The organism is Streptomyces noursei ATCC 11455, assembly GCF_001704275.1.
Lineage (GTDB): Bacteria > Actinomycetota > Actinomycetes > Streptomycetales > Streptomycetaceae > Streptomyces > Streptomyces noursei.
This window is the reverse complement of the sequence record NZ_CP011533.1, coordinates 7,179,246-7,405,563: the sequence shown is the minus strand read 5'-3', so window position 1 is coordinate 7,405,563 and position 226,318 is coordinate 7,179,246. Positions and strand designations below refer to the sequence as shown.

The window sequence follows — 226,318 nt, the reverse complement described above, 5'->3', positions numbered from 1 at the left end:
CGGGGAGCTGGGGCTGGACGCCGAGGAGATCGACACCGCGCTGGTCGACGGGCGGCACCTGCTGGCGGTGGACGCGGACCAGGCCGAGGGCAAGGCGATCGGGGTGACGGGCACCCCGACGTACGAGATCGGCGGCGAGCGGCTGGACGGCGGCAAGAGCCAGGAGGGGCTGCGCGCCCGGATCGAGGAGATCGCCGAACGGCTGCTGGCCGGGCCGGACTCCGCAGCGGGCTGACGCGACCGCGGCCCGGCCGCCCGCTCCGGTCGGGCCCGTCAGGCCCCGCTGGCCGGTCGGTGGAGCGCGTCAGAGGATCGGCTTCCACATCCGGTACGCGGTGGTCCGGTAGCCCAGCGAGCGGTACAGACCCAGCGCCGCGGCGTTGTCCGGGTGGACGTTGAGCGCCAGCGAGGAGCGGCCAGCGGCCAGGGTCTCCCGTTCGGCGACCAGCATCAGGCTGCGGCCGTGCCCCTCGCCGCGGCGCTCGGGCGCCACCCGCACGTCCATCACGTACCCGCCGGGCTGCCCGGGGAGCCGCAGGGCGAGCCACAGGGTGCCGACGTCGGTGCCCTCGTGGGCGAGGACCCGCAGGACGTGACCGGGGGTGGCCGCGCCCTCGGGGAGCAGTGCCGCGTGCTCGGCGGGCACGGTCGCCTCGGCGCGTTCGCGGGGCATCCCCTCGGCGGTCTGCTGCCGGACGCGCTCGGCGATCGCGGCGTCCCGCCAGGCCGGGTACCCGTCCTCGGGCATCGGCCGGTCGACGCTGCCGTCGGGCAGCCCGCCGGGGCGGGTGAGGGCCCGGGTCATGATCCGGCCGCGTTCGATGTAGCCCAGCGCCGCCGAGAGCCGCACCGCGGCCTCGGCGTCCGTGGGCACGGTCAGTTCGATCTGTCGGCAGCCCCAGCCGCGCAGCACCTCCTCGGCGGCCAGCGCGGCGACCGTGGCGCGGCCCCGGTGCCGGTCGGGGGCCTCGACGTGCAGTGCCTCGATCCGGCCCGCGGTGGGCCCGAAGCGGGCGTCCGTGGCCAGTTGGATCCCGCCGACCCGGCGGCTGTTGACGCAGATGTCGTAGGGGCGGGACCGGCGGCCGTCGTCGTGTCGTACTTCGGGGCCCGCGGGGCGCAGCGTAGTGGTCACGAAGGACTTTCTACTCGCCCGCCCGCGGGCCCGTCACCCTCAGCGCGGGTCGAAGTCGGCGGCGGACTCCCGGTCGAAGATCCGCATCGCCTCGGCGGTCACCGGGCCCGGCTCGTCGGCGAGTTGGCGGCCGTCGATCCGGGTCACGGCCTGGACGTCGCGCAACGTGGAGGTCAGGAAGATCTCCTCGGCGCTCTCCAGGACGTCCAGCGGCAGGTCGGTCTCCTTGGCGCCGGCCCAGGCGACGGTGAGGGCGCGGGTGATGCCGGCCAGACAACCGGAGTGCAGCGGCGGGGTGTGCAGTTCACCGTCGAGGACGACGAAGACGTTGGAGCCGGTGCCCTCGCAGAGCGCGCCGGTGGTGTTGGCGAACAGCGCCTCGGAGGCGCCCTGTTCGCGGGCGCGGGCCAGGGCGACGACGTTCTCACCGTACGACGTGGTCTTCAGGCCGGTGAGGGCGCCGCGCTCGTTGCGGGTCCAGGGGACCGTGACGGCGGCGGTGGTGTCCGGCCGCCGGCTGGTCGCGGAGACGGCGACGACCAGGGTCGGGCCGGCCTCGCCACGGTCCGAGCCGAGCGGCGAGACACCGCCGGTGTAGGTGATCCGCAGCCGGCCCAGCGGCATCGGGTTGGCGTCCAGGACGGCCGTGCAGCCGCGCCGCACCTCGTCGAGGTCGGGTTCGGGCAGGCCGAGCCCCCGAGCGGAGGTGGCCAGGCGCTCCAGGTGGCGGGTGAGGGCGAAGGCCCGCCCCCGCTCGGCCTTGATCGTCTCGAAGACCCCGTCGCCGACCGTGAGGCCGTGGTCGAAGACCGAGACGCGGGCGCCTTCGGCGTCCCGCAGTTCCCCGTCGAGCCAGATCTTCATCGCTTGGGTCCTTCCGTCACTTCGTGCTCACCGGACGCTACCGCGAGCAGCCGGCGCGCCTTCAACTCGGTCTCCGCCCACTCCCGCTCCGGGTCCGAGTCCCAGATGATCCCGGCCCCCGCGCCGAAGCGGAGCACCGGCCCCTCGGTGGTGGCGCGGTCGATCCAGAACGTGCGGATGCCGACGTTGAGCCAGCCGGTACGGCGGTCGGCGTCCACCCAGCCGATGCCGCCGCAGTACGGACCGCGCGGGGCGGTCTCCAACTCGTCGATGATCCGCAGGGCGCTGGACTTGGGGGCTCCGGTGACCGACCCGGGCGGGAAGGTGGCACCGAGCAGATCGGCCCACGCCGTCTTCTCGTGTGCCTCGGCCAGTTCACCGCGCACGGTGGAGACGAGGTGGACCAGGCCGGGGTGCTCCTCCACGGCGCACAGGGCGGGGACGGTCACCGAGCCGGTGGCGCAGACCCGCCCGAGGTCGTTGCGGACCAGGTCCACGATCATCACGTTCTCCGCCCGGTCCTTCCCCGAGAGGTCCGCGGCGACGCGGCCGGTTCCCTTGATGGGACCGGACTCGACGGTGCGGCCGTCCCGGCGCAGGAAGAGCTCCGGGGAGGCGGTCGCGATCTCGACGCCGTGGCCGGGCAAACGAATCGTTCCTGCGTAGGGCGCGGGGTTGCCGTGCGCCAGGACCACGGAGAGCGCGTCCACGTCGGCGCGCTCGGGGTCGGGCAACGGCGCGGTCAGGACCCGGCAGAGGTTGACCTGATAGACCGTGCCGGCCGCGATGTGGGCCCGGATGCGCCGTACGCCTTCCGTATAGGCGGCGCGGTCCAGCGAGCTGCGCCAGTCGGCCGGGGCGGGGCCGCGCCAGGCGCCGGGCGCCGGGGCGTCCGCGGCGGTGGCGGGGCGTACGTCGCCGAAGCGGGCGCAGACCACGCCCCCCTCGAAGTCGGCGGTCACCGCCCACCAGCCCGCGGAATCCAGTGCCGCCGGATCGCTGGTCACATCGCGCAGGTCGGTGGCTATCAGGCCGCCGAAGCGGGCCATCGGAGCGAAATCGTGCACGTCAGTGAGTCTATGGCGGGGCACCCTCGATCGCCCGGGCCGACCGAGCACCGCAGCACGCTGCACAAACGCGTTTTTGTACTGGCCCAGGAATCCGCTAGAGTTCAACACGTCGCCGGGACGCGGAAGCGCCCCGGAGGCCAGGTAGCTTCCCGACCCAGTCAGGGAGAGCCGCCTGCGGACGTAGCTCAGTTGGTAGAGCACCACCTTGCCAAGGTGGATGTCGCGAGTTCGAGTCTCGTCGTCCGCTCGATGTGGGGGATCATCCCGAACCCCCTGCACACACTCCTGGTGGAGTGGCCGAGAGGCGAGGCAACGGCCTGCAAAGCCGTCTACACGGGTTCAAATCCCGTCTCCACCTCCAAGGACGATTAGCTCAGCGGGAGAGCGCTTCCCTGACACGGAAGAGGTCACTGGTTCAATCCCAGTATCGTCCACTGATCCGGTAACGCCGGATCCCCGCGCGATTAGCTCAGCGGGAGAGCGCTTCCCTGACACGGAAGAGGTCACTGGTTCAATCCCAGTATCGCGCACGCAGTGCCCGCGGTGATCTTTGAGATCCGCGGTCCCGAGGACGATTAGCTCAGCGGGAGAGCGCTTCCCTGACACGGAAGAGGTCACTGGTTCAATCCCAGTATCGTCCACACCGAAGCCTGAGGGCCGGAGCAGCAGCTCCGGCCCTCAGGCGTTTGTGCCATCGCGTTTCGGCGACCAACTCCCCCGGGCTGCGAGGCAGTTCCCGAAAAGCCCGACGGGCGGTTCCCGAAAGCCCGATGGCCGGGCATCTCCCCAGATGCCCGGCCACTCGTGCCGTCCGCCGCACCCCCGTCCCCACGGGGTTTCGGCCGGAAGTCCCCGTCCCGGGCCGCTCTCCCAGGACCGGGACGCCGCTCAGCGCCCCAGCATTCCGACCACGGACGACGCCTGTGTGACGACGGCCTCCCAGCCGCCGAAGACCACGGCCAGGAGGAAGACCAGCGGCAGCACCATGGCGACCGCTATGAGGGGATGACGGGTGCCGGCGGGCCGGCTGCCGCCGAGCGCGGTGGTGGCCTCGCGGCCCCGCGTCCGGAGGGCCGTCCGCCCCGTACTGTCCGCCATCCTTCTGCTCCTGTCGTGTTCCAGGGCGGCGGGCGTCTGACCTCGGGGGACGAGAGCTGCGCCCGCCGCTTGACCTCAAGCCTAGGCGCGTGTGGGGGTAGCGGGCGTCATGCCGTCGTACCGCTTGGCGGGCCTCCGGGAGGATGACGGGAGGGGGTCCGGAGTACTCCCCTGGGTGGAGAGAACGGGGGTGGGGCCCGGAGAGATCCCTGACAGGGGCGCAAGGCGCAGGTGGGCGGCGCCACGGCGGGTATCGGGTTTGTCGGGCGCAAGGGTGTCGAAACGGTGACTTCGATCACTCGGGGCGCTCCCCCGCGACCGGCCGCGCCCGCCGCGGGACGGGGCTCGCGGGATCCGGGGTCCGCGCCGCCCCCGCACCTTTCGCACCGTCAAACTCCCTTGGAAAAGGGATCATTGGGGGACGGTGCGGGTAGCGAGGCCGGGGGGCGGGCCGATTTCCTTCCGTGCGGCGGGGATCGGGACGGCCGCGGGTAATCCGGTTGCCGACGCATGCGCGGCCTCTCAGCACAGCGAGCCGGCAATCCGTAAGCTGTGCCACGTCAGACGGTTGAGCGGAGTGGGGCCTCCCCACCGCAGGCAGGGGACGGACATGGCGATGATGCGGCTCCGACGCGAGGACCCGCGTGTCGTCGGATCGTTCCGACTGCACCGCCGGCTCGGCGCGGGCGGGATGGGCGTGGTCTACCTCGGCTCGGACAAGCGCGGGCAGCGGGTCGCCCTGAAGGTGATCCGGCCGGATCTGGCGGAGGATCAGGAATTCCGGTCGCGGTTCGCCCGCGAGGTCTCGGCCGCCCGGCGGATCCGCGGCGGCTGTACGGCGCGCCTGGTGGCGGCCGACCTGGACGCCGACCGCCCGTGGTTCGCCACCCAGTACGTCCCCGGTCCCTCGCTGCACGACAAGGTGAACGAGGAGGGGCCGCTCTCCCCCGCGCAGGTCGCCGCCATCGGGGCGGCGCTGTCCGAGGGGCTGCTGGCCGTCCATGACGCGGGCGTGGTGCACCGGGACCTGAAGCCGTCCAACATCCTGCTGTCGCCCAAGGGCCCGCGGATCATCGACTTCGGCATCGCCTGGGCCACCGGGGCCAGCACGTTGACGCACGTCGGGACGGCTGTCGGGTCGCCCGGCTTCCTGGCGCCGGAGCAGGTGCGCGGCGCCGCGGTGACACCGGCCACCGACATCTTCTCGTTGGGCGCCACGCTCGCCTATGCCTGCACCGCGGACTCGCCGTTCGGACAGGGGAGTTCGGAGGTCATGCTCTACCGCGTGGTCCACGAGGAGGCGCAGCTGGCCGGGGTGCCGGACGCGCTGGCGCCGCTGCTCGCGGCATGCCTCGCCAAGGACCCGGCGGACCGGCCCAGCACGCTGTCGCTGTCGCTGCGGCTGAAGGAGATCGCGGCCCGTGAGGCGCACGGGCACTCGGGCGGGGCCTGGGAGAACGGTGCGGGGGGCGCGGACGGCTGGGAGCGCGCGGAGCGGCGGCCGTCGGGACGTCCGACCGGACAGCGCGCCGAGGAGTACGCGCGCCAGCGGACCGAGCGGGGGGCGGACGGCACCCCCGCGCCGCGTCCCCGGCCGGCCCGGCCGGCGGCGTCCCGGGACGCCGCGTCCCGCGGCGGGGCGGCGCGGGCGCAGGGACCGGCGTCGGGGGCCAACTCGCGGACCGGCGGGCGGAACACCGGGCGGGGGCCGGCCTCCCGGCCCACCGGGCGAAACGGTTCGCGCACCCCGGTGCGCACCGGCGCGGGCGGCCGGCGGCCGGGCCCGGACCGTCGGCTGCTGCGGCAGCGCGTCGTGGTGTTCGTGGTGGTGACGCTGCTGGTGGCGCTCGGGATCGCGGCGGCCCAGGGGTGTCAGGGGCCGACCCGCGGGCTGGGTGTGGAGCGGCCGGTGAGCGTCGCGTCGCACGACGGCGGCGGCACGCCCGGTGGCGGAGCCCAGCGTCCCTGACGGCGCATCACCTCGGCCGCCCGGGGGCGGTGGAGGGGGCTCGGGGTTGGGGCCTTAGGGGGTGGGGGAACGGATTCCCTAGGGGGTGTGTGGGCCCCCTGCGGGGCCACAACGGGGCGGGTGGGGGGATTATTCCGGAGGCCGGCGGGGCGTGGAGACCGCGTAGAAGGCGACCGCGGCGGCGGCGCCGACGTTGAGGGAGTCCACGCCGTGGGCCATCGGGATGCGGACCCATTCGTCGGCGGCGCGGAGGGCGCCCGTGGTCAGGCCGCCGCCCTCCGCGCCGAGCATCAGGGCGACGCGTTCGAGGGTGTGCGGGGCGACCTCGTCGATGCCGGTGGCCCCTTCGGCCGGGGTCAGCGCGAGCAGCTTGAAGCCCGCCTCCCGTACGACGGCCAGGTCGCGCGGCCAGCTCTCCAGGCGGGCGTACGGGACCGAGAACACCGCGCCCATGGAGACCTTCACCGAGCGGCGGTAGAGCGGGTCGGCGCAGTCCGGGGACAGCAGGACCGCGTCCATGCCGAGGGCCGCGGCGCTGCGGAAGATGGCGCCGATGTTGGTGTGGTCGTTGACCGCCTCCATGACCGCGATCCGCCGGGTGCCGGCGAGGAGTTCGGCGGCCGTGGGCAGCGGCTTGCGCTGCATGGAGGCGAGCGCGCCGCGGTGCACGTGATAGCCCGTCACCCGCTCGGCGAGGTCCGGGCTGACGGCGTAGACCGGGGCCGGGACCTCGTCGATGACGTCGCGCATGACGTCGACCCACTTGGCCGAGAGCAGCATGGAGCGCATCTCGTAGCCGGCGTGCCGGGCGCGGCGGATGACCTTCTCGCCCTCGGCGATGAAGAGTCCTTCGGCCGGTTCGCGGCGGCGCCGCAGCTCGACGTCGGTGAGGCCGGTGTAGTCGCGCAGCCGCGGGTCGTCCGGGTCATCGACGGTGATGATTTCTGCCACGGGGAGATAGTGCCTTGTCGGTGTCGAGGAGCCTGTGCCGGGGAGCGGTCCGGCTACCGGGCGGGCGCGGCGGGGGTCAGGGCGACGACGTCGCCGATGACGATGACGGCCGGCGGGCGGACGCCCTCGGCCCGTACCGTCTCGCCGAGGGTGGCGAGGGTGGCGTCCACGCGGCGCTGGGCGGCGGTGGTGCCCTCCTGGACGACGGCGACCGGGGTGTCGGCGGGGCGGCCGCACTCTATGAGCTTGGCGGCGATGGCGCCGCTGTTCTCCACGCCCATCAGGACGACGAGGGTGCCGCGCAGCTTGGCGAGCGCCGCCCAGTCCACCAGGGAACGCGCGTCCTCCGGGGCGACATGGCCGCTGACCACGGTGAACTCGTGGGCGACGCCGCGGTGGGTGACGGGGATGCCGGCGGCGCCGGGGACGGAGATGGTGCTGGAGATGCCGGGGACGACGGTGCACGGGATGCCCGCGTCGGCGAGCGCCTGGGCCTCCTCCATGCCGCGGCCGAAGACGAACGGGTCGCCGCCCTTGAGGCGGACCACGGCCTTGCCGGCCTTGGCGTGCTCGATCAGGGCGTTGTTGATGGCCTCCTGGGCCATGAACCGACCGTAGGGGATCTTGGCGGCGTCGATGACCTCGACGTGCGGCGGGAGTTCGGCGAGCAGATCGCGCGGGCCGAGCCGGTCGGCGATGACCACGTCCGCCTCGGCCAGCAGCCGGCGGCCGCGGACGGTGATCAGGTCGGGGTCGCCGGGGCCGCCGCCGACCAGCGCCACACCGGGGGTGTGCGGGCGGCGGTGGTGCGGGGCGGCGATGCTGCCGTCGCGCAGGCCCTCGACGATGGCGTCGCGGACGGCGGCGGAGCGGCGCGGGTCGCGGCCGGTGAGGACGGCCACGGTGACGCCTTCGCTGCGGCCGGTGGCCGGCGTCCAGGCGGTGGCGGCCTCGGCGTCGTCGGAGCGGACGGCCCAGACGCGGCGCTCCTCGGCCTCCTGGGAGGCGGCGGCGTTGGCCTCGGGGTCGTCGGTGGAGATCAGCGCGTACCAGGCGCCGTCGAGGTCGCCGGCGCGGTAGCGGCGGCGCTCCCAGCGGAGTTCGCCGGCGTCGGCCATCGCCTCGACGGAGGGGGTGGCGGACGGGGAGACCAGCAGGACGTCGGCGCCCGCGGCGAGCAGCGCGGGGAGCCGGCGCTGGGCGACCTGGCCGGCGCCCAGGACGACCACACGGCGGCCGGACAGCCGCAGTCCGACGGGGTAGGCAGCGTGTTCGGCAGCAGGCTCGGCCATGGTGGGGTGGGCTCCTTGTGCGGTGGTGCGAATTCGACGACCGTTCAGTCGCTGCGACGCCGGAGCGGCTGAGGGGTGGTGCGGCCCTTCGGGGCGTGCCCGTGGGAGCTTACGGCCCCGGCCCACAGCCTAGGGCCTGTCGGCGCCCGCCCGCCGTCCGCCCGGAGGGCTGACAGGCGGGGGTGCGCCGACAGGTACTGGGGCTGCGGGCCGGGGGCACGCGGGGTGGCCTCGGCTCGGGTCGGCCCCGGTGTCAGCTCTTCTCGGTGACTCCGGCGGAGTCGAAGGTGGCGACCTCGTGCATGGCGCGGGCGGCGCTCTGCACGACGGGCAGGGCGAGCAGGGCGCCGGTGCCCTCGCCCAGCCGCAGGTCGAGGTCGACCAGCGGGCGCAGGCCCAGCTTGTTGAGGGCCGCGACGTGGCCGGGCTCGGCGCTGCGGTGGCCGGCGATGCAGGCGGCCAGCGCCTCGGGGGCGATGGCCCGGGCCACCAGGGCGGCGGCTCCGGCGCTGACGCCGTCGAGGATCACCGGCGTGCGCAGGGAGGCGCCGCCGAGGATCAGGCCGATCATGGCCGCGTGCTCCAGGCCGCCGAGGGCGGTGAGGACGCCGATCGGGTCGGCCGGGTCCGGCTGGTGGAACTCCAGGGCGCGGCGGACCACCTCGACCTTGCGGGCGTGCGTCTCGTCGTTGATGCCGGTGCCGCGGCCGGTGACCTCGGCCGGGTCGACGCCGGTGTAGACGGCGATCAGGGCGGCCGAGGCGGTGGTGTTGGCGATGCCCATCTCACCGGTCAGCAGCGCCTTGTTGCCGGCGGCGACGAGGTCCCGGGCGGTCTCGATGCCGACCTCGATGGCCTTGAGGGCCTCTTCCTGGGTCATCGCCGGGCCCTGGGTGAAGTCGGCGGTGCCGGGGCGGACCTTGCGGGGCAGCAGTCCGGGGGTGGCGGGCAGGTCGCCGGCCACGCCGACGTCGACCACGCAGACCTCGGCGCCGACCTGGTTGGCGAAGGCGTTGCAGACGGCGCCGCCGCCCAGGAAGTTGGCGACCATCTGGCCGGTGACCTCCTGGGGCCAGGGGGTCACGCCCTGGGCGTGCACACCGTGGTCGCCGGCGAAGATGGCGACCGCGGCCGGCTCCGGGATGGGCGGCGGGCACTTGCGGGACAGGCCGCTGAGCTGCGCGGAGATGATCTCCAGCATGCCGAGCGCGCCGGCCGGCTTGGTCATCCGCTTCTGCCGCTCCCACGCCTCGCCGAGCGCCTTGGCGTCCAGCGGGCGGATGCCGGCGAGGGTCTCCTGGAGGAGGTCGTGCGGGTCCTCGCCGGGCAGGGCGCGGCGGCCGTAGGTCTCCTCGTGGACGACCCAGGACAGCGGGCGGCGCTTGGACCAGCCGGCCTGGAGCAGTTCGGGCTCGTCCGGGAACTCGTCGACGTAGCCGACGCAGAGGTAGGCGACGATCTCGAGGTGGTCGGGCAGGCCCAGTTCGCGGACCATCTCCCGCTCGTCGAAGAAGCTGACCCAGCCGACGCCCAGGCCCTCGGCGCGGGCGGCGAGCCAGAGGTTCTCGACGGCGAGCGCGGAGGAGTACGGGGCCATCTGCGGCTGGGTGTGCCGGCCGAGGGTGTGGCGGCCGCCGCGGGTGGCGTCGGCGGTGACGACGATGTTCACCGGCGTCTCGAGGATGGCCTCGATCTTCAGCTCGCGGAACTGCTTGGCCCGGGCCTTGGGCAGCGACTTGGCGTAGGCGTCGCGCTGCCGCATGGCGAGCTCGTGCATCTTGCCGCGGGTCTCGTCGGACCGGATCACGACGAAGTCCCAGGGCTGGGAGTGGCCGACGCTGGGGGCGGTATGGGCCGCCTCCAGGACGCGCAGCAGGACCTCGTTGGGGATCGGGTCGGAGCGGAAGCCGTTGCGGATGTCGCGGCGTTCGCGGATGACGCGGTGGACGGCGGCGCGCTCGGAGTCGTCGTAGCCGGGCGCGGGGGCCGTGGCGGGCGCCGGCTCGGCGGCGGGGGCCTGGGCCGGGTGCGTGTCGTCGCCCTCGGCGTGTTCGACGAGCTGGGCGTCGTCCTGCTCGTGCGGGCGGGTTTCGGCGGCGACGGGGTCGGCTTCGGGGGCCTGCGCCGCCTGGTCGGCGGCGGGCTGCGGCGCGGCGTCGGCCGGCTCGGGGGTCGCCTGGGTGGCGTCCTGCGGGGCGGCGGCCGCCGCGGCGTGCCGGGGTGCCTGGCCGGCGGTCTCGTCGGTGGCCGGCGGGGCGGGGGCCTCGGCCGGCGGGGCGGGGTGCTCCGGGGCGGCGTCGGCGGCCGGCGCGGGCTGCGCGTCCTCGGGGGCGGGCTGCGGTGTCGCCGCCTCCGGGGCGGGCTGCCGGCCCGCGGCGTCCTCGGGGGCGGCGGGCTCCGGCTGTCCGGCGTCCTGTGGCTGCGCTTCGGCTGCCTCTATGACGGGCTGCCGGGGCGTCTGCTCCGGGGTCGGCGCGGCATCGGCTTCCTGGGGGGCGGGCGCGGCGTCCGCCGGGGCCTGCTCGGCCTCGGCGGGGGCCTGCTCGACCTCGACGGCGGGCTGCTCGGTCTCGGCCACGGTGCCGTCCTCGACGGGCTGCGGCACGGTGGCCTGGTCCTCGGCGGTGAGTTGTTCGGGCTGCGCGGCCGGGGCGGCGGCCTCGGCCGGGGCGGGCTCCGCGGCGGCCTCGGTCTGCGGCTGGTCCGCCGCCGGGGCCTGGACCGGGGCGTCGGCCGCCGGCTGCTCGGCGGGCTGCTCCGCCACGGGCTGTGCCGCGTCCTGCGGGGCCTGGGGCGCCTCGGCGGGGGCCGGCGCGGGCTGGGGCTCGGCGGCCGGCGACTGGGCGGCCTCCGGGGTCGCCACCGCGGCCTCCTGCGCCGCCGCCTGGGGCTGCTCGGGCGCGGCCTCCGGGGCGGCCTGGGCCGGGGCGGGCGGGTCGGCGACCGGCTGCGGGGCGGCGGCGACCGGCTCGGGGGCGGTCTGCTCCGGTGCGGTCTGCTCCGGTGCGGGCTGCTCGGGGGCGGGCTGCTGAGCGGCGGCGTCCGGGGGGGCGACGGGCTCGGCGGGGGCGTCCACGGCCGGCGGCTGCTCGGCAGCGGGCTCCGCCGCCGGGGCCTGGGTCTGGGTCTGGGCGGCGGGGTCGACCTCGGCCGGCTCCGCGACGACCGGGGCGGCGGCGCCGTCCTCGACGACCATCGGCGCGACCTCGGCGACCGCCGGCGCGGGCTGCTCCTGCGGCTGTGCGGCCGGTACCTGCTCGGCCGTCGGCTGCTCGGCGGTGGGCTGCTCGGTGGGCGTGCCCTCCTGGGCGGGCGGCTGTGCCTCGGGCGCGACCGCTTCGCCGCCGGCCGGGGCGACCGGGGCGGCCGTCGGCTCCGCGACGGGCACCGCGGCGACCGGGGTGGACGCCTCGACCCACGGCTGCACCTGGGCCGGCGCATGGGACGGGATCTCGCCCAGCTGCGGGCCGGGCAACGGGCCCTGGCCCGCGGCTCCGTAGGACTGCTCGGCGTACAACTGGCCTTCGTAGGGCTGCTGGCCGTACGGCGTCACCGGGGCGGCCGGCGGCTCCTGGTGGGCGGCGTCCACGGGGGCGGCCTGCTCGGGGAACGGCTGGACGGGCACGGCTTGCGCGGCGGCCGACCCGTCGTCAACCGGCTGCGGCTCGACGGCCTGCGCGGCGGTCTGCTCCTGGGCGGGCAGCGGTACGGGCTGGGGGGTCTCGGGCGGGACGTCGAGGTACTCGGGGCCGCCGGTCGGGCGGGCGGTCGGGCGGACGGCCTGCTGGGGCGCCTCGGCCGGCCCGCGGTCGGCCAGCGAACGGACCACGCCGCCGGTCGCGTCCGGAACCGGCGGGCCCATGTGGAGCGGGCGGCGGGGCGCGGCGGCGGTCTGCTCGCCGGCGTGCGCGCGGACCTGCTGCGGGACGGTGGGCTGCGGGGCGCGGACGGCGGTGAGGTCGACAGCGCCGGTGTCCCGGCCGCCGCTCTCGTGGTCGCCGGCGGCGGGGTCGAACGGCACGGCCTGCTGCGGCGGTACGGCCTGCGGCTGGGCGGGCTGCGGCAGCTGCTGGGCGCCCTGCTCGCTCCAGGCGCCCTGGGCACCGGGCATCAGCAGGTCGTCGTCCTCGACGACGCCGTCGGCCGGGCCGAGGTAGGGATAGTCGCCGGGGTGCTGGGTGGGTCCGGGGTCGGCAGGGGTGGGCACGGCCTGCGGCTGCCCGCGGTGTCCGCCTGCGTTCTCCGGCTGCCCCTGGCCCGGGACCTGGCCGGTGTCGGTCATGCGTACCCCTCGCCCACTGCTAGTGCTCCTTCCAACCGCTCGTGCGACGCGCCGACCGGTGCGCACCGACGCCCCGATAGCGAGAACGAGCGAGCACGCCTCCCGGCACGTCCGCACTCAAGTGCTTCATTTTCGTCCAAAACCACGGCAATTTCCGGATATTGGCGTACGAAGCCGAACGCGGAACGGCGGCGCAACGATCCGCCAGCCTACCGCGCGCGGGTGGCCTTCCTGGTCACGGGTGAGGAACGCGATAGCCGCTCAGCAAAAACACCACAGAGCGTTCACGTTCGACCCAGACGGAGGTGTCGAGTTCCACGGACTGCAGGAGGGCGCACTCGACTTCGTAGCCGCCGTCGGCGAGGGCGCGGCCGAGCGCCTCGGCCTCGTCGCGGGTGGCGGCGTGGGTGACGATCCGTTCGGGGCGACGGGTCGCGCAGGCGGCGACCACGGCCGCTCCCCCGGCGCCGACGCGCACCACGTCGGGCTCCGGGAGGTCCTCCAGGATCTGTGGCGCCAGGCCGTGCACGGCCTGGAGTTGGACGCCGTACCGACGGGCGAGGGCGGTGGCGCGGCCGCACGCGTCGGGGTCGGCGTCGACCGCGATGACCGCGGCGCCGAACCGCGCGGCCTCGACCGCCGCGGCCCCGCTGCCGGACCCGATGTCCCAGACCAGGTCGCCCACCCGCGGCCCGAGGCGGGCGAGTTGGGCGGTGCGCAGCTGGACGGCCTCACCCTCGCCGAGCCCTCCGCCGTAGACGCGGTCCGGAAGTCCCCAGCCGCGCGGGCCGGCGGGGTGGCCCGCGGCGGTGCCGGGGGTCCCGGCGATCCAGCCGGTGCCCTGGGCGGCGGCGCCGGACGGCGAACCGCCGACGACGATGACGACGTTGGGGTCGCGCCAGACGTGGTCGGCGACCTTGTCGGATGTGAGGACCGTCACCCGTTCCCGTTCGGTGCCCAGGTCCTCGCAGATGACGAAGGTGCGGTGCACGCCTTCCAGGAGGAGGGCGAGTTCGGCGGGTCCGGCGCCGGGTGAGGTGAGCACCGCGACCTTGGGGTGGGCGCGGCAGACGTTGACCGCGCGGCGCAGGTCGCGGCTGTGGGCGACGACGATCTGGGCGTCGTCCCAGGGCATGCCGGCGCGGGCGAAGGCGGCGGCGACCGAGGAGACGGCCGGTACGACCTCGACCTCCAGGCCGTATTCGGGGTCGCGCAGGGTGCGGACCACGCCGAAGAAGCCGGGGTCGCCGTCGGCGAGGACGACGGCGGTGCCGCGGTGCTGGGCGATGCGGCGGGCGGCGAGGGTGGTGCTGCCGAGCCGGATCCGTTCGGCGGCCGGCGGGACTTCGGGCAGCGCGAGGTGGTGGGCGGCACCGGCGACGAGGGTCGCGGCGGCGAGGGCGGAGCGGCCGGCGGCGGTCAGCGGAGAGCCGTCCCATCCGATCACCGTGACCCGGTCGGCCATGCTCGTCAGTCTCCTGGGGCTGGTGGGAATTCCTGGGGTGGTTGACGGGTGCGGTGGCCGCCGTCCGGGGGTGCTGCGGGGTGCCGGTCCGCGCTGGTCGGGGCGGGCCCGGCCGCCGTCCGGCAGGCCGAGGGTACCCCGGCGACCGGGGTGGGAGGTGCCGCGTGGTCAGTTCCACTCGGGGTAGGCGAAGCCGTTGGCGTCGACCGTCCGGGCCGGCGGCCCGTCGAGGTCTTCGGGGAGCAGGCTCCAGACGATCTGATCCGTGCGGACGTCGGTCCAGCCGCCGTCGTCGGCACGGGTGCGGGCTATGCAGGCGTTGCGCAGCACGCCCTCGCTGATGCAGCCGATCTTCTGGGCGACCTGTTGGGAGGCGGTGTTGCCGGCGGCGGTGCGCAGTTCCAGGCGCTCGAACTTCTGGTCCTCGAAGAGCCAGCGGGCGGTGGCGAGGGCCGCCTCGGAGGCGTATCCCTCGCCGCGGGCCCAGGAGGCGACGATGTAGGAGATCTCGGTGGAGCGGACCCGCCAGTTGGTGTGGCCGAGCTGGACGATGCCGACCAGGCGCTGGGTGAGGAACTCGGTGACCGCGAGGTCGAGGCCGCGGCCCGCGATGCGTTCGGTGGGTGCGTACTCGGTGACCCAGGTGCGGGCGGCGTCCTCGGTGTACGGCTGGGGCACCGCGGTCCAGGCGGCGACCAGTTCGTCGTTCATCATCGCGGCCAGGGCGGGGATGTCGTCCTCGTCGAGCGCGCGCAGCACCAACCGGTCCGTGCTGAGGGAGATGTCCGGAAAGGTGGATGTCATGCCGATGCTCCAACGCCGTTGACTGGGGTGCCCCGGGATGTCGCGGGCCGTGTGCACCGCGCGGCCGGGGCCGTCCTGACCGTCTTGAATGCACCAGCATGCAGCATGGGCCCGCGGGCGTGCCACGCGCCCGGGGCCCGTGACCGCACCCGCCCACCCCTGTGGAAGGGGTGGGCGGGTGCGGAGAGGACGGGAGGCACGGTGGGGCGGCCGCGTGGAGCGGGGGCGCGCCCCGCCTCCCGGTAACGGGGGCGTCAGCCCTTGACGGGACCGAAGGCCGGGATGACCGAGCCGTCCTTGTACTTGTCCTCGATGAACTTCTTGACCTCGTCGGAGTTGAGGAGCTTGGCGAGCTTCTTGATCCGCGGGTCGTTCTCGTTGCCCTGCTTGACGGCGAGGAAGTTGGCGTAGGGGTTGCCCTGCGCCTTCTCCAGGGCCAGCGCGTCGCTGGAGGGCTTGAGGTTGGCGCCGACCGCGAAGTTGCCGTTGATGACGGCGGCGTCGACGTCGGCGAGGCGCGGCGCGGTCTGGGCGGCCTCCAGCTCGGTGATCTTGACGCCCTTGTTGTCCTTGACGTCGGTCAGCGTGGCGTCGGAGCCGACGCCGGGCTTGAGGGTGATCACACCGTTGTCGGCGAGCAGCTTGAGCGCGCGGCCCTCGTTGGACGGGTCGTTGGGCACCGAGACGGTGGAGCCGGCCTTGAGGTCGGAGAGCTTGTGGATCTTCTTGGAGTAGATGCCCAGCGGCTCGATCTCGACGTTCACGACCGGGACGATGTGGGTGCCGTTCTCCTTGTTGAAGGTGTCCAGGAACGGCTTGTGCTGGAAGAAGTTGGCGTCGACCTGGCCGTCGTCGGTGACCTTGTTCGGCAGCTTGTAGTCGTTGAAGGGCTTGACGACCAGCTTCAGGCCCACCTGGGGCGCCAGCTTCTCCTTGACGTAGTCGAGGATCGTCGCGTGCGGCGTGGGGCTGGCGGCGATGACCAGCGGGGCGTTCTTGTCGCCCTTGTCGCCGCTCGCGCTGACGTCGGAGGGGGCGCTGCAGGCGCTCGCGCCGAGGGCGACGGCGGAGGCGGCGGCTATGGCCACGGTGATCTTGATGGTGTTACGCACGAAGAGTGCCTCTTTCTTGTGCACACGGGGATCCGTGTGGGCTGCGCCCGGCAAAGGGTCCGGGCTTTGGGGGTGCGGGTGACGCGGGTGGTGCGTGGGGTCAGGCGGCCTCGGTGACCGGGGTCGGCTCCTCGGTGCGGACCCGGCGCAGGCCGACCCGCAGGGCGGAGGAGCGGGTGCCGCGGGCGGCGAGCCGGCGGACGATCAGGTCGCCGAGCAGCTGGACGACGGTGACGATGAGGATCAGCTCGACGACGGTGATGATCATGAGCCTGGTGTCGTACCGCAGGTAGCCGTAGTTGTAGGCCAGGGCGCCGAGCCCGCCGCCGCCGACCGCGCCGGCGATCGCCGAGTAGCCGATCAGCGTGATGACGGTGGTGGTGATGGCGGCGACCAGGGCCGGCAGCGCCTGCGGGAGCAGCACCTTGAAGATGACGGTCCAGGTGCCGCCGCCCATCGCCTGGGCCGCCTCGACCAGTCCGTGGTCGACCTCGCGCAGCGCGGCCTCCACGAGGCGGGCGAAGAACGGGATGGCGGCGATGGTGAGCGTGACCACGGCACCGGTCGGGCCGATGGCGGTGCCGACCAGGAAGCGGGTGAAGGGCATCAGCACGACGATGAGGATCAGGAACGGGAAGGACCGCCCGATGTTCGCGATCGCGCCGAGGACCTTGTTCACCACGACGTTCTGGAGCATGGCGCCGCGGTCGGTCAGGTGCAGCAGGACGCCGACGGGGATGCCGATGAGGACCGAGTAGACCGTGGACCACCACAGCATGAAGAGGGTGTCGAGGGTGGCGTCGGACAGCAGCGGCTGCATGTCGTTCCAGCTCACTTGGCATCTTCCTTCTGGAGCGGGGTGGTCTCCGGGGCGGCGTCGGCAGCGGCGCCGTCGACGACGTCGACCTGCAGGCCCTGCTCGCGCAGGTAGCCGATGGGCACGACGTTGTCCTCGAAGCGGCCGGGCAGCTCGATGCGCATCCGGCCGACCTGCTTGCCGCCGATGGTGTCCATGGCGGCGCCGAGGATGGAGATGTCGACGTTGTAGGTGCGGGCCAGCTCGGAGATCACCGGGCGGGTGGCGGCCGCGCCGTGGAAGGTGACGTCGACGACGGTGCGGTCCTCGGCGGAGGGCTCGCCGCCGACCGGGAACAGCTCGCGGGCCAGCTCGGAGCCCGGGGTGGCGAGGAGCTCGGCGACGGTGCCCTGCTCGACGACCCGGCCGCCCTTCATCAGCGCGGCGGAGTCGCAGATGGTCTTGACGACGTCCATCTCGTGCGTGATGAGGACGACGGTGAGGCCGAGCTGCTGGTTGAGGTCGCGCAGCAGCGTCAGGATGGAGCGGGTGGTCTCCGGGTCGAGGGCGCTGGTGGCCTCGTCGGAGAGCAGCACCTTGGGGTCGCCGGCCAGGGCGCGGGCGATGCCGACGCGCTGCTTCTGGCCGCCGGAGAGCTGGGCGGGGTAGGCGTTGGCCTTGTCGGCGAGGCCGACCAGGTCCAGGAGTTCCAGCGCCTTGGCGGCGCGGTCGCGGCGGCCGACCTTGAGGATCTCCAGGGGCAGTTCGACGTTGTCCTGGACGGTGCGCGAGGACAGCAGGTTGAAGTGCTGGAAGACCATGCCGATGTGGCTGCGCGCGGCGCGCAGCGCGGCGTTGGCGCGCTGCCCCCGTCCGCCGAGGGCGGTGAGGTCCTGGCCGGCCACGGTGACCGTGCCGGAGGTGGGGCGTTCCAGGAGGTTGAGGCAGCGGATGAGGGTGGATTTGCCGGCGCCGCTCTGGCCGATGACGCCGTACACCTCGCCCTCTCGGACGTGCAGATCGACGCCGTCCAGGGCGGTGACCTCACGGCCTCCCGATCGGTAGACCTTGGTCAGGCCCGTTGTGGTGATCACAGGGGAATTCCGTCACTGTCGAGTGCTCGGCGGCTGGCCCGCCGGGCACGGGGCATTCTTGCGAGTGCGGCAGGGGGAAACGGGGAGCGGCGGTGGGCGCGGGGCCCGGCTCCCGGTTCCGGTGACGCGGGGCGGCCGATGGCGCCGGGGTGCGACGTTCGGCTCATGGCGGGAGGTCTCGCTTCGGGGCGCGAGGCTCGGACGGGGGCCCTCAGCGGTCACACATTCGACACATGCGACGAGCACCGGGCGCGGGAAGCGCCTCGGTCGCAGGGGTGCGGCTGCTCGTCGTGGTCATGGCGGTCAGTAAACCAGACAGCGGTGTGGCCCGATCAAGCCTGTCCGTATAGCGGACGGCGGCGACCGGAGCCTGGACCGGGCCCCGCCCGCCCCGGATGATCTCGGCCGGTCCGCGCGTGGCCTGCGCGGATGCTGCCGGCGGGGCGGCGGCACGGCGACCGGTCGGCCGGTGCGGTGCGGGACGGGCTGTGGCCAACGCCACGGCCGCCGGGACGGCGCCCGTCCCGGCGAGCGCCGCGTCGGGCCGCGGCGGGGCCGGACGCGGTGCCCGACCCGGCGCCGATTAGCATCGGGCGCATGCCCCACAACCCCACGGCGCGCGGCCGCCTCGCCCGGAGGCCGCGGTGATCGACGCGCTGACGCTCGCGGTCGGCGTGACCGCTCTCGCGCTGGCCGCCTGGTGCGGCCTCGCCGCGTACCGCAACGAACCCACCAAGGACTGGCACTTCATCGGCATGGCCGTGGTGTCCGTGCTGTGCGTCGTCCAACTGGTCATCGCCATCGTGCAGTTGGCGCGCGGGCAGCAGCCGGACAAGGGCACCGCGCTCTTCCTGGCGTATCTGCTGGGGGCGGCCGCGTGCGTCCCGGCGACCGGGTTCATGTCGCTCTCCGAGCGCACCCGGTGGGGTTCGGCCACCGTCGCCGCGGGCTCCGTGGTGCTGGCCGTCCTGGAAGTACGGCTCTTCGACATCTGGGGAGGCGGCAGTGCCTGAGACTGCGCCGAAGACCACGGCGGCCGGTGCCGCGGACGGGACCACCGGCCGGGATCCGGTCACGAAGCTGGGCGCGGGCCCGGGGCGACTGCTGGTCACCCTCTACGGCGTCTTCACCGTCGCCGCCGCGTCCCGCTCGATCTACCAGCTGATCGCCCAGTTCGACCGCGCCCCGCTGGCGTACCTGCTGTCGGCGGTCTCCGCACTGGTCTACGGCTTCATCACGTTCTCGCTGGTGCGGGGCGGCGAGGGGGCCCGGCGGGCGGCGGTGGCCTGCTGCGCGCTGGAGCTGATCGGGGTGGTCGGCATCGGCACCTGGACGCTGGTGGACCCGGCGGCGTTCGCGGACTCCACGGTCTGGTCGTACTTCGGCATGGACTATCTCTTCATCCCGGTCGCGCTGCCGGTCACCGGGCTGATGTGGCTGCGCCGGGCCCGTACGGCGACGGCGTAGCGCACGGTCGGACGTCCGGGCCCGCCGTGGACGCGGGCCCGGTCCCTGGTCACGGCGCGGCGCTCGGCTCCTTCTCCAGGGTGACCAGGCTCAGCCGGCGGGTCAGCTGCTCGGTGCCGACCGGCGCGTAGCCGTGGTTGCGGTAGAGCCGGAGGTTGCCCTCGCTGCGGTGGCCGGTGAAGAGGCGGTAGCGCTTGGCGGAGCGCTCCTCGGCCAGCCGCCGCTCGACGGCCGCCAGCAGCCGGCCGCCGAGGCCGTGCCGCTGGAGCCGGGGGTGCACGATCAGCTTGCCGATCCTCGCGGTGCCGTCGGCGTCCACGGTGCCGCGCACCGACCCCACGACCTCCCGGCCGAGTCTGGCCACCATGACGCAGCCCTCGGCGAGTTCGGCGCGCAGGGAGTCCAGCGTCTGGGTCAGCGGCTCGATGCCGTAGTCGTCGTAGAGCGCGGCCTCGGCCTGGTAACAGAGGTACTGGAGTTTGAGGATCTGCTCGCCGTCGTCGTCGGTCGCCGTCGAGATGGTCACGCTCGTGCCCATGCGCGTCTGCCTCCCCTTCGTGGGTTCGCTGTCCGCTTCCGGACTCCCCGGCATTCGGCGGTGGCAATCTCCGCCGCGGGCATTCTGCGCAGGCATTCGGGACAAGCGGAACGGACCGGCGCCAAGCTCCCCTGTGACATTCCCAACTCAGATGAGTACGCGGGCGGATGGGGGCCGGACGCCGGTCCGGGAGCGGCCTAGTGCCGGCGGAACTCCTCGGCGGCCAGCAGCGCGGTGTCCGGGTTGTCGGAGAAGAGCCCGTCGATGCCGGTGGCGAAGAGCGCCTTGAAGTACGCGAGCGAGTTGCCGTAGTCGCCCGGGTTCTTGCCGACCCTGAAGTCCAGCGGCAGGAAGTTGTTCTCGTTCCGCACGGTGTACGGGTGGAGGACCAGGCCCGCGGCGTGCGCGTCACGGACGAGGGTGGTGGGCTTGCCGAGCTTGCCCTGTTCGTCCTGCGCGATGATCTGCGGCAGCCAGGGGCCGATGCCCTGGGCGAAGCCGGAGATCCACTTGAGCCCCTCGGGCGTGAGGAGGTCGGCGGTGGTGCGCGGGTCGCCGGACTCGACGAAGTCCCAGGGCTTGACGGACGGCTCGTCGAGCAGGACGACCTTGGGGCACTTCACGCCGAGTCGGCCGAGCCGCTGGATGCTGCTGGGCTCGAAGGACTGCACGAAGTTCGGGGCGTGCGCGGTGTGCCGGCCGTAGCGGCGCAGCAGCTTGGCGAGCGGCTCCTCGATGCCCAGGCCCAGCTTGCGGAAGTAGGTGGGGTGCTTGGTCTCGGGGTAGACCCAGACGGGGCGGCCGCGGCGGCGTCCCTCGCGCTCGGCCCACTGGAGGACCTCTTCGAAGGTGGGTATCTGCCAGTGGCCGTTGTACAGGGTGTTGTGCTGGCGGACGTCGGGGATGCGCTCCTTGGCGCGCAGGGTCTTCAGCTCGGCGAGCGTGAAGTCCTCGGTGAACCAGCCGGTGAGCTTCTTGCCGTCCACGGTCTTGGTGGTCCTGCGACCGGCGAACTCGCGGTGGTCGGCGACGTCGGTGGTGGCGGAGATGTCGTTCTCGTGCCGGCAGACCAGGTGCCCGTCCTTGGTGGGGACGAGGTCACCGGCCTCGATGACGTCCGCGCCCATGTCGAGGGCCAGTTGGTAGGAGCCGAAGGTGTGCTCGGGGCGGTAGCCGCTGGCGCCCCGGTGGCCGACGACCAGCGGGACCGGCAGCTTGTCGGGCCGTCCGGCGGGCGCCGGCCGGGCCGCCGGGCCCGCCGCCCGCTCCGCCGGGCCGGCGGCCTGGGCCTGTCCCGCGCCGGCCAGTACCGCCGCCCCCGCGCCCAGGGCGGCGGCTCCCAGTACCGTCCGCCGCCCCGGCTCGTGCCGCTTCTCCATGCCCGTGCTCCTCGTTCTGCGTCGTGCCCCGACCGGCCCGGTGACGTTCCGGGCGTTCCAGGGCGTTCCGGTGTATCAAGGTGTCCCGCGAGCTGTATACGCACCTCTCACGGAAGCGCCTTGATCGTAAGCACGGACGGGTGATGCCGGGGAGACGTGCGGGGGTACCGCGCGGAACATGGACGTGACGCACGTCAACTCTGCGTATCGGCCCCGTGAACCCGATGTGCGCGCGGGAGTGACCCGCGAGTATGGTCCTGGGCTGCAGAGCGCTGCGCCGCCCTGATCCTGTCCAGCCACGACCCGGAGGGCCCGTTGTCCCGCATTGTGCTGAAGGCGATCCTCGGACTGATGATGCGCGTCCTGTTCCGCCCGAAGGTCGAGGGCATCGAGCGGATTCCGGGGACCGGCCCGGTGATCATGGCCGGAAACCACGTCACGTTCATCGACTCGATCTTCCTCAGCCTCGTGGTCAAGCGCCCGGTGTTCTTCATCGGCAAGGACGAGTACGTCACCGGCAAGGGGATCAAGGGCCGGCTGATGGCCTGGTTCTTCACCACCGCCGGGATGGTCCCGGTGGACCGCGACGGCGGACACGGCGGGGTGGCGGCGCTGATGACCGGGCGGCGGATCCTGGAGGAGGGCCACGCCTTCGGCATCTACCCGGAAGGCACCCGCTCCCCCGACGGGCGCCTGTACCGCGGCCGGACCGGCGTCGCCCGACTCGCGCTGATGACCGGCGCCCCGGTCGTCCCGTTCGCCATGATCGGCACGGACAAGGTGCAGCCCGGCGGCAAGGGCCGTCCGCACATCGCCCCGGTGACCGTGCGGTTCGGCGAGCCGCTGGACTTCTCGCGCTACGAGGGCATGGACCGGGACCGCTATGTGCTGCGGGCGGTCACCGACGAGGTGATGAGCGACGTCATGGAGCTGTCCGGCCAGGAGTACGTCGACGTCTACGCCACCAAGGCCCGCGCCGCCGCCTGACCCGTCCCCCGCGCCACCAGGGGCCCCGTCCGTATCCCGGACGGGGCCCCTCGCACGTGCGCCGCTACCGGGCGGTCAGCAGGGCACCCGGAAGCCGCCGGGCGCGCGCTGCCCCTCGGCGTCGCCGGTCAGCGCGGCGCGCAGGGCCACCTCCGGGCGCGGGACGTGGTTGGCGTCGGCCCGCAGGAGCTGCTGCTGGTGCTCGGCGACGGAGCCGACGTGGGCACCGGGGCGATGGGCGTTCCTGGCCGTGACGCGGTTCGGTTCGGACGGGGACAGCCTCCGCCGGGCGCGGACGTAGGAGACGAAGCTCTCGAAGTCCCGGGTGTGCCGGACGGGTTCGGTGAAGCCGGTGAAGGCGCTGAACCCGTCCTGGTTGATGAGGGTGTAGGAGGGGGCGGCGAGGCGGTAGCGGCGGGCGGGGTCCAGCGGCTCGCCGTCGACGAGGACGTCGGCGGGGTCGATCCGGTGGCCGGGCCGGCCGGTGGCGTCGAAGGTGTAGCGGACGTTGCCGGAGACGGCCAGCGGGGAGAAGGACATCCCGCCGCCGGGGGTGGGGGCCCACTGCTGTTCCAGGGCGTCGTGGATCTGTCGGCCGGTGACCGTGACGGTCATGATCGGGTCGCCGAAGCCGACCGCGTTCCACGCCTGCCCGAAGGTGACCACCCCGTCCGACGCCTCGTCACGTACCAGGTCGCCGGCGATGATCGCGGCGCCGACCCGCGGGGCCAGCGCGATGACGGCGAGTTCGGCGGGGACGTTGCGGTGCCCTCCGCGGTCGTCCATCGGGCCGTGCGGTCGGCCGCCCGCCCACAGTGCCCAGTCGGCGACAAGGTTGCCCATGGTGGACTCCCCCATCGCGTTGCGCCGCCGCGTGAACGAGGCGGTCTGGGTGCCGATACGGGTGCGGGCGCGCCGGGCGCCGTAACCGGCCCAGTAGTCGGCGATCGACTTCAGCTCCGGATCCGGCGTCACATCACGGGTGTTGGGGTGGTTGACGGAGGTGGTCAGCTCCCGGATCACCCTGCCGGAGACCGGGTCCAGCCGCAGGTTGATCTCGTTGATGATCTGGCCGTAGCAGCCGGCCTCGACGAACGGGCGGGGCACGCCCTTGGGGTCGGGCAGCATCATGGTGAAGGCGCAGTGCCAGTGGCCGGTGACGATGGCGTCGATGGCGGGCGAGACCCGCAGCGCCAGTTCGTAGGCCGGGCCGGAGGGGTTGCTGCCGCTTTCGAAGTTGCCGCCGGCGACCGCGCCGTCGTGCATGCTGAGGACGATCGCGTTGACGCCCCGGCTCTTGAGGGCCGCCGCGCAGCGGTTGGCGGTCTCCAGTTCGTCCAGGGTGCGCAGTTGGGGCTGGTAGGAGCCGGGGAAGGACTCTGTGCCGATGGCGGTCAGGTGGATGAAGCCGATGGGCAGCCGGCGGCCGCGGCCGGCGTCCACGTGCACGATGTTGTACGGCGGCAGCACCCGCTCGCCGGTGTCGTGCCAGACCATGTTGGCGCTGTAGTAGGGGAAGTTCGCGCCGCGGAAGCGGTGGCCGGTGGAGTCGGTGAAGGAGACGTCGCGGCCGACGACCGGGAAGGGCCGGCCACGCTCCATGTGCTCCCGCAGGAAGACCGTCGACTTGTCGAACTCGTGGTTGCCGGCCGAGGCGAAGTCCATCTGCAGGGCGTTGAGGGCCTCGATGGTGGGCTCGTCGGCGAAGGAGGCGGCGTCGAACTCCCAGCCGGAGAAGAGGTCGCCGGGGGCGAAGAAGATGGAGTTCCGCCGTCCGGCGCGCAGCCGCTCCAGGTGGGCGGCCATGTAGGCGACGCCGCCGACGGTGTGGCGCTTGCCGCCGGTGCCGGTGATGACGGAGTTGGCGCCCGGGGCGCCCTGTAGATAGCCGTGCAGATCGGTGATGTTGAGCAGCTGGACGTCGACGTACTCGTCGGCCGTGGCGGCGTCGCGGGCGTGGCCGGTGGCGTAGGCGTTGCTGCCGATCGCGCTGGCGGTGGCCATCGCCCCCGCGGCGGTTACGAAGGACCGTCGTCCGATGTCGCGCACTGCGTCACTCTCCTGAGCGGGTCCGACCGTTGGGGGGACGACGCGAGAGTCAAACGAGCCGTGCGGGACAACCGGTCACCAGGACGCGTACCGGGCGTGAACGGCAGGGGACAGTCGCCCCCGGGGGCGTGTCCTGTGGATCATGTCCGGTGCGCGCGGTCACGATCCACGGGACACGCCTGTGCGGGGGCAGGCGGCGGGGTGGTGTCCCTCGTTCGCCCGCCGGGTGGGGCCCTTACGGGTGCCCGGCCGGGCCACCGGCGGTGGAGCCGGAGCCGGCCACCGGAGCGGTCTCGGCCTCCGGCGCGGGCTGCGGCTCCGCGCTGTCGGCCAGGGTCTGGCCGCGGAGCAGGAACCACGCGGCCACCGCGGCGCCCAGCAGCACCACCGCGCCCAGTCCGGCCGCGGTGTCCACGCCGTTGACGAAGGAGTCCTGGGCGGCCTTCAGCAGGGCGGCGCCCTGCTCGGCGGGGAGGTGGGCGGCGGCGTCCACGGCGCCGCCGAGCGAGGAGCGGGCGGCCTCGGCGGCGTGTTCGGGCACGCCGGCGGGGACGCTGAAGCCCTGGTACATGCTGGTGACGATGGAGCCCAGCAGGGCGATGCCGAGCGCGGCGCCCAGCTCGTAGGCGGTCTCGGAGACCGCGGAGGCGGAACCGGCCTCCTCCTTGGGCACGCTGGAGAGGATGACGTCGGCGGTGACGGTGAAGGCGAAGCCGGCGCCGACGCCCACGACGAAGAGGATGACGCACAGCGCGAGGGTGCCGGTGTCGGCGTGCAGGGCCATGCAGCCGGCGAGCGAGAGGCCGACCACCGCGAGGCCACCGGCCACCACCAGGCGCACCGACAGCCGGCGGGCGACCCAGCCGGCGGCCAGGCCGGCACCCACCGCGCCGACCGCGGCCGGGAGTTCGACCAGCCCGGCGTTGAACGGCGAGCGCATCTGCACCATCTGGAGGAACTGGGAGAGGAAGAAGACCAGACCGGACAGTCCGAGGATGGTCAGCAGGTCGGCCAGCACCGCGCCGGAGAAGCCCCGGTGCTGGAAGAGCCGCATGTTCAGCAGCGGCGAGGCGAGGGTGTGCTGGCGGCGGACGAACAGCAGCAGGGCGAGCACGCCGACGACGGCGGCCGGCCCGATGTCCCAGCGGAAGCCGTGCACCGCCGCTTCCTTGATGGCGTAGACGACGCCGACGATGCCCACCAGCGACAGTACGACGCTGGGGACGTCCCACGGACCGGGGTCGGGGTTGCGGGACTCGGGGATCACCTTGGCGCCGACGACGACCAGCAGCGCCATCACCGGGAGGTTGATCAGGAAGACCGAGCCCCACCAGAAGTGGCCCAGCAGGAAGCCGCCGAGGACCGGCCCGACCGCCGTGCCGGCCGAAGCCATGGCGCCCCAGATGCCGATCGCCAGGCTGCGTTCCTTGGGGTCGTGGAAGAGGTTGCGGATCAGGGCGAGGGTGGAGGGCATCAGCGTCGCCCCCGCCACGCCCTGGAGGCCGCGCGCGATGATCATCATCGACGGGCTGGTGGCGTAGGCGGCGAGCACCGACAGCGCGCCGAACGCCACCGAGCCGATGAGCAACAGCTTCTTCCGGCCGATCCGGTCGCCGAGGCTGCCCATGGAGACCAGCAGTCCGGCGATGACGAACGAGTAGATGTCGCCGATCCACAGCAGCTGGGTGCCGGACGGCTTCAGGTCCTCGCTCAGGAACGGGGTGGCGAGGCCGAGCACGGTGGCGTCGACGCCGACCAGCAGGACCGCCAGGACCAGGACCGAGAGGGCGAGCCAACGGCCCGGCCGGGGCTGGTCGTCCACATGGGCTGAACCAGCCCGCCCTTCGGCTGTGGGATCGCTCATTTCTCCATGCTCCGTCGGATGCCGCCGAGCAGCAGCTCGGCGATCGAGTGGTCGAGGTCGTTCCGCGCGACGCGGCCTTCGTGCACCGCCCAGGCGCCGGCGCCGAGGAGGCCGTAGAACGCCTCGGTCAGCCAGATCGCGCTGAGGTCGACCCGGAAGGTGCCCTCCTCCTGGCCGCGACGGAACAGTGCGGTGAGCCGGGCGTCGAGCTGGGCCCAGCCGGCGTTGACCGGCTCGGCCTCGAAGAGCTGGTTCTCGGTGAAGAGGAAGGCCAGCACGCCGGCGACCGGCTCGGCCTCGTGGACCAGTCGGCGCAGCGCGCCGGCGGCGTCCCCCTCGTCGAGCCGGGCGGCGTCGATGGCCCGGGCGAACCGCTCGATCCCGTGCTCCTCCAGGGCGCGGATCAGCGCGTCGCGGCCCGCGAAGTGCCGGTGCAGGGTCGCCCGGCTGATGCCCGCGGCGCGGGCGATCTCGTCCATCGACGTCGTCGCGCGCCGGGTGAGCAGGGCGGCGGCTTCGGTGAGTACGTGTTCTCTGTCCACGGGCATGAGACAGAGGATACCCGGATGAGACATTCATGTCTCATCCAATTCTGCGCCGTCGCATGCGAGCGCCCTCCGGGGCACCGCACCGGGGCCGGGCACCGCGGGAAACGCGAGGGCGGCCCCACCTGATCAGGTGGGGCCGCCCTCGTCGGCCGGCGCCGGCCGCGCCGGCCGCGCCGTCACTTCTTCGCCGCGGCCCACTCCTGCTGCCGCACCAGGTCCGCCCGCACCTCGGCGAGCTGCACCGCCACCGCCGACGGCGCGGTGCCGCCCCGGCCGTCGCGCGCCGCGAGCGCACCGGGGACGTTGAGGACGCCCCGGACCTCGGGCGTCAGGTGCGGCGAGATCTTGGCGAACTGCTCGTCGGTCAGCTCGTCCAGCTCGATGCCCTGCGCCTCGCACTCCTTGACGCACTCGCCGGCCACCTCGTGCGCCACCCGGAACGGTACGCCCTGCTTGACCAGCCACTCGGCGACATCGGTGGCGAGCGAGAAGCCGGCGGGCGCCAGTTCCTCCATCCGCGCGCGGTTGACGGTCAGCGTGGCCATCATCCCGGTGAACGCCGGAAGCAGCACTTCCAGTTGGTCGCAGGAGTCGAAGACCGGCTCCTTGTCCTCCTGGAGGTCGCGGTTGTAGGCGAGCGGCAGGGCCTTGAGCGTCGCCAGCAGCCCCGTGAGGTTGCCGATCAGACGCCCCGACTTGCCCCGCGCCAGCTCCGCGATGTCCGGGTTCTTCTTCTGCGGCATGATCGACGAGCCGGTGGAGAAGGCGTCGTGCAGCGTGACGAAGGAGAACTCCTTCGTGTTCCAGATGATGACCTCCTCCGCGATCCGGGAGAGGTTGACCCCGATCATCGCGGTGATGAAGGCGAACTCCGCGACGAAGTCCCGGGAGGCCGTGCCGTCGATGGAGTTCCCCGCCGAGCCCCGCTCGAAGCCGAGGTCCGCGGCGACCGCCTCCGGGTCGAGGCCCAGGCTGCTGCCGGCCAGCGCGCCGGAGCCGTACGGCGAGACCGCGGTCCGCTCGTCCCACTGCCGCAGCCGCTCGGCGTCCCGGGACAGCGACTGCACATGGGCGAGCACATGGTGGGCGAAGAGCACCGGCTGGGCGTGCTGGAGGTGGGTGCGGCCGGGCATCGCGACGTCCGGGTGCGCCTCGGCGAGGCCGATCAGCGCCTCCTGGAGGTCGGCCAGCAGCCCCCCGACGATCCGGGCGTGGTCCCGCAGATACATCCGGAAGAGCGTGGCGACCTGGTCGTTGCGGGACCGGCCGGCCCGCAGCTTGCCGCCGAGGTCCGGGCCGAGCCGCTCCAGCAGCCCGCGCTCCAGGGCGGTGTGCACGTCCTCGTCGGCGATGGTGCCGGTGAACGAGCCGTCGGCGACGTCCCGTTCGAGCCGGTCCAACCCCTCGATCATGCGGGCCAGTTCGTCGGCGGTGAGCAGTCCGGCCTTGTGCAGCACACGGGCGTGCGCGCGGGAGCCGGCGATGTCGTACGGGGCCAGCCGCCAGTCGAAGTGGACGGAGGCGGAGAGTTTGGCGAGCGCCTCGGCCGGTCCGTCGGCGAAGCGACCGCCCCAGAGCCGGACGTCGCCGTTGTTGCTGCTCACTTGCTGTGCTCCTCGTCGGTGGTGGATTCACGGCGGGCGCCGGACGGACTGACGGTCAGCCCGTTCGGCGCTCGAACGGCGGGCGGGTCGGCCCCGTGCGCCGGGTCCCGGAAGGGTCAGCCTGCCAGGTCGCGCTGCGCGGCAATCTTGCTCGACATGCCGAAGAGCTCGATGAAGCCCTTGGAGAGCGACTGGTCGAACGTGTCGCCGGTGTCGTAGGTGGCGAGGTCGAAGTCGTACAGCGACTGCTCGGAGCGCCGGCCGGTGACCACCGCGCGACCACCGTGCAGGGTCATCCGGATGTCGCCGGAGACCGCCGCGTTGGCCTCGTCGAGGAAGCCGTCCAGGGCCCGCTTGAGCGGCGAGAACCACAGGCCGTCGTAGACCAGCTCGCCCCAGCGCTGCTCGACCTGCCGCTTGTAGCGGGCCAGTTCGCGCTCGACGGTGACGTTCTCCAGCTCCTGGTGCGCGGTGATCAGCGCGATCGCACCCGGGGCCTCGTACACCTCGCGGGACTTGATGCCGACGAGGCGGTCCTCGACCATGTCGATCCGGCCGATGCCCTGGGCGCCGGCCCGCGCGTTGAGCTCCTGGATGGCCTGGAGGACAGTGACCGGCCTGCCGTCGAGGGCGACCGGCGCGCCTTCCTTGAAGGTGATCAGGACCTCGTCGGCCTCACGCGGGGTGGCCGGGTTCTCGGTGTACTCGTAGAGGTCCTCGATCGGCGCGTTCCAGATGTCCTCCAGGAAGCCGGTCTCCACGGCCCGCCCGAAGACGTTCTGGTCGATGGAGTACGGCGACTTCTTGGTGGTGGCGATCGGCAGTTCGGCCTTCTCGGCGAAGGCGATCGCCTTGTCCCGGGTCATCGCGTAGTCGCGGACCGGGACGATGCACTTCAGGCCGGGAGCGAGCGAGGAGATGCCCGCCTCGAACCGGACCTGGTCGTTCCCCTTGCCGGTGCAACCGTGGGCGACCGTGGTCGCGCCGTGCTTCTCGGCGGCGGCGACCAGGTGCTTGACGATGGCCGGCCGGGAGAGCGCGGAGACCAGCGGGTAGCGGTCCATGTAGAGGGCGTTGGCCTTGATCGCCGGGAGGCAGTACCCCTCGGCGAATTCGTCCCTGGCGTCGGCGACCTCGGCTTCCACCGCACCGCAGGCGAGCGCGCGCTTGCGGATGACGTCCAGGTCCTCGCCGCCCTGGCCGACGTCCACGGCAACGGCGATGACCTCCGCGCCCGTCTCCTCGGCTATCCAGCCGATGCAGACGGAGGTGTCCAGGCCGCCCGAGTAGGCGAGTACGACACGCTCGGTCATGGGTTTCTCCTTACGAGGCATTCACTGCTAGGCATAAGTATGCACTCCACTGCATGCTTCGTCAATGGACTCAGAAAACCCCAGGCCAGCGACGCCGCCAGCGGTCCCGTACGGACGCCGGAGCCGCCCCCGAAGTGCCGCGCCGCGCCCCCTCAGCCCTTCCGGAGCTCCTCCTGCAGCACCGCCGCATGACTCAGCGGCACTTCCTTCGTCGCCGTCAGCAGCGCCAGCGGACCGTCCGCCGCCAGCTCCCGCAGATGCTCCAGCGCCGCACCCGGCGCGCCCTCGGCCAGCTCGGCCCGGTACCGCTCGACGAACTCCTCGAACCGCGCCTCGTCGTGCCCGTACCACTTGCGCAGCTCCGTCGAGGGCGCCACGTCCTTGCACCACTCGGCGTCGGCGACCCGCTCGTCACCCTTCGCCATCCCCCGGGGCCACAGCCGGTCCACCAGGACCCGCGCCCCGTCGGCCGGTTCCGGCGGGTCGTACACCCGGCGCACCTCGACCGTGCGCGCCCTGTTCGTTTTCTTCGCTTTCTGCGCTTTTGCCGGCATATTCCCATCAGAACACGGTCGCCGCGGGCCCGCCGGGAGGCCCCGGAGCACCCCAAAGGGGACCCGCTTTGGATTCATCGGCCCGGACAGGGTATTTTTCTGTCTGCACGGCCCGACCGGGAGTCTCCGGTCGGAACACGGCACCGGGACGTGGCGCAGCTTGGTAGCGCACTTGACTGGGGGTCAAGGGGTCGCAGGTTCAAATCCTGTCGTCCCGACGGTGTCGCAAGGCCCGTCGATCCGGGAGGAATCCCGGATCGACGGGCCTTGTGCCGTATGGGGCGCGCGTCGGGCCGCACGCTTCCGGGCCGCGAGCTCACGGCCCGTCAGCCGGCCGCGCGGGGCTCAGGACAGCGTGCCGATCTCGTGGCGGACCGCGTCCACGACCTTGGCCGGGAGCGTCGCATAGCCCTGGAAGGTCAGGTTCTGCTGGCCCTTCTGGCTGGCCATGTACGCCAGGAACGCCTTGGTCGCGGGCCAGGTCTCCGGCTTGTTGCCCTTGTCGCAGACGATCTCGTAGGTGACCACGTCGATGGGATAGGCACCGGGGACCTTGGTCCCGTAGTCGAGGTCGAGGATGACGTCATGGCCGGTGTTGACCGTCCGGGCACCGGCGATCGCGTGCGATGCCGCGATCACGTTGGCGTCGGCGGGGGTCGCCGCGCCGGTGGCGACCGAGACGGTGCGCAGCATCCGGTCCACCGCGTACGGCAGCTCGACGTAGCCGATCCCGCCCGTGGTCCGCTGCACCTGGGCGGCGAGATCCGCGGAGCCCTTGGCGGATCCGCCGCCCCGCGCCGGCCACTCCTTGGCGTGCGGATACGGCCAGGCGTCCCGGGCGGTGGCGGCGAGGTAGGCCGTGAAGTTGTCGGTCGTGCCGGAGGAGTCGGAGCGGTGGAACGTCCGGATCGGCGTGGCGGGGAGCTTGGTGTCCTTGTTGAGCCCGGCGATCGCCGGGTCGTCCCACCGCGTGATCCGGCCGTTGAAGATCTTGGCGAGGGTGGGGGCGTCGAGGACCAGCCGATCGACGCCGGGGAGGTGGAAGGCGACCGCGATCGGCCCGCCGACGATCGGCAGGTGGATGGCGCGGCCACCGTCGGCGCAGACCTTCTCGGACTGCTTCACCTGGTCGGCGTCGAGCGGGGAGTCCGAGCCGGCGAAGGCCGTCCGGCCGCGCAGGAAGTCGTCCTGGCCGGCCCCCGAGCCGTTGCCGTCGTAGCTGATCCTGGTGCCGGCGCAGGCCCGCGTGTAGGTGGTGATCCAGTACTTCATCGCGTACTGCTGAGCCGTCGAGCCGGAGGCCCGCAGGGTGGCCGTCCTGCCGCAGGCGATGGCGCCCGCGGCGGCGGACGGGCTGGGGGACGGGGCGGACGGGCTGGGAGAGGGGGCCGAGCCGCCGTTCGCACCGCAGGCCGTGAGGGCGAGGGCGCCGCACACGGCCACCGCCCCGAGGGCCCTGGTGCGCGGGCCGGCCTTCCGCTGAGGCTTCACTGTGCAGCGCTCCTTACCTGCGGATCGGCCCCGGCCGACGCAGCTGAGGGTGATGACACCGCGCCGTCGCGGCGTCCGTCCGTACGGCGGCGGCTCCCACGGCGGTGAGCGCCGGAGCCACCACCGCACCCTCAGTCACTATATGCACTTATATACCTACGGATGGTGATTGCCGCGGTGGGGCGGTCACGGCGCCCCGCGGTCGTCCTTCTGCGCCAGCCGCAGCAGATGGTCCGCGAGCGCCTGCCCGCCGGACGGGTCGCGGCTGATCAGCATCAGGGTGTCGTCGCCCGCGATGGTGCCGAGGATGTCGTGGAGTTCCGCCTGGTCGATGGCGGAGGCCAGGAACTGGGCGGCGCCCGGCGGGGTGCGCAGGACGACGAGGTTGGCGGACGCCTCGGCGGAGATGAGGAGTTCGCCGGAGAGGCGGCGCATCCGCTCCTCCTTGGCGGACTCCCCCAGCGGCGCCCGCGGCTTGCGGTCGCCGCCCTCGCTCGGTACCGCGTAGATCAGCTCCCCGCCGGTGTTGCGGATCTTGACCGCACCCAGTTCGTCCAGGTCGCGGGAGAGCGTCGCCTGGGTGACGGAGAGCCCGTCGTCGGCGAGCAGCTTGGCGAGCTGGCTCTGGGAGCGGACCGGTTGCCGGTTGAGGATGTCCACGATCCGGCGGTGGCGGGCGGTGCGGGTCTGCGGTACGGCCGGGCCGCTGGTGTGCGACTCGTTGCCCTGCGGCTCGGTCATCGTTGCGTCAGTCTCCGGATCCTCGTTCCCCGTTGGCCGATTCCTCGGCCTTCTTGAGGACGCCGGGGAGCTTCTGGAGGAAGGTCTCCACCTGCTCGTCGGAGACGATCAGCGGCGGGGCGAGCCGGATGACGTCCGGCGCGACCGCGTTGACCAGAAGGCCCGCGTCCTGGGCCGCCTGCTGCACGTGTGACGCGAGGGGCCCGGTCAAGACGATACCGAGGAGCAGCCCGGCGCCGCGGACCTGGCCGACCAACGGGTGCTCCAGGGCGGCGATGCCGGCGCGCAGGCGCGCACCGACCCGCTGGACGTGGTCGAGGAGGCCGTCCGCCTCGATGGTGTCCAGGACGGCGAGGGCGCCGGCGCAGACGATCGGGTTGCCGCTGAACGTCGAGCCGTGCGAGCCGGGGGTGAGCAGGTCGGCGGCCGGGCCGAAGGCGAGGGTGGCGCCGATGGGGAGGCCGCCGCCGAGGCCCTTGGCGAGGGTGATGACGTCGGCCTCGATCCCCTGGGCCGCGGACGCCAGCCAGTGGCCGGTGCGGCCGATGCCGGTCTGGATCTCGTCGAGGACCAGCAGGGTGCCGGTGGCGGCGGTGATCTCGCGGGCGGCCCGGAGGTAGTCGGGCGCCGGGACGACCACGCCGTTCTCGCCCTGGATCGGCTCCAGGACGACGAGGGCGGTGTCGGTGGTGACGGCGGCCCGCAGGGCGTCCACGTCGCCGTACGGGACGTGCTCGACGTCGCCGGGCAGCGGGCGGAACGGGTCCTGCTTGGCGGGCTGGCCGGTGAGGGCCAGGGCGCCCATGGTGCGGCCGTGGAAGCCGCCGGTGGCGCTGACCATGTGGGTGCGGCCGGTCAGCCGGCCGATCTTGAAGGCGGCCTCGTTCGCCTCGGCGCCGGAGTTGGAGAAGTAGACCCGGCCGGGCCGGCCGGTGAGCGCGAGCAGGCGCTCGGCGAGGGCCACGGTGGGCTCGGCGACGAAGAGGTTCGACACATGGCCGAGGGTGGCGACCTGGTCGGAGACCGCGCGGACCACCGCGGGGTGGGCGTGGCCGAGCGCGTTGACCGCGATCCCGCCGAGGAAGTCGAGGTAGGCATTGCCGTCGGCGTCCCAGACGGTGACGCCCTCGCCGCGGACGAGCGGGACGCGGGGGGTGCCGAAGTTGTCCATCATGGCGCCCTGCCAGCGCCCGGTGAGCCCCTCGTTGGTGACCGGTCCTCCGCCGGTCACCGTGCCCCGGGTCGCCGGGGTGTCCGTCGCCGTGCCGTCGCTCATGCCGTCCCCTCCGCAGTGTGGTGTGTGGTGCTGCCGTGCGGGCCGGTGGCCGACGCCGGATCGGGGTCCGGGACCACCATCGTGCCGATGCCCTCGTCGGTGAAGATCTCCAGCAGGATCGAGTGCTGGACCCGCCCGTCGATGACCCGGGCGTTGCGCACGCCGTGGCGCACGGCGTGCAGGCAGCCCTGCATCTTGGGGACCATGCCGCTGGCCAGGTCGGGCAGCAGCTTCTCCAGCTGGCTCGCGGTGAGCCGGGAGATCACCTCGTCGCTGTGCGGCCAGTCCTCGTAGAGGCCCTCGACGTCGGTGAGCACCATCAGGGTCTCCGCGCCGAGCGCCGCGGCCAGGGCGGCGGCGGCGGTGTCGGCGTTGACGTTGAAGACGCCGGCGCCGTCGCCGTCGTCGCTGCTGCGGGCGACGGACGAGATCACCGGGATCCGGCCGTCGTCCAGCAGGGCCTGCACCGCGCCGGGGTCGATGGCGGTGATCTCGCCGACCCGGCCGATGTCGATCCGCTCGCCGTCGACGTCCGCGTAGTGCTTGGTGGCGGACATCAGCCGGGCGTCCTCGCCGGTCATGCCGACGGCGAGCGGGCCGTGCTCGTTGAGCAGGCCGACCAGCTCGCGCTGGACCTGGCCGGCCAGCACCATCCGGACGACGTTCATCGCCTCGGGCGAGGTGACCCGCAGGCCGGCCTTGAACTCCGAGGCCAGGCCGAGGAGTTCGAGCTGGGCGCTGATCTGCGGGCCGCCGCCGTGGACGACGACCGGGCGCAGTCCGGCGTGCCGCAGGAAGACCACGTCCTGGGCGAAGGCGCGCTTGAGCTCGTCGTCGACCATGGCGTTGCCGCCGAACTTGATCACCACGGTCTTGCCGTGGTGCCGGGTCAGCCAGGGCAGCGCCTCGACGAGCGTGCGGGCCTTGGGGAGCGCGGTGTGCTTACGGGTGGTCATGCGGCGGCCTCGTTCCGCTCCGTGGGGTGTCCGTCCGGTGCGCGCCGGTGCGCGGCGGGTCCGGTCATGAGGAGTACGCGCTGTTCTCGTGGACGTAGTCGGCGGTGAGGTCGTTGGCCCAGATGACCGCGGACTCCGTGCCGGCGGCGAGGTCGGCGGTGATCCGCACCTCGCGGTAGCGCATGTCCACCAGCTCCCGGTCCTCGCCCACCGAGCCGTTCCTGCAGACCCAGACGTCGTTGATCGCGACGTTGAGCCGGTCCGGGTCGAAGGCGGCGGCGGTGGTGCCGATCGCGGAGAGCACCCGGCCCCAGTTGGGGTCCTCGCCGTGGATGGCGCACTTGAGCAGGTTGTTGCGGGCGATGGAGCGGCCGACCTCGACCGCGTCGTCCTCGTCGGCGGCGTTGATCACCTCGATGCGGATGTCCTTGCTGGCGCCCTCCGCGTCGCCGATCAGCTGCCGGGCCAGGTCGTCGCAGACCTCCCGGACCGCCTCGGCGAAGGCGTCCTGGTCGGGCACGACACCGGAGGCGCCGGAGGCCAGCAGCAGCACCGTGTCGTTGGTGGACATGCAGCCGTCGGAGTCGACCCGGTCGAAGGTGGCGCGGGTGGCGGCACGCAGCGCGGCGTCCAGCTGCTCGGCCGGCACGTCGGCGTCGGTGGTCAGCACGGCGAGCATGGTGGCCAGGCCGGGGGCGAGCATGCCGGCGCCCTTGGCCATCCCGCCGACGGTCCAGCCGTCCTTGGTGACCTGCGCGGTCTTGTGGACGCTGTCGGTGGTCTTGATGGCGATCGCGGCCTTCTCGCCGCCGTGGCCGGTGAGTTCGGTCGCGGCCTTCTCGACGCCGGGCAGCAGCTTGTCCATCGGCAGGCGCACGCCGATCAGGCCGGTGGAGGCCACCGCGACCTCGGCGGCGCTGTGCCCGTCCAGCACCTCGGCGACCTTCTCCGCGGTCGCGTGGGTGTCCTGGAAGCCGAGCGGGCCCGTACAGGCGTTGGCGCCACCGGAGTTGAGGATCACCGCGGAGACCCGGCCGCCCTTGAGGACCTGCTCGGACCACCGCACCGGCGCCGCCTTGACGCGGTTCGAGGTGAACACGCCGGCGGCGGCCAGGCGCGGCCCGCTGTTGACCACCAGGGCGAGATCGGGGTTGCCGTTCTCCTTGATCCCGGCGGCGATGCCCGCCGCGAGGAATCCCTGCGCTGCCGTCACACTCACTGCGTCTCCTCGTTCACTTCTCCGCCCGTGCAGCGCAGCGGCGCGGCACTCGTCATCGTCTGCGGCCCGGTGGCTGCACGTGCGACGCTCACGGCGCGACTCCCATCGTGGAAAGGCCCAGCTCCTCGGGGAGGCCGAGGGCAATGTTCATGCTCTGGACCGCGCCGCCCGCGGTCCCCTTGGTCAGGTTGTCGATGGCACTGATCGCGATGATCCGGCCGGCCGCCGGGTCGAGGGCCACCTGGATCTGTGCGGCGTTGGAGCCGTACACGGCGGCGGTGGTGGGCCACTGCCCCTCGGGCAGCAGCCGGACGAACGGTTCGCCGGCCAGCGCCTTCTCGTAGGCGGCGCGCACCGCCTCGGCGTCCACGCCGGGTCGGGCCTTGGCCGAGCAGGTGGCGAGGATGCCTCGGGGCATCGGCGCCAGGGTCGGGGTGAAGGACACCGTGACCCGCTCGCCGGCCGCCGCGCCGAGGTTCTGGATCATCTCCGGGGTGTGCCGGTGCCCGCCGCCGACGCCGTACGGGCTCATCGAGCCCATGACCTCGGAGCCGAGGAGGTGCGGCTTGAGGGCCTTGCCCGCGCCGGAGGTGCCGGACGCCGCGACGATCACGGCCTCCGGCTCGGCGAGGCCGGCCGCGTAGGCCGGGAACAGCGCGAGCGAGACGGCGGTGGGGTAGCAGCCCGGGACCGCGATGCGCTTGGACCCCTGCAGCGCCGCGCGGCCGCCGGGCAGCTCCGGGAGGCCGTACGGCCAGGTGCCGGCGTGCGGCGAACCGTAGAACGCCTCCCAGTCGGCGGCGTCCTGCAGCCGGAAGTCCGCGCCGCAGTCCACCACCAGCACCTCGGGGCCGAGCTGCTCGGCGACCGCCGCGGACTGGCCGTGCGGCAGCGCGAGGAACACCACGTCGTGGCCGGCCAGCGCCTCGGGCGAGGTCGGCGCCAGCACGCGGTCGGCCAGCGGGGCCAGGTGCGGCTGGAGCGCGGCCAGGCGCTGCCCCGCGTTGGAGTGCCCGGTCACCGCGCCGATCTCGACCTCCGGGTGCCCCAGGAGCAGGCGCAGGAGTTCCCCTCCCGCGTATCCGCTCGCACCGGCGACTGCTGCTCGTACCGTCATGACCCCTGGACCCTCCGTCTCGATGGCATGACTATACGGATGATTGCAGTTTTATGCAATGCTGCCGGATGGGCGGCTCGCGCCCGGGCGGGGCGCGCCGAACCACCGGGCGAGGGCGGCGCGCAGGCCCTCCGCTCCACCGTCCCGGCCGGCCCAGCAGACATGCCCGTCCGGGCGGACCAGCAGCGCCTCGCCGGCGCCCGCCGCGGGCCCGGCGTCGGCGCGGTCGACCCGGTCCGCCCAGCCGTCCGCCACGGCGGCGGCCGTCGAGGCGGCGCCGGCCAGCAGCAGGCCGCGGCCGGACGGCAGCCGGACGCCGGGCACCCGCGCCCCCAGCAGCGGGTGGTCCGGCGTATCGGGCATCGGGTAGCGGATATCCGTGCCGGCGATCATGGCGGCGATGCGGCGGTTGGCCTCCGGCACGGCGAGCAGGTCGGCGAACATCTCGCGGACCACCAAGGCGTCCGGGTCGGGGAGCGTCAGCACCGTCTGCGCGCGGGTGTTGGCGAGCACCCGGGCGCCGACCGGGTGCCGTTCGGCGTGGTAGGTGGCCAGCAGGCCGTCCGGAGCCCGGCCGCGGATCACCGCGGCCAGCTTCCAGCCCAGGTTGAACGCGTCCTGCATGCCGAGGTTGAGGCCCTGACCGCCGGCGGGGGCGTGGATGTGGGCCGCGTCGCCGGCCAGCAGCACCCGGCCGTCGGCGTACCGCTCGGCCTGCCGGGCGGCGTCGGTGAAGCGGGACGCCCAGCGGACCGCGCGCAGTTCGCGCGGCGGGCCGGGGCAGCGGGCCAGCGCCGTGCGCACCTCGTCGTCGGTGACCGGGGCGTCGAGGTCGACGCCCTGCTGCTCGGGGCCGCCGAGGAGCAGCCGGTGCACCCCGTCGCCGAGCGGGAGCAGGAAGGCGACGCCCGCGGGGTCCGGGGTGAGGTCGGGCAGGCGCCATGCCTCGCCGGGGCCGGCGGGCGCGGTCTCCGCAGCGGCGGGCGCGACGAGTTCGACGTCGGCGACGGCCATGCCGATCCGGCCGTCCCACCCCGGGAAGGGCATGCCCAGGACGCGGCGCACCGTGCTGCGCCCGCCGTCCGCGCCCACCAGGTACCCGGCCCGGACGGTGCGCTCCGCGCCGTCGGGCCCGAGGAGGCTCACGGTGACACCGTCCGCGTCCTGACGGAACGACGTCACCTCCCGGCCCCGCAGCACCGGGACGCCGTACCGGGCGAGGTGGTCCTCCAGGAACTCCTCGACCCGGGCCTGCGGGATGCCGACCTGGTGCGGGAACGGCGTGTCCAACGCGTCGTAGTGGAGCGGCAGTCCGGCGAAGTGGCCGGCGGGGAGCAGCGCCAGCGACCGGTCCAGGACCGGGGCCAGCCAGCCTCGGCAGTCCAGCACCTCGGCGGTGCGCGGCTGGAGGTTGAGTGCCTTGGACCGGCCGGTCCGGAAGGGCAGCCGCTCCACGACGGCCGCCCGCACGCCGGCCAGGCCCAGCTCGTTGGCGAGCAGCAGGCCGGTCGGGCCCGCCCCCGCGATCAGCACCTCGTAGTCGGTGTCCACGGCTCCCCTACAGCTTCATGCCGTGCCGGGTGAGGTACCAGTTGTGCCAGGTGAGCAGTCCGCCGAGCATCACCAGCCACAGCACGGTGCTGGTGAGCGGGAAGGCGTCCACCGGGATCGTGTACGCCAGCACCACCCGCAGCACCGCGTCGAGCAGGAAGACCGCGCCCCACACCGCCGTGACCAGCCGCAGGTGATGACGGAACGTCGGCTCGGTGTCCCACCGCGCCTCCCACTCGACCAGTCCGGCCTCGCCGACCTTGGCGATGACGATGCCGCGCGAGGCGGTCATGATGAACGGGCGCCGGGTGAACAGCGTGCCGAGCACCCAGAGGCCGATCGCCGCGGTCAGCCAGCTGTCCCGGATCATCACCACCCGGGGGCTGCCGGAGACCAGGGTCAGCACCGTGCCGATCACCACCAGGCTCAGCGTGAACACCGCCATCGCCTCCACCCGGCGCTGCCGCACGATGCCGTAGACGATCCACGGCAGCAGCAGCGCGCCGCCGACGGCCATCGCGAGCCACTGGTCGAGGCCGGCCGCGCGCAGTCCGTAGTAGGAGCCGAGCGGGAGGACCAGTTCGAAGAGGAGCTGCGCGGCGAGCCGGCGGCGCAGCGCCTTCGTGCGACGCCGGGCGGCCGCCGCGAGGGCCCCGTCCGCGTCGGTCCCTGGTGCCCGGTGCGTGGCCATGGTGTGTGCCCCCGTGTCCGCGGTCATGACGCCCTCCTGGTGGCGCGGTCGAACAGGTCCGCCAACTCCCGGCCGGCGGCCCGTACATCGAGATCGGGATCGTGGGTGGCGCGGCGCACCACGTCGTCGATGGCGGCGCGGATCGCGCGCATCATCACCCACGGGTCGAAGTCGCAGAACTCGCCGGCGCGCTGCGCCTTGCGGAGCTGCTCCACCTGGACCGCGAGGTTCGCCTCCGTCGTGCCGAGGAAGGCGACCATGCCGGGGTCCTCGCCGCGGAGGTTGCCGAGGATCTCGACGATCGCCGCGAGGTGGTTGGGGTACTCGGCGAACAGGTCGAGATTGCCCTCGATGGAGGCGCGCAGGCGGGCCGCGTAGCTCTCGTGGGCCTCGATGCGCGGGCGGACGAAGCCGTCCGCGAGCCGCATCACCTCGGTGACGACCTCGCGCATCAGGTCGTCCCGGCCGTCGAAGTGGTAGGAGATCATCCCCGTGCTGCTCAGCCCGGCGCGCTCCGCGATCTTCGCGAACGAGGCCCGGTGATAGCCGACCTCGGCGATGACGTCGATCGCCGCGGCGACGATCTGGGCCCGGCGGCCCGACTCGGTGAACGAGGGCTGCCCGGTCCTGCGCGTCGCCTTTTGCTTGGCCGTGCTGTTCTTTGCTTGCATGAGCAAGACAGTAGCCGCGTTTGCTCGCCCGAGCAAGATGTTTTGCTCGACCGAGCAAGGGAGATTTGCTCACCCGAGCAAGAGGGGGCGGAGGGCGGCCCCGGACCGGGGAAGGGACCCGGCCGTCACACGGCGCCGGGGGCCGGGCCGGGGGTCGGCCGGCTCATGTCCCGTACACCCGGCCGGTGTTCGGTTCCGGCGCCGGGCGGTGGTGCGCCGCCGGGCCCGCGGCGAAGGCGCGCAGCAGGTTCTCGGTGGTGCGGGTGACGAAGGCACCGGTGCGGCGGTCCATACCGTGGTCGCGACCGTCGTCCCGGGTGCCCGCCATGAGGGCCTCGACCCAGCGCATGGTGCCGGTGGCGAAGACGCCGGCTCCGCCGGGGACGGTGTAGTAGGCGGAGTCGGCGTGGCTGGCGCGACCCTGGCAGACCAGCGGGGAGTGCGCGACGATCTCCAGGTCGGCGGGGGTGGGGGCCTCGGGCGTGACCCGGTCGTACTCCACGCCGACCAGGTGCGGGAAGGCGTCGCCGGTCCTGACGCCGGTGCCCTCGAAGAGCCAGTGGCCGGCGCCGTGCACCACGTAGGGCGCGTCCGTCGGGTAGCCCTCGTAGAACACGCCGGTCAGGGCCGACTCCGGGTCGGCGGCGGGCGGCGCGCGGAAGTCGTGGGTGGGCGGGTCGCGGTGGTCGGCGAACCCCGGGTCGTCGCGGTAGGCGGTCTTGTAGCAGGTCACGGTGCGCAGCGGGCCGTCCTGGCCGGCGTCCAGACGGACCCGGCGGAAGCAGGCGTTGGCGCCCAGGAAGGCGACGTTGGTGCCGCTGTCGCGGGCCCGGGTGACGTGCGCGCGCTGCTGCGGCGTCCAGTATTCGTCGTGGCCGAGGGAGACCACGGCGGTGGCGCCGCGCAGCGCGGACGGGTCGCGGTGGACGTCCACCGAGGTGGTGTAGGCCAGCGGCAGGCCCAGGCGTTCGGCCAGCACCACCAGGGCGCGCTCGTAGACCAGGAACTTCTCGGCGCCGGTGGCGTCGTAGGGGCGGTCGAAGGTGACCGCCAGCGAGCGGGTGGCGTAGGCGCCGTCCCGGCCCCGGTAGAGGCTGTGGCCGCCCCAGGCGTTGTACGCCTGCCAGGTCGTCACCGCGTGCATCAGGGCGGTGCGGCCCGCGGCGCCGGCCGAGCGGACGATCAGCGGGACGTACCGCTGGTGGCCGTGGTCGGCGTCGAGGCGGAGCAGATAGGCGCCGGGCGGCCAGCCGTCGGTGCGGACGGCCGTGGTGCGCGGCCAGCCGGCCACCACCGTCCGGGTCGCGGCCAGCAGCCGCGGGTCCGGGCCGCGCCGCCCGGCGAGCCGCTCCGAGCGCCACACCAGCCGCGCCTGGGCGCCGCCGTACCAGCCGACCCGGTAGGCGCGGATGCGGAAGCCGGGCGCGGTGGTGGAGACGTGCAGGCCGAACTCCTCGCCGGGCAGCACGCTCACCCGGTCCGCATAGCCCTCGATCGCCTCCGGCGGGCCGGTGGCACGCAGCCGCCAGTCCGGGCTGCCGGGGCGGGCGCGCTCGGCGGTGAGCGGGTCCGCGGGCCGGTGGCCGCGGGTGCCGCCCGGGGAGTCGCAGCCGGTCAGGCCGGTGGCCAGGGCCGCGATGCCGGTGGCGGCGCCGAGGAAGTGCCGGCGGTCCAGGCCGGCGGGCGGCCGGTCCGCGGCGCGGCGCTCCCCCGCGTCGCGTGCGGCGCCGTCCGCCATCGGGTCGCTCCCGTCCGTGCGTTCCTGGTGCGTGGTCCGTCCCAGGACGATCCGTTCCAGGACGATCCTGCGCCCGGCGGCGCGACCGGACGACCGCAGCGGGCCCGAACGCGGGTATCGGGGGCCCGCCCGGGGCACCCGGGGCCCGGCCGCCCCGCGGGGACGGCCGGGCTCGGGCCGCCGCTCCCCCGTCGGCTCAGGCGGGCTGCGGCGTCTCGTTCCTGAGGGACCTGCGGAGCTGCGCGCGCAGTTCGGGGCCGTCCGTGCGGCCGTGCGCGGAGACCGCGTGCTCGGCGGCGGCGCGGAGCACTTCCTCCTCCTCGCCGATGAGGACGAGGGTGCACCGCGTCTCACTGGGGTGGTCCCGGCAGTCGATCAACTTGCGCATCACCACCACCTCCTCGTCCCCAGTGTCGGCCGCCGGGGCCCGCCGCGCCGCGCGTATACGGGGAACCGCGTATGGCGCGACGGCGGCCGGAGCTGGTGCAGTGGAGGCAGCAAGGCGAGGAGGTGACGGCCATGGCGGTGTCCGCCCCGGCCGCACCGGGCGCCATCGGCGACGGCGGGACCACCCGGCAGGAACGGGTGAGCGCGTTCCTGGAGCGGGTGATCACCGACGGCGGGGCCGCGGTCGCGGGCCTGTGCACCTCTCTCGGCGACCGGCTCGGGCTGTACCGGGCGATGGCCGGCGTCGGCCCGCTGACCTCCGCCCAGCTCGCCGCCCGCACCGGGCTGGTCGAGCGGTACGTCCGGGAGTGGCTGGCGGCCCAGGTGGCCGGCGGGTACGTGATGTACGCGCCGGACCGCGACACCTATCTGCTCCCGGACGAGCACGCCGCGGTCCTCGCCGAGTCCGGGCTGCCCAGCTACGCGGCCGGCTTCTTCACCGTGCTGCAGGCGCTGTACGCCACCGAGGACAGCCTGATGGAGGCGTTCCGCACCGGCGAGGGCATCGGCTGGGAGGAACACGGAGCGGCGCTTTTCGAGGGCACCGCGAAGTTCTTCCGTCCCGGTTACGCGGCGTCGCTGGTGCCCGAATGGCTGGCCTCGCTGGACGGCGTGGTGGAGAAGCTGGAGCGCGGGGCCGCGGTGGCGGACGTCGGATGCGGTTACGGCTACTCGACGGCGCTGATGGCGCGGGCGTTCCCCAACTCCCGCTTCACCGGCTACGACTTCCACCGCCCGTCCGTGGAGGCGGCCCGCGGGATCGCCGCCGAGCAGGGCGTGGCCGACCGGGTGACCTTCGAGGTGGCGGGCGCCGACGACTTCCCCGGCGAGGACTTCGACCTGATCACCTACTTCGACTGCCTGCACGACATCGGCGACCCGGGCGCCGCGCTCCGGCACGCCGAGCACGCCCTCGCCGAGGACGGCACCTGCATGATCGTGGAACCGAACGCCTCCCCGCACGCGGACGAGAACGCCAACCCGGTCGGCCGGGTGCTGACCGCCGCCTCGGTGGCCGTCTGCCTGCCGTCCGCGCTGGCCCAGCACGGCCCGCAGGCCCTGGGGAACCACGCGGGCGAGCGGGCGCTGCGGGAACTCGCCGACGCGGCCGGGCTGCACCACTGGCGACTGGCGGCCCAGAGCCCGGTCAACCGCGTCTATGCCGTCGGGCGCTGACCCGCCCGACGCCCCCGGCCGGTCTTCCCCCGGCCGGCCGGGCGGCCCCGCTCCGGGCGGTTCCCGGCAACGCCCCGGGAACCGCTCCGAGCGGCCTTGACCCGGGCCGGAGGGCTCGGCAGGCTGGATGTATGAGCGCGGCCGCGGAGGCCGGCCTGCGGCGCATCCTCTCCGTCGTCGACCTCCTGATCGACGCCGTGGACGAGGACACCCTGGTTCCGGCGCTGCTGCCGCTGCTGCTCGGCGCGCTGCCCGGCGACAGCATCATCTGGTCGCCCCGCCCCGACCCCGCCCATCCGCTGCGCACCCTCCCGGACGACCTGCTGAGCCGGGACGTGCTGGACGCGTTCGACCGCGGGTGGTGGTGCGACTCCTTCGTCCGGCACACCCGGATCGGCAGCGGCGTCCCGCTGCGCCGCTCGGCGCTGCAGACCCCCGGCGAGTTCCACGCGCTCCCGGTCTACCCCGATGTCTACCGGCCGTTCGGGGCCGAGCGGCAGCTGGCCATGTCCTTCCCGGCGGGCTATGCCGCGGGCGTTCCACGGCGGGTCTCGGTGGTGGTCAGCCGGGACCGCCACGGCAGCGACTTCAGCGACGCGGACGTGGCCGCCGCGGTGCTGCTGCGCGCCCGCCTCAGCCGGGTGATGGGCCGCCTCGCCCCGCCGGCCCCGGCCGGGGACCTGGTCACCCGTCGCGAATCGGCCGTGCTGTGCCTGCTCGCCGACGGTCTGACCAACCAGCAGATCGCGCACCGGCTGGCGATCAGCCCCCGCACGGTGGACAAGCACCTGGAGCACGCCTACGCCAAGCTGCAGGTCGGCGGCCGGGTCGCGGCGGCCAACGCCTGGCTGATGCGGGCGGCCGGGCGGCCGGGCCGGGGTCCGGGCGCCGGGGCGTGAGGTGCCGGGCGGGCCGCCGCCGGCTCAGCGGGGCGCGGGCGGCCAGGTCCACCGGCCGCTCTCCGCGAAGCGCGCCAACCCGGCCTCGTACGGGGCCGGTTCGAGCCCCTTGGCGGCCAGCCAGCCGGCGTCGAGGTGGGTGGTGCGGTACGGCTCCGCGCCGTCCCCGGCGAGGAGGACCAGGCCGCCCCCGGTGCCCTCGGCCCGCAGGCGCGCGGCGAGGTGGCAGGCCGCCCACAGCGCGGTGCCGGTCGCCGGGCCGCAGGCCAGCCCGGCGGTCCGGTGCAGCCAGCGCATCGCGGCGACGGAGGCGGCGTCCGGGACCGGGACGACCAGGTCGATCAGCTCCGGCCGGAAGCCGGGTTCGGTGCGCGGGCGGCCGATGCCCGGGATCCGGGACGGCATCCCCGTCGCGTAGTCGTCGCAGCCGCTCGCCCAGGCCGGGAAGTAGGCGGAGTGTTCCGGGTCGGCGACGGCCAGCCGGGTCGGCAGGCCGTGGCGGCGCAGATGGCGACCCAGGGAGGCGGAGGTGGCGCCGGTGCCGGCGCCGGTCACCAGCCACCGCGGGACGGGGTGGCGGGCGCCCCGCAGCCCGTCGAGGATCTCGGTGCCGAGGTCCGGCATCGGGGCCGGACCGTCCGGCGACCGCCCGGCCGCGGCGAAATGGTCGAGGAAGTGGCCCCCGGTGCGCCCGGCCAGCGTCCGGGCCTCCTCCAGCACGGCGGCGGGCGGCAGTTCGCCAGTCCGGCACCGGCCGCCGTGGGCCGCGATCCGGTCGTGGACGGCGGCCGGCGCGGTCCGCGGCAGGACGGCGGTGAACGGCAGGCCCAGCAGCCGGGCGAAGTACGCCCCGGCCACCGCCGCCGCGCCGCCGCTGCCCATCACCACCGGCGTCCCCTCGGTGAGGGTCCCGTCCTGGACGGCGGCGCGGTACAGCTCGCGCAGCAGCCGGTGCTTGACGCTGCCGGTGGGGTGCGCCGACTCGTCCTTGACATACAGGTCGATCTCCGGGAGGGCGGGCAGGCGCACCGGCCGCAGCGGGGTCGGCGCGGCGTCGGCGGCGAGGTCGCGCAGCGCGCGGGCCGCCCAGTCGTCGGGCGGCGGGACGGGGCTCTCGGTCATCGGCGGGATCCCGGCGCGGGTCAAGGACCGACCGGGCCCGGGTCGAGCAGCCCCAGCGTCATCCACTGCTCGGGGGCGACCAGCGGCCGGAAGCCGACCTTCTCGTAGACGCCGTGCGCGTCCTTGGTGGCGAGGGTGAGCCGGGCCAGCCCGTGCGACGCCAGGTGCTCGGCGATCTCCTCGACCAGGGCGGTGCCCAGGCCCTTGCCGCGGTCGTCGGGGGAGACGTAGACGTCGCAGAGCCAGGCGAAGGTGGCGTGGTCCGTGACGACCCGGGCGTAGGCGACCTGACGACCCGAAGCCGCCTCGTACAGGCCGAAGTTGAGCGAGCCGGCGACGGCGCGGTCGTGGTGCGCGCGGGTACGGCCCAGGGCCCAGTAGGAGTCGTTGGCGAGCCAGTCGTGGACCAGGCCGGAGTCAAGGCGGTCCGGGTCGGTGGAGATCTCGTAGCCGTCGAGGGCGCGGGCAGTCATGCCCGGAGCGTGGCAGAAGGGTCGGGTCCGCGTCGAACGGGTTGCCGGGCCGGCCCCGCCGTCCCGTTCAGGCCACCGGCACGCCCAGTTCGTCGCAGGCGGTGCGGAGCCGGCGGACCCCCTCGGTCAGTTCGGCGGCGCCGGCCGCCGAGGCGTAGCTCAGCCGGAGGTGGGCGGCCGGCGGCTCGGCGGCGAAGTAGGGGCGGCCGGCCGCGACCGCGACGCCCGCGTGGAGTGCCGCACCGGTCAGCGCCGCCTCGTCGGTGCCGTCCGGCAGCCGCAGCCACAGGTGGTAGCCGCCGAGCGCGGTGCGCTGCCCGGCGCCCGCCGCGGCCAGCGCCGGCAGTTCGCGCTGCAGGGCGGCCCGGACGGTCTGCCGACGGGAGGTCAACTCCCCCGCGATCAGGCGGAGATGACGCGGCCAGGCGGGCGAGCCGACGAGTTCCAGGGCGGCCTCCTGGAGCGGGCCGGGCACGAAGAAGCTGTCGACGACCTGGATGGCGCGCAGCCGGTCGAACACCGGGCCGCGGGCCGCCAGGGCGCCCACCCGCAGGCTCGGCGAGGTCGCCTTGGTCAGCGAGCGGACGTGCACCACGGTGCCGTCCGGGTCGTCGGCGAGCAGGGTCGGCGGCAGCGGGGGCCCGTCGGCGTGCCCCAGCAGCCGGGCGAAGTCGTCCTCCACGACGAAGGCGCCGGCCGCCCGGGCCACCCGCAGCACCTCCCGGCGGCGCTCGGCGGCCAGCACCGCGCCGGACGGGTTCTGGAACAGCGGCTGGCAGACGAACAGCCGGGCGCCGCTGACCCTGAAGGCGTCGGCGAGCAGATCGGTGCGCACCCCGTCGGCGTCCATCGGGACCGGCACCGGGCGCAGCCCGGAGGCCCGGGCGACGGCGAGCATGCCGGGGTAGGTCGGCGACTCGACGAGGACCGGGGCGCCGGGCGCGGCGAGGGCGCGCAGCGCGGCGGTCAGGGCGCTCTGGCCGCCGGCGGTGATCAGCACGTCGTTGGCGGAGAGCGGGCCGCCGGGGCCGCCGATCTCCCGGGCGAACCAGGCCCGCAGCTCCGGCACCCCGTCGACCGCCGGGCGGCTCCAGGCGCCGGGCCGCCGGCCGGCCCGCGCCAGCGCGGCGGCCAGGGCGCGTTCGGGCTGGAGGGCGGGCGGCAGATAGCCGCCGTTGAGCTCGATGACGCCGGGCCCGGGGGCGGAGAGCGTGGCCAGCACCCCGGAGGCGTCGACGCTGCGCGGCACCTGGTCGCCGGCCGGTTCGGCGCTGAGCGCGATCTCCTGCCAGGAGGTGTCGACCGGGGGCGGGGTCGCGCGGCGCGGCTCGGCGCGGAAGGCCCCGGCACCGGGGCGGGTGACGACCAGCCCCTCGGCGGCCAGTTCGGCGAGCGCCCGGGAGACCGTCACCGGGCTGACCCGGTGACGCTCGACCAGGGCGCGACTCGATGGCAGCTTCTCACCGGGAGAGTAGCGATTCAGCTCCTCTCGCAGGATCGCGGCCAGTTCAGCACCACTGCTACGCTCATGCATGAGAGGTAACGATAGCGCTACTACCGCCACGCCGATAGCGGTCACCGCCCCGGACCCCACCCCGGCCGCCGGCCCCGCCGCGCCGCGCCCGGCGCCCCCGGCCCGCGCGTCCGGCTCCGGCGCCCTGCTCGCCGCCCTCGGGGTCGCCACCTTCTCGCTGACCTTCCCGGCGACCGCCTGGGCGCTGACGGGCATGGGCGCCTGGACGGTGGTGATGCTGCGCAGCGTGCTGGCCGCCGCCCTGGCCGGGACGTGCCTGGCGGTCTGCCGGGCCCGGGTGCCCGAACGCCGCCACTGGGCCGGCATCGCGGTGGTCGCCGGCGGGGTGGTGCTGGGCTTCCCGCTGCTGACCACCCTCGCGCTGAAGACCTCCACCACCTCGCACGCCGCCGTGGTGATCGGCCTGCTGCCGCTGGCCACCGCCGCCTGCTCGGTGGCGCGCACCGGGGCCCGGCCCTCGCGTACGTTCTGGATCGCCGCGTCGGTCGGCGCCGCCGCCGTGATCGCCTTCGCGCTGCGGCAGAGCGGCGGCGCGCCGACCACCGGCGACCTGTGTCTCTTCGCGGCGCTGCTGGTGTGCGCGGCGGGCTACGCCGAGGGCGGCCGGCTGGCCCGCCACATGCCGGGGTGGCAGGTGATCGGCTGGGCCCTGGTGCTGGCGCTGCCGGTGACCGGGCCGGGCGCGGTGTGGGCGCTGTGCGCCGAGCCGCCGCATCCGACGGGCCGCGCGGTGGCCGGGCTGCTGTGGCTGGCGGTCGGCTCGACGTTCCTGGGGATGGTGGTCTGGTACCGCGGGATGGCCGCCATCGGCGTCTCCCGGGCCAGCCAGCTCCAGCTCGCCCAGCCGCTGCTGACCCTGGTGTGGTCGGTGGTGCTGCTCGGCGAGCAGCTGCCGCCGGCCGCCCCGCTGACCGCGCTGGCGGTCCTGGCGTGCATCGTGGTCACCCAGCGGGCGCGCACCTGACGGGCCCGGGCGGCGGGGCCGCGGGCCGGGGCGCGGGCCCGCTCCACCGGGTGCGCCCCGGGCGTGCGGACATAAACTGGCGGCGACGGCAGTCGTGCCGTCCGGGCCGTTCCCGGGCCCGCAATCCGTTTGGCCGTTCCACCGCCCGGCCGTCGTGCGCGTCGGCCGCCCCGGTCGGCGGCCACCCGAGGCGGGAGGAGCCCAGATGCACGCGAGCAAGGGCGACCGGCTGCTGGTGCACGGCAGAACCGTCGGTCATGGCGACCATGTGGTCGAGATCGTGGAAGTGCTGGGGCCCAATGGCGAACCGCCCTTCCGCATCCGCGCCGAGGACGGCCACGAAACGATCATGTGGCCCGGCCCGGACTGCGTCGTCCAGCACCCCAAGTCGACCGAACCCCACACCATCCACTGACGGACCTCGCGGCGGTGGCGGGCGGCCCGCCACCGCCGCGTCCGTGCCCCCGCCCGGCGGCAGCCGCGGTCACCGCCGGGCCGGACCCCCGTAGTGGTCCTCGACGACCCGGGCCAGCGCGCCCAGCGGGTCCCGCACCACGTCCTTGGCCGAGAAGTAGACGTGCCCGCGGACCTGCGGGTAGCGGCGGGCGAAGGAGACATGGCGGGAGAGTTCGGCCGGGTCCCGCCAGGCTTCCGCTTGCGCGGCCCGGTCCGCCTTGTAGAGGGCCTCGCCGATGTAGAGCTCCACCTGGGTGCCCGCCACGGTCCGGGCCCACCACGGCACCAGCTCCGCGTAGTCGGCCACGGCGAAGCCCAGCGGCCAGTACACCTGCGGCACGATGTAGTCGATCCAGCCCTCCCGCACCCAGCGCCGGGTGTCGGCGTAGAGGTCGTCGTAGGTCTGCACCCCGGCCTCGGTCCGGGAGCCGCGCGGGTCGGTCGCGGCGTTGCGCCAGACCGCGAACGGGCTGACACCGAGGCGCACCTGCCGGTCGATCGCCACCATCCGCTGCCCCATCTCACGGATCAGCAGGTCGATGTTGTCCCGCCGCCAGTCGGCGCGGGAGGCGAAGTCCGCGCCGTACGCCTCGTAGGCCGCGTCGTCGCGGAACGCCTGGCCGGCGACCGGGTACGGGTAGAAGTAGTCGTCGAAGTGCACCCCGTCGACGGGATAGCGGCGCACCGCGTCCAGCATCGCGTCCTGGACGAAGCGGCGGACCTCGGGCAGCCCGGGGTTGTAGTAGAGCTTGCCGCCGTAGGGGACGATCCAGCCCGGGTGCCGGCGGGCGGGGTGGTCGGGGCTCAGCCGGCCGAGGTCGGTGTGGTTGGCCACCCGGTACGGGTTGAACCAGGCGTGCAGCTCCAGGTTGCGCCGGTGCGCCTCGCGGACCGCGAACCCCAACGGGTCCCAGCCCGGGTCGCGGCCCTGGACCCCGGTCAGGTACTGCGCCCAGGGCTCGTACCGCGACGGCCACAGCGCGTCCGCCGTCGGTCGCACCTGGAAGAACACCGCGTTCAGCCGCCGCTCGACCGCCGTGTCCAGCAGCATGGCCAGTTGCCGCTGCTGGGTGGCGCGGTCCAGGCCGGGGCGGGTCGGCCAGTCCAGGTTGGCGACCGTCGCCAGCCACATCCCGCGCAGTTCCCGCGCGACCGGGGCGCGCTCGGCGGCCGGTGCGGCCCCGGCGCCCGCGCCCAGCAGCCAGGAGGCCGCGCCCAGTGTCGCGGCGCCGAACCCGCGGCGTGTGATCCCTCGCATGAAAAGCCCCCATCTTGTCCGCTTCGTCCGATATGGCAGGCCCAGAATGCCCGCCCCGGCGCCGTCCTCCCAGCACCTCGCGGAGTAACGTCGGGGGCGAGGCGGGCGCCGGACCCTTACGGCGTACCGCCGGTCCTGAAGATCAGCGAAAGGCACGAGGTGACGGACTCATTCGCCGACATTGCACGCGTCGGAGTGGTCGGCTGCGGCCAGATGGGCGCTGGCATCGCCGAGGTGTGCGCCCGCGCCGGGCTGGACGTCAAGGTCGCGGAGACCACCGGCGAGGCATTGGAGCTGGGGCGTACCCGCCTGACCAACTCCCTCGGCAAAGCCGCCGAACGCGGCAAGATCACCGTGGCCGAGCGCGATGCGACGCTCGGCCGGCTCAGCTTCACCACCGACCTCGGCGAGTTCGCCGACCGCGACCTCGTCATCGAGGCCGTGGTGGAGAACGAGCAGGTCAAGACGGAGATCTTCCAGGTGCTCGACCAGGTGGTGGTCCGCTCGGACGCGATCCTGGCCTCCAACACCTCGTCCATCCCGCTGGTGAAGCTGGCGGTGGCGACCTCGCGGCCCGACCAGGTCATCGGCATCCACTTCTTCAACCCCGCACCGGTGCAGAAGCTCGTCGAGCTGATCCCCGCCCTGACCACCGGCGAGGAGACCCTCAAGCGCGCCGAGTCGCTGGTCCAGGACGTCCTCGGCAAGCACGCCATCCGCGCCCAGGACCGCTCCGGCTTCGTGGTGAACGCGCTGCTCATCCCGTACCTGCTCTCCGCGATCCGGATGTTCGAGTCCGGCATGGCCAGCCGCGAGGACATCGACCACGGCATGGAGATGGGCTGCGCCCACCCGATGGGCCCGCTCAGGCTCTCCGACCTGATCGGCCTGGACACCGTGGCCTCGGTCGCCGCCTCCATGTACGAGGAGTACAAGGAACCGCTCTACGCCGCTCCCCCGCTCCTGCAGAGGATGGTGGACGCGGGACGCCTCGGACGCAAGAGCGGGTCGGGGTTCTACTCGTACTAGACGCACGCCGGTGCCGCCAAGTGGCGTTGCTTCAGGGGGAGTTCACTTCTGGAGCAGCGCCACTTGGCGTTGCGGCGGCCGAGTGGCTGCGCCGGAACGGGCGACTTCGTTCGTCATCACGCCGTGCCTTGCCGGGCCTTCCAGCACGTTGGAGAGCGATCCGCCGGACACCGAGTTCGGCCGGAGACCGGTCGTTGGCCGCGGTGCCGAAGCCCCGGTCGGCGACGACCGTGCCTGGTGGGTACTCACGTCAGTGACACGGAAACGCGGCGTGCACTCCGATCCGTTCGAACCGCCCCGCCGGCTGACCCCCTTCGCCAAAAACACGCCCTGACCTGCGAAAACTCTCCAGGGCCTGTCGGCGTCGCCCACGCCGCAAGTTTTCTGCAACCACCCAGCAAGCCTTTCGCACACCCACCCGGGCACCTCCTCCATACCCCCGGCGGATCGGCAGGGGGCAACGGGAGGAAGCCGTCACGACGGCGGCGGACAGCAGACATTGGGGGATGTCATGTCGGCAATCACCACGTCCTACGGACTGGGACGGGAGAGCCAGAAACCCGAGCACAAGCGAGAGTGGCTGACGCTGGTCGGCCGCAAACGCGTCCTGGTCATCGTGCACACCGTGACCTACGGGAAGCGGCTGCGGGAGGTGTTCTCGCTGCTGGAGTCGGACTTCCGCGTCCAGGTGATGTTCACCGCGCCGCCGCATGAGTTCAGCGACGGGGTGGCGCAGTTGCTCCGCCGGCTGGGCAGTGTGCAGCTCACCTGGCAGGAAGCGGTGCGGATGGAGTTCGACCTCGTACTGGCCGCCGGTCCGCGCGGCGTGGAGGAGATCCGGGGCCCGCTCATCACACTGCCTCATGGCGCCAACTACCTCAAGAAGGTGGGACCTTCGGGCAAGCAGTGGGTGGCGGGACTGTCCCGGCGGGACATCGTCCCGGACGGCAGGCCGCTGCCGGCCGCCGTCGTACTGCCCCACGAGGACGATGCGGGCGAACTGGCACGTCACTGCCCGGCGGCCCTTCCCGTGGCGGTCGTGGCAGGTGACCCGGCGCATGACCGGATGGCGATCAGCCTGCCACAGCGCGACGCCTACCGCAGGGCGCTCGGCATCGGCGCCCGGGAGCGGCTGATCGGCGTGGTCTCCACCTGGGGTCCGCATTCGTCCTTCGGCTCGTTCGAGACGCTGTTGCCCCGGCTCCTGAGCGAGCTCAACGACGACTCCGTACGGGTGGCCGTCCTCGTCCACCCCAACGTGTGGTCCGGGCACGGGGCCTGGCAGGTACGCGCCTGGCTGGCGCAATGCCGGACGCGGGGCATCGCGGTGGTGCCGCCCGAGGCGGACTGGCGTACGGTCCTGATCGCGGCCGACGGCATCATCGGGGACCACGGCTCGGTCACCCTCTACGGCACGCTCACCCACGCGCCGATCCTGCTGGCGGCGTCACCGGAACGGGAGATCAACCCTGCCTCGCCGGCCGCCGCGCTCGCCCTCACGGCACCGACACTGTCGCCCGCCCACGGGCTGCTGGAGCAACTGGACTACGCGGCGGCCGAATACCGACGGCAGGACTACGCCGCCATCGCTGCGCGTATCACCTCCGAACCCGGCCGGTTCAACCGGAACATGCGGCGGCTGATGTACCGCGTCCTGGGCCTCGGCCAGCCCGCGTTCCCGGCCCTCACCCGGCGCCTGCCGCTTCCGCCGGCGCTGGAGACCTGGGTGGCGAGGGATGACGAGGACGCCTGGCACGCGGGAGAGTCGGAGGTCCCGGCATGACTGCGTCCACGTCCGATGCGCCCCGATGGGTGCGGCGCGGCGGCCGGCTGGTGAGCGTCGAACCGGCCATGGCGGCGGGCGGCCGGTGGGCCCTGCCCGGTACCGGGGCGCCGACGCTGCGGATGGTCCTCGGCACACCGGGGGGCGCGTATGTGGTGGAGGCCGCGAGGGAAGGCGTGTACGTCGTCGATGCACAGGGCGACGGGACGGCCGAGACCGCCGATGAACGCGTCGACGCGGGCCGACTGCCCTGCCTGCACGACCACTTCGCGGTCGACGTCGACCTCTGTGTCGAGGAACGCTGGCTCGGATGCGCCGACCTGCTGCACGGCAGCGTCCCCCGCCCACGTGACCACGCCCTGCGCTGGGTGGCGGACGTACTCGCCGACCGGGTCGGCTGCCGACTCGCCACGCTGCCCCTGGATGACGGGGGCTGGGCAGTGGCGGAACGCCGGGGCGGCCGGGGACAGGTGCGACCGTGTCTGGTGCCCGCGCCGTCCTGGTGCGGAAGTCCGCCCACGGCCGCGGACCGAGCGCTGCTCCCCTCTTGCCTGTACGGCTGGGCGGCAGCGGGGCAACCATGGGACAAGCTGGCGTCGATGGTCGTCCTCACGCGCGCTACGTGCACGGCTTGAGAGCCTGCAGCAGGTTCACCCGCCCAGCTCGACCAGCCGCCCCGCCAGCCGCTCCGCCTCATCAGGGCTGTGCGGCAGGTGAGCCGCCCGGGAACGCTCGTAGAACTCCCGGGCGGCATCCGTATCGCCATGGTGCTGGGCACTCCGGCCGAGCAGTTCCAAGGCCCTGGCCCGCCAGTGAGTCGCTCCCGACGCCTCGAATACGGCCAGCGCCTCCCGGAGTTCGCCGATGCCTCGCTCGTAGGCATCGGCCCCGGCGTCTGCGGCCCGCTTCCTCGGAGTTGCGGCCAGTGTGTGCGCGTATCCGAGGAAGGCCAGCGCCCGCGCCGCGTCGTACGGGTCCCGTACCTCGGTCAGCAAGGTGTGCGCCTGGGAGAAGCAGCCGACGGCGCGGTCGATGTCGTCGTCCTCCAGGGCGATCTCACCGACAATGATCCGGGACAGCGCGGCACCGCGCTGATAGCCGCAGCTCTCCCACGCCGTGATGGCCTGGGCGAGGTACGAGACGGCCTGCCCGGTGCGGCCCGCCTCGCGATGACAAGTACCCAGACCGTGCAGCGCCTGACCTTCGTCTCGCACATCGCCGGCCTCGCGCGCGGCAATCAGGGACCGGTGGTACCAGTCGATGGCGTCGTCGATGCGATGCGCGCTGGTGAAGCCGATGGCGCCGGAGTTGAGCATCTGGCGCTCCGCGGCCTGGTCACCGGCGCGTTCCGCGGCGGCAAGTCCCAGTTCGTGGGCCTCGATCCACAGGCCGTAGTGTCTCAGCCGCAGAAACAGCGGCCACATCGCGTCGACGATCTGCCAACCCGTGTCGTACCAGCCCTGTCCGGTCGCGGTGCGGACGGCTTCCAGCAGGTCCAGCCGGTGCGCGGCCAACCACTCCAGCGCCCCGATCTCGTCGTCGAACGGGAGCGGGAGACCGTCGGGACAGAAGGCGAAGTCCCGCCGCAGGGTGAGCTGAATGGGCGTCAGCAGCCGTTGAGCCTCGGTGGCGGTCGCCAGGTACCAGTCGCACGCCCGGCGCAGGGTCTCGCTGCGGCTGCCGTCCGTCTCATCCAGGAAACCACGCTCGCGCGCATGGAGCCGCACCAGATCATGGAAGCGATAGGCGTCAGGTCCGGACTCCTCGATCAGATTGGCCTCGAGCAGCGCGTCGATCAGCCGCTCGGCCACCCGCATGGGCACCCCGCAGACCGCCGCCGCGCTGCGTACCTCGAATACCCGCACCGGCAGCAGACCCCAGCGCCGGTACAGCCGCGCGGCGCCCTCCGACAGGACCGCATACGAGCCGTCCAGTCCGCTGCGTACCGCCTTTTCCCCCTCCACCGTCAGCTCCTCCAGGCGATCGCGATCCTCGGCGAGCGCCTCGACCAGGGCGCGCAGCGGCTGCTTGGGCCGCGCTGCGAGACGCGCGGCGGCCAGGCATACGGCCAGGGGGAGGCCGGCGCACAGCAGAACCACCTCGCGAGCCGCCGCGGCCTCGTTCTGCACCCGTTCCCGACCCACTCCACGCGACAGGAGCTCCTCGGCCGCTGCCGGGTCCAAGACGCCCAGGTGGTACACCAGAGCGCCGTCCACGCCCAGTCCGGTCAGCCGGTTTCTGCTGGTCACGACGGTGAGGCCGCCTCTGCCGCCGGGCAGGATGGGCCGGACCTGGGCCGCGGACAGAACGTTGTCGATCACTATGCCGATCCGGAGGTTCGCGGTGACCGAGCGCCAGAGCGCGGCTTGTTCGGCCAGTCCAGCCGGGACCGGGCCCACTCCGAGGGCCCGTAAGAACTGGCCGAGAATCTCTCCGGGCTCGGCTGGCCCCTCGGGGGAATGCCCGCGCAGGTCGGCGTAAAGATGGCCGTCCGGATACGCCTCGTTGGTGTCGCGCAGCCACCGTGTCACCAACGCCGTCTTCCCGACGCCGGCAGGACCGCTGACCACTATCAGCGGTGCCGAGTGTCCATCGTGCCGGGAGCGCAGATCGTCCAGGGCCGCCAGGTCGTCGTCGCGTCCCATGAAATGGGCGGTGAGGGGCGGGAGTTGGCGTGGGACCGGAAGGGGTGGCTGTCGTGCGGCGCCATGAAGATGGATGCCGCCGGTGACCTCTCCCGCCTGGATGACGGGGCCGTTGAGCTGCGCCTCGCCGCCGACCACGTTCCCGTCCCGACGCATCCGCCCCCCTGTTCCACCAACCCCACTACCGATCACCTCTGCGCCAAAAGTGGACCGACTCACTCACAGATCGGTCACGGATGGGCGATCGGTCGCATATTGATCGGAGGGGAACTACCCATCAAGCACGGCACAGAGACCCTGACATAGGGCGATGGCATAGGAATTCGGCCATTGCGCCAGGCCCTCTGGCCCCTCTTTTGTGACCCCTGTCATAGTCGCTATCGGCGGGGTGTGCGCTGTCGGGGGGAGGCGCTGGTGGAAATCCAAGTGCTCGGCCCGGTCGGACTCGTGGCACAAAGTCGCCGTTTCGGCCTCGGTTCGGACAAAGAACGTCTGGTCCTGGCCTCACTCGCTCTGGAAGCCGGCCGTCCGGTCTCGCTGGATGCGCTCGTCGGCCGCCTCTGGGAGGGCGACCCGCCGGCCAACGACCGTAAGAACGTGCAGGTTTACGTGTCGCGCATCCGCAAGGCGCTGCGCGAGTACGGCGCCGGACCCGACATGCCACGTATCTCACATCACGCGCACACCTACGCGCTGCGCATGGACGCGGACTCGATCGACTGGCACCGCTTCCAGCACCTGACCTCCGAGGCCCGCTCCACAGCGGACCGCGGGGACACCGAAGCCGCCATCGACCTCCTGCACCAGGCCGACGATCTCTGGCGCGGCGACGCGCTCGCCGGGCTACCCGGGCTGTGGCCCGAGCGCACACGGAGGAAGCTCGCCCAGCGGCGCCTTGGTGTCACGTCCTCCCGGATCGCCCTCGAACTGCGGTTGCACCGTTTCGCCGACGTCGTCGGGGACTTGGCCGACCTGGTGGACCAGCACCCCGACGACGAAACGCTGATCGGTCACCTCATGGTCGCCTACTACGGATGCGGACGACACGCCGACGCCCTCCGCGCCTACCAGGTCGCCTTACGCCGACTGCGCGCCGAATTGGGCACGGAGCCGGGTGAGGAACTGGCGCACATCCATCAGCGCATCCTCCGGCGCGCGCCGGTGCAGGACCTGCTTCCCGGGAGCGCCGAGTCCGCCGGATCCACCGGGGCTACGGGGCCCGCCATGCCTCTCGCATCCGCCACGCCCGCCGGCGCCCTCGCGGCCACCTGGTCCGCCGCGGCCCCCTCCGGCGCCGTGCCGCCCGTAGCGATGCCCGCACCGCACAACCTTCCCCGGCAGTCCGCTCTCATCGGACGGCATGCGGAGCTACGGCGGCTGAGCCAGACCGTCGAAGCGGTTGCCGACCACGGGTCGGTGGTCACCCTGGAATCGATCTCCGGGATGGCGGGGATCGGCAAGACGGCGCTGGCGATCAATGCCGCGCGACACATGGGCGACCGGTTCCCCGACGGGCAGCTCTATCTCGATCTCCGCGCCCACGCGCGCGTACAGGAACCGCTGGAAGCCGGCCAGGCGCTCGCCATGCTGCTGCGGCTGCTGGGCGTTCCCGCCGACGCCATCCCCGCCGACGTCGAGGAACGCACCGCGCTGTGGCGCACCATGCTGGCGCGCCGGCGCGTGATCCTCGTCCTGGACGATGCCGCCTCACCCTCCCAGGTCATCCCCCTCCTCCCCAGCGACTCCCCCAGTCTGGCGATCGTCACGAGCCGATGGCACCTGGCCGGCCTGCCCGGCGCCCACTCCCTGGCTCTGGACGTACTGCCGCCACAGGACGCGACTGCGCTCTTTCTGCAGTTCGCCGGGGAGCACCGCAGCCAGGACATCAGAGAAGTCGAACAAATCGTCCATCTTTGCGGGCATTTGCCGCTGGCGATCGAGCTGGTCGCCAACCGCTTCAGCGCCCACCCGTCATGGACGCTGGCCACCCTCCGCGAGCGCCTCACACGCGGTTCGGGACGGCTGGGAGAAATCCGGGACGGCTTCCGCGAAATAGGCCCTGCATTCGAAATCTCGTATCACACGCTGACGCCCGGCCAGCGGTCCGCATTCCGCCTTCTCGGTCTGCATTTGGGATCGGAGTTCGGACCATACGCGGCTGCCGCCCTGCTGAACCGGTCACTGGAGGCCACCGAGCGACTCCTCGAAGACTTACTACAGTGCCACCTGCTGCAGGAACCCGCCCCTCACCGGTATCGATTCCATGATCTTCTGGGCGAGTACGCGCGTGCCCTGGTCAACTCCGAGGATGACGACGCCGAGCGATGTAATGCCCTCAGCCGATTAACCGATTTCTATCTGTGCACCGCGTCACGGGCCGACGCCCTGATCTACCCTCAGCGGCTGCGCCTGGCCCATGAAGTCGCCCCAGGCCCTTGGCCCTTGCCGCCCTTCAGGGATGTCGATGACGCCCGGTCCTGGCTGAGCCTCGAACGCGCCAACCTCCTCACCACAGAGCACTACAACCGCGTTCACAGCTCCCCCGGGCGCGCCGCCCAGCTCTGTCACATACTGGCCGGCTTCCTCGACACCGAATGCCACTGGACACACGCCGACCGGCTGCACGGACACGCCGTCAGCCACTGGCAGCGCACCGGTGACCAGCGCGCGCTCTGCCTCGCCCTGCTGGATCTGGGCGGCGCGCACGCACAGACCGGCCACTACCCGCAGGCCGAGGAAGCCTGCCACCGCGCACTGGAACTGGCCCGCGCCCTGGGCGATCCGGACGCGGAGAGCGAGGCGCTGCGCGCGCTCGGCGTGCTCGACTGGAATCGCGGAAAGTACCGGACCGCCCTGGACTTCTACTTGCAGGCGCTGGCCGTACAGAATGAATCCGGAAACGCCGCGAACCGTGCCAAGTACATGAACAACATCGCCATCGCCCTGCTGCACCTGGGTGAGTACCAAAAGGCCCAGGAGCGTTTCCTGGAAGCCATTGACGAATCCCAGCGAGCCGGCGATACGAGGACCGTCGGCAAAACGAAGAACAACCTGGGCGATCTCCATTTACGCATGGGAAATATCCCATTCGCTCGACGGTGCATCGAGGAAGCGCTCGACATCGCCAAGGAGATCAGAAACCCACATGACGAAGCGATAGCCCGGTTCAACCTCGCGGACATTACGGCACTCGCCGGAAACGCCAAGGAAGCATCAAAGCTCTACCGGGACTGCCTCCTCGATTTTCAGCGACTCGGTGACCGGAAGAACGAGGCCAACGGACTCATCGGCCTCGGCGCCGCCCAGCACGACCTGGGGCGCTTCCCCGAGGCCATCGAATACCACACCCGGGCGCTTGACCTCGCGCGCAGCATCGGTGCCCGCTACGAGGAGTGCCGCGCCCTGCGTCATCTGGGGAACGCGGAAGCCGCCATACGACAGCTGCGGCCGGCCGCCGAGCACTTCGAGTCCGCACTCCTCCTGGCCCGCCGCACCCAGGATCCCGAGGAAACCGGGCGAACTTTGGAGGCCCTGGCGGAAATCCGGCACGATGAGGGCTCCCTCGATACGGCGCAAACGCTCTGGAGAAATGCCCTTGGCATATTCCAAGAGCTAGGCGACGAGAGCGCGGCCACACGCGTGAGCAACCGGCTGCGACAAACCTCGAATGGGGCGACGGGCTGAGCCTCAAAGGTTCTCTCCAGGACCTATGCACTGGATTTCGCAATGCCGCACATCCCCGTGTAGCGTCGCTTGCGTATTGCATTGATTCCTCGACCCCATTAACCGTCGCTTCACATGCGCGCACGGATCCAGGGGCACAATATAAAGTTAGGCTAACCTCATGATGCGTGCTGCATCTATCGGTCTGCTCGCCCTTATCCCGACGGTGGCGATGGCCGCCGACCAAGCACCCCCCACGACCCACCCATCGACAGTCGTCGTACCTTCCGCATCACACACCCACGCCGCCCACGAGACGTCAACCGCTGCCGCACCCACCATCTGCAACCCGTCTTTCAGGCAGGACGCCTGAAGAAATCATCGGCGTGGGCCCCGCCCGGACCGAGGTCCTGGCGGGGCCCACGCCTCAGCTCATGAGGAACGCCGCGTCCCAGCCGGTGGTGTCCACTGGCGCGGTTCCGCGGCGGGCGGCGGCGTAGTCGGCCAGGGCGAGGGCGATGCCGGCGGCGCCGTCCAGCAGCCCCGGGTGGTGGACCCGGTGCGGTGCGGGCCGCGACGTGCCGGAGGGCGGCAGAACCTGGCGATAGCCGAAGGGAGTTCGGGCGTCGAAGTCCGCCACGAGTTCCCGGGCGAGGGCGTCCGCCGCCGTCCACAACTCCGTCGACCCGCCGGCGGCGGCCATCCGACCGACGATGTGCAGGATGCCCGCGCGGCCGTGGCAGAAGCCCGGATCGACGGCGGTGACCGCGTCCCGCGGGCGGTGCACGAGGCCGCGGACCGCGTCCCGGGCCAGGGCCGTCAACCGGTGGTCGTCGAGCGCCTGCCCGGCCAGCTGCAGGGTCCAGGCGATCCCGGATGTCCCGTAACACCATCCCGGTGAGCTGCTCCCGCCCGCTGCCCCGGACGGCCGGCGTCGCGGGGGCGGCGGGGCAGGCTCCCCGGGCGCCTTCGAACAGGCGGCGACGCGGCCGGGCCACTGGGTCCCGCGGTCGTCGGCACGGCCCACGCCCAGCACCCAGTCAGCCATCCGGCGCAGGGCGTCCCGCATGCCCGGCACCCGGTGTCCGGCGCGGTACGCCAGCGACATCAGCGCGAGCGGACCGCAGATCCCGTGGGCGACGCCGACGTTGAGGTCGCCTCTGGGGAACTCCGCGCGCTCGCGCGCGAGGAGATAGCGGTCGGGCGCGCACCACCACCCCGGCACCTGGCTCCCGTCGCCTTCCGCGGGGCGCACGGGGTGCGTCATCCCGACCAGGAAGTCCAGGACGTCGTGGAGCACCTGCGCGCACCGCTCGTCGCCGTCGTCGGCTGCCGCCAACAGGCCGCGTGCCTGTCCCGCCAGGCCCGAGATCACGTCGTAATCGCCGTACGCCAGTCCCGGGCCGTGCTCCTGCCGCCGCGTCACGAGCCGGGCGACGCGCGCCCCGACGTATGCGGCGTGCACCTCGGCGGAGCGCGCCAGCAGCCGGGTGTACCCGCCGTGGGCGTGCGCATGGAGCCGTGCGGGCAGCAGCAGATCACCGACCGCGGCCGGGCCGGCGTCGGTGGTCGCCGCCACGGCGGCCGCGAGATGGGCGTGCCCGATCGCCGCGTACCGTGCGTCGTCCCGGGCGCACCGGGTGTGCAGCAGCGCGATGCCGGGGTACCCCAGCAGCAGCGATGCGGGCTGCCAGGCGGGCGGCGGCACATCGGACGGCAGCGCGGCGAACGCGCCACGGGCGGCGCCGGCCACCCGCTCCGGCGAGCTCAGCAGCTCGGCGACGCGGTGGGCGGTGTCCGACGCCGCGTCGCACAGGGCGCGGGGTGTCGTCATCCGGTGTTCCTGTTCCGCTTCCGGGCGAGCCACAGCGCCAGCGCCTCACGGGCCGTCACCTGAGCGGTCAGTTCCTGTTCGGGACCGGGACCGAGCAGCCGGTTCACGTGCATATGGGTCAGGCTCAGGGCGATCCGTGCCCGCCGCCCGGGGTCCGGCGCGCCGGCGGACAGCGCCTCGCGCAGATCGGACAGCGCCGCGGCGCGGGCGCTCCACCCCGCGTCCCCGCCGTCCGTCGCGGCCGGCGGCCGGGGCCTGGCCCGGGAGTCCAGCAGAGCGGCGACGGCCTGTTTCCGCTCCCGCGGGATGTCCCCCCGGCGCGCCAGCACCGCCGGGCTGCTGAGCCAGCCGAGCGCCTCGTCCGGGGAGCCGAGGCGGGTGACGATGTCGAGTATGCCCGGCGCGGCCTTCGGGGTCGGATCGTCCGGCCGGGCGGCGGACCCGGTCAGCAGAGCGACGACCGCCTCGCTGTCGGCGTGGAAGAAGCGCTCGGCATGGGCGAGGGCGGCCGGTCCCCCGTACCGTTCGACCTCGGGCTCGTAGGTGTCCAGGACCACCTTCCCGAGGACCCCTGCCTCCTCGCGCGCCCGCGCCCAGGCATGGAGTTCGGGCAGCAGCACCGGCCACAGGGACTCCGGCGTGCCGTGGAAGCGCAGCCGGATGTGCGGGGCCGGATCCTCGTAGCGGACGAAGAACCAGCGGTCGACGCCGGCTCTGCGCAGCAGCCCGGGATCGGTCAACGGCCCGAGGTGGCGGGCCAGCACCTCCGCCTGCCGGGCCCGCGGCACATGGATCTTCGCGTAGAGCCACTCGCCACCGGGCAGATGGGCACGCGCTCCGCGGCCCGCGGCGGCGTCGCCCGAAAGGGGCGGTACCGGCGCCGCCACGGGGCCGGCCGGCCGGGTGCCGCGCGCGGTGTCCGGGCCGGTGGGCCTGGCGCGGACGCCGGTGGGCCTGGCGAAGACGGGGAAGAAGAACTCGGCGGCATGGGCCCCCTCGGGGCCCCGGAACCACTGCCGTTCCGCCGGCCCCGCGAACCGCTCCACCACCGTCAACCCGGGCGCCCGCCGCGTCTCGTCGCGGAACACCAGGAGGTGCAGCGGGTCGTCGAGATCGACCGCGACGCGGTGGTCGGCCTTGGTGAGCAGCACCTGCCGGGGGACGTCCCAGCGCCGCCGCCACCGCCCGACCTGTCCGCTCCACTCCTCGTCCCCGCGGTCGGCCGCGGCACGCAGCGCGCGGTCCGGCAGCCAGCGCGCCGGGGAGAGCACGGTCCGGCCGTGGCGCACCCGCGGCAGCGCGGGCGCCGCTGCCCAGCCTCCCCAGCTCCACGGCGCGCAGAAGGACCGCCCCTCCTGCCCGACCTCCAGCAGGAACCGTGCCACGTACGGAAGATGGCGGCCGCTGGGGTTCAGCATCGAGTACGACAGCGGCCGGACCCTTCGACCGGTCACGGTGTCGACGAGCCGGAGGCCGTCGGTGTCCGCGCAGACCGCCAGGTGCTCCACACGCAGATCGTGGGCCGTCTCCGCCGCGGCGGGTCCGACCCCCAACGGGATGCGATGGGACAGCCATTGGGGTACGGCGGACACATTGGCGGACCGCATCACCCGGGGCCGGAAGGCGACACAGGCGGGGACCTCGTCCTGCGGTGCGCTCCGCTCGGTGCGCAGCGCCAGCTCCCGGACCTGTGCGGCCGACCGGCCGAGCACCGGCGCGAACCGGCTGAAGGTCGCCCCGGCCAGCGGGGAGACCGCATCGGGCGCGAGCACCAGATGGAAGTCCCCGCCGCACAGGGCGTCCCAGCCCGGTGTCACCAGCTCGGCTCCCACCTCCATGCTCGGCGGCGCGGCCCCCCGCTCCGCCTGCTCCAGGGCGCGTACGGTCTCCTCGTCGAGCACCACTTCCCGGCCGCCGCCGCGGGCCGCGGCCATCAGCAGCTCGCCGAGCACCAGGTCGCGCGTGCCGGGCCCGGCGGCGGGCGGTGACGCAGGGGGCCGACGGTAGTCGCGGGGCAGCCCCAGCCCGCGGACGTCGTCGAGCAGTTCGAGGACCGGCACCGACCGGTCGGTGCCGTACCGCTCCAGGAAGTCCAGGTGGTAGTCGCGCAGGTGCGGACTGCCGCGGTGGACGGGAGAGGTCCGCCACAACACCGTCGCGGCCCGTTCCGCTTCCCGGGCCACTTCCTGCGGCAGGGTCAACCGCACCGTCGGCGCCAGGTCCGTCTGGAGGACGTCCGCGGCGGGCCGCACCGCCCGCATCCGCTCACCGACCGCGGTCAGCCGGGCGCGCCGGCCGTCCGGCGGCGCGGCGTCCAGGGAACGCAACTCGGCCCGCAGGACGTGCAGTTCGTGGGCCGTGGGGTGGTCGACTCCCCGCAGCCGGTCGCATACGTGGTCGAGGGGGGCGGTGCAGTCGGGCGGCGGGGTCAGGTCGCCGAGCAGGAAGTGGCCGCGGACGAGTTGCCGGATGCTGCCTTCGATCGCGCCCCGTGGCGCGTGCGGGAACTCCCGCCCGGCCGCCGCCACCAGCCGGGGATAGGGCGTGGGGTGCGCCGCGGCCGCCAGGAGCTGCCGGACCACCCTGGTGTGACGCACCGACCCGGCCAACTGCCGCTCGCCGTGGCGGTCGTGGTGGTCGACCAGCACCAGCCGGCCGTCCCGTACGACATGCAGGTTGTTGGCCGTGAGCCGCGAACGCTCCAGCACGGCGGGGACGTCGAGCAGCGGCTCCAGAACGCCGTCCAGCCAGGCCGCGTCCGGCCGGGTCACCCGGCGCCCGCCGCCGATCGGCTCCCGCGCGGGCGCGGGGCCGAACCCGGCGAGGCCGACCCCCGCGAAGAGGCCGAAAGGCGTGGGTCGGTGGGACATCCGCGAGTGGTACTTGGTGAGCGAGAGCGCGATCCGGCGCAGGGACCTGAGCCTGAGCTGCTCCCCCGCGACGGCGCGGTCGACCTCCGCCGCCAGGCCCGCGCTGGCCAGGGCCACCGCCTCCATGAGCCGTGGGTCGGCGGCGAGTTCGACTATCCGACGGCGCAGCCGGTCCTCGTCGTACGGGGCCGCGTCGGACGACCGCGACCGCCTCCCAGGGGCGTCCTCCGGGGGCAGCGGGAGGGCCGCTGCGCGTACCAGGACCACCGTCCCGCATGCGAAATCAACGTCACCCGTACCACCCACGCCGGCCCCGCCCCGATCCCCGTACGCTCCTTCACCTGACAAGGGTGCGGGGTGGCGGGGACGACGTCCCGGGCACCACCCCGCGCCTGTGGCTCGGCGGCCGTTACCAGCCGCAGCGCCAGGACGTGGACGGACACACCTGCGTCATGAGCTTCGACTCCTGGGCGTCCACGGCGACCGTGGCCGAATCCACGATGTCCACATCCAGGTCGAGGTCGAATTCGTCCATGCTGATGGTGGCGTTCTCCATGGCCCCTCCAAGGAAAGCTGTTTAATTCCGGAGCAATTCCGGTGGTACGAACAGATTTCGCAACCGTCGAGGTATTCCATCCGAGGCCACAGACCACGTCAAGCGCCTTTGTCGAAGGCGGCGTTGAGCCGCCTTCGACACGCGCCCCGGCGTTCGCCACCGAGCACTTGCCCGGTCGAACGCCCATCACGGGGAAACGGGGGCCGTCCGCCCGCCGCTCGGGGGATGGTTCGGCGGGCGGACCCGGCCGGCGGGCGCCCGACCGCCGGCTTCGGCCCCCGTACTAAGAGTCAACTCCTTTCCCGCCGTTGATGACAGCGTGTGAATGCGCCATCTCCGTGCGCCTGGTTCGCACCCCGTGCGAAACGCTCACGCTGCGTCACTTCGCACGGGGTGTGAACCGCTGACCCGGATCCGCCCGCCGCACACGCTCCCGCCTTCCCTCCCTGGGCAGTTGACTGGATCGGGTAACCACCCGACCGTCACTCGGAGAAGGAAAGAGGAGCGGAACGTGACCGCCCATCGGGACCCCGATACGATCGCCGCCGACTTAGCGGAGCTGCGACGCCTACTCGACGTACGCACCGCCACCGTCGACGGTCAGCTCAGGCTGCAGGCCCAACGCTGCGAGCAGAACACCAGGGACGCGGACGAACTCCAGGCCCGCATCACGCGGTTGGAGAGCCGCCGCTGGCCGCTGCCCTCGCTCGCCGCACTCGCCGGGCTCGCCGCGGGGGCGGCCGCCTTGTGGCAGGCGTACGGGCACTGAGGCCGGCCGGCGTCAGCCGAGCCGGATGTGGTGCAGCATCAGCAGCGCCGCGGCCATGTTCGCGGCCGGCACCTCCCCCCTCGCGACCATGTCGGGCACCAGCTTGAGGTCGATCCACTCCCGCCGGTCCGATTCGAAGTCGTCCTGCGGCGCGCCGAGGTACTCCGCCCGGTCGGACCAGTAGATGTGGTGCCGCGCGTCGGTGAGGCCGTTGGACGGCTCCACCGAGAGGAGGTGTTGGAGGGGTCCGGGTCGCCACCCGGTCTCCTCCTCCATCTCCCGCGCGGCCGCGGCGACCGGGTCCTCCCCGTCCTCCACCACGCCGGCGGCCAGTTCCCAGCCCCAGCTGTCGGTGATGAACCGGTGCCGCCACAGCAGCAGCACCTCATTGGCCTCGTTGACCGCGGTGGCCACCGCCACCGGCCGCATCCGGATCAGGAAGTGATCCAGGTGACGGCCGTCGGGGAGTTCCACATCGGCCAGATTGACCCGGAACCAGGGATTCGCGTAGACCGGCTTTTCGCTGAGATTGTTCCAACGCACGTAACTGCCACCTTCCGCTTGAGGGCCGGCAAGGTGACACGAGCCCGGTCACAGCGGAACGCGCAGCACCTCGTCGATGAGATCGGCAGCCTCGTCCGTCGCGGCACTCCCGGTCTCCGCCAGATGCTCGCGCACCGCCCGCAGCCGGTCCCGCAGGCGTTGCGACTCCATGCCCCGAGCCTGCTCCGTCATCTCCGCGGCGTTGGCCACGGCCCGGTCCGCATCCCCTTGGCGCAGCTCGATATGGGTGAGCATGGCCAGCCGGTGAACCCGGCCGCGGTCGTGTGCGGGGGTGTCCACGGCGGCGTCCGCCTGCTCCCGGGCGGACCGTAGGTCCCCGAGGCTGAGCAGCGCCTCCGCCACTTGTACGTTCACCAGGCCCGGCTGCACATAGCCCGTCTCGGCGGGCTCCAACCCCGGGCGGATCCGCTCCGCCGCGGCCTCGGCCCGCCGGATGCAGTCCAGCGCGCCCGCGCCGTCGCCCAGCCGGGCATACGCCTTGGCCTGCATGGCGTAGAGGTCGGCCGAGAGCGCCGGGGTGAGCTGCCCGCCGGCGGTGCGCAGGGCCGCCTCAGCGAAGGCGACCGCCTGGCGGTACTCCCGTACGAAGAGGGACTGGTTGACCAACAGCGCGATCACATACGCGCCGAGTCCGCGGTCCCCGCTGGCCTTGGCCAGCCGCAGCGCCTGATGGAAGTAGCGCTGGGCCAGCCCGAGAGCGTCCGAGTCGTACGCGCAGATGCCCGCGACGGCCACCAGCCCACCGGTCGCCCGGTGCAGCTGACGCCCCGTCGCGTCGCTGTAGCTGCCCCGCAGCAGCGGCGCCGCCTCGGTGTTGAGGAATCCGACGATGCGCGCTCTGGTAGCGATACCACCCGCCTTCCGGTACATCTGCTCGTAGTGGGTCCGCGCGACCCGCAGCATCTCGATGTCGGCCATCCCGACCCGGGTCACCCCGTCGCGCGAGACGTCGAAGTCCTCCGGCGGGTTCTCCCACTCCCACACCGGGATGATCGCCGAGGTCCCGGTGAGCGCGGGCGCCGCGACCACGTGCGGCCGCTGCTGCTCGTCGGACCGCCACAGCGCGGTGGCCCGCTCGACGAACCCGGACAGCGGGGTGCCCGGGGCCTGGCGCGCCCCCGGCCCGCTGAGCCCGATGTCGGCCAGGCCCACCGGCCGGTGCAGCCGCTCGCCGAGGATCTCGCAGATCAGGTCGGGCACCTGCCCGCGCGGCCGCTGCCCCTTGAGCCAGCGCGCCACGGCCGTGTGCTCGTAGCGCAGCGCGAGCCCGCGCCGCCGCCCGAGGTGGTTGATCCGCGTCGCGAGCCCGGCGTGCGAGATACCGGCCTCGTCCAGGATCGCGTCGAGCAGCGTGTTGGGCTCCATGCCTCGCCCCCAAGGACGTACGGACTCCGTAAGTCCAGCGTAATCAGGGGGAGTTCACACCCCGTGCGAAACGGCGCCGAACCGGCCGGCGGCGTCCGCCCGCACAGCACGACGGGCCCCCGCCCACCAGTGTGGACGGGGGCCCGTACGAGGCACGGGGCCGCGGGGCGTCAGCCGCGCAGGGCCGCGCCCACCCGCTCGACCGCGACGGCGACCGCCGCGTCCCGGGCCGCGGTGGCCTCCTCGGCGGTCAGCGTCCGGTCGTCCGCCCGGAACCGCAGCGCATAGGCCAGCGACTTCTTGCCGTCGCCCACCTGCTCACCGGTGAAGACGTCGAACAGCCGCACCGACTCCAGCAGTTCGCCGGCGCCGTCCCGCAGGGCGGTCTCCACGTCCGCCGCCGCCACCGACGCGTCGACGATCAGCGCGACGTCCTGCGTGGCGACCGGGAAGGTAGAGATCCGCGGCGCCTGCAGCGAACCGGCCGCGGCCCGCTCCAGCCGGTCCAGGTCGATCTCCATCGCGCTGGTGCGCTCCGGCAGACCGAGGGTCTTGACGACCCGGGGGTGCAGCTCACCGGCGTTGCCGACGAGCACCTCCTCGCCGTCGACCAGGGCGAGCAGCGCCGCGCACCGGCCGGGGTGCCACGGGGCGTGCTGGTCCTGACGGACGATCAGCTCGACGCCCGCCTCCCGGGCGACGGCCCGACCGGCCTCGACGGCGTCGGCCCACCCGGACGGGTACCCGGCACCCCACCAGCCGGCCTGCTCGCGGGCGCCGGCCAGGACCACCGCGGCCCGGCGCGGCTGCTGCGGCAGCGAGGCGTCCAGGGAGGCGATCTCGTCGTCGGTCGGCCGGCGGTCGACCACCAGCCGGCGGGCCGGCAGCTCCGTGCCGGTCGCCCGGAACACCGGACCGGTCTCGAAGAGCGCCAGGTCGTGGTTGCCCCGGCCGTAGTTGCGGCGCAGCGAGGCCAGCAGCCCCGGGATCAGCGTCGTACGGAGGTCCGGCTCCTCGTCCGAGAGCGGGTTCACCAGGGTGACCGCGTCCCGTCGCGGGTCGTCCGGCTCGATGCCGAGCTGGTCGAGGACGGCCGGGCCGGTGAACGGGTAGTTCAGCGTCTCGACGTATCCGGCGCCGGCCAGCGCGCGGCCGACCCGGCGGTGCAGCCGCTGACGCTCGGTCAGCCCACGGCCGGCGGGCGGCAGCGGCAGCGTGGAGGGCAGGTTCTCGTAGCCCTCCAGCCGGATGACCTCCTCGGCCAGGTCGTTCGGGTCGCCGAGGTCGGGCCGCCAGGACGGCACGGTGACCACCAGCTCGTCCTGCCCGTAGACGTCGCAGCCGACCTGCTGGAGGCGGCGCACGACGGTCTCCCGCCCGTACGTCACACCGGCGACCTTGTCCGGGTGGTCCGCCGGGATGGTGATCGTCCGCGGCCCGCGCGGCGAGACCACCTCGGTGACGCCCTCCTCGGCGGTGCCGCCGGCGAGCAGCACCAGCAGGTCCACGGTCCGCTGGGCCGCCGCGGACGCCGCCTCCGGGTCCACCCCGCGCTCGAAGCGCTTGGCGGCCTCGGAGGACAGCCGGTGGCGGCGGGCGGTCCGGGCGATGGAGATCGCGTCGAAGTGCGCGGCCTCGATCACCACGTCGGTGGTGCCGTGCACCCGCCCGGTCTCGGGGTCGGCGACCGGCGCGGCGATCTCCGTGTTGGCGCCGCCCATCACGCCGGCCAGCCCGATCGGGCCGCGGTTGTCGGTGATGACCAGGTCCTCGCCGTCCAGCACCCGCTTGGTGCCGTCCAGGGTGACCAGTTCCTCGCCGGGCGTGGCGCGGCGGACGCCGATCGGACCCTCGACGGTCGTCCGGTCGTAGGCGTGCAACGGCTGGCCGAGCTCCAGCATCACGTAGTTGGTGATGTCCACGGCGAGCGACACCGGCCGCATCCCGGCCTTCTGCAGCCGGCGCTGCATCCAGATCGGGGTGCGGGCCTCCGGGTCCAGACCGGTCACCGTACGCGCGGTGAAGCGGTCGCAGCCGATCGGGTCGCCGACCTGGACCGGGTAGCCACCGGCGTTCGGCGGCGCCACGTCCAGCAGCGCCGGGTCGCGCAGCGGCAGCCCGAACGCGATGGCCGCCTCACGGGCCACGCCGCGCATCGACAGGCAGTAGCCGCGGTCCGGGGTGACGGCGATGTCCAGCACCTCGTCGCGGAGCTCCAGCAGCTCGATCGCGTCGATGCCGACCTCGGTCGCCGGCGGCAGCACGATGATGCCGCCGGAGCCGTCGTCGCCCATGCCCAGCTCGTCGCCGGAGCAGATCATGCCGTGCGACTTCTTGCCGTAGGTCTTGCGAGCGGCGATCTTGAAGTCGCCGGGCAGCACCGCGCCGGGCAGCACCACGACGACCTTGTCGCCGACCGCGAAGTTCCGCGCGCCGCAGACGATCTCCTGCGGCTCACCGGTGCCGTTGGCCTGGCCGACGTTCACCGTGCAGAAGCGGATCGGCTTCTTGAAGCCCTCCAGCTCCTCGATGGTCAGCACCTGGCCGACGACCAGCGGGCCGCTCAGGCCCTCGCCGAGCTGCTCGACGGTCTCGACCTCCAGGCCGACCGCGATGAGCTTCTCCTGTACGTCGCGCCCGGTCGTCGTCGCCGGCAGGTCGACGTACTCCCGCAGCCAAGAAAGCGGGACCCGCATCAGATCTCCATCCCGAACGGCCGGGTGAACCGGACGTCGCCCTCGAACATGTCGCGCATGTCTTCCACGTTGTGCCGGAACATCAGCATCCGGTCGATTCCGAACCCGAAGGCGAAGCCGCTGTACTTCTCGGGGTCGACACCGCAGGCGATGAGCACCTTGGGGTTGACCATGCCGCAGCCGCCCAGCTCGATCCAGCCTTCGCTGGAGCAGGTGCGGCACGGCCGGTCGGGGTTGCCCACGGACTCGCCACGGCACACGTAGCAGACCATGTCCATCTCGGCGGACGGCTCGGTGAACGGGAAGTAGTTGGGCCGCAGCCGGGTCTTCATGTCCGGACCGAACAGCGCCCGGACCATGTGGTCCAGGGTGCCCTTCAGATCCGCCATGGTCAGGCCCTCGTCGACGGCCAGCAGCTCGATCTGGTGGAAGACCGGGGAGTGCGTGGCGTCCAGCTCGTCGGTGCGGTAGACCCGCCCCGGGCAGACGACGTAGACCGGCGGCTCGCGGTCGACCAGCGTGCGGGCCTGCACCGGCGAGGTGTGGGTGCGCAGCACCACGCCCGACTCGTCGCCCTGGGTGCCGTTGCCCTGGACGAAGAAGGTGTCCTGCATCTGCCGCGCCGGGTGGTCCGGCACGAAGTTCAGGGCGTCGAAGTTGAACCACTCGGCCTCGACCTCGGGGCCCTCGGCGATCTCGTAGCCCATCGCCACGAAGACGTCCGCGACCCGCTCCATGAAGGTGGTCAGCGGGTGCCGGGCGCCGGCCGCGACCCGGTCGTACGGCAGGGTGACGTCCACCGCCTCCTCGACCAGGACGCGCGCGTCACGCTCCGCCTCCAGCTCTTCCTGGCGGGCCTTGAGCGCCTGGTTGACCCGGCCGCGGGCCTGGCCGACGCGCTTGCCGGCGTCCGCCTTGGCCTGCGGGGGGAGGGCGCCGATCTCGCGGTTGGCGAGGGCGAGCGGCGATGTGCCACCGGCGTGCGCGATCTTCGCCTGGGCGAGCGCGTCGAGGTCACCCGCGGCGGCGATGGCGGCCAGCGCCTCGTCGACCCGTCGGGCGATCTCTTCCGGTTTCAGGGCTTCGACCTCGACAGGGTCGTACGACTTATTGGGTGCGGACATCTCTTCCCGTGCTTCCGGTGGTGTGGCTTGGCGCGGCTCGCTTCGCCTCGGCTCTGCGCCCGCGTGTCCGCGATGCCTGTGCGCCAAAGGTGCCAAAGGTCAAGTCTAAGGGGCGGGTCCTCCCGGACCCGCCGTCGGCCCTGTCCGGGCCGTCGCGCGGCGCCCGCCGCCCGCCCGTCGCCCGGCCACCGCCCCTGTTCGACGCTTCGCGGCCCCCCTTTCACGCCAGGAAGGCAGGGGCCGCGACGGGCAGGCTGAATCGGAACTGGGCGCCGCCGGCCGGGGCCCGGCCGACCGTGATCGTGCCGCCGTGCGCCTCGACGATGCCCTTGACGATGTACAGGCCCAGCCCGGTGCCGCCGCGCTTGCTGCCCCGCCAGAAACGGGTGAACACGCGGCTCATCGACTCCTCGGGGATGCCGGGGCCCTCGTCGCTCACGGTGACGCTCGTCCCCTCTCCGCCGCCGGTCTCCTCCGCCGGTCCCACCTCGATGGTGACCGTTCCCTCGCCGTGACGCACGGCGTTTTCCAGGAGATTGCCCAGGACCTGGTCCACCTTGTCCGGGTCTGCCCACAGATCGGGCAGCGGCTCCCTCATCCGGATCAGGAAGCGGTCCGGCAGCTGGCCCGCGGTGGTCTGCGCCTGCACGTGCCGCCGGACCGCGGCGATCATGTCCACCCGCTGCCGGCGGACCTCCAGCCGCCCGGAGTCGATCCGGGAGATGTCCAGCAGCTCGGCGATGAGCCGGGTGACGCGGTTGGCGTCGGCGTCCACCGTCTCCAGCATCAGCCGCTTCTGGTCGTCGGTGAACCGTTCCCACTTCTGGAGGAGGGTGGCGGTGAAGCCCTTGACGGAGGTCAGCGGCGAACGCAGCTCGTGGGCGACGGTGGCGATCAGCTCGGCGTGGCTCAGCTCGGTGCGCCGCCTGGCCTCGGTGCCGCGCAGCGCGATCACCAGCCGCCGCACCGGGCCGGTGGGCCGACTGCGGACGTAACGGGCCGAGACCAGCACCTCGCGGCCGCCCAGCAGCAGGTTCCGCTCCGGCTGGCCGCGGCGGATGGCCAGTCCCCCGTACGGGTCGGTCAGCTGCCACCAGCGGCGCCCCTCGATGTCCTGCAGCGGCAGGGCGTCCCCGACCGGGCGGCCCAGCGCCTGCGGCGGCTCGATGCCGGTGATCCGGGCGGCGGCGGCGTTGAAGCAGATCACCCGGCCGTGTTCGTCGGCGACGACCAGCCCGTCGGGGAGGTCGTCCGGGGCCAGCCCGAGATCCGCACCGGACTCCTCGGGCGGGCAGCCACCAGCGGTGGCAGTACTGGCCGAAGTCCTCGCCGTCATCGCCGTGTTACCCCCTCCCGGGCCGGAGCTGGCAAGAGTACTAGCTCGGCCCGGCCCCACCGCCGGGTTCGCGGCTACGCCCCTCCGGCGGGTGACGTCGCACGACACCCTCCGGCGGTGCGCTGGGCCCGCGCGGAGGCGTACAGGCAGACCGCGGCGGCGGTCGCGAGGTTGAGGCTCTCGGCCTTGCCGTGGATCGGCACCCGGACGACGGCGTCGGCCAGCGCCCGGGTCTCCTCGGGCAGCCCCCACGCCTCGTTGCCGAAGACCCAGGCGGTCGGCCCGCCCATGGAACCGGCGTCCAGCTCCGCGTCCAGGTCGCGGTCGCCGGCCCCGTCGGCGGCCAGGATCCGCACCCCGGCGCCCTGCAGCCCGGTCACCACCTGCTCCACCGGCACGCCCACCGCGACCGGCAGGTGGAACAGCGAACCCACCGACGCCCGCACCGACTTGGGGTTGTAGAGGTCCACGGACGCGTCGGTCAGCACCACCGCGTCGGCGCCCGCGGCGTCCGCGCAGCGCAGCACCGTGCCGGCGTTGCCGGGGTCGCGCACGTTGGCCAGCACGGCCACCAGCCGCGGGCGGGCGGCGAGGATCTCCTCGAACGGCGAGTCCAGGAACCGGCAGACGCCCACCAGACCCTGCGGGGTGACGGTCTGCGAGACGTCCGCGACGGTCCTGTCGTCGGCGAAGTGCACCAGCGCCCCCGCCGCCCGGGCCGCCTCGACGATCTCGGCGTGCCGCTCGGCGGCCTCGACGGTGGCGAACAGCTCGATGAGGGTGGGCGATCCGCCGGCGCGGTGCGCGACGGCCTCGCGGACGGCCTGCGGGCCCTCGGCGATGAACCGGCGTTCCTTGCCCCGGAAGTGCCGCCGGGCCAGCCGCCGGGCGGCGGCGACTCGCGGGGAACGCGGGGAGATCAGCTCGGGGGTGCCCATGGGCGGCGGCTCGCTTCTTTCGTTCGGTGCGGGGGCCCGGTGCGGACGATGGGGTCTCCCCCGCTCGAACGGGGCCGAGAGCGTGGGGGACGGGCCCGGGAAACCCGGAAACGCGGCGGACCCGCAGGCCGGGGCCCGCGGGTCCGCAATCACAACGTCGTCACATCGTCACGACGCCGTCGGCGTCAGGCCGCGATTCAGGCAGCAGCCTTCGGGGCGTTGACGTCGCTCGGCAGCGCCTTCTGCGCGACCTCGACCAGCGCGGCGAACGCACCGGCGTCGTTCACGGCGAGGTCGGCGAGGATCTTGCGGTCCACCTCGATGCTGGCGGCCTTCAGACCCTGGATGAAGCGGTTGTAGGTCATGCCGTTGGCGCGGGCAGCGGCGTTGATGCGCTGGATCCACAGCTGACGGAAGTCGCCCTTGCGCTTCTTGCGGTCGTTGTAGTTGTAGACGAAGGAGTGGGTGACCTGCTCCTTGGCCTTGCGGTACAGGCGGGAGCGCTGGCCGCGGTAGCCGCTGGCCTGCTCCAGGATCGCCCGGCGCTTCTTGTGGGCGTTGACTGCCCGCTTGACGCGTGCCACTTGTTAACTCCTTGTAGCGGGGCCGTGGTTGTTCGTCACACGGCCCGAATCGACGTTAGGTCCCGGTCGGGTCGGTACGCCCCGCCCGTGTGGCGGAGCGCCCGGCTCACTTGCCGAGAAGCTTCTTGATCTTCGCGGCGTCGCCCGGGGCCATCTCGGCGTTGCCGGTGAGGCGGCGCGTCACGCGGGACGACTTGTGCTCGAGCAGGTGGCGCTTGCCGGCGCGCTCGCGCAGGACCTTGCCGGAGCCGGTGACCTTGAAGCGCTTGCTGGCACCGCTGTGCGTCTTGTTCTTCGGCATGCGCCGTTCTCTCCTCGTCAGTGGCGCTCCCACCGGCGGGGACCGGCACGCGGGAGCGTCAGATGTATCGGTTGTTCCGGGGCTGGCGCCCCGGCCTGGATCCGGGGCGGCTCACCCAAGAGCTCACGCCTCGGCGTGCTCCTCAGCGGGCTCCGCGGGAGCAGCGCCCTGGCGTTCCGCCTTGCGGGCGGCCTGCGCCTCGCGGGCCTCGGCCATCGCCTCGGTCTTCTTCTTGTGCGGACCGAGGACCATGATCATGTTCCGGCCGTCCTGCTTCGGGTTCGACTCGATGAAGCCGAGGTCCTGGACGTCCTCCGCGAGCCGCTGGAGCAGTCGGAAGCCCAGCTCGGGGCGCGACTGCTCACGACCACGGAACATGATCGTGATCTTGACCTTGTCACCCTGCTTGAGGAACCGGACGACGTGACCCTTTTTGGTGTCGTAGTCGTGCGGGTCGATCTTCGGCCGGAGCTTCATCTCCTTGATGACCGTGTGCGCCTGGTTCTTGCGCGCCTCACGGGCCTTCATGGCCGACTCGTACTTGAACTTTCCGTAGTCCATGAGCTTGCAGACCGGCGGACGGGCGTTCGCCGCCACCTCGACCAGGTCGAGGTCGTACTCCTGCGCAAGCTCCAGGGCCTTGGCAAGCGGCACAATGCCGACCTGCTCGCCACTGGGACCGACGAGTCGCACCTCGGGGACGCGAATCCGGTCGTTGATGCGGGGCTCGGCGCTGATGGATCCTCCTCGGTAGCACCACGCGACGGCCTGGCGGACTGCCGCGTAACGTCTGTTTCGGTGTGACCAACCGCGCCGGCATACGAAAAACGCCCCGGACGGGACACAGGCGGGGCTCCACGTGGATCAGGAGCACCGCCGCGAAATCTCCGCGGGGCGCAGCCAGACCGTTGACCCGCCAACCTGAGATCGGTCGGGTGGGAGATCGGAGCCTCCACTTGTGGGCCGGTCACATGCGTGTCCGGCCGGTCGGAACACCAGAATACACGAGTCAAGAGGGCAGCCCCACTCCTGTGCACCGGGCCCGCGCCCGGTCCGGCGCCCGCCGCGGCCCGCCACCGCCCGTCCGGCGGCCGTCCGGCGCTCCCGGGCGCGGAGTCGCCGGACCGGGGCCATAGGCTGGGGGCGACCCGTCCAGCAGGAAGTGAAGCGCCAGCACATGAGCGAGCAGACCCCCCAGCAGCCGACCGCCCCGGAGACCGGCGACGCGGCCCGGCCCGACTTCGAGACCATGACCCGGGACATCGCGGACGTGCCGGCGGTCGAGGTGATCACCACGGTCGCGGTGCACCTGATGAGCTCGGCGGCGGTCAACCTCGGGCTCGCCGAGGGCGGCGAGGACCACAAGGACCTGGACGAGGCCCGCAAGCTCATCCACGCACTGGCCGGGTTGGTCACCGCCAGCGCCACCGAGATCGGCTCCTACCACGCGGCGCCGCTGCGGGACGGCCTGAAGTCGCTCCAGCTCGCCTTCCGCGAGGCGTCGGTGGTCCCGGACGAGCCGGGCCAGGGCCCCGGGGAGAAGTTCACCGGGCCGGTCTACGGCTGAGCCCCGCGGGTAGCCCCGCACAGCGACGACGAGCCCCGGCCGGATCCGCTCCGGCCGGGGCTCGCGCGCGTACGGGGCCGCGGCCCGCGACCTCAGACGCGGTCGCCGGAGGCCGGCGGCTCGTCCGAGGTCTTCGGCTCGCCGCGGGCGGTCCGGTCGGCGGTCACGACCGGCTCCTGGGGCGGGTGGGTGACCTGGTGCACCACCGCCGCCAGCGCACCGCCGATCAGTGGCGCGATGAGGAACAACCACACCTGGGTGATCGCCGCGCCGCCCGCGAACAGGGCTGGGCCCAGGCTCCGCGCCGGGTTCACCGAGGTGCCGTCCAGCGGGATGCCGATGAGGTGGACGGTGGCCAGGGCCAGACCGATCGCCAGGCCGCCGAAGCCCACCACCGCCACCTTGTGCGTGACGCCGAGCACGACGAAGACGAACAGGAAGGTCATCACGATCTCGGCCACGAACGCGCCGCCGAGGTTGATGTGCACCGCCGAACGGTCGCCCCAGCCGTTCGTGCCGAAGGCCGCGTGGGTCTGCAGCCCCGGGACCTGCTTGGCGACCAGGAAGAGCAGGGCCGCACCGACGATGCCGCCGAGGATCTGCGCGACCCAGTACTCGACGGCGGTCCGGACCGTGATGCGCCGGGCCACCAGCATGCCGAGCGTCACCGCGGGATTGATGTGGCAGCCCGAGATCGGGCCTAGCGCGTAGGCAAGCGCCAGCATGACGAAGCCGAAGGCCAGGGCGATGCCGAAGGTGCCGATGTATTCGCCGGCCAGCACTGCCGCGCCGACGGCGAAGAACACCAGGAGCAGCGTGCCGAGGAATTCGGATACGACCGTGCGGGTCTCCGTGGTCTCCATGGGCTCTCCTCGCGTGGATCTTGAGCTCTCCTGGCATTGTGCGGCCCGGAGAGCGGCGCCGCCCGTTGGGCGCGGGCGGCGGGCGAGCCGTCGGGCCCGCCGCGAGGAGCGTCCGGCCGGCCCGGCTGCCGGCGGATCAGCGCTGGTAGAGGAGGTCTCCGGAGGCGTCGGCGCCGGGCGGCAGGAGGGCCAGGTCGAGGCCGCGGACGAGTCGGGCGCGGAGGGTCTCGTCGGTGGCGAGTGCCTGGGCCAGGCGCTGGGCGGCCTCGGCGGGGACGGCGCCGGGGGCCAGGCCCAGGGCGAGGGTGCCGTCGGTCTCCGCAGACCGCGTCAGACGCGCGACGTGGACCGCCGGCTCGGCGGCGAGGAGGGCCCGCAGCGCCTCGGTGACGGCCGGGTCGGCGAGCGGGTCGGCGCTGGTCCGGCCCTCCGCGAGGGCCCGGAGGGCGGCGCCGGTGAGCTGGTAGGTGACCGGTCCGGCCAGGTCGAGGACGACGGTGTCGGCCTGCTCGTGCGCGGCGGCCAGCAGCGCCTGGCGGAGCGGCACCGCGACCGGGCGGGCGTCCGGCCGCCAGCGCTGGAGGGTCTCCATGGAGGTGAAGGCGGGCAGGGCGCGGCGACCGTCGGGGGCGGTGAGGGTGGGCACCGCCATGTCGCTGGTCTTCTCCCGGCGCAGCCCGTCGGGGCCGGTCTCGACCTCGCCGAGGACCGCCACGACCGGGACGAGGAGGCGGGCGTCCGCCAGGGCGGCGAGCAGGGCGGGTTCGGTGCCGGGGTCCGTCGCGTAGGCCGCGAGCGCCGCGCCGAGGGCGGGGTCGGCGGAGCCGTCGTCGTCGGCGAAACCGGGGTTGGGGATGTTCTTTTGCACGGTCCTGAGCGTATCCGCTGCGCTTGGGCCTGCGGCCGGCTGCTTCCCACGTTGTTGGGTTTCCCGTCGTGGGCCCTGTGGCCGGCTTCGCGCGTTGTCGGCTGTCCCGCCGTGGGGGTTCGCTTGTGCGCCTGCGGCGCGGGGCTGTTGGGTGCGGTGGGTTATGGGTGGGTGGGGGTGTGCCTCGGGGGGCCAGTGGGGCGGGTGCGCCAGGCGAAGTAGGAGGCGGTGGTGAGGGCCAGGCCGGTGGCGGCGAGGGTCCAGGGGAGCCAGTTGACGGGGGTGTCGTCGGCGGGGTCGGTGACCGGGCCGGGGCCGAAGTAGCGGTGCGGGTAGGCGACGGGGGCCGGCTTCTGGGGGGTGGGGGCGAGGTCCGCGGCGGCCTTGAGGGCGGCGGCGGGGTCGACGAGGCCGGCGCCGAAGTCGTCGTTGCGGCCGCCTTCGGGGCGGTGCTGGGCCGTGCTGGTCAGCAGGTCGCGGATCTGGGTGGGGCTGAGGTCGCGGTGCGCGGAGCGGATCAGCGCGACGGCGCCGGAGACGAAGGCGGCGGCGGGGCTGGTGCCCTGGCCGGAGAGGTAGCCGGTGCCGTGGTCGTCCATGAGGATGTCGTAGCCGGGGGCGCTGACCGTGGCGTACCAGTGGCTGGTGGAGAACGAGGCGCGGGCGTCCAGGTGGGTGACGGCGGTGGCCGCGATGACGCCGGGGTAGGCCGCCGGGTAGGAGATGTGGTTGCCCTTCTCGCCGCCGTTGCCGGCCGAGGCGACCACCGGGATGCCCTTGCCGAGGGCGTACTGGATCGCGGAGTCCTCGCGGGGGTCGGGGTGGGCGGTCTCGCTGTCGTCGCCCAGGGACATGTTGATCACGTCGGCGCCGTGGTCGGCGGCCCAGCGGATGCCGTCGGCGAGGGCGCCGGGCTTCTGGTCGCGGGCCCGCCGGCGGTCGGGGTCGTGGTCCTCCAGGATCACCCGGATCGGCAGGATCCTGGCCTCGGGGGCGACGCCGAGGATGCCGTCGGAGCGTCCGGCGCCGTGGCCGTGGCCGGCGATGACGCTGGCCATGCCGGTGCCGTGCTGGGCCCAGGCGTCGTCGCCGCGGCGGGCGCCGAAGCCGATCAGGTCCTTTTCGGGCAGGACCTGGCCGGTCAGGTCGGGGTGGGCGCCGTCGACGCCGGTGTCGAGGACGGCGACGGTGATCCCGGCGCCCTTGGTGGTCTGCCAGGCTTCCTGGGCGTGGATGGCCGTCAGGCCCCACTGCTGGGCGCGGATGGCGTCCGCGCGGGCCGGCAGCGCGGGCAGGACGGCCAGGGCGGCGGAGGTCAGGGCGACGGTCGCGGCCCGCAGCGCGGACTTGATCATGACGCCACCTCCGTGGACTGGGCGGGGACGCCGGACGCGGTACGGAAGGCCGCGCTGATCTTGTCCGCGAGGCCCTTGGCGTCGTGGCCGAGCCCGGACTCGGCGGCGGTGGTGGCGGTCCCGGGCTGGACGGCGGCGTCGGCGGGCTGCGGGTCGGTGATCTCGCGGCCGTCCGCGAAGCCGGAGACGGTGTAGACCACGACCGGGACGTCGGTGAGTATCCGCACCGTCCAACTGGCCCGCTGGGCGGGGCCGAAGTCCTCTGCCGGGGTGCCCTTGGCGGCCAGCGGCAGCGGCATCAGGGCCTTGTGGTCGGCCAGGTCGTTGGTGCTGAAGCGGGCGTTGAGGTCCATCATCCCGGCCCGGTCGGCCCTGGTGGTCTGGGCGCCGACGGTGATGACGTGGGTGCGGGTGGCGTCGACGTAGGTGGCGCGCAGCAGGCGGGCGCAGCCGGCCGGGGCGAGTTCCTTGGCGAGGGGGCCCTCGTAGCGGGCGGTGCAGTCGGTGTCGGGGGCGACGGCGATCCGCGTCCAGGTCCGGTCGGCGCCGCCGGGGCCGGCGGCCAGGCCCTCGACGGTGCGTGGGAAGAGGGTGTCGACGGGGGTGTTGCGCCAGGCGTCCTGGCCCTTGGCGAAGATGCTCTCGGGCGTCGGGGCGCCCTTGGCGGGGGCTTCGGTGAGCCAGCTGCCGGCCGCCGCGCCGACGATCAGGCCGACGCCGAGGACCAGTCCGACGGCCGCCGCGACGACCCGGGTGCCGGGCAGCCGGTCGGCCAACGGGCGGCGCGGGGCGGGCTCGTCCGCCGTGGGGCGGGCGGGAGGTGCCGGCCAGGCCGGGGCGGGCGGGGGCGCGGCGGGCGGCGGGGGGCTCGCGGGGTGGTCGGACGACTCGTCCCACAAGGGGGCGCTGTTGGCCAGGTGGAAGGCGGCGGTGTCGCGGAACGACCGGGGGGCGCGGCCGGGGCGCGGCGGGGCGGCCGGTGGCTCGGGGCGCGGCGGGGGCGGGGTGGTCGGCGGGGCCGACGGGCGGGGCGGGGCGGCCGGGGCCGGCGGTGTGGCCGGGGGTGCGGGGGCCGGGGCGGTCTCGGCGGGGAGCGGCTGCCGGGCGGCGGGGGGCGTGGCGGAGGGGGTGGCCGGGGCCGCTGGCGGGGGGACGGTGGGGTCGGCGGGGACCGGGCGCAGGACGGTGGTCCTGGGGTCCTCGTCGGCGGGCGGCGCGGCGGGGCGGTGCGGCGGGCGCGGGGGTATGGGTGGGATGCGCGGAGCATCGGCGTAATCGGCGTCGGCGCTCACCAGCGCTCCCCTTCGCACGGTGTGCCCCGGACCCGAAAGACAATCGGGGCAGGGTGGTTCGTATCCGGACATCACGCCGCTGACCTGCTGGTTGCGGTGTCGAGCCACTGTAAGGGCTGGCCCGGCCGCTGCTCCAACCCCTCGGCGCTCCGGCGTCACTTCCGATGCGGTTCGTCCCCCTACCCAGTGGTAGCGGGGTCTGGCAGGCTGCGGGCCATGTCCCCGCACTCCACCGACGCGCCCGCCGCCGGCGCCCTTCCCCGGGCCGGCCGCCGCTCCCCGCTCGCGCAGGGGGGACCCCCGCGCGCCGGGGAGACCCCGTACGACCGGGCCACCGCCCATCTCGACGCGCCGCTGGCCGTCGTCGATCTGGCGGCCTTCGACGCCAACGCCGCCGATCTGGTGCGCCGTTCGAAGGGGAAGCCGATCCGGGTGGCGAGCAAGTCGGTGCGCTGCCGGGCGCTGCTGGAGCGGGTGCTGGCGCGCGAGGGCTTCGCGGGGATCATGAGCTTCACGCTGGCCGAGTCGCTGTGGCTGGCGCGGTCGGGATTCCCGGACGTGCTGCTGGCGTATCCGTCGGCGGACCGGGCCGGGTTCGCGGAGCTGGCCGGTGACCCCGGGCTCGCGGCGGCGGTGACGGTGATGGTCGACGACCCGGCGCAGCTGGATCTGATCGACGCCGCGCGCCCGGCCGGTCCGGGCCGCGGCGAGGAGATCCGGGTCTGCCTGGAGCTGGACACCTCGTACCGGGTGCTGGCCGGGCGGGTCCGGGTCGGGGCGCGGCGGTCGCCGCTGCGGGATCCCGGGGCGCTCGCCGCAATCGCCCGGACGGTGGTCCGCCGCCCCGGGTTCCGGTTGGTGGGGCTGATGGCCTACGAGGGGCACGTGGCGGGGGTGGGCGACGAGGTCGCCGGGAAGCCGGTGTTCTCGCGGGCGATACGCGTGATGCAGGCGGCGGCCCGCAAGGAGCTGGCGCGGCGGCGCTGGGAGGCGGTGCGGGCGGTGCGGGCGGTGGCGCCGCGGCTGGAGTTCGTCAACGGCGGTGGGACGGGGAGCGTGCAGCACACCGCGGCGGAGGCGGCGGTCACCGAGATCGCGGCCGGTTCGGGTCTGTACGTCCCGCGGCTGTTCGACAACTTCCGGTCGTTCCGCGGGCGTCCGGCGGCGCTGTTCGCCCAGCCGGTGGTGCGGCGGCCGGGGCCCGGCGTCGTCACGGTGCTGGGGGGCGGGTATCCGGCGTCGGGGGTGGCCGGTGCGGATCGGCTGCCGGAGCCGTATCTGCCGGCCGGGCTGCGCTACGACCCGCAGGAGGGGCCGGGCGAGGTGCAGACGCCGCTGCTGGGGGCGGCGGCGGACGGGCTGGCGGTCGGCGACAAGGTGTGGTTCCGGCACGCCAAGGCCGGGGAGCTGTGCGAGCGGTTCGCGGAGCTGCACCTGATCGAGGGGGACCGGGTGGTGGGGACGGTGCCGACGTACCGGGGCGAGGGCCACACCTTCCTGTAACGGCGTTATACGGCGGTGCGGCCCCGCCCTGCCGGGTGGGGCCGCAGCTGCTCCTCGGGTGGCCGGGCGCGGCCGGGTCAGCCGTGGATCCGGTCCAGTTGGTCGGCGACGACCGTGCCGTCGGGGCGGCGGACCGGACCGTGGGTGCCGTCGGTGTTGGTGTAGCCCTTGGTGGCGCACGGGTAGGCGCCGGACTTGCGGGGCAGCGGGTCGATGAACATCGGGTTGACCACCCAGCGGCCGTCGGCGTTGTCGTAGCCGCGGCACATCAGCTCGTCCTTGTTGCGGTTGATGGCCAGGTGGGCGCCGGTGGCGTCGTCGACGAAGGTGACGTCGGTGTTGGCGTCGCCGCCGCCCAGGGCGATGCGGTGCGCGGGGTCCTGCTTCCGCCACGCCTCGGCGCCCTTGATCCCGTAGATCTCCTGGTTGATCCAGCAGCGCTTGCCGTCGACGTAGGGGATGACCTCGCCCTGGCCGTCCTTGACGTCGCCGCAGCCGGCGATGGTGGTGGTGAGGCGGCCGTGGCGGACGCGGTTGCGTATGCCGATGGTGTGCCGGGCGTCCACCCCGACACCGCCGGACCACGCCTCGGCGACGGTCTCGGACGACGCGGAGACGATGTAGACGTCGAAGCCGGCCGCCTTGAGCGTGCGGATCAGGTCCTTCTGCTGGTCGTAGTAGCGGATGTACCCGGCCAGCTTGTGGGTGCCGACGGTCTGTACGGCGCCGACGGGCGCGGCGAGGTTCTCGGCCCGGGCCTGCTTGGCGTACCTGGTGAGGGTCGCGGGCTTCAGGCCGGCGAACAGCTGGGGCACCCAGGCGTATTCGGGGACCGTGCGGCGGTGGTTCCAGTCGCCGGCGAAGGCCGCGGCGCCGCTCATGGTCCGTGCCTCACCGCGGATCTCCATGATCTCGTCGGCGCAGGCGGTGTTGCGGGAGGTCGGCAGCGGGCGGCCGGGGGCGCCGGTGCCGCAGGCGCGGGTCAGCGCGCGGTCGGCGGCGGGGGTGAGCCAGCGGCTGGTGTCCCGCCAACTCGCGGGCCGGGGCAGCTTGTCGTGCCGGAGCATCCAGGCCAGCGTGGCGTCGGAGATGTCGTTCTTGACGACGGTGTTGTCCCAGTCGAAGGCGGCGACCGGGCGGGGGCCGTCGTGGGACCCCGAGCAGGTGCCGCGTTCGTCGATCATCTTCTGGAGCTTGGCGCGGTTGTCGCCGTACCAGGGGAGGTCCTTGGAGAGCTGCGGGCAGCGGGCGCGGGTCGGCGCCGGGCCGGGGGCGGCGGCGGTGGCCGGCGTGGTGGCCGTGAGGGCGGCGAGCGCGGCGGTGCCGGCGAGGCCGAGGGCGAGCAGCCGCCTGAGAGGTGTCGTCATGTGTCCTCCGTGGTCAAGGGGGGAAGCACGGCGGGACCGGCACCCGGTGGTGCCGGTCCCGCTGTTGATCATGGAGCCTACAGGGGGGTGACGTAGGCGCCCGCGATGCCTCCGTCGACGAGGAATTCGGCGGCGTTGACGAACGAGGAGTCGTCGCTGGCGAGGAAGGCGACCGCGGCGGCGATCTCCTCCGGCTCGGCGAACCGGCCGACCGGGACGTGCACCAGGCGGCGCGCGGCGCGCTCGGGGTCCTTGGCGAACAGCTCCTTCAGCAGCGGGGTGTTGACCGGCCCCGGGCAGAGCGCGTTGACGCGGATGCCTTCGCGGGCGAACTGCACGCCCAGCTCACGGGACATGGCCAGCACGCCGCCCTTGGAGGCGGTGTAGCTGATCTGCGAGGTGGCGGCGCCCATCACGGCCACGAAGGAGGCGGTGTTGATGATGGAGCCGCCGCGCCCGGTCTGCTCGAACTGGCGCTGCATATAGGGCAGGGCGTGCTTGCAGCAGAGGTAGACCGAGGTGAGGTTGACCTCCTGGACGCGCTTCCAGGCGTCGATCCCGGTGGTGAGGATGGAGTCGTCGTCGGGCGGCGAGATGCCGGCGTTGTTGAAGGCGATGTCCACCGAGCCGTAGGTGTCGAAGGCGGTCTTGTAGAGCGCCTCGACCTGCTCGGCGTCGGTGACGTCGACCTGGACGAAGGTGCCGCCGACCTCTTCGGCGGCGGCCTTGCCGGCCGTCTCGTCGATGTCGGCGCAGACGACGTTGGCGCCCTCGGAGGCCAGCCGGCGGGCGGTGGCCAGGCCGATGCCGCTGCCGGCCCCGGTGATCACGGCGGTACGGCCGACGAGGCGGCGGCACACGGCGGTCTGGTCGGTCACTTGCTCTCCTCGCGGGTGGTGGCGGTGCTGGTTGCGGTGCGGATCACGAGCCGGCCGGCTCGGTGGCGATGAAGACGTTCTTGGTCTCGGTGAAGGCGGCCAGCGCGTCCGGGCCGAGCTCGCGGCCGAGTCCGGACTGCTTGAACCCGCCGAAGGGGGTCCAATAGCGCACGCTGCTGTGGGAGTTGACGGAGAGGTTGCCGGCCGCGACAGCCCGCGAGACGCGCAGTGCACGGCCGACGTCGCGGGTCCACAGCGAGCCGGAGAGGCCGTAGTCGGTGGCGTTGGCGATCCGGATCGCGTCGGCCTCGCCGTCGAAGGGGATGGCCACCGCGACCGGGCCGAAGATCTCCTCGACGGCGGCGCGGTCCTCGGGGCGGCCCTCCAGGACGGTGGCCGGGTACCAGAAGCCCTTGCCGGCCGGGGCCTCGCCGCGGATGGCGGCCGGGGCGTCCTCGGGGACGTAGGACCGTACGCGGTCGCGCTGGGCGGCGGAGATCAGCGGGCCCATCTGGGTGGCGGGGTCGCTCGGGTCGCCGACGGTGAACGCCTTGACGGCGGGCTCCAGCAGTTCCAGGAAGCGGTCGTAGACGCTGCGCTGGACCAGGATCCGGCTGCGGGCGCAGCAGTCCTGGCCGGTGTTGTCGAGGAAGGAGCCGGGGGCTGCGGCCGCGGCGGCCTCGATGTCGGCGTCGGCGAAGACGATGTTGGGGCTCTTGCCGCCGAGTTCGAGGGTCAGCCGCTTGGTCCGCGCGGCGCACTGGGCGGCGATCCGGCGGCCGGTGGCGGTGGAGCCGGTGAAGACGACCTTGGCGACGCCGGGGTGGTCGACCAGTGCGCTGCCGGTGACCGGGCCCTCGCCGGGCAGGACCTGGAAGAGGCCCTCGGGGAGCCCGGCCTCCAGGGCGAGTTCGGCGAGCCGGAGCGCGGTGAGCGGGGTGGTCTCGGCGGGCTTGAGCAAGACGGCGTTGCCGGCCGCGAGGGCGGGGGCGGTGCCCCAGGCGGCGATCGGCATCGGGAAGTTCCAGGGGGCGATGACGGCGACCACGCCGAGCGGTTCCTGGAGGGTGATGTTCAGGCCGCCGGCGACCGGGATCTGCGTACCGGTCAGGCGCTCCACTCCCCCGGCCGCGTAGTGCAGCAGGTCGCGGACGTTGCCCGCCTCCCAGCGGGCGTTGCCCAGCGGGTGGCCGGCCTCGCGCAGTTCCAGCGCGGCGAGGGGTTCGATCGCCGCGTCGACGACGTCGGCGAACCGGCGCAGCAGGCGGGCCCGGTCGCCGGGGGCCACCGCGGCCCAGGCTTCCTGCGCGGCGGCGGCCCGGCGGACGGCCGCGTCGACCTCGGCGGGCGAGGTGGTGGGGACGGTGGCCACCACCTCCTCGGTCGCCGGGTTGAGGATGGTCAGCTCTTGCAGCACGGCGTTCCTCACATGCGCTCGAAGGAGCGGAAGCGCTCCCAGTCCGTGACGGCGGCGTCGTAGGCGTCCTGCTCGACGCGGGCCATGTGGCGGTAGTGGTCGACGACCTCGTCGCCGAAGGCGGCGCGGGCGATCGGGCTGTGCTCCCACAGCTCGGCGGCCTCGCGGAGGGTGGTGGGGACGTGCGCGGCGTCCCCGGTGTAGGCGTTGCCGGTGGTGGCGTCGGGGAGCTCCAGCTCGTGCTCTATGCCGTACAGGCCGGCCGCGACCATGCCGGCGACCGCGAGGTAGGGGTTGACGTCGCCGCCGGGCAGGCGGTTCTCCAGGCGGTGGGAGCGGCCGTGGCCGACCACCCGCAGCGCGCAGGTGCGGTTGTCCGGGCCCCAGGCGACGGCGGTGGGCGCGAACGAGCCGGGGCGGAACCGCTTGTAGGAGTTGATGTTGGGGGCGTACAGGAGCGTGAAGTCGCGCATCGCGGCGAGTTGGCCGGCGAGGAAGTGCCGCATGGTCCGCGACATGCCGTGCGGTCCCGCGTCGTCGGCCAGCACCGGCCGGCCCTGCTCGTCCTGGAGCGAGAGGTGGATGTGACAGGAATTGCCCTCGCGCTCGTCGTACTTGGCCATGAAGGTGAGCGCCATGCCCTCCTGGGCGGCGATCTCCTTGGCGCCGGTCTTGTAGATGCTGTGCTGGTCGCAGGTGGTGAGCGCCTCGTCGTAGACGAACACGATCTCGTGCTGGCCGAGGTTGCACTCGCCCTTGGCGGACTCGACGGTCATGCCGGCCGCGCCCATCTCGTTGCGGATCCGGCGCAGGACGGGCTCGACCCGGCCGGTGCCGAGGACCGAGTAGTCGCCGTTCCACTGGTTGGCCGGGGTCATCCCCCGGTAGCCGCGCGTCCAGGCGTCCTCGTAGGAGTCCTTGAAGATCATGAACTCCAGTTCGGTGCCGGCGTGGGCGGTCCAGCCGCGCTCGGCCAGCCGGTCGAGCTGACGGCGGAGGATCTGCCGGGGGGAGGCGACGACCGGGGAGCCGTCGTGCCAGGCGAGATCGGCGGTGATCAGGGCGGTGCCGGGGTTCCAGGGGGTGCGGCGGAGGGTGGCGGGGTCGCCGTGCATGGCGAAGTCGCCGTAGCCGCGCTCCCAGGAGGACATCGCATAGCCGTCGACGGTGTTCAGGTCGACGTCGACGGCGAGGAGGTAGTTGCAGCCCTCCGTGCCGTGTTCGAGGACGGTGTCGAGGAAGTAGCGGGCGGCGAACCGCTTGCCCTGGAGCCTGCCTTGCATATCGGTGAAGGCGAGGACGACAGTGTCGATCTCCCCGTTGTCGACGAGGACGGTGAGCTCCTCGACGGAGAGCGGGGGCCTGCGGTCTGCCACGGTGGTGCCTCCTGTCGCTGCATCCGGAAGTCATAAGGTAGGCACACGAACCATTGATTGGGAAGGGGTTCAGATGGACGGTGCGGCCGATCGGCTGGCGCCGGTGCTGCGGCCGGTCCGGGCGGGCAACGGCTTCGAGGAGGCGCTGGAGCAGATACTCCAGATCGTCCGGCTCGGGCTGGTGCCGCAGGGCGAACGGCTGCCCGCCGAGCGGGAGTTGGCGGAGCGGCTGCAGATCAGCCGGGTCACCCTGCGCGAGGTGCTCAAGGTCCTCCAGGACGAGGGCCTGGTGGAGAGCCGGCGCGGCCGGTACGGGGGCACCTTCGTGCGGGTGCGCGCCGAGAATCCGGGCGAGGCGGAGCTGCGCCGCCGGGTCGAGGGCATCGACGTGGAGGACGTGCTGCGCTTCCGCGAGGTGCTGGAGGTCGGCGCGGCCGGGCTGTGCGCGACGCACGGGCTGTCGGACGACCAGGCGGAGCGGCTGCGGGAGGCGCTGGCCGCGACCCAGGACGCGCCGCTGGCCGACTACCGCCGGCGCGACACGCTGCTCCACCTGACCCTGGCGGAGCTGTCCGGGTCGCCGTCGCTGGCCGCCCAGTACGCCGCGGTCCGGGCCGGCGTCAACGACCTGCTGGACTGCATCCCGCTGCTGGTGCGGAATCTGGAGCACTCCCAGAACCAGCACGCCGCGCTGGTGGAGGCGGTGCTGGAGGGCGACACGGACGGCGCCCGCGAGGTGATGCGGGAGCACTGCTGCGGCACCGCGGCCCTGCTGCGCGGCTTCCTGGCGGCGCCGGCCCCGTAGCCCCTGCCGCACCGGCCCCGTGGCCCGCGCTCCGCCGCCCCGTAACCAGTCTTTTACGCAGGGGTCTTGCGCTGAGCCACCCGGACAGCAAAGGTATGCGGCTAAACCTTTACTCCGGATGTCCCCGCGAGGCAGGAGCGGCTCATGGCCGACAGCACCCGTGCGCAGACCGCAGCGTCCCCCGGTGGCGGGCCCCCGGGCGACGGCGACGCCTATCTGGAGCGGCGGACGCTGCGCCGCGGCAGCGCCGGCCCGCTGCTGCTGACCGGCCTGGGGGTCGCCTATGTCGTCTCCGGCGACTTCTCCGGCTGGAACAACGGGCTCGCGCAGGGCGGCTTCGGCGGGCTGGCGATAGCCGCCGTCCTGATGGGCCTGATGTACACCTGCCTGGTCTTCGCGCTGGCGGAGCTGGCCTCGATCCTGCCCACCGCGGGCGGCGGCTACGGCTTCGCCCGGCGCGCGCTGGGCACCTGGGGCGGCTTCCTGACCGGCACCGCGATCCTGATCGAGTACGTGCTGGCGCCGGCCGCGATCTCCATCTTCATCGGCGACTACGTCGAATCGCTGGGTCTGTTCGGGCTGCACTCCAGCTGGCCGGTCTATCTCGCCTGCTTCGTGATCTTCATCGGGATCCACCTGTGGGGCGTGGGCGAGGCGCTGCGGTTCAGCCTGATCGTCACCGCGGTCGCGGTCGCCGCGCTGCTGGTCTTCGCGGTCGCCGCGCTCAGCGACTTCCATGTGGACGCGCTCAACGACATCCCGGTCAAGTCCGGTGCCTTCGGGGCGAGTTCCTGGCTGCCGTTCGGCGTGTTGGGGATCTGGGCGGCGTTCCCGTTCGGCATGTGGTTCTTCCTGGGCGTGGAGGGCGTGCCGCTGGCGGCCGAGGAGACCAAGGACCCGGTCCGCTCACTGCCCCGGGCGATGGCCGCCGCGATGGGCATCCTGCTGCTGCTCGCGCTGATCACCTTCGTCGCGGCCACCGGGGCGCGCGGCTCGGCCGCGATCCAGTCCGTCGGCGACCCGCTGGTCCAGGCGCTCCAGCCGCACGGCACCCCGACCACGGTCAGCCGGATCGTCAACTACGCCGGACTGGCCGGCCTGGTGGCGTCCTTCTTCTCCCTGATCTTCGCCGGCTCCCGGCAGCTCTTCGCGCTCTCCCGGGCCGGCTACCTGCCCCGCTTCCTCTCCCTGACCAGCCGCCGCAAGGCGCCCTACCTGGGGCTGCTGGTCCCCGGCGCGCTGGGCTTCGGGCTCGCCGCGGCGACCGGCGACGGCGCCCGGATGCTCAACGTCGCGGTCTTCGGCGCCACCATCTCCTATGCGCTGATGGCCCTTTCGCACCTCGTGCTGCGCCGTCGCGAGCCCGGTCTGCACCGCCCGTACCGCACCCCTGGCGGCATGCTGACCTCCGCCGTCGCCTTCGTGCTGGCATGCTCGGCGCTGGTGGCGACGTTCCTGGTCGACAAGGAGGCCGCCTTCATCGCGCTCGGCGTCTACGGGGTCGCCCTGGCCTACTTCGCCTTCTACTCCCGCCACCGGCTGGTGGCCGCCGCGCCCGAGGAGGAGTTCGCGGCACTGGCCGCCGCCGAGGCCGAACTCGAACGCGACTGACCCGCACCGCACCGCACCGTACGGAGGAACCACCCGATGTCCCAGCCGCAGCCGCCCCTCATCGGCATCAGCACCTACCAGGAAGAGGCCCGGTGGGGGGTGTGGACGCTGCCCGCCGCGCTGGTGCCCGCCGGATACCCCCGCCTGGTGCGGCGCTCGGGCGGGCTGGCGGCGCTGTTGCCGCCCGGCGACCCGGAGACCGCCGCGGCGACCGTCGCCCGACTGGACGGACTGGTGATCGCCGGCGGCGCGGACATCGCCCCGGACCGCTACGGCGCCGAGCCGCACCCCCGGACCGGCCCGCCCGCGCCGGACCGGGACGCCTGGGAACTGGCCCTGATCGAGGCGGCGTTGGCGGCCCGGGTGCCGCTGCTGGGCATCTGCCGGGGGCTCCAGCTGCTGAACGTGGCGCTCGGCGGCACCCTCGTCCAGCACCTGGACGGACACTCCGGCCCGCCCGGGGTCTTCGGCCGGCACGACATCGAGCCGGTGCCCGGCACGCTGCTGGCCGCCGCGCTGCCCGAGCCGGTGGCCGTGCCGACCTACCACCACCAGGCGGTGGACCGGCTCGGCCGCGGGCTGGTGGCCTCGGCCCACGCGGCGGACGGCACCATCGAGGCGGTGGAGCTGCCGGACGCACCGGCCTTCACGCTGGCGGTGCAGTGGCATCCGGAGGCCGGCGAGGACACCCGGGTGATGGACGCGCTGGTGGCGGCGGCCCGCGAGGCGTCCCCGGCCGGGGTGTGAACCCCTGACGGCCCGGCGGGCGCCCGACCACCGGGCGCCCGCTTCGGCGGGCCGCGATCGACGATTGCGCACACAGTAGCGTGCGGGTCCGACAACGCCCGTCGCGCAGGGTCCGGGCCGGGCCCTCGGCGGCTCAGCCCCGGAAGTCGTCCGACACCCCCACCAGCAGCACCCGGCTCTCCGGGACCAGCGCCCGCCAGCGGTGGGTGACCCCACCGGAGCAGTAGAGGGTGTCGCCCGGTCCGAGCTCGTAGCGGTGGCCGTCCGCCTCGGCCTCCACCGCGCCCTGGACGACGTACATCAATTCGTCGTGCGGATGCCGGAATTCGCGCCGCCAGTCGTGCCGGCCGGTGAACTCCAGGGCGTGCAGCTGCTGGTGGCCGCGGACCAGCGGGCGCACCCGGCCGACCTCGCCGTCCTCGGGGACCGCGGCGGAGTCGGCCCGCACCACATCGACCGTGCGCGGCCCGTCGGCGGCGGCCAGCAGCCGGACGGCGGTGGTCTCCAGGGCGTCGGCGATCAGCTGGAGCGAGCGCATGCTGGGTCGGGCCCGGTCGTTCTCGACCTGGCTGAGGAAGGGCGCGGACAGCCCGGTGGCGCGGGCGAGGTCGGCCAGCGTCAACTCCCGCGCGCGGCGCCGCCGGCGGACCGCCGCCCCCACCCGCGGGACCTCCGCCGCGGCCTCGGCCCCGCCCATCCCTCGCTCCTCACCGACGCCCTCGCGCACCCGCACACTCCTTATCGAGCCGTTCACGGCGCTGCAACACTCCGCCCCTAGCGTCTACGCTGTTTGATCCCATCAAACAAAGTTTGACAAGACGTAGTTTGACGAGGGGAATTCGGCATGACCTCCGGCCATACCGCAGTCGATCAAAACACACGGCGCCGCCGCGGCACCGGCCTGATCGCGCTCGACGCCACCGTCGCGTACGACGGCTACACGCTCTACGCCCCGCTCACCGGCGGCGGCCAGGTCCTGCTGATCGACCTGCGCGGCACCGTCGTCCACCGCTGGCAGCTGCCGCACCGCCCCGGCCGTCACGCCCGCATCCTCCCCAACGGCAACCTCGCCTACAACGCCACCCTCCCGGACCAGCACGCACTCTTCCCGATGTGGCACAAGTACCGCGGCGGGCTGATGCAGGAGATCGCCCCGGACGGCACGGTGCTGCGCTCCTTCACCGATCCGCTCCAGCACCACGACGCCCACCACCACGGCGACGGGCGGATCCTCTACTCCGCGCTGGAGCCGCTCACCGGCGACCGGGCCGCGGCGGTCCGCGGCGGCGTCCCCGACTCCGCCCCGGACGGCACGGTGTACGCCGACACCCTCCGCGAAGTCGACGCGGACGGGCGGCTGTTGTGGTCCTGGAACGCCGCCGACCACCTCGACCCGGACGACCACGCCCTGCACCCCGCCTACTCCCGCGAGCACTGGCCGCTGATCAACTCCGTGCTACCGCTCGCCGACGGCAACGTCCTGGCCAGCCTGCGCAGCACCTCGGCGGTGATCGTCATCAGCCGGGCGACCGGCGAGGTGCTCTGGCGCACCGGGCCCGGCGTGGTCTCCCAGCAGCACCATCCCACCGAGCTGCCGAACGGCAACTTCCTGATCTTCGACAACGGCGTCTTCCGACCCGGCTGCGACGTGCCCCACTCCCGCGTCATCGAGGTGGAACGGGCCACCGGCACGGTGGTCTGGGAGTACCACGACCCGGCCCGGGAGGCGTTCTTCGCGCCGTTCATGGGCAGCGCCCAGCGACTGCCCAACGGCAACACCCTGGTCACCGACTCCCCCGCCGGCCGGCTCTTCGAGGTCACCGCCGAGGGGCAGGTGTGCTGGGAGTACGTCGTCCCGGAGTTCGGCGGCTACCACGAACCGGAGGTCGGCGAGCTGTTCCCCAGCCGGCACAACGCGGTCTTCCGCGCCTACCGCTACGCCGCCGGGGAACTCCCCTGGCTGAAGCGGCAGGTGTGAGCGATGGCCGCCGCACGCCGTCGCGGCACCGGAGGACGCACGGATGCCTCCCCCAAGCTCTCGAAGAGCAGGGAGGTACCCCCGTCCCGGCTGGTGCCGCTCGCCGCCCAGCACGTCCTGGCGATGCTCGCCGCGCCGGTCTCCACCGTCTTCCTGCTGGCCGGCGGGTTGCGCCTGCCGCCCGACCGCACCGCCGCCCTGCTCAGCGCGACCCTCGTGCTGTGCGGCGTCGGGGCACTGCTGCAGTCCTTCGGGGTGCTGGGGATCGGCGCCCGGCTGCCGTTCATGATGCTGCCCGGCGGCGCGGCGGCGGCCCTCTTCCTCCAGATCGCCCGGGAGCACGGCCCGGCCACCGCCTCCGGCGCGGTGCTGCTCGCGGCCGCGCTGCTGCTGGCCGCGCTGCCGCTGTACGGGCGGATCGTGCGGTTCTTCCCGCCGCTGGTGATGGGCACCACGGTGCTGGTCATCGGCGTCAACATGGTCGCAACGGCGGCCCCGATGGCGGCCGTCGGCAGCGGTCCGGCGCTGGTCACCGTCGCCGCCACCGCACTCGGCCTCCTGCTGCTGCGCGGCGTACTGCGACAGCTGTCGGTGCTGCTGGGCATGGCGGTGGGCACCGCCGTCGCGGCCCTGACCGGCGTCCCGTTCCGCGCGGTCCCGGGAGACGCGGTGCTGGCCCTCCCCCGCCTCCTCCCGTACGGCGCGCCGCACTTCGATCTGCTCGCCGCGCTCCCGCTGCTGGTCTTCGCGCTCGCCTCGCTCGCCGAGGCGACCGGTCAGACGGTGCTCAACAGCGAGGCGGTGGGCCGGACCCCGGAGCCGGCCCGCGACGTGCCGCGCACCGCCCGCGCGGACGCGGTGGCCTCGCTCGCCGCCGGGCTGCTCGGCGGCACGACGATGGTGACCAGTGCGGAGAACATCGGCATCGTCCGACTCACCGGCGTGCGCAGCCGGTTCGTGACCGCGGCGGCCGGGGCACTGCTGGTCGTCTGCGGGCTGCTGGCGCCGGTCACCCGGCTGCTGGCGGCGCTGCCGGTGCCGGTCGTCGGCGGCGCCGCCCTGGTGATCTACGCGGTGATCGCCGCCATGGGCATCGACATGCTGCGCCGCACCGACCTCACCGACCGCGCCGCCTCCACCGTCGTCGCCCTGGCCCTGCTGGCCGGCCTGCTCCCCGTCCTGGCCCCGCGGCTGTACGCGCCGCTGCCCGACTGGGCGCACACCCTCTTCGGCAGCGGCGTGCCGGCCGCCGCGCTCACCGCCGCGCTGCTGTCGGCGCTCTTCGGCCGGCTGGACGCGGGCGGCCGGACCGCACCGGCCGGGGCGGGCTGACGGCCGCGGCCGGCCCCGGCCGGGTCAGGGCGCGCGCCGGGTCAGCCCCAGCAGATCGCGGGCCGGTCCCACCGGGCGCTGGCCGGCCGGCCACACCGCGCGCAGCTCCCGGCCCAGCCGCAGCGCGCGCACCGGGACCTGCACCAGCCGGCCGGCGGTCAGCTCCTCGCGGACCGCCAGCTCGCTCACCACGGACGGGGCCGCCTCGCTGACCACCGCCGACTTCACCGCGGTGGTCGAGGCCAGCTCCAGCAGCGGCTCGGCCAGCCCGCCCGCCTCGGCCAGTGCCGCGTCCAGCACCTGGCGGGTGCCCGAGCCGCGCTCGCGCAGGATCAGCGGTGTGGCGGCCAGCTCGACGGCGGTCAGTTCGGTGCGCCGCCGGGCCCAGGGGTGGGACGGCGCGGCCACCACGATCAGCCGGTCGTGGCCGATCACCGCGCCGTCCAGCCCCGCCGGGACCTCCAACCCCTCCACGAAGCCGAGGTCCGCCTCGCCCGCCAGCAGCCGCTCGGCGACCACCCGGGAGTTCCCGGCCAGCAGCGACACGGCCGTCCCCGGGCGCTGGGCGCGCAGCGCGATCAGCCAGCCGGGCAGCAGGTACTCGGCGATCGTCATGCTGGCCGCGACCCGCAGCCGGGAGTCGCGCCGCCCGCGCAGCGCCTGGGTGCCGGCGTCGAACGCCTCGGCGGCCTCCACCACCCGGCGCGCCCAGTCGGTGACCAGCACCCCGGCGTCGGTGAGCCGGGAGCCGCGCGGCGACCGCTCGACCAGCGCCACCCCCAACTGCCGCTCCATGGACCGGATCCGGCTGCTGGCGGCCGGCTGGGTGATGCCCAGTGTGCGGGCGGCCCGGCCCAGACTGCCGAGCCGGGCGACGGCGAGCAGCAGCTCCAGCGCCCCGAGGTCGGGCACCCGGTGGTGCAGCGGCACCCCGGCGTCCGGCGGCTCGACCGGCCGCCCCTTGCTCTCCCCACTCATAACCCCAGCTTATGCCCTCATAGAAACAAGATCTCTGGTGGGCACGCCGCGCTCCGCCGAACCTGGAGACATGCCAACGCTCGCCCCCACCCCGTCCCGGAACCCCGCCACCAGCGGCGGCTCCCCCGGCACCGGCCCCTCGGTCCGTCACCTCGGCCCGAACTGGTACGCCGCCGTCATGGGCACCGCGATCGTCGCCAACGCCGGCGCGACGCTGCCGCTCGCCGCCCCCGGCCTCCGCACGGCCTACCGGGTGGTCTGGGCGCTGTCGGCGCTGATGCTGCTCACCCTGTTGGCCGCCCGCACCGTCCACTGGATCCGCCACCGCGACCAGGCCCGCCGCCACCTGCTCGACCCGACCGTCGCCCCGTTCTACGGGTGCCTGTCCATGGCGCTGCTCGCGGTCGGCGGCGGCACCCTGGCGGTCGGCAAGGACGTGCTCGGCGAGCCCGCCGCGGTCGCCGCCGACGCGGTGCTGTGGTCCGTCGGAACCCTGGTCGGCCTGGCCGCCGCCGCGGGCATCCCGTACCTGATGGTGGTCCGGCACCGGATCACCGAGGGCAGCGCCTCACCGGTGTGGCTGCTGCCGCTGGTCGCCCCGATGGTCTCGGCCGCGCTGGGCCCCGCACTGGTGCCGCACCTGCCGCCCGGCCAGCCGCGCGAGACGCTGCTGCTGGGGTGCTACGCGCTCTTCGGTATGTCGCTGCTGATGACCGTGCTGGTGCTGCCGCTGGTGCTCAGCCGGCTGATCCACCACGGGCCGCTGCCGCTCGCCCTCACCCCCACCCTCTTCCTCGTCCTCGGTCCGCTGGGCCAGTCCACCACCGCCGTCAACAACCTCGCCGACGCCGCCCCCGGCGTCGTCGTCCCCTCGTACGCGCACGCCATGAGCGCCTTCGCGGTGCTCTACGGGGTGCCGGTGCTGGGCTTCGCGCTGCTGTGGCTGGTGCTGGCGACGGCGCTGGTGGTGCGCGCGGTCCGCCACGGCATGGGCTTCGCGATGACCTGGTGGGGCTTCACCTTCCCCCTCGGCACCTGTGTCACCGGCGCCGCCGGCCTGGCCCGGCACACCGGGCTGACGGCCTTCGGCTGGCTCGCGACGGCGCTGTTCGCGCTCCTGGTCATCGCGGTCGTGGTGGCCGGCACGCGCACCGCCCACGGCCTGCTGCGCGGCACCCTGCTGGCCCCGCCGCCCGCCGCGGCGCCCCGCCGGACGGCGGCCTGACGGCTCAGGGGCCGGTGCCGCGGAGCAGCGCCGGCCCGTCCAGGGCCGCCGCCAGCACCTTCGGCGCCTCCACCAACGAGGGCCCGTACCAGGTCAGATGGCGCCCGCTGAGCAGTGCGGCGGGCAGCCCGGGGAACGCCTCGGGCCCGTCCTGTGCGGTGAAGCGGTAGGGCTCGTCGGGCAGCACGACCAGGTCCGCCGACGTGGAACGGAGGTCCTCCAGCGGGATCCGCGGATACCGCTCGGCGTGCCCGGCGTGGACGTTGCGCACCCCGAGCCGGGCCAGCACGTCCCCGGCGAAGGTGTCCCGCCCCAACACCATCCAGGGCCGCCGCCAGATCGGCACCACCGCGGCCCGCTCCGGCGGCCCGCTCGGCAGCGCCCGCCATGCCTCCTCGGCGGCGTCCAACCACCCGGGCCGAGCCAGCCCGCAGCCCTCCACCAGCACCCGCGCCAGCTCCCGGAACGCCTGCTCCAGGGTGCGGACCTCGGTGACCATGACGGTCAGCCCCGCGGCCCGCAGCGCGTCGAGGTCCTGCGGACGGTTCTCCTCCTCATTGGCGAGCACCAGATCCGGCGCCAGACGGGCGATCCGTTCGGTATCGGGGTTCTTGGTCCCACCGATCCGCACGACGTCCAGCCCCACCGGATGACTGCACCAGTCGGTCGCCCCGACCACCGTCCCCGGCGCACTCACCGCCACCGCCTCGGTCAACGACGGCACCAGCGACACCACCCGCAGCCCCATCCCCCCACCGTACGCGCCCACCACACCACTCACGCCAGCCCCCACCCACCGTCTTTCCCACCCACTTCGGGAGGTGACGGGCCCAACAACCCCGCGCCGCAGGCGCACAAGGCAAACCCCCACGGCGGGACAGCCGACAACGCGGGAGGCGGCCGGCCGCAGGCCCACGGCGGGAAACCCGACAACGTGGGAGGTCAACCAAGCGCAGCGGCCCCCTTCCGCCGCAGCCGATACGCCGCCCCACCCGCCACCGCCAACAGCGCCAACCCCCCGATCACCTGCGCCGCGCCGACGGAGTCGGCCCGCCCCTCGGTCACCGTCACGCTGTCGACGTGCCGGGCCCCGCCGCGCCCGCACTCGATGGTCACCTGGTAGCGACCCGGCGCCACCTCCTGGCCGACCCGGACCTCCGCGGCCATTCCCCGGACGCCGGGCCGCAGCGCCACCGCCCCGAACAGCTCCGAGGCCGCGGTGGCGTGCCGGATCGGCCCGCACCATCCACCGTCGTTGATGCTGACCCGCTCGCCGGCCACCACCGGATCGGGCTCGGCCGTGGCCCGGGCCGCCGGTGCGGCCAGGGTGACCGCGAGGAGGCCGAGCAGCACGGCGGCGGTCGGTCGGGCAGGGTTCACGGTCGGCTCCCGGGCCGGCCGCGGCCACTGTGGCCGCCGAGGACGGACACCGGCACAGGGCGAGCGAACCACCGACCGGCCCGCCGGGCCAGGCGGACGCGCCCAGTCAGGTGGCGGGCCGCCGCCACCGCGTCCGGGAACGACGGCGCGCCCCGCCACCGGCCGTTGCCGGGGCGGGGCGCGCCGCCATGTGCCCGTGGTCCGGGGCTACTTCACCGGTGCCATCTTGTCCACGATGCCCGGGTGGTCGTCGATCCACTTCTCGACGCCCTTGTCCTCGTTGCCCTTTCCGGCGTCCTGGATGTCCTGCTCCAGGCTGCCGAGCTCGTCGGGCGTCATCTTCCAGTTCTTCAGCCAGCCGTGGAACTCCGGGAACTTGTCCGGGAAGCTCTTGTTGGCGAGCGTCTTGATCTGGTTGTTGGCGCCCCAGGTGCCCTTGGGGTCGGCGAGCTTGGTGAGCTGGTACTTGCTGTACGCCCAGTGCGGCGACCACAGGACGACCGCGATCGGCTCCTTCTTGTGGTACGCCCGGTCCAGTTCCGCGAGCATCGCGCTGGTGCCGGCCGAGGTGACCTCGAAGTCCGTCAGGCCGTAGGCGGGCAGCACGGTGCTCTTCAGGCGCTGCATCTCGCCGGTGCCCGGCTCGATGCCGATGATCTTGCCCTGGAACTCGTCCTTGTGCTTCCGCAGGTCGTCCATCGTCTTGACGTCCTTGACGTACGACGGGACCGCGATCTCCAACGAGGTCTTGTCGTACCAGGCACCGACGTCGACCAGATCGTCCTTGTACCTGTCCCAGTACTGCTTCTGGGCGATCGGCAGCCAGCCGTCGGTCTCCACGTCGATCTGGCCGGTGGACAGGCCGGTCCACATCGGTCCGACGTCGAGGTTGCGCAGGTCGGGGTGGTAGCCGCGCTTCTCCAGGACGTTCTTCCACAGGTAGGCGGTGGCGATGCCCTCGTCCCACGCCGGGTAGCCGATGTGGGGGGCCTTGCCCGCGTCCTCGCCCTTGGCGTAGGTGGCGTGCGCGGACGGGGCGATCTTCTCGACCAGGCCCGGGTTCTTCTTCAGCCAGGTGCGGACGCCGTCCTGCTCATGGCCCTCACCGGCCGACTTGATGTCGTTCTCCAGGCTGGTGAGCTGCTTCTCGTCGAGATGGAAGTTCTTCATCCACTTCGCGACCTCGGGCAGGTCCTTGCCGAAGCCCTTGCGGCCGATCAGGTGCAGGCCGTCGCCGGAGCCGAAGGAGCCCTTGGGGTCCTTGAGCTTGGTGAGCTGGTACTTGTCGTACGCCCAGTGCGGGGACCACAGGGTGACCGCGATCGGCTTCTTGGTGTGGATGGCGCGGTCCAGCTCGCTCAGCATGGAGGCGGTGCTGGACTCCTGCACCTGGTACTCGCCGCCGAGGCCGTAGTCCTTGAGGACCTTGTCCTTGAGGATCTTCATCTCGCCGGCGCCCGGCTCGATGCCGGTGATCCTGCCGCCGAACTCGGCGGCCCTGCCCTTGAGGTCGTCGAGCGTCCTGACGTCCTTGACGTACGACGGGACCGCGATCTCCAGCGAGGTCTTGTCGTACCAGGTGCCGAGGTCCTCCAGCTTGTCCTTGTACTTGTTCCAGTACTCGGCGTGGGTGACCGGCAGCCAGGCGTTGGTCTGGACGTCGATGTCGCCGCGGGCCTGCCCGGCGAAGAGCGGGCCGGCCTCCAGCGCCTGGACCTTGGGCTTGTAGCCGCGCTGCTCCAGGATCTCCTTCCAGAGGTAGGTGGTGGCCTTGCCCTCGTCCCAGTTGACGTAGCCCAGGGTGATCGGCTTGCCGTTGCCGCCGGACCCGGCGCCGCCGCCCTTGTTCAGGTAGCTCATCCCGCCGGCCAGCAGCGCCAGGACGACGACGCCGACCATGGCCACCGAGGTCGCCGGCCGCCAGTGCAGGAACTTCCATCCGCCCAGCGCCGCCTGCGCCTTGGCCAGCGCCCGCCGGCCGAGCGGCGAGACCCGCTGGTTGAGCGCGCCGGTCATCCGGTCCAGGTACATGGCGAGGATGACCACGGCGAGGCCGGCCTCGGCGCCCAGGGCCACGTTGACCGAGCTGATGGCGTTGTAGACGGAGGCGCCCAGGCCGCCGCCGCCGACCATGCCGGCGATCACGACCATGGACAGCGCGAGCATGATGACCTGGTTGATTCCGGCCATGATCGTGGGCAGCGCCAGCGGCAGCTGCACCCGCAGGAGGGTGCGCCGCGGGTGGGTGCCGAACGCCTCGGCCGCCTCGACCAGTTCCTCGTCCACCTGCCGGATGCCCAGCTCGGTCATCCGCACCGCGGGCGGCATGGAGAAGACGATGGTGGCGACGATGCCGGGGACGACACCGAGGCCGAAGAAGAGGATGCCGGGGATGAGGTAGACCATCGCCGGCATGGTCTGCATCAGGTCCAGCACGGGGCGCAACACCCCGCCGACGACCTTGCTGCGGGCCGCCCAGATGCCCAGCGGCACCGCGACCACGATGGTGATCAGACAGGCCACCAGCACCAGCGAGAGCGACTCGATGGTCGGGTTCCACTGCTGGACGGAGTCGATCAGCGCGAAGCCGAGGAAGGTGAGCACCGCGGCCGGCAGCCCGCGCAGCCACCAGGCGAGCACCGCCAGGATGCCCGCGAGGATCAGCGGTTCGGGGGCCGCGAGGACGGTGTGGATGGCGTTGTAGAGGCCGTTCAGGACCGTGGTGATGAGGTTGAACAGCCAGTCGAGGTTGTCCCGCAGCCAGTTGACGGCGTCGTTGGCCCAACTGCCTATCTGGATCCTAGGCATCGGCGGCCACCGTCCCCTCGGTCGCGGTCCCGGTCGTGGCGGCGGACCCGGACCGGGTCGGCACGGCGGGAGCCGGTCGGCCCGGCTCGCCGAGGACGGCGAGCAGCCGCTCGGCGGTGACCGCGCCGGCCAGTTCGCCGCGCTCGTCGGTGACCGCGACCGGTACGCCGCTGGCCGAACAGGCGCTGAACAGCTCGACGAGCGGGGTCTCGGTGTCGACGGTGGCGGGCGCGGCGGCCCGGAACTCGGCGGCGGTGCCGAGCTTCGTGCCGTCCGGGCAGGTCATGCCGAGGACGGTGCCGACCTCCGCCATGACCGCACCGGCGGTCAGCACCCGACTGCGGTCCACGTCCTGGATGAAGGAGGCGACATAGTCGTTGGCGGGCCGGACGAGGATGTCCTCGGCGCTGCCGGTCTGGACGATCCGGCCGTCGCGCATGACCGCGATCCGGTCGCCGAGCCGCATCGCCTCGTTGAGGTCGTGGGTGATGAAGACGATGGTCTTCTTCAGCGTCTTCTGGAGCTCCAGCAGCTGGTCCTGCATGTCGCGGCGGATCAGCGGGTCGAGCGCGCTGAACGACTCGTCCATCAGCAGCAGATCGGCGTCGGTGGCCAGCGCGCGGGCCAGGCCGACCCGCTGCTGCATGCCGCCGGAGAGCTCGTCCGGCCAGGACTTCTCCCAGCCCTTGAGCCCGGCGAGTTCCAGCGCCTGGGTCGCGCGCCGCTCCCGCTCGGCACGCGCCACGCCCTGGACCTCCAGACCGTAGGCGGCGTTCTCCAGCACGCTGCGGTGCGGGAAGAGCGCGAAGTGCTGGAAGACCATGGAGATCTTCCGGGACCGGACGGTGCGCAGCTCCTTGTCGCTGAGCGAGGTGAGGTCCTGGCCGTCGAAGCGGACGGTGCCCGAGGTCGGTTCCAGCAGCCCGTTCAGCATGCGCAGCAGCGTGGACTTGCCGGATCCGGACAGACCCATGACGACGAAGATCTGGCCCTCGTCCACCTCGATGGAGGCGTCGATCACCGCGGCGGTGGTGCCTTCGGCCCGCAACTCGCCCCGGCCGGCGCCGGCCTGGAGTTTGCGGACCGCGTCCTCGGGTCGTCTGCCGAACACCTTGTACAGGTGCTCGGCTTGCAGCCTGGACACATATACCTCTCTTGTCGCACGAGAAACGACCCGCCACCCCGCAGGGGCCGTCCGCTGGGTCGGCAGGTCGTGGTGCGGGACGAGTTCCGCTCGTCGTCACCGGCGGTGTGGGGAAATGTCCGGCCGGGCCCGCTCCGGCTGCGCGCCTGCCCGGCTTTTTAGGGCTCAAACACATCGGTGATTCAGCTCACAACGCAGGCACGTTTGGGGCATACGGCATCATGCGGGGTGTGACTCGACGCCTGATGCTCCTCGACACCGCCTCCCTGTACTTCCGCGCCTATTTCGGGGTACCGGAATCGGTCAAAGCCCCGGACGGCACCCCGGTGAACGCGGTGCGCGGACTGCTGGACTTCATCGCCCGGCTCGTCCAGGACCACCACCCCGACGACCTGGTCGCCTGCATGGACTTCGACTGGCGCCCCCAGTGGCGGGTCGACCTGATCCCCTCCTACAAGGCGCACCGGGTCGCCGAGGAAGCCCCCGCGGGCTCGGCCGCGCCCGACGCGGAAGAGATCCCGGACACCCTCTCCCCGCAGGTCCCGGTGATCGAGGAGGTGCTCGACGCGCTGGGCATCGCCCGGATCGGCGCCGCGGGCTACGAGGCCGACGACGTCATCGGCACCCTGACCGCGCGGGCGAAGGGCCCGGTCGACATCGTCACCGGCGACCGCGACCTCTTCCAGCTCGTCGACGACGCCCGCGGCATCCGCGTCCTGTACCCCCTCAAGGGCGTCGGCACCCTCCAACTCACCGACGGGGCGCTGCTGCACGAGAAGTACGGCGTGGACGGCCCCGGCTACGCGGACCTGGCGCTGCTGCGCGGCGACCCCAGCGACGGCCTGCCGGGCGTCCCGGGCGTCGGCGAGAAGACCGCCGCCAAGCTGCTGGACGCCTACGGCGACCTGGCCGGGATCATCGCCGCCGCCGAGGACCCGTCCTCCAAGATCACCCCGGCGCAGCGCAAGCGGCTCACCGAGGCGCGCCCCTATCTGGCGGTGGCCCCGAAGGTGGTCCGGGTGGCGACCGACGTCCCGGTGCCGGACGTCGACCATGCGCTGCCGGACGAGCCGGCCGACCCGGAGCGGCTGGAGGCGCTGGCCGCACAGTGGGGTCTGGGCGGCGCATTGCAGCGGTTGTTGGTCACACTGCGACGGTGACCTGTTAGGTTAGGTAAACCTAACCGGCGGTGCCGCCCGCAAGCGCGCCCGCCCTCGACCGCGTCAGGGGAGACGACCGTGGCAGCAGAGCGACCGGCCCGCAGCACGCCCACACTGCACCGCGCCCGGGTGCGGCGTACCGAGCGGCTCACCCCGCACATGATGCGGGTCGTCCTGGGCGGCGAGGGACTGGCCGCGTTCGACGCGGGCACCTACACCGACCACTACGTCAAGCTGGTCTTCCCGCTGCCGCACGTCAGCTACCCCGAGCCCTTCGACATGGGCCGCATCCGGGCCGAGCTGCCGCGCGACCAGTGGCCCCGGACGCGCACGTACACCGTGCGCGCCTGGGACCCGGCAGCGCGCGAGCTGACCGTGGACTTCGTCGTCCACGGCGACACGGGGCTGGCCGGGCCGTGGGCGTTGGCCGCCCGGCCGGGTGACGAGATCACGTTCCTCGGCCCCGGCGGCGCCTACGCCCCGGACACCACCGCCGACTGGCACCTGCTGGCCGGCGACGAGAGCGCCCTGCCGGCCATCGCCGCCGCACTGGCCGGGATGCCGGCGGACGCGGTGGGGCACGCCTTCGTCGAGGTCGCCGACGCCGAGGAGCGGCAGGAGCTGACCGCGCCGCCCGGCGTGACGGTCAGCTGGCTGTTCCGCGGCGCCGCCCCGGTCGGCCGCGAACTGGTCTCCGCCGTACGGGCGCTCACGTTCCCCCCGGGCCGGGTCCAGGCGTTCGTGCACGGCGAGGCGGGCTGCGTGAAGGAGCTGCGCAAGCTGCTCCGCGTCGAGCACGCCGTCCCCCGCGAGGCGCTGTCGATCTCCGGCTACTGGCGCACCGGCCACGACGAGGACGGCTGGCAGGCCGGCAAGCGCGCCTGGAACGACCAGGTGGAGGCGGAGCAGGAGCCCGCGGCGGCGGCCTGACGCTCCATCACATCGAGGGCGGCGCGACCCAGGACGGGTCGGCGCCGCCCTTCTCCGTCCCCTCGTCCGCGGCGTCCCGCGCCACCGGTCGGCCCTCCCCGTGCTCCTCGTACCGCCGCGCCGAGCGGTCCACGTGCGCCAACCGCCGCAGCGCGGTGAGCACCGCGTCGCCCAGGACGGTCCCCACCACCACGCTCTCCACCAGCTCCTCCACGTCCGCGTGGCGCCCCACGTACGCCAGGTCGGCGTCGGCGATCCGCTCGCACGCCTCGGCGTAGTCGTCGAGCACCTCCACGAACGCGCCCTGCCCGAGGTCCTGGAAGGCGGCCAGCGCGACCGCCATCGCCTCGGCGGCCGGGTGGTCCTCCTCGGCCAGCCAGCCGCGCCGACGGATCAGCTCCGCGACCGTCCGACGGGCCCGCGGCAGCCCCTCCGGGCGGCCGGGCGGCACCGGGGTGATCGCGTCGTGCGCCGCCCCGAGCACCTTGTGCACCGACTCTCCCGGCGCGTCGACGGCGGCCAGCACCTCGCGCACCGTCGCGACCGAGAGCCCGCCGACGTCGATCAGCCCGCGGATCAGCCGCAGCCTGCGGACGTGACTCTCGTCGTAGCTGGCCTGGTTGGGGCTGGTGAGCCGGCCCGCGGGCAACAGCCCCTCGCGGACGTAGAACTTGATCGTCGGGACCGCCACGCCCGTCTCACGGCTCAACTCGCCAATGCGCATCCGACGCCCTCTTCCTCCCGGACCCCGGTCCCGGGATCCGCGTGTTCCGGAATGTCCGGGCGCCCCACCAACCACCCGGTCTTGTCAATCGACCTCTCATCATAGATAGTCGCACTATCAGATAGTGGAGAGCATCGCTATCCATAGTGCAACTATCCGCTGTTTCTCCGGGGGTTCCGTGCGCATGTCCAGATACCGTTCACTGCTCGGCTTCTCATGGGCGATGGCCGCACTGGCCGTGGTCGCGGCGATCGGGATGATCGTCGACGACCGCGTTCTGGTCGGCGCGCCGATCTGGTTCAAACCGCTGAAGTTCGCGGTGTCGTTCGCCGCCTACGGGCTGACGCTGGCCTGGATGCTGTCCCGCCGCCCCGCCCCGAGCCGGGCCGGCACCCGGGCCGCGCACACCGTCGTGGTCGCCGGCCTGATCGAGATGGCGATCATCGTCGGCCAGACGTTGCGCGGCCGGCGCAGTCACTTCAACATCGAAACCCCGCTGGACCGGGCCCTGTTCCTGGTCATGGGCGGCACCATCATCGCCCTGTGGACCGCCACCCTGGTCATCGCGGTGCTGCTGTTCCGGGCCCGGCTGGGCGACCGCGCCACGACCTGGGCGATCCGGCTCGGCGCACTGATCGCCCTGGCCGGACTGCTGCTCGGCGGGCTGATGGTGACACCCACCCCCGAGCAGCAGGCCCAGCGGGCCGCGGGCCTCGCACCCGCCCTCATCGGCGCGCACAGCGTCGGCGTCCCCGACGGCGGCCCGGCCATGCCGCTGACCGGCTGGAACACGGACGGCGGCGATCTGCGCATCCCGCACTTCGTCGGCATGCACGCCCTCCAGGCCCTGCCGCTCTTCCTCTACGCGATCGAGGCGCTGGCCCGCCGCGGCGCCCGACTGCGCGACGAGCGGGTCCGGCTGCGGCTGGTGCTCACCGCCGCCGGTTTCCTCACCGGGCTGCTCGCGCTGGTGACCTGGCAGGCACTGCGCGGCCAGGCCCTGATCCACCCCGACGCGGTCACCCTCACCGCGCTGACCGCCCTCGTCGTCGCCACCACGGCCGGTGGCTGCGCGGCGCTCCGCCGTTCCCCCACTGCCACCGCCACTGCCACCGCCACCGCCACCGAACAGACCCACCGCACAACGGAGTCGACCCGATGACCGACCGCACCCTGTTCAGTCTCGCCTTCACCCTCGCGGCCCCGTTCTGGGCCCTGCTGATCCTCGCGCCCGGCCGCCGCTGGACCGACCGGATGGCCGCCTCACCGCTGCCGATGGTGCCGGTCATCGGCGTCTACCTCGCCCTGGCGATACCGGTCCTCCCGCAGCTGTGGGCCGCGGTGAGCCGCCCGGACCTGGCCGGATTCCAGCGGCTGCTGGCCCTCGGCGGCGGCGCCGGGGCGATCTGGGCGCAGCTGATCGCCTGGGACCTCTTCCTCGGCCAGTGGATGTACCGCGAGGCGCGCACCCTGGGCATCCACCCCCTGGTGATGGGCCCGCTGCTGATCCTCACCGTCCTGCTCGCCCCCCTCGGCGTCCTGCTCTTCCTGTGCCTGCGCGGCACGCTCCGCCTACGAGGCCGGAAACGACGACCGGAGGCGTCGAACTGACGCCCCCGTCACGCAAGTTGGGGAGGCACGGGAAGCCGAGCGCGCGGCAGCAACCGGCATCCGACGGCACATGCTTTCCCGAGCAATGGTTGACGGCGCATGGACCTGCCTGTTCCACTGGCCCCATGCGACCTCAGCAACGGCTGGTCACCCGGGACCACATCGACTTCGGTCGCGTGTGGTCCGCCTCCTGTTGCCTCTGACGTCACGGTGTCGCGCCGGGCACACCGCCCCGCACACCCGCATGTCGCCCTGCCGGTATTCCCGCGCACCGCGCATGCCCTCGCATGCCCACCCACGCATGATCGACGAGAAGACGAGGCCGCACCCATGCCTGTCGAGTTCCTCGGCATAGCCGCCACCCACGACGGTTCCGAAGTCACCCCGCGCTCCGGCGCCTCCTTCGACAAGGACTACACCCTCCGACTCGCCCGCGCCCACGAGGAGTACGGCTGGGACCGGGTCCTGTTCGCCTACGGTTCCGGCTCCCCCGACCCCTCCCCGGCCGCCGCCTATGTCGCGGCCCGCACCGAGCGGCTCCAGCTCCTGGTGGCGCACCGCCCCAACGTCTCCTACCCGACGTTCGCCGCCAAGACCTTCGCCACGCTGGACCGGATCAGCGACGGCCGGCTCGCGGTGCACTTCATCACCGGCGGCAACGACCACGAGCAGCGCCGCGAGGGCGACACCCTCACCAAGGACGAGCGCTACGCCCGCACCCGCGAGTACATCCGGATCGTCAAGAAGGTCTGGACGAGCAAGGAGCCCTTCGACCACGAGGGCGCGCACTACCGCTTCCAGGACTTCGTCTCCGACACCTTCCCCGTACAGCAGCCGCATCCGCAGGTGTCGTTCGGCGGCTCGTCACCGGCGGCCTACGCGGCGGGCGGCGCCGAGGCGGACATCTACTGCCTGTGGGGCGAGCCGCTGGCGCAGACCGCCGAGCAGATCGCGTCGATCAAGGCGGCCGCCGCCGCGGCCGGCCGCACCGACGTACCCAGGATCCAGGTCGCCTTCCGGCCGATCATCGCGCCCACCGAGGAGCTGGCCTGGGAGAAGGCACACCACACCCTGGCCCGGATCAAGGCCCGCAAGGCGGGCGGGGCACTCAGCCGCCGCCATCCGCTGACGAGCCCTCAGAACGCCGGCTCGCAGCGGCTGTTGGCGGTGGCCGCGCAGGGCGAGCGGCACGACCGGGCGCTGTGGACGCCGACCGCGGCGGAGACCGGCGGCGCCGGCAACTCCACCGCCCTGGTCGGCACGCCGGAGACCGTCGCCCAGGCACTGCTGGACTACTACGACCTGGGCGTGACCATCCTCTCCGCACGCGGCTACGACCTGCTCGACGACGCCATCGACTTCGGACGGCAGGTCATCCCGATCGTCCGCGAGGAGGTCGCCAAGCGCGACGCCCGGCGCGGCACCGAACGGGCGGCGGAGCGCACGGCGTCCTGACCGCTGCCGCCGCGGCACCCGCCGGGCCGTGGCGTCGGAACATCCCGCTCCGACGCCACGGCCCGGCAGCCGGTCAGCCGGTCAGCCGGTCAGCCGACCGACGAGTACGCCACGACTCCGCGCAGCACCCCGTCCATCGCCTTGCGCGCGGACCGCGCCACCGTGCCCTCGGTCGGCGCCGCCGCCGCGATCTGCCCGAGGACGTCCACCAGCTGCTTGCACCAGCGGACGAAGTCGCCGGCCGGCATGTCCGCCTCGCTCAGCACCTCGTCGAGGCCGAAGCCGGAGGCCCAGCGGTACGCCGCCCAGGCGAACCCCAGATCGGGCTCGCGCTGGCCGACGCCCTCCGCCTGGCTGATCTTGTGGTCCTCCTCCAGGGCGTCCAGCCGGCCCCAGATGCGCACCATCTCCGCCAGCGCGTCCCGCGCCTTGCCGACCGGGAGCTTCGGCGCCACCGCGTCGTCCGCCTGCCGCGCCTCGTAGACCAGCGCCGAGGCGCAGGCCGCCAGCTCCGCGGGGCCGAGGTCCTCCCAGACGCCCTCCCGCAGACACTCGCTGGCCAGCAGGTCCAACTCGCCGTAGAGGCGGCCCAGTCGGCGACCCTCGTCGGTGACGGTGTCGCCCTCGAGGTAGTCCAGCTCGGTCAGCAGCGCGCAGATCCGGTCGAAAGTGCGGGCGATGGTGTTCGTCCGGCCCTCGATCCGGCGCTCCAACTGGCGGGTGTCCCGCAGCAGCCGGTGGTAGCGCTCCGCCCAGCGGGCGTGGTCCTCCCGCTCGTCGCAGCCGTGGCAGGGATGCGCGCGGATGTCCTTGCGCAGCCGGGCGACCTCGCGGTCGTCGGCCGCCTCCCCGCGCGGCTTGCGGTGCCGCGAGGGCACCAGGTGGCCGGCCTTGGTGCGCAGGGCGGACGCCAGATCGCGACGCGACTGCGGGCTGCGGGCGTTGAAGGTGCGCGGGATCCGCATCCGGTCCAGGGCCGCCACCGGCACCGGGAAGTCGATCGAAGCGAGCCGCTTGACCTGCCGCTCGGCGGTGAGGACCAGTGGCCGCGGGCCGTCGTGGGCGTCCAGGCCGCGGTGGCCGTTGGTCCGCCCGGAGGGCATACCGGGATCCAGCACCAGCGCCAGTCCGGCGTACTTGCCCGTCGGCACGTGGATGACATCGCCCGGCCGGAGCTTCTCCAGCGCCGCCGCGGCGGCCGCCCGCCGCTGGACCGCGCCCTGCTTGGCGAGTTCGGTCTCGCGGTCCTTCAACTCCCGCCGCAGCCGCGAGTACTCCTCGAAGTCGCCGAGGTGGCAGATCATCGCCTCGCGGTATCCGCCCAGGCCCTCCTCGTTCCGCTGCACCTGACGGGTGATGCCGACCACCGACCTGTCGGCCTGGAACTGCGCGAACGACATCTCCAGCAGCTCCCGCGAACGGTGCCGCCCGAACTGCGAGACGAGATTGACCGCCATGTTGTACGACGGCTTGAAGGACGAGCGCAGCGGGTACGTCCGGGTCCCGGCGAGACCGGCCAGCGCGGCCGGGTTCATCCCGCGCTGCCACAGCACCACCGCATGGCCCTCGACGTCGATCCCGCGCCGCCCCGCCCGGCCGGTCAGCTGGGTGTACTCGCCGGGGGTGATGTCGGCGTGCTGTTCGCCGTTCCACTTGACGAGCTTCTCCAACACCACCGACCGCGCGGGCATGTTGATGCCCAGCGCCAGCGTCTCGGTCGCGAAGACGGCCTTGACCAGGCCCTTGACGAACAGCTCCTCGACGACCTCCTTGAAGGTGGGCAGCATCCCGGCGTGGTGCGCCGCGATGCCCCGCTCCAGGCCCTCCAACCACTCGAAGTAGCCGAGCACGTGCAGGTCGTCGTCCGGAATGCCGGCCGTCCGGGCCTCGACTATCCGGCGGACCTTCTCCCGGGCCTCGGTGTCGTTGAGCCGCAGGCCGGAGTGGAGGCACTGCTGGACGGCCGCCTCGCAGCCGGCGCGGCTGAAGATGAAGGTGATCGCCGGCAGCAGCCCCTCGTTGTCCAGCCGGTCGATCACCTCGGGCCGGCTCGGCGTCCAGATCCGGGCGCGCTGCCGCCGCTCCCGCTCCCGGTCGGCCTCGCGCATCGTGCGGCCGCGCCGCTTGTCCCGGCCGAACGTCGGCCGGCTGCCCTCCATCCGGGCCAGCCGCTCCAGGTCGGGATTGACCTCGCGGCGGCTGCCGGTGGCACCGTCCCGCTCCTCGAAGAGGTCGTAGATCCGGCGACCGGCGAGGACGTGCTGCCACAGCGGGACCGGGCGGTGCTCGGAGACGATCACCTCGGTGTCGCCGCGGACGGTGTCCAACCAGTCGCCGAACTCCTCGGCGTTGGAGACCGTCGCCGACAGCGACACCAGCGTCACCGACTCCGGGAGGTGGATGATCACCTCTTCCCAGACGGCGCCGCGGAAGCGGTCGGAGAGGTAGTGCACCTCGTCCATGACGACATGACCCAGGCCGTTCAGCGACTGCGAACCGGCGTAGAGCATGTTGCGCAGCACCTCGGTGGTCATCACGACCACCGGGGCGTCGCCGTTGACGCTGTTGTCGCCGGTCAGCAGACCGACCTTCTCGGGACCGTAGCGCTTGACCAGGTCCTGGAACTTCTGGTTGGACAACGCCTTGATCGGCGTGGTGTAGAAACATTTTCGGCCCTGTGTCAGGGCCAGGTGGACGGCGAACTCGCCGACGATCGTCTTGCCGGATCCGGTGGGAGCGGCGACCAGCACACCCTTTCCGGCCTCCAGGGCCTGGCACGCCTCGACCTGGTACGCGTCCAGGTCGAAGTCGTACAGCTCCCGGAACGGCGCGAGTGCGGTGGCCTGCTCGGCCGCGCGGACTTTGGCGGCGGCATAGCGCTCAGCAGGGGACATGTCCTCGGTCATCGTGCTTACGAGACTACCGGCCACCTCTGACATCGACCGGATCTTTATGGCGGCCCTTTACCCTCCCGCCCGTCACCCGACCACTGCCCCCCACAGCAGCGGCCCCCGGCTCGAAGAGCGCGGGGGCCGCGAAATCCGTTCCGCGGAAGGTCACTTCAAGTGACCCCGCGACTACCCGTCACCTCACGTGACGTCGTCGTAACCGCGGCGCCCGTCCTTGGTTCCGTCCCCGTCGGCCTGCTCCGGCAGCATCCGGGTCGGCGCGACCGGCTCGATCGCCTCGATGTCGGTGGGCGTCAGGTCGAGCTCGGACGCCTCGTCGTCGGCCAGTTCCCGGTCGGGGTTGGCCAGCCGCCGGCGGCGGTCGTTGAACAAGCAGATGCCCACGGCGCCGAAGTACAGCAGCACGATCGGCGCGGCCAGCAGCGACATCGTCAGCGGGTCACCGGTCGGCGTGGCGACCGCCGCGAAGATCGTGATGCCCAGCACCATGAACCGCCACCAGCTCAGCACCCGCTTACCGGTGAGCACGCCACCGAAGTTCAGCAGCACCAGCAGCAGCGGCAGCTCGAAGGACAGCCCGAAGACCAGGACCATCCGCGTGACGATGTCGAAGAAGTCGTCGGCCGGGAAGAGGTTGGACCAGTCGCTCGGGGTCAGGCCGACCAGCGCGCCCGCGGTGGTCGGCAGCACCGCGTAGGCGAGGTAGGCGCCACCCAGGAAGAGCGGCGCACCGGCGGCCACGAAGCTCAGCGCGTACTTCTTCTCGTGCTTGTGCAGGCCGGGAGCGAGGAAGGCCCACAGCTGGTAGAGCCAGAGCGGGCTGGCTGCGACCAGGCCCACGGTCAGCGACAGCTTGAGCATGATCGTGAACGGCGCGATGAAGCCGTTCGCGACGATCTCCGCGCACGGATGGGGCTGCCCACCGGCGGAAACACCACCCTTGGGGCAGCCCACGGCGGCGATGGTCGGCCCGGTGATGAAATGGGCGATGGGGTCGTACTGCCACATGGCGACGACGGTGACCACGAGGATCGCGAGCACCGATTTCAGCAGCCGGTTGCGCAGCTCACGCAGATGCGCCGCGAGGGGCATCCGCCCCTCGGGGTCCTTCTGCTGATTGCGGGCAGACTTGAGCAACCCACTTCCTCGTCTCGTACGTCAGCCGCACCGACGGCGTCGGCACGGCCGGGATCGGCTGGGTCAGCTCTGGTTGGTGCGGTTCGGCTCTGCCACGGGGCGCGAGCTGGCCACGTCACCGGGCGCAGCCTGAATCGTACGAGGCGCCTGCTGGGCAGCGTCGGCCGGAGCCTGCGACGCGGTGCCGGCGTCAGCCGTCCGCTCCGCCTCGCTCTCCTTCTTCATCGCCTTGGCCTCGCTCTTGAGGATGCGGGCCGACTTGCCGAGCGAACGCGCCATGTCCGGAAGCTTCTTCGCGCCGAACAGCAGGAAGATCACGGCGATGATCAGCAGAATCTCGGGGAGCCTCAGGTTGGCTAGCATGTGCGACTACCTTCTCGCCGGGGCGGCGTCTCCTGTGGTGCCTGCCGATGGAGTCGGACTGGCGTCCTGGTGGTGCCTCGATCGTAACGTTCGGCGGTGAACGTCCGGCAATCCCCGTGCATCCTGTGGATTGACCGCGCCACCGCGGTATCTGAACCGCTGAGCAGCCTACCTTCCGGACGTCCGCGTCAGCAGGGTGCTGCCGCCGTCAGCTACGGTCGCGTCCCACGTCGTGCATCCGGGAGGCGAGCGGCACCGCGGCGCGTTCCAGGTCCTGTGCGGCCCGCTGGATCCGCTCGGTCGCCGTGCCGACCTCCCTGGCCAGCCGCCGCACCTCCGCGAAGACACGGATGGCGAGGACTCCGAGGACGGCGATCCCCAGGAAACCGAGGGCGACAGCGATCATGGGCCAGAGCATGGGGCGAGCCTATCGGGCCGCTCCGGCCCGACGGGCCCGGCGGACGGCGCGCGGCACCGATCAGCCAGTGTGCAACCGCAGCGTGCGCACCCCGCCACCGGTCAGCAGCTCGACGATCCGCTCCCCGGCCGGCCGGCGCACCGCCCGGCCGCAGTCGGGGCAGGTGAAGGAGTAGAAGGTGGTGCGGCGGCTGGCGCCGATGGCCAGCCGGAAGGCGTCCGAGGCGAGCTCGAAGCGCCCTCGGCACTCCGGGCAGGCCGCCTTGAAGAGCACCGGAGCGGCCATGTCCGCCAGAGTGGTCGTCGCCATCGTGGTCGTCATCCTTCGCTGCCTCCTACGGTCATCGGTGCGCCGGCCCGCCGCCAGGGCGGGCCGGTCTCACTCGCCGTACGCCGTGAGCGCCTGCCGGGCGGCCTGCCGGGCGCTGGCCGCCAGCGCCGGCGGCGACACGATCCGGCCGTCCCCGCCCAGCCGGAGCGCCAGCCGGCGCAGCGACGCCGGGTCGGGCGTGCGCAGGGTGATCCGCAGGCCCCCGTCGGGGAGTTCCTCGGCACTGTCGTGCGGGTAGTACTCGGCGACCCATCGGCCGCCGGGCCCGACCTCGATGGCGACCTCGGGATCCTCGGCCGCGGGCTGGACCAGCCCTTCCGACAGGTCGCGCAGCTCGACCGGCGGCGGGTCGGCGGGCGCGTCCAGCAGTCTGATCTCGGCGACCCGGTCGAGGCGGAAGGTGCGCCGGGCCTCGGAGAGCCGGCACCACGCCTCCACGTAGGTGTGGCCGACGGCGAAGAGCCGGATCGGGTCCACCTCGCGCTCGGTCAGCTCGTCGCGGGCCGGGGAGTAATAGCGCAGCCACAGCCGACGCCGCTCGGCGATGGCGCGGTCCACGTCGGCGAAGACCCCGCCCTCGGACTCGAAGGTCACCGACAGCCGGGAGCTGGCCCCGGCCGCCTCGCCGGCCGCCGCCTCCAGCTTGGCGGTGGCCCGCAGCAGCGCCTGCCGGTCGCCCTCGCGCAGCCCGGGGAGGGTGGCCACCGCGCGGGCCGCCACCAGCAGCGCGGTGGCCTCGTCGGCGGCCAGCCGCAGCGGCTCGGCGACGTCGTCGGGGTTGTGCCACCAGATCCGGTCGCCGTCGGTGTCGATGTCCATCAGATCGCCGCCGCGGAAGCTCGTCCCGCACATCGGCAGCACGTCGAGGTCGGCGATCAGCTCGTCCTCGGTGATGCCGAAGGCCCGGGCGACGTCGTTGACGCGGGCGCCGGGGCGCTCGCGCAGATAGGTCACCAGCGACAGCATCCGGCGGGTCTGGTCGATCGCGTTCGTAGCCATGTTCCGTCCCCCACTCAGCCCTTGGCCACCGCGCGCAGCCGGTCGATGACCTCGGCCCGCAGCTCCGCCGGTTCCAGTACGACCACATCGGGCCCGAACTCCACCAGCCAGGCGTCGAGTCCGTGCCCGTAGGGGATCTCCAGCTCGTCCCAGTCACCGTCCAGCGCGCGGACGGCCAGCGCCCGGGCGCGCAGCGGATAGCCGTGCCCGGTGCGGAGCTTGATCCGCGCGGTGCCGGTGGCGGTCTCCCCCGCCCAGCGCTCGACGGTCTCGCGGACGGTGACGTGGTCGGGCACCGGCGCGGTGAACTTCCCCTGCCGGGAACGGACCTTGCCGGTGATCCGGGAGAGCCGGAAGACCCGCTCGGCGCCGCGGTCCCGGTCCCAGCCGGCGACGTACCAGTGGCCGCGCCAGCACTCCAGGATCCAGGGCTCGATGTGCCGCTGCTCGGGGTGGGCGGCGTTGGACTTGCGGTAGTCGAAGACGACCGGGCGGCGGTCCCGGCAGGCCAGCATCAGCGGTTCGAAAGCCGCCTCGTGGGTGGGGATGCGGGGCTCCAGCGCGCTGTGCGGCGCTGCCGCCTCCACCTCGTCGCGCTCCCCGGCCAGCGGCATCCCGGCGGCCCGCAGCTTCTGCAGGGCGCCACTGGCCGCGCCGGCCAGCCGGGCCTGCTGCCAGACCTTGGCGGCCAGCCCGAGGGCCGCGGACTCCTCGGCGTCCAGCGTGATCGGGGGCAGCCGGTTGCTGTCGCGGCGGGCGAGGTAGCCGACCTCGCCGTCGATGCCGTCCACGGTCTCGATGACCAGGCCCAGCTCGCGCAGGTCGTCCTTGTCCCGCTCGAACATCCGGTTGAAGGAGTCGTCGCCGGCGGTGCTCCCCGTCCCGAAGCCCGTCCCCGCGCCCGGCCCGAAGGCTTCGACATAGGCCTCGATCGAAGACCGCAGCTCGTGCTTGCTCAGCGGGCGTCGCGTCCCCAGCAGGCACAGCGCCAGATTCATCAGCCGCTCGGCCTTGGCAATCGCCATCGACGCCCTTTCTCGTTGGCTCCCAACGGGTGACCGTACCGCCCTGGGTGCGTACCGCAAAAGCGGAGGGCCCGCGCCGGTCGGCGCGGACCCTCACTGCGTCCTACGGGCGTCTCAGACGGCGACCAGGTCGCAGACGAAGATCAGCGACTCGTTGGGCGCGATCCGGCCACCGCCGGCGCCGCGCTCACCGTAGGCGAGGTGCGGCGGGATGGTCAGCCGACGCCGGCCGCCCACCTTCATGCCCTGCACACCCTGGTCCCAACCCGCGATGACCTGACCGGCGCCCAGCTGGAACTGGAGCGGCTTGCCGCGGTTCCAGCTCGCGTCGAACTCCTCGCCGGTGCTGAAGGAGACGCCGACGTAGTGCACGGAGACCATGTCCCCGGCCTTGGCGACCGGCCCGTCGCCCTCCCACAGGTCCACGATCTCCAGGTCAGTGGGAACCGGGCCCTCGGGGAAGTCGATCTCGGGCTTGTCGATGTTCACGTATGTGCTCCTACTTGCGAATCTTTGCGATTACCGGGTCAGTCTGGCAGATCGCGCAGGTCACCCGGGTCAGACCGTGCCGACGATGTCGACCACGAAGACCAGGGTGTTCTTCGCCAGCTCGTGCTGCGGGCTGGCGCCGTAGCCCAGCTTCGGCGGGATCACGATCTCCACCCGGTCCCCGACGTGCTTGCCGACCAGCGCCTGGTCCCAGCCCTGGACGACCTGCCCGGTGCCGATCTGGAAGGCGGTCGCGCCACCGTGGTCCCACGACGAGTCGAACTTCTTCCCGTCCTCCCACTTCACGCCGGTGTACTGGGCGATCAGGCCGTCACCGGCCTTGACCTCCGGGCCCTTGCCCTGGATCAGCACCTGCTGCTTGAGGTCGGTGGGCGCCTTCTCCCCCTTGGGGATGGTGATCGTCGCGGCCTTGTCGTCCTCGGCCTTGGCCTCCGGCATCCCGTCCTCCGGCGCCGCCTGGGTGCCCTCGGCCTTCGCCTTCTTGTCCACCTTCTTCGCGCCGACCACGTCGACGACCCAGACCAGGCCGTCCTCCGGCTTGATCCCCGACTGCGGGTTAAGGCCCTCGCCGATCAGCGCCTTGGCGGTGCCCTCGACCTCGAACCGGCCGCCGACCTTCTGCCCGGCCGCGGCGGTCAGCACCTTCGGCGGCAGCATCTGCTGCGTCATCTGGTCGGTGACCTCGGTGACGACCTGGGTGCGCGCCGCACCCGGCTTGGCGCCCGGCTGCGGCGTCCAGCTGCTACCGAGGTTCTGGCCCTTCATGGTCTGCGCGGAGAAGTCCAGCCGCACCAGGTCGCCCTTGTTGACCACCGCGCCCTTGCCCTCGACCAGGGTCTTGGTGACGGCCTTGTCGGCCGGCTTGGCGTCCTTGGGCACGGAGATCGTCGGCTTCGCACCGGGCTTGCCCGTCACCTTGACCACCGCCTCGTCGGAGGTCTTGCCGTCGTCGGACCCGCAGGCGGCGGTGAGGAGCAGAACGGGCACCGCCAGCGCGGCAGCGACGGCGCGACGGGTGTGCGTGGCGAAGGGGCGGGGGAAGCGCCCCCCGGGAGAATTCAGCATCTGTCCAACTCGGGCTCGTGGGGTAGATGGGCAATGCCCGCCACTCTACGACCTGTCGCTGTGGCCGCTTCCGGTAAACACAGCGGCCCGGCCCGACACGACGATGCGCCGGGAGCATTCACGCTCCCGGCGCACCCTTGCGCATTCCGGACACTCACATTCCGGCGATCAGCTTCTCCACCCGGTCGTCCACGGAACGGAACGGGTCCTTGCACAGGACCGTGCGCTGTGCCTGGTCATTGAGCTTCAGATGCACCCAGTCGACCGTGAAATCACGACGCTGTTCCTGGGCCCGGCGAATGAAGTCGCCGCGCAACCGCGCGCGCGTGGTCTGCGGCGGAACCGACTTGCCCTCGAAGATCTTCAAGTCGTTGCAGATCCGCGCCGCTTGCCCCTTCCGCTCCAGGAGGTAGTAAAGACCCCGGCGGCGGTGGATGTCGTGATACGCGAGGTCTATCTGGGCCACGCGCGGATGGGACATGCTGATGTTGTGCTTCGCGCGATACCGCTCGATGAGCTGATGTTTCATCACCCAGTCGATCTCGGTCGCAATACGGTCCAGCTCCTGGTCGCGAACGGCTTCCAGCGTGCGGCCCCACAACTCCAGGACGCGCTCGACGGTGCCGGTGCGGATTCCGCGGCGGTCGCAGAAATCCACGGCCTTTTCGTAGTACTCCTGTTGCACTTCGAGCGCGGACGCCTCACGTCCGCTGGCCAACCGCACCTTGCGCTGTCCGGTGGTGTCATGACTGACCTCGCGGATCGCCCGGATCGGGTTCTCCAGCGTCAGATCGCGCATGACGGTGCCCGCCTCGATCATCCGCAGCACGAGGTCGGTGGCGCCGACCTTGAGCATCATCGTGGTCTCGGACATGTTGGAGTCACCGACGATGACGTGCAGACGGCGGTAGCGCTCGGCGTCCGCGTGCGGTTCGTCCCGGGTGTTGATGATCGGCCGGGAGCGGGTGGTCGCCGAGGAGACGCCCTCCCAGATGTGCTCGGCGCGCTGACTGACGCAGTAGACCGCGCCACGCGGCGTCTGCAGCACCTTGCCGGCGCCGCACAGCAGCTGCCGGGTGACGAGGAACGGAATGAGGATGTCCGCGAGCCGGGAGAACTCGCCGTGCCGGGCCACGAGATAGTTCTCGTGGCAGCCGTAGGAGTTTCCCGCCGAATCGGTGTTGTTCTTGAAGAGATAGACGTCGCCCGCGATTCCCTCCTCGTGCAGGCGGCGTTCGGCGTCGACGAGCAGACCTTCGAGAATGCGTTCGCCGGCCTTGTCGTGGGTGACCAGCTCGGTCACGTTGTCGCACTCGGGAGTTGCGTATTCCGGGTGTGAACCCACGTCCAAGTACAGGCGGGCGCCGTTCCGCAGGAAGACATTGCTGCTGCGGCCCCATGACACGACACGGCGGAAGAGGTACCGCGCCACTTCGTCAGGCGACAGTCGGCGCTGTCCCCTGAACGTGCACGTGACGCCGTACTCGTTCTCCAGCCCGAAAATGCGGCGGTCCATGACTGAACATTACGCCTGATGGCCTGCTCTGAAACCGGGTTCGACGGCCCCGTTTCGATCATTTTCCGCCCGGACCGCACCGGCGGCGGGCATCACCGGTTCCCCGAGGAATCGCTTCATCGACAAAAGCACCAGCAGCGCGGCGACTCCGGAGGCGCCGGCGACCGCGAACCCCGAGGCCGGTCCGCCGTCCTCCAGCACCGGGCCGGCCACCGAGGCGCCCACCGCCGAGCCGACCCCGAACGTCGTCACCAACCAGGAGAACGCCTCCGTCACCGTCCCCTTGGGCGCATGCCGGTCCACCACCACGAACGCGCAGGCCAGGGAAGGCGCGAGGAACACCCCGGCGAGACCGGTCAGCGCCGTCATCCCGGCCACCCCGGGCACCAGGAACAGCGGGAGATAGCCCAGCGACAGCAGCGCCACGAGCAGCCGCAGTCGCGCCTCCGGACGCCCCGGCCACTGCCGGGCGCCGTAGACCAGGCCACCGAGCAGCGCGCCCAGGCCGAGCGCGGAGAGCAGACAGCTGGAGACCATCCCGCCGCCGTGCCGGTCGGAGTAGGCGACCGCCGCCACCGCGATCGACCCCAGCGCCAGCCCGACGAAGAAGAACGCGCCGATCAGCACCAGCATCCCGGGCGAGCGCAGGGCGCCGAGCCAGTGCGCGTCCCGGGGCGCGCTGCGCCACTGCCGCGACGGCGCGGAGACCACGACGGAGAGCGCGCCGAGCACCCCGATCGCGTTGATCACCAGCAGCGCCGCCCCGGGCGACCAGGCCGCCACGCAGAGCGTGACCAGCAACGGCCCGACCGCGAACATGACTTCCTGGGCCACCGCGTCGAGCGCGTACGCGGCGTGCACCCGGTCCGCCCGCTGGAGCACCCCGGGCCACAGCGCCCGCAGCCCGCCCTCCAGCGGCGGGGTGAAGAACCCGGCGATCGCCACCGCACCGTAGGCGGCCCAGCGCGGCTCCACCCCGACGGCGGCGAGCAGCGCCATGCCGAGCGCGGAGAGCACCGAGGCGGGCAGCATCACCCGGGGCTGGCCGTAGAGATCCACCGCGCGGCCGAGCAACGGCTGGCCGATGGCGTTGCAGACGCCGTAGATCGCGGACAGCGCGCCGGCCAGGGCGTAGCTGCCGCCCTGACCCCGGACGAAGAGCACCAGCGCCAGCGCCGCGGTGGCGTTCGGCAACCGGCCGATCAGGGTCCCGGCCAGCAGCCGGGCGGCATACCGGGTCCTGAGCAAATCCGCATATCCCGCGGCCACGCCTGCCCCTCTCCGCCCGGTCCGACGCCGGGACGTGTTACGTATAACTTGCGGCGTCATACGTACCATGGCGGCAACCCGCGGGTCCACCCCGCAGTGCCGGACCCAAGGAGTGACGCACCCGGTGAGCAGCCACGAGGGCGCCGCGCCCACCGTCCCCGAACTCGCGCGGACAGGCACCCCCGGCCGGGCCGCCGCCCGGGTCACCAGCCGCGACGTCGCCCGCGCCGCCGGCGTCTCGCAGGCCGCGGTCTCCCTGGTCCTCGGCGACAAATGGCGCGGTCGGGTCTCCCCCGGCAAGGCCGAGGCGGTCCGGGCCGCCGCCCGCGAACTGGGCTACCGCCCCAACCTCGCCGCCCGCAGCCTGCGCACCGGCCGCACCCGCACCGCGCTGCTCGTCGTCCCCGCGCTCACCACGGAGTTCTTCGCGCGGGTCTATACGGGAGCCGCCCGGATCGCCGCCGACCACGACTTCGGCGTGGTCCTCTACCCCTCGCCCGAGGGCATCGGCCCGGCCCGCGACCCGTTCGCCTCCGCCTCGGCCGCCCTGGACGGCGTGATCGCCTCGTCGATGGCGGCCGACGCCCTGGCCGCGCTGCGCACCGCCGGACTGCCGCTGGTCATGCTCGACAGCGACCCGGGCGACGCCACCGCCTCGGCCACCGTGAACCTCGACATCGCCGACGGCGTGCGGCAGTTGGCCGCCCACCTCACCGGCCTCGGACACCGCCGGATCGCCCATCTCGCGGCCGACGTGGACTCCTGGACCTTCGCCGTCCGCACCCGGACCCTCACCGACGCCCTGGCCGGCACCCCGGACGTGGTCGTGCACCGGGTGCCCACCGCGCTGGGCGTGGACGCCGGCCTGCGGGCCGCACACACCGCGCTGACCGCCCCCGGGCCCCGCCCCACCGCCCTGCTGTGCGACGACGACATCATCGCCGCCGGCGCCTGCAAGGCGGTGCGCCGGCTCGGCCTGCGGATCCCCGAGGACGTCTCGGTCACCGGCTTCGACGACCTGGCCCTCGCCGTGGCCGTGGAGCCGGAACTGACGACCGTGCGGCTGCCCGCCGAGGAGTTCGGCGAGGCGGGGATGCGGGCCCTGATGGCCGTCCTGGACGGCGCCCCGACCGATGCCGCCACCCTCCCCGTCGCCCTCGTCCCGCGCGGCTCCACGGCGCCGCCGCCGGGCGCCCCGCACAACACCGCGCGCCCCGGCGGGTGATGACCCACCGGGGCGCGCGGTCCGGGCGGCCGGCCCGGAAGCGGTGTGCCGCGGTCCTCAGTCGTCCGCGGCGCCGGACTCCGGCTCGTCGCCGTCCGCCGCGGACGCACCTGAGCCGTTCTTCCGCGCGGCGCCGCCCTTGCCGGCGCCCTTGCCGTTCCCGTCGGAGGGGCCGGTGCCCGAGGACTCCCCCGTGCTCTCCGTGGGCCCGTCCTTCTCCTGCTCCCCGGCGGCGTGTTCGTCCAGCAGCCGGGACAGCTGCCGCCCCAGGACCCGCTTGAACTTCCGCTTCTGCGGGCGGGTGCGGTCCAGCACCGCCACTTCGAGGTGCTCGGCGGTCAGCGTGCGCTCGCCGCCGTTGGTGTCCCGGGAGAGCGAGTCCACCGCCAGCCGGAGCGCCTCCGCCAGGGTCATGCCGTCCCGGTGGCGCTGGTCGAGGTAGCTGCTGATCTGGTCGGCGTTGCCGCCCACCGCGACCGAGCCGTGCTCGTCCACGATCGAGCCGTCGTGCGGCAGCCGGTAGATCTGGTCGTCCTCGGGGGCGTTGCCGACCTCGGCGACGATCAGCTCGACCTCGTAGGGCTTCTCGGCCGCGCTGGAGAAGATCGTGCCGAGCGTCTGGGCATAGACGTTAGCCAGCCCGCGGGCGGTCACGTCCTCCCGGTCGTAGGTGTAACCACGCAGGTCGGCGTAGCGGACGCCGCCGATCCTCAGGTTCTCGAACTCGTTGTACTTGCCGACCGCCGCGAAGGCGATCCGGTCGTAGATCTCGCTGACCTTGTGGAGGGCGCGGGAGGGATTCTCGGCGACGAAGAGCACGCCGTCGGTGTACTGCAGCACCACCACGCTACGACCGCGCGCGATGCCCTTGCGGGCGTACTCGGCGCGGTCGGCCATGGCCTGCTGGGGTGAGACATAGAACGGCGTCGACACCGGCTATCCGTCCCTTCCTGTCAAAAGCTCTCTCGCTGTCTGGGGGCGCACCGCGGAACCATCCGTCCCGTCAGAGCAGCGCGGCGCGCGGGCCGTCGGGCTGGTCGAGGCGGCGCTCGTGCACGGCACGGGCGATCTCCGAGACCTCGGCCTCGGTCAGCTTCTTGAAGCCCTCTTCGGTGATCGCCGTGACGATCGGGTAGATCCGCCGCGCCATGTCCGGCCCACCGGTCGCCGAGTCGTCGTCGGCGGCGTCGTAGAGCGCCTGCACGACGGCGGTGGCGGCCTGATGCTCCGTGAAGTCCTCCCGGAAGAGCTTCTTGAGCGCGCCGCGCGCGAAGACCGAGCCGGAGCCGGTCGCCGCGAAGCCGTGCTCCTCCGAGCGCCCGCCGGTGACGTCGTAGGAGAAGATCCGGCCCTTCTCGCGGTCGAGGTCGTAGCCGGCGAACAGCGGCACCACGGCGAGGCCCTGCATGGCCATCCCGAGGTTGCTGCGGATCATCGTCGAGAGCCGGTTCGCCTTGCCCTCCAGGGAGAGTTGGGCCCCCTCGACCTTCTCGAAGTGCTCCAGTTCCAGCTGGAACAGCTTGACCATCTCCACCGCGAGACCGGCCGTGCCCGCGATGCCGACCGCCGAGTACTCGTCGGCCGGGAAGACCTTCTCGATGTCGCGCTGTGCGATGACGTTGCCCATCGTCGCCCGGCGGTCGCCGGCGAGCACCACACCGCCGGGGAACGAGGCCGCCACGATGGTCGTGCCGTGCGGGGCCTCGATGACCCCCTGCACCGACGGCAGCGGGCGGTTGCCCGGCAACAGTTCGGGCGCGTGCCGCCCGAGGAAGTCCACGAAGGACGAGGATCCAGGCGTCAGGAAGGCAGCCGGCAGACGCCCGGTGCTTGGAGTGTTGGCTTCCACACGTTTCCTTCCGGATACTCGGCCGCCCGCCCGAGGTACGTCCGGCCGACTCCTTGAATTGACCCAAGGTTGCGTTGCAGCTGAAGCAGCGTACGCCTCGGACCCTACCCGCCCCGGAGCCGTGATCCACATCGTGGGATCCCGATATCGAACGGACCGGGCGGCACCGCCCGAAGCCATGCGCGCCGGCCGGGCGCCGTGCGTGGGAATTCCTCTTCCCCCCGCGCACGGCACACCGACCGGCGAGCGTCAGATATATGCGCCCGATTTGCGGTTACTGTCCGCCTTTTTGGACAAATGACCGCACGAAATCCTCAGCGTTTTCTTCGAGGACGTCGTCGATCTCGTCCAGGACGGAATCCACGTCGTCGGACAATTTCTCCTGGCGTTCCTTGAGGTCCCCCGACGCCTCCGCGTCCTGCGTCTGCTCCTCGACCTCTTCGGTGGACCGGGTGGCCCGCTGCTGTCCGCCGCCGCTGTCCTTGGTCGCCATATCCCTCACCCCGCTCGGTTTGCCCCGCTCGATGTGACCTTCAAGATCCGACCCTACAAGCAGGGTCCGACATCGGCCCTGCACTTGCTGCAACGCCCGGGAGTCACCTCGATGATTCCCGCACCGCGGTCGTTTCAGCCGTGGATCAGCCGTGGATCATGGTGCATTTGCCATGAACCTGCCCCGCTTCAGCGTCCGGACAACGTCCTGACCAGCTCTTCTGCCGTCCGACAGCGGTCCAGCAGCTCCTTCACGTGCTTACGGGTCCCACGCAGCGGCTCCAACGTGGGCACCCGCTGCAGAGAGTCACGACCGGGCAGATCGAAGATGACCGAATCCCAGGAGGCGGCGGCCACGTCGTCCGCGTACTGCTCCAGGCAGCGGCCGCGGAAGTAGGCCCTGGTGTCCTCCGGGGGCTTCAGCTCGGCCTGTTCGACCGCCGGCTCGTCCAGCAGCCGCTTCATCCTGCCGCGGGCCACCAGACGGTTGTACAGGCCCTTCTCGGGGCGCACGTCGGCGTACTGGAGGTCGATGAGGTGCAGCCGCGCGGCGTCCCAGTCCAGGCCGTCACGACGGCGGTAGCCCTCCATCAGCTCCCGCTTGGCGACCCAGTCCAGCTCGCCCGACAGGCTCATCGGGTCGTTCTCCAGCCGTCCCAGCACGTCCTCCCAACGGGAGAGCACGTCCCGGGTCTGCTCGTCGGCGTCCGCGCCGTAGCGGTCCTCGACGTACTTGCGGGCCAGCTCGAAGTACTCCATCTGGAGCTGCACCGCGGTCAGCGTGCGCCCGCTGCGGAGGGAGATCAGATGGCGCAGCGACGGGTCGTGCGAGACGTGGTGGAGGGTGCGTACCGGCTGGTCGACGGCGAGATCGACGGCGATGAAGCCGTCCTCGATCATGGACAGCACCAGCGCGGTGGTGCCCAGCTTCAGGTACGTCGAGATCTCGGAGAGGTTGGCGTCGCCGATGATCACGTGCAGCCGGCGGTACTTCTCGGCGTCCGCGTGCGGCTCGTCGCGGGTGTTGATGATGGGCCGCTTGAGGGTCGTCTCCAGGCCCACCTCCACCTCGAAGTAGTCGGCGCGCTGGCTGAGCTGGAAACCGTGCTCGTGGCCGTCCTGGCCGATGCCGACGCGTCCGGCGCCGGTGACCACCTGCCGGGAGACGAAGAACGGCGTCAGGTGGCGCACGATGTCCGAGAACGGGGTCTCCCGTTTCATCAGGTAGTTCTCGTGCGTCCCGTAGGAGGCGCCCTTGTTGTCGGTGTTGTTCTTGTAGAGGTGGATGGGCTGGGCACCGGGGACCTGGGCCGCGCGCTCGGCGGCCTCGGCCATGATCCGCTCGCCGGCCTTGTCCCACAGGACCGCGTCCCGCGGGTTGGTGACCTCGGGCGCGCTGTACTCGGGGTGTGCGTGGTCGACGTAGAGCCTGGCCCCGTTGGTGAGGATGACATTGGCCAGGCCGATGTCCTCGTCCGTCAGCTGGCTGGAGTCGGCGGCCTCGCGGGCGAGGTCGAAGCCGCGGGCGTCCCGCAGCGGGTTCTCCTCCTCGAAGTCCCAGCGGGCACGTCGTGCCCGGTGCATCGCCGCCGCGTAGGCGTTGACGACCTGGGACGAGGTGAGCATGGCATTGGCGTTCGGGTGGCCGGGGACGGAGATCCCGTACTCCGTCTCGATGCCCATTACTCGCCGTACGGTCATGCGGCCCTCCTTGCCCGGCGGCGCCCCCGGATGGGGCAGGCGCTCGAAAACCGCTGCGCTTCCGGTCCGTGTGCGTTCCCCGCGTCCGCACAGCGAGACGCAGCGGTACCGAAGAGCCTAGAACGCCTTTGCGGCGCTGGGGAGATCATTACAGTCATTGCTCCAGTCCGGTTTTCCCCGATCCGTCGCCGGCTCGCCGGGGCGATCCGCCGCCCCCGGAAATGCGTCCGGCTGCGGACGCCCCGTGCAGGACATCCGCAGCCGGCGAGCGGTGTTACAGGTATTGGCCGGTATTCGCCACCGTGTCGATGGAGCGACCGGTGTCCGCGCCCTGCTTTCCGGTGACCAGGGTGCGGATGTAGACGATCCGCTCACCCTTCTTTCCGGAGATCCGGGCCCAGTCGTCCGGGTTGGTGGTGTTGGGCAGGTCCTCGTTCTCCTTGAACTCGTCCACGCATGCCTGGAGGAGGTGGGAGACCCGCAGACCTTTCTGGTTGTGCTCCAGGAAAGCCTTGATGGCCATCTTCTTGGCACGACCCACGATGTTTTCGATCATCGCGCCGGAGTTGAAGTCCTTGAAGTAGAGGACTTCCTTGTCACCATTGGCATAGGTGACCTCCAGGAAACGGTTTTCCTCGGATTCCGCGTACATCTGCTCGACGACCGACTGGATCATTCCGCTGACCGCCGCCTTACGGGAATTCCCGTGCTCGGCGAGATCGTCGGAGTGCAGCGGGAGCCTTTCCGTGAGGTACTTCGAGAAGATGTCCTTGGCGGCCTCCGCGTCCGGACGCTCGATCTTGATCTTCACGTCGAGGCGACCGGGGCGCAGGATCGCGGGGTCGATCATGTCCTCGCGGTTCGAGGCGCCGATCACGATCACGTTCTCCAGGCCCTCGACGCCGTCGATCTCGGAGAGCAGCTGCGGGACGATGGTGTTCTCCACGTCCGAGCTGACTCCGGAGCCACGGGTCCGGAAGAGGGAGTCCATCTCGTCGAAGAAGACGATGACGGGCGTGCCCTCGCTGGCCTTCTCCCTGGCCCGTTGGAAGACCAGGCGGATGTGCCGCTCGGTTTCGCCGACGTACTTGTTGAGCAGCTCGGGGCCCTTGATGTTCAGGAAGAAGCTCTTCCCGGCGGGCTGCCCGGTCACCTCGGCGACCTTCTTGGCAAGGGAGTTGGCGACCGCCTTGGCGATGAGGGTCTTGCCACAGCCGGGCGGGCCGTAGAGCAAGACGCCCTTGGGCGGGCGGAGTTCGTGCTCCTTGAAGAGGTCCGGGTAGAGGTAGGGGAGCTCGACCGCGTCCCGGATCAGCTCGATCTGACCGCTCAGACCGCCGATCTTGGTGTAGTCGATGTCCGGGACCTCTTCGAGGACCAGCTCCTCGACCTCGCTCTTGGGGATGACCTCGTAGACGTAGCCGGAGCGGGAGTCGAGCAGCAGGGCGTCGCCGGGGCGGATGGTGATGTCCAGCAGCGGCTCGGCGAGCCGCACCACCCGCTCCTCGTCGGTGTGCCCGATGACCAGCGCGCGCTCGCCGTCCTCCAGGACTTCCTTGAGGGTGACGATGTCGCCGGCACTCTCGAACTCCATGGCCTCGACCACGTTGAGTGCTTCGTTGAGCATCACCTCTTGGCCGCGCCGGAGGTCCTCGGCCTCGACGCTGGGGCTGACGTTCACCCGGAGCTTGCGGCCCCCGGTGAAGATGTCGACGGTGCCGTCCTCGTTCGCCTGCAGGAAGACGCCGAAACCGGCGGGCGGCTGCGCGAGCCGGTCGACCTCCTCCTTGAGGGCGACGATCTGGTCGCGGGCCTCGCGGAGCGTATTGGCGAGGCGTTCATTCTGAGCGGAAACGCCGGCCAGGTTGGTCTGCAGCTCGACGATCCGCTCTTCGAGAATCCTCGTGTGCCGCGGAGAGTCGGCGAGCTTGCGTCGCAGGACGGCGATCTCCTGCTCAAGATAGGCAACCTGACCGGCTGGATCTTCAGACCCGCGCCCCGGCCGGATGCCGCGGTTGATGTCGTCGTCGTGGGCTGCCACGGTCCTCACCTCCTCCAAGGAGCTGGACGCTTCCAGACCCTACCTGGGCCGGTGCAGGTTGAAACCCCTAGATCGAAAAGACTGTCGGGGTGTGTCCGATCTTCACCCTTGCGCACGTCCTCACGCCAGGGGAATACCCACCCAACAACATCGGAAAGCGAGCGGTTGTATCGTCGAGTCGGTCAACACCCGTCAGGGCTGGCGCCACTTAGGCAAAAACGGTTCACGTACGCAAGAACGGCAGGCGAGATGACCGCGCAGGACGAAGCACCGGAGCTGGAAGTCTGGATCGACCAGGACCTGTGCACCGGGGACGGGATCTGCGCGCAGTACGCGCCGGAGGTCTTCGAGCTGGACATCGACGGCCTGGCGTACGTCAAGAGCCCCGACGACGAGCTCCTGCAGGAGAAGGGCGCCACAACCCGCGTGCCGTTGCCGCTGCTCAATGACGTGCGGGACTCGGCCAAGGAGTGCCCCGGCGACTGCATCCACGTGCGCCGGGTCGCGGATCTCGTCGAGGTCTACGGGCCGGACGCGGAGTGACCGGCCGCGCCGACGCCGAGTAGACACGGCGCGGACGCGGCGTAGAGACGACGTAGGCACGGCGTAGCGGAACACGGGACGCCCGCACGCCGTGTGAGGAATCAGGCACCCTCGGTTGCCGTATCGGCGGGGAGTTCGCTCTGGACGAACTTCCCGCCTTGCCATTGCCACTTGACGGTCTTGTGCACGTCCGGCATGTAGCGCGGCACGTCAGGTGAGGAATAGCCCTGGACGGTCGCGGAGACGACGCGGCCCTCCAGGTCGATGTCCTGGACGGAGAGCCGCTGGGCGGGCGCCAGGAGCGTCGCCACGATGCGTGGAGCGGCCTTGGGGTCCGAGGGCTGGGCGAGGACGTAGACGCCGCTGGGTGGGGTGCCGGCCCCGCTGTGGCAGCGGACCACGGCGACGGTCTGGATGCCGCCCGCGCCGTCGAGGTCCCCGGAGACCTTGCGGACCACGTCGAGGCGGTTGGGTCCGCAGTTGACGGGGAAGGCCACCCGGCCCGGGTCGGGGGCCGCCGCGGCGACCGGGGCGTCCTTGACGGACGACGCACTGGCGGCGTTGGCGGTGGCACTGGGGGGTTGGACGAGGGACGAGACCGCGATCACGGCCGAGACGGCGGTGGCGGTGGCGAGCCAGTGCATGGGGTGGGGCTGGGTGTGCAACAGGTCCTGGCCTGCCAAGGGCTGCACGCGGGGTAACTCCTGTGAGGTGCTGTGGCGGTGGGAGTGCCCAGCATCGTTCCACAGCGGGCGGCGGCAAGGAACCGGCGGGGGCGGAGTTTTCCACGATTTCCGCACCGGTTCGCGAGGGGAACGAAGCGGCGCCGCCGACGGTTCCCGCTCGGGGGAACTCGTCGGCGGCGCCGGTCGGTTCGGTGGCCTCTCGGCCGGTGTCAGCCGCGCTCGGGCGACCCGTCCGCGAGGTCGGCGGTGAGGTCGGCCGCGGCGGCGCCGTCGGGCTTGCCGGGGGCGCTCTTCTCCCGCCCGCCCGACGCTGCCGGTTCCCGCCCACCGGGACCGGTGTAGTCCTCGCCGTAAGCGCCCTTCGCGGGCCGGCGGCGGCGCAGCGGGGGCTCGACGCCGTCCGCCAGCCGGCGGGCGGTCAGCAGGAAGCCGGTGTGGCCGATCATGCGGTGGTCGGGGCGGACGGCCAGGCCCTCCACGTGCCAGGTGCGGACCATGGTTTCCCAGGCCGACGGCTCGTTGAAGGTGCCGTGTTCGCGGATCGCCTCCACGGTGCGGGCCAGCTGCGTCGTCGTCGCCACGTAGGCGCAGAGGATGCCGCCGGGCACCAGGGCCTTGGAGACGGCCTCCAGGCACTCCCAGGGGGCCAGCATGTCCAGGATGACCCGGTCGACGTCGGTGTCGGAGAGGTTGTCCTGGAGGTCGCCGACGGTGAGCGTCCAGGCGGGGTGCGGACCGCCGAAGTAGCGCTCCACGTTCTGGGTGGCGATCTCGGCGAAGTCGGCGCGGCGCTCGTAGGAGTGCAGCATGCCGTCGTCGCCGATGGCGCGCAGCAGGAAGCTGCTGAGCGAGCCGGATCCCACCCCCGCCTCGACGACGCGGGCGCCGGGGAAGATGTCGGCCATCGCCAGGATCTGCCCCGCGTCCTTGGGGTAGACCACGGCGGCACCGCGGGGCATGGACAGGACGTAGTCGGGGAGCAGGGGACGCAGCGCGAGGTAAGCGACGTTTCCGGTGGTACGGACAACACTGCCCTCGGGCGCGCCGATCAGCTCGTCGTGGGGGAAGGCTCCCTTGTGGGTGTGGAAGCTCTTGCCCTCTTCGAGCGTGAAGGTGTAGTGGCGTCCCTTGGGGTCGGTGAGCTGGACCTGGTCCCCGACCTTGAAGGGCCCGCGACGGCGGGCGGCACCGGTCGGTTCGGACATGTGACCAGCCTACCGGCCGTTTGGCGTCCCCCGTACCGCGGGCGCCGGACCGGCCTCTCCCCCGGGCCCGTCGAACGGGGCCGGCCCCCCAGCTGGGGGCTGCCCAGGGGCGGGCCCGGTCATGCCCGCCCGGAACCGGATGCCCGCGGGGCGAGCGCCCGGGCCGGGCGTCGGAGAGGCGGCCGGGTGCACCGGGTCGCGGGTTCCGGGTTCCCGGTCGCGGGTTCCGGACCGGGTGTTCCTGGGCGGATGTTCCGGACCGGGGGTTCCGGGGCGATCGGTCAGGGCGTGCGGGCCATGGCGGCCACGAAGGCGCGTTCCACGTCGCTGGTGGAGAGGACGCCGTAGATCTCGCCGGAGTGCTCGACGACGAGGTATTCCGTGGCGGGGGTGGCGCGCAGGTGGTCCAGGAGGTCCTCGCCGGCGAGCTCGGCGCCGACCCGCATGCCGTCCTTGAGGTCCTGGGCGAGGGTGCCGACCGTGACCCAGGGGCGGCGGTGCTCGGGGATGCCGACGATGGCGGCCTCGCGGACCAGGGCGGTGGGGAATCCCTGCCGGTCGACGACGACCAGGGCGCGGGCGCCGGCGTCGTCGGCGCGGCGCAGCGCCTCGGACAGCGGGGTGTCGGTCTCGACGGGGATGGCGCGCCGGGTGAGCGTACGGGCGGTGAGGCCGGGGAGGCGTTCGCGCAGGCGGGCCATGCGAAGGCTGTTGCCGGCGCCGGTCCAGATGATCGCGGCGAGGATCGCGGCGAGCAGGGCGTCGGTGAGCGAGTCGGCGCCGCCGATCTCCTCGGGGGCCCGGCCGAGGGCGCCGGTGTGGGTGAGCAGCGGCAGGCCGATGAGGACGGTGACGGCCAGCGCGCGGCCGACCCAGGCGGCGGCGACGGTGCCGCTCATCGGCCTGCCGGTGAGCTTCCAGACGACGGCGCGCAGCATCCGGCCGCCGTCCAGGGGGAGGCCGGGGAGCAGGTTGAAGACGGCGACGATGAGGTTGGAGATCATCAGGCCGGCGAGCAGCACGCCGGGGACGGTGCCCGGTTCGACCAGTTGCATGCCCACGTAGAAGACGCCGGCGAGGACCAGGGAGAGGAGCGGGCCGACGAAGGCCAGGACGAACTCCCGCCCGGGGGTCTCGGTCTCCTTCTCTATCTCCGAGACGCCGCCGAAGAACTGGAGCTGGATCCGGCGGACGGGGAGCTTGAAGCGGATCGCCGCGACGGTGTGCGCGAGTTCGTGGACGAGCACCGAGGCGTAGAAGGCGACCGCGAAGAACAGGGAGACCAGGTAGCGGGCGGCGCCCAACTCGGGGAGGACCCGCTCCAACTGGCCGCCGAACACCCAGGTGATCAGGGCGGCGACCAGGAACCAACTGGGCGCGACGTAGACGGGCACACCGAAGGGGCGGCCCATGAGGATGCCGCCGCCGGGGGCCTTCGGCTCGGTGTGCGCCCGGTCCTCTCCCCCTGGTGTGCCCGGGGTGCCCGGGGACGGCGGCTGGGGTCCGTCGGGGGCGTGTTCGGTCGGCTGGGGCGGCCGGTCCGGCCCCGACTCCTGGGGGTCCTGCGGCTTCCCGCTCTCGTCCACGGCGTCCCCTCGTCGAATACGGCTACGGCACCTGCACTGTCTGACAACTCGATCATGCAGGGCAAAGGTGCCCGACGTCGATGGTATGCGGAGCTTCCGGCCGCACTCGGCCGCGGGGTCGGGCAGCGGTCTCACCGTCGGTGACGCGTCGGCGATTGTCAGTGGCGGGCCGTAGGGTTCTGTGCATGGGATGGAGCACGGAGAAGACCGAGGCGGAGGCGCCGGGCGGCGGTCCGGAGCCGGCGGCGGCGGCCGCGGTGCCGGCGCAGGGTGCGGTGCCGGCGGGGGCCGTGGAGCCGGCGCGGGGCGGGGCGCAGCCGCCGGTGGCGCTGTCGCCGTCGCGGGCGAGCGACTTCATGCAGTGCCCGCTGCTCTACCGCTTCCGTGTGATCGACAAGTTGCCGGAGAAGCCGAGCCCGGCGGCGACCCGGGGCACGGTGGTGCACGCCGTGCTGGAGCGGCTCTTCGACGCCCCCGCGGCGCAGCGCACGGCCGTCGGGGCCCGCGCGCTGGTGCCGGTCGAGTGGGAGAAGCTGCTGGCCAAGCGCCCCGAGCTGGCCGAGTTGTTCGCGGACGACGCGGACGGGGAGCGGTTGGGGCAGTGGCTGGCGGAGGCCGAGGCGCTGGTGGACCGCTGGTTCACGCTGGAGGATCCGACGCGGCTGGAGCCGGCCGACCGCGAGCTGTACGTCGAGACGGTGCTGGAGTCCGGGCTGCGGCTGCGGGGGTTCATCGACCGGGTCGACGTGGCGCCGACGGGCGAGGTGCGGCTGGTCGACTACAAGACCGGCAAGGCGCCCCGGCCGCAGTTCGCCGAGGGCGCGCTGTTCCAGATGAAGTTCTACGCGCTGGTGGTGTGGCGGTTGCGGGGCGTGGTGCCGCGCCGGCTGCAACTGGTGTACCTGGGCAACGGCGAGGTGCTGACGTACGACCCGGACGAACGCGATCTGCGGGGCGTGGAGCGGAAGTTGCTGGCGCTGTGGGAGGCGATCCAGCAGGCGACGGAGACCGGGGACTGGCGTCCGCGGCCGACGAAACTGTGCGGCTGGTGCGACCACCAGGCGCACTGCCCGGAGTTCGGCGGCACTCCCCCGGTGTATCCGTTGCCCGTGCGGGCGACGGCGGCGGATCCGGTCGGGGGTCCGGGGGTCGTCCCCCGGGAAACGCAGCCGTTGTCCGTGCGGGCGACGGCGGCGGATCCGGTCGGGGGTCCGGGGGTCGTCCCCCGGGAAACGCAGCCGTTGTCCGTGCGGGCGACGGCGGCGGATCCGGCCGGGGGTCCGGGGGTCGTCCCCCGGGAAACGCAACCGTTGCCCGTGCGGGCGACGGCGGCCGATCCGGCCGGAGCGCCCGGGGCGGCGCCCCGGGAGGGGCACTCGGTGCGCCCGGCGGACGGCGAGGCCGGGCCGCAGGGCAGAATGGAGCGGATCGAGTAGATCCCTCCCCGTCGAAGGAGAGCTAGTGGCAATCCGCGTCCTGCTGGTCGACGACCAGCCCCTGCTGCGTACGGGTTTCCGGATGATTCTGGAGGCCGAGCAGGATCTGGCGGTCGTCGGTGAGGCGGGCGACGGACTCCAGGCACTGGAACAGGTACGGGCGCTGCAGCCCGATGTGGTGCTGATGGACATCCGGATGCCGCGGATGGACGGGGTCGAGGCGACCCGGCAGATCACCGGCCCGGCGAAGGACGGCCCGGCGAAGGTGCTGGTGCTGACCACGTTCGACCTGGACGAGTACGTCGTCGAGGCGCTGCGGGCCGGGGCCAGCGGCTTCCTACTCAAGGACGCCCCGGCGCATGAGCTGGTGCAGGCGATCCGGGTGGTGGCGGCGGGCGAGGCGATGCTCGCGCCCAGCATCACCCGGCGCCTGCTGGACAAGTACGCCGGCCATCTGCCGTCGGGCGAGGAGCCGGTGCCGAACACCCTCCACACGCTCACCGAGCGGGAGGTGGAGGTGCTGAAGCTGGTGGCCCGCGGCCTGTCGAACGCGGAGATCGCGGCGGATCTGTTCGTCAGCGAGACGACGGTCAAGACGCACGTCGGCCACGTGCTGACGAAGCTGGGGCTGCGGGACCGGGTGCAGGCGGCGGTGTACGCCTACGAGAGCGGGCTGGTGCGGCCCGGCGCCCAGTAGGCCGCGCGCGGGCGAAGGCGTCACCCACGGCGGCGGGGCCGGCCCGGGAAGTCCCGGACCGGCCCCGCCGCCGTGCTGCTCCGGCGTGCCGCCGGTCCGGCTCAGGCGTCGGTCGACTTGCTGATCTCCCAGAAGCGGAAGACGGTCGAGGAGTCCAGGGTCCATTCCAGGCCGGAGACTCCCTGGCGGGCCACCGCGTACTGCTTGCCCTGCCAGATCGGTATCACCGGCAGGTCCTTGGCGATGATGTCCTGGAGCTCGCGGAAGGCGGCCTTGGTGGCGCCGCGGTTGGGCTGGTCGGCCGTCTCGGGCAGCAGCCGGCCGGTGATGTCGGGCGAGCTGTAGTGGTTGGCCAGCACGCTGTCCTTGCCGAAGAACGGCTGGGTGAAGTTGTCCGGGTCCGGGTAGTCGGGGATCCAGCCCTTGACGTAGACGCCGAACTTGCCGCCGGCCATGCCCTGGTCGTACTCCTGGGTGGGCACGCTGTGCACCTTGGCCTCGAACAGGCCGCTGGCGTTGAGCTGTTCGGCGATCTCCTGGACGGCGGCGACGGTGCCGGGGCCGTACCGGTCCGGGGTGGCCCACAGGGTCAGCGGGACCTTGCCCTGGACGCCGGCGTCGCGCAGTGCGGCGGCGGCCTTGTCGGGCTGCGGGCGGTCGCCGTAGGTGTTGAAGAAAGCGGTGTTGTGGCCGGTGATGCCGGCCGGGACGACCGAGTACAGCGGTTCGGCGGTGCGCTGGTAGACGTCCCGGACGAGGGTGGAGCGGTCCAGGAGGTAGGCGATGGCCTTGCGGACGCCGAGCTTGCCGGCGACCGGGTCCTTGAGGTTGAAGACCAGGTGCATGACCTCGGCGCTGCCGCCCTCGACGACCTGGGTGCCGTGCTGCTGGTGCAGGGACGCCTGGTCCAGCGCGGCGATGTCCTTCATGGCCAGGCCGCGGTAGGCCAGGTCGATGCCGCCGCCCTGGACGGCCTTCTTGAGCTGGTCGCGGTTGGCGTAGAACTTCAGGGTCATCCCGGAGTTCTTGGCCTTGGCGGGGCCCTTGTAGGACGAGTTGACCGAGAACTTGGCCTGCTCGGGGCCGTAGGAGTCGAGGGTGTAGACGCCCGAGCCGACGGCCTTGCCGTCGGTGCGCAGCCGGTCGGCGGGGTAGGCGGTGTGGTCGACGATGGAGCCGGCGCCCGAGGCGATCTTCATGGGGAAGGTGGCGTCGGGCGACTTGAGGTGGAAGACCACCGTCCTGGCGTCCGGGGTCTCGACGCTCTCCAGGGCGGAGAACATCACGGCGGGACCCTTGTCGTCCTTGATGCGCTGGATGCGGTCGAAGGAGAACTTGACGTCCTGTGAGGTGAGCTGGTCACCGTTGCTGAAGGTCAGGCCGTCCTTGAGGGTGCAGCGGTAGACCTTGCTGTCGGAGCCGGTGAAGCCGCAGCTCTCGGCGGCCTCCGGTTCCGGCGTCGTCTGGCCCTTGGGGAAGCTGAGCAGCGACTGGAAGACGTTGTTGAACAGCAGCCAGGAGTCGGGGTCATAGCCCGAGGCTGGGTCGGTGGCCACGACCTTGCCGGTCGTGCCCATGACGACGGGCTCGCCGTGGCCGGACGACGCCGAGGTGTCGGTGCCGCACCCGGCGACCGCGAGCAGGACTGTCGCCAGCCCCGCTCCGATCGGGGCGGCCAGCCACTGGTCACGCTTCACTCGGTGGTTCCTCACGTTCTGGTGGTGCCGATCGGGCCGCGGCGGGGTGCCGCGGCGGTGGACGGTGCGGGGCGGGCCGGCGGTCAGCTGGAGACGCCGCGGCCCAGCTCCCAGATCTGCAGCGCCGAGGCGGAGTTGACGGCCCATTCGACGCCGGTGATGTTGTCATGGGCGGCGACGTACTGCTTGCCCTGCCACAGCGGGAGGTACGGGACGTCCTCGGCGAGGATGTCCTGGGCCTGCTTGAAGCCGGCCCCGGCGGCGTTGCGGTCGGTCTGCTGGCGGGTGGTGGGGATCAGCTGCGACTCGATCTTGTCGTTGCGGTAGGGGGAGTTGAGGAAGTTCCCCTTGCCCACGAACGGCGCGATGTAGTTGTCCGCGTCGGGGATGTCGGCGAACCACCCCATGCCGTAGGCGGCGTACTTGCCGCTCGACCCGTCGGTGCGGAACTGCTGCCAGCGGTCGATGCCCTTGATGCTGACGTCGAACAGCTTGGTGCTGTTGAGCTGCTGCTGGAGGGCGGCGAACTCCTTGGCCGTGTTGGGGCCGTAGTGGTTCTTGCTGTAGGTCAGGGTGAACTTCACCGGGGTGGTGATGTTCGCCTGCTGGAGGGTCTGCCGGGCGGCGGCGACGTCGGGGTTGCCGTACTTGGTGTAGAAGGAGTTGATGTGCCCGGTGAGGCCGCTGGGGACGAGCGAGTAGAGCGGGTCACCGGTGTACGAGTAGACGTCGCGCACCAGCTGGGAGCGGTTGACGACCTGGGCGATCGCCTGCCGGACGGCCTTGTTGGAGACGGCCGGGTCCTTGATGTTGAAGGCGATGTAGCGGATCTCCTGGCCGGGCATCTCCTGGAGCGTGAGGTGCTTGTCCGAGGAGTTCTGCAGGCCCTTGACCTCGTCGGGCGTCAGGCCGCGGCTCAGCAGGTCGACGTCGCCCTTGCGGAGCGCCGCCGCCATGCCCGCCGAGTCGTCGAAGAACCGCATCTCGACCTTGTCGTTCTTCACCGTCAGCCCGCCCTTGTACTCGGGGTTCTTGGTGAAGACGGCCTTGGTGAGGCGGTCGCCGCTGTGCTCGGTCTTGACGGTGTACGGGCCCGAGCCGACCGTCTCCCAGCCCTTGTAGAGGCTGTTCCTGGGGTACACCTGGCTGTCGACGATGGCCGCGGCGGGGGTGGCGAGCTTCTGCGGGAAGGTGGCGTCCGGCTTGGTGAGGTGGAAGACCACCTCGCGGTCGCTGGGCGTCTCGACCCGGTCGATGTCGTCGAGCAGCGACACCGGGCCGTTGGTGTAGTTGATGGCCCGCATCCGGTCGAAGGAGAACTTCACGTCCTGGGCCGTCAGGTCGTGGCCGTTGGAGAACTTCAGGCCGCTGCGCAGGGTGCAGCGGTACTGCTCGTTCTGGGTGTCCCGGAAGCCGCACGACTCGGCGGCCTCGGGCACCACGGCGGTACCGGTCCGGGGCAGCCGCATCAGCGTCTGGAAGGTGCTGCGCAACACGTTCCAGGCGTCGACGTCGTACGCCTGCGCCGGATCCAGCGGCGCGGGCGCCGCCTTGGTGGCCTCGATCTGCGAGGCGACGCCGACCACGATCGGCGAGCCGTCCGAGCTCGCGCCGTCGGTGTTGCCGCAAGCAGCGAGAGCCGGGGCGAGGAGACCGGCAGCCAGCGCCGGCAGCACCAAGGTCTTGCGATTCATCGTCGGCAGGTTCCTTATCAGCGCAGAGGTGTTGCTCGCGTCGAGATTAGTAGGCACCGCCAGCGGGTCATCGACGCAAGGAAGTTACATCGATAAGGCGGTGGGATAACGGGGACAGCGTGATCGATATCCGGACGGCGGAACGTATCGCACGTTGCCCCACCAATCCGGACACTTACCCCCGTAGAAACCACCACCGGGGCCCTCTGGATCACCTGCCGGTGCCGCTGTCGACGGCCCGGCACGTGAGAAACGTCACGCATCCTAGCGGCCTCGTAGGGCCGAGAATTCGCCCGGGTATTCGTCACGGAAAATAAGCGGATCGCTGCCGTGAGTTCCCGGGCATTCCGCACAGCACGCTCAGTGCACGGTCCCTTGGGTTTCCGTGATGAGCGCCTGGAGAAAAGGGAGATCGACTTCTTCGAGGGAGCGCACCACGGTCCGCCCGGGAGCCGGCGGGATGGGCGTCACGGACGGCACCGCGACCACCCGGCAGCCGGCCGCCTCCCCCGCCCGCACGCCGGTCAGGGTGTCCTCGACGACGGCGCAGCGGGTCGGGTCCACCCCCAGCCGGGCGGCGGCGGTCAGATACGGGTCCGGGTGCGGCTTAGTGCGCATCAGGTCGTCGCCGGCGACCGTGAGGACGAAGTTCTCCGGGCCGAGGGAGTCCAGCATCCGCTCGATGATGGTCCGGTGCGAGGCGGAGACCAGGGCGGCCGGCACCCGGTGCGCGGCCAGCTCGCACAGCAGTCGGCGGGCGCCCGGCATCAGCGGGACGCCGCGGCCGATCCGGGCCACGAACGCCTCGTTGAGCAGGGTGCTCAGCTCCGTCAGGCCGATGTCGGCACCGGTCTCCCGCAGCAGATAGCCGGCGCTGCGGGACATCGGTCCGCCGACCACGACCTCCCGATGGCTGTCTTCCAGGACGTGGCCGAGCCGCGCGAAGACCTCGGCCTCGGCCTCCCACCAGAAGCCCTCGGTGTCCACGAGGGTGCCGTCCAGATCGAGGAAAACGGCCTGGAGGGTCACGGCTTCGGCCGAGGAGACGCCGACTACGGGGATGCTGCTGGTCATCCGTCCACCTCCGTTGGGACGTCCCCGGAGGGACGAAAAGGCCGGCCGCCACCCCCGGCTGGGGGAAAACGACCGGCCACTACCGGATCGACCAGTGTACGACCGTGCGCGCCGGAACGCCCGGGGAAGGCGGAAGGTCCGCTTCCCCGGGCGCCGCGCCGGGCGTCCGACGGGCCGACCGCCGGGCCGACCGACTACGGTGCGTCACCGCGCGTTGAAGTACTTGGCTTCCGGGTGGTGGATGACGATGGCGTCGGTGGACTGCTCGGGGTGGAGCTGGAACTCCTCGGAGAGCTGGACGCCGATGCGCTCCGGCTGGAGCAGGTCCGCGATCTTGGCCCGGTCCTCCAGGTCGGGGCAGGCGCCGTAGCCGAGGGAGAAGCGCGCGCCGCGGTACTTCAGCGCGAACATGTCCTCGACGTCCGCCGGGTCCTCGCCCGCGAAGCCCAGCTCGGCCCGGACCCGGGCGTGCCAGTACTCGGCCAGCGCCTCGGCCAACTGGACGGACAGGCCGTGCAGTTCGAGGTAGTCGCGGTAGGAGTTAGCCGCGAACAGCTCGGCCGTGGCCTCGCCGATCCTCGAACCGACGGTGACCACCTGGAGTCCGACCACGTCCGTCTCGCCGGACTCCTCCGGACGGAAGAAGTCGGCCAGGCACAGGCGGCGTCCGCGGCGCTGGCGGGGGAAGGTGAAGCGGGTCCGCTCGGTGCCGTCCTCGCCCAGCAGGATCAGGTCGTCGCCCTTGGAGACGCAGGGGAAGTAGCCGTAGACGACGGCCGCCTCCAGGAGGTTCTCGGTCTGGAGCTTGTCCAGCCAGCCGCGCAGCCGCGGCCGGCCCTCGGTCTCCACCAGCTCCTCGTACGTGGGGCCCTCGCCGGTGCGGGCCTGCTTGAGCCCCCACTGGCCCTTGAAGAGCGCGCCCTCGTCCAGCCAGGAGGCGTAGTCGGCGAGCTGGATGCCCTTGATGACCCGGGTGCCCCAGAACGGCGGGGTGGGCACCGGGTTGTCGGTGGCCACGTCCGAGCGGACGGCGCCCTGATCGGGCTCCGGGTCGGCGCTCCCGCCCGCGGCGCCGGCCGCCGGTGTCGCGCGCTGGGGCACCCGCCGCTGCTTGAGCTCGGGCAGGGTCGCGCCCGGCACGCCGCGCTTGACGGCGATCAGGGCGTCCATCAGCCGCAGGCCCTCGAAGGCGTCGCGGGCGTAGCGGACCTCGCCCTCGTAGATCTCGTGGAGGTCCTGTTCGACGTAGGCGCGGGTGAGGGCGGCGCCGCCGAGGATGACGGGGTAGTCGGCCGCCATCTTCCGCTGGTTGAGCTCCTCCAGGTTCTCCTTCATGATCACCGTGGACTTGACCAGGAGCCCGGACATCCCGATGACGTCGGCCTTGTGTTCCTCGGCGGCCTCCAGGATCGCGGAGACGGGCTGCTTGATGCCGAGGTTGACGACGTTGTAGCCGTTGTTGGACAGGATGATGTCGACGAGGTTCTTGCCGATGTCGTGGACGTCGCCGCGGACGGTGGCCAGCACGATGGTGCCCTTGCCCTCGTCGTCGGACTTCTCCATGTGCGGCTCCAGGTAGGCCACCGCGCTCTTCATGACCTCGGCGGACTGGAGCACGAACGGCAGCTGCATCTGGCCGGAGCCGAACAGCTCGCCGACGACCTTCATGCCGTCCAGCAGGGTCACGTTGACGATGTCGAGGGCCGGGCGGTCCGCCAGGGCCGCTTCGAGGTCGTCCTCCAGGCCGTTCTTCTCACCGTCGATGATGCGCCGCTTGAGTCGCTCCTCCAGCGGCAGCGCGGCCAGCTCGGCGGCCTTGTCGGCCTTGAGGGACTTGGCGGTGGCGCCCTCGAAGAGCTCCATCAGCCGCTGCAGCGGGTCGTAGGCCGGCTCGTTCCCCTGCGCGGGGCGCCGCCGGTCGTAGATCAGGTCGAGCGCCGTGGTGACCTGCTCCTCGTCGAAGCGGGCGATCGGAAGGATCTTCGAGGCGTGCACGATCGCCGAGTCCAGGCCCGCCTTGACGCACTCGTCCAGGAAGACGGAGTTCAGGACGATGCGGGCGGCCGGGTTCAGGCCGAAGGAGATGTTGGACAGGCCGAGGGTGGTCTGGACGTCGGGGTGGCGCCGCTTCAGCTCCCGGATCGCCTCGATGGTGGCGATGCCGTCCTTGCGCGACTCCTCCTGGCCGGTGCAGATGGTGAAGGTCAGGGTGTCGATGAGGATGTCGGACTCGTGGACGCCCCAGTTGCCGGTCAGGTCGTCGATCAGCCGCTCGGCGATCTCCACCTTCTTCTCGGGGGTGCGGGCCTGGCCCTCCTCGTCGATGGTCAGCGCGATCAGCGCCGCACCGTGCTCGGCCGCCAGCCGCGTCACCTTCGCGAAGCGGGACTCCGGGCCGTCGCCGTCCTCGTAGTTGACGGAGTTGATCACCGCGCGGCCGCCGAGCTTCTGCAGCCCGGCCCGCAGGACGTCGACCTCGGTGGAGTCCAGGACGATCGGGAGGGTGGAGGCGGTGGCGAAGCGGCCGGCCAGCTCCTCCATGTCGGCGACGCCGTCCCGACCCACGTAGTCCACGCACAGGTCGAGCATGTGCGCGCCCTCGCGGATCTGGTCGCGGGCCATCTCCACGCAGTCGTCCCAGCGGCCGTCCAGCATCGCCTCGCGGAACTTCTTCGACCCGTTGGCGTTGGTCCGCTCGCCGATCGCCAGGTAGGAGGTGTCCTGGCGGAACGGGACGGTCTGGTACAGGGAGGCCGCGCCGGGCTCGGGGCGCGGTTCGCGGACGGTGGGCGCCATGCCCCGGACCCGCTCGACGACCTGCCGGAGGTGCTCGGGGGTGGTGCCGCAGCAGCCGCCCACCAGGGACAGCCCGTACTCGCCGACGAAGGTCTCCTGGGCGTCGGCCAGCTCGGCGGCGCTCAGCGGGTAGTGCGCGCCGTCCTTGCCCAGGACCGGCAGGCCGGCGTTGGGCATGCAGGACAGCGGGATGCGGGAGTGCCGGGCCAGGTAGCGCAGGTGCTCGCTCATCTCGGCCGGGCCGGTGGCGCAGTTCAGGCCGATCATGTCGATGCCCAGGGGCTCCAGCGCGGTGAGCGCGGCGCCGATCTCCGAGCCCAGCAGCATCGTGCCGGTGGTCTCGACGGTGACCGAGCAGATGATCGGCAGGTGGGTGCCGGTCGCCTCCAGGGCGCGGCGGGCGCCCAGCACGGCGGCCTTGGTCTGGAGGAGGTCCTGGGTGGTCTCCACCAGCAGGGCGTCCGCGCCGCCGGCGATCATGCCCTCGGCGTTGCGCTGGTAGGCGTCCCGCAGGATGAGGTAGTCGACGTGGCCGAGGGTGGGGAGCTTGGTGCCCGGGCCCATGGAGCCGAGGACGTAGCGCTGCTGGCCGGTCGAGGCGGTGAACTCGTCCGCCACCTCGCGGGCGATCGCCGCACCGGCCTCGGACAGCTCGAAGACCCGCTCGGGGATGTCGTACTCGGCCAGGGCGGCGAAGTTGGCGCCGAAGGTGTTGGTCTCCACGCAGTCCACGCCCACCGCGAAGTACTCCTCGTGGACCGAGCGCACGATGTCGGGGCGGGTGAGGTTGAGGATCTCGTTGCAGCCCTCCAGCTGCTGGAAGTCCTCCAGGGTCGGATCCTGCGCCTGGAGCATCGTTCCCATGGCGCCGTCGGCGACCACCACCCGTGAGGCGAGGGCCTCGCGGAGCGCGGTGACGCGGGACGAGCTGGTGGACGAGGGCGTATTCGAGGCCATGGAGGTGCTCCCGTGGTTGCGACGGCTGTCGGCTTTGCGCCCCTCCTGAAGAGGGCGCACCCGGCCAGCGTAGCTTCCGGGCCGGGACAGGGGTTCTCCATTCCACGGCGTGGACAACGGTTACCGACCGCGGCCCGGTCCGCTATCCATGATCGTTGATCGCCCGGCCCACTCCCCATGGTCGGCATGGGCCGATATCGTTCAGCATTGTCGAACCAGATACTTCGGAGGTCGCCCCGATGGCACGCACCATCCAGTCGCTGGAGCGAGCAGCCGCCATGCTGCGACTGCTCGCCGGGGGAGAACGGCGGCTGGGTCTCTCCGACATCTCCTCCTCGCTCGGCCTGGCCAAGGGCACCGCCCACGGCATCCTGCGCACCCTCCAACAGGAGGGCTTCGTGGAGCAGGACGCGACCTCGGGCCGCTATCAGCTGGGCGCCGAGCTGCTACGGCTGGGCAACAGCTACCTGGACGTCCACGAGCTGCGGGCCCGCGCCCTGGTATGGACCGACGATCTGGCCCGCTCCAGCGGGGAGAGCGTCTACCTGGGCGTCCTGCACCAGCAGGGCGTACTGATCGTGCACCACGTCTTCCGCCCCGACGACAGCCGGCAGGTGCTGGAGGTCGGCGCGATGCAGCCGCTGCACAGCACCGCGCTGGGCAAGGTGCTGTCGGCCTACGACCCGGTGGCGCACAGCGAGGCCGTGGAGAGCGCGCGGGAGGCGTTCACGCCACGGACCACGACCGGGCTGCCGGACTTCGAGACGGTGCTGGATCTCACGCGGGCGCGCGGCTGGGCCGCGGACGTGGAGGAGACCTGGGAGGGCGTGGCCTCGATCGCCGCGCCGATCCACGACCGGCGCCGGATGCCGGTGGGCGCGGTGGGGGTCGCCGGGGCCGTGGAGCGGGTGTGCCGGGACGGCGAGCTGCGGCCGGAAATCGTCGCTGCTGTGAGGGATTGCGCACGTGCGGTCTCTCGTGACCTCGGAGCAGGGCGATTCTGACCCCTTACGCCCCAATTGTTCACCTAAGTTTTTCGCCACAGAACCCTTGACGAGGTCTGGGAGGTAAATAAAACTGCCGTTCGTCGGTCGGCATTGCCGAACACCTAACGGCAATAAGCGTTATGGTGTGGACTGCCGCGGGCCGACCAACGCCCTCTCGGAGGGTGCGGACCACCGGAGGGACCCGGGGTTCGCCTTCCCCTGGACGAAGGACAAAGGAGTCGCGGGTGTCCAGCTCCGACATCTTCATCAGCGAGACCATCGGTACCGCTGTTCTGATCTTGATGGGCGGCGGCGTCTGCGCCGCCGTCACCTTCAAGCGCTCCAAGGCGTTCAACGCCGGATGGGTCGCCATCGCCTTCGGGTGGGGCTTCGCCGTCCTCACGGGTGCCTACATCGCCGCCAAGTCCGGCGCGCATCTCAACCCCGCCGTCACCATCGGTCTCGCGATCAAGGGCGGCATCGAGTGGAGTCAGGTGCCGGTGTACTTCGCCGGCGAGTTCCTCGGGGCCATGATCGGCGCGGTTCTGGTCTGGCTGGTGTACTACGGGCAGTTCCGGGCGCATCTGACCGACCCGGAGGTGGTGTCCGGCCACTTCGGCGAGGAGGGCATGGTCGACCCGGCCGCCGCTCCCAAGGCCGGCCCCGTGCTGGGCATCTTCTCCACCGGCCCGGAGATCCGGAACGTGGTGCAGAACCTCGTCACCGAGATCATCGCCACCATCGTGCTCGTGCTGGCGATCCTCACCCTCGGGCTGAGCGACAACGGCAAGGGCGTGGGCGCGATCGGCACACTGCTGGTCGCCCTGGTCGTCACCGGCATCGGCCTCTCCCTGGGCGGACCGACCGGCTACGCCATCAACCCGGTCCGCGACCTCGGTCCGCGCATCGTGCACGCGCTGCTGCCGCTGCCGAACAAGGGCGGATCCGACTGGGGCTACGCCTGGATCCCGGTCGTCGGCCCGCTGATCGGCGGAGCCCTCGCCGGAGGCATCTACCAGTTGGCGTTCGCCTGAGCCGCCCCGCCCACCACGCCTCCGCCCGCACCGAAACCTGGAGCACACCATGAGCGACACCCCCAGCACCTCCTCGCACGGCCACGGTCCGTTCATCGCCGCGATCGACCAGGGCACCACGTCCAGCCGCTGCATCGTCTTCGACCGGGACGGCCGGATCGTCTCGGTCGACCAGAAGGAACACGAGCAGATCTTCCCCAAGCCGGGCTGGGTCGAACACAACGCCAGCGAGATCTGGGCCAACGTCCAGCAGGTCGTCGAGGGCGCCATCGAGAAGGCCGCGCAGAGCAACCCCGGCTTCACCTCGGCCGACGTCAAGGCGATCGGCATCACCAACCAGCGCGAGACCACCCTCCTTTGGGACAAGCACACCGGTGAGCCGGTCCACAACGCCATCGTCTGGCAGGACACCCGCACCGACGGGCTCTGCCGCGAACTGGGCCGCAACGTCGGCCAGGACCGCTTCCGCCGGGAGACCGGCCTGCCGCTGGCCTCGTACTTCGCCGGCCCGAAGGTCCGCTGGCTGCTGGACAACGTCGAGGGGCTGCGCGAGCGCGCCGAGCGCGGCGACATCCTCTTCGGCACCATGGACTCCTGGGTCATCTGGAACCTCACCGGCGGCGTCGACGGCGGTCGGCACGTCACCGACGTCACCAACGCCTCGCGCACCCTCCTGATGAACCTGCACACCCTGCAGTGGGACGAGAAGATCCTGGCGTCGATGGACATCCCGGCGGCCCTGCTGCCGGAGATCCGTTCCTCCGCCGAGGTCTACGGCACCACCGCCGCCGGTGTGCTCGAAGGCGTCCCGGTCGCCTCCGCGCTCGGCGACCAGCAGGCCGCGCTCTTCGGCCAGACCTGCTTCGCCGAGGGCGAGGCCAAGTCCACCTACGGCACCGGCACCTTCATGCTGATGAACACCGGCCACCAGCCGGTGAACTCCTACAACGGGCTGCTGACCACGGTCGGTTACCGGATCGGCGACGAGCAGCCGGTCTACGCCCTGGAAGGCTCCATCGCCGTCACCGGCTCGCTCGTCCAGTGGATGCGCGACCAGATGGGGCTCATCAACAGCGCGGCCGAGATCGAGACGCTGGCCAGCACCGTCGAGGACAACGGCGGCGCCTACTTCGTGCCGGCCTTCTCCGGCCTGTTCGCCCCGTACTGGCGCTCGGACGCCCGCGGCGTCATCGCCGGCCTGACCCGCTACGTCACCAAGGCGCACATCGCCCGTGCCGTGCTCGAGGCCACCGCCTGGCAGACCCGCGAGATCACCGACGCCATGACCAAGGACTCCGGTGTCGACCTGACCGCGCTCAAGGTCGACGGCGGAATGACCTCCAACAACCTGCTGATGCAGACCATCTCGGACTTCCTGGACGCACCCGTGGTGCGCCCGATGGTCGCCGAGACCACCTGCCTCGGCGCTGCCTACGCGGCCGGACTGGCCGTCGGCTTCTGGTCCAGCACCGACGAACTGCGCGCCAACTGGCGCCGGGCCGCCGAATGGACCCCCCGCATGGACGCGGCCATCCGTGACCGCGAGTACAAGAACTGGCTCAAGGCCGTTGAGCGGACCATGGGCTGGCTCGACGACGAGAGCTGACGAGGAGCACATCATGAGCACCCTGCAGAGCGTCCCGGCCCTCGGGACGCACCCGGCCGCCGGTTCCCTGCCGAGCCGCGCCGAAACCCGGGAGCAGCTGTCCAAGGCGACGTACGACCTCCTGGTGATCGGCGGCGGCATCCTGGGCATCTCCACCGCCTGGCATGCCGCGCAGGCCGGACTGCGGGTTGCCCTGGTGGACGCCGGTGACTTCGCCGGCGCCACCTCCTCCGCCTCCTCCAAGCTGCTGCACGGCGGTCTGCGCTACCTGCAGACCGGTGCGGTGAAGCTGGTCGCGGAGAACCACTTCGAACGCCGCGCGGTCTCCCGCCAGGTGGCCCCGCACCTGGCCAACCCGCTCACCTTCTACCTGCCGGTCTACAAGGGCGGCCCGCACGGCGCCGCCAAGCTCGGCGCGGGCGTCTTCGCCTACTCCGCGCTCTCCGCGTTCGGCGACGGCGTCGGCCACGTCATAAGCCCGGCCAAGGCCCAGCGCGACGTGCCGGAGCTGCGCACCGAGAACCTCAAGGCCGTGGCCGTGTACGGCGACGACCAGATGAACGACTCCCGGATGGCGCTGATGACCGTCCGCGCGGCGGTCGACGCCGGCGCCACGGTCCTGAACCACTCCGAGGTCACCGGCCTGCGCTTCACCCAGGGCCGGGTCACCGGCGCGGAGCTCAAGGACCGCCTGGACGGCACCGAGTTCGGCGTCAACGCCCGCCTGGTCCTCAACGCCACCGGCCCGTGGGTCGACCACCTGCGCAAGATGGAGGACCCCAACGCGGCCCCCTCCATCCGCCTGTCCAAGGGCGCGCACCTGGTCCTCAAGCGCACCTCCCCCTGGAAGGCCGCGCTGGCCACCCCGATCGACAAGTACCGCATCACCTTCGCCCTCCCCTGGGAGGACATGCTGCTGCTCGGTACCACCGACGAGGAGTACGAGGGCGACCCGGCGGACGTCGCGGTCAACGAGAAGGACACCGCCCAGATCCTGGACGAGGCCGCCTTCTCCGTCCGTGACCAGCAGCTCTCCCGCGACCTGATCACCTACTCGTTCGCCGGTCTGCGGGTGCTGCCCGGCGGCCCCGGCGACACCTCCAAGGCCAAGCGCGAGACGGTGGTCACCGAGGGCCGCGGCGGGATGCTGTCGGTGGCCGGCGGCAAGTGGACGACCTTCCGGCACATCGGCCGCACGGTGATGAACAAGCTCGCCGCGCTGCCCGGCCACCCGCTGGCCGAGGACATGGAGCCGATCTCGCAGCTGCCGAAGAAGCTCCCGCTGCCCGGTATCGCCAACCCCAACGCGGTCGCGCACCGGCTGCTGATCGACGGCGGCACCCCCGGCCCGCGGATGTCCGCCGACACCGCGCGCCACCTGGCCACCCACTACGGCTCGCTCTCCTTCGACATCGCCCGGCTGGCGAACGAGGACCCGGCGCTGGCCGAGCGGATCCACCCGGACGCGCCGGAGATCTGGGCGCAGGTCGCCTACGCCCGGGACCACGAGTGGGCCGAGACCGCCGACGACGTGCTGCGCCGCCGGACCACGCTGACCATCCGCGGCCTGGCCACGGACGACATCCGCACCCGGGTCGAGAGCATGCTGAAGCGCTGACGCATAGTCAGAATCCTGTACAGGTGAGGTGAGTCGGGGCGGTCCACGGGCCGCCCCGACCCCTTTTCCCGGAGCACACCGCGGCGCGCGTCCCCGTTCGGGGCGCGCGCCGCGGCCGTCCGGCGGCACCGTGCCACGCGGCCGACACACCGCGGCAACGTCCGGCGCGCACAGTGGGAGGACCACCGCCGGGGTGGCCCCCACGCCGGAAGGACCCCATGAAATTCTCCGTGCTCTCCCTGATCGGCCATGCACCGCACCCGCTGACCGGCCGGCTCCCCGCCCCCGCCGACCGGTTCGCGGAGGTCGTCGAGACCGCCGTGGCGGCCGAGCGGCTCGGCTTCGACGCGTACGCCGTCGGCGAACGGCACGCCGGCCCCTTCCTCTCCTCCAGCCCGTCGGTGGTGCTGGGCGCGCTGGCCGCGCGGACGTCCCGGATCCGGCTGCAGACCGGGGTCGCCGTCGTGGCGATCCTCGACCCGGTGCGGGTCGCCGAGGACTACGCCACGCTCACCCAACTCGCCCGCGGGCGGCTGGAACTGGTCGTCGGCAAGGGCGCGGAGGCGGGGCACTTCGCCCTCTTCGGGCTCGACGAGGAGCGGCAGTGGGACCTCCAGGCCGAGAAGTACGCACTGCTGCGGCGGCTGTGGAGCGAGGAGAACGTCGACTGGGAGGGCGAGTTCCGGCCGCCGTTGAAGAACGTGACGACCGTGCCGCGCCCGTACGGCGGTCCGCCGCGGATCTGGCACGGCTCCGCCACCAGCCGCAACTCCCCCGAACTCGCCGCGAAGTACGGCGATCCGCTGTTCACCGCCAACGCGATCCAGCCGCGCGCCGCCTACGCCGAGCTGATCGCGCACTACCGGGAGCGGTTCGCCGCGTACGGGCACGACCCGGCGCGTGCCCGGGTGGCCGCCGGCTCCGGCGGGCTGCTGATCGCGAACAGCGAACGGGAGGCGATCGCCCGCTACAAGGACCTCTACGAGGCGAAGGTCGCCCAGACCTTCCAACCGCATCTGGCGGGCAGGGCGGGCTACAACACCCCGTTCCGCACCATCGAGGACGCCATCGCGGACGGTCCGCAGCTGATCGGCTCGCCGCAGCAGATCATCGACAAGATCCTCGGCTGTCACGCGGTGTACGGGCACGACCTCCAGTCGATCACCGTGGACGGCTTCGGTCTGGCGCACGCCGAACAGTTGGAGACGCTCCAGCGGTTCGCCGAGGAGATCGCCCCCGTGGTCCGCCGCGAGGCACCCAGCACGCTGTGGGAGGCGGCCGACGGAGCACCGGACGCGCTGGACGCACGGGACGCGGCGCGGGACGGCGCGGCGGACGGCGGCGCGGGCGGGTACGGGCGCTGAGCGCGTCCCGCGGGCCATAATGCCCCCAGACATCGGATGTCTGCGGGCGGGCCCGCAGCGTCCGGGCGGGTCCGGACGGGGAGGACGACCATGGCGGTCACCGACGAGGCCATCGAGAAGATCAAGGGGATGATCGTCTCCGGTGCGCTGCGGCCGGGCGACCGGCTGCCCAAGGAGAGCGAACTCGCCGCGGAACTGGGGCTGTCCCGCAACTCCCTGCGGGAGGCGGTGCGGGCGCTGTCGCTGATCCGGGTGCTGGACGTCCGCCAGGGCGACGGCACCTACGTCACCAGCCTGGACCCGCAACTCCTGCTGGAGGCGATGAGCTTCGTGGTGGACTTCCACCGCGACGACACGGTGCTGGAGTTCCTGGCCGTCCGCCGGATCCTGGAGCCGGCCGCCACGGGCCTGGCGGCCGGCCGGATCGCGCGGGCGGAACTGGACGCGCTCCAGGAGCAGTTGGACGCGCTGGGCCCGGCGCCGTCGGTGGAGGAGCTGGTCGCCGGCGACCTGGAGTTCCACCACCGGATCGTCGCCGCGTCCGGGAACGCGGTGCTCTGCTCCCTCCTGGACGGCCTGTCCGGCCCGACCACCCGCGCCAGGATCTGGCGCGGGCTGACCCAGGAGGGCGCGGTGGCCCGCACCCTCACCGAGCACCGGGCGATCCTCGGCGCGTTGCGCGACGGGGACGCCGAGGCGGCGCGGGCCTGGGCGACGGTGCACATCGCCAGCGTGGAGCAGTGGCTGCGGGCGTCGCTGTGAGGGCCGCGCCGGCCGGCGGTCAGGCCGCGTAGCCGCCGTCGACCGCGAGCGCGGCACCGGTGATGTACCGGCCGCCGTCGCCCGCCAGGTGGGCCACCGTCGCCGCCACCTCCGCCGGCTGCCCGTACCTGCCGAGCGAGGTCAACTGCGCCTGGAGCGCGGCGCTCTCGCCGTCCGCGGGGTTCATGTCGGTGTCGACGGGCCCGGGGTGGACGACGTTGACGGTGATGCCGCGCGGTCCCAGCTCCCGGGCCAGGGCCTTGGTCAGGCCGACGAGCGCGGCCTTGCTGGTGGCGTAGAGGGAACCGCCGGGGAAGGCCACCCGCTCGGCCATGCAGCTGCCGATCGAGATGATCCGGCCGCCCTCGCCGAGGTGGGCGGCGGCGGCCTGCGCGGTCAGGAACGGGGCCCGGACATTGGTCGCCAGCAACCGGTCCACGTCGTCGAGGGCGATCCCCTCGAAGGGGCCGATGAAGCCCGCGCCCGCGTTGTTGACGAGGATGTCCAGCCGCCCCATCCGGTCGGTCGCGGCGGCGACCGAGGCGCGCACCGCCTCCGGGTCCGCGCCGTCGGCCCGGATCGCCCAGGCCCGCCCGCCGGCCTCCGTGATCTCCTCGACCACCTGGGCGGCCAGGTCGTCCCGGTCCCGGTAGGTCAGCGCCACCGTCGCCCCGTCGGCCGCCAGCCGCACCGCGATCGCCGCGCCGATGCCCCGGCTGCCGCCGGTCACCAGGGCCGCCTTGCCGGTCAGCGGGCGGGTGCCGGACGCGGTGGGTGCGGGGGTCGTGGCCGTCGTCATCGTCATCACCTTGTCTCACATCGAAATCCGAGCAGTACGTACCGCTTCGGCGGGATCCGGAATGCTTTCTCTGCTTCCGGAGGGCTTCCTCCGCGGTACGGCTCGATCCTCCGACAGGGCGGCGGGCGGTGCTGGCGGAATCCGGACGCCGCGGCCTCGCGACCCGACGCACCGGACGGGCCCTGTCCAGGTCGTGTCCGGTGTGTCATGGCCGGGTCCGCGGCCGTGCGGCGAGGCCGTAGACCCGGGTCGCGGTGCCGCCGAAGACGGCCCCGCGCTCGGCCGCGGTGAGCCGGCCGGTGGCGGCCTCGGCGAGGGCGACGACGTCGGCGTAGTCGGCGGCCAGGGTGCAGACCGGCCAGTCGGAGCCGAACATCACCCGGTTCGGGCCGAAGGTGTCCAGGGCGTGCCGGGCGTAGGGCAGGACCTGCCGCGGCCGCCAGGCGGACCAGTCGGCCTCGGTGACCAGCCCGGACAGCTTGCAGGTGACGTTGGGGAGGGCGGCCAGGGCGGTGAGCGCGGACGCCCAGGGCTGCCAGTCGCCGCGGGCGACGGCCGGTTTGGCGGCGTGGTCCACCACGAAGGACAGCTCCGGCAGGGCCCGTACGACGGCCTGCGCGGCGGGCAGTTCGCGCGGGGTGACCAGCAGGTCGTAGACCAGGCCGCGGTCCGCCAGGGTGCGCAGACCGCGCCGGACGTCGGGGCGGCCGAGCCAGTCCGGGTCGGGCTCGTCCTGGACCTGGTGGCGCAGGCCGACGAGCCCGGCGGGCAGCGCCGCGAGCGCGTCCGGCAGCCCGGGGGCGGTCAGGTCGGCCCAGCCGACGACGCCGCGCACCGGGCCGTCCGCGGCGGCGACGGCGAGGAGTTCGAGGGTCTCCCGGTCCGAGGCGGAGGACTGCACCAGGACGGTGCCGTCGATGCGGTGCGCCGCGAGGTGCGGGACGAGGTCGGCCTGGGTGTAGCGGCGGCGGATCGGGTCGGCCCAGGGGCCGTCCATCCACGGCTGCGCGCGGCGGGTGGGGTCCCAGAGGTGGTGGTGGGCGTCGATGCGCATCGGGCGGCTCCCCCGGTCGGGGTCGGCGGGCGGGGCGTCAGACGTCGGCGACGGGCCCCAGCGGCAGCGGCAGGTCCGGGTCGAGCAGACCACGGGCGACGAGGGCGTGCCAGAGGCCGTCGGGCACGGGGTGGCGGAAGAGGGCGGCGTTCTCGGCGACCTCGGCGGGCGCGGCGGCGCCGACCACCGCCGCGGCGACGGCCGGATGCCCGAACGGGAAGCGGAGCGCCGCCGCCTTCAGCGGCACGTCGAACTCGGCGCAGACGGCGGCCAGTCGGCGGGCCCGGGCCAGGACCGCCGGCGGCGCCGGGGCGTAGTCGTAGGGGGCGCCGGGCGACGGGTCGGCGAGCAGCCCGGAGTTGTAGACCCCGCCGACCACCACCGAGGTGCCGCGCCGGGCGCACACCGGCAGCAGGTCGTCGACCGCGGTCCGCTCCAGCAGCGTCCAGCGGCCGGCGCACAGCACCACGTCGACGTCCAGGTCGGCGACGAGACGGGCCAGCACGCCGCTGTGGTTCATGCCGAAGCCGATGGCCCGGACGGTGCCCTCGGCGCGGAGGGCGGCCAGGGCCGGGTAGCCGGTCTCGTAGACCTCGCGCAGATGGTCCTCGACGTCGTGGAGGTAGACGATGTCCACCGCGGCCACGCCGAGCCGGTCCAGGGACGCCTCCAGGGTGGCGCGGATGCCGTCGCGGGTCAGGTCGCGGACGCGGGCCCGGGCGGGGGTGGCCACGAAGCCCTCGCCGGCCGCCGCCTCGCCGGGCGCGAGCGGGCGGAGCCGGCGGCCGACCTTGGTGGACAGCACGTAGCCGGCGCGGTCGACGCCGCGCAACGCCCGGCCCAGGCGCTCCTCGGAGAGGCCGACGCCGTAGTGCGGGGCGGTGTCGAGGTAGCGGGCGCCGGTGGCCAGGGCGGTGCGGACGACCGCGTCGGCGCGCTCCTCGGGGACGGCGCGGTAGAGGTTGCCGAGCGGTGCGCACCCCAGGCCCAGCGGCGGGACGACGACGCCGCTGCGGCCCAACTCCCGTGGCCCGTGGGGCGGACGGTTCATGGCGGCGGCCCCTTCACTCCTGCTTCTCGCCGCTGGTGAAGCGGGAGACGACGAGCGCGAGGAGGATGATCGCGCCGTTGAGGAACTGCGTCCACAGCGGTGGCACCCCGCCCAGCGTCATCACGTTGATGACGAGTTGGAGGGTCAGCACGCCGGTGAGCGCCCCGAAGAGGGTGCCGCGACCGCCCTTGAGGCTGATGCCGCCGATCACCGCGGCGGCGAAGACCTGGAAGATCCAGCCGCTGCCCTGGCTGGCGGAGACCGCGCCGTAGTGGCCGGTGTACAGGACGCCGGCGAAGGCGGCGAGGACCCCGGCCAGGACCAGGACGGTCCAGGTGATCCGATCGGTGCGGATGCCGGCCGCGCGGGCCGCCTCCGGGTTGCCGCCGATCGCGTAGAGCGCCCGGCCGTGCCGGAGGTAGCCGAGCGCCGCGCCGCCGAGCGCGAAGAGGGCCAGGCAGATCCAGACGGCGGCCGGGACGCCCAGCCAGGAGGTCCGGCCCAGGTAGGCGAAGGAGTCCGGGACGTCGGCGAGCGAACGGCCCTCGGAGAGGCCCAGGTGCAGACCGCGCAGCATGGTGAGCATGCCGAGGGTGGCGATGAAGCCGTTGACCCGCAGCCGGAGCATGAGGAAGCCGTTCGCGGCGCCGATCGCCGCGCCCACGGCCAGGCACAGCGGGACCGCCGTCCAGGAGGGCAGCAGCCCCAGGCCGGCGAACCGGCCGCCGTGGGCGGGCAGGACCAGCCACAGCGCGACCACCGGCGCCAGGCCGATCGTCGACTCCAGCGACAGGTCCATCCGCCCGCTGATCAGGACCAGCGCCTCGCCCAGCACCAACAGGCCCAGCTCGGTGGACTGTTGGACCACGCCGATGAGGTTGTCCCCGGTGAGGAAGGCCGGCGAGACGATGAAGCCGATGACGCCGAGGAGCAGGATCACCGGGACGAGCGAGAAGTCCCGCCAGCGGCCCGGCGTGATCCGGGGGCGCCGCACCGGGCCGGCCGGCGGTGCGTCGGCGGCCGGTGGGGCCGTGGTCTCGGTCATGGCGCGGTCCCTTCCGTCGTGGGGGTGTCCGGTGCGGTGGGCGGGCCGGGGGTGCCGGCGGTGACGCCCTCCACGGCGGCCACCAGGTCCGCCTCGCGCCAGCCGCGGCGGAACTCGGCCCGGACCCGGCCGCGGAAGACCGCCACCACCCGGTCGCAGATCCGCAGGTCGGCCGGTTCGTCGGAGACGATCAGCGCGCCGCGCCCGCCGTCCGCGACCTGCCGTACGACGCCCAGCAGCGCCTCCTTGGACCGGACGTCCACGCCGTTGGTGGGGCGGACGGCGACCAGGACGGCGGGGTCGCGGGCCAGCGCGCGGGCCACCACCACCTTCTGCTGGTTGCCGCCGGAGAGCCCGGAGACCGGCTGGTCGGGCCCGGTGGTCCTGATGTCCAGCGCCGCGATCATCCGCCGGGCGAACTCCCGGGTCCGGGCGGGCAGGACGGTCCCGCACGGCCCCAACGGCCCGGTGACGGCCAGGGTGGCGTTCTCCGCGACGCTGCGGGCGGGGACCAGTCCCTCGCGGTGCCGGTCCTCGGGGACGTAGCCGATGCCGGCGTCGAGGGCGTGCGGCACGCTCCCGGGGCGGACCGGTCGGCCGCGCACGGTGATCCGCCCGGCGTCCGGGGACCGGAGTCCCGCCAGCGCCTCGGCGACCGCGGTGGTCCCGCCGGCGGCGGCGCCCGCCAGGCCCACCACCTCGCCGGCCCGTACGGTCAGGTCGAGCGGGCCGAAGTGCCCGCGCAGCGCCAGTCCTTCGGCCCGCAGCACCGGCGCGCCGCCGGTGCGCGGGGCTGGCCGTTCTGGCTGTGCCGGCGGTACCGGGGCGCGTGCCGGGCGCCGGTGCCCGGTGTCCTCCCCCGTCATCGCCGCCACCAGGGCGTCCTCGCCGAGCTCGGCGACCGGGGCGGTCAGCACCCGGCGGGCGTCCCGGAGGACTGTAACGGTGTCACAGAGCTCCCGGACCTCCTGGAGGTGGTGGGAGATGAACAGGAACGCCACCCCCTGCGCGCGCAGTTCCCGCAGCCGGTCGAAGAGCCGGGCGATGCCGGGCGCGTCCAGCCGCGCGGTCGGCTCGTCCAGGACGATCAGCCGGGCACCGCGCGTCAGGGCGCGGGCGATCTCGACGAACTGGCGCTGTTCGACGCCGAGTTCTTCGAGCCGGGCGGCCGGGTCGACGTCCACGCCGTAGCCGGCGAGCAGGTCCCGGGCCCGCCCGCGCAGCGCCCGCCAGCGGATGGCGGGGCCGCCGGGGAAGTGGTTGAGGAAGAGGTTCTCGGCCACCGTCAGGCCGGGCACGGACATCGACCGCTGGTGGACGCAGGCGACCCGGCGCTGCCAGGCGGCGGGATCGCCCCAACGGGGCGCGGGGACCCCGTCGAAGGCGACCCGCCCGGCGTCCGGCCGGGCCATCCCGGTCAGCACCGACACCAGGGTGGACTTGCCGGCGCCGTTCCGGCCGACCAGGGCGTGCGCCTCGCCGGGCCGGACGGTCAGGTGGACCCCGTCGAGGGCGAGGGTGGGCCCGTAGCGCTTGACGATGCCCTCGGCCCGCACCGCCGCGGGCTCGGCGGCCGCCGGCTCACGGGCCGGATCCTCGGACGCCGGGCCGCCGGGCGCGGCCGTCACCTCCCCTGCTCCGACTGATTGGCCCACAGTCGGGGGTCGTCGACGTTCTCCTTGGTGACCAGCGGCACGGGCAGCTGGTCCTCCAGCCCGTTCTTGATCTTCACGATGGTCGATCCGTGGTCGGTCGGCCCGGGCCGGAAGGTCTTGCCGGCGAGCGCCGCCCGGGCGTAGTACAGCGCGTACCGGGCGTAGAGGTCGGCGGGCTGGGAGAGGGTGGCGTCCAGGGTTCCGGCCCGGATGGCGGCCAGTTCGTCGGGGATGCCGTCGTTGGAGACGAGGGTGAGGTGCCCCGGTGTCCCGACGGGTTTCAGCAGCCCGCGCTGCCGCAACAGGGCCAGCACCGGCTGGAGGAAGGCGCCGCCGGCCTGGAGGTAGACGCCGTCGAGGTCGTGGTGCTGGGCCAGCAGGCTCTGGAGCTTGGCGGAGGCGACCTCGCCCTTCCAGTCCGTGGCCAGCTCGTGGACGGTGATGCCGGGGTACCTCCGCTTCATGCAGGCCGCGAACGCCTCCGAGCGGTCCCGTCCGTTGATCGAGCTGAGGTCGCCCTGGAGTTCGGCGACCCGGCCGTGGCCGCCGAGCCGCTCGCCCAGGAACACGCAGGACCGTTCCCCGTAGGCGCGGTTGTCGGCCCGGACGACCATGTAGACCGGGCCGTCGTCGGGGCGGGTGTCGACGCTGACGACCGGGATCCTCCGGTCGGCCAGGCGCCGGAGCTCGGCGGTGATGGCGCCGGTGTCCTGCGGGGCGATCACGATCGCCCGGGCGCCCTGGCCGGTCAGCGCCTGGACGTCGGAGACGACCTTGCCGATGTCGTTCTGCGAGTTGGCCAGCGGCAGCGCGGACGGGCCGCCGTGCGCCAGGTCGGCCTTCAGGTGGTCCTGGTAGGAGTCCCAGAAGTCGGTGTCGGTGCGCGGCACGTCGATGCCGATCCGGCCGGTGGCGTCGCTGCCCCGGTTGCAGCCGGTCAGCACGGCCGCCCCGGCCAGCACGGCCAGGGCGAGCACCGCGGCTCCGGCCGCCGCGCCGGTGGTGCGGGTACGCAGTCTCATGGGGTCCCTCGCGTCGGGTCGGTGGTCCCTCGGTCGTGGTGGGCGGCGGTCGTGGGGCGACGGCGGCGGGCGGGCGGCCTCCGGGCCTCGGCCTCCGGACGGCCTCCGGGGCGGCTCAACGGGCCGGGCGCGGCCGCAGCCCCTGCATCCCGCCGTCCACGGCCAGCGCGGTGCCGGTGATGCCGGAGGCGGCCGGGGAGGCCAGGTGGACGAGGGCGGCGGCGACCTCCCGCGCGGTGACCATCCGGCCCAGGGGCTGACGGGCTTCCAGCGCGGCCCGTTCGGCGGCCGGGTCGGCGGCCCGGTCGAGGAGCCGGGCGACCCAGGGGGTGTCCGCGGTGCCGGGGTTGACGCAGTTGACGCGGATGCCGTCCCGGAGGTGGTCGGCCGCCATCGCCAGGGTCAGCGCGAGCACCGCCCCCTTGCTCGCGCCGTACAGCGCCCGCTGCGGCAGCCCGGCGGTGGCGGCGATGGAGCAGGTGTGGGTGATGGAGACCGCGCCGGGCGCGTCGGCCGCGGCCCGCCGCAGGTGCGGCAGCGCGGCCCGCGCGGTGCGCACCAGCCCCAGGACGTTGACGTCCAGGACGCGTCCCCACTCGGCGTCGTCGTTGTCCTCGACGGTGCCCACGGCGCCGATCCCGGCGTTGCCGATGAGGATGTGCAGGGCGCCCAGCTCCGCCACCGCCGTCGCGACCGCGGCCCGGACACCGGCGTCGTCGGTGACGTCCGCGGCGATCCGCAGCGCCCCCGGGGGCGCCCCGGCCGGGTCGCGGTCCAGGACGGCGACCCGGGCGCCACGGGCCAGCAGCAGGGCGGCGGTGGCCGCGCCGATCCCCGAACCGCCGCCGGTCACCAGGGCGGCCAGGCCCGCGAAGTCGTCCGCTCCGGCCGGCCCGTTCACGCCGGTACCCCGGCTTCCCGGCGCGGCCCGCGGGTCCGCCACACCGGCCCGTCGGGGAAGCGGTAGGCGGCCAGCGACGCCGGCTTCATCCGGGCGGAGAAACCGGGCGCGACGGGCGCGCGGTAGCGGCCCCGCGCGATGACCGCCGGATCGGTGAAGTGCTCGTGCAGGTGGTCCACGTACTCGATCACCCGGTCCTCCCAACTCCCGGACACCGCCACGTAGTCGAACATCGCCAGGTGCTGCACCAGCTCGCACAGCCCCACCCCGCCGGCGTGCGGGCACACCGGCACCCCGTACTTCGCGGCCAGCAGCAGGATCGCCAGGTTGTCGTTGACCCCGGCCACCCGGACCGCGTCGAGCTGCACGAAGTCCACCGCTTCGGCCTGCAGCAGTTGCTTGAACACCACGCGGTTGGCGACGTGTTCGCCGGTGGCGACCTTCACCGGCTGCCCGGCGCGCACCGCGGCGTGCCCCAGGACGTCGTCCGGGCTGGTCGGCTCCTCGATCCAGTGCGGGGCGTAGGGCGCCAGCGCGGTCATCCAGCGGACCGCCTCGGCCACGTCCCAGCGCTGGTTGGCGTCGACCGCGATCCGCACGCCGGGCCCGACCGCGTCCCGGGCCAGCCGGAGCCGCCGCAGGTCGTCGTCGAGGTCGGCGCCCACCTTGAGCTTGATCTGGCCGAAGCCGTCGGCGACCGCGGCCTCGGCGAGCCGGACCAGGGTCGCGTCGTCGTGGCCGAGCCAGCCGGGCGAGGTGGTGTAGGCGGGGTAGCCCTCGGCCTTGAGACGGGCGGTGCGCCCGGCCCGGCCGGGCTCGGCGGCGCGCAGCAGGTCCAGCGCCTCGGCGGGCGTCAACGCGTCGGTCAGGTAGCGGAAGTCCACCAGCCCGACCAGCTCTTCGGGACTCAGCCCGGCCAGCAGCTCCCAGACCGGCCGGCCGGCGCGCCGCGCGGCCAGGTCCCAGGCGGCGTTGACCACCGCCCCGGCGGCCATCTGCGCCACGCCCTTCTCCGGGCCGAGCCAGCGCAGCTGGGAGTCGTGGGTGAGGGCGCGGTGCAGCGCGCCGAGCCGGTCCACGGTGGCCGGGGCGGGGCGGCCGACGACGTACGGGGCCAGGGCGCGGATCGCGGCGGCCATGACGTCGTTGCCGCGCCCGAGGGTGAAGCAGAGGCCGTGCCCGTCCGGCCCGTCGGCGGTGCGCAGCACGACATAGGCGGCGGAGTAGTCGGGATCGGGGTGCATCGCGTCCGACCCGTGCAGTTGGTCGGAGGTGGGGAAGCGGACGTCGTGGACCTCCAGCCCGGTGACGATGTCGGTTACGGCCATGGGCACGCCCCCTGGGATGTCGCGCGGATCTCGCGGAGAACATCGGACCTTTCCCGGTCCTCCGATGTATAGACCCGCCCCGGAGACCGCGTCCAGACCCCGTACCCGAATCCACCGGGAATTCCAGGGGCGTTGACCGGAGCCCTCCGCTCCTCCCTTAGCACAGATCGGATCTCTCTCGGACGGGCCTTTCCGCACACACGCTCGTAAAGGGGCTGCGGATCGGCACCGTGGAAGCCGTAGTCTTGGGAGCGCACGCAACGGAACTGCTGCCGGCGGCCGCCCCAGGGCGGCGGGGCCGGCCGGAAGGAGGGGCTGGGTGATCGAGCTGGAGGGGGTGCCCGAGCTGATCGACCCGGTCATGGTGGCCGCGTTCGAGGGCTGGAACGACGCCGGCGACGCCGCCTCCGCCGCGGTCGCCCACCTGGACCGGGAATGGAAGGGCGAGGTCTTCGCCGCGCTCGACGCGGAGGACTACTACGACTTCCAGGTGAACCGCCCGACGGTCTTCCTGGAGAACGGCGTCCGCAAGATCACCTGGCCCACCACGCGGCTCTCCGTCGTCCGCATCGGCGACGCCGACGGCAAGGGGAACCCCCGCGACCTGGTCCTGGTCCGCGGCATCGAGCCCAGCATGCGCTGGCGCTCGTTCTGCAACGAACTCCTCGGCTTCGCCCATGAATTGGGCGTCGAGATGGTGGTGGTGCTGGGCTCCCTGCTGGGCGACACCCCGCACACCCGGCCGGTCCCGGTCAGCGGGGTCACCTCCGACGCCGACGTGGCGCGCCGGCTGGATCTGGAGGAGTCCCGCTACGAGGGCCCGACGGGCATCGTCGGCATCCTCCAGGAGGCGTGCACACACGCCGGCGTCCCGGCGGTCAGCCTGTGGGCCGCGGTGCCGCACTACGTCTCCCAGCCGCCCAACCCCAAGGCCACCCTCGCCCTCCTCAACCGCCTGGAGGACCTGCTCGACCTGCGGATCCCGCTCGGCGAGCTGACCGAGGACGCCCGCGCCTGGCAGCTGGGCGTGGACCAACTCGCCGCGGAGGACAGCGAGGTCGCCGAGTACGTCCAGTCGCTGGAGGAGGCCCGGGACACCGCCGAACTGCCGGAGGCGTCCGGCGAGGCCATCGCCCGCGAGTTCGAGCGCTATCTGCGCCGCCGCGACCCGCAGGCCGGCCCGGGGGTGGCGAGCGAGGGCGGCGTCGCCGACGGCCGGGACAGCTCCTACCTCCGCGACACCGCCAGCGGACGCACCCGGCACCCCCGCGCCGCCTCCAAGGAGCCGCGCGAGCCCCGGTCGCCGGAGGAGTCCGGACCGCCCCCGCAGGCGGCTGACGGCCCGGCGCCCGGCGAGGGCACCGGCGAGGACGGCGGGCACACCGACGCCGACGGCCCGGAGGACCCCGGCACCGAGCGCTGACCGGCCGCCCGGCCCCGCGCCGGCACGACGAAGGGGCGCCCCCGCCATCCGGCGGGGGCGCCCCTGTCGTATCCGGCCGCGGACGTCCCTACAGCGCGACGCCCAGCAGCGCGTCCACCGCACGGGTGACGAGCCCGGGAGCGCTCTCGTCCGTGCCACCGTCGGCCTGCTGCGCGGCGGCCCAGCGGTCCACCGCGGCCAGCGCGGCGGGCGCGTCCAGGTCGTCGGCGAGGGCGGCGCGGACCTCCGCCAGCAGCGCCTCGGCGGGCGGACCGTCGGGGCGGGACACGGCGGCCCGCCAGCGGGCCAGCCGGGCCTCGGCCTCCGGGATCGCCTCGTCGGTCCACTCCCAGTCGCTGCGGTAGTGGTGGGCCAGCAGCGCCAGACGGATCGCCGCCGGGTCGACACCGTCCCGGCGCAGCGCCGAGACGAAGACCAGGTTGCCCTTGGACTTGGACATCTTCGCGCCGTTCAGGGCGACCATGCCGGCGTGCACATACGCCTTGGCGAAGGGGTGTTCACCGGTCAGCGCCTGGGCGTGCGAGGCGCCCATCTCGTGGTGCGGGAAGACGAGGTCGGAACCGCCGCCCTGGACGTCGAAGCCCATGCCGAGGTGGTCCAGGGCGATGGCGACGCACTCGATGTGCCAACCGGGCCGGCCGCGGCCCAGCGAGGCGCCGTCCCAGCTCGGCTCGCCGTCGCGGGCGGCCATCCACAGCATCGGGTCGAGGGGGTTCTTCTTGCCCTCGCGCTCCGGGTCGCCGCCGCGCTCCGCGGACAGCAGCCGCATCGCCTCGGCGTCCAGGCCGGAGACCCCGCCGAAGTGCGGGTCGGCGGCGACCGAGAAGTAGATGTCGCCGTCCAGCTCGTAGGCGGCGCCGGCGTCGCGCAGCCGCTCGACCAGCGGGACGATGTGCGGTATCGACTCGACGGCGCCTATGTAGTGCCGCGGCGGCAGCATCCGCAGCGCCGTCATGTCCTCGCGGAACAGGGCGGTCTCGCGCTCGGCGAGCGCGGTCCAATCGTCGCCGGTCGCCACCGCCCGCTCCAGCAGCGGGTCGTCGACGTCGGTGACGTTCTGCACGTAGTGCACCTGACGCTTCGTGTCGAGCCACATGCGCTGAACGAGGTCGAACGCGTTGTAGGTCGCCGCGTGCCCCATGTGGGTGGCGTCGTACGGCGTGATGCCGCAGACGTAGATACGGGCGACGGGACCGGGGTCGAGGGTTACCCGGCCGCCGGTCGCGGTGTCGTGGATCCTCAGGTCGCGGCCCTGACCGGGCAGGGCGGGGACCTCAGAAGCGGGCCATGCATGCATGCCTTGAGCGTAACCGGATGCATGTTCCGCATACGAACCGGAGGGGCCCCTCTGGCCGGAAAGGCGGTCTTGTGTTCCGCCACCGGATGTGCCATTGGCAAGCGGCAGCACATGGTGCGGCGTCAGCCGCACCATGTGCCGAGGGTCTCCCTGATCCGGTGCGGTCGGGACATCGTGCGACGACGCCCGCACCGGCCGCCCGGCGGGCCGCTGTTCAGACCGGCGGCCAGGGAATCGCCGGCCACTCGCCGCTCGGCTCCGGGTGCCGCCCGCTGCTCAGCATCCCGTCCACCCGCGCCCGCAGCGCCGCCAGCTCGGCGTCCGTGATGAGTTCGGCCAGCCGGACGGCGAGCGGCGCCCCGTCCGCCAGCGCCCGGGTCAGACCGCGCAGCACCGCCGACGCCTCGTCGGTCAACGGCTCCCCTGCCCAGCCCCACAGCAGCGTGCGCAGCTTGTCGGCCGAGTTGAACGTCACACCGTGATCGATCGCGAAGAACGCGCCATCGGCACCGGGCAGCAGATGGCCGCCCTTGCGGTCGCCGTTGTTGATCACCGCGTCGAGGACGGCCAGCCGCCGCAGCCGGGGGTGGTCGGCGTGGACCAACAGCGCGGTGCGGCCGGCGCCGATGTCCGCCCGGCCGACCGCCTTCCAGCCCGGCGCCGGCTCGTCCTCGGCGACCAGCGCCAGCAGCTCGGGCGCCGCGTCGCCGTCCCCCGGCGGCGCTATCCACTCCTGGACCATGCCGGTGCCGTACGGGCCGTCCCGCAGCACCGTGGTGGGGATGAGGTCCCAGCCGCAGGCCCGGGAGACCTCGTAGGCGGCGACCTCGCGCTGGGCGAGCGTGCCGTCCGGGAAGTCCCACAGCGGGCGCTCGCCGGCGACCGGCTTGTAGACGCAGGCGGCGCTGCGGCCGTCCTGTTCGACGGTGCAGTAGAGCACCGCGTTGGAGGCGTCCGGGATCTGGCCGCGGACGGTCAGCTCGCCCTCGGCGAGCAGCGCCGGCGCCAGGCTCCCGACGGGCTCGTCGGCGGGCGCCGGCGGCTGCTGCGGGTCCGCGGGCGTGGGCACCGGTTCGGCGGTGGGCTCCATGGGGCTCAGGCGTCCCGCCGGTATCCGTTCTGGCGCGGGCATACGTGTCCCTCCGGATCGAGCGGCAGGCTGCACAGCGGGCACGGCGGGCGGCCGGCGTTGACGACTTCCAGCGCCCGCTTGGCGAACGCCCGGGCCATGGTGCCGGTCAGCCGGACCCGCAGCATCGGCGGGCCGTTCTCGTCGTCCTGGAGCAGCCGTTCCTCGGCGTCGGCGAGGTCCTCGTCGCTGTCGGCCTCCAGCTCGACCAGCGCCTGGGCCTCGACGATCATCCGCTCTTCCTCGCCGTCCCAGGCCAGCGCCATGGTGCCGACCCGGAACTCCTCCTCCACCGGCGACTCCAGCGGCGCGGTGTCGGCCATCTCGGTCGGGGAGACGGCGGGCACCGGGGCGCTGCCGCCGCTGCGCCGCACCACCTCGTCCAGGAGCTCGTCGATCCGCTCGGCGAGCGCCGCCACCTGCGTCTTCTCCAGGGCGACGCTGGTGGTGCGACCGCTCGCGGTGGCCTGGAGGAAGAAGCTACGGCGGCCAGGCAGCCCGACCGTACCGGCCACGAAGCGGTCCGGTAGGTCGTAGAAGAACACCTGACGGGACAACGTCCTGCTCCGTTTGTCTCGACTGCTGGGTCAGTGCGGTCGCTGCGGTCGCTGCGTTCCGGAGGGGTACTGCGCGGATCACACGGGCGTCGCGGGCAGCGCCGTCGCACCACCCTACTGCGCCCGCTGATCACGCTGCGCCCGCACCACCACCGATGGCCGCGTCCCGCTCGCTCCCGGCCCCGCCGCCGTCCTCACGGGGCACCAGCGAGGCGAGGTCGCCGGTGTCGCCGAGCCGTACGAGGTAGGGGCGCAGCCGGGTGTAGCGGATCACGGTCACCGAGCACGGCTCCACGGAGATCCGCTGGAAGAGGTCCAGGTGCATGCCGAGGGCGTCGGCGACCAGGGATTTGATGATGTCACCGTGGGAGCACATGAGGTAGGTCGCCTCGGCGCCGGACGTCTCCTCGACCCGGGCGTTCCAGTCCCGGACGGCGGCCACCGCACGGGCCTGCATCTCCCGCATCGACTCGCCACCGGGGAAGGCGGCGGCGGAGGGGTGCTGCTGGACGACCTCCATCAGCGGCTCGTCGGCCAGCTCCCCGAGCTTGCGGCCCGACCAGTCGCCGTAGTCGCACTCGGTGATCCGCTCGTCGTTCTCCAGGCGCAGCCCGGGGCGGGCGTCCACCAGCGGCCCCAGGGTCTCCCGGCAGCGTTGCAGCGGGCTGGTGACGGCGACGGCCAGCGGGACCCCCGCGAGCCGGGCGGGCAGCGCCGCGGCCTGGGCGGCGCCCCGCTCGTCGAGGGCGACTGCGGGGGTCCGACCGGCGAGCACCCCGGCGGTGTTGGCGGTGGAGCGGCCGTGCCGCACCAGGATCAGCGTGGGCATGACCGCAACACTAGGGCCTGTCCGGCGGATCGGGGGTGGCCGGACCCACTCCACGGCCATCGGTCCGCCCGCGGTCCGCCCTGCGTCCGTCCCCGCCCCGGCCCGGCTTCCCTGGCAAGGCCCCCTGCGACGGGCGAGAATGCCTGATGTGATCGTGGACTGCGCCATCTACCGCGAGGGCCGCCGCCATGAGTGCGCGACGGATTTCTCCCGCGCGCTGGAGGCGGCACGGGCGGAGGGCCGCTCCTTCCTGTGGCTGGGCATGTACGAGCCGACCCAGCACGAGTTCGACCAGGTCAGCAGCGAGTTCGGGCTGCACCCGCTGGCTGTGGAGGACGCCCTGAACGCCCACCAGCGGCCGAAGCTGGAGGTCTACGACGACTCGCTGTTCATGGTGCTGAAGCCGATCACCTACGACGTCACGGCCGACACCGTGACCGCCTCGGAGCTGATGGTCTTCGTCGGCGACTCGTTCGTGGTCACCGTCCGGCACGGGACGGCCAGTCCGCTGGCGGCGGTCCGGCGGCGGCTGGAGCACCATCCGGAGATCCTGCGGCACGGCCCCGGGGCGGTGCTGTACGCGGTCAGCGACGCGGTGGTCGACCACTACATCGAGGTGGCCGGCGAACTCCAGGTGGATCTTGAGGAGTTGGAGGCGGAGGTGTTCGCCCCGATCCGCCGAGAGACCAGGAACACCGCCGCCCAGATCTACGCGTTCAAACGCGAGATCCTCGAATTCCGCCGGGCCACCGTCCCGTTGGCCGACCCGATGTCCCGTCTGCAGAGCCCCGGCGTGCCCTTCGTGCACGACCACGCCCGGCCGTTCTTCCGGGACGTCGGCGACCACCTGACCCGCGCCAACGAGTCGGTGGAGGGCCTGGACCGGCTGCTGTCGGACATCCTGGCCGCCCATCTGGCGCAGATGGGGGTCCGGCAGAACGACGACATGCGCAAGATCTCGGCGTGGGCCGCGCTGGCCGCGGTGCCGACCCTGATCGCGGGCATCTACGGCATGAACTTCCGGGACATGCCGGAACTGTCCTGGTCACTGGGCTACCCGATGGTCCTGCTGACGATGGCGGTCATCGAGGTCTCGCTCTACCGGCTGTTCAAGCGCCGCGGCTGGCTGTGAGGGGGCGGACCGGCGCACCGCTCAGGCGAACTCCGGCGCGGCGGTGGCCGGACCGCCCAGCGCGTTCCGCCGCTCGGGCATCGCCAGGCTGACCATCCGCCGCCAGCCGAACAGCCGCTCGTAGCCGTAGAGCGCCGCGATCCCGGCCCGGAGCAGCGCGGACCTGGCCCTCGACCATCCCAGGATGCGGCCCATCCGCGCCATCACGGCCAGGCTGACGTCCCGGTGGACGGCGATCTCGGCCAGTGCGCACTCCCGCAGGGTCCGCTGGATCGCCCGCCCGTGCCCGGCCCTGGCCAGCCGGAGCAGTTCCTCGTGGCAGTACGCGAGGTGGTTCTCCTCGTCGTGGCAGATCATCCGGACCGCCCGGCCCACCTCGGGGTGGTCGCCGAAGTACCTGCGCAGCAGCACCATCTGCTCGGCCGCGCGCTGCTCGGTGACCCGGCTGTGCGCGAGGTAGGTGACGACGTCCCGCTCGCTGAGCGGCTCGTCGCGGCGGAGCTTGTCGTGGGCCAGCCCGATGCCCCGCCGCTCCAGCAGCATGGTGTAGTCGGTGGCGGCGGGGATCTCGACGGGCGTCAGCCCGCGCTTGCGGAGCAGGGCGCCGAAGATCCGGCCGTGCTTGTCCTCGTCGGCGCCGTGCCGGGCGACCTTGGGCGCCAGGGCGCGCTGGGAGTCCGGGAGCAGCGCGGCGATCCGCCCGTTCTCCCAGCCGCCCTGCGCCTCCCCGCTGGCCGCGATGGAGCAGAAGAGACGGTAGGAGGCGTCGTTGTCGACGATCTCCTGGAACAGGCTCCTGGCCGAGAACATCAGCGTCACCTCCGAACGGACACGCCCGTAGAGGGAAAGCCAAATGCCGCCTTTCGCCGCCGGCAACCGGGGGCGCGGCCGGCTGCGCCCGTTCGCCTGACCCGCGCGGGGCGGGCCCCGTAACCCGCCCGCCCCTGAGCCGTTGAGTTCCGTGACGGCCGTGGCGGGGAAGACCCCCGAGCCCCCACCACGGCCGCAGCGCTTCCCCCGCCCGGCGCCCAGGCGCCGGGCTCTCGCGCGTCCGGGCCCCGTCCGGGGCTACGCCAGGCCGGCCCGCTCCAGGGCCTCGGTGCCCGCGCGGAGCGCGGCCATCCGCTCCTCCAGCGTGAACCCGGCCGGCGTCACGGTCAGGGTGGTCACCCCGGCCGCCGCGTACGCCTGCATCCGCTCGGCGATCCGGTCGACCGAGCCGAGCATGGTGGTCTGGTCGATCAGCCGCTCGGGGACGGCGGCGGCGGCGCCGGCCTTGTCCCCGGCCAGGTACTTGTCCTGGATCTCGGCGGCCTCCTTCTCGTACCCCATCCGCTGCGCGAGCTGGTTGTAGAAGTTCTGCTTCCGGCTGCCCATGCCGCCGACGTACAGCGCGGTGTACGGGCGGAAGGTGTCGGCGAGCGCGCTGACGTCCTTGTCCTCGCCGAGGGCCAGCGGGAGGGTGGGGCAGACGTCGAAGCCGTCCATGGTCTTGCCGGCCGCCTCCCGGCCCGCCCGGATGTGGGAGATCGCGGTCTCCTCCAGGTGGTCGGCGGAGGGGAAGATCAGCAGCGCGCCGTCGGCGATCTCGCCGGTCTGCCGGAGGTTCTTGGGCCCGATCGCGGCGATGTAGAGCGGGATGTGCTCGCGCTGCGGGTGGACGGTGAGCTTGATCGGCTTGCCCGGACCGCCCGGCAGCGGCAGCGTCCAGTGCTCGCCCTCGTAGGAGAGCCGCTCGCGGGACATGGCCCTGCGGACGATCTCCACGTACTCCCGGGTGCGGGCCAGCGGCTTGTCGAACTTCACGCCGTACCAGCCCTCGGAGACCTGCGGGCCGGAGACGCCCAGGCCGAGCCGGAAGCGGCCGCCGGAGAGCGAGTCCAGGGTCGCCGCGGTCATCGCGGTCATCGCGGGCGTGCGGGCCGGGATCTGGAAGATCGCCGAACCGACGTCGATCCGCTCGGTCTGCGCGGCCACCCAGGAGAGCACCGTGGGGGCGTCGGAGCCGTACGCCTCGGCCGCCCAGCAGACCGCGTAGCCGAGGCGGTCGGCCTCCTGCGCCACCGCGAGATTGTCGGAGTCCATGCCGGCGCCCCAGTAGCCGAGGTTGATGCCGAGCCTCATGCCGCTCCCCTTACCCATCAGTAACGTCGCTGTTGCGGGGACTCTAGCGTGCGGGTGCCGCGGCCGTCACCGGCAGGCCGGAACCCGGTCCGCACACCGCCGCCCGGCCTTTGTCCACAGGTCCCCTGATCGTGGGGCCCGGCGCGTAGGGTCTGGGCCCATGGAGCAAAGGCACCTCGGCCGCACGGGCCTGCGCGTGTCCCGCCTCGGGCTGGGCACCCTGAACTGGGCACGCGACACCGGCGAACAGGACGCCGCCGAGCAGCTCAAGACGTTCTGGGAGGCCGGCGGCACGCTCGTGGACACCGCCGACATCTACGCCGACGGCGGCGCCGAGTACCTCCTGGGCCGGCTGCTCGAAGGACTGGTGCCGCGTTCCGACCTGGTCGTGGCCACCAAGGCCGGCAGCGTCCTGGAGCCGGACCGCCGGGTCGACGGCTCACGCCGCCACCTGCTCGCCGCGCTGGACGCCTCCCTGGAGCGCCTGGGCACCGACCACGTGGACCTCTGGCAGCTGCACGCCTTCGACCCGCACACCCCGCTGGAGGAGACCCTCCAGGCCCTCGACGTCGCGGTGGCGAGCGGCCGGGCGCGCTATGTGGGCCTGTCGAACTTCTCCGGCTGGCAGCTCGCCAAGGCCGCCACCTGGCAGCTGGCCGCCCCCGACGTCCGCAACCGGCTGGCGAGCACGCAGATGGAGTACTCCCTCCTCCAGCGCGGCGTCGAACGGGAGGTGCTCCCCGCCGCCCTGGACCTGGGCCTCGGCCTGCTGCCGTCGTCCCCGTTGGGCCGCGGGGTGCTCACCGGCAAGTACCGCCACGCGACCCCGGCCGACTCCCGGGGCGGCTCGGAGCACCTCGCGCCGTTCGTGGCGCCCTATCTCGACGAGGCCGCCGGCCGGGTCGTCGACGCGGTCGCCACCGCCGCCGACGGACTGGCCGTCACCCCCCTCCAGGTCGCGCTCTCCTGGCTCCGCGACCGCCCCGGGGTCACCGCCCCACTGCTCGGCGCCCGCACGGCGCAGCAGCTCAGAGCCGCATTGTCAGTGGAGGCGCTTAGTCTTCCTGACGAGATCCGCCGGGCGCTGGACGATGTGTCGGCTCCGGTGCACCACTATCCCGACCACGACTGGAGCACGCTGTGAGTACCGACCGCGCCGGCGACAACCCGCCCGAGCAGGAGGCCGCCGCGCCCGGCGGCGAGGCGGGCCGCGAGGCCGGCGGCGCACCAGCACCACGGTCCGACTCCGCGGCGTCCCTGGCGTCCTTGGCGGCGGCCGTGCGGGCCGTGGAGAGCGGCGAGCGCTCCGCCGCCTCGTTCTTCGCCGAGACCCCGCGGGCCGCCAAGGCCCCCGCCGCCCGCCCGGCGCGGGACGGCGCGGCCGGCGCGACCCCCGCCCCGGCACCGCAGCAGGCACCGCAGCCCGCGACGGCGGGCCCGGCCCGCGAGGAGGCCGAGCCGCAGCCCGCCGCGGCCCGTCCGTCCGCGCCCGAGCCCGGCGCCCAGGGCGCCACGGCCGACCCCACGGTCCCGGCGGCCCGTCCCGCGCTCGTCCCGACCCCCGGCATCGAGGGCGTCCGGCGGGTGCTCGCGGCCGGCGGCGCCCCCGAGGCGCTCGCCGAGCGTGCCGCGGAGGCACTCGGCCAGCAGGCCGCCGAGGCACTGGTCGAGGACCCCTGGCAGCTGCTCACGGTGCCCGGGGTGCGCCCCGAGCAGGCCGACGGCTTCGCCCGCGCACTGCTCGGCCCCGCCTGCGGGCCGGGCGACGAGCGGCGCGCCCAGGCGCTGATCGGCTGGCTGCTGGAGCAGGCCGCGGTCGCCGGCCACTCCGCCCTGGAGGCGTCCGCACTGCGCGCCGCCCTCGCCCAACGCGCCGTCCCGGAACCGGACGAGGCCCTCCAGAGCGCCATCGCGGACGGCGCGGTACTGGTCTTCCAGGACGCCCTGGAGACCCCGGGACGCCCCCGGGCCGCCACGGACGACGACGAGGAGCAGCCGGTCCGCGTGCTGCTCGGCCTGGACCGGCTCGCCATGGCCGAGGAGAGCGTCGCCGACGGACTGGCCCGGCTGCTGAACACCTTCGAACTCCCGGCGATCGAACCGACCGTCACGGCGCCTGACGACACCGGGGCGGCCGACCCGACCCCTGCCTCCCAGGACACCGAGGCCGCCGCCCCGGAAGGCGACGCCACGGACGCCGCGGACGACACGGACGCCTCCGGCCCCCGGGTCCGCCCCTCCGCCGGCGCCTGGGCGACCGTCGCGGCGGCCGCCCCCTCGGGCTCCGCCGCGGAGCTGATCCAGACCGTCTCGCTCAGCGGACTGGTGACCCACACCGGCGGCGAGGCGGCCCGCGCCGAGCCCGCCGCACTGATCGCCGCGGCCCGCGCCCTGGGGCTGCGGGCGTACGGCGCGGCCCACACCGCCGACGGCCGCCGCCGGCTGGCCGCGCACCTCGCCGAGGTCGCACCGGACACCGCCCCCGGGGAGCCCACCGGCCCGGCCCCGGCGGAGGCCGCGGTGACCGTCTCCGGCCTGCTGTCCGGCGCCGAGGGCCCGGGCCGGGACGCGGACGGCGCACTCGCCCTCGACCTGCTCGTCGTGCTGGACGCCCCGCAGCTCGACCTGGAGACCACCGCCCTGCTCGTCGAATCGCTGACCGACGGGACGCGCCTGGTGCTCAGCGGCGACCCCGGCGTCCTGTGGTCCGCGGGCCCCGGGCGGCTGTTCCAGGACGTCCTGCAGTCCCGGTTCTGCCCCCAGGTCGCCTCCCGCACCCCGGACTTCGGGCCGATCGGCGAGCTGGTGTCGGGCATCGGCGTCGGCGAACTCGCCGAGGTCGACGCGCCCGGCAAGGAGGTGGTGACCGTCCCGGTGCGGGACGCCGCCGAGGCGGTGCACCGCACGGTCCAGCTGGTCGCCGACTCGGTGCCCCGGGCGCTGGGCATCCCCGCCGAGCAGACGCAGGTCATCACCGTCGGCCACGGCGGCGCCGCCGGCACCCGCGCGCTGAACGCCGCGCTCAAGGAGCGGCTGAACGCCGGCCCCGGCCGGTTCGGCGGCTTCGACCCCGGCGACCGCGCGGCCTACTCCCCGGCGCTGGGCCGTACGCTCCTCGGCACGGTCACCGGCGCCGACGCCGACGGCCTGCACCTCGACTGCGCGGGCACCGCCGTGGTCGTCCCGCGCGAGCAGGTCGGCTCCGGCGCGGTCCGGCACGGCTGGGCGCTCACCGCCCATCAGGCGGCCGGGGCGCGCTGGCCCGCCGCGGTCGTGGTGCTCCCCGGCGACGCCGCCGGCGGACTGACCCGCGCCTGGGTCTACACCGCCTTCAGCCGCGCCGAACGGCATCTGTCGGTGGTCCAGGGCGTGGGCCAGGCGCTGTCCCGCGCGGTCGCCGAAATCCCCGCCAAGGAGCGCACCACCCGGCTGCGGACGCTGCTGCGGCTCCAGGCCGAGGAGCAGTCGGCGGACCCGGCGGCGGGCTGACCCCGCAAGCGGGGGCCCGCGGGGCGGCGGCGCACCGGCCGTCCGCCCCGCGGGCCCGTTCCGCCGGGCGCCTCACCGCCTCCCGTCGGCCGGCTCCAGCAGATCGTCGTCCCCGTCGTCGAGTTCTTCCTCGTCGAAGACGGTGCTGACGTCGAAGCGGCACACCACCCGCTGCGGATCCGCCTGGTCGAACGGCGCGGCGAGCCACTCCCCCGGCTCGGCCGGCTCGTCGACGGCCGCCACCCACAGCGTGGAGTCGCCCTCCTCCAGGCCGAACTCCTTGTGCCGGGAGGCGATCTCATCCGGTTCGTACTCCCCGAAGAGCACCCCGAGCGCGGCGTAGGCGCTGCTGCCGACGAGCGCGGCGGCATCGGGGGCGTTGCCCGTGGCGTCGTCGGCGGCGTCCGGATCCAGGGCCGCGATGCGCTGTGCCTGATGCAGCAGGCGCTGCGGCTCGGCGACGGTGTAGTCGCGTCGGATCAGCACGCTCAGCGCGCTCGGTTCCTCGGGACCCGCGTACGCGGGCAGGGCGTCGTTACCGGGGATCTCGAAGGGGGTGACCTCGTCGTAGGTGTCGTAGAGCAGCTCGTCATAGCGCTCGGCAGCCGCGGCGAGTTCGTCGAACGCGGCATAGACGGCGGGATCGTCCGCCCCCGCGCGGCGTTCGACCGCGGCGAGGTGACGGTCCAGCGCGGCTTTGACCGCCTCAGCGGCGGCACGAACCTCGGCAGCGGAAGGCTGCGCAGCATCAGACATAGTGCAGACGCTATCCGTACCGGGGCCGGTCCCGCACAATAGATGCGATGCCGGAATACGAATTCTGCGATGTGTACGTGCCCCGGGGCGTCTCCCGCAAGGCCACCACACGCCTGCTGACCGACCATGCCGAGTACGGACACTGGGAGTTGGACCGACTTCGTCTCAATCCCGACGGTAGCCGCCGGGTGCGGCTGCGTCGCCGGATCATCCGACAGCTCCGCGCCACGTGGTGACCGCCGGAAGGGTGTGATCGCAGCAGAGCGGGCCCGGTCGAAGACCGGGCCCGCTCCCTCGCGCGCTCACACGGAGCGCCGCTGATCAGCTACGGACGGTACGGGCCCGCCGGTAGAGGACGGCGCCACCGAGCAGCAGTCCGGCGCTGATCGGGACCGCATAGCCCAGCGCCCCGGCACCGGTGTGCGCGAGCTGCCGCGCACCCTGCTCCGGCGTCGCCGCTGCCTGGGCGTGCGTCCCACGAGCGCCCGCGGTGTGCGTCCGCGGCCCCGGCACGTCCGGGGTCTGCGGGCCGCCGGGCTGCGCCGGGTGCCCCGGGTGCCCCGGGTGGTGTGCGGAGCCCGGTTGGTGCGGCGTACCCGGTTGGTGCGGCGTGCCCGGGTGGTGGGGCGTGCCGGGGCCGTGCGGGTGGCCCGGCTCCGGCTGACCGGGCTGCGACGGGTGACCGGGGTGGTGCGAACGGCCCGGGCCCCCCGGCGAGGCGTTGTCGCAGTCGTTGCCGAAGGACGGGTTCATCGCGCCGACGACGTCAACGCTGTTGCCGCAGACGTTGATCGGGGCGTCGATCGGGGCCTGGATCACGTTGCCGGATCCGACACCCGGCGAATGCGCCGCACCGCCCGTGGCGCTGGCACCGCCATGCCCACCGGGCGTCCGCCGGTGCTTGCCGCCCGGACCGTGCCCGTGCCGCCCGTCGGAACCGTTCGCGCAGTGGTTGCCGAACGACGGGTTGAGCGCGCCGACGACATTGACGGTGTTGCCGCAGACGTTGATCGGGGCGTCGATCGGGGCCTGGATCACGTTGCCGGATCCGACACCCGGCGAATTCGCCGCACCCCCCGCGGCCGCGGGGGCCGCGTGCGCGTACCCGGCGGCCATGGCGAGCGCGCCGCCGGCCGCCGCCATGGTGATCAGGCCTTTTCTCGCGACCTGCCTCATAGTTTTCCCCTGCCTAAGTGCCTTACATGAATGCGGACGGGTGGCGGCCGGCGGAGGTGAGATCAACTCCGCGGACTGCCTCTTGGGGAGGTTCACCCGCCGCGAAATACCCAGCGGCTCCGGAACGTCGGAGCGACATTCCGGAGCCGGACTGGGCCGGGTCCTCAAAGGGCCGGTGAGGCCGTCGAGAACGTCAGCGGTTCACGCAGGTGTTGCCGAAGGTCGGGTTGAGCAGGCCGATCACGGAGATCGTGTTGCCGCAGACGTTCACCGGAACGTGCACCGGGGCCTGGACGACGTTGCCGGAGAGCACGCCCGGGGAGTGCACCGCGGCACCCTGGGCGGGCGCGTCGGCAACGGCAAGGCCGGCGCCGGCGAACACGACTCCACCGGCGACCGCAGCAGCGGCGACGACCTTCTTGATCATGGTTCCTCCTTGTAGGCGTTGCGGTCCCAGCCGCGGACCGCAATGACGTCAACAGAGGCCAGGCCGTTGAAGATACGAACACATCGCGGCATTCACCCGTTCCAGCGAAGTCAACGCGAAAGGCAGGAAATTCACGCCGACTTCATCCTCTCCGCGCCAGCCCGCGCACCGCACACCGCACCGTCCCCCCCCCCGATCGGAGAACCGATTCCCGGCGAACCGTTTCGACTCAACTCAGTTCGATGAACCGGTCGAGCACCCGCACCCCGAACTTCAGCCCGTCCACCGGCACCCGCTCGTCCACGCCGTGGAACATCCCGGCGAAGTCCAGCTCCGGCGGCAGCTTCAGCGGCGCGAACCCGAACCCGCGGATCCCCAGGTCGTCGAAGGACTTGGCGTCGGTCCCCGCGGAGAGCATGTACGGCACCGCCCGCGCGATCGGGTCCTCGGCCTGCAGCGCCGACTGCATCGCGTCCACCAGGGCACCGTCGAAGGTGGTCTCCAGCGCCTTGTCCGCGTGGACGTCCTCGCGCCTGACCCGCGGCCCCAGGATCCGGTCCAGGTCCGCCAGGAACTCCTCCTCGTACCCGGGCAGGAAGCGGCCGTCCACGTGGGCGGTGGCCTCGCCCGGAATCACGTTGATCTTGTAACCGGCGCCCAGCTGCGTGGGGTTGGCGGTGTTCCGCAGCGATGCGCCGATCAGCTTGGCGATCCCGCCGAGCTTGGCCAGCGTCTCGTCCATGTTCTCCGGGTCCAGCTCGGTGCCCAGCGCGTCCCCGAGCTCGTCGAGGAAGGCCCGCAGCGTCTTGGTCACCCGCACCGGGAACTCGTACCGGCCCAACCGCCCGACGGCCTCGGACAGTTCGGTGATCGCGTTGTCCCTGTGGATCATCGAACCGTGCCCGGCCGAGCCGGCCACGGTCAGCTTCATCCAGTGCATGCCCTTCTGGGCCGTCTCGACGAGGTACAGCCGCAGGTTCTCGTTGACGGTGAAGGAGAACCCGCCGACCTCGCTGATCGCCTCGGTCACCCCCTCGAACAGCTCCGGGTGGTTGTCGACGAGGTAGCGCGCGCCGTACGTGCCGCCGGCCTCCTCGTCCGCGAGGAACGCCAGCACGATGTCCCGCGGCGGCTTGCGCCCCGTGCGCAGCCGGTCGCGCACCACCGCCAGGGTCATCGCGTCCATGTCCTTCATGTCGACCGCGCCGCGGCCCCACACGCACCCGTCCGCGATCTCCCCGGAGAACGGGTGGTGGGTCCAGTCGTCCGCGTTGGCCGGCACCACGTCGGTGTGCCCGTGGATCAGCAGGGCCGGCCGCGAGCGGTCCTCCCCCTCGATCCGCGCGACGGTCGAGGCGCGCCCCTTGTGGGACTCGAAGATCCGCGGCTCCAGGCCGACCTCGGCGAGCTTCTCCGCGACGTACTCGGCGGCGACCCGCTCCCCCGGCCCCGAGTGGTCGCCGTAGTTGCTGGTGTCGATCCTGATCAGATCCCGGCACAGATCGACGACCTCGTCCTCGCCGGTGACCGTACGGGCCTGCTGCGACTCGCTCATGCCGAAACCTCGCTTCGCCCGGCCCCGCATCCGCAGGGCTCGCACCGATCCTTGGTTCGCTCGCGGAGCTCGCTCACACTGCCTCCTCTGGGTTCACGGCCGCGGCACGCTCCACGGGCACGCCACGGCGGGGTCCACCGCCATCCTCCACCCCGCACCCGCTCCGCCCAAGGCCGCAATACTCCCGACATGCGCTGGTCACAGCCCCGCGGCCGCCCCGGACCACGCGTGATCGACCACCCCCGAACGTTTGCTATTGTTTTCCTCGTCGGAACGGCCCGGAGGCCGCAACGACAGACACCTTGTCCGGGTGGCGGAATGGCAGACGCGCTAGCTTGAGGTGCTAGTGCCCTTTATCGGGCGTGGGGGTTCAAGTCCCCCCTCGGACACCAGCAGAAACCCCAGTTGACCTGGGGTTTTTCTGTTTCTCCGGCTGTGGCGTGACCGACAGCCGAGCGAACCCTCAGGTCAGTCCAGGGGCGACAGGACGATGCGGCTGGCACGAAAGTTTGTCTGGCCGAAGCCCGGGCCCGTAGTCCTGTGCGAAAACGTCACAGCGGCACCGAGCCCCCGGGCTCCTTGCAGGCCAACCCGCCCCGAGCCAGACGCTACGAACACCGACTGTCAGTCGCGGCACCTACTGTGCGCTCATGAACGACAACCCACAGAAACCGACTCCGCGTCAGAGCTCAGCTCACTCCGAGACCATGCAAGGGGCAGCCCCACCCGAGGGTTCGGAAGCCGATGGAACAACGAAGGGCATCGCCCTGTATCACGACATGCGGGTCGAAGAGGACTTCACCAAGTGCGCCACCCGCCTCTTCTCGATCCTCAAGCAAGCCGCCGCTACCAACCCCGGCGCCCCGCGCTACCTCTTCCTCGACGTCCAAGGACACCGCAACGCCGCCGGGGGCTTCGACACCGATGCTTTCGAGATCATCCAGGAGTTCCTGCTGGGCTTCCTCAGCCCCTACCTCACGGAGATCAGCACACCGCTCTACCGGGTGAGAAATCCAGGGCCGCAGCGTGAGGACGTACCTGCCGTCCTGAACATACGAGGCCCGGACCGTGAACACGCCTACGACCATCGCGAACTGCGCGTGCGCAACCGGGAAAGTCACCCCGACCGACGCCGCTCCAGACCTCCGGTCCAGGCCATCGCCGACTATCTCGGTCTCGATGAGCCGATCTGTCTCATCTGCTGGCAGGCGCCGGTGGAGAGGGCCCATGTGGTCCCGGAGTCGCTCGGCGGTTCCAACGATGTGCGCAACTTTGCGCTCCTGTGCCCGCGCCACCACCGTGAGGCCCCTGACGTCGCGGACGCCGAGGCGTTCTGGTCCTGGGTCGACTACGCCTGTGAACGCGACGGCCATATGAAGTGGGAAGGTGTGGATCCCGAGATGCTGGCCAAGGCGGAACGTGTCGGCCTCCGCATCGACACGTCCGGACCGGTGCGAAAGAGCCTTCATCATTTCGGTCGGGTCCGCGACGAACTTGTGCGTCACTACGGCTGGCGTCCGGAGGACTTCGCCGGTGGCGACCACTGGGGTGCACTGATGGAGGAGTTCCACACTGTGATGGACGCCGCGACCAGTACCCACTTCAATGTCGCCAAGAAGGCATCCACCGAGGCATGGGCCTTCGAAGTAGCTCGCAGACGCCTGCGGGACGGGGTGACAGAGCCCGGGGCGGGCGAGGACCTGCGGTCGGCGTCGAGCCATCCGTCGGTTGAACTGGCCGAGCGGACGGTGCGCAAATCACCCGAGAGCGGTTCAGCGCAGAGCCTCGTCGATGCCGCGCGCCGAGCCGACATCGCCACCGAAGCGGCGGCACTCGTGCACGACATCATCGCCTCCGCGGGGGTTTCCAGCGCCGCCGAGGTGCTGCGGGGCATCAAAGAAGAGGTCGCGGACCGCACCGCGCAGTTCGAGCGACTGGCTGACGAGTTGATGGGGCACGCAGTCTGCCGACACTGCGGCCACGCAATAGCCCGAATCGGGGACGCTTCCTGGCGCCATAGTGCCGCGGCGCCCATGTCCCGTGGCTGTCGGGCCGCCAGCTTCGACCGAGACGGCACTTGGGACAATTCCCTCGACCGGGCGTGGAAGGCGAGCCCGCCGAAGACGTATTAGTGAGGTGGCCGCAGACATTGGTAGGGCTGCGACGGCATGTTGCCGAAACCGTTGGGTAACTCGGCTCCTCCCGCAAGGGACACGCTCGACCAACTGTCCGGCCGGCCTTGAGGTGGGGAAGAGTTCACGTCCCCACCTCGGACACCATGAGGCAACCAGGTCCCAGATCTTCGGATCTGGGACCTGGTGCTTTTCCCGGGCATGTGCCCTGCCTCCTTCTTCCCCAGCGGCTGGCAGGGGCCGAGCTATGCGCCGAGCGCCTCGGAAAGCGGGGCCCACCCGGCTCGTCGCCCGCCACTCCGGGGTACGGCCCTGCCCCTCGTGAGGCGGGGCGCTCGCGCCGAACGGCGGCCTCCAACCGGCCGTCGCAGCCGAATCCGGTAGGAGTGACACATTTCACTGGGGGGGTCTCGATGAGTTCGGGGTGGCGGGCTCCGTCGCGAACGCGACCGCATGGGGCTCGTCGAGCACTTCGACGAGGAGACCGGATCCGACGGTTGGACATCGCTACGGGCTCGAGCAGGGGCAGTCTCCCTTCCGGCGGCGAGCAGGTCATTCCCTTCGACCTCAGAACCGTATTTCCGGTGCGGGTGTGGCGAGACCGTCCGTAGGGTGCCCCCGTTCATGGACGGCGAGAGGGGCGCGAGGGATGTTGATCTTTGATGCGGACGACACGTTGTGGGAGAACAACGTGATCTTCGAGCGGGTGATCGACGAGTTCACGGCGTGGATGGCGGGGCCGGGGACCGATCGGGCGGCGGTGCGGGCCGTGTTGGACGAGATCGAGGCGGCCAACACGAGGACGCTGGGGTACGGGAGCAAGATGTTCCTGCGGAGCCTCGGGGAGTGCGTGGAACGGCTGCGGGGGCGGGTGGCCACCGCGGCGGAGCGGGCGCGGATCGCCGGGTGGGAGGCGGCCTTCGCGGGGGATCGGGTGGAGCTGATCCCGGGGGTGGCCGAGACGCTGGCGGAGCTGGCGGGGCGGCACGAGCTGCTGTTGCTGACCAAGGGGGACCGGGAGGAACAGCAGCGGAAGGTGACCGCGTCGGGGCTGACCGGGCACTTCCGCGGCGTGCACATCGTGCCGGAGAAGAACGTCGCCGCCTACGAGGAGCTGACCCGCGGCTACGGGCTGGCGCCGGAGCGGACGTGGATGATCGGGAACTCCCCGAAGTCGGACATCCTGCCGGCGCGGTCGGCGGGGCTGAACGCGGTGTTCATCCCGCACGACCACACCTGGGTGCTGGAGCACGAGGAGTTGGACCCGGGGGACGAGAAGGTGCTGCGGCTGGGGGCGTTCCGGGAGTTGGTGCGGCACTTCTGAACTTCCGGACTTCCGGACTTCTGCGGGACGGGCCCCGGCCATGGCCGGGGCCCTCCGCGGGTCAGAGCGGGTCGGTGGCGGTGAGTCCGCCGGATTCGACGGTCAGCCAGCGGGTGAGCGACAGCTCGCGCAGGAAGCGGTGGTCGTGGCTGACCACGAGGAGGGCGCCCTCGTAGGAGTGCAGGGCGGTGACCAGGCGGCGGACGGAGGACATGTCGAGATTGTTGGTCGGTTCGTCGAGGAGCAGGAGCTGGGGGGCCGGTTCGGCGAGCATCAGGGCGGCCAGGGCGGCCCGGAAGCGTTCGCCGCCGGAGAGGGTGCCGGTCTGTTGGTCGGCGCGGGCGCCCTTGAACAGGAAGCGGGCCAGTCGGGCGCGGATGCGGTTGTCTGTGGCGTCGGGGGCGTAGCGGGCGACGTTCTCGACGACGGTGAGGTCGTGGTCGAGGACCTCGTAGAGGCGCTGCGGGAGGAAGCGGTGGGGGACGTGGACCTCCGCGGTGCCGGCGGCCGGCGGGAGTTCGCCGGCGAGGGTGCGCAGCAGGGTGGTCTTGCCGGAGCCGTTGCGGCCGGTGAGGGCGATCCGTTCGGGGCCGCGCACCTCCAGGTCGGCACGGGTGCCGTAACGGGTGCGCAGGTCGGTGAGGGTGAGGACGGTGCGGCCCGGTGGGACCGCAGTGTAGGGGAGGTCGATGCGGATCTCGTCGTCGTCGCGGACGGCCTCGGTCGCCTCGTCGAGGCGTTCCCTGGCCTCCTGGAGGCGTTCGGTGTGCAGGGCGCGGTGTTTGCCGGCCGAGACCTGAGCCTCCCCCTTGCGGCTGTTCATGACGATCTTGGGTTCGCGCTTCTGGGCGTACATCTTGTCGCCGTAGCGGACCCGACGGGCCAGTTTGACCTGGGCGTCGGCCAGTTCGCGCCGCTGGCGGGCGACGTCGGCCCCGGCGACCCGGACCATCCGCTCGGCCGCCTCCTGTTCGACGGCGAGGGCCTGTTCGTAGGCGGTGAAGTTGCCGCCGTACCAGTGGACGCTCACCCGTCGCCCACCACCCGCGGCCGAGGCTCTCCCGGACTCCCGTCGCACCGCCCCTCTCGTCACGCGGAGGTCGGCGATCCGGTCGACGCGTTCGAGGAGTTCGCGGTCGTGGCTGACCACGACGAGGACCCCGGACCAGGCGGAGACCGCGTCGTAGAGGCGGCGGCGGGCGGGCAGGTCGAGGTTGTTGGTGGGCTCGTCGAGGAGGAGCACGTCGGGGCGGCGGAGCAGCAGGGCGGTGAGGCGGAGGAGGACGGACTCGCCGCCGGAGACCTCGCCGACAGTGCGGTCGAGGTCGAGGGCGCCCAGGCCGAGTTGGTCGAGGGTGGCGCGGGCGCGCTCCTCCACGTCCCAGTCGTCGCCGACGGTGGTGAAGTGCTCCTCGCTCGCGTCGCCGTTCTCGATGGCGTGCAGGGCGGCGCGGGTGGCGGCGATGCCGAGCGCCTCGTCGACCCTGAGGTGGGTGTCGAGGGAGGCGTGCTGCGGGAGGTAGCCGACCTCGCCGACGACCTTGACGCTGCCGGCGGTCGGGGTCAGCTCACCGGCGATCAGCTTCAACAGGGTCGACTTCCCTGAGCCGTTGAGGCCGACGAGGCCGGTGCGCCCGGGGCCGACGGAGAACTGGAAGTCGTCCAGGACGGGGGTGCCGTCGGGCCAGCTGAAGCCGGTGCGGGTGCAGACGACGGCCGCGGTGGGGGCGGTGGAGGGCTTTGACATACGGGTCTCCAGGGAGGTGTGCGCGGGCGGGCGATGCGTGCGCAGGGAGACACCGCGGCAGTGCCGGGGTTCGGGTACGCCGTGCGTACGCCGAGGTCGCGGACGGGGCGCGCGGGGCGGGATCGCTGAGCGAATCGCCGGTCGCGGGCGCGGTGTCTTCCGGACCTCAGACGAGCAACGGCCTTCTCCTGTCGGGAGGGAAACCCGCCGGGGCGCTGCCCGGGCGGGGTGGACGACTACGACCGTAGAGGGTGACCGGCGGGAATGCAAACGCTATTTTTGTTGCGTTTGGCATCTCCGCTGTCCCGACGCCGGCCGCGCGGGCGGGCGTCGGGGGCGGCGTGGTCGTCAGAGGGTGCGGCGTGGTCGTCAGAGGGTGCGCAGGCGGACCCGGGCCGGGCCGGTGGCCTGGAGGGTGATGCCGGCGGCGACCGGCACCTCCTGGTCGATGGCCTCCAGCTCGTGGGAGCGCAGCAGCGTCGCCAGGGCCAGGACGGACTCCAGCATCGAGAAGTGCTGGCCGATGCAGGCGCGCGGGCCGCCGCCGAACGGGAACCAGGCGTAGCGGTGGCGCTCCGCCTCGCGTTCGGGGGCGAAGCGGTCCGGGTCGAACCGCTCGGGGTCCTCCCAGAGGTCCGGGTGGCGGTGGGTGACCCAGGGGGCGACGACGACGTCGGCGCCGGCCGGCAGGGTGAAGCCGGCGACCTCGGTGGCCTCGACGGCGCGGCGGCTGACGACCGGGGCCGCCGGGTAGAGCCGCATGGACTCCTTGAAGGCCCGGGTGAGTCGCGGCAGGCGGTCCAGGTCGGCGGCGGTGGGGGTGCGGTCGCCGAGCACCCGGGCGAGTTCGGCGCGGATCCGGGTCTGTTCGCCGGGGTGCCGGGCGAGCAGATGGAGGGTGAAGGCCATGGAGGTGGCGGTGGTCTCGTGGCCGGCCAGCAGGAAGATCAGGACCTGTTCGCGGACCTCGGTGGCGTCGAGGGTGCCGTCCTCGTCGTTGCCGGCCGCGGCCAGCAGGGAGAGCAGGTCGTCGTGGTCCGAGACCCCGCCGGTGGCGGCGGCCGCGCGGCGTTCGGCGATGATCCGGTCGCACAGCGCGTTGAGTTCGACGGTGGCCCGGCGGTTGCCGAGGTTCCTGGGGGTGGGCCAGTCGCGGGGGACCTTCAGGGGGGCGTAGGCACGGCGTACGACGTAGTCGTTGATGACGGGGGCGGAGCGGTGGATGGCGGCCACCGCGGCCTCCACGTCCAGACCGAAGAGGATCCGGGCGACGGTGCGCAGGGCGAGCCGGTTCATCTCGGGGACGAGGTCGACCACGCCCTCCTCGGCCGACCGCCAGCGGGCCGCGACCGCGTCGGCCTCGGTGGTGACGGCCGTGGCGTAGCCGTCGACCCGGCGCTTGGTGAACAGCGGCTGGACCAGCCGGCGCTGGCGGAGGTAGTCGTCGTCCTGGCTGGTGAGCAGGCCGTTGCCGAACGCCTGGCGGACCTCCTCGTAGAGCGGGTGGTCCTTGCGGAAGTTGGCGGCCTGGGTGCCGAGGATCTGCTGGACGCCTTCGGGCGCGAAGACGGCGTAGAAGACGCTGCGGAGTCCGGGCGGGCCGGCCTCGAGCCGGACCACGTCGCCGTGTTCGCGCTGGGCTCTTAAGAAGGCGCCGAGGGAGTCGCGGCGCAGGTCGAGCAGGGAGCCGATCACGGGGAGCCCGGCGGGTCCGGGGATGGCGGCCGGGGCGCCGCTGCCGGGCGTCCGCGCCGTGCCGGCGCCGGCGCCGGACGAGGAGTTGGTCAGGGACATGCCCCGATTCCTATCCAGGAACGGGCCCGGGAATGTCGTACCCCGGCGTCGAGTGGGTAACGGGTGGCCAGGAGGGGCGACCGGGGGCGGTGGGGCGGGTGGCCGGGAGCCGGCGGGCGGCGCGGCGGCGGCACGTAGCATGGCCCGATGATCGAAAAGCGTGCCGGGCGGGCGGAGCGGGCCACCGCGCAACAGTGCCGGGTGACCGTCTGCCGCGGCTGCTGCTGCGGTGACGCGGCGAAGATCCCGGGGGTCGACCACACCGGGCAGATACCGCGGCTGCGGGCCGCGCTGGACGGGGCGGCGCCGGTCCGCGCCTCGGAGTGCCTGGACGTCTGCGACCAGGCGAACGTGGTCGTGGTGCAGCCCTCGGCGGCCGGGCGGGCCGCGGGCGGGCGGCCGGTGTGGCTGGGGCTGGTCAACGACGACGACGCGCTGGCGGACATCGCCGCCTGGGTGCGGGCCGGCGGGCCGGGCCTGGCGGAGCCGCCCGGCGTGCTGGACCTGTACGCGCTGACGGTGTCCCGGCGGGTGCGGGAGCAGTTGGAGAAGTAGCGGGGAGCCCCGGCCGGGCGGGACCCGGCCTCGGCGCGCGGCGGCGGGCCGACGGGTGTTGGCTGGAGGTATGCGGTCCCTCCTGACGGCGCGCCGCCGGACGCGCCTTCCGGGAACGGCGGGCTGAACGGTGCGCCGGGCAGTGCCGCCCGCTCCCCCGGATCCGGCACCGGGGCCTTTGCACCGCGTCCTGGTGGTCGCGGACGACCCGGCCGTCGCCACGGCCGCCACCGCGGCTCTGGCCCGCGCCGGCCACACCACCGCGTACGCCACCGACGGCTTCACCGCCCTCGAACTGGCCGCGGACTTCCGTCCGCACGTCGTCGTCCTCGATCCGGCGCTGCCGGGGATCCACGGTCTGGGGCTGCGCCGCCGGCTGCGCAGCGGCGCTCGGGCGCCGGTCCCCGTGGTGTCGTTGACCGCGGGCGGCGGGGCGGCAGGAGCGGCGGCGGGCCGCGCCGGGGCGCCGGAGCTGGTCGCGCGGGTGGCCGAGGCGCTGCGCCGGGCCGGGCGTGCGGCGAAGGGCGCCGAGGCCGCGCCCGTCCTGCGGGCCGGGGACCTGACCGCCGATCCCGGGACCGGGCGGGCGGCGCGGGCCGGCCGGGAACTCTCCCTGACGGCGGACGAGTTCGCGCTGCTGGTGTTCCTGATGCGGCACCCGGGGCGGGTCTTCTCCCGGGAGCAGTTGCTCCGGCGGGTCTGGGGGCGGGACTTCGGCGATCTGTCGGCGGTGGCGGCGCTGCTGGCGCGGCTGCGGACGGAACTGGCGGCGGGACCGGACGCGCCGGGTCCGCTGACGGAGGTGTGGGGGTCCGGCTACCGCTTCGGTGCCGGGGGCGACGAGGCGGTCCCGGCGGGCGCGGGCGCACCCGCCGGGGAGACGGTGCCGGTGGGCGGGGCGGCCGGTGCCGCGCCGGGCGTCCTCCGGAACCGGCCGTGGGCCGGGTGACGGGACCGGGTGACGGAGCCGGATGACCGGGCCGCCGGATGACCAAGCCGAATGACGGGACCGGGCCGAATGACGGGACCGGTCCGACCGGCCGCGGGATCCCGGTCGTTGTGCAGCCGGCGCAGCCAGTGCACCCGGCGAGCCCGGCGAGCGGGACGGCGACTCAGGGCCGCGCGAGGCGGTCGCCGTCGGGCGCGTCGGCGCTCTCCGCCGCACGGCGGGAGGGCAGGTCGCGGGCCGTACGGATCGGCGAGGCCAGCAGCATCAGGGCGGCGAGCGGGACGCCCGCGGTGGTGATCCACAGGGCCGTGCGGACGCCGAGCGCCGTGCCGAGCGCACCGCCGAGCAGGGCGCCCAGCGGCAGCGTGCCGTAGTTGAGGAAGGCGGCGCTGGCGGTCACCCGGCCGAGCAGCGCCGGCGGGCAGTACGCCTGCTGGAAGCTCACCTTGAGGATGTTGCCGCCGACCACTCCCGCGCAGATCCCGAAGCCGCCGACGGCGTACAGGACGACGCCGGGCCCGGAGGTGGTGAGCGGGATGAGCAACGCCGCGGCGGGCAGGCCGAGTTCGAAGAGCAGGGTGGCGCGGGCGGTGCCGATCCGGGCGGCGACCCGGCGGACCGCGAGGGCGCCCGCGATCCCGCCGGTGCCGGCCATCGCCAGCAGGGTGCCGACGGTGCCCGGCGACAGCCCGGCCGTGCGGACCAGGAAGACCGGCAGGATCGACTGGTACCCCATCAGGGCGAGGTTGGAGGCGGCGCCGAAGAGCGTCAGGGTGCGGAGCCAGACGTCGCCGGAGACCAGCCGCAGCCCCTCGGCGACCTCGGCGCGCAGGGACCGCCGGGCGCGCTCCCCCGTGCGGTCCGGGCGCGGTTCCCGGTGCCGGATGCCGAGCAGGCAGAGCAGCGAGACCAGGAAGGTGGCCGCGGTGGCGAGCAATCCGTTGGCGGCGCCGACGAGTTGGACCAGGAAGCCGCCCGCGCCCTGCCCGACGAGCTGCGCCGCGGAGGCGCTGCCGTGCAGTTTGGCGTTGCCCTCGGCCTGGTCGGCGGGGGCGAGCAGACCGGGGAGGTAGGCGCTGTAGGCGGTCTGGAAGACCACCGCGGCGGCGCCGCTCAGCAGGGCCGCGCCGCCCAGCACGCCGAGGCCGAGCCCGCCGCACCGGGCGAGGACCGGGACGGCGACGAACACCGCCAGGGAGAGCGCGGCGGCGCCCAGCATCAGGGGGCGGCGGCGGGTGCGGTCCACCCAGACCCCGACCGGCAGCCCGATCAGCAGCCAGGGCAGCCAGCCGCAGGCGCTCAGCAGGCCGACCGCGAAGGTGTCGGCGCGCAGTGCGGCGACCGCCGTCAGCGGCATCGCCACCCCGGTGACCGCGGTGCCGAACCTGCCCGCGGTCTCGCCGCACCACAGCAGCCGGAAGTCGCGGTGGCGACGGAGCAGGCCGCTCACCGCCCGGCCCGCCCGGCGTCGTCCGCTCGGTCGGCGCGGTCCGGGTGCGCGGCGGCGTCCGACCGCGCCGAGCGGTCCGCCCGCGACGTCCGGGGGAAGGACTGGAGCTGGACGATGACGGGCCGCGCGGCACTCGCGCCGGGAGTCGCGGACGCCTGCTCGACCGCCGCGGCCCGCGCGGCGGCCCGGTGCCGGTCGACGACGTCCTCCATCTCCTTGTTCAGCGCCGCCAACTGATCGGGCGTCAGCCTGAGGTCGTGCCACTGCACGATGGCGCCGGCGTCGCGCCACTCCGGGCCCCAGTCCTCGGCGAGGTAGCCGACGACCTGGTGGAAGTGCTGCTGGACGAGTTCGTGGACGTAGACCGAGAGCGGGCCGCGGGCGTCCGGATCGTCGCGGAAGTCCGTGGTGTTGAGCTGGCGGGAGACCGCGACCGCCCGCCACCAGCGCTCGCGCCGGGTGCCGCGGCCGGCCTCCTCCTCGATGAAGTCGTGTGCGGCGAGCTGGCGCAGGTGCCAGCTGACCGTGCCGGTGTTCTCGCCGAGCCGCCGGGAGAGCCCGGTGGCGGTATCCGGGCCGTCGAGGGTCAGCAGTTCCAGGATGCGCATCCGCAGCGGGTGGGCGAGGCCGCGCAGGCTGCGGGCGTCCATCCGGCGGGTGGGGCGCCGCGCGGGGGCGGCGGCGCTGTCGTCCGGTCCGCGGCTCGACGGGGCGCCCCGGGGCACGTCGCCCTGGGGCACCTCGACGCACGGCCCCTCGTCGTGGGTCGTCATGGCCTCAGCGTAGGGATGCAGAGAGTTCTCTGCATGGGTTTCTCTGCAAAGAGTCCTCTGCAACCGGCTGCGAACGGGGTCCGTTGCCCGCAACGGCCGGTGGTCGGTGGTACAGACGGGTGCGCGCGAGAATGGCGGGGTCGACGGCCGCGTTTCGGCCACCGTGGCTGACTATCCTCGGGCGCATCCCCCGCCCCGCGCGATACGAGGTGTGCGACGTGACGGTGATCCTGCTCGCCCTTGCCGCGGCTTGCTGTCTGGGCACCGGGTTCGTCCTCCAGCAGATCGCGGCGCAGCACGCCCCGCCGCAGGACTACCTCTCCTTCCGGCTGCTGCTGGACCTGGTGCGGATGCCGCGCTGGGTGGCCGGAATCGTGCTGATGGTGACGGGGATGGCGCTGGGCGCGGTGGCGCTGGGGATGGGCGACATCACCCTGGTCGAACCGCTGATGGCGACCAACCTGCTGTTCGCGATGGCGCTGGCGCGCCGGCTCTCCCGGCAGCGACTGGGCCACAGCGGCTGGGCCGGCCTGTGCCTGCTGGCGGGCGGGGTGACCGCGTTCATCGTGGCCGGGCAGCCGCACGGCGGGCGCAACAGCGAGGTGGGGCAGCTGGCCCAGTGGCTGATCATGGGCGGGGTGCTGTCCGCCGCCCTGCTGCTGGCGGCGATCGCCAAGCGGGAGCGGGTGCATGTGAGCCTGGAGGCCGCACTGCTGGGGGTGGCGGCCGGACTGCTGTACGGGCTGCAGGACGCGCTGACCCGGATCAGCGGCCTGCGGTTCGGCGCGGGCGGCTGGCGCGCGCTGCTGACGAGCTGGCACCCGTACGCGATCGTGGTGCTCGGGGTGCTGGCGCTGGTGATGGTGCAGAGCGCCTTCGAGTCGGCGCCGCTGCGGATGTCGCTGCCCGCACTGACCGCCGCCCAGCCGCTGGCGGGCATCGCCTGCGGGGTGGGCTTCCTCGGCGACCAGCTGCGGGTGACGCCCGGGGCGCTGGCCTTCCAGGCGGCCGGGATCGCCGCGGTGGTGGCGGGGATCGTACTGATCGGCAGCCATCCGGCGATGCCGCCGGGGGCCGGGGCGACCGACTCCTCGCGGGAGCTCCAGCCCCGCTAGGGCGCGTCCACGAAGTCCCGCCCGCCGTGTCCACCGTCCTGCGCGCGCAGCCGCGCCACGCCGGCCGCGCCGCGCGCCGACCGACACACCGCCGCCCCTTCCCCCTTTATTAATGTTCGACATTAGAATCGGCGCATGCCCAGGACATCAGGCCCCGAGACCCGGGAGAAGTTGATCCGCGCCGCCGAAGAGGTCTTCGCGGCGCAAGGCGTGGACGGCGCCCAGCTGCGCGACATCGTGGCGCTCGCCGGCCAGAGCAATCCCTCGGCGGTGCAGTACCACTTCGGCTCCCGGGCCGGACTGCTGGACGCCGTGATGGCCGGCCGGCTGGCCCGTACGGAGGCGGCCCTGGCGCCGCCGCTGACCACGGCGGAGGCCGGCGCACCGGCGCTCCGGGAGCTGATCGGGCTCCTGGTCACGGCGGAGGCCACCGAGCTGCGCACCGACCGCGGGCGGCGCTGTCTGCGGATCTCCGCGCAGCTCAGCCACGAGAGCGGGGTCCGCAGCGGGGTCCCGCACCCCACCCTCGCCGGGACCGCCTACTGGCGGCTGATCTGCCGGGTGGCGGCGGCGCTGGCAGCCGCCGGGCTGGCGGAGCCGGTGCGGCTGGAGCGGCTGGACCTGGCGCTGACGCTGATCGGCGCGGCGCTGGCCGACCGGGCCCGGCACTACCTGGACGGTGCCGCACCCCTGACGGGCGAAGAGCTGTTTCTCGCCGACCTCACCGGGACGACGACGGCGTTCCTGCTCGCCGCCGCCCCCGAACCGAAGGAGTTCCCATGAGCGAGTCCACCCCGGCGGCCCCGGCAGCGGACCTGACCGGCAAGACCGTCGTCCTCACCGGCGCGGCCCGCGGGCTGGGGGCCGCGGCCGCCGAGCGGGCCGTCGCGGCCGGCGCCCACGTCGTCCTCACCGACGTCCTCCGGGAGGAGGGCGCGGCGACCGCGACGCGGCTCGGCGAGCCGGCCCGCTTCCTGGCCCACGACGTCACCTCCGAGGAGGACTGGCAGCGGGTCGCGGACTTCGCGGTGGCGGAGTTCGGCGGGATCGACGGGCTGGTGAACAACGCCGGGATATCGACCGGGGCGCCCCTGGAGACGATCTCCGCCGACTTCTTCCGCAAGGTCTTGGACGTCAACCTCACCGGCGTCTTCATCGGGATGAAGACCGTGCTGCCGGCCATGAAGGAGCGCGGCGCCGGCTCGATCGTGAACATCTCGTCGGCGGCCGGGCTGATGGGCCTGGCGATGACCGGGGGCTACGGCGCGTCGAAGTGGGGCGTCCGCGGCCTGACCAAGATCGGCGCGGTGGAGTGGGGCACCGCGCGGGTCCGGGTGAACTCCGTGCACCCCGGGATGACCTACACCCCGATGACCGCCCAGGTCGGCATCGAGGTCGGCGAGGGCCGGTACCCCAACACGCCGATGGCCCGGGTCGGCGAGGCGCACGAGATCGCCGGCGCGGTGGCCTTCCTGCTCTCCGACGCCGCCTCGTACATCACCGGCGCCGAGCTGGCGGTGGACGGCGGCTGGACCACCGGGCCGACCGTGAAGTACGTCATGGGACAGTGAGCCGAAGACCGGTGGCGGCGTCCCCGGCACGTCCGCGCGCCGCCACGGGTGGTTCGATGGCCCCATGACCGATCAGCGACCGCGCACCGCGCAGGAGCCGCTCAACGCGGACGAAGTCCTCGATGTCGTCGACGAGCAGGACCGGGTCGTGGGGCAGGCCCCGCGGGCAGTGGCGTACGCCCGCCGGCTGCGCACCCGGTGCGCGTTCATCCTGGTCCGGGACGCCGAGGACCGGATCTTCGTGCACCGGCGGACGCCCCGGAAGCTGGTGTTCCCCTCGCACTACGACATGTTCGTGGGCGGTGTGGTGGGCACCGGCGAGAGCTATGACCAGGCGGCGCTGCGGGAGGCCGAGGAGGAGCTCGGGGTGTCCGGGCTGCCGCGCCCGGAGCCGCTGTTCCGCTTCCTGTACGAGACGCCCGAACACACCTGGTGGTCGGCGGTCTACCAGGTGCGCTGCACGCTTCCGGTGGCGCCCCAGAAGGCGGAGATCGACTGGCACGCCTTCCTGTCCGAGGAGGAGCTGGCCCGACAGCTGGACGTGTGGCCGTGGACCCCGGACGGGCTGGCCGCGTACCGGGAGCTGACGGCCCGGCGGGCGGCCGGGGAGGGCTGAGCCGATGGGTCCGGGCATACGACTGTGGTTCTCCCCGGGGCGGGTGCGCGAGGAGGGCACCACCCCCGACTACCGGTTCTCGCTCGCCAACGAGCGGACCTTCCTCGCCTGGCTGCGCACCGGGCTGGCGCTGGTCGGCGGGGGCTTCGCGGTGGACCAGTTCCTGCCCCGGCTGCACGGCAGCCTGCGGCTCGCCTTCACCGTCGTCCTGCTGGTGGGCGGGGCACTGTGCGCGCTGCGCGCGGTCAACCACTGGGTGCGCTGCGAGCGGGCGATGCGGCGCGGCGAGGACCTGCCGCTCTCCCGCTTCCCGGCCGTGCTGGCGCTGTGCGTCGGGCTGCTGGCGGTGGCGGTGGTCGTGCTGACGCTGATCGGCTGGACGAACTAGCGGGTGGGGGAAGCGATGGGCGCGTCCCAGGGGGCCGGGCGGGGCGGCCGGGCGCCGCGGCCGACGGCCGAGCGGGACCCGGGGCTCCAGCCGGAGCGGACCCGGCTGGCCTGGCGGCGGACGGTGCTGTCGGCCGCTGTGGTGGCGGTGCTGGCCGGCCGGCAGGTGCTGCGCAGCGGGGCGCCGGGCCCGGTCGAGGTGACCCTGGCGGCGCTGGTGGCGCTGGTGTGGGTGGCGTTCGCGGTCGCCGCGGACCTGCGGATGCGGACGATGGCGGCCGGGCGGCCGGCGGCCCTGCCGGCGCGGCTGGCCCTGCTGGTGGCCGGCTGCACGGTCGGGCTGGCGGCGGGCGGCGCGGCGCTGCTGCTACCGGGGCGGTGAGATCGCGGACGGCGGTACGGTGAGCGGGCCCGCGCGGCACCGGCCCGGCTCCGGGATCCGGCGGCCGGCCGCGGTATCCGCACGGACCGACCGACCCATCCCCCGGGAGCGGAACATGACGGACCATCAGCAGGCTTCGGGGGCCGGCGCGAACGGCACCGCCGCCGTCGCCGAGCCCCACCTCACCGAACTCGCCCCGGGCGTCCACGCGTTCGTCCAGCCGGACGGCGGCTGGTGCCTGAACAACGCGGGGTTCGTCACCGACGGCACCGCCACCCTGGTCGTGGACACCGCCGCCACCGAGCGCCGGGCGCGGCTGCTGCGCCGCCGGATCGCGGAGAGCGGCGCCCCCGCGCCCCGCACCCTCGTCAACACCCACCACCACGGCGACCACACCTACGGCAACGGCGTGTTCGCGCCGGAGGCGACGATCATCGGGCACGCGGCCTGCCGGCGGGAGGTGCTGGCCGCCGGCTACCAGTTGCACGCGGTGTGGCCCGAGGTGGCATACGGCGACATCCGGCTGACCCCGCCGGAGGTGACCTTCGAGGACCGCCTGACCGTGCACGTCGGGGAGTGGGAGGTGCACCTGATCCACCCCGGGCCGGCGCACACACCCGGCGACACCATCGTCTGGCTGCCGCGGCAGCGGGTGGTCTTCACCGGGGACCTGATCTTCCACGGGGGCACGCCGTTCCTCCTGATGGGCTCGCTGAGCGGGTCGCTGCGGGCGATCGAGGTGCTGCGGTCGCTGGGCGCCGAGACGGTCGTGCCGGGGCACGGTCCGGTGGCCGGGCCGGAGGTCTACGACGAGGTCGAGCGGTATCTGCGGTACGTCGGGGAGTTGGCGCGGGAGGGTCGGGCGGCCGGGCGGACGCCGCTGGAGGTGGCCCGGGAGGCGGACCCGGGGGCGTTCGGGGGGCTGGCGGAGGGCGAGCGGCTGGTGGCCAACCTGCTGCGGGCCTACGCCGAGCTGGCGGGCGCGGCGCCGGGTGCGCCGCTGGACGCGGCGGCCGGGTTCGGGGCGATGGCGGAACTGAACGGCGGGGTGCTGCCGGCCTGTCACGCCTGAGCGGGGGCCGGTCGGGGCGCCGGGGCGCACGCCGCGCCCGGCCTGCGCGCCGGGTCCGGTGGCGGAAACACGTCGGGTGACCGACGCCCCACGACGGAGCACTGGACTCCATACCGACTAGTCGGCATGATCGGGCGGAACGGGCCCGCCGGCCCCGGACCGCCAACCGTCCACTCCGTACGGAGGAAGCACGATGAGCAACGGCACACCGCCCCCGTCGGCCGCCGGGGAGGCGCCGCCCGGCCTCGACCTGGAGCGCCTGCGGGAGCATCTGGACCGGGAGCGGCCGGGCCTGGTCTCCGGGCCGCTGCGCGCGCAGCTGATCGAGGGCGGACGGTCCAACCTCACCTACCGGGTCACCGACGGCGCCGACTCCTGGGTCGTCCGCCGCCCACCGCTCGGCCACGTGCTGGCCACCGCGCACGACATGCACCGCGAGCACCGGGTGATCAGCGCCCTGCACGACACCGCCGTGCCGGTGCCGGAGGCGCTGCTGCTGTGCGAGGACGAGACCGTCGTCGGCGCGCCGTTCTACGTGATGGAGCTGGTGGCGGGCACCCCGTACCGGACCACGGAGCAGCTGGCTCCGCTGGGCCCGGAGCGGACCCGGGCGGTGGTGCTGTCGCTGGTCGACACGTTGGTGGCGCTGCACGCGGTGGAGCCGGAGGCGGCCGGACTGGCCGACTTCGGGCGCCCGGACGGCTTCCTGGAGCGGCAACTCCGGCGCTGGGGCAAGCAGTTGGCAGCCTCCAAGAACCGCGCGCTGCCCGGCATCGACGCGCTCCACGAGGCGCTGGGCCGGGAGCTGCCCCGCTCCCCCGCGCCGACCGTCGTGCACGGCGACTACCGGCTGGACAACGTCCTGGTCGGCGCCGACGACACCATCACCGCCGTACTGGACTGGGAGATGTCCACGCTCGGCGACCCGCTGACCGACCTCGGGCTGCTGGCGATGTACTGCACCGACCTCGGGCTGCCCAAGTCGCCGGTCAGCACCACCAGCGGCGCTCCGGGGCACCCCTCCCCGGAGGAGCTGATCGCACGCTACGCCGAGCGCTCGGGCCGGGACACCTCGCGGATCGCCTGGTACACCGCCTTCGCGTGGTTCAAGCTCGCGGTGATCCTCGAAGGGATCCACTACCGCTACACGCTCGGCCAGACGGTCGGCGCGGGCTTCGACCGGATCGGCGAGCTGGTGCCCGTCTTCATCGACCGCGGACTGACCACTCTCAAGGAAGGCTGAGGCACCGATGGACTTCGCATTCGACGCCCGTACCGAGGAACTGCGGGCGAAGCTCCAGGCGTTCATGGCCGAGCACGTGTACCCGGCCGAGCGGGTCGCGGAGGAGCAGCGGGCCGCGCTGGCCTCGCCGTGGGACACCCCGGCGGTCGTCGAGGAGCTCAAGGCCGAGGCCCGCCGCCAGGGCCTGTGGAACCTCTTCCTTCCAGATGAGGAGTACGGCGCGGGGCTGACCAACCTCCAGTACGCGCCGCTGGCCGAGATCACCGGCCGCAGCCCGCAGTTGGCGCCCACCGCACTGAACTGCGCAGCACCGGACACCGGCAACATGGAGGTGCTGGCGCAGTTCGGCGACGCGGCGCAGAAGAAGCAGTGGCTGGAGCCGCTGCTGGCGGGCGAGATCCGGTCGGCGTTCGCGATGACCGAGCCGGAGGTGGCCTCGTCGGACGCCACCAACATCGAGACCCGGATCGAGCGGGACGGCGACAGTTACGTCATCAACGGCCGCAAGTGGTACATCTCCGGGGCGATGAACCCGCTGTGCCGGATCTTCATCGTGATGGGCAAGACCGACCCGGACGGCCCCGACCTCCGCCGTCAGCAGTCGATGGTGCTGGTGCCGCGGGACACCCCCGGCCTGACGGTCAAGCGCGCCATGCAGGTCTACGGCTACGAGGACCACTACCACGGCGGGCACGCGGAGGTGCTCTTCGAGGACGTCCGGGTGCCGGTCGGCAACCTGATCGGCGAGGAGGGCGGCGGCTTCGGCATCGCGCAGGCGCGGCTGGGGCCCGGCCGCATCCACCACTGCATGCGGCTGATCGGAATGGCCGAGCGGGCGATCGAGCTGATGTGCCGGCGGGCGGTGAGCCGTACGGCGTTCGGCAAGCCGCTGGCCCAACAGGGCGTGGTCCAGGAGTGGATCGCGGACGCCCGGGTGGCGGTGGAGCAGCTGCGGCTGCTGGTGCTGAAGACCGCCTGGCTGATGGACACCGTCGGCAACAAGGGCGCGCACACCGAGATCCAGGCCATCAAGATCGCCACGCCGCGGACGGTCGTGGGCATCCTCGACAAGGCGGTCCAGCTGCACGGCGCCGGCGGCGTCAGCCAGGACTTCCCCCTCGCGGAACTGTGGGCCGGCGCCCGCACCCTCCAACTGGCGGACGGCCCCGACGAGGTGCACCAGCGGTCGCTGGCACGGCGGGAGTTGAAGCGGTACGTGTAGGCGGGCGGTGCCCGGTGGGGGGCGGGGGCGTAGTGACGCGCCCCCGAAGCCCCGAAGCTCCGGAGTCATAGAACGAGGTAGCGCTCTCGGCGCTCCGGGAGTTGAGGTACCCGGCGTACGCTCACCGCATGAGCACTGCTGCGGGGCAGAGGGTCAAGGAAGTCCGTAAGCGCAGGGGACTGACTCAGACCGAGTTGGCGAAGGCATCCGGCGTGTCCGTCTCCCTCATTCGCAAGCTCGAACAGGGCGAACGGGAGACCGCACGACTGGAAACGTTGCGCAAGCTCGCCCGAGCACTGAGGGTGCCCACCATGCGGCTCGCCGGGGAGCCGAACGAAGAGGACGCCGGCGCTGACACGGTGGACCGCTGGAGCGCCGTCCGTGAGGCTCTGGAGCGTCCTCCGATGGCTCTGGAGCTGGATGACGAGCCCCCGACCGTCAGTGGCGTAGGTGCGGCACTCCGCGAGACGGAGCCGTTGTTCTCGGGCGATCATTTCGCCGCACTGTCCGTGCTGCTCCCGTCCTTGCTGCGGGATGCCGACGCACTGGGTTCCGAGGGACGGAGCGTCCGCGCAAGGCTCTTGCAGCTCGCCGGGTGGCTCATGGTCCAGACCCGGCAGTTCAAGGCCGCCGAGACGGCCCTGGAGCGCGCCCTGGACGATGCGGCGGACCGACTCGAGGGCGCTGCCACGGTCAACACGCTGTGCTGGCTTCGGCTGCGCCAGGGCGAGTTGGGCAAGGCGTACGACCTGGCCGTGAAGTGGGCGGACGAGACGGAGCCGCGGATGTCACGCGCGACGCCCGCCGAGTTGGCGACATGGGGGTGGTTGCTGCTGCGGGTGTCCGCTGCGGCCGTCCGGAACGCACAGCCCGGAGAGGCCGAGGACGCCCTGAAGCTCGCCGCGGCGGCAGCCGTGGCCCTGGGCAGGGAGCACACCCCGGATGGTGACTTCCTGCGCACCTTCGGGCCGACCACGGTCAAGCTCAAGGCTGCTGAGAACGCTGGCGTGACGGACCGACCCGACATGGTCCTCCGCCTCGCCGAGCGCATCCCGTTCTCCAGCCTCAAGCCGACCAGCAACAACCGCAATCGCCACTTGCTGGACGTGGCTGACGCATACGTCAAGACCGGCAACTACGCCGACGCGTTGGGGAAGTTGGAGCAGATCCATGCCGACAGCCGGGAGTGGCTTCCGAATCAACGCTATGCGCGCGACATCCTCCGCCGGTTGGTCAACAGGCGGCGGACGTTGACAGCGGAGATGCGGTCGATGGCCGATGTGGTGGGGCTGCCGCTGTAGTGCCTGTGGCGCTTCCCCCGGATGCGTATCCGAAGTGCCACAGACAGCAAGAGCGCACCGTTCCTGGCGTGTTCGCCATCAGTCCGACGCGAGGAATGGCGAACACCGTGAACGAACCCGCCAGATACAGCACGCGACCTGTGGTCCTTCCGGGTGCCATCGATGCCTGGCTCCTGGAAGGCACTCCCGCTCCTGGCTGCAAGGTGTGCGCCGCGCTGGCTGTTCAGCGCAGCGAGGCGCATGCGCGGGACGACCGGGCAGCCGCCTGCGCTGCTGCCAGGGAAATCCGGAACCACGGGCGTGGGCATGGCGAGGCGGCGCAGTGAGCGCCGGGGCGTCGGCGACAGCAGCGCTACGACCCCGGTACGACCCCGGGACGACGCCGCGAGCGCGTTACGGCCGCAGGGCCCGCAGGAGTAGGCCGGCCAGGTGGTCGGCGACCTGCTGCGGGCTCAGCGGGCCGTCCTCGCGGTACCAGGTGCCCAGGTGGTGCACCGAGCCGAAGTGGTAGTCGACGACCAGGTCGGCGGGGACGTCGGCGGTGAACACGCCGGTGCGCTGCCCCTCCTCGATCAGGGCCCGGAACCGCTCGTGGTAGCGGCGCCGCTCGGCCCGCACCTGCTTGTCCTTCTCCGGGCTCAGATGGTGCATCGAGCGGAAGAAGATCTTGGTGTCGTCGAGGTTCTCGATGGTGGTGACCACCACGTCGGCGGCGGCGTCCCGCAGCCGCTGCTCCACCGGCGCGTCGGCGTCCGCGAAGTGGTCCAGCCGCTCCTGCTGGAGCCGCAGCACCCGGCCGTAGACCTCGTGGAGCAGGTCCTCCTTGGAGCCGAAGTAGTGGTAGAGGGCGCCCTTGGTGACGCCCGCCGTGTCCACGATCTCCTGGACCGAGGTGCGGTCGTAGCCCTGCTCCGCGAAGAGCCTGGTGGCGGTGGCCAGCAGCCGCTGCGCGACGGGCTTCGTCGTGCCGTTGCCGTTGCTGGTGCCGTCCTTGATGCCGGCCATCGCCCTCACCCGTTCCTCTGTTCCTCACATGCGTCCGTCATGCGCGCCGACCGCCCTGCCGTCATGCGCGCCGGCGCAACTCCCGTCGAAGGATCTTGCCACTCGTGGTCTTGGGAAGCTCCGGCAGGATCTCCACCACTCGGGGATATTTGTACGCCGCGAGCCGTTCCTTGCAGTAGGCGGCCAGCTCGGCGGGGTCGGGGGAGGCGCCGGGACGCAGGCTGACGTACGCCTTGACGGTCTCCCCGCGGTAGGGGTCGGGCACCCCGACGACGGCCGCCTCGCGCACCGCGGGATGGGTGTAGAGGACGTCCTCGACCTCGCGGGGCCACACCTTGAAGCCGGACGCGTTGATCATGTCCTTCTTGCGGTCGACGACGTACAGCCAGCCGTCGCGGTCCATGAACCCGATGTCGCCGGTGCGCAGTTCGCCGTCCGGGATGGCCTCGGCGGTGGCGTCCGGGCGGCGCCAGTAGCCGGGCACGACCTGGGGGCCGCGGACCGCTATCTCGCCCTGCTCGCCGAACGGCAGATCGCGGCCGGCCTCGTCGATGATCCGTATGACGGTGTCCGGGCCGGGGACGCCGACCGCGAGGGTGCCGGAGACCTTGTCGACCGGCGCCTCCTTGCCGGGCGGGACGGTGGCGCAGGGCGCGGTGCACTCGGTCAGGCCGTAGCCGTTGTGGATGTGCGGGCCGAAGGTGGTGCGGAACTTCTCGACCAGGGCCGGCGGCAGCGGTGCGCCGCCGGAGCTCACGGTCCGGAAGGAGGCGAAGTGCCCGGGGGTGGCGTCCGGGTGGGCCATCAGCGCCATGTAGGCGGTGGCGGGGCCGACGGTGAAGGCCGGGCGGTGCTCCAGGAAGGCGTCCAGGACGGTGCCGGCCTCGAAGCGGTAGGCCAGGGCCAGGGTGCCGGTGTTGGCGAGGCAGGTGGCCAGTTCGCAGACCATGCCGGTGATGTGGAAGAGCGGGGCGAGCGCGAAGTAGGTGGCGCCCTCGGCGAGTTCGAGGCCGGTGCGCATCCGTTCGGCGTTGTAGCTGATGTTGCCGTGGGTGTTGATGGCGCCCTTGGGGGTGCCGCTGGTGCCGGAGGTGTAGCTGATGAGCGCGATGTCGGCGGCGGCGGGCTCAGGGACGGTGGGCGCCGGTCCGCCGGTCCGGGCGGCGGTGAGCAGGTCGTCGGCGCCGTCCTGGGGGCCGGCCGGTTCGTGGCGCAGCACCCGGGCGTCGTCGCGGGTCTGGAGTCCGCGTTCGTCGGCGGTGACCGCGATCCGGACGGAGCCGGCCTCGGCGGCGGTGGCGCGCAGGAAGCCGGCCCAGGTGCGGTCCGCGCAGAGGACGGCGGTGACCTCCGCGTCGTCGAGGATGTGCCGGATCTCCGCCGCCTTGTACATGGGGTTGACGGGGACGACCACGCCGCCGGCCTTCCAGACGGCGAGCACCGCGAGCACGAAGTGCGGGGTGTTCTGGAGCATGACCACGGCGCGGTCGCCGGGCCGCAGGCCACGGGCGGCGAGGTGGCCGGCGAGGCCGTCGGAGAGCGCGTCGGCCTCGGCGTAGTCGATCCGGCCGTCGAAGTAGGCGAGCGCGGTGCGGTCGGGGGCGCGGCGGACCGCGGCGCGGAAGGCGTGCAGCGGTGAGGGCGGCGGTTGGACGGGGGCGCGCTGGGCGTCGGAGAGCAGGGCCAGCCACGGCTTGTCCTGGTAGGTGGTCACCGGGCCTCCCCCTCGCGTGCCTCCAGCTTCTGCTGGAGGTGGTTCATCCCGGTCAGCCAGCGGTCCGGGTCGGTGGCGCGGGCGGCGTAGTAGTCGCCCACCTCGGGGTGCGGCAGGACCAGGAAGCGGCCCGCTTCCATGGCCGTGAAGAGGGCGTCGGCGACGGCGTCCGGCTCGATGGCGGTCGGGGTCAGGACGAGGTCGCCGGCGGTGCCGGTGGCGGCGAGCATGTCGGTCCGCACGCCCTGCGGGCAGATGGCGTGCACGTCGATGCCGCGGTGGCGGTAGGTCAGCGACAGCCACTCGGCGAAGGCGTAGGCGCCGTGCTTGGTGACGCTGTAGGGGGCGGCGGCGACCATGGTGAGCAGGCCGGCGGCGGACACCGTGGAGACGAACCGGCCGCTGCCGCGCGCCAGCCATTCCGGCAGCAGCTCGCGGGCGGCCCGCACGTGGGCCATCACGTTGACGTCCCAGGCCAGTGCCCAGTCGTCCTCGGGTGCTTCGGGACCGCCGCCGGTGCCGACGCCGGCGTTGGCGCAGAAGACGTCGATGGCGCCGCCGAGCGCCTCGCGGGCCGGGCCGACGGCCGCGGAGGCGTCGCCGGGGACCGCGACCGCCCCGATCTCCTCCGCGGTTCTGCGGGCCTTGGCCTCGTCCAGGTCGTTGACCACGACCCGGGCGCCCTCGGCGGCGAACCGGCGGGCCAGCGCGGCGCCGATCCCCCCGCCCGCTCCGGTCACGACAACGGCCTTGTCCCGTACGGCTGCCACGCTGCGTCTCCCTCGGTCGCCTGACTCCACCGGCTCCACCGGCTCACCGGCAGGGGCAGACTAACCAGTCGGTATGTCCCAGCGGAAGCCTCTGTTTTCCGTCACGGCCGGGATTGCGGGGGTAGCGGTCGGCGCGGTGGTGCGGCGGGCGCCGGCGGGAAGGGCGAGCGCTCCCGGTCACGAGGGCGCGCGGCCGGACGGCGGGTCCGCGATGAGGAGGGCGATGCCGTCCAGGAGCGGCGTGAGACCGAAGGCGAACAGCGCGTCCAGGTCGAGCTCGTAACCGTCCGCGAAACTGCTGGTGAGCCTGGTGAAGACGGGGTAGCGGGCCGACGCGGTGATCGCTTGGAAGGCGAGGGCCTGCCGGTCCATCCACTGGTCCTCGGACAGTCCGGTGGCGGCCTCGGCCTGGGCCTCCCGCTCCAGGTGCACCGCGATCCCGTGGATGTAGCTGTAGAACAGGACGTGCAGGTCGAGCATGGTCTCCGGTTCGAGGCCGTGGCCGTCGAGGGCGGCGAGCGCCCATTCCGCGTGGACCATCAGGGACGGCAGCATCAGGGGGCGGGTGAGGGAGCCGACCTGGGCGAGCCAGGGATGCCGGCGGTAGATCGTCCACAGGGTGCGCGCGCCGAGTTCCAGCCGGGCCCGCCAGCCCTCCGGCGGCGGGGCCGGATAGGTCTCCTCGCCGAACGCCGCGTCCGCCATCAGCAGCACCAGGTCGTCCTTGCCGGTGACGTGGCGGTACGGGGACATGGCGGCGACGCCGAGCCGGGCGGCGACGCTGCGCATGGACACCGCGGCCAGCCCCTCGGCGTCCGCGAGCTCCACGGCGGCGCGGACGATCCGTGCGCGGCTCAGGTCGCGCTCAGGCAGGGCCGTGGCCGGCGCCCGGCGCGTGGTGGGGGCGCGGTGCTCCGTCGACGCCGCCCCGCCCCGGGCCGCCACCACGGTGCCGACCCGGGGGCGGGCCTCGACCAGCCCCTCCAGGCGCAGCGTGGTGAGGGCCTTGGTGGCGGTGGCGAGCGCGACGCCCCATTCGCGGGCGATCCGGCGCGTCGAGGGCACGCGGTCGCCCGGGGCGAGCGTGCCGTCGGCGATGCGCCGGGCGATCTCGTCGGCGATGCGCCGGTACGGCGGATCGGGCTGTGCGGCCATGCGGTCGACTCCTCGGGATTTTTTTCGCGCCCACGGGATCTGTACTAGTTCAGACGCTACCAGCGCGGAGTGCCCGGGAGTGCCATCTGACCTAGAACAGAAGGGAGAAACGGGCAGTTGGCGGCGCTGCGCATACGTCGTACATTCAGCCGCGTACAGCGTATGAAGGAGCGTGCATGAAGACCGTGCTCATCTCCGGCGCCGGGGTCGCCGGATCCGCACTCGCCCACTGGCTGCACCGCGACAGGGTCGCCGTGACGGTGGTGGAACACACGCCGGGCCGGCGCCGCGGCGGCCAGGCCGTCGACATCCGGGGCACCGCACTCGACGTCGTCGAGCGGATGGGGCTGCTGGACCGGGTCCGCGCGCACCGCACCCGGATGCGCGGCATGTCGGTGCTGGACGGGGACGGCAGGGAGGTCCACCGCTCGACCGAGGCGACCTTCAGCAGCGGCCGGCTGGTGAGCGAGGACATCGAGCTGCTGCGCGAGGACCTGGTCCACGTCCTGCACGAACAGGCCGGCGACGGCGTCGAGTTCGTCTTCGGTGACCGCATCACGGCGCTGGACCAGGACGAGGAGGGAAGGGGCGAGGGCGGGATACGCGTCACCTTCGAGCGGGGCCGTCCCCGGACGTTCGACCTGGTCGTGGGGGCCGACGGCCTGCATTCGGCGGTGCGGCGGCTGGGCTTCGGACCGGAGGAGCGGTTCACCCGCCATCTGGGCATGCACCTGGCGATCTTCACCGCGGACAACTTCCTGGGCCTGGACGACTGGCAGGTGTGGCTCAGGGACGGCGAGGCCGGCTACGGCATCTACCCGGTGCGCGACAACACCGAGCTGCGGATCTCGTTCGGCTTCGCGGCCGGGCCGCTGCCCGCCGGGCCACTCGACACCGCGGCGCACAAGCGTGTCGTCGCCGACCGGATGGCAGCCCTGCGCTGGGAGACCCCGCGGCTGCTGAAGGCCCTGTGGGAGGCATCCGACTTCTACTCCGACGCGATGACGCAGGTCCACATGAACCGCTGGTCGCACGGCAGGACCGTGCTGCTCGGCGACGCCGGGTACTGCGCCTCGCCGCTGTCCGGTCAGGGGACCAGCCTCGCCCTCGTGGGTGCGCATGTCCTGGCCGCCGCCCTGCGCGGTGCGGGCGACGACCACCGCGCGGCCTTCGCCCGCTACGAGGAGCGGATGCGCCCGTTCGTCGCGCTCAACCAGGCGCTCGCCGTGGAGAATCCCGGCGGACCGGCCTCCGAGGAGTCCGTCGACCGGGCCAAGCGCGCGCTCGCGCTGGAGGACTGACCGCCCCGCCCGACGCCACCCGCCCGCTCCGCCACGAGGACCGGCCCGGCGCGTTCCGCACCGGGCCGCCGAGCGTTAGCGTGCCCACGACACACATCGAGTCGACCACCGCTCACGGAGGTGTGCGCATGGCTCTGTCGAGACGTGTTCTGCTGGGGCAGTTGGCGGCGACCGGGGCGGCCGCGGCAGCGGTCTCCACGGGCCCGGCCGCCGCCCAGGCCGCGCCGGACGCCGGCGGCCGGCGGGTGCGCACCGGCTTCGACCGCCTGGCCGCCGACGGCTACCGCCTCCTGGCCGGCCGGCGGGTCGGCATCGTCACCAACCCCACCGGCGTCACGAGTGGGGGCACCTCCCGCGCGGCCGAGGCCGGGCGCGGGGGAATCCGGCACATCGTGGACGTGATGCACGCCGACCCCCGGGTCCGGCTGGCCGCCGTCTTCGGGCCGGAGCACGGCTTCCGGGGCACCGCCCAGGCCGGTGGCTCCGAGGGCCGCTACGACGACCCGGCCACCGGCCTGCCCGTCTACGACACCTACGACAAGAGCGGCCGGGAGCTCGCCGACATCTTCACCGCCTCCGGCGTGGACACCGTGGTCTTCGACATCCAGGACGTCGGCGCCCGCTTCTACACCTACATCTGGACGCTCTACGACTGCATGGTGGCGGCCGTCCTGGCCGGCAAGCGGTTCGTGGTGCTGGACCGCCCCAACCCGGTGACCGGCCGGGCCGCGACCGGCCCCGTGCTGGACCGGCGGTACTCCTCCTTCGTCGGCCGGGAGCCGATCGCGCAGGCGCACGGCATGACGGTGGTGGAGCTGGCGCTGCTCTTCAACGGCGCGTTCGTGCCGGCCGCCGCCGGGCGCCCGGTGCCGCTGGAGACGGTCCGGATGACCGGCTGGCGCCGCACCGACTTCTTCGACGCGACCGGGCTCCCCTGGGTGCCCCCGAGCCCCAACATGCCCACCCCCGACACCGCCCTGGCCTATGCCGGGACCTGCCTGTTCGAGGGCACCAACCTCTCCGAGGGCCGCGGCACCACCCGCCCCTTCGAACTCCTCGGCGCCGAGGGCCTGGACCGCCGCTGGGCCGAGGCCGCCACCGGACTGGGCCTGCCCGGCGTGTACTTCCGCGAGGCGTACTTCGCCCCGACCTTCTCCAAGTTCCAGGGCAGGACGATCGGCGGCCTCCAACTCCACGTCCACGACCGGGACGTCTTCGACCCGGTGCGGACCGGCATCGGGCTCCTGGTCACCGTCCGGCACCTGTGGAAGGACTTCGCCTGGCGCGCCGACCACTTCGACCGACTGGCCGGCACCGACACCGTCCGCACGATGATCGACGCAGGCGCGGGGGTCGAGGAGATCGCGGGAGCCTGGAAGGAGCGGCTCGGGCGCTTCCGGCGGGTGCGGGAGCGGTATCTGCGGTATCCGTAGGGGCCGTTGGCGGTGACCGGGGACGGGGGGTGTTCGGGGCGTTCGGGGCAGTCCGGGCCGGTGTGGTGGCCGGACGGGCGGGCCGTGCCCGATATCTCACCATCCGAGATAGATCATTTCGGCTATTGACTGCCCCGTACACCGACCAAGAGAGTGCGGCTCGTGCACAGTGACGCGACATCAGCGAAGCCGGCGGCGTCCGCGGACGCGGCGCCGGCCGGCGGGGAGAGCCTGCGGCGGGTGGCCGTGGCCTCGTTCATCGGGACCGCCATCGAGTTCTACGACTTCTACATCTACGGCACGGCCGCGGCGCTGGTGCTCAACCAGGCGTTCTTCCCGACGCTCGACCCGGTCAACGCCACCCTCGCGTCGTTCTCCACCTATGCGGTGGCGTTCGCCGCCCGGCCGCTCGGGTCGGTGGTCTTCGGGCACTTCGGCGACCGGGTCGGCCGCAAGTCGGTCCTGGTCGCCTCGCTGCTGCTGATGGGCCTGTCCACGGCGCTCGTCGGCCTGCTGCCCGGCTACGGGACGTGGGGGATCTGGGCGCCGCTGCTGCTGATCGCACTGCGCTTCCTCCAGGGGATCGGGCTGGGCGGCGAGTGGGGCGGGGCAGCGCTGCTGGCCGTCGAGCACGCGCCGCGCGGCCGGCGGGGACTGTACGCCGCCTTCCCGCAACTCGGGCCGTCCGTCGGCTTCTTCGCGGCGACCGGGGTGTTCTGGCTGCTGTCCGAGACGATGAGCGACGCGGCCTTCCGGTCGTGGGGCTGGCGGGTGCCGTTCCTGCTGTCGTTCCTGCTGGTGGGGGTGGGGCTGTTCGTCCGGCTGAAGATCAGCGAGACGCCGGTCTTCGCCAAGGTGCTGGACGCCCAGGAGGCCAGCCGGGTCCCGGCCGTGGACGTCTTCCGGCGGCATCCGCGGGAGCTGCTGCTGGGTGCCGGCGGGATGGTCGTCGCCTACGGCCTCTTCTACACCGCCACGACCTACTGCCTCGCGTACGCCACCGGCACCCTGGGGATCCCCCGCACCACCATGCTCGGACTCTCCCTGGTCGCCTGCCTGTTCCTGGCGGCGGGCACCTGGCTGGCGGCCACCCGTTCCGACGGCAGCGGACGCCGCACGCTGATCCTGGGCGGCTCCGGGCTCGCCCTGGTGTGGGGACTGGCCCTCTTCCCGCTGCTGGACACCCGGCAGCCGGTGCTGATCGCCCTGGGCATCGGCGGCGCGCTGTTCTGCATGGGCGTGGTCTACGGCCCGATGGGCGCCTACCTGCCGGAGCTGTTCGGGACCACGGTCCGCTACTCGGGCGCGTCGCTCGCCTACAACCTCGGCGGGGTGCTCGGCGGGGCGGTCGCGCCGCTGGTCGCCACCCGGCTCCAGGCGGCGTTCGGTTCCGCGTCGGTGGGGTGGTACGTGAGCGCGATGGCGCTGGTGTCGCTGGGGTGCGTACTGGTGCTGCCGGAGACCCGGGAGCGCGAACTCCTGGGCTGAGCCGCACCCTTGGGGGCGTTCAGGGCCGGAGCCACCAGCGCTCGCTCTCCCAGGAGAGCACCTCCCAGAGGCGGTTGAGCGGGTGCTCCGGCCCGTAGGAGTCCCGTTCGCCGCGTCGGGTGAAGACGCCGACCAGGACCTCCGTGCGGGGGCCGACGTCCCCGGTGACCTCCAGGGTGCGCAGGCCGCCGGCCTCCGGGAGGTGGCCGTCCGACGCCGCCTCCCCCAGGCCCCTGGTGACCAGCATCGCGCCGCTGACCACCCCCGAGCGGAGCAGCTCGAAGCCGTAGTGGGCGGCCTCGATCTCGGCGGCCACGGTCAGCTTCTGGCGGTAGTCGCTGCCGTACCAGGCGGTCAGGAAGCGGTCGATCAGCCCGCCCGTGGAGACCACCAGCGGCAGCCGCGGCAGTTGGCCGGCGGGGAACGAGCCGCCGGGCAGCCGCTCCGGCGGCAGGTTGGTCAGCAGGGACAGCCCGCTGCGCCGCCACTCCATCACCTCGTACGGGGCGAGTTGGGCGGCCTCCTCGCCCTCGGTGACCACGACGCTGCCGCAGACCAGGTCCAGTTCCTGGGAGCGGAGCTTGGTGAAGAGGTCGGCGGTGCGGACGTGGGTGATCTTCAGGTCGACGCCCTCGCGGTCGAAGTCCTCGCTGACGTGCTCCACGGCGTCCAGGAGGAAGCCGAGGGTGTAGCGGGTGGTGCCGACGGAGAGCGTGCGGCCGAGGCGGCGGCGGGCGCCGTGGACACCCGCGGACCACTCGCCGAGGGTGCGCCGGGCCAGTTCGACCAGGGCCTCGCCGGTGGCGGTGAACCGCGCATCGCGGCCCCGGCCCTGCTTGAGGACCAACTCCTCGCCGCAGAGCGCCGCGAAGGTGCGGTTCATGGTGTCGAGTTGCTTCTGCACGCTGGACTGCTCGCGGCCCAGCCGGCGGGCCGCCGCCAGCGCGGTGCCCTCCTCGTGCACCGTGATCAGCGTGCGCAGCTGGTCCATCGTGGTGTCCAGCAGCTCCGTCGGGTACTGCTGCGGACTCGGGTACTGCTGCGGACCTGACGCGGCCATGTGCCCCTACTCGCTTTCCCTTCCCCCAAATTCGGGAATGAGCAGCATAGCCGTCCCGAAAACCCATCCGGAGATCACCGGGGCAGGTCGCCGGCGGGGCCCCGGGGTGTGCGCACCCCGGGGCCCGTGTCGTTCGCTCCGCTACCTGTGGGCGGGGAATTCCACCACCTGCTGGTAGGTGGGGCGGTTCTGCCAGCTCATCTTGTCGTGGGTCAGACCGCCGACCGCGCGGTGGACGATCGAGTCCGCGCACCACTGGTCGCCGGCCTTGCAGGTGTCGTCGCCCGGGTAGACCTGGGCGGCGGTCCGCGCGTCGGCCTGGCGGAGGGTGGCCAGGAGCGTGTCGCGGCAGGCGGAGAGGTCGCCGTTGCCGCAGTAGCGTGCGGCGAGCGGGCCCTGGACGCGGTCGCCGAGCACCGCGCGCAGGTCCTTGTCGACATAGCTCCACCAGCCGTACTGGAAGGCCGATCCGGCGTGCGCGCCGGTGGGGCCGTGGCCGGCCGACGGGGACTCGTCGATCGCGAGGTTGGCGCGCACCGCGTCGTAGAGGTCGGTGCCGAGGCCGGGCCGGAAGGTCTCCTGGACCATCAGCGGCCACCAGGCGTCCATCAGCCGGACCGCGTCGGAGTGGGCGTAGGTGTGCGAGCCGGGGGTGGTCTCGCGGCGCTGGGCGCCGTCCTTGCGCCAGGCGTCCAGCCGCTGGATCGCCCCGCGCAGTGCGGGGTCGGTGACCGGCCTACTGCCCAGGACCCGCAGCAGTTCGGGCAGCACGTCCTCGCCGCGCAGGTCGGTGAGGGCGGCGTCGGCCATCGCCCGCGTCAGGGAGGCCCGGGTGACCCCGCCGTCCCGGGTGAGCGCGCGCACCCGGTCGTCGAGCAGGTTGGCGCGGTGCACCGGGCCGTTGCCGAAGCCCGCCGAGTCGTAGTCCTTGGCCTGCTTGTTGTTCCAGGAGACGTAGTAGTCCTGGTCGATGGACTGCGGGTGCTGGGCGGGCGGGGTGTAGGCGGTGGTGTTGGTGGCGGGGTCGAAGCCCTTCCACTCGTAGGCCGGTTCGGCCCTGACGGGCAGCGCGGGATCGACGTCGGGGTTGCGGACGGGGTTGAGGCCGCTGTTGTAGTACGCGATGTCGCGGGAGTCGGCGTAGAACCAGTTGAAGGCGTAGCCGATGTGCTGGGCGGCCTGCTGGAAGCTCTTGGCGTCGTGGACGTACGACGGGTCGTTGAGCATCTGGAAGCCGATGATGGAGTCGGCCTCGTGGCGGTAGGTGGAGCGCAGCGCGGTGTAGGCGACGGGCTTGCCGCCGACGGTGGCGCGGTGGGTGACGGTGCCGTACTTGGTGCGGAAGACCTGCATCCGGTACGAGCCGGCCGCGGTGGGGTCGGCGACGGTGGGCTTCCAGGAGTTGGTGCGCTCCAGCTTCTCCATCGGCAGGCAGCGGCCGTGGTAGCGGTAGGAGGTGGACTCCTTGGTGGGCGCCGAGCCGTCCGCGTTGCACAGGTCGACGGCGTAGGTGTCGGTGATGTCCTGGCCGGCGGAGGTGGCGCTCCAGGCGTAGTCCTGGCCGCGGCCGAGCTGGACGTACATCCCGACGCCGGCGAACGAGGCGCCGCGGGCGCTGATGCCGGGGCCCTGGATCTCCTGGAGCATCAGCAGCTGGGGCGCGAAGTAGCCGGTCTGCGGACCGAAGACGGCGACCGGGTGGCCGCTGGCGGTGTGCTTGCCGGAGACCAGCAGGGCGTTGGACATCCCGCGGTGCTGGGTCGGGTCGAAGCTCCCCTTGGGCAGCACGCCGTCCTTGAAGAGGCCCTCCAACTTCCGGTACTTCTCCGGGGCCTTGACCGGGTCGCGGGGCGGGGTGGCGCTCTTGGAGGCGGCGGCGCCGGTGCGGTCGAAGACCAGCGGCTCGGGGGTGACCGAGCCGCGGTCGGGCAGCGCGGTGCCCTTGGCCTTGGCGGGCTTGACGGCGTAGGGGAAGCTCTGGCCGTCGTGCAGGGTCTTGACCGCCTCGGGGTCGTTCCGCTCGCGGAAGGACTCCCAGACCTTGGTGCCCTTCTCCAGGCCGTACTTCTGCTGGGCGGAGAGCAGGGCGAGGGCGGACGGCACCTCGCCGCCGCCGCCGTTGCCGAAGAGGCCGCCGACGACGGAGGCCAGGGCTATCAGGTCGGTGAGCTTGAACGGCTGGATCTCACCGGCGTTGGTGATCGCGTCGATGTGGCCGGTGACGACGTACTCGCCGGGGAAGTAGCGGCCGTTCTTGGACTGTTCGCGGTAGGCGTTGATGCCGTCCACGTACGCCTGGGCGTCCGCCATGGCCTGCTTGCCGCGCTCGCCGTTGTTGTCGCGGATGGCGTCCACCTGCGCCTGGAGGTCGGCCTCGGTGTACGGGGCCGAGGGCCAGAACTGCTGCTCCAGGCCCTGGTTGGCAAGGGCGCCGCCGGCGAAGGAGGTCAGCTCGCCGCGTCCGATGTGCCGGAAGAGGTCCATCAGCCACAGCCGGTCCTGGCCCGCGGCGTAGCCGGCGCCGTACTCGGTGCCGTAGCGGGTGGTGCCCTTGATGTGCGGGACACCGGTCTTCTTGTCGCGGGTGATGCTGACGTCCGGACGCGGCGTGCTCACCGAGGCGACCTGGTCCTTCGCGACGCCGAAGGAGGCGTCGTTGAAGAAGTCGGTGAGGGTGTCGTCGGTGAGCGAACGGTAGCCGCCGGCCAGGGCGTTGTAGGGGGCGATCTGGTCGGTGGTGTGCGGCGGATGGGTGCCGAACAGCTTGTTGCCGAGGATCTGCATCAGGGTGGCGTTGCCCGTCGCACCGGGCGGCAGGATGTCCGCGCACTGGCCCTGGCAATGGTCGTCAACGTCGTGCGGCACGGCCGCGGTCGCGCTGGGGGGCGGTGCCAAGAACGTGGCACCCAAGGCGAACAGGGCTGCCGTGGCGGCGGTCCTGAGCCTTCCGGTACGTCGCTGCATTCCTGCTCCTTGAGGGGGTCCCGCTGCTCTTGGCGAGCCCGGGAAGGTGCGCCGGACGTTACCGTCGGTTACTCGTTACCGGAAGATGAACAACAGTCACCTTTTCGAATTCCCCACAGCGGGCAGATGTCGGTGGGCGTCGCACGGCCGGACACCCCGTCACATCGCCACCCAAAACCGCAAAGGAATTCGATGGATCCAGGTGGCGGCCGACTACGTCCATTCCCTGTCCAGTCGGGATCCTCCTCGGAGGTGGAAGCACCATGGCCGGTTTCAGAGCCCTCGCAGAACAGGTCCGCAATCCGCGACTCGTCACCGTCAGGCGGCGCACCGCCCTGCGCAAGTGCTTGGAGCGCTTCGCCCCATACGGGCACCGCGCGACCTGGCACCATCTGTGCACCAGGGCCGGATTCGCCCTCCAGGACCGCGACCCCGATCCGGCGCGGCTGGTGGCCGCGCTCGCCGAGTTGGAAGAGGCGCGCGCCCTCTGGCTCGCCTACGAGGAGGAGTTCGCCGCCCGGCGCCGCCGCGAGAAGCACCACGGCATCCGCCAGCCCAGCGCGCTGGACGCATGGCACCGCCGCACCTGGGGCGGCTACGACATCGTGCCCTGCGCCTCCCCGCAGCGGCACCCGGCGGCCCACCTCTCCGAGGTGCTGCGCCGCATGATCGCGGCGATGGAGGCGGGCCGCCCGCGCCGCGACTGCCCGGTCTGCGGCGGCACCCGCTTCGCGTGGGTCCCCGGCCCGGACGGCTGCCCGGCCGTCGGCCCGGCCTGCCGGGAGTGCGGGGTGCTGGCCCCGGCGTCCGTACTGACCCCGGAGGCGCTGCACACCGCCGCCGGGATGCCCGGCGCGCAGGCCGCCGCGGCGGCCTGACCCCCGCTCCAGGCGGCGCCGTTCCCCCCGTGCGCGGGGTGCTTGTCAGACCCCTCTGCCATCATCGGACACATGCTCCAGATGCTTCAGGTGTGTCTCAACGGCGCCCGAACGGCAGCCGATTCGTCGGTCGTGCCGCTGTCGCCGGCCGCGCTCGCGGAAGCGGCGCGGCAGGCGGTCGCGGCCGGCGCGCAGGACGTCCACGTCCATCCCAAGACCCCGTGCGGCCAGGATTCCCTCTCGCCAGGGGTGGTCGGCCCGGCCCTCACGGCGATACGGGAGGCGGTGGACGTCCCGGTGGGCGTGACGACCGGCGCCTGGGCCGAGCCCGACCCGCGGCGCCGGGCGGAGCGGATCGCGTCCTGGACGGTGCTCCCCGACCACGCCTCGGTCAACTGGCACGAGGACGGCGCCGATACGGTCGCCGCCGCGCTGCTGGAGCGCGGCGTCGGCATCGAGGCGGGCATCTGGGCGGACACCGAGGCCGCCGCCCGGTTCGCCGAGTCGCCCTTCGCGCCACGGGTGCTGCGGGTGCTGGCCGAGGTCATGGACGACACCGACCCGAGCACCGCGCCCGACACCGCCCGGGCGCTGCTCGCCGAGCTGGCGCGGATACCGCACGGCCGCCCGGTGCTGCTGCACGGCTTCGACGGCGGCGCCTGGCCGGTGCTGCGGCTGGCCGGGGAGTTGGGCCTGGCCAGCCGCATCGGCATCGAGGACACCCTCGCGCTGTCCGACGGCTCGCCGGCCGCCGGCAACGGCCCTCTGGTGTCCTGTGCCGTCGCGTCGACGGGCGGTCTTCCCCGAGCCTGATCCAGCCGGTACGTTCCGCGGCATGCGCGTCCCCGACCGCCCCCGCGGCATCGCACCCGAGGGTTGGAGCCGCTGGCTCGTTCCGCCCGCGGCGCTCGCCATCCACCTCGCCATCGGCCAGGCGTACGCCTGGAGCGTGTTCAAGCCGCCCCTGGAGAGCGCGCTGGGGCTCTCCGGGACGGCCTCCGCGCTCCCCTTCCAGCTGGCCATCGCCATGCTGGGGCTGTCCGCGGCGTTCGGCGGCACCCTCGTCGAACGCCGCGGCCCGCGCTGGGCGATGGCCGTCTCGACGATCTGCTTCGCCGCGGGATTCCTGGTCTCCGCCATGGGCGCGGCCACCGGCCACTTCTGGCTGATCGTCGCCGGCTACGGCGTGCTCGGCGGGATCGGGCTGGGCATCGGCTACATCTCCCCCGTCTCCACCCTCCTGAAGTGGTTCCCGGACCGCCCCGGGTTGGCCACCGGCATCGCCATCATGGGCTTCGGCGGCGGCGCGCTGATCGCCTCCCCGTGGTCCACCCGGCTCCTGGCCGGCCTCGGTTCCGACGCGTCCGGGATCGCCCGCACGTTCCTCGTGATGGGCCTGGCGTACGGCGTCTTCATGACGCCGGGGGTGCTGCTGGTGCGGGTGCCGCCCGCGTCCGCGCGGCCGCCCGCCGGTCCCGCGGGGGAGGTCGCGGCGTCCGGCCCGCGCCTCGCCCTCCCCGGCGTCTCCGCGCGCAACGCCCTGCGCACCCCGCAGTTCTGGTGCCTGTGGGTGGTCCTGTGCACCAATGTCACCGCGGGCATCGGCATCCTGGAGAAGGCCGCCCCGATGGTCGTCGACTTCTTCGCGCACACCGCCGCGCCGGTCGGCGCCGCGGCCGCGGCCGGATTCGTCGGACTGCTCTCCCTGGCCAACATGCTCGGCCGGATCGTCTGGTCCTCGGTCTCCGACGCGGTCGGCCGGAAGAACGTCTACCGGCTCTACCTCGGCGCCGGCGCCCTGCTGTATCTGGTGATCGCGCTGGCCGGCGACGCTTCCAAGCCATTGTTCATCGGCTGCGCGGCGGTCATCCTCTCCTTCTACGGCGGCGGATTCGCCACGATCCCGGCCTACTTGCGGGATCTGTTCGGCACCTATCAGGTCGGCGCGATCCACGGCCGGCTGCTCACCGCCTGGTCCACCGCCGGCGTCCTCGGCCCGCTGATCGTCAACGCCGTGGCGGACGCCCGGAAGTCCGCCGGGCACAGCGGCCCGGAGCTGTACTCCACGTCCTTCTTCATCATGATCGGCCTGCTGGTGGTGGGCTTCGCCGCCAACGAGCTGATCCGCCCCGTCCACCCCCGCCACCACGAACCGCCCGCGCCCGCCGGGCCGCCACGCGCCGCGGCGGCCGACGCGAAGGGAGCCGACCGATGACCCCGCGCCGCACCGCCCTCATGGTCGTCGCCTGGCTGTGGGTGGCCGTCCCGTTCGCCTACGGGCTTTACGAGTTGGCGCTGAAGCTGAAACAACTGTTCTCGGGCTGATCACCGGAGGTCGCGCGCGCCGGGGCCGGCCCGCCCCACCCGTGCGGCACCCGGGCCGCACGGGCCCTGACGAGAGGGTGTGGACGTCCATGGCCGAACTGCACGACCTGACCGCGCTCGAACAGGCCGAGGAGATCCGGTCCGGGGAGCTGTCCCCGGTCGAGCTCACCGAGCACTACCTCACGCGGATCGACCGGCTGGACGACACCCTGGGCGCCTTCCTCACCCGTACCCCCGAGATCGCCCGCAAGCAGGCGGCGGAGGCCGAGAGCGAGGCCGTCGCGGCCCGCCGCGAGGGCCGTGCGCTGCCGCCGCTGCACGGTGTCCCGGTGCCCGTGAAGGACCTCAACCAGGTCGCCGGGGTGCGCTGCACGATGGGGTCGGCCGCGCTGGCCGACCACGTCCCGGACGTCGACGACCATGTCGCCGCCGCGCTGCGCCGGGCCGGCACCGTCCTGCTGGGCAAGACCAACACCCCCGAGTTCGGGCTGCCCTGCTACACCGAGAACGCGCTCGCCCCGCCCGCCCGCACCCCCTGGGACCCGACCCGCTCGGCGGGCGGCTCCAGCGGCGGCGCGGCCGCGGCGGTGGCCGGCGGACTGGCGCCGCTCGCGCACGCCAGCGACGGCGGCGGTTCGATCCGCATCCCGGCGTCGGCGTGCGGGCTCTTCGGCATCAAGCCCAGCCGCGGCCGGGTCAGCGGCGGCCCGGTGCTGCACGACGTCACGGGCCTGAGCACCTCCGGTCCGCTGGCCCGCACGGTGGCCGACGCGGCGGCGCTGCTGGACGTGATGGCGGGCACCCGGCCCGGCGACCCGTACGCCGCCCCGTCCCTGCCGCCCGGGGAGACCTTCGCCGGCCAGGTCCGCCGGGACCCCGGCAGCCTGCGGATAGCGGTGCTGGCCCGGGCGCCGCTCCCGGACGTCGAGGTGCACCCCGACTGCCGCACAGCGGTCGACGAGACCGTGACGCTGCTCGGCGAACTCGGCCACCGGCCCGAGGAGTTGAGCTTCCCGGTCGACGACCGGATCCTGCACGCCTTCACCCGGGTCTGGTCGGTGATGGCGGCCAACCGCCCGGTCCCGCCGGGCGGCGAGGAGCTGCTGATGCCGCTCACCCGCTATCTGCGGGCCCGCGGCCGGGACGTCTCCGGCACCGCCTTCGGCAGCTCCCTGTACGCCTTCCGGGCCCTCGCCCAGACCCTCGCCGACGAGCTGATGCCGCCCGGCACCGGCTACGACGTGATCCTCTCCCCCACCGTGGCCGCGCCGCCGCCCCTGGTCGGCGCGCTGCGCGACGACGCCGATCCGCAGGCCGAGTTCGCCGCGATCGGCCGCTTCACGCCGTTCACGGCCTTCTACAACGCCACCGGCCAGCCCGCGGTCAGCGTCCCGCTGCACTGGAACGCCGAGGGGCTGCCGATCGGCGTGATGCTGGCCGGCCGCTACGGCGACGAGGCCACCTTGATCGCGCTCTCCGCGCAGTTGGAGGCGGCCCGCCCGTGGGCGCACCGCAAGCCGCCCGTCTGGTGAACCGACGTCCGGGGCAGCGGGACACCGATGGGTCAGGGTCGGCAAGGCCGTACCAGACGCCGCGGACCCGGCCATGACCCATCGGACAGGCCCTAGCACTCCTCCCCGGGCGCGCAGCTCAGCGCGTCCGGGGCGCAAGTGCCGGCGCGGGCGTCGGTGTCGTCGTGCGGCGCGGGCGTCGGCGTCGGGTCGACGGTGCGGCGGTCCACCCGCAGCCGGCGGGCGCCGGGGCCCTGTTCGCCGAGGTTGTCGTAGGGGTTGGACAGCGCGCAGTTCTGCAGCGAGAGGCAGCCGCAGCCGATGCAGTCGGTCAGCCGGTCGCGCAGCTCGACGAGTTGGCCGATCCGCTCGTCGAGTTCGGTGCGCCAGACCGCCGAGAGCCGTGCCCAGTCCTCGCGGTTGGGGGTGCGCTCGTCCGGCAGCTCGGCCAGGGCGTCGCGGATCACCGCGAGCGGGATCCCGACCCGTTGGGCGGCCCGGATGAAGGCGACCCGGCGCAGCGTCTCGCGGGTGTAGCGGCGCTGGTTGCCGGCCGTGCGGGTGCTGCTGATCAGTCCCTTGGACTCGTAGAAGTGCAGGGCGGAGACGGCCGCGCCGCTGCGCGCGGAGAGCTGGCCGACGGAGAGTTCATGGACCTTGAACGGAAGCTGGGGCACGCGGCCCACCCTACGGCCTGTCCGGGGGACCTCCGGGGCGGCCTGGGGCGAGGGCGTTGACAGCGGGCGTCCGCCCTCGCATGCTGAGCAAGCGCTTAGTAATCGGCTGAGGAGGCGGACGAGGATGGCAGAGCCCCGGGTGTTCGGGTCGGTCGAGGAGCTGCGGGCGGCGATCGGCGAGGAGCTGGGCCCCAGCGACTGGTTGGAGATCGACCAGAAGCGGATCGACCTGTTCGCGGAGGCCACCGGCGACCACCAGTGGATCCACGTCGACGAGGAGAAGGCCGCGGCCGGCCCGTTCGGCACGACCATCGCGCACGGGTATCTGACCCTGTCGCTGCTGCCGGTCCTGGTCCCGCAGCTGATGCGGGTGGACAACGTGAAGATGGGCATCAACTACGGCACCAACAAGGTGCGCTTCCCGGCGATCGTCCCGGTCGGCTCCCGACTGCGGGCCCGGGCCCGGATCGCGGAGGTGGCCGAGGTGACCGGCGGGGTGCAGCTCACCACGCTGGTGACGGTCGAGCGGGAGGGCGGCGAGAAGCCGGTGTGCGTGGCGGAGTCGGTCAGCCGGTTCCACCTGTAGGTCGTCGCCGTCCGCCCCCGGTCCACCGGGCAGGGCCTGGCCGGTCGGCGGCTCTCAGACGGAGCCGCCGACCATCCGCAGGACGAGGTCGGCGTAGAGCGCGCCGACCTCGTCGGGCGTCCGCGGGCCGTCGGCGGAGAACCAGCGGGCGACGTCCACGCACAGCGACAGCACGGCCAGGGTGGTGCCGGGGACGTCGTCCACCCGGAACTCCCCGCTGTCCGCACCGTCCTGGATGATCTGCCGGAGCAGCCGGTCGGTGCGCCGGCGCAGCCCGGCGATCTCGGCGTAGTGGTCCGGGCCGAGCGCCTGGAGCTCGTACTGGATGACCCGGGCGGTGGTGTGGTGCTCGGCGTGCCAGCGGGCGAAGGTCCGCACCGCGTCGCGGAGCCGGTCGGTGGCGCTGCCCTGGGCCTCGGCGGCGGCACCCATGATGCGCAGCGCCTTCTCGTGGCCGGTGCTGCTGATCCGGTAGAGCAGTTCTTCCTTGGTCTTGTAGTGGATGTAGAGCGCGGCCGGGCTCATCCCGGCGCGGCCGGCGATGTCACGGGTGGTGGTGGCGTGGTAGCCGCGCTCGGCGAACGCCTGGACGGCCGCGCTGACCAGCCGCCGTGCGGCGTCCGGGGTCACCCCGGACCACTCGCCGCTCTCCTCCGCCGCCCGCTCGGCCGCACTCATCGCCGCTCCCCGCTCCTCGATCCGCCAGGGCCCTTCCTCTGCCGGATCGAACACCATACCGCGTCGCTGAGCAAGCGCTTAGGGCCGCTCGCCGGGCTCCCGGCGGGCGGCGGTCGGGCGGCGGACGGGCGGGTCAGAAGGCGGAGACGCCGGTCAGGGCGCGGCCGATGAGGAGCTTCTGGATCTGGCTGGTGCCCTCGTAGAGGGTCATCACCCGGGCGTCCCGGAGCAGCTTGCCGACCGGGTACTCGTCGATGTAGCCGTAACCGCCGAAGACCTGCAGGGCGTTGCTCGCGGCGCGCACCGCGGCCTCGGAGGCGAAGAGCTTCGCCTTGGACGCCGCGGTGGCGAACGGCTCGCCACGGTCGATCAGATCGGCCACCCGCCAGGTCAGCAGCCGCGCCGCGTCCACGTCCACCGCGATGTCGCTGATCAGCTCCTGGACGAGCTGGCGCCCGGCGATCGGGGCGCCGAACTGCTCGCGCTGGCCGGCGTAGCCGAGCGCGGCGTCCAGCGCGGCCTGGGCGATGCCGACGCAGCCGGCGGCGACCGACATCCGCCCCTTGGCCAGCGCGGACATGGCGACCGAGAAGCCCTTTCCCTCGGGGCCCAGCATGGCCCCGGCGGGCACCCGCACGCCCTCCAGGACGAGTTCGGCGGTGGCCTGGCCGCGCAGCCCGAGCTTGCCGTGGATCGGGCGGCGGGTCAGGCCGGGGGTGTCGGTCGGTATCAGGAAGGCGCTGATGCCCTTGTGGCCGGGGGCGCCGCCGGTCCGGGCGAAGAGCAGGACGACGTCGGCCCAGGTGCCGTTGGTGATGAACATCTTGCCGCCGTCGACGACCCAGTCGCCGTGCGCGCCGTCGCGGACCGCGCGGGTGGTCAGGGCGGCCGCGTCGGAGCCGGTGCCGGGCTCGGTCAGGCCGAAGCAGCCGAGCGCCTCGCCGGACGTCAGCCGGGGCAGCCACGTCCGCTTCTGCTCCTCGTCGCCCCAGGCGGCGAGGGTCTTGGCGACCAGTCCGAGCGAGACCGAGACGATGCCGCGGACCGAGGAGTCGCCGCGCCCCAACTCCTCGGTGACCAGGGCGTAGGAGAGGTGGTCGCCGCCGGAGCCGCCGTACTCCTCGGGGATGGTCAGGCCCAGGAAGCCCAGGTCGCCGAGCGCGCGGACGATGCCCGGGTCGACCTGCTCGGCGCGGTCCCAGGCGGTGGCGTGCGGGGCGATCTCGCGGTCGGTGAAGTCCGCGGCGAGCCGGCGTACGGCGGTCTGCTCGGGCGTGAGCTCCAGGTTCATCTCGGACCCCTTGTCGACGGGAACGGGAGGGCGGCGGACGGAGAAAATTAGCGGTGCTAGTTTTCGTGGGGCAGCCCCTACTATGTGCGGCATGGCCCGACCCCGCAAGCCCCTGCTGAGCCGCGAGCGCATCGTCACCACCGCGCTGGCACTGATCGACGCGGAGGGGCTCGCGGCGCTCTCCACCCGGCGGCTGGCGGCGGAACTGGGCGTGAGCGGCCCCTCCCTCTACAACCACTTCACGACCAAGGACGAGATCCTCGACGCGGTGGCCGACACGGTCATCGCCCAGGTCGACGTCTCGGCCCTGGCGTCCGGCACCGACTGGCGGGCCGGCCTGCTGGACTGGGCCCGTTCCTACCGCGCGGCGCTGGCCGCCCACCCGCACATCGTGCCGTTCCTCGCCCAGGGCCCCGGCCTGCGGCCGGCCGGGCTGAAAATGGCCGACACGGCGTTCGGCGGCATGGTGGAGGCGGGCTGGCCGCCCGCCCTGGCCACCAAGGTCTGCGCCATGGTGCGGTACTTCGTCGCCGGCTCGGCGCTGGGCTCGTTCGCCCGCGGCTTCGTGGACGACCCGCGCGCCTACGACCCGGCCGCCTACCCGCACCTCGGCCGGGCGCACCTGCTGGCCGAGCACCAACGCCGGGTGGACGAGGGCGCGTTTGAGGCCGGAATGCTGGCGCTGGTGGACGGCCTGACGCTGCATCACCCGGAACTGGCACCACCCGGACGACCGCCCAGGATTTGAATGTAAAGTGCATCAGTCCCTGGCGGGCAGGGACGATGTGCGTCCTGCGGAGGCGGATATGCGCCAGCCGAGCACGGCCGACGGAGCGTCGGCCGCCAAGAGTCACGACCTGTCAGCGACCCGTCCGTCGGCGACCCGCTGCGGACGGTTCGTCAGGGAGGTGCTGCGCGGCCAGGCGCAGGTCGACCTCCTGCCCAGCGCGCTGACCGGGCTGGTCTTCTCGATCGCACTGTTCGCCGCGGGGTGGCGGTACGGCGTCTACGGGCTGACGGGCGCGGCCGTGGGCACCGGCACCGCGCGCCTGCTGGGCGTGGACCGCGGCCGGGTCGCGGCCGGACTGGAGGGCTTCAACTCCTGCCTGGTCGGGGTCGCCTGCGCGGTCTTCCTGCACGCCGACCACCTGTCGACCCTGCTGATCGCGGTCGCCGCCAGCGCGGCCGTCACGGTCGTCACGGCCGCCGCCGCGCGACTCCTGGGCACCTGGGAACTGCCCACCCTCACCCTGCCGTTCTGCCTGACGGCCACCGCGCTCACCGTCGCCGCGCCGGGCTTCCAGCACGTCTGGCACCTGTCCGACGCCCCGGCGGCGCTGCCCGGCACCGCGTCCGGGCCCACCGCGCTCGGCTTCACCGACCTGTGGCACGCCTTCTTCGCCAACGTCGGCGAGATCTTCCTGATGCCGCAGTGGTACGTCGGCCTGATCTTCCTCGTCGGCATCTTCCTCGCCGACCGCCGCATGGGCGCCCTGGCCTGCGCCGGCAGCGCCGTCGGCATCCTGACGTCCTGGGCGCTCGGCGCCCCCGCCGACCAGGTGCGCCAGGGCCTGATGGGCTACGACGCGGTGCTGGTGGCGATGGCGCTGGGCGGGCTCTTCCTGGTCACCGACGCCTGGAGCGTGGGGTACGCGATGGTCGGCGCGGTCACCGCCACCGTGCTCGGCCCGGCGCTCGGCGCGCTCTTCGCGCCGTCCGGCGGGCACGCCTTCACCTGGCCGTTCGTGCTGGTGTCGCTGGTGTTCCTGGCCGCCGTGCCGGCCTTCCCGCGGCTGCGCCGGGCCACGGGCTGACCGGCCGGCGGCGCGTCCGACCGCTCAGAACACCACCAGCGCCCGACCGCCCTTCCCGGCGAGCATCGCCTCGAAGGCGGCCGGGATCCCGTCCAGCCCGATCCGGTCGGTGACCAGCGCGGAGAGGTCGAGCGCGCCGGAGCGGACGTGCTCGGCGATCACCGGCAGGTCGCGGGCCGGATCGCTGTTGCCGTAGACGCAGCCGGCCAGCGTCCGGCCGAAGTAGAACAACTCCAGGGCGGAGAAGGCGACCTGCTGGTCCTTGCCGCCGATGCCGACCACCGTCGTCCGGCCGCCGCGCCGGGTGGCGGACCAGGCCGCGCGGATGGTCTCCGCGCGGCCCACGCACTCCACGGCGACATCGGCGCCGACGCCGCCGGTGAGCGCCCGGATCCGCTTGGCGCCCTCCTTCTCGAAGAACGCCGGACCGTCGGCGACCAGGAAGTCGGTGGCGCCGGCCGCCCGGGCCAACTCCTCCTTGGCCGGCGAGACGTCCACCGCCACGATCGGGCCCGCCCCGGCGATCCGGGCCGCCTGCAGGGTCGCAAGCCCCACCCCGCCGACGCCGACGACCAGCACCGACTCCCCCGCCCGGACCCGGGCGCTGTGGTGGACGGCTCCCCAGCCGGTGAGCACCGCACAGCCGAGCAGGGCCGCGTCGGTCAGCGGGATGCCGTCCGGCAGCGGCAGCGCGGCGTGCGCGGGCACCACGGTCTCCTCGGCGAACGCGGCGGTGCCCAGGCCCGGGTAGAGCGCGCTGCCGTCGGCGCCGAGGGTGGCGTACGGGGCGCCCGCGGCCCGGCCGGCGTCGGCGCACAGCCAGGGCTCGGCCAGTCCGCAGAAGTGGCAATCGCCGCAGGACGGCGCCCAGTTGAGGACCACCCGGTCGCCGACCGCCACCCCGGTCACATCCGGTCCCACCGCGCTGACGGTGCCCGCGCCCTCGTGCCCGAGCACGGCGGGGGCGGGCTGGCGCAGCGTCCCGTTGGACAGCGACAGGTCGGAGTGGCAGACGCCGGCGGCGGCGAGCCTGATCCGGACCTGGCCGGGGCCGGGCTCCGGCAGTTCGATCTCGGTCACCCGGAGCGGGGCGTTGACGGCGGGCAGGACGGCGGCGCGGACCACGGGGTCTCCTCGGGGCGTCGGCGGCGGGGCGGGCGGGTGCGACGGGCCGGCGGGGCGTGCCGGCCCGGTGCGGGAACGGGTTGTCAGAACTGGAGGGACTTGGTCTGGAGGTACTCGGCCAGGCCGTGCGGCCCCAGCTCCCGGCCGATCCCGGACTTCTTGTACCCGCCGAACGGGGCGAGCGGGTTGAACCGGCCGCCGTTGATGTCGACCTGGCCGGTCTCCAGCCGGCGGGCGAAGGCGACCGCCCGGGCGTCGTCGCCGGCCCAGACCGCGCCGGCCAGGCCGTAGACGGTGCCGTTGGCGATCCGCACCGCGTCGTCCTCGTCCTCGTAGCGCAGGACGGTCAGGACCGGGCCGAAGATCTCCTCCTGGGCGATGGTCATCTCCGGGGTGACGTCGGCGAAGACGGTGGGGTGGACGTAGAAGCCGGGCCCCTCGGGCGTCCGCGGTCCGCCCACGACGGGCCGGGCGCCCTCGGCGACGCCGCGTTCGAGGTAGCCGACCACCCTCTCCCGCTGGCGGGCGCTGACCAGCGGGCCGAGCCGCTCGCCGGGGACGTACTTGGCGGTCGCGGCGGCGGCCAGCGCGACCGCCTCGTCGTACTGGTCCCTGTGCACCAGCATCCGGGTCCAGGCACTGCACGTCTGGCCGGAGTTGGCCATGACGTTGGCGACGCCGACCGCCACCGCCTTGCCGAGGTCCGCGCCGGGCAGGATGACGTTGGCGGACTTGCCGCCCAGTTCCAGGGCCACCCGCTTGACCGCGCCGCCGGCGAGCGCGCCGATGGTCCGGCCCACCGCGGTCGAGCCGGTGAAGGAGACCATGTCGACGCCGTCGTGCTCGGCCAGCGCCCGGCCGGCGACGGGCCCGAGTCCGGTGACGAGGTTGACGACGCCGGCGGGTATCCCGACCGCCTCGACGCACTCGGCGAACAGCTGGGCCACCAGCGGGGTGTCCTCGGCGGGCTTGAGGACGACCGTGCAGCCGGCCGCCAGCGCCGGGGCCACCTTGGCGACGATCTGGTGCAGCGGGTAGTTCCACGGGGTGATCGCGCCCACCACGCCGACCGGCTCGTGCAGCACGGTGGAGTTGCCGAGGGTCTCCTCGAAGGCGTACTCGCGGGCGATCTGGGCGTACGAGCCGCAGACCGCGACCGGCACCCCGGCGTGCACGGTCCGGCTGAAGGCGAGCGGCGCGCCGAGTTCCGCGGTGACGGTCCGCGCGATCTCCTCGGCGCGGGCGGCGAGTTGGTCGCGCAGCGCGGCCAGTCGCTCGGCGCGGGCGGCGGGCGGGGTGGCGGCCCAGCCGGGCAGGGCGGCGCGGGCGGCCCGCACCGCGGCGTCCACGTCCTGTGCGGAGCCGGCCGGGACGGTGGCGATGACCTGCTCGTCGGCCGGGTTGACGACCTCGATCGTGCCGCTGCCCGCGGCGGGCCGCCAGCGTCCGTCGATGTACAGCGCCTCGTGGTGCTTCACGTCGCGTTCCTCCCGGGCCGGCTGGTGATGATCGGCACCCTAGGTGCGCCCTGGGGCACTTCCTAGGGGGACTCCCTCCAAACTAGCGCCGGTAGTTTCGTGTCCGCCAGCGGCACTCCCGCCCGCCCGGACCCTCCGCGGCACGGACGCACCGTCCTCACCCGGCCCCGCCGCCAGGGCCGGCCGCCCCTGCCGCGCCCTCGGCCGATCGGCCGTCCGGCCCGTCCAGATAGCGCGCCAGATAGGCCCGCAGCAGTTCCTTGGCCTCCGTGACGATCGCCGGATCGCCCGCCGGGTCGATGCGGAAGGCGAGCTGGAGCAGCGCGTCGGCGGTCTCCACGCCGACCAGGAAGACGGTGCGCAGCCGGGCGTCGGCGGGATCCAGGCCGAGCCGCCCGGCGAGCAGCCGCAGCAGCCGGTCGGCGACCTCGTAGTTGGCCTGCCGGGACTCGCGCGGGGCGGGGACGGTGAACTCCACCAGGGCGAAGCCCGACACCGTCCGCTTCATGGCCAGGTACTCGTCGATCACCACGTCCATCGCGGCGCGCCAGCCCGGCGGCTGCTCCGGGGCGGTCAGCCGGGCGCTGATCCGGTCCGCGTAGGCGTCGAGGTTGCGCCGGGCGAGCGCCTCGGCCATGGCGCGCTTGTTGGGGAAGAAGCGGTAGACGGAGCCGATCGGGACCCCGGCGCGGCCGGCCACCGCGCGGGTGCTCAGGTCCTCGTAGCCGGTCTCGTCCAGCAGCTCGGCGCAGGCGTCGAGGATCCGGGCCAGGCGCTGGGCGCTGCGCCGCTGGACGGGCGCACGACGGAGCAGGGGCGGTGCGGGCGGGTGGGCCAGGGCGGCGGGGGCGGGAGCGGACCCTACGGCGGGGGCGGAAGCAGGCCGTGCGGCGGGAGCGGGCTGCGGGGCGGGGGTGGACGGCGGGACGGGCGGGGGCGTCGAAGGCTGCACGTGGTCATCTTGCCCGGCGCGCGCACCGGGGATGGGCGAGCGGGGCGATCCGGCCATCGCGGCCGGGATCCCCCCGCGTGCCCGGCGTCGCTCGACCAGGCAGGCAGCGCCACCGTTGACGGACCCCCGCCCCAATCCTAATGTCTTGCATAGGATTCCCTGAGGTCCTCCTCGGACCTCGTGGTGCCTTGGATTCCGTGGACGTCTTGATCCGTGAGCGGCGGGAGCGTGCGATGACAGGTACGGACAACGAGCGGGCCAGGAAGGCGGCCGAGGGCCTCGCCTACTCCTCCGGGTTCGGCAACGAGCACAGCTCGGAGGCGGTCCCCGGCGCCCTGCCGGTGGGCCGCAACTCCCCCCAGCGGGCCCCCCTCGGGCTGTACGCCGAGCAGCTCAGCGGTTCGGCGTTCACCGAACCCCGGAGCCACAACCGCCGGTCCTGGCTCTACCGCATCCGGCCGTCGGCCGCGCACCCGCCGTTCGTCCGCGCCAACCGCGGCGAGATCCGCTCGGCGCCGTTCACCGAGTGCCTGCCCGACCCCAACCGGCTGCGCTGGGACCCGCTCCCCGCGCCCGCCGACCCCACGGACTTCATCGACGGCCTGTGGACGCTGGGCGGCAACGGCGACGCCACCCAGCGCACCGGCATGGCGGTGCACCTCTACCACGTCAACGCCTCCATGGAACGGCGGGTGTTCGGCAACGCGGACGGCGAGCTGCTGATCGTGCCGGAGCGCGGCGGGCTGCTGCTGCGCACCGAGTTCGGCCTGCTGCGGGTCGAACCGGGCCATGTGGCGCTGATCCCGCGCGGCGTCCGCTTCCGGGTCGAGCTGCTGGACGCCGCGCCCGACGGAACCGGCCCGACGGCTCGCGGCTATGTCTGCGAGAACTACGGCCGCCCCTTCGAACTCCCCCACCTCGGCCCGATCGGCGCCAACGGCCTGGCCAACGCACGGGACTTCCTCGCCCCGACCGCCGCCTACGAGGACGTCGAGGGGCCGGTCGAGGTGGTCAACAAGTTCTGCGGCCACCTGTGGACCGCGACCTACGACCACTCCCCGCTGGACGTGGTCGCCTGGCACGGCAACCACGTGCCCTACGTCTACGACCTGCGCCGCTTCAACGTCATCGGCTCGATCAGCTACGACCACCCGGACCCGTCGATCTTCACGGTGCTGACCTCGCCCTCGGACACCCCGGGGCTGGCCGGGGTGGACTTCGTGGTGTTCGCCCCGCGCTGGCTGGTCGGCGAGGACACCTTCCGCCCGCCGTACTTCCACCGCAACGTGATGACCGAGTACATGGGCCTCATCGAGGGCGCCTACGACGCGAAGGCGGCCGGGAAGGGCGGCTTCGTCCCGGGCGGCGGCTCGCTGCACAACATGATGTCCGCGCACGGTCCGGACCGGGAGACCTTCGAGCGGGCCAGCGCCGCCGAACTGGTCCCGCAGAAGATCGACGACGGACTGGCCTTCATGTTCGAGACCCGCTGGCCGCTGACCCTCACCGAGCAGGCCCGGGACGCCGGGCACCGCCAGCGCGGCTACGACGACGTATGGCAGGGTCTCCAGCGCCACTTCCGCCCGTAGCACCGGGACCAGCACCGCAACCGGGGAACGCCCTTGACCACCTTCGCTCCCGACTCGCTCGCCCTGAACCGCAAGCTGCCGCTGTGGTACCAGGTCTCGCAGTCCCTGCGCGCCTCCATACTGGGCCGCTCCCCGGAGGCACCGCTCCGGCTGCCCACCGAGGACGCGCTCGCCGCGCACTACGGCGTCAGCGTGCTGACGATGCGCCAGGCGCTCAAGGAGTTGGAGGAGGAGGGTCTGATCAGCCGGCACCGGCGCCGGGGCACCTTCATCGAGCCGCATGCGCGGCGCGGTGCGCCGGTGCGGCTGCTCGGGTCCGTGGACGCGATCGTGGCCCAGCAGTCCGGGATGCGGACCGTTCTGCTGGAGCACGGACCGGTCGCGGTCCCCGCCGAACTGGCCGAATACTTTCCGGATCTGGCGGAGGTGGCCGGTTTTCGGCGACTGCGCAGCGACGAGGCGACGGACGAGCCGACCAACCACGCGCGCAACTACGTACGTCCCGACGTGGCCGCCCGGATCGACCTCGCCGACCTGGAGCGGTGGCCGATGACGAAGGTGCTGCGGGACGCGGTGGGCATCCGGATCGGGCGGATCACCGACACCGTCGAGGCCCGGCTGGCCGACCCCGAGACCGCCCGTCTGCTGCATGTGCCACTGCTCAGCCCGATCCTGCATTACACCGGGATCACCTACGACGAGTCCGGGCGGGTGCTGGACATCGCCCTGATCCACTACCGCGGCGACCGGTTCTCGTTCACGGTGACGCTGGACGCGCACTGACCCGGGGGCCGCGCCCGGGGCCGCCGGCGTCCCGTCAGATCCGCTCCAGGCTCCGCCCGGTGCTGCGCGGCCCGAGCAGCGCCACGTCCACGCACAGCAGCACCAGCAGCACCGCGGAGCCGACGAAGACCGCGGCCGCGCCGAAGTCGGCCAGCACGCCCAGCGCGACGAACGGCAGCACGACCGAGGTGAGCCGGGACAGCGAGTAGGCGATGCCGATCGCGCTGCCGCGCAGCCCGGTCGGGAAGATCTCGGTCTGGTAGACGTGGAAGGCGTTGGAGAAGACGTTGCTGCACACCGTCAGCAGGAAGCCGAAGGCGACGATCGCCCAGGTGGCGGTGGCGAAGCCGAAGGCCAGACCGCAGCCGGCCATGCCGAGCGCGGCGGCAACGATCAGCGTCCGGCGCTCGATCCGGTCGATCAGCGGGACGGACAGCGCGGAGCCGATCGGATAGCCGCAGTAACTCAGCGCCGCGTACGTCAGCGAGTCGGTGACGGTGTGCCCCTTGGCGGTGAGCACCACCGGCGCCAGCGAGCCGAAGCCGTAGTAGCCGACGGTCTGGAGCACCTGGAAGATCCACCACATGAGCGTCCGGCGGCGGTACTCGCCGCGGAACATCTCCCGCAGCGGCACCTTGCGTTCCGGGACCTCCTCGACGTCCGGGACGGAGGGCAGACTGTTGCCGGTCTCCGCCGCCACCCGCCGCTCGATGTCGGTCACGATCCGGTCGGCCTCCTCCTGGCGGCCCTGGACGGTCAACCAGCGTGGCGACTCCGGGAGCTGACGACGCATCAGTTGCAGGAAGGCGGCGCCCAGCGCGCCGGCGATCAGCAACCACCGCCAGCCATCCACCCCCAGCACCGTGTGCCCGGCCACCAGGCGGGCGCCCAGCAGCGCCGCCACCGGCACGCCGGCGAAGCCGAGGGTGTAGGCGTAGGCGAGGTACCGACCGCGGACCGCCCGCGGCAGGAACTCCGCCAAATAGGTATCGACCAGGACGAGTTCGGCACCGAGCCCGAGTCCGGACAGACAACGCAGGACGAGCAGCCAGCCCAGATCCGGCGCGCACGCCGCGGCCAGCGAGCAGAGCGCGTAACCGCCCAGGTCGACCAGGAACATCCGGCGCCGGCCGAGCCGGTCGGCGAGCACCGACAGCACATTGGCGCCGACGAACATCCCGAGGAAACCGGCGGCGATCACCCAGGACTTCGCGGTGTGCCCCAGGCCCCACCGGTCGGCCAGCACCGCGGCGAGCACCCCGCCGAGGAAGATCTCGTAGAGGTCGAAGAAGGCGCCGACGCCGACGACGAGGGTGATCCGGCGGTGCCAGCGGGACGGTGGCAGCCGGTCCAGCCGTGCGGCGGCCCGGGCCTCGGTGGAGGTCCCCCGGCGCCGCCCAGGCGCGGAGGAGGCGATGTCCGTCATGGCGGCCCTCCCTCGGCAGGTGTTCCGGTCAGGACCGTACTCCGCCAAGATCAGCACGCGGAAGACCGCCTCAGGGCGCTTCCGGCGGTCGGACACCCCCGGCGCGGATGCCTGCCCGGACGACGGCCGGCGGGCGGGAGTGCGCCGCCAGGGCCTACCATGCCGGGGTCGACCAACGGTTGCGGGAGGGGCTCCGCGTGACGGCGAAGCAGGGCGCGCCAGGACGTGACGCGCCACGGCTGTCCGATCTGATGCCGTGGTCCGTGGCGCCGCTGCGGCTCGGCCGCTCCTGGGTGACGGGACCGGATCCGGCCACCCTGCGCGCCCGTTGGCAGGCCCTGGCGGCCGCGGACCCGGCGGCGCGCGAGCGGCTGTTCCGCCCCTCCCGGGCCCGCACCCTGCACTCCGCGGTCGGTCAGCTCCCCGGGCGGGCCACCCCCACCGCACGGCTGTCCCGGGCGGTCGGCCCGTGCCCGGAGCCGGTGCGGGTGCTGCACGGGCCGTTCGACCGGCAGTGGCTGCTGCCCGACCACCGGCTGATCGACGCGGCCCGCCCGGAGTTGTGGCGGGTCGCCGACGAACACCAGGTGTTCCTGGTGGAGTTGGGCCATGTCCCGCAGACCCCGGGCCCGGCGGTGGTGCCCTCCGCGCTGCTCCCGGACGGACGCTCCCCGGCCGGCCGGCCCGGCCGGATCCACCCGCTGCACCGCCGGCCCGGCGGCGCCGAGCCCAACCTCGCCCCCGGGCTGACGGACCTCCTCGCCCGCCGCCTGGACCGTCCGGTCCGCCCGGCCGAGCTGCTCGCCTGGATCGTCGCCACCGCGGAGCACTCCCCCGCCGGCACCACGGTGCCGCTCACCGCCGACCCGGCGCTCTGGGACCGCGGGACGGCGCTCGGCGGCCGGCTGCTGTGGCTGTGCACCTGGGGCGCCCACCAGGGCGACGGCCCGAACGGGCCCGGCGGGCGACCGCGCCTGCCGGGCGGTCGGCGACCCTACGTGCGGGCCGCGCTGCCCGCCCACGGACTGCCCGCGACCCTCGCCTACGACCCCGACGACCAGGCGCTGCTGCTCGGCGACGGCCGGATCTCGCCGGTGCCGGCGGGTGCCTGGAAGTTCCATGCCGGGGGCGTACGGGTGCTGGAGGAGTGGTTCGCGCAGCGCTGCGCGCCCGGTGCGGCCGGCGGCGAGCCCGCCGAGGCCGGCTCGCTGGCGGCGCTGCGGCCCGCGGCCTGGCCGCAGGAGTGGACCTCGGAACTGCTGGAGCTGGTCACCGTCCTGGCGCTGCTGGCCGAACTGGAGCCGGAGGTGGCGCAGTTGACGCGGGCGGTGGCGGCCGGTCCGCGGATCGGGGCGGCGGAGCTACGGTCCGCCGGGGTGCTGCCGGTGCCGGCCGCGGCGGCCCGGCCGGCGTCCGTGCTGGACCACCGGGAGGAGGGCCCGGACGGCCAGTTCGCGCTCTTGTGAGTCGCACCCCGAGCCGGCGGGAAGGGCGCGCCCGCGGGCACACAAAGGACCACCCGCCACGAGGTGACGGGTGGTGAGAAGGCGGCACCGGCCGGCGGTGCTGCGCCGAGCCGGGACGGTGGGTTGCCTGAGCCGGTGGTGCCGCTTCAGAGACTGCTCAGCCGTGGCCGCCGAAGAGCGAGCGGCGGAGCCTGCGCAGCGGTGCGAACAGCGACACCCGGTGGCCGCGGCTCTTGGTGATGCGCGTGTGGTCACGCGCGGTGAGCTCCTGCATCAACGACGTGGCCCCCTCCACCTCGCGCTGCGGAATGGCGGGACCGCCGAGCACCGCGAGATGGCGGTCGAGCCGCGCGCTGGACGCGCTGCTCCCGCATGTGATGGCAGGGACCCGCGCCCTGCTGCGCATTGTTATCTGTTCCATGACTCTCCCCACCCGTACGAGGGCACCCGGCCAACGGGCAGGGTAACCCTATCTCTCTTGGAGGACACGCGTGCAGACCGGTCAACGGATTCACCTGCCATGCCTTGACGTTGACGAACACCATACGGAATGTCACGTACAGCGCGCGTGCCAGGGCGAGTTGGGCGCCCGCTGGAGGTTGCCGGGGAGGCCGGAGCGCGGAGGAGGAAGCCCCCTCCCCCGCGCCCCGTACACGGAGGATCACGCAGCGGAGCCGAACACCGGGAGGTAGCCGCTGGCTTGACCTGCGGCGGTGGGGTGGTAGGACTCGTCGACGGGGTAGGTCACGCTGTGCAACCACGGGCTGCCGGAGCACAGCTCGTGGCCGGCGAAGGTGGAGTTGACATCGGCGAAGGTGAAGCCGTGGTCGGCGGCGCGCTTGGCGATGACGCCGTTGATGTCGTCGGCGGCGGCGTTCACGGCGGCGCGGGACTTCTCGGTGAGGCCGGCCACACAGGAGCCGTCGAGCTTGTAGAAGTGCGGGTACCCCAGGGCGACGACACGGGCGGACGGCGCCTTGTCGGCGATGGCCGCGTACACGGTGTCGAGCTTGCCGGGGAGGGTGTTGTCGATGTAGGCGCGGGCCTGGGCGATCCGGGCCAGGCAGGCACTCTCGCCCTGGAGGGCACAGGTCGTCATGGTGTCGGCGAATCCGGCGTCGTTGCCGCCGACGGTGATGCTGACCAGACTCGTGGCGGAGTCGAGCGGGCCGAGCTGACCACTGACGACATCACCCGTTCGGGCCCCTGAACATGCGGTGAAAGCGAAGGACGACGGGGAGTGCGCCGCCGCCCAGAGGGCCGGATAGGACTTGGTGCTGCGTTTACAGGCACCGCTGCCGCTGTCGTAACTGCCGGCGCCGACGCCGGAGGAGTAGGAGTCGCCGAGGGCCACATAGCCTCCGGCGGCGGGGAGTTGGGCTGCCGCCGCAGCGCCTGCGCCGGTGAGCGCGAGCGACGAAGCAACGAAGAAGGCGGATGTCAATGCCGCAAAACGGGACACTCTCATGGAACCTCCCATAGCAGGATCTCTGCGCGATCCGTGGTACCAGGAGTCCCGCGTGGCCGGAAGTGTCCATGCCAAAACTCGTACAGAGTTCATGACAAATCTGCTGTTCTGTCAGGTTGCTCACTGCGGCGGCATTGCCTTTCCATGACGCGCATATGACATCCCGTTGGGACTCTTGATACCTGCGTGCGACTCATCGAATCTTTTGACGGACGGTCACGGACTTTCACGGATCGGCCGATTGCGTACGGACCCGTACGCCCACCCCGCGCGCGCACCACGGCGCGCCACCGATGAGGAGGACTCCCTCGCGATGGCAGTGATGCGTTCCACCACCCCCCACGCCGCCCGCCGGCGTTCCACCACCCTGCGGATCGCCACGGCGGTCACCGCCGCCACGGCCGCCGCCACCCTCGGCGTCCTGGCCCTGCCCGCCCAGGCGGCGCCCGCCCAGGGCACCGTCGTCGGTGCCGGTGCCGCCGACGCGGTGCACGGCAGCTACCTCGTCACGCTCAAGCCGACCGCGGGTCTCAAGGCCGCGTCGGCGGACGGCCGCGGCGTGATATCCGCCTACGGAGGCACCGTCAAGCGCACCTATACGGCCGCGCTCAACGGCTATGCCGCCACCCTGTCCGAGGCCCAGGCGAGACGGCTGGCGGCCGACCCCGCCGTCGACCGCGTCTACCAGGACCGCACCGTGCACGCCCTGGACACCCAGAACAACCCGCCGTCCTGGGGCCTGGACCGGATCGACCAGGCGAAGCTGCCGTTGGACAAGAAGTACGCCTACCCCGCCACCGCCGGCTCGGGCGCCACCGTGTACGTCATCGACACCGGGGTCCGGATCTCCCACCGGGAGTTCGGCGGCCGGGCGTCCAACGGCTACGACGCGATCGACAACGACAACGTCGCCCAGGACGGCAACGGCCACGGCACCCACGTCGCGGCGAACATCGCCGGCTCGTCGTACGGCGTCGCCAAGAAGGCGAAGATCGTCGCCGTGCGGGTGCTGGACGACTCCGGCTCCGGCACCACCGCCCAGGTGGTCGCGGGCATCGACTGGGTCACCAAGAACCACAAGGGCCCGTCGGCGGCGAACGTGTCGCTGGGCGGCGGCCCGGACGCGGCCCTGGACGCCGCCGTGCAGAACTCCATCAAGAGCGGCGTGACCTACGCCATCGCGGCCGGCAATTCGGGGGACAACGCGCAGAACCACTCCCCCGCGCGGGTCCCCGAGGCCATCACCGTCGGCGCGACGACCTCGACCGACGCCCGCGCCTCGTACTCCAACTACGGCTCCCGGGTGGACCTCTTCGCGCCCGGCAGCAGCATCACCAGCGCCTGGAACACCAGCGACACCGCCACCAACACCATCTCCGGGACCTCGATGGCCACCCCGCACGTCGCGGGCGCCGCCGCGGTCTATCTCGCCGGGCACCCCACGGCCACTCCGGCCCAGGTCGCCACGGCCCTGGTGAACGGCGCCACCTCCGGGACCGTGACCAACCCCGGCAGCGGCTCGCCCAACAAGCTGCTGAAGATCGTCCCGTAACGGGGCACCCCCCGCGGGCCACCCGGTAGCGGGCCCCGCCGGGGGCCCGGCGGGTGCGGACGCCGACGGCCGGCCGGTCAGCCGTCGGCGTTCCGCCCGTGGGCGAGCCCGGGGACGAGGAGGGCGGTGGCCGCCACCGTCACCGCCGCCAACAGCACCACCAGCGGCGTACGGGTACCCAGCCCGATCAGCCAGGCGCCCAGCAACCCGCCCAGCAGCATCGCGCCCACCGAGCTGAGCCGGCGGGGCACGGCGTGGCTGCCGTAGCCCAGCAGCCGGTCGCCACCCAGCGCCGAACCGCTCACCAGGGCCGTCATCGCACGGGTCTCCACCGTCGTGGTCAGGTCCGGGGCGGCCACCCGCATCGCGGTGACGTTGCGCATCCCCATC

194 protein-coding genes, 7 tRNA genes and 2 pseudogenes (2 of these 203 only partly in view) are annotated in these 226,318 nt (G+C 73.0%); 78 read left to right on the top strand and 125 right to left on the bottom strand.

The features are described from left to right. Positions 1-235 carry the 3' portion of a DsbA family protein gene (locus SNOUR_RS31460; RefSeq protein WP_067353756.1) on the top strand. The gene continues 317 nt to the left of window position 1, outside the view, so the window shows 235 of its 552 coding nt (coding positions 318-552); its start codon lies off the left edge, out of view; the stop codon is at positions 233-235. A gap of 69 nt (positions 236-304) precedes the next feature. On the opposite strand, the gene SNOUR_RS31455 is transcribed toward SNOUR_RS31460, so the two are convergent. The 3 genes from SNOUR_RS31455 to SNOUR_RS31445 are packed head-to-tail and all read right to left on the bottom strand — an operon-like array spanning position 305 to position 3,066. Continuing rightward, positions 305-1,135 (bottom strand): GNAT family N-acetyltransferase, encoded by an 831-nt coding sequence (locus SNOUR_RS31455; RefSeq protein ID WP_067353754.1) that lies wholly within the window; start codon positions 1,133-1,135, stop codon positions 305-307. Positions 1,136-1,174: 39 nt separating this feature from the next. Continuing rightward, complete coding sequence (locus SNOUR_RS31450) at positions 1,175-1,999, bottom strand: aminotransferase class IV (protein ID WP_067353752.1); 825 nt, start codon at positions 1,997-1,999, stop codon at positions 1,175-1,177. Next, positions 1,996-3,066, bottom strand: a complete 1,071-nt coding sequence (locus SNOUR_RS31445) for a chorismate-binding protein (protein ID WP_159425939.1) — start codon at positions 3,064-3,066, stop codon at positions 1,996-1,998. The genes SNOUR_RS31450 and SNOUR_RS31445 overlap by 4 nt, the downstream gene beginning before the upstream one ends. Before the next feature lie 177 nt (positions 3,067-3,243). Between SNOUR_RS31445 and SNOUR_RS31440 the strand changes: the two genes are divergently transcribed. The 5 genes from SNOUR_RS31440 to SNOUR_RS31420 all read left to right on the top strand — a co-directional run bounded on the left by SNOUR_RS31440 (position 3,244) and on the right by SNOUR_RS31420 (position 3,710). Further along, a tRNA-Gly gene (locus tag SNOUR_RS31440) sits at positions 3,244-3,316 on the top strand. Positions 3,317-3,356: 40 nt separating this feature from the next. Continuing rightward, positions 3,357-3,430 (top strand) — tRNA-Cys (locus SNOUR_RS31435). Between the two features lies 1 nt (position 3,431). Next, positions 3,432-3,503: transfer RNA gene (locus SNOUR_RS31430), tRNA-Val, on the top strand. 24 nt (positions 3,504-3,527) lie between these two features. Next, a tRNA-Val gene (locus SNOUR_RS31425) sits at positions 3,528-3,599 on the top strand. A 39-nt stretch (positions 3,600-3,638) separates the two neighbouring features. Next, positions 3,639-3,710: transfer RNA gene (locus SNOUR_RS31420), tRNA-Val, on the top strand. 247 nt (positions 3,711-3,957) lie between these two features. Here SNOUR_RS31420 and SNOUR_RS31415 read toward each other — a convergent pair. Further along, on the bottom strand, positions 3,958-4,167 hold the full coding sequence (locus tag SNOUR_RS31415; RefSeq protein ID WP_039637969.1) for a hypothetical protein: 210 nt from the start codon (positions 4,165-4,167) through the stop codon (positions 3,958-3,960). A gap of 610 nt (positions 4,168-4,777) precedes the next feature. On the opposite strand from SNOUR_RS31415, the gene SNOUR_RS31410 reads away from it, so the two are divergent. Continuing rightward, the gene (locus tag SNOUR_RS31410) at positions 4,778-6,136 is read left to right on the top strand and encodes a serine/threonine-protein kinase (RefSeq protein WP_067353746.1); all 1,359 of its coding nucleotides are present in this window, start codon (positions 4,778-4,780) and stop codon (positions 6,134-6,136) included. Positions 6,137-6,265: 129 nt separating this feature from the next. Here the strand turns inward: SNOUR_RS31410 and SNOUR_RS31405 are convergent, their stop codons facing one another. The 8 genes from SNOUR_RS31405 to SNOUR_RS31370 form a co-directional block, all read right to left on the bottom strand. Next, complete coding sequence (locus SNOUR_RS31405) at positions 6,266-7,087, bottom strand: TrmH family RNA methyltransferase (RefSeq protein ID WP_067353744.1); 822 nt, start codon at positions 7,085-7,087, stop codon at positions 6,266-6,268. Positions 7,088-7,140: 53 nt separating this feature from the next. Further along, positions 7,141-8,379 carry a uroporphyrinogen-III C-methyltransferase gene (gene cobA / locus SNOUR_RS31400; protein ID WP_067353741.1) on the bottom strand — a complete coding sequence of 413 codons (1,239 nt, stop codon included), beginning with the start codon at positions 8,377-8,379 and terminating at the stop codon, positions 7,141-7,143. Positions 8,380-8,632: 253 nt separating this feature from the next. Continuing rightward, the gene (gene cobT / locus SNOUR_RS31395; protein WP_067353738.1) at positions 8,633-12,661 is read right to left on the bottom strand and encodes a nicotinate-nucleotide--dimethylbenzimidazole phosphoribosyltransferase; all 4,029 of its coding nucleotides are present in this window, start codon (positions 12,659-12,661) and stop codon (positions 8,633-8,635) included. A 235-nt stretch (positions 12,662-12,896) separates the two neighbouring features. Continuing rightward, the gene (gene cbiE / locus SNOUR_RS31390) at positions 12,897-14,126 is read right to left on the bottom strand and encodes a precorrin-6y C5,15-methyltransferase (decarboxylating) subunit CbiE (RefSeq protein ID WP_067353736.1); all 1,230 of its coding nucleotides are present in this window, start codon (positions 14,124-14,126) and stop codon (positions 12,897-12,899) included. A gap of 168 nt (positions 14,127-14,294) precedes the next feature. After that, positions 14,295-14,930, bottom strand: coding sequence for a GNAT family N-acetyltransferase (locus tag SNOUR_RS31385; protein ID WP_067353734.1), 636 nt, complete (start codon positions 14,928-14,930; stop codon positions 14,295-14,297). Between the two features lie 254 nt (positions 14,931-15,184). Continuing rightward, positions 15,185-16,042 (bottom strand): MetQ/NlpA family ABC transporter substrate-binding protein, encoded by an 858-nt coding sequence (locus SNOUR_RS31380; RefSeq protein WP_067358950.1) that lies wholly within the window; start codon positions 16,040-16,042, stop codon positions 15,185-15,187. A gap of 100 nt (positions 16,043-16,142) precedes the next feature. After that, a complete protein-coding gene (locus tag SNOUR_RS31375; protein ID WP_067353731.1) occupies positions 16,143-16,877 on the bottom strand; it encodes a methionine ABC transporter permease in 735 nt (244 codons plus the stop codon). Further along, a complete protein-coding gene (locus SNOUR_RS31370) occupies positions 16,874-17,932 on the bottom strand; it encodes a methionine ABC transporter ATP-binding protein (protein ID WP_067353729.1) in 1,059 nt (352 codons plus the stop codon). The genes SNOUR_RS31375 and SNOUR_RS31370 overlap by 4 nt, the downstream gene beginning before the upstream one ends. Before the next feature lie 644 nt (positions 17,933-18,576). On the opposite strand from SNOUR_RS31370, the gene SNOUR_RS31365 reads away from it, so the two are divergent. After that, a complete protein-coding gene (locus SNOUR_RS31365; RefSeq protein ID WP_067353726.1) occupies positions 18,577-18,945 on the top strand; it encodes a hypothetical protein in 369 nt (122 codons plus the stop codon). Beyond that, positions 18,938-19,399, top strand: a complete 462-nt coding sequence (locus SNOUR_RS31360) for a hypothetical protein (protein WP_174717918.1) — start codon at positions 18,938-18,940, stop codon at positions 19,397-19,399. Before SNOUR_RS31365 ends, SNOUR_RS31360 begins: the two co-directional genes overlap by 8 nt. 49 nt (positions 19,400-19,448) lie before the next feature. Here the strand turns inward: SNOUR_RS31360 and SNOUR_RS31355 are convergent, their stop codons facing one another. Continuing rightward, entirely contained in the window at positions 19,449-19,937 is a 489-nt protein-coding gene (locus SNOUR_RS31355; RefSeq protein WP_067353723.1) for a GNAT family N-acetyltransferase, read from the bottom strand. A gap of 197 nt (positions 19,938-20,134) precedes the next feature. Continuing rightward, complete coding sequence (locus SNOUR_RS31350; protein WP_067353721.1) at positions 20,135-21,316, bottom strand: glycerophosphodiester phosphodiesterase; 1,182 nt, start codon at positions 21,314-21,316, stop codon at positions 20,135-20,137. Between the two features lie 315 nt (positions 21,317-21,631). On the opposite strand from SNOUR_RS31350, the gene SNOUR_RS31345 reads away from it, so the two are divergent. Continuing rightward, on the top strand, positions 21,632-22,303 hold the full coding sequence (locus tag SNOUR_RS31345; RefSeq protein WP_067353718.1) for a lysophospholipid acyltransferase family protein: 672 nt from the start codon (positions 21,632-21,634) through the stop codon (positions 22,301-22,303). A gap of 75 nt (positions 22,304-22,378) precedes the next feature. Here SNOUR_RS31345 and SNOUR_RS31340 read toward each other — a convergent pair whose 3' ends face one another. From SNOUR_RS31340 to SNOUR_RS31315, 6 genes are all read right to left on the bottom strand, one after another. After that, entirely contained in the window at positions 22,379-24,352 is a 1,974-nt protein-coding gene (locus SNOUR_RS31340) for a bifunctional metallophosphatase/5'-nucleotidase (protein WP_067353716.1), read from the bottom strand. A 235-nt stretch (positions 24,353-24,587) separates the two neighbouring features. Beyond that, the gene (locus tag SNOUR_RS31335) at positions 24,588-26,216 is read right to left on the bottom strand and encodes an MFS transporter (RefSeq protein WP_067353714.1); all 1,629 of its coding nucleotides are present in this window, start codon (positions 26,214-26,216) and stop codon (positions 24,588-24,590) included. After that, positions 26,213-26,764 carry a TetR/AcrR family transcriptional regulator gene (locus tag SNOUR_RS31330; protein WP_067353711.1) on the bottom strand — a complete coding sequence of 184 codons (552 nt, stop codon included), beginning with the start codon at positions 26,762-26,764 and terminating at the stop codon, positions 26,213-26,215. The genes SNOUR_RS31335 and SNOUR_RS31330 overlap by 4 nt, the downstream gene beginning before the upstream one ends. 176 nt (positions 26,765-26,940) lie before the next feature. Next, positions 26,941-28,368 (bottom strand): argininosuccinate lyase, encoded by a 1,428-nt coding sequence (gene argH / locus SNOUR_RS31325; protein WP_039637949.1) that lies wholly within the window; start codon positions 28,366-28,368, stop codon positions 26,941-26,943. A gap of 116 nt (positions 28,369-28,484) precedes the next feature. Then, positions 28,485-29,681 (bottom strand): argininosuccinate synthase, encoded by a 1,197-nt coding sequence (locus tag SNOUR_RS31320; protein WP_067353709.1) that lies wholly within the window; start codon positions 29,679-29,681, stop codon positions 28,485-28,487. A 152-nt stretch (positions 29,682-29,833) separates the two neighbouring features. Continuing rightward, entirely contained in the window at positions 29,834-30,235 is a 402-nt protein-coding gene (locus tag SNOUR_RS31315; RefSeq protein WP_067353706.1) for a DUF488 domain-containing protein, read from the bottom strand. A 144-nt stretch (positions 30,236-30,379) separates the two neighbouring features. Here SNOUR_RS31315 and SNOUR_RS31310 point away from each other — a divergent pair. After that, positions 30,380-30,453, top strand: a tRNA-Pro gene (locus tag SNOUR_RS31310). A 127-nt stretch (positions 30,454-30,580) separates the two neighbouring features. Here SNOUR_RS31310 and pstS read toward each other — a convergent pair. The 11 genes from pstS to SNOUR_RS31255 all read right to left on the bottom strand — a co-directional run bounded on the left by pstS (position 30,581) and on the right by SNOUR_RS31255 (position 42,074). After that, positions 30,581-31,726 (bottom strand): phosphate ABC transporter substrate-binding protein PstS, encoded by a 1,146-nt coding sequence (gene pstS / locus SNOUR_RS31305; protein WP_067353703.1) that lies wholly within the window; start codon positions 31,724-31,726, stop codon positions 30,581-30,583. Positions 31,727-31,912: 186 nt separating this feature from the next. Continuing rightward, positions 31,913-32,467 (bottom strand): arginine repressor, encoded by a 555-nt coding sequence (locus SNOUR_RS31300; protein ID WP_039637945.1) that lies wholly within the window; start codon positions 32,465-32,467, stop codon positions 31,913-31,915. A 7-nt stretch (positions 32,468-32,474) separates the two neighbouring features. Then, positions 32,475-33,743, bottom strand: a complete 1,269-nt coding sequence (locus tag SNOUR_RS31295; protein ID WP_067353701.1) for an acetylornithine transaminase — start codon at positions 33,741-33,743, stop codon at positions 32,475-32,477. After that, entirely contained in the window at positions 33,740-34,699 is a 960-nt protein-coding gene (gene argB, locus SNOUR_RS31290; protein ID WP_067353689.1) for an acetylglutamate kinase, read from the bottom strand. The genes SNOUR_RS31295 and argB overlap by 4 nt, the downstream gene beginning before the upstream one ends. A gap of 64 nt (positions 34,700-34,763) precedes the next feature. Next, a complete protein-coding gene (gene argJ / locus SNOUR_RS31285) occupies positions 34,764-35,918 on the bottom strand; it encodes a bifunctional glutamate N-acetyltransferase/amino-acid acetyltransferase ArgJ (RefSeq protein ID WP_067353687.1) in 1,155 nt (384 codons plus the stop codon). An 88-nt stretch (positions 35,919-36,006) separates the two neighbouring features. Beyond that, a complete protein-coding gene (gene argC / locus SNOUR_RS31280) occupies positions 36,007-37,035 on the bottom strand; it encodes an N-acetyl-gamma-glutamyl-phosphate reductase (RefSeq protein WP_067353684.1) in 1,029 nt (342 codons plus the stop codon). A 51-nt stretch (positions 37,036-37,086) separates the two neighbouring features. Next, complete coding sequence (locus tag SNOUR_RS31275; RefSeq protein WP_067353681.1) at positions 37,087-38,586, bottom strand: FAD-dependent monooxygenase; 1,500 nt, start codon at positions 38,584-38,586, stop codon at positions 37,087-37,089. 7 nt (positions 38,587-38,593) lie between these two features. Beyond that, positions 38,594-39,304, bottom strand: coding sequence for a VC0807 family protein (locus SNOUR_RS31270; RefSeq protein ID WP_079142979.1), 711 nt, complete (start codon positions 39,302-39,304; stop codon positions 38,594-38,596). Beyond that, positions 39,301-39,948, bottom strand: coding sequence for a TetR/AcrR family transcriptional regulator (locus SNOUR_RS31265; RefSeq protein ID WP_067353679.1), 648 nt, complete (start codon positions 39,946-39,948; stop codon positions 39,301-39,303). The genes SNOUR_RS31270 and SNOUR_RS31265 overlap by 4 nt, the downstream gene beginning before the upstream one ends. 163 nt (positions 39,949-40,111) lie before the next feature. Further along, on the bottom strand, positions 40,112-41,686 hold the full coding sequence (locus SNOUR_RS31260; protein ID WP_174717917.1) for a N,N-dimethylformamidase beta subunit family domain-containing protein: 1,575 nt from the start codon (positions 41,684-41,686) through the stop codon (positions 40,112-40,114). Between the two features lie 196 nt (positions 41,687-41,882). Continuing rightward, positions 41,883-42,074 (bottom strand): DUF1059 domain-containing protein, encoded by a 192-nt coding sequence (locus tag SNOUR_RS31255; RefSeq protein ID WP_067353676.1) that lies wholly within the window; start codon positions 42,072-42,074, stop codon positions 41,883-41,885. A gap of 131 nt (positions 42,075-42,205) precedes the next feature. Between SNOUR_RS31255 and SNOUR_RS31250 the strand changes: the two genes are divergently transcribed. Next, positions 42,206-43,309 (top strand): class I SAM-dependent methyltransferase, encoded by a 1,104-nt coding sequence (locus SNOUR_RS31250; protein WP_067358946.1) that lies wholly within the window; start codon positions 42,206-42,208, stop codon positions 43,307-43,309. A 131-nt stretch (positions 43,310-43,440) separates the two neighbouring features. Then, positions 43,441-44,208, top strand: a complete 768-nt coding sequence (locus SNOUR_RS31245; protein ID WP_067353675.1) for a helix-turn-helix transcriptional regulator — start codon at positions 43,441-43,443, stop codon at positions 44,206-44,208. Positions 44,209-44,232: 24 nt separating this feature from the next. On the opposite strand, the gene SNOUR_RS31240 is transcribed toward SNOUR_RS31245, so the two are convergent. The 3 genes from SNOUR_RS31240 to SNOUR_RS31230 all read right to left on the bottom strand — a co-directional run bounded on the left by SNOUR_RS31240 (position 44,233) and on the right by SNOUR_RS31230 (position 47,337). After that, positions 44,233-45,330, bottom strand: coding sequence for a pyridoxal-phosphate dependent enzyme (locus SNOUR_RS31240; RefSeq protein WP_067353672.1), 1,098 nt, complete (start codon positions 45,328-45,330; stop codon positions 44,233-44,235). 20 nt (positions 45,331-45,350) lie between these two features. Next, on the bottom strand, positions 45,351-45,803 hold the full coding sequence (locus SNOUR_RS31235; RefSeq protein ID WP_067353671.1) for a GNAT family N-acetyltransferase: 453 nt from the start codon (positions 45,801-45,803) through the stop codon (positions 45,351-45,353). 67 nt (positions 45,804-45,870) lie between these two features. Further along, on the bottom strand, positions 45,871-47,337 hold the full coding sequence (locus SNOUR_RS31230; protein WP_079142978.1) for an aminotransferase-like domain-containing protein: 1,467 nt from the start codon (positions 47,335-47,337) through the stop codon (positions 45,871-45,873). On the opposite strand from SNOUR_RS31230, the gene SNOUR_RS31225 reads away from it, so the two are divergent. Both SNOUR_RS31225 and SNOUR_RS31220 read left to right on the top strand, forming a co-directional pair. Further along, a complete protein-coding gene (locus tag SNOUR_RS31225) occupies positions 47,336-48,301 on the top strand; it encodes a DMT family transporter (RefSeq protein ID WP_067353668.1) in 966 nt (321 codons plus the stop codon). The two genes, SNOUR_RS31230 and SNOUR_RS31225, sit on opposite strands and share 2 nt — an antisense overlap. A gap of 205 nt (positions 48,302-48,506) precedes the next feature. Beyond that, on the top strand, positions 48,507-48,716 hold the full coding sequence (locus tag SNOUR_RS31220) for a DUF1918 domain-containing protein (protein WP_067353666.1): 210 nt from the start codon (positions 48,507-48,509) through the stop codon (positions 48,714-48,716). Between the two features lie 69 nt (positions 48,717-48,785). Here SNOUR_RS31220 and SNOUR_RS31215 read toward each other — a convergent pair whose 3' ends face one another. Continuing rightward, positions 48,786-50,015 carry a glycoside hydrolase family 10-like protein gene (locus SNOUR_RS31215; protein ID WP_067353663.1) on the bottom strand — a complete coding sequence of 410 codons (1,230 nt, stop codon included), beginning with the start codon at positions 50,013-50,015 and terminating at the stop codon, positions 48,786-48,788. Between the two features lie 159 nt (positions 50,016-50,174). Between SNOUR_RS31215 and SNOUR_RS31210 the strand changes: the two genes are divergently transcribed. Then, positions 50,175-51,044: a 3-hydroxybutyryl-CoA dehydrogenase gene (locus SNOUR_RS31210; RefSeq protein ID WP_039637932.1), complete on the top strand. Its 870-nt coding sequence runs from the start codon at positions 50,175-50,177 to the stop codon at positions 51,042-51,044. 88 nt (positions 51,045-51,132) lie between these two features. On the opposite strand, the pseudogene SNOUR_RS44825 reads toward SNOUR_RS31210, so the two are convergent. Then, a pseudogene (locus SNOUR_RS44825) lies at positions 51,133-51,285 on the bottom strand (ISNCY family transposase); the annotation flags it as partial. Positions 51,286-51,555: 270 nt separating this feature from the next. Between SNOUR_RS44825 and SNOUR_RS31205 the strand changes: the two are divergent. Continuing rightward, complete coding sequence (locus SNOUR_RS31205; RefSeq protein ID WP_067353660.1) at positions 51,556-52,827, top strand: hypothetical protein; 1,272 nt, start codon at positions 51,556-51,558, stop codon at positions 52,825-52,827. After that, complete coding sequence (locus SNOUR_RS31200) at positions 52,824-53,462, top strand: hypothetical protein (protein WP_159425938.1); 639 nt, start codon at positions 52,824-52,826, stop codon at positions 53,460-53,462. Before SNOUR_RS31205 ends, SNOUR_RS31200 begins: the two co-directional genes overlap by 4 nt. Positions 53,463-53,477: 15 nt before the next feature. Here SNOUR_RS31200 and SNOUR_RS31195 read toward each other — a convergent pair whose 3' ends face one another. Then, positions 53,478-55,628, bottom strand: a complete 2,151-nt coding sequence (locus SNOUR_RS31195) for a tetratricopeptide repeat protein (RefSeq protein WP_079142977.1) — start codon at positions 55,626-55,628, stop codon at positions 53,478-53,480. 258 nt (positions 55,629-55,886) lie between these two features. On the opposite strand from SNOUR_RS31195, the gene SNOUR_RS31190 reads away from it, so the two are divergent. Next, on the top strand, positions 55,887-59,156 hold the full coding sequence (locus SNOUR_RS31190; RefSeq protein ID WP_159425937.1) for an AfsR/SARP family transcriptional regulator: 3,270 nt from the start codon (positions 55,887-55,889) through the stop codon (positions 59,154-59,156). A gap of 406 nt (positions 59,157-59,562) precedes the next feature. Here SNOUR_RS31190 and SNOUR_RS31185 read toward each other — a convergent pair whose 3' ends face one another. The 3 genes from SNOUR_RS31185 to SNOUR_RS46440 all read right to left on the bottom strand — a co-directional run bounded on the left by SNOUR_RS31185 (position 59,563) and on the right by SNOUR_RS46440 (position 64,395). Continuing rightward, positions 59,563-60,969: a lanthionine synthetase C family protein gene (locus tag SNOUR_RS31185; RefSeq protein ID WP_067353656.1), complete on the bottom strand. Its 1,407-nt coding sequence runs from the start codon at positions 60,967-60,969 to the stop codon at positions 59,563-59,565. Then, positions 60,966-64,106, bottom strand: coding sequence for a lantibiotic dehydratase (locus tag SNOUR_RS31180; RefSeq protein WP_067353653.1), 3,141 nt, complete (start codon positions 64,104-64,106; stop codon positions 60,966-60,968). The genes SNOUR_RS31185 and SNOUR_RS31180 overlap by 4 nt, the downstream gene beginning before the upstream one ends. Positions 64,107-64,248: 142 nt before the next feature. Then, on the bottom strand, positions 64,249-64,395 hold the full coding sequence (locus SNOUR_RS46440; protein WP_159425936.1) for a hypothetical protein: 147 nt from the start codon (positions 64,393-64,395) through the stop codon (positions 64,249-64,251). 511 nt (positions 64,396-64,906) lie between these two features. Between SNOUR_RS46440 and SNOUR_RS31175 the strand changes: the two genes are divergently transcribed. Then, on the top strand, positions 64,907-65,164 hold the full coding sequence (locus SNOUR_RS31175; RefSeq protein WP_067353651.1) for a hypothetical protein: 258 nt from the start codon (positions 64,907-64,909) through the stop codon (positions 65,162-65,164). Between the two features lie 12 nt (positions 65,165-65,176). Here the strand turns inward: SNOUR_RS31175 and SNOUR_RS31170 are convergent, their stop codons facing one another. The 9 genes from SNOUR_RS31170 to infC form a co-directional block, all read right to left on the bottom strand. Then, positions 65,177-65,707, bottom strand: a complete 531-nt coding sequence (locus SNOUR_RS31170; protein WP_039637920.1) for an NUDIX domain-containing protein — start codon at positions 65,705-65,707, stop codon at positions 65,177-65,179. A 48-nt stretch (positions 65,708-65,755) separates the two neighbouring features. Further along, on the bottom strand, positions 65,756-67,093 hold the full coding sequence (locus SNOUR_RS31165) for a tetratricopeptide repeat protein (protein WP_067353648.1): 1,338 nt from the start codon (positions 67,091-67,093) through the stop codon (positions 65,756-65,758). A 170-nt stretch (positions 67,094-67,263) separates the two neighbouring features. Continuing rightward, complete coding sequence (pheT, locus tag SNOUR_RS31160) at positions 67,264-69,789, bottom strand: phenylalanine--tRNA ligase subunit beta (RefSeq protein ID WP_067353646.1); 2,526 nt, start codon at positions 69,787-69,789, stop codon at positions 67,264-67,266. Further along, positions 69,789-70,913: a phenylalanine--tRNA ligase subunit alpha gene (pheS, locus tag SNOUR_RS31155; protein ID WP_067353643.1), complete on the bottom strand. Its 1,125-nt coding sequence runs from the start codon at positions 70,911-70,913 to the stop codon at positions 69,789-69,791. Before pheS ends, pheT begins: the two co-directional genes overlap by 1 nt. A 220-nt stretch (positions 70,914-71,133) precedes the next feature. Next, positions 71,134-72,249, bottom strand: coding sequence for a sensor histidine kinase (locus SNOUR_RS31150; RefSeq protein ID WP_067353640.1), 1,116 nt, complete (start codon positions 72,247-72,249; stop codon positions 71,134-71,136). A 74-nt stretch (positions 72,250-72,323) separates the two neighbouring features. After that, positions 72,324-73,187 (bottom strand): TrmH family RNA methyltransferase, encoded by an 864-nt coding sequence (locus tag SNOUR_RS31145; protein ID WP_067353638.1) that lies wholly within the window; start codon positions 73,185-73,187, stop codon positions 72,324-72,326. Between the two features lie 197 nt (positions 73,188-73,384). Beyond that, the gene (gene rplT / locus SNOUR_RS31140) at positions 73,385-73,771 is read right to left on the bottom strand and encodes a 50S ribosomal protein L20 (protein WP_039637911.1); all 387 of its coding nucleotides are present in this window, start codon (positions 73,769-73,771) and stop codon (positions 73,385-73,387) included. A 106-nt stretch (positions 73,772-73,877) separates the two neighbouring features. Continuing rightward, positions 73,878-74,072 carry a 50S ribosomal protein L35 gene (gene rpmI, locus SNOUR_RS31135; RefSeq protein ID WP_016576627.1) on the bottom strand — a complete coding sequence of 65 codons (195 nt, stop codon included), beginning with the start codon at positions 74,070-74,072 and terminating at the stop codon, positions 73,878-73,880. Between the two features lie 123 nt (positions 74,073-74,195). Then, positions 74,196-74,810, bottom strand: a complete 615-nt coding sequence (gene infC / locus SNOUR_RS31130; protein WP_079142976.1) for a translation initiation factor IF-3 — start codon at positions 74,808-74,810, stop codon at positions 74,196-74,198. Positions 74,811-75,249: 439 nt separating this feature from the next. Here infC and SNOUR_RS31125 point away from each other — a divergent pair, with 439 nt between their 5' ends. Continuing rightward, positions 75,250-75,639 carry a DUF1844 domain-containing protein gene (locus SNOUR_RS31125; RefSeq protein ID WP_039637910.1) on the top strand — a complete coding sequence of 130 codons (390 nt, stop codon included), beginning with the start codon at positions 75,250-75,252 and terminating at the stop codon, positions 75,637-75,639. Positions 75,640-75,731: 92 nt separating this feature from the next. Here SNOUR_RS31125 and SNOUR_RS31120 read toward each other — a convergent pair whose 3' ends face one another. The 4 genes from SNOUR_RS31120 to SNOUR_RS47295 form a co-directional block, all read right to left on the bottom strand. Beyond that, a complete protein-coding gene (locus SNOUR_RS31120; protein WP_067353633.1) occupies positions 75,732-76,502 on the bottom strand; it encodes an MIP family channel protein in 771 nt (256 codons plus the stop codon). Positions 76,503-76,638: 136 nt separating this feature from the next. Further along, positions 76,639-77,370 carry an SseB family protein gene (locus SNOUR_RS31115; protein ID WP_067353631.1) on the bottom strand — a complete coding sequence of 244 codons (732 nt, stop codon included), beginning with the start codon at positions 77,368-77,370 and terminating at the stop codon, positions 76,639-76,641. Between the two features lie 161 nt (positions 77,371-77,531). Continuing rightward, positions 77,532-78,725: a type VII secretion-associated serine protease mycosin gene (gene mycP / locus SNOUR_RS31110; RefSeq protein ID WP_067353628.1), complete on the bottom strand. Its 1,194-nt coding sequence runs from the start codon at positions 78,723-78,725 to the stop codon at positions 77,532-77,534. Next, the gene (locus tag SNOUR_RS47295) at positions 78,722-80,017 is read right to left on the bottom strand and encodes a hypothetical protein (RefSeq protein ID WP_107407310.1); all 1,296 of its coding nucleotides are present in this window, start codon (positions 80,015-80,017) and stop codon (positions 78,722-78,724) included. Before SNOUR_RS47295 ends, mycP begins: the two co-directional genes overlap by 4 nt. A 216-nt stretch (positions 80,018-80,233) precedes the next feature. Here SNOUR_RS47295 and SNOUR_RS31100 point away from each other — a divergent pair, with 216 nt between their 5' ends. Next, entirely contained in the window at positions 80,234-81,520 is a 1,287-nt protein-coding gene (locus SNOUR_RS31100) for an amino acid deaminase/aldolase (RefSeq protein WP_312634158.1), read from the top strand. A gap of 77 nt (positions 81,521-81,597) precedes the next feature. Here the strand turns inward: SNOUR_RS31100 and SNOUR_RS31095 are convergent, their stop codons facing one another. The 4 genes from SNOUR_RS31095 to SNOUR_RS31080 form a co-directional block, all read right to left on the bottom strand. Then, a complete protein-coding gene (locus SNOUR_RS31095; protein WP_067353626.1) occupies positions 81,598-82,887 on the bottom strand; it encodes an HAD family hydrolase in 1,290 nt (429 codons plus the stop codon). Positions 82,888-82,964: 77 nt separating this feature from the next. Next, positions 82,965-83,765, bottom strand: coding sequence for a 3-oxoacyl-ACP reductase (locus SNOUR_RS31090; protein ID WP_067353623.1), 801 nt, complete (start codon positions 83,763-83,765; stop codon positions 82,965-82,967). A gap of 43 nt (positions 83,766-83,808) precedes the next feature. Then, the gene (locus SNOUR_RS31085) at positions 83,809-85,182 is read right to left on the bottom strand and encodes an aldehyde dehydrogenase family protein (RefSeq protein ID WP_067353621.1); all 1,374 of its coding nucleotides are present in this window, start codon (positions 85,180-85,182) and stop codon (positions 83,809-83,811) included. Positions 85,183-85,190: 8 nt separating this feature from the next. Further along, entirely contained in the window at positions 85,191-86,558 is a 1,368-nt protein-coding gene (locus SNOUR_RS31080) for a glutamine synthetase family protein (RefSeq protein WP_067353618.1), read from the bottom strand. 73 nt (positions 86,559-86,631) lie between these two features. On the opposite strand from SNOUR_RS31080, the gene SNOUR_RS31075 reads away from it, so the two are divergent. From SNOUR_RS31075 to SNOUR_RS31065, 3 genes are all read left to right on the top strand, one after another. Next, positions 86,632-87,363 carry a FadR/GntR family transcriptional regulator gene (locus SNOUR_RS31075; RefSeq protein ID WP_067353615.1) on the top strand — a complete coding sequence of 244 codons (732 nt, stop codon included), beginning with the start codon at positions 86,632-86,634 and terminating at the stop codon, positions 87,361-87,363. A 144-nt stretch (positions 87,364-87,507) separates the two neighbouring features. Further along, on the top strand, positions 87,508-88,974 hold the full coding sequence (eat, locus tag SNOUR_RS31070) for an ethanolamine permease (protein ID WP_067353612.1): 1,467 nt from the start codon (positions 87,508-87,510) through the stop codon (positions 88,972-88,974). A 36-nt stretch (positions 88,975-89,010) separates the two neighbouring features. Further along, positions 89,011-89,721 carry a gamma-glutamyl-gamma-aminobutyrate hydrolase family protein gene (locus tag SNOUR_RS31065; protein ID WP_039637901.1) on the top strand — a complete coding sequence of 237 codons (711 nt, stop codon included), beginning with the start codon at positions 89,011-89,013 and terminating at the stop codon, positions 89,719-89,721. 133 nt (positions 89,722-89,854) lie between these two features. Here the strand turns inward: SNOUR_RS31065 and SNOUR_RS31060 are convergent, their stop codons facing one another. Beyond that, complete coding sequence (locus SNOUR_RS31060; protein ID WP_067353610.1) at positions 89,855-90,418, bottom strand: helix-turn-helix domain-containing protein; 564 nt, start codon at positions 90,416-90,418, stop codon at positions 89,855-89,857. A 147-nt stretch (positions 90,419-90,565) separates the two neighbouring features. Here SNOUR_RS31060 and SNOUR_RS31055 point away from each other — a divergent pair, with 147 nt between their 5' ends. After that, on the top strand, positions 90,566-91,699 hold the full coding sequence (locus SNOUR_RS31055; protein WP_067353607.1) for an aryl-sulfate sulfotransferase: 1,134 nt from the start codon (positions 90,566-90,568) through the stop codon (positions 91,697-91,699). 3 nt (positions 91,700-91,702) lie between these two features. After that, complete coding sequence (locus SNOUR_RS31050; protein WP_067353605.1) at positions 91,703-93,031, top strand: uracil-xanthine permease family protein; 1,329 nt, start codon at positions 91,703-91,705, stop codon at positions 93,029-93,031. 24 nt (positions 93,032-93,055) lie between these two features. On the opposite strand, the gene SNOUR_RS31045 is transcribed toward SNOUR_RS31050, so the two are convergent. Next, a complete protein-coding gene (locus SNOUR_RS31045) occupies positions 93,056-94,009 on the bottom strand; it encodes a LysR family transcriptional regulator (RefSeq protein WP_067353602.1) in 954 nt (317 codons plus the stop codon). A 70-nt stretch (positions 94,010-94,079) separates the two neighbouring features. On the opposite strand from SNOUR_RS31045, the gene SNOUR_RS31040 reads away from it, so the two are divergent. Continuing rightward, on the top strand, positions 94,080-95,234 hold the full coding sequence (locus tag SNOUR_RS31040) for a TDT family transporter (protein ID WP_067353600.1): 1,155 nt from the start codon (positions 94,080-94,082) through the stop codon (positions 95,232-95,234). A gap of 4 nt (positions 95,235-95,238) precedes the next feature. Here the strand turns inward: SNOUR_RS31040 and SNOUR_RS31035 are convergent, their stop codons facing one another. The 4 genes from SNOUR_RS31035 to SNOUR_RS31020 form a co-directional block, all read right to left on the bottom strand. Then, positions 95,239-95,982, bottom strand: coding sequence for a helical backbone metal receptor (locus tag SNOUR_RS31035; RefSeq protein WP_067353597.1), 744 nt, complete (start codon positions 95,980-95,982; stop codon positions 95,239-95,241). A gap of 194 nt (positions 95,983-96,176) precedes the next feature. Continuing rightward, positions 96,177-96,614, bottom strand: a complete 438-nt coding sequence (locus SNOUR_RS31030; RefSeq protein ID WP_067353596.1) for a hypothetical protein — start codon at positions 96,612-96,614, stop codon at positions 96,177-96,179. A 207-nt stretch (positions 96,615-96,821) separates the two neighbouring features. Then, on the bottom strand, positions 96,822-99,422 hold the full coding sequence (locus tag SNOUR_RS31025; protein WP_067353593.1) for an ABC transporter permease/substrate binding protein: 2,601 nt from the start codon (positions 99,420-99,422) through the stop codon (positions 96,822-96,824). Further along, entirely contained in the window at positions 99,415-100,566 is a 1,152-nt protein-coding gene (locus SNOUR_RS31020; RefSeq protein WP_067353592.1) for a quaternary amine ABC transporter ATP-binding protein, read from the bottom strand. The genes SNOUR_RS31025 and SNOUR_RS31020 overlap by 8 nt, the downstream gene beginning before the upstream one ends. 245 nt (positions 100,567-100,811) lie before the next feature. On the opposite strand from SNOUR_RS31020, the gene SNOUR_RS31015 reads away from it, so the two are divergent. Both SNOUR_RS31015 and SNOUR_RS31010 read left to right on the top strand, forming a co-directional pair. Continuing rightward, positions 100,812-101,726 carry a 5'-3' exonuclease gene (locus SNOUR_RS31015; protein ID WP_067353589.1) on the top strand — a complete coding sequence of 305 codons (915 nt, stop codon included), beginning with the start codon at positions 100,812-100,814 and terminating at the stop codon, positions 101,724-101,726. 78 nt (positions 101,727-101,804) lie between these two features. Then, entirely contained in the window at positions 101,805-102,656 is an 852-nt protein-coding gene (locus tag SNOUR_RS31010; RefSeq protein ID WP_067353587.1) for a siderophore-interacting protein, read from the top strand. Positions 102,657-102,663: 7 nt separating this feature from the next. On the opposite strand, the gene SNOUR_RS31005 is transcribed toward SNOUR_RS31010, so the two are convergent. Next, on the bottom strand, positions 102,664-103,380 hold the full coding sequence (locus tag SNOUR_RS31005; protein WP_067353584.1) for a MerR family transcriptional regulator: 717 nt from the start codon (positions 103,378-103,380) through the stop codon (positions 102,664-102,666). Between the two features lie 223 nt (positions 103,381-103,603). On the opposite strand from SNOUR_RS31005, the gene SNOUR_RS31000 reads away from it, so the two are divergent. From SNOUR_RS31000 to SNOUR_RS30990, 3 genes are all read left to right on the top strand, one after another. Continuing rightward, positions 103,604-104,542 carry a hypothetical protein gene (locus tag SNOUR_RS31000; RefSeq protein WP_067353582.1) on the top strand — a complete coding sequence of 313 codons (939 nt, stop codon included), beginning with the start codon at positions 103,604-103,606 and terminating at the stop codon, positions 104,540-104,542. After that, complete coding sequence (locus SNOUR_RS30995; RefSeq protein WP_067353579.1) at positions 104,539-104,991, top strand: ABA4-like family protein; 453 nt, start codon at positions 104,539-104,541, stop codon at positions 104,989-104,991. The genes SNOUR_RS31000 and SNOUR_RS30995 overlap by 4 nt, the downstream gene beginning before the upstream one ends. Positions 104,992-105,321: 330 nt before the next feature. Further along, entirely contained in the window at positions 105,322-106,446 is a 1,125-nt protein-coding gene (locus tag SNOUR_RS30990) for an LLM class flavin-dependent oxidoreductase (protein ID WP_067353576.1), read from the top strand. An 89-nt stretch (positions 106,447-106,535) separates the two neighbouring features. Here SNOUR_RS30990 and SNOUR_RS30985 read toward each other — a convergent pair whose 3' ends face one another. From SNOUR_RS30985 to SNOUR_RS30935, 11 genes are all read right to left on the bottom strand, one after another. Next, positions 106,536-109,352, bottom strand: a complete 2,817-nt coding sequence (locus tag SNOUR_RS30985) for a DEAD/DEAH box helicase (RefSeq protein ID WP_067353573.1) — start codon at positions 109,350-109,352, stop codon at positions 106,536-106,538. Between the two features lie 183 nt (positions 109,353-109,535). Then, positions 109,536-110,492 (bottom strand): twin-arginine translocase subunit TatC, encoded by a 957-nt coding sequence (tatC, locus tag SNOUR_RS30980; RefSeq protein WP_067353570.1) that lies wholly within the window; start codon positions 110,490-110,492, stop codon positions 109,536-109,538. Between the two features lie 63 nt (positions 110,493-110,555). After that, entirely contained in the window at positions 110,556-110,855 is a 300-nt protein-coding gene (gene tatA, locus SNOUR_RS30975) for a Sec-independent protein translocase subunit TatA (RefSeq protein ID WP_039637880.1), read from the bottom strand. A 208-nt stretch (positions 110,856-111,063) separates the two neighbouring features. Beyond that, entirely contained in the window at positions 111,064-111,273 is a 210-nt protein-coding gene (locus SNOUR_RS30970; RefSeq protein ID WP_067353569.1) for a hypothetical protein, read from the bottom strand. A 60-nt stretch (positions 111,274-111,333) separates the two neighbouring features. Then, positions 111,334-111,594, bottom strand: coding sequence for a hypothetical protein (locus tag SNOUR_RS30965; protein WP_052287004.1), 261 nt, complete (start codon positions 111,592-111,594; stop codon positions 111,334-111,336). Positions 111,595-111,651: 57 nt separating this feature from the next. Next, on the bottom strand, positions 111,652-112,602 hold the full coding sequence (locus tag SNOUR_RS30960) for a helix-turn-helix transcriptional regulator (RefSeq protein ID WP_067353566.1): 951 nt from the start codon (positions 112,600-112,602) through the stop codon (positions 111,652-111,654). 14 nt (positions 112,603-112,616) lie between these two features. Beyond that, the gene (locus SNOUR_RS30955; RefSeq protein WP_067353565.1) at positions 112,617-113,627 is read right to left on the bottom strand and encodes a helix-turn-helix transcriptional regulator; all 1,011 of its coding nucleotides are present in this window, start codon (positions 113,625-113,627) and stop codon (positions 112,617-112,619) included. A 114-nt stretch (positions 113,628-113,741) separates the two neighbouring features. Continuing rightward, the gene (locus SNOUR_RS30950) at positions 113,742-114,116 is read right to left on the bottom strand and encodes an FKBP-type peptidyl-prolyl cis-trans isomerase (protein ID WP_039637875.1); all 375 of its coding nucleotides are present in this window, start codon (positions 114,114-114,116) and stop codon (positions 113,742-113,744) included. 69 nt (positions 114,117-114,185) lie between these two features. Further along, positions 114,186-115,202, bottom strand: coding sequence for an FKBP-type peptidyl-prolyl cis-trans isomerase (locus SNOUR_RS30945; RefSeq protein ID WP_067353562.1), 1,017 nt, complete (start codon positions 115,200-115,202; stop codon positions 114,186-114,188). A 154-nt stretch (positions 115,203-115,356) separates the two neighbouring features. Further along, complete coding sequence (gene pafA / locus SNOUR_RS30940; RefSeq protein WP_016570833.1) at positions 115,357-116,718, bottom strand: Pup--protein ligase; 1,362 nt, start codon at positions 116,716-116,718, stop codon at positions 115,357-115,359. Between the two features lie 9 nt (positions 116,719-116,727). Continuing rightward, a complete protein-coding gene (locus SNOUR_RS30935; protein ID WP_067353559.1) occupies positions 116,728-117,987 on the bottom strand; it encodes an MFS transporter in 1,260 nt (419 codons plus the stop codon). A 124-nt stretch (positions 117,988-118,111) separates the two neighbouring features. Here SNOUR_RS30935 and SNOUR_RS30930 point away from each other — a divergent pair, with 124 nt between their 5' ends. After that, positions 118,112-119,212: a LacI family DNA-binding transcriptional regulator gene (locus SNOUR_RS30930; protein WP_067353557.1), complete on the top strand. Its 1,101-nt coding sequence runs from the start codon at positions 118,112-118,114 to the stop codon at positions 119,210-119,212. Between the two features lie 57 nt (positions 119,213-119,269). Here SNOUR_RS30930 and prcA read toward each other — a convergent pair whose 3' ends face one another. From prcA to arc, 5 genes are all read right to left on the bottom strand, one after another. Continuing rightward, positions 119,270-120,145: a proteasome subunit alpha gene (gene prcA / locus SNOUR_RS30925; protein WP_067353555.1), complete on the bottom strand. Its 876-nt coding sequence runs from the start codon at positions 120,143-120,145 to the stop codon at positions 119,270-119,272. Positions 120,146-120,215: 70 nt separating this feature from the next. Beyond that, the gene (prcB, locus tag SNOUR_RS30920) at positions 120,216-121,061 is read right to left on the bottom strand and encodes a proteasome subunit beta (protein WP_067353552.1); all 846 of its coding nucleotides are present in this window, start codon (positions 121,059-121,061) and stop codon (positions 120,216-120,218) included. Between the two features lie 274 nt (positions 121,062-121,335). Beyond that, on the bottom strand, positions 121,336-121,554 hold the full coding sequence (locus tag SNOUR_RS30915) for a ubiquitin-like protein Pup (RefSeq protein WP_067353550.1): 219 nt from the start codon (positions 121,552-121,554) through the stop codon (positions 121,336-121,338). Positions 121,555-121,742: 188 nt separating this feature from the next. Then, positions 121,743-123,254 carry a depupylase/deamidase Dop gene (gene dop / locus SNOUR_RS30910; protein WP_359664227.1) on the bottom strand — a complete coding sequence of 504 codons (1,512 nt, stop codon included), beginning with the start codon at positions 123,252-123,254 and terminating at the stop codon, positions 121,743-121,745. A gap of 274 nt (positions 123,255-123,528) precedes the next feature. Beyond that, positions 123,529-125,295 (bottom strand): proteasome ATPase, encoded by a 1,767-nt coding sequence (arc, locus tag SNOUR_RS30905; RefSeq protein WP_067353545.1) that lies wholly within the window; start codon positions 125,293-125,295, stop codon positions 123,529-123,531. A gap of 249 nt (positions 125,296-125,544) precedes the next feature. Between arc and SNOUR_RS30900 the strand changes: the two genes are divergently transcribed. Beyond that, positions 125,545-125,838 (top strand): ferredoxin, encoded by a 294-nt coding sequence (locus SNOUR_RS30900; RefSeq protein WP_039637869.1) that lies wholly within the window; start codon positions 125,545-125,547, stop codon positions 125,836-125,838. Between the two features lie 101 nt (positions 125,839-125,939). Here the strand turns inward: SNOUR_RS30900 and SNOUR_RS30895 are convergent, their stop codons facing one another. The 3 genes from SNOUR_RS30895 to SNOUR_RS30885 all read right to left on the bottom strand — a co-directional run bounded on the left by SNOUR_RS30895 (position 125,940) and on the right by SNOUR_RS30885 (position 129,315). Continuing rightward, positions 125,940-126,530 carry a hypothetical protein gene (locus tag SNOUR_RS30895; RefSeq protein ID WP_067353543.1) on the bottom strand — a complete coding sequence of 197 codons (591 nt, stop codon included), beginning with the start codon at positions 126,528-126,530 and terminating at the stop codon, positions 125,940-125,942. 203 nt (positions 126,531-126,733) lie between these two features. Next, entirely contained in the window at positions 126,734-127,729 is a 996-nt protein-coding gene (locus SNOUR_RS30890) for a tRNA (adenine-N1)-methyltransferase (RefSeq protein ID WP_067353540.1), read from the bottom strand. Positions 127,730-128,010: 281 nt separating this feature from the next. Beyond that, positions 128,011-129,315, bottom strand: coding sequence for a site-2 protease family protein (locus SNOUR_RS30885; protein WP_067353538.1), 1,305 nt, complete (start codon positions 129,313-129,315; stop codon positions 128,011-128,013). Positions 129,316-129,500: 185 nt separating this feature from the next. On the opposite strand from SNOUR_RS30885, the pseudogene SNOUR_RS30880 reads away from it, so the two are divergent. Together SNOUR_RS30880 and SNOUR_RS30875 are read left to right on the top strand one after the other, a co-directional pair. Beyond that, positions 129,501-130,457: pseudogene (locus SNOUR_RS30880) on the top strand (RecB family exonuclease); the annotation flags it as partial. 319 nt (positions 130,458-130,776) lie between these two features. Further along, positions 130,777-131,448 carry a response regulator gene (locus tag SNOUR_RS30875; protein ID WP_067353535.1) on the top strand — a complete coding sequence of 224 codons (672 nt, stop codon included), beginning with the start codon at positions 130,777-130,779 and terminating at the stop codon, positions 131,446-131,448. Between the two features lie 101 nt (positions 131,449-131,549). Here the strand turns inward: SNOUR_RS30875 and SNOUR_RS30870 are convergent, their stop codons facing one another. From SNOUR_RS30870 to metH, 4 genes are all read right to left on the bottom strand, one after another. Beyond that, positions 131,550-133,145, bottom strand: a complete 1,596-nt coding sequence (locus SNOUR_RS30870; protein WP_067353532.1) for an ABC transporter substrate-binding protein — start codon at positions 133,143-133,145, stop codon at positions 131,550-131,552. Positions 133,146-133,228: 83 nt separating this feature from the next. After that, on the bottom strand, positions 133,229-134,839 hold the full coding sequence (locus SNOUR_RS30865) for an ABC transporter substrate-binding protein (protein WP_067353529.1): 1,611 nt from the start codon (positions 134,837-134,839) through the stop codon (positions 133,229-133,231). A 360-nt stretch (positions 134,840-135,199) separates the two neighbouring features. Then, entirely contained in the window at positions 135,200-135,913 is a 714-nt protein-coding gene (locus tag SNOUR_RS30860) for an HAD family hydrolase (RefSeq protein ID WP_067353527.1), read from the bottom strand. A 204-nt stretch (positions 135,914-136,117) separates the two neighbouring features. Further along, the gene (gene metH, locus SNOUR_RS30855; RefSeq protein ID WP_067353525.1) at positions 136,118-139,666 is read right to left on the bottom strand and encodes a methionine synthase; all 3,549 of its coding nucleotides are present in this window, start codon (positions 139,664-139,666) and stop codon (positions 136,118-136,120) included. Between the two features lie 239 nt (positions 139,667-139,905). Here metH and SNOUR_RS30850 point away from each other — a divergent pair, with 239 nt between their 5' ends. The 6 genes from SNOUR_RS30850 (at position 139,906) to SNOUR_RS30825 (ending at position 147,036) form a co-directional block, all read left to right on the top strand. Further along, positions 139,906-140,670 carry an IclR family transcriptional regulator gene (locus tag SNOUR_RS30850; RefSeq protein ID WP_067353523.1) on the top strand — a complete coding sequence of 255 codons (765 nt, stop codon included), beginning with the start codon at positions 139,906-139,908 and terminating at the stop codon, positions 140,668-140,670. Between the two features lie 227 nt (positions 140,671-140,897). Next, positions 140,898-141,686 carry an MIP/aquaporin family protein gene (locus tag SNOUR_RS30845; RefSeq protein WP_039637856.1) on the top strand — a complete coding sequence of 263 codons (789 nt, stop codon included), beginning with the start codon at positions 140,898-140,900 and terminating at the stop codon, positions 141,684-141,686. A gap of 49 nt (positions 141,687-141,735) precedes the next feature. Continuing rightward, positions 141,736-143,292, top strand: coding sequence for a glycerol kinase GlpK (gene glpK / locus SNOUR_RS30840; protein ID WP_067353521.1), 1,557 nt, complete (start codon positions 141,736-141,738; stop codon positions 143,290-143,292). 13 nt (positions 143,293-143,305) lie between these two features. After that, a complete protein-coding gene (locus SNOUR_RS30835; RefSeq protein WP_067353518.1) occupies positions 143,306-144,910 on the top strand; it encodes a glycerol-3-phosphate dehydrogenase/oxidase in 1,605 nt (534 codons plus the stop codon). 218 nt (positions 144,911-145,128) lie between these two features. After that, positions 145,129-146,274 (top strand): LLM class flavin-dependent oxidoreductase, encoded by a 1,146-nt coding sequence (locus SNOUR_RS30830; protein ID WP_067353516.1) that lies wholly within the window; start codon positions 145,129-145,131, stop codon positions 146,272-146,274. 90 nt (positions 146,275-146,364) lie between these two features. Next, a complete protein-coding gene (locus SNOUR_RS30825) occupies positions 146,365-147,036 on the top strand; it encodes a FadR/GntR family transcriptional regulator (RefSeq protein ID WP_067353513.1) in 672 nt (223 codons plus the stop codon). Between the two features lie 19 nt (positions 147,037-147,055). On the opposite strand, the gene SNOUR_RS30820 is transcribed toward SNOUR_RS30825, so the two are convergent. From SNOUR_RS30820 to SNOUR_RS30785, 8 genes are all read right to left on the bottom strand, one after another. Further along, positions 147,056-147,841: an SDR family NAD(P)-dependent oxidoreductase gene (locus SNOUR_RS30820; protein WP_067353510.1), complete on the bottom strand. Its 786-nt coding sequence runs from the start codon at positions 147,839-147,841 to the stop codon at positions 147,056-147,058. 199 nt (positions 147,842-148,040) lie between these two features. After that, positions 148,041-148,889 (bottom strand): amidohydrolase family protein, encoded by an 849-nt coding sequence (locus SNOUR_RS30815; protein ID WP_067353507.1) that lies wholly within the window; start codon positions 148,887-148,889, stop codon positions 148,041-148,043. 37 nt (positions 148,890-148,926) lie between these two features. Then, positions 148,927-149,940, bottom strand: coding sequence for an aldo/keto reductase (locus SNOUR_RS30810; RefSeq protein WP_067353504.1), 1,014 nt, complete (start codon positions 149,938-149,940; stop codon positions 148,927-148,929). A gap of 13 nt (positions 149,941-149,953) precedes the next feature. After that, entirely contained in the window at positions 149,954-150,985 is a 1,032-nt protein-coding gene (locus SNOUR_RS30805; protein WP_067353501.1) for an ABC transporter permease, read from the bottom strand. Next, complete coding sequence (locus tag SNOUR_RS30800) at positions 150,982-152,613, bottom strand: sugar ABC transporter ATP-binding protein (RefSeq protein ID WP_079142975.1); 1,632 nt, start codon at positions 152,611-152,613, stop codon at positions 150,982-150,984. The genes SNOUR_RS30805 and SNOUR_RS30800 overlap by 4 nt, the downstream gene beginning before the upstream one ends. Beyond that, positions 152,610-153,662 (bottom strand): sugar ABC transporter substrate-binding protein, encoded by a 1,053-nt coding sequence (locus SNOUR_RS30795; protein ID WP_067353499.1) that lies wholly within the window; start codon positions 153,660-153,662, stop codon positions 152,610-152,612. The genes SNOUR_RS30800 and SNOUR_RS30795 overlap by 4 nt, the downstream gene beginning before the upstream one ends. A gap of 115 nt (positions 153,663-153,777) precedes the next feature. Then, complete coding sequence (locus SNOUR_RS30790) at positions 153,778-154,563, bottom strand: SDR family NAD(P)-dependent oxidoreductase (protein ID WP_067358939.1); 786 nt, start codon at positions 154,561-154,563, stop codon at positions 153,778-153,780. Continuing rightward, positions 154,560-155,891 (bottom strand): enolase C-terminal domain-like protein, encoded by a 1,332-nt coding sequence (locus SNOUR_RS30785; protein ID WP_067353496.1) that lies wholly within the window; start codon positions 155,889-155,891, stop codon positions 154,560-154,562. Before SNOUR_RS30785 ends, SNOUR_RS30790 begins: the two co-directional genes overlap by 4 nt. Before the next feature lie 319 nt (positions 155,892-156,210). On the opposite strand from SNOUR_RS30785, the gene SNOUR_RS30780 reads away from it, so the two are divergent. After that, complete coding sequence (locus SNOUR_RS30780) at positions 156,211-157,314, top strand: PAC2 family protein (RefSeq protein WP_079142974.1); 1,104 nt, start codon at positions 156,211-156,213, stop codon at positions 157,312-157,314. Between the two features lie 88 nt (positions 157,315-157,402). Here SNOUR_RS30780 and mshC read toward each other — a convergent pair whose 3' ends face one another. The 4 genes from mshC to SNOUR_RS30760 all read right to left on the bottom strand — a co-directional run bounded on the left by mshC (position 157,403) and on the right by SNOUR_RS30760 (position 161,147). Beyond that, positions 157,403-158,632 carry a cysteine--1-D-myo-inosityl 2-amino-2-deoxy-alpha-D-glucopyranoside ligase gene (gene mshC / locus SNOUR_RS30775; protein WP_067353493.1) on the bottom strand — a complete coding sequence of 410 codons (1,230 nt, stop codon included), beginning with the start codon at positions 158,630-158,632 and terminating at the stop codon, positions 157,403-157,405. A gap of 214 nt (positions 158,633-158,846) precedes the next feature. Continuing rightward, positions 158,847-159,764: an Rv2133c family protein gene (locus tag SNOUR_RS30770; RefSeq protein WP_167739076.1), complete on the bottom strand. Its 918-nt coding sequence runs from the start codon at positions 159,762-159,764 to the stop codon at positions 158,847-158,849. Continuing rightward, complete coding sequence (locus tag SNOUR_RS30765) at positions 159,728-160,318, bottom strand: Rv2134c family protein (RefSeq protein ID WP_067353486.1); 591 nt, start codon at positions 160,316-160,318, stop codon at positions 159,728-159,730. Before SNOUR_RS30765 ends, SNOUR_RS30770 begins: the two co-directional genes overlap by 37 nt. Before the next feature lie 130 nt (positions 160,319-160,448). After that, entirely contained in the window at positions 160,449-161,147 is a 699-nt protein-coding gene (locus SNOUR_RS30760) for a histidine phosphatase family protein (RefSeq protein WP_067353484.1), read from the bottom strand. Between the two features lie 139 nt (positions 161,148-161,286). Here SNOUR_RS30760 and corA point away from each other — a divergent pair, with 139 nt between their 5' ends. Then, the gene (gene corA / locus SNOUR_RS30755) at positions 161,287-162,279 is read left to right on the top strand and encodes a magnesium/cobalt transporter CorA (protein WP_067353482.1); all 993 of its coding nucleotides are present in this window, start codon (positions 161,287-161,289) and stop codon (positions 162,277-162,279) included. A gap of 21 nt (positions 162,280-162,300) precedes the next feature. Here the strand turns inward: corA and SNOUR_RS30750 are convergent, their stop codons facing one another. Both SNOUR_RS30750 and SNOUR_RS30745 read right to left on the bottom strand, forming a co-directional pair. Continuing rightward, on the bottom strand, positions 162,301-163,089 hold the full coding sequence (locus SNOUR_RS30750) for a hypothetical protein (RefSeq protein WP_067353478.1): 789 nt from the start codon (positions 163,087-163,089) through the stop codon (positions 162,301-162,303). A 258-nt stretch (positions 163,090-163,347) separates the two neighbouring features. Further along, the gene (locus tag SNOUR_RS30745) at positions 163,348-164,403 is read right to left on the bottom strand and encodes an LLM class F420-dependent oxidoreductase (RefSeq protein WP_067353475.1); all 1,056 of its coding nucleotides are present in this window, start codon (positions 164,401-164,403) and stop codon (positions 163,348-163,350) included. 160 nt (positions 164,404-164,563) lie between these two features. Between SNOUR_RS30745 and SNOUR_RS30740 the strand changes: the two genes are divergently transcribed. Further along, entirely contained in the window at positions 164,564-165,547 is a 984-nt protein-coding gene (locus tag SNOUR_RS30740; RefSeq protein ID WP_067353473.1) for an aldo/keto reductase, read from the top strand. After that, the gene (locus tag SNOUR_RS30735; protein WP_067353470.1) at positions 165,544-167,892 is read left to right on the top strand and encodes a helix-hairpin-helix domain-containing protein; all 2,349 of its coding nucleotides are present in this window, start codon (positions 165,544-165,546) and stop codon (positions 167,890-167,892) included. Before SNOUR_RS30740 ends, SNOUR_RS30735 begins: the two co-directional genes overlap by 4 nt. 72 nt (positions 167,893-167,964) lie before the next feature. Here SNOUR_RS30735 and SNOUR_RS30730 read toward each other — a convergent pair whose 3' ends face one another. Then, positions 167,965-168,648, bottom strand: coding sequence for a hypothetical protein (locus SNOUR_RS30730; RefSeq protein WP_039637838.1), 684 nt, complete (start codon positions 168,646-168,648; stop codon positions 167,965-167,967). A gap of 47 nt (positions 168,649-168,695) precedes the next feature. Here SNOUR_RS30730 and SNOUR_RS30725 point away from each other — a divergent pair, with 47 nt between their 5' ends. Continuing rightward, the gene (locus SNOUR_RS30725; protein WP_014059547.1) at positions 168,696-168,884 is read left to right on the top strand and encodes a DUF5703 family protein; all 189 of its coding nucleotides are present in this window, start codon (positions 168,696-168,698) and stop codon (positions 168,882-168,884) included. Positions 168,885-168,969: 85 nt separating this feature from the next. On the opposite strand, the gene SNOUR_RS30720 is transcribed toward SNOUR_RS30725, so the two are convergent. From SNOUR_RS30720 to SNOUR_RS30710, 3 genes are all read right to left on the bottom strand, one after another. Next, positions 168,970-169,824, bottom strand: a complete 855-nt coding sequence (locus SNOUR_RS30720; RefSeq protein WP_067353469.1) for a chaplin — start codon at positions 169,822-169,824, stop codon at positions 168,970-168,972. Between the two features lie 193 nt (positions 169,825-170,017). After that, positions 170,018-170,251, bottom strand: coding sequence for a chaplin (locus SNOUR_RS30715; protein WP_067353466.1), 234 nt, complete (start codon positions 170,249-170,251; stop codon positions 170,018-170,020). Positions 170,252-170,480: 229 nt separating this feature from the next. Then, positions 170,481-171,806: a M20/M25/M40 family metallo-hydrolase gene (locus SNOUR_RS30710; protein ID WP_067358938.1), complete on the bottom strand. Its 1,326-nt coding sequence runs from the start codon at positions 171,804-171,806 to the stop codon at positions 170,481-170,483. 304 nt (positions 171,807-172,110) lie between these two features. Here SNOUR_RS30710 and SNOUR_RS30705 point away from each other — a divergent pair. The 3 genes from SNOUR_RS30705 to SNOUR_RS30695 all read left to right on the top strand — a co-directional run bounded on the left by SNOUR_RS30705 (position 172,111) and on the right by SNOUR_RS30695 (position 175,262). Beyond that, positions 172,111-172,198, top strand: a tRNA-Leu gene (locus SNOUR_RS30705). 258 nt (positions 172,199-172,456) lie between these two features. Next, entirely contained in the window at positions 172,457-173,938 is a 1,482-nt protein-coding gene (locus SNOUR_RS47515) for an HNH endonuclease (RefSeq protein WP_174717916.1), read from the top strand. A gap of 649 nt (positions 173,939-174,587) precedes the next feature. Beyond that, positions 174,588-175,262, top strand: coding sequence for an HAD family hydrolase (locus tag SNOUR_RS30695; RefSeq protein WP_067353461.1), 675 nt, complete (start codon positions 174,588-174,590; stop codon positions 175,260-175,262). Positions 175,263-175,323: 61 nt separating this feature from the next. Here the strand turns inward: SNOUR_RS30695 and SNOUR_RS30690 are convergent, their stop codons facing one another. Both SNOUR_RS30690 and SNOUR_RS30685 read right to left on the bottom strand, forming a co-directional pair. Beyond that, positions 175,324-177,009, bottom strand: coding sequence for an ABC-F family ATP-binding cassette domain-containing protein (locus SNOUR_RS30690; protein ID WP_067353459.1), 1,686 nt, complete (start codon positions 177,007-177,009; stop codon positions 175,324-175,326). 369 nt (positions 177,010-177,378) lie between these two features. Continuing rightward, positions 177,379-178,803 (bottom strand): cytochrome P450, encoded by a 1,425-nt coding sequence (locus SNOUR_RS30685; protein WP_067353456.1) that lies wholly within the window; start codon positions 178,801-178,803, stop codon positions 177,379-177,381. Positions 178,804-178,950: 147 nt separating this feature from the next. Here SNOUR_RS30685 and SNOUR_RS30680 point away from each other — a divergent pair, with 147 nt between their 5' ends. Both SNOUR_RS30680 and SNOUR_RS30675 read left to right on the top strand, forming a co-directional pair. Beyond that, positions 178,951-179,358 carry a hypothetical protein gene (locus tag SNOUR_RS30680; RefSeq protein ID WP_039637761.1) on the top strand — a complete coding sequence of 136 codons (408 nt, stop codon included), beginning with the start codon at positions 178,951-178,953 and terminating at the stop codon, positions 179,356-179,358. A gap of 193 nt (positions 179,359-179,551) precedes the next feature. Beyond that, complete coding sequence (locus tag SNOUR_RS30675; protein WP_099055875.1) at positions 179,552-180,307, top strand: response regulator transcription factor; 756 nt, start codon at positions 179,552-179,554, stop codon at positions 180,305-180,307. 163 nt (positions 180,308-180,470) lie between these two features. Here SNOUR_RS30675 and SNOUR_RS30670 read toward each other — a convergent pair whose 3' ends face one another. Further along, a complete protein-coding gene (locus SNOUR_RS30670) occupies positions 180,471-181,757 on the bottom strand; it encodes an MFS transporter (protein WP_067353452.1) in 1,287 nt (428 codons plus the stop codon). Continuing rightward, a complete protein-coding gene (locus SNOUR_RS30665) occupies positions 181,754-182,530 on the bottom strand; it encodes a winged helix-turn-helix domain-containing protein (protein ID WP_312634156.1) in 777 nt (258 codons plus the stop codon). Before SNOUR_RS30665 ends, SNOUR_RS30670 begins: the two co-directional genes overlap by 4 nt. 218 nt (positions 182,531-182,748) lie before the next feature. Between SNOUR_RS30665 and SNOUR_RS30660 the strand changes: the two genes are divergently transcribed. The 10 genes from SNOUR_RS30660 (at position 182,749) to SNOUR_RS30615 (ending at position 191,439) form a co-directional block, all read left to right on the top strand. Further along, entirely contained in the window at positions 182,749-183,645 is an 897-nt protein-coding gene (locus tag SNOUR_RS30660) for a DMT family transporter (RefSeq protein WP_067353450.1), read from the top strand. A 135-nt stretch (positions 183,646-183,780) separates the two neighbouring features. Then, entirely contained in the window at positions 183,781-184,428 is a 648-nt protein-coding gene (locus SNOUR_RS30655) for a TetR/AcrR family transcriptional regulator (RefSeq protein WP_067353447.1), read from the top strand. Beyond that, the gene (locus SNOUR_RS30650) at positions 184,425-185,216 is read left to right on the top strand and encodes a glucose 1-dehydrogenase (RefSeq protein ID WP_067353445.1); all 792 of its coding nucleotides are present in this window, start codon (positions 184,425-184,427) and stop codon (positions 185,214-185,216) included. Before SNOUR_RS30655 ends, SNOUR_RS30650 begins: the two co-directional genes overlap by 4 nt. Before the next feature lie 64 nt (positions 185,217-185,280). After that, entirely contained in the window at positions 185,281-185,832 is a 552-nt protein-coding gene (locus SNOUR_RS30645; RefSeq protein WP_067353442.1) for an NUDIX hydrolase, read from the top strand. A 4-nt stretch (positions 185,833-185,836) separates the two neighbouring features. Next, positions 185,837-186,220 carry a YidH family protein gene (locus tag SNOUR_RS30640; RefSeq protein ID WP_067353439.1) on the top strand — a complete coding sequence of 128 codons (384 nt, stop codon included), beginning with the start codon at positions 185,837-185,839 and terminating at the stop codon, positions 186,218-186,220. Between the two features lie 15 nt (positions 186,221-186,235). Then, the gene (locus tag SNOUR_RS30635; RefSeq protein ID WP_067353436.1) at positions 186,236-186,601 is read left to right on the top strand and encodes a DUF202 domain-containing protein; all 366 of its coding nucleotides are present in this window, start codon (positions 186,236-186,238) and stop codon (positions 186,599-186,601) included. 115 nt (positions 186,602-186,716) lie between these two features. Continuing rightward, positions 186,717-187,673, top strand: a complete 957-nt coding sequence (locus SNOUR_RS30630; protein WP_067353434.1) for an MBL fold metallo-hydrolase — start codon at positions 186,717-186,719, stop codon at positions 187,671-187,673. Positions 187,674-187,866: 193 nt separating this feature from the next. Then, positions 187,867-188,916 (top strand): phosphotransferase family protein, encoded by a 1,050-nt coding sequence (locus tag SNOUR_RS30625; protein WP_067353432.1) that lies wholly within the window; start codon positions 187,867-187,869, stop codon positions 188,914-188,916. A gap of 7 nt (positions 188,917-188,923) precedes the next feature. Further along, on the top strand, positions 188,924-190,138 hold the full coding sequence (locus SNOUR_RS30620) for an acyl-CoA dehydrogenase family protein (RefSeq protein ID WP_067353430.1): 1,215 nt from the start codon (positions 188,924-188,926) through the stop codon (positions 190,136-190,138). A gap of 128 nt (positions 190,139-190,266) precedes the next feature. Then, positions 190,267-191,439 (top strand): helix-turn-helix domain-containing protein, encoded by a 1,173-nt coding sequence (locus SNOUR_RS30615; protein WP_067353427.1) that lies wholly within the window; start codon positions 190,267-190,269, stop codon positions 191,437-191,439. Positions 191,440-191,832: 393 nt separating this feature from the next. On the opposite strand, the gene SNOUR_RS30610 is transcribed toward SNOUR_RS30615, so the two are convergent. The 4 genes from SNOUR_RS30610 to SNOUR_RS30595 all read right to left on the bottom strand — a co-directional run bounded on the left by SNOUR_RS30610 (position 191,833) and on the right by SNOUR_RS30595 (position 196,083). Beyond that, complete coding sequence (locus tag SNOUR_RS30610; protein ID WP_067353425.1) at positions 191,833-192,444, bottom strand: TetR/AcrR family transcriptional regulator; 612 nt, start codon at positions 192,442-192,444, stop codon at positions 191,833-191,835. Positions 192,445-192,505: 61 nt separating this feature from the next. Further along, positions 192,506-194,158, bottom strand: coding sequence for a class I adenylate-forming enzyme family protein (locus SNOUR_RS30605; protein WP_067353423.1), 1,653 nt, complete (start codon positions 194,156-194,158; stop codon positions 192,506-192,508). Then, positions 194,155-194,928, bottom strand: coding sequence for an SDR family oxidoreductase (locus SNOUR_RS30600; protein WP_067353420.1), 774 nt, complete (start codon positions 194,926-194,928; stop codon positions 194,155-194,157). Before SNOUR_RS30600 ends, SNOUR_RS30605 begins: the two co-directional genes overlap by 4 nt. A 177-nt stretch (positions 194,929-195,105) precedes the next feature. Further along, positions 195,106-196,083 carry a TetR/AcrR family transcriptional regulator C-terminal domain-containing protein gene (locus SNOUR_RS30595; RefSeq protein WP_067353418.1) on the bottom strand — a complete coding sequence of 326 codons (978 nt, stop codon included), beginning with the start codon at positions 196,081-196,083 and terminating at the stop codon, positions 195,106-195,108. 176 nt (positions 196,084-196,259) lie between these two features. Between SNOUR_RS30595 and SNOUR_RS30590 the strand changes: the two genes are divergently transcribed. The 3 genes from SNOUR_RS30590 to SNOUR_RS30580 all read left to right on the top strand — a co-directional run bounded on the left by SNOUR_RS30590 (position 196,260) and on the right by SNOUR_RS30580 (position 200,305). Continuing rightward, a complete protein-coding gene (locus SNOUR_RS30590; RefSeq protein WP_067353415.1) occupies positions 196,260-197,384 on the top strand; it encodes an FAD-dependent monooxygenase in 1,125 nt (374 codons plus the stop codon). 128 nt (positions 197,385-197,512) lie between these two features. Beyond that, complete coding sequence (locus SNOUR_RS30585) at positions 197,513-198,817, top strand: exo-beta-N-acetylmuramidase NamZ family protein (protein WP_067353413.1); 1,305 nt, start codon at positions 197,513-197,515, stop codon at positions 198,815-198,817. Between the two features lie 162 nt (positions 198,818-198,979). Beyond that, positions 198,980-200,305, top strand: a complete 1,326-nt coding sequence (locus tag SNOUR_RS30580; RefSeq protein WP_079143583.1) for an MFS transporter — start codon at positions 198,980-198,982, stop codon at positions 200,303-200,305. 19 nt (positions 200,306-200,324) lie between these two features. Here the strand turns inward: SNOUR_RS30580 and SNOUR_RS30575 are convergent, their stop codons facing one another. Both SNOUR_RS30575 and SNOUR_RS30570 read right to left on the bottom strand, forming a co-directional pair. Continuing rightward, the gene (locus SNOUR_RS30575; RefSeq protein ID WP_067353410.1) at positions 200,325-201,365 is read right to left on the bottom strand and encodes a LysR family transcriptional regulator; all 1,041 of its coding nucleotides are present in this window, start codon (positions 201,363-201,365) and stop codon (positions 200,325-200,327) included. A 141-nt stretch (positions 201,366-201,506) separates the two neighbouring features. Further along, positions 201,507-204,329, bottom strand: a complete 2,823-nt coding sequence (locus SNOUR_RS30570; RefSeq protein WP_067353408.1) for a penicillin acylase family protein — start codon at positions 204,327-204,329, stop codon at positions 201,507-201,509. A gap of 263 nt (positions 204,330-204,592) precedes the next feature. Here SNOUR_RS30570 and SNOUR_RS30565 point away from each other — a divergent pair, with 263 nt between their 5' ends. The 5 genes from SNOUR_RS30565 to SNOUR_RS30550 all read left to right on the top strand — a co-directional run bounded on the left by SNOUR_RS30565 (position 204,593) and on the right by SNOUR_RS30550 (position 209,064). Continuing rightward, a complete protein-coding gene (locus SNOUR_RS30565) occupies positions 204,593-205,207 on the top strand; it encodes a hypothetical protein (protein WP_067353406.1) in 615 nt (204 codons plus the stop codon). An 81-nt stretch (positions 205,208-205,288) separates the two neighbouring features. Beyond that, positions 205,289-206,020: a 3-keto-5-aminohexanoate cleavage protein gene (locus SNOUR_RS30560; RefSeq protein WP_067358935.1), complete on the top strand. Its 732-nt coding sequence runs from the start codon at positions 205,289-205,291 to the stop codon at positions 206,018-206,020. A 22-nt stretch (positions 206,021-206,042) separates the two neighbouring features. After that, positions 206,043-207,422, top strand: a complete 1,380-nt coding sequence (locus SNOUR_RS30555; RefSeq protein WP_067353403.1) for an L-lactate MFS transporter — start codon at positions 206,043-206,045, stop codon at positions 207,420-207,422. Next, the gene (locus SNOUR_RS49585) at positions 207,419-207,532 is read left to right on the top strand and encodes an MFS transporter small subunit (RefSeq protein ID WP_435855130.1); all 114 of its coding nucleotides are present in this window, start codon (positions 207,419-207,421) and stop codon (positions 207,530-207,532) included. Before SNOUR_RS30555 ends, SNOUR_RS49585 begins: the two co-directional genes overlap by 4 nt. A gap of 89 nt (positions 207,533-207,621) precedes the next feature. Continuing rightward, on the top strand, positions 207,622-209,064 hold the full coding sequence (locus tag SNOUR_RS30550) for an amidase (protein ID WP_067353401.1): 1,443 nt from the start codon (positions 207,622-207,624) through the stop codon (positions 209,062-209,064). Positions 209,065-209,156: 92 nt separating this feature from the next. On the opposite strand, the gene soxR is transcribed toward SNOUR_RS30550, so the two are convergent. Then, positions 209,157-209,720, bottom strand: coding sequence for a redox-sensitive transcriptional activator SoxR (gene soxR / locus SNOUR_RS30545; protein WP_079143581.1), 564 nt, complete (start codon positions 209,718-209,720; stop codon positions 209,157-209,159). Between the two features lie 124 nt (positions 209,721-209,844). On the opposite strand from soxR, the gene SNOUR_RS30540 reads away from it, so the two are divergent. Continuing rightward, a complete protein-coding gene (locus tag SNOUR_RS30540) occupies positions 209,845-210,306 on the top strand; it encodes a MaoC family dehydratase (RefSeq protein WP_067353398.1) in 462 nt (153 codons plus the stop codon). Between the two features lie 54 nt (positions 210,307-210,360). On the opposite strand, the gene SNOUR_RS30535 is transcribed toward SNOUR_RS30540, so the two are convergent. Together SNOUR_RS30535 and SNOUR_RS30530 are read right to left on the bottom strand one after the other, a co-directional pair. Beyond that, a complete protein-coding gene (locus tag SNOUR_RS30535; protein WP_067353396.1) occupies positions 210,361-210,984 on the bottom strand; it encodes a TetR/AcrR family transcriptional regulator in 624 nt (207 codons plus the stop codon). 133 nt (positions 210,985-211,117) lie between these two features. Continuing rightward, entirely contained in the window at positions 211,118-212,275 is a 1,158-nt protein-coding gene (locus SNOUR_RS30530) for an acyl-CoA dehydrogenase family protein (protein ID WP_067353394.1), read from the bottom strand. Between the two features lie 91 nt (positions 212,276-212,366). On the opposite strand from SNOUR_RS30530, the gene SNOUR_RS30525 reads away from it, so the two are divergent. Both SNOUR_RS30525 and SNOUR_RS30520 read left to right on the top strand, forming a co-directional pair. Continuing rightward, a complete protein-coding gene (locus tag SNOUR_RS30525; protein ID WP_067358934.1) occupies positions 212,367-213,023 on the top strand; it encodes a TetR/AcrR family transcriptional regulator in 657 nt (218 codons plus the stop codon). Positions 213,024-213,081: 58 nt separating this feature from the next. After that, complete coding sequence (locus SNOUR_RS30520; protein ID WP_079142970.1) at positions 213,082-214,089, top strand: urea transporter; 1,008 nt, start codon at positions 213,082-213,084, stop codon at positions 214,087-214,089. Positions 214,090-214,113: 24 nt separating this feature from the next. On the opposite strand, the gene SNOUR_RS30515 is transcribed toward SNOUR_RS30520, so the two are convergent. The 3 genes from SNOUR_RS30515 to SNOUR_RS30505 form a co-directional block, all read right to left on the bottom strand. After that, on the bottom strand, positions 214,114-215,214 hold the full coding sequence (locus SNOUR_RS30515) for a Zn-dependent alcohol dehydrogenase (protein ID WP_067353391.1): 1,101 nt from the start codon (positions 215,212-215,214) through the stop codon (positions 214,114-214,116). Between the two features lie 83 nt (positions 215,215-215,297). Then, positions 215,298-216,692: an aldehyde dehydrogenase family protein gene (locus tag SNOUR_RS30510; RefSeq protein ID WP_067353389.1), complete on the bottom strand. Its 1,395-nt coding sequence runs from the start codon at positions 216,690-216,692 to the stop codon at positions 215,298-215,300. Between the two features lie 157 nt (positions 216,693-216,849). Next, the gene (locus SNOUR_RS30505) at positions 216,850-217,644 is read right to left on the bottom strand and encodes a TetR/AcrR family transcriptional regulator (protein ID WP_376738552.1); all 795 of its coding nucleotides are present in this window, start codon (positions 217,642-217,644) and stop codon (positions 216,850-216,852) included. A gap of 233 nt (positions 217,645-217,877) precedes the next feature. Here SNOUR_RS30505 and hmgA point away from each other — a divergent pair, with 233 nt between their 5' ends. Then, positions 217,878-219,233, top strand: a complete 1,356-nt coding sequence (hmgA, locus tag SNOUR_RS30500; RefSeq protein WP_067353387.1) for a homogentisate 1,2-dioxygenase — start codon at positions 217,878-217,880, stop codon at positions 219,231-219,233. A gap of 33 nt (positions 219,234-219,266) precedes the next feature. Further along, entirely contained in the window at positions 219,267-220,016 is a 750-nt protein-coding gene (locus tag SNOUR_RS30495; protein ID WP_067353382.1) for a GntR family transcriptional regulator, read from the top strand. A 34-nt stretch (positions 220,017-220,050) separates the two neighbouring features. Here the strand turns inward: SNOUR_RS30495 and SNOUR_RS30490 are convergent, their stop codons facing one another. After that, positions 220,051-221,442, bottom strand: a complete 1,392-nt coding sequence (locus tag SNOUR_RS30490) for an MFS transporter (protein WP_067353380.1) — start codon at positions 221,440-221,442, stop codon at positions 220,051-220,053. 197 nt (positions 221,443-221,639) lie between these two features. On the opposite strand from SNOUR_RS30490, the gene SNOUR_RS30485 reads away from it, so the two are divergent. Then, complete coding sequence (locus SNOUR_RS30485) at positions 221,640-222,908, top strand: type ISP restriction/modification enzyme (protein WP_067353377.1); 1,269 nt, start codon at positions 221,640-221,642, stop codon at positions 222,906-222,908. A gap of 157 nt (positions 222,909-223,065) precedes the next feature. Here the strand turns inward: SNOUR_RS30485 and SNOUR_RS30480 are convergent, their stop codons facing one another. Together SNOUR_RS30480 and SNOUR_RS30475 are read right to left on the bottom strand one after the other, a co-directional pair. After that, complete coding sequence (locus SNOUR_RS30480) at positions 223,066-223,329, bottom strand: hypothetical protein (RefSeq protein WP_079142969.1); 264 nt, start codon at positions 223,327-223,329, stop codon at positions 223,066-223,068. Between the two features lie 240 nt (positions 223,330-223,569). Then, positions 223,570-224,376: an SGNH/GDSL hydrolase family protein gene (locus SNOUR_RS30475; protein WP_067353373.1), complete on the bottom strand. Its 807-nt coding sequence runs from the start codon at positions 224,374-224,376 to the stop codon at positions 223,570-223,572. Positions 224,377-224,689: 313 nt separating this feature from the next. Between SNOUR_RS30475 and SNOUR_RS30470 the strand changes: the two genes are divergently transcribed. Further along, positions 224,690-225,928 (top strand): S8 family peptidase, encoded by a 1,239-nt coding sequence (locus tag SNOUR_RS30470; protein WP_079142968.1) that lies wholly within the window; start codon positions 224,690-224,692, stop codon positions 225,926-225,928. A 77-nt stretch (positions 225,929-226,005) separates the two neighbouring features. Here SNOUR_RS30470 and SNOUR_RS30465 read toward each other — a convergent pair whose 3' ends face one another. Further along, positions 226,006-226,318, bottom strand: the 3' end of a protein-coding gene (locus tag SNOUR_RS30465) for a YoaK family protein (protein ID WP_067353368.1). It continues 395 nt past the right edge of the window; 313 of the gene's 708 nt are visible here — the last part of the coding sequence; its start codon lies off the right edge, out of view — the gene reads right to left on this strand; the stop codon is at positions 226,006-226,008.

Bases quoted from the DNA above. Each gene is read 5' to 3' on its own strand.
- SNOUR_RS31450 (WP_067353752.1), bottom strand. From the start codon at position 1,999: ATGAAGATCTGGCTCGACGGGGAACTGCGGGACGCCGAAGGCGCCCGC.
- SNOUR_RS31415 (WP_039637969.1), bottom strand. From the start codon at position 4,167: ATGGCGGACAGTACGGGGCGGACGGCCCTCCGGACGCGGGGCCGCGAG.
- SNOUR_RS31410 (WP_067353746.1), top strand. From the start codon at position 4,778: ATGGCGATGATGCGGCTCCGACGCGAGGACCCGCGTGTCGTCGGATCG.
- cobA (WP_067353741.1), bottom strand. From the start codon at position 8,379: ATGGCCGAGCCTGCTGCCGAACACGCTGCCTACCCCGTCGGACTGCGG.
- cobT (WP_067353738.1), bottom strand. From the start codon at position 12,661: ATGACCGACACCGGCCAGGTCCCGGGCCAGGGGCAGCCGGAGAACGCA.
- cbiE (WP_067353736.1), bottom strand. From the start codon at position 14,126: ATGGCCGACCGGGTCACGGTGATCGGATGGGACGGCTCTCCGCTGACC.
- SNOUR_RS31385 (WP_067353734.1), bottom strand. From the start codon at position 14,930: ATGACATCCACCTTTCCGGACATCTCCCTCAGCACGGACCGGTTGGTG.
- SNOUR_RS31355 (WP_067353723.1), bottom strand. From the start codon at position 19,937: ATGGGCACGAGCGTGACCATCTCGACGGCGACCGACGACGACGGCGAG.
- SNOUR_RS31350 (WP_067353721.1), bottom strand. From the start codon at position 21,316: ATGGAGAAGCGGCACGAGCCGGGGCGGCGGACGGTACTGGGAGCCGCC.
- SNOUR_RS31335 (WP_067353714.1), bottom strand. From the start codon at position 26,216: ATGAGCGATCCCACAGCCGAAGGGCGGGCTGGTTCAGCCCATGTGGAC.
- SNOUR_RS31330 (WP_067353711.1), bottom strand. From the start codon at position 26,764: ATGCCCGTGGACAGAGAACACGTACTCACCGAAGCCGCCGCCCTGCTC.
- SNOUR_RS31320 (WP_067353709.1), bottom strand. From the start codon at position 29,681: ATGACCGAGCGTGTCGTACTCGCCTACTCGGGCGGCCTGGACACCTCC.
- SNOUR_RS31315 (WP_067353706.1), bottom strand. From the start codon at position 30,235: ATGCCGGCAAAAGCGCAGAAAGCGAAGAAAACGAACAGGGCGCGCACG.
- SNOUR_RS31300 (WP_039637945.1), bottom strand. From the start codon at position 32,467: ATGACCGAGCCGCAGGGCAACGAGTCGCACACCAGCGGCCCGGCCGTA.
- SNOUR_RS31295 (WP_067353701.1), bottom strand. From the start codon at position 33,743: ATGAGCGACGGCACGGCGACGGACACCCCGGCGACCCGGGGCACGGTG.
- argB (WP_067353689.1), bottom strand. From the start codon at position 34,699: ATGACCACCCGTAAGCACACCGCGCTCCCCAAGGCCCGCACGCTCGTC.
- argC (WP_067353684.1), bottom strand. From the start codon at position 37,035: ATGACGGTACGAGCAGCAGTCGCCGGTGCGAGCGGATACGCGGGAGGG.
- SNOUR_RS31270 (WP_079142979.1), bottom strand. From the start codon at position 39,304: ATGACCGCGGACACGGGGGCACACACCATGGCCACGCACCGGGCACCA.
- SNOUR_RS31265 (WP_067353679.1), bottom strand. From the start codon at position 39,948: ATGCAAGCAAAGAACAGCACGGCCAAGCAAAAGGCGACGCGCAGGACC.
- SNOUR_RS31260 (WP_174717917.1), bottom strand. From the start codon at position 41,686: ATGGCGGACGGCGCCGCACGCGACGCGGGGGAGCGCCGCGCCGCGGAC.
- SNOUR_RS31255 (WP_067353676.1), bottom strand. From the start codon at position 42,074: ATGCGCAAGTTGATCGACTGCCGGGACCACCCCAGTGAGACGCGGTGC.
- SNOUR_RS31250 (WP_067358946.1), top strand. From the start codon at position 42,206: ATGGCGGTGTCCGCCCCGGCCGCACCGGGCGCCATCGGCGACGGCGGG.
- SNOUR_RS31245 (WP_067353675.1), top strand. From the start codon at position 43,441: ATGAGCGCGGCCGCGGAGGCCGGCCTGCGGCGCATCCTCTCCGTCGTC.
- SNOUR_RS31240 (WP_067353672.1), bottom strand. From the start codon at position 45,330: ATGACCGAGAGCCCCGTCCCGCCGCCCGACGACTGGGCGGCCCGCGCG.
- SNOUR_RS31235 (WP_067353671.1), bottom strand. From the start codon at position 45,803: ATGACTGCCCGCGCCCTCGACGGCTACGAGATCTCCACCGACCCGGAC.
- SNOUR_RS31225 (WP_067353668.1), top strand. From the start codon at position 47,336: ATGAGAGGTAACGATAGCGCTACTACCGCCACGCCGATAGCGGTCACC.
- SNOUR_RS31230 (WP_079142978.1), bottom strand. From the start codon at position 47,337: ATGCATGAGCGTAGCAGTGGTGCTGAACTGGCCGCGATCCTGCGAGAG.
- SNOUR_RS31220 (WP_067353666.1), top strand. From the start codon at position 48,507: ATGCACGCGAGCAAGGGCGACCGGCTGCTGGTGCACGGCAGAACCGTC.
- SNOUR_RS31215 (WP_067353663.1), bottom strand. From the start codon at position 50,015: ATGCGAGGGATCACACGCCGCGGGTTCGGCGCCGCGACACTGGGCGCG.
- SNOUR_RS31205 (WP_067353660.1), top strand. From the start codon at position 51,556: ATGTCGGCAATCACCACGTCCTACGGACTGGGACGGGAGAGCCAGAAA.
- SNOUR_RS31200 (WP_159425938.1), top strand. From the start codon at position 52,824: ATGACTGCGTCCACGTCCGATGCGCCCCGATGGGTGCGGCGCGGCGGC.
- SNOUR_RS31195 (WP_079142977.1), bottom strand. From the start codon at position 55,628: ATGCGTCGGGACGGGAACGTGGTCGGCGGCGAGGCGCAGCTCAACGGC.
- SNOUR_RS31185 (WP_067353656.1), bottom strand. From the start codon at position 60,969: ATGACGACACCCCGCGCCCTGTGCGACGCGGCGTCGGACACCGCCCAC.
- SNOUR_RS46440 (WP_159425936.1), bottom strand. From the start codon at position 64,395: ATGGAGAACGCCACCATCAGCATGGACGAATTCGACCTCGACCTGGAT.
- SNOUR_RS31165 (WP_067353648.1), bottom strand. From the start codon at position 67,093: ATGGAGCCCAACACGCTGCTCGACGCGATCCTGGACGAGGCCGGTATC.
- pheT (WP_067353646.1), bottom strand. From the start codon at position 69,789: ATGCGGGTCCCGCTTTCTTGGCTGCGGGAGTACGTCGACCTGCCGGCG.
- pheS (WP_067353643.1), bottom strand. From the start codon at position 70,913: ATGTCCGCACCCAATAAGTCGTACGACCCTGTCGAGGTCGAAGCCCTG.
- SNOUR_RS31150 (WP_067353640.1), bottom strand. From the start codon at position 72,249: ATGACGGCGAGGACTTCGGCCAGTACTGCCACCGCTGGTGGCTGCCCG.
- SNOUR_RS31145 (WP_067353638.1), bottom strand. From the start codon at position 73,187: ATGGGCACCCCCGAGCTGATCTCCCCGCGTTCCCCGCGAGTCGCCGCC.
- rpmI (WP_016576627.1), bottom strand. From the start codon at position 74,072: ATGCCGAAGAACAAGACGCACAGCGGTGCCAGCAAGCGCTTCAAGGTC.
- SNOUR_RS31125 (WP_039637910.1), top strand. From the start codon at position 75,250: ATGAGCGAGCAGACCCCCCAGCAGCCGACCGCCCCGGAGACCGGCGAC.
- SNOUR_RS31120 (WP_067353633.1), bottom strand. From the start codon at position 76,502: ATGGAGACCACGGAGACCCGCACGGTCGTATCCGAATTCCTCGGCACG.
- mycP (WP_067353628.1), bottom strand. From the start codon at position 78,725: ATGATCAAGTCCGCGCTGCGGGCCGCGACCGTCGCCCTGACCTCCGCC.
- SNOUR_RS31100 (WP_312634158.1), top strand. From the start codon at position 80,234: ATGTCCCCGCACTCCACCGACGCGCCCGCCGCCGGCGCCCTTCCCCGG.
- SNOUR_RS31095 (WP_067353626.1), bottom strand. From the start codon at position 82,887: ATGACGACACCTCTCAGGCGGCTGCTCGCCCTCGGCCTCGCCGGCACC.
- SNOUR_RS31075 (WP_067353615.1), top strand. From the start codon at position 86,632: ATGGACGGTGCGGCCGATCGGCTGGCGCCGGTGCTGCGGCCGGTCCGG.
- eat (WP_067353612.1), top strand. From the start codon at position 87,508: ATGGCCGACAGCACCCGTGCGCAGACCGCAGCGTCCCCCGGTGGCGGG.
- SNOUR_RS31065 (WP_039637901.1), top strand. From the start codon at position 89,011: ATGTCCCAGCCGCAGCCGCCCCTCATCGGCATCAGCACCTACCAGGAA.
- SNOUR_RS31060 (WP_067353610.1), bottom strand. From the start codon at position 90,418: ATGGGCGGGGCCGAGGCCGCGGCGGAGGTCCCGCGGGTGGGGGCGGCG.
- SNOUR_RS31055 (WP_067353607.1), top strand. From the start codon at position 90,566: ATGACCTCCGGCCATACCGCAGTCGATCAAAACACACGGCGCCGCCGC.
- SNOUR_RS31050 (WP_067353605.1), top strand. From the start codon at position 91,703: ATGGCCGCCGCACGCCGTCGCGGCACCGGAGGACGCACGGATGCCTCC.
- SNOUR_RS31045 (WP_067353602.1), bottom strand. From the start codon at position 94,009: ATGAGTGGGGAGAGCAAGGGGCGGCCGGTCGAGCCGCCGGACGCCGGG.
- SNOUR_RS31040 (WP_067353600.1), top strand. From the start codon at position 94,080: ATGCCAACGCTCGCCCCCACCCCGTCCCGGAACCCCGCCACCAGCGGC.
- SNOUR_RS31035 (WP_067353597.1), bottom strand. From the start codon at position 95,982: ATGGGGCTGCGGGTGGTGTCGCTGGTGCCGTCGTTGACCGAGGCGGTG.
- SNOUR_RS31025 (WP_067353593.1), bottom strand. From the start codon at position 99,422: ATGCCTAGGATCCAGATAGGCAGTTGGGCCAACGACGCCGTCAACTGG.
- SNOUR_RS31015 (WP_067353589.1), top strand. From the start codon at position 100,812: ATGCTCCTCGACACCGCCTCCCTGTACTTCCGCGCCTATTTCGGGGTA.
- SNOUR_RS31005 (WP_067353584.1), bottom strand. From the start codon at position 103,380: ATGCGCATTGGCGAGTTGAGCCGTGAGACGGGCGTGGCGGTCCCGACG.
- SNOUR_RS31000 (WP_067353582.1), top strand. From the start codon at position 103,604: ATGGCCGCACTGGCCGTGGTCGCGGCGATCGGGATGATCGTCGACGAC.
- SNOUR_RS30995 (WP_067353579.1), top strand. From the start codon at position 104,539: ATGACCGACCGCACCCTGTTCAGTCTCGCCTTCACCCTCGCGGCCCCG.
- SNOUR_RS30990 (WP_067353576.1), top strand. From the start codon at position 105,322: ATGCCTGTCGAGTTCCTCGGCATAGCCGCCACCCACGACGGTTCCGAA.
- SNOUR_RS30985 (WP_067353573.1), bottom strand. From the start codon at position 109,352: ATGACCGAGGACATGTCCCCTGCTGAGCGCTATGCCGCCGCCAAAGTC.
- tatA (WP_039637880.1), bottom strand. From the start codon at position 110,855: ATGCTAGCCAACCTGAGGCTCCCCGAGATTCTGCTGATCATCGCCGTG.
- SNOUR_RS30970 (WP_067353569.1), bottom strand. From the start codon at position 111,273: ATGCTCTGGCCCATGATCGCTGTCGCCCTCGGTTTCCTGGGGATCGCC.
- SNOUR_RS30965 (WP_052287004.1), bottom strand. From the start codon at position 111,594: ATGACGACCACGATGGCGACGACCACTCTGGCGGACATGGCCGCTCCG.
- SNOUR_RS30960 (WP_067353566.1), bottom strand. From the start codon at position 112,602: ATGGCTACGAACGCGATCGACCAGACCCGCCGGATGCTGTCGCTGGTG.
- SNOUR_RS30955 (WP_067353565.1), bottom strand. From the start codon at position 113,627: ATGGCGATTGCCAAGGCCGAGCGGCTGATGAATCTGGCGCTGTGCCTG.
- SNOUR_RS30945 (WP_067353562.1), bottom strand. From the start codon at position 115,202: ATGCTGAATTCTCCCGGGGGGCGCTTCCCCCGCCCCTTCGCCACGCAC.
- pafA (WP_016570833.1), bottom strand. From the start codon at position 116,718: ATGGACCGCCGCATTTTCGGGCTGGAGAACGAGTACGGCGTCACGTGC.
- SNOUR_RS30915 (WP_067353550.1), bottom strand. From the start codon at position 121,554: ATGGCGACCAAGGACAGCGGCGGCGGACAGCAGCGGGCCACCCGGTCC.
- dop (WP_359664227.1), bottom strand. From the start codon at position 123,254: ATGACCGTACGGCGAGTAATGGGCATCGAGACGGAGTACGGGATCTCC.
- SNOUR_RS30900 (WP_039637869.1), top strand. From the start codon at position 125,545: ATGACCGCGCAGGACGAAGCACCGGAGCTGGAAGTCTGGATCGACCAG.
- SNOUR_RS30890 (WP_067353540.1), bottom strand. From the start codon at position 127,729: ATGTCCGAACCGACCGGTGCCGCCCGCCGTCGCGGGCCCTTCAAGGTC.
- SNOUR_RS30865 (WP_067353529.1), bottom strand. From the start codon at position 134,839: ATGAATCGCAAGACCTTGGTGCTGCCGGCGCTGGCTGCCGGTCTCCTC.
- SNOUR_RS30860 (WP_067353527.1), bottom strand. From the start codon at position 135,913: ATGACCAGCAGCATCCCCGTAGTCGGCGTCTCCTCGGCCGAAGCCGTG.
- metH (WP_067353525.1), bottom strand. From the start codon at position 139,666: ATGGCCTCGAATACGCCCTCGTCCACCAGCTCGTCCCGCGTCACCGCG.
- SNOUR_RS30850 (WP_067353523.1), top strand. From the start codon at position 139,906: ATGGCACGCACCATCCAGTCGCTGGAGCGAGCAGCCGCCATGCTGCGA.
- glpK (WP_067353521.1), top strand. From the start codon at position 141,736: ATGAGCGACACCCCCAGCACCTCCTCGCACGGCCACGGTCCGTTCATC.
- SNOUR_RS30835 (WP_067353518.1), top strand. From the start codon at position 143,306: ATGAGCACCCTGCAGAGCGTCCCGGCCCTCGGGACGCACCCGGCCGCC.
- SNOUR_RS30830 (WP_067353516.1), top strand. From the start codon at position 145,129: ATGAAATTCTCCGTGCTCTCCCTGATCGGCCATGCACCGCACCCGCTG.
- SNOUR_RS30825 (WP_067353513.1), top strand. From the start codon at position 146,365: ATGGCGGTCACCGACGAGGCCATCGAGAAGATCAAGGGGATGATCGTC.
- SNOUR_RS30820 (WP_067353510.1), bottom strand. From the start codon at position 147,841: ATGACGATGACGACGGCCACGACCCCCGCACCCACCGCGTCCGGCACC.
- SNOUR_RS30815 (WP_067353507.1), bottom strand. From the start codon at position 148,889: ATGCGCATCGACGCCCACCACCACCTCTGGGACCCCACCCGCCGCGCG.
- SNOUR_RS30810 (WP_067353504.1), bottom strand. From the start codon at position 149,940: ATGAACCGTCCGCCCCACGGGCCACGGGAGTTGGGCCGCAGCGGCGTC.
- SNOUR_RS30805 (WP_067353501.1), bottom strand. From the start codon at position 150,985: ATGACCGAGACCACGGCCCCACCGGCCGCCGACGCACCGCCGGCCGGC.
- SNOUR_RS30795 (WP_067353499.1), bottom strand. From the start codon at position 153,662: ATGAGACTGCGTACCCGCACCACCGGCGCGGCGGCCGGAGCCGCGGTG.
- SNOUR_RS30785 (WP_067353496.1), bottom strand. From the start codon at position 155,891: ATGGCCGTAACCGACATCGTCACCGGGCTGGAGGTCCACGACGTCCGC.
- mshC (WP_067353493.1), bottom strand. From the start codon at position 158,632: ATGCATGCATGGCCCGCTTCTGAGGTCCCCGCCCTGCCCGGTCAGGGC.
- SNOUR_RS30770 (WP_167739076.1), bottom strand. From the start codon at position 159,764: ATGCCCGCGCCAGAACGGATACCGGCGGGACGCCTGAGCCCCATGGAG.
- SNOUR_RS30760 (WP_067353484.1), bottom strand. From the start codon at position 161,147: ATGCCCACGCTGATCCTGGTGCGGCACGGCCGCTCCACCGCCAACACC.
- corA (WP_067353482.1), top strand. From the start codon at position 161,287: ATGCCTGATGTGATCGTGGACTGCGCCATCTACCGCGAGGGCCGCCGC.
- SNOUR_RS30750 (WP_067353478.1), bottom strand. From the start codon at position 163,089: ATGTTCTCGGCCAGGAGCCTGTTCCAGGAGATCGTCGACAACGACGCC.
- SNOUR_RS30745 (WP_067353475.1), bottom strand. From the start codon at position 164,403: ATGAGGCTCGGCATCAACCTCGGCTACTGGGGCGCCGGCATGGACTCC.
- SNOUR_RS30740 (WP_067353473.1), top strand. From the start codon at position 164,564: ATGGAGCAAAGGCACCTCGGCCGCACGGGCCTGCGCGTGTCCCGCCTC.
- SNOUR_RS30730 (WP_039637838.1), bottom strand. From the start codon at position 168,648: ATGTCTGATGCTGCGCAGCCTTCCGCTGCCGAGGTTCGTGCCGCCGCT.
- SNOUR_RS30725 (WP_014059547.1), top strand. From the start codon at position 168,696: ATGCCGGAATACGAATTCTGCGATGTGTACGTGCCCCGGGGCGTCTCC.
- SNOUR_RS30720 (WP_067353469.1), bottom strand. From the start codon at position 169,824: ATGAGGCAGGTCGCGAGAAAAGGCCTGATCACCATGGCGGCGGCCGGC.
- SNOUR_RS30715 (WP_067353466.1), bottom strand. From the start codon at position 170,251: ATGATCAAGAAGGTCGTCGCCGCTGCTGCGGTCGCCGGTGGAGTCGTG.
- SNOUR_RS30710 (WP_067358938.1), bottom strand. From the start codon at position 171,806: ATGAGCGAGTCGCAGCAGGCCCGTACGGTCACCGGCGAGGACGAGGTC.
- SNOUR_RS47515 (WP_174717916.1), top strand. From the start codon at position 172,457: ATGAACGACAACCCACAGAAACCGACTCCGCGTCAGAGCTCAGCTCAC.
- SNOUR_RS30695 (WP_067353461.1), top strand. From the start codon at position 174,588: ATGTTGATCTTTGATGCGGACGACACGTTGTGGGAGAACAACGTGATC.
- SNOUR_RS30690 (WP_067353459.1), bottom strand. From the start codon at position 177,009: ATGTCAAAGCCCTCCACCGCCCCCACCGCGGCCGTCGTCTGCACCCGC.
- SNOUR_RS30685 (WP_067353456.1), bottom strand. From the start codon at position 178,803: ATGTCCCTGACCAACTCCTCGTCCGGCGCCGGCGCCGGCACGGCGCGG.
- SNOUR_RS30680 (WP_039637761.1), top strand. From the start codon at position 178,951: ATGATCGAAAAGCGTGCCGGGCGGGCGGAGCGGGCCACCGCGCAACAG.
- SNOUR_RS30665 (WP_312634156.1), bottom strand. From the start codon at position 182,530: ATGACGACCCACGACGAGGGGCCGTGCGTCGAGGTGCCCCAGGGCGAC.
- SNOUR_RS30655 (WP_067353447.1), top strand. From the start codon at position 183,781: ATGCCCAGGACATCAGGCCCCGAGACCCGGGAGAAGTTGATCCGCGCC.
- SNOUR_RS30650 (WP_067353445.1), top strand. From the start codon at position 184,425: ATGAGCGAGTCCACCCCGGCGGCCCCGGCAGCGGACCTGACCGGCAAG.
- SNOUR_RS30645 (WP_067353442.1), top strand. From the start codon at position 185,281: ATGACCGATCAGCGACCGCGCACCGCGCAGGAGCCGCTCAACGCGGAC.
- SNOUR_RS30640 (WP_067353439.1), top strand. From the start codon at position 185,837: ATGGGTCCGGGCATACGACTGTGGTTCTCCCCGGGGCGGGTGCGCGAG.
- SNOUR_RS30635 (WP_067353436.1), top strand. From the start codon at position 186,236: ATGGGCGCGTCCCAGGGGGCCGGGCGGGGCGGCCGGGCGCCGCGGCCG.
- SNOUR_RS30630 (WP_067353434.1), top strand. From the start codon at position 186,717: ATGACGGACCATCAGCAGGCTTCGGGGGCCGGCGCGAACGGCACCGCC.
- SNOUR_RS30625 (WP_067353432.1), top strand. From the start codon at position 187,867: ATGAGCAACGGCACACCGCCCCCGTCGGCCGCCGGGGAGGCGCCGCCC.
- SNOUR_RS30620 (WP_067353430.1), top strand. From the start codon at position 188,924: ATGGACTTCGCATTCGACGCCCGTACCGAGGAACTGCGGGCGAAGCTC.
- SNOUR_RS30615 (WP_067353427.1), top strand. From the start codon at position 190,267: ATGAGCACTGCTGCGGGGCAGAGGGTCAAGGAAGTCCGTAAGCGCAGG.
- SNOUR_RS30610 (WP_067353425.1), bottom strand. From the start codon at position 192,444: ATGGCCGGCATCAAGGACGGCACCAGCAACGGCAACGGCACGACGAAG.
- SNOUR_RS30595 (WP_067353418.1), bottom strand. From the start codon at position 196,083: ATGGCCGCACAGCCCGATCCGCCGTACCGGCGCATCGCCGACGAGATC.
- SNOUR_RS30590 (WP_067353415.1), top strand. From the start codon at position 196,260: ATGAAGACCGTGCTCATCTCCGGCGCCGGGGTCGCCGGATCCGCACTC.
- SNOUR_RS30585 (WP_067353413.1), top strand. From the start codon at position 197,513: ATGGCTCTGTCGAGACGTGTTCTGCTGGGGCAGTTGGCGGCGACCGGG.
- SNOUR_RS30575 (WP_067353410.1), bottom strand. From the start codon at position 201,365: ATGGCCGCGTCAGGTCCGCAGCAGTACCCGAGTCCGCAGCAGTACCCG.
- SNOUR_RS30570 (WP_067353408.1), bottom strand. From the start codon at position 204,329: ATGCAGCGACGTACCGGAAGGCTCAGGACCGCCGCCACGGCAGCCCTG.
- SNOUR_RS30565 (WP_067353406.1), top strand. From the start codon at position 204,593: ATGGCCGGTTTCAGAGCCCTCGCAGAACAGGTCCGCAATCCGCGACTC.
- SNOUR_RS30560 (WP_067358935.1), top strand. From the start codon at position 205,289: ATGCTTCAGGTGTGTCTCAACGGCGCCCGAACGGCAGCCGATTCGTCG.
- SNOUR_RS30555 (WP_067353403.1), top strand. From the start codon at position 206,043: ATGCGCGTCCCCGACCGCCCCCGCGGCATCGCACCCGAGGGTTGGAGC.
- SNOUR_RS49585 (WP_435855130.1), top strand. From the start codon at position 207,419: ATGACCCCGCGCCGCACCGCCCTCATGGTCGTCGCCTGGCTGTGGGTG.
- SNOUR_RS30550 (WP_067353401.1), top strand. From the start codon at position 207,622: ATGGCCGAACTGCACGACCTGACCGCGCTCGAACAGGCCGAGGAGATC.
- SNOUR_RS30540 (WP_067353398.1), top strand. From the start codon at position 209,845: ATGGCAGAGCCCCGGGTGTTCGGGTCGGTCGAGGAGCTGCGGGCGGCG.
- SNOUR_RS30535 (WP_067353396.1), bottom strand. From the start codon at position 210,984: ATGAGTGCGGCCGAGCGGGCGGCGGAGGAGAGCGGCGAGTGGTCCGGG.
- SNOUR_RS30530 (WP_067353394.1), bottom strand. From the start codon at position 212,275: ATGAACCTGGAGCTCACGCCCGAGCAGACCGCCGTACGCCGGCTCGCC.
- SNOUR_RS30525 (WP_067358934.1), top strand. From the start codon at position 212,367: ATGGCCCGACCCCGCAAGCCCCTGCTGAGCCGCGAGCGCATCGTCACC.
- SNOUR_RS30520 (WP_079142970.1), top strand. From the start codon at position 213,082: ATGCGCCAGCCGAGCACGGCCGACGGAGCGTCGGCCGCCAAGAGTCAC.
- hmgA (WP_067353387.1), top strand. From the start codon at position 217,878: ATGACAGGTACGGACAACGAGCGGGCCAGGAAGGCGGCCGAGGGCCTC.
- SNOUR_RS30490 (WP_067353380.1), bottom strand. From the start codon at position 221,442: ATGACGGACATCGCCTCCTCCGCGCCTGGGCGGCGCCGGGGGACCTCC.
- SNOUR_RS30480 (WP_079142969.1), bottom strand. From the start codon at position 223,329: ATGGAACAGATAACAATGCGCAGCAGGGCGCGGGTCCCTGCCATCACA.
- SNOUR_RS30475 (WP_067353373.1), bottom strand. From the start codon at position 224,376: ATGAGAGTGTCCCGTTTTGCGGCATTGACATCCGCCTTCTTCGTTGCT.
- SNOUR_RS30470 (WP_079142968.1), top strand. From the start codon at position 224,690: ATGGCAGTGATGCGTTCCACCACCCCCCACGCCGCCCGCCGGCGTTCC.